The organism is Enterococcus sp. DIV1375a, from assembly GCF_051712205.1.
Lineage (GTDB): Bacteria > Bacillota > Bacilli > Lactobacillales > Enterococcaceae > Enterococcus > Enterococcus faecalis.
This window is the reverse complement of the sequence record NZ_JBIOOM010000001.1, coordinates 210001-440686: the sequence shown is the minus strand read 5'-3', so window position 1 is coordinate 440686 and position 230686 is coordinate 210001. Positions and strand designations below refer to the sequence as shown.

The window sequence follows — 230686 nt, the reverse complement described above, 5'->3', positions numbered from 1 at the left end:
TCGAATAATTTTTATCCATTTTGACACACCCTTTCAAAAGTTATTTTATATGAAAAAAACTGTAGATGAAAGACACCTTCCATCTACAGTTTTAGAAAACTCTATCGAATGAAGAGCTTATTAAAAATGTTTATTTTTCAACAGCTGTTTCAGTAATTGTTTCAACAGCACGTTTCATACGAATATCGTGTTCTAACATGTCGTTGTTTAATACTTTACGTACTTGCGCTTCAGGCATGTTGTATTGTTCTGCTAAATCTTTCACTTCAGCATCGATGTCTTCTTGTGTTACTTCGATGTTTTCAGCTTTGGCAACTGCTTCAATCACTAAGTTTGTTTTTGTGCGTGTTTCTGCTTCGCCTTCAAATTGTTTGTGTAAATCTTCTTCTGTAGAACCAGTTAATTGGTAGTACATTTCAGGAGAAATTCCTTGGCGTTGCATGTTGTTTAAGAATTCATCCATTGAACGGTGAACTTCGTCGTGAACCATTACGTGTGGTAATTCAACGATTTCAGCATTTTCAACAGCTAAACGAATTGCTTCTTCGTCTTTTGCTTCTTCAGCTGCTGCTTCTTTTGCTTCTGTCAATTCTTTACGGAATTTTTCTTTTAATTCGTCTAATGATTCTACTGAATCGTCAACGTCTTTTGCAAATTCATCATCCAATTCTGGTAATTCTTTTGCTTTTACTTCATGAACAGTTACTTTGAAGACTGCTTCTTTACCAGCTAAATCTTCTGCTTGATAATCTTCAGGGAAAGTAACATTTACTTCTACTTCTTCGCCAGCTTTTTTGCCAACTAATTGGTCTTCAAAGCCTGGAATAAATGAATTAGAACCTAATTCTAATGAGTAATTTTCGCCTTTGCCGCCTTCAAATGCTTCGTCGCCTAAGAAGCCTTCAAAGTCGATAACTACAGTGTCGCCATTTTCAGCAGCGGCATCTTCTTTGATTACTAATTCAGCTTGAGATTCTTGTTCGCGTTTCAAACGTGCTTCCACGTCTTCATCTGTTACTTCACGGTCTTGTTTAGACACTGTTAAGTTTTTGTATTCGCCTAATTTTACTTCAGGTTTTACAGTTACTTCAGCAGTGATAACCCAGTCTTCCCCTTTATTCATGCTTTCAACATCAATTTTTGGTTGTGCTACTGGTTCAATTCCTGCTTCTAATACAGCCGCTTCATATGCTTCTGGTAAAACAGCGTTTAACGCATCTTCGTATAACGCTTCTTCTCCATACATACGATTAAAAACAGTACGTGATACTTTTCCTTTACGAAAACCAGGTACGTTTAAGTTTTTTTTCACTTTATTGAACGCTTGCGTTAATCCTTTTTCGATTACTGCTTGTTCGATTGAAAAAGTTAATACACCATCATTAGTGCCTTTTTTTTCCCATTTCGCAGACATTTGTTTCCCTCCGAATAACATTTAATTTTATACATCAAACTTTATTTATGCATACCTTTAAATAGTACACTATCCCTAGGAAAATGTAAATATTTTAAGTGCTAAGAAGTGAAAGAAAGACTCGATTTTTAGCAAACTATCAGTTTTTTAATTTTTTCGGATTAAAAAAGCATAGAATTTCGAGAAATTTCCTTCTTAAAATCCTAAAAGATTGTGAACAAAATATCTTGTTCATCGTCGGATGTAATCGCTTTACTTTATGAATGGCCCATTATAGAATGTATGCACTCAATATTTACGCATTATATATTTTCGTCATTATACATATAATATCAAAAAAGGAGGGGATGGTTTTGAATAAGTTCGTCTGGGGAATCTTTTCTTGCATCATATCATGGCTTTTTTTATCGCTGACTCAACCTTTGATGGCTCATTCTGAAACACTGAACCCTACAACTCACGCCTCTACTTTTAGTGAAACATTTACCTCAGTTTCAACAGAACAACAAACAACTCAAGCAACCGATATCGTGGAACAAGAAACCGAGCAAACCCATGCTTCCTCTGAAAACGATGAACCTATGGCACCTATGCCAGCTAGTGTTTCTGTTGGTAATAGCACCTTGAAAAGTACCTTAAGTACGGGAACGTATAACCAAGATATTATCACACTTTCATATGAATACAGTGTGACACTTATCGGCTTAGCAATTAATGATCGGCCGATTATTGCTATTCAACTTCCTACAGAAATTTCAAGCCAGTTAGATAACGACACTCTAAAGCAACAAGATTTTCTGACTCTTTTAACAGGGACTGTTAGTTATCCAGGAACAGCCACTCAAGATATTCACAGTTCAACTAACGGCGTCAGCCTCTCTTATAGTAGCACTTATCATTCTGTTTATCTAACTTTTCCAAGTAGCACCTTGGTGTTACTTCCCGGAACCAAATGGTCTGCCGCCATTTCGTTTGATGTGGGCGCACTTTATAAACGAGGAATTTCAATCCCTCCTGCTCTTAACGGCAAAGACTATCCGATTCGAGGAACCTTTACAGATGTCGGCACTGGATTAGGTGCAATTAATATTATTATTGGAAACAATACAAAAACAGGCGTAATTAGCAAAGCTCAACTTAGTTTAGGGAATTACCCCGTTCCTCAAGTCACACCAGCCAAACTAACTCAACCAAATCATCTGGACACTACTGTAACAGGGACCATTCAACAAGTACAAGACCCAAACTATAACTACTCTGTTCAATTAACCTTGAACCGCCATGATGGCACCACTACCCCCATTGTGGTGAAAGGGATTTCTGTCGATGCAGCCGGAAATTTCTCGACATCTTTAGCTTCACCATTAGAATATGGCGACACGCTCTCTACAATTGTCTTTGCTCGTTCAAAAACGTCAACCGACTATATTCAAAGCAGCCCCTCAGCTGACCAAAGTGTCAATTGGTCAATCCAACCAGTCACAAACGTAGTCGCTAATGCCGGATCAACTCAACTTTCAGGTAAAGCTTCTCAAGCATCTAACGGAACCTATCAAGTTAAAGTACAAATAAATGGTGGTTCTATTTTCACAACGTCCTTAGATTCCAATGGCCATTTTCAATTTGCTAATTTACCCACTTTCCAAGGGGGAGAAACGGTCAGCTTGTGGGTCCAAGGTCTCAGCAATCGCACTGGCCTGCCTTTGCTAACCAGTTCTACTGTTTCTCAAACAGTTGCTTATCCTGTGCCTCAACTAACGGTCACGCAAACCATTGAGCGGAAAAATGCACAAGGGCTCTGGGAAGCTGCAAACTCTGTCGTAAGTGGTCAAATCATTCGTTTCACGTTAATCACACGTTTAACCAATCAACCAGCAACGTGGATGAATCAGCAATTACGAGCAACGGTGCCTAAAGGACTGGCTCAACTTTCAGCTGCTACATTAACAAAACAATCAGCAGCAGGTTTAAGTACGCCAATAGCTGGGCTTCAACTTTTAACTGATAGTTCCACTGGTTTGCCGTATTGGAGTTATCATAATTCGCTGCCAGCAGATAATTTTACGGAAGCCAATACACAATTCACCTTACAATATACAGCAACGGTTACAGAAGAATGGATAAACCAATTTCTTTTATTTTCTAGCACGGTTACTGGCAATGATGGTGGCGGAACGCCAATTACGCCAATTACTAAGGAACAGTCTTTACCTATCAAAAACGGTACACTCCGTTTTGTGCAGATGCCAACTACAGTTTCCTTTAAAAATTTACCTTTTCCCAGCAAACGAACCATATACTCACCATCGACCATCAGCGCTCCTTTCCTCATTGCCGATGGTCGTGTTGCAAAAACACCATGGCATTTGTTGGTAAGAGAGAGTCAGCCCATGCATTCAACTTCTACAAATAAAACGATCCAGCAAGCTTTCATTTATCGAAAAAATGGCAGTGATTTTCCTATCTCCTCTTTAGCAACCGAAGTTTATCAATACACCGCAACGGACGATAACAATGTAGAAATTCCTTGGAACCAACAAAATGGACTTTTTTTAAGCGTTGCTCCTGACCTTAATTTAACGGTCAAAGAATCTTACACTGCCGAATTACAATGGATTCTTTCTGATACACCCCTCTAATTAGGATTTAGCTTTTTTAAAAGTTAAAAATAAACAAGAAAGCCTAATGGTAATAAGTCAAGATATAAATTTTAGAATATGAGTTAGATTTTGAAAAATTAGACCGCACTGAACTAGACCCGACCAAAATCAAATTTTTTTCGGGGTGCTCACGAAGATTTTCGCAAATAACTTTACGTTATTTTTCTATCACCACCTTCGCTGGCTGATAGAATTGACCGTTGCGTAGTAGCGCATCGATCAAGCGTACAAATTTTCTTCCGGTTAAGACGAGCGCTCGTTTATGTTTGTGTTTAGGTACTTCATTTCTCTTTTTTTGGTAGTACTCTTTAAATTCTGGAAGTGTGCTTCTTACTCGATTGGTGGCTTCAATTAAGTAGTAACGAAAATAGCGATTTCCAGAACGATTTAGTGGCGTGTTTTCAGATTGAGAATTTCCCGACTGATTTTTAGTCCAAGTTAGACCGGCATACTTCGCTAACTTGGATTGATCATCAAATCGCTCGATTTGACCAATCTCAGCGATTAAGCCCGCAGTATAAACAGCTCCTAATCCTGGGACGCTTAATAAGCATTGGGCTTCTGGAATTGTTTCAAGTAAAGCAGTAATGGCTTTTTCAATTTCTTTAATCTGTTTTTTTAGAAATTTGATTTCATTGGCGATTATACCTAATACAAGGTCAATGGAATTCTTGGTTACTTTACCTAAACGATAAGAACTACGTACAGCTTTTTGAATACTTTTGACAAGTTGCTCTGGATTTTTGAATCGACCCTTTCCTAGCTTTTGAAGTAATTCAACGGCCGCTTCCAGAGACATTTCTGAAAATTCATCTAAGGTAATGCCTTCTGTAAGTAGATTCATAATCGAAGCTCCGAATATGGAAGTTTTATTATCTTCATTCGCAAGTTCTTTTGATAAAGTATTACATTTATACGTCAAATTTTCTAAAAAATGTTGTTTTGCTTCTACCATTTGTGTCACTAATTGATAACGAGATCTTGTTAGTCGTTGAAGACCAACATAAACTTCTTCTTTAATAGGAGACAATGTATGGAGATCTACTCGCAGATAATCAGCTATGATCTGTGCATCAATTTTGTCTGTTTTATCCTGATCGAACATTCTTGAATACTGTTTGATTCTATAAGGATTTTCTACAGTGACTTCGACAGGTAATAGCTTCAAATCTTCATCTAAGTAGAAAAACATTGCTGGGTGGAAACTATAAACAGAAGTTGATTCCATACCTATGACAATTTGGCAGAAACCAAAGGTTTCTTGGTAGTCGAGAATTCTTTGTTTGATTTCGCTAGCTCCGATTAAATCGTTGCTAAGTGAACCTTCAAACAAGATTTCTTTGGAGTCTGTTAAAAAACAAGTATCTAATTTTTGAGAACTAACGTCTAAACCAATAAATAATTTCATGGAAGGTCCTCCTTTCATAAATTTTTTGGAATACTTAGCTATTGAAGTTTATCCCTGAATCTTATTGAATAACCGCAGTCTCGCTTAATAGTACTCAATTGTTTTCCTCTTAAAAGCCACCCTATTTCCTACTAGAAATAGTTTAAGAAGTGAACGGTACAGCTAATGGGTTTGAGGCATGATAATTCAATAAGTCGGGATGCAGGCTTTCTGCTGTAGTCATAGCTACAAAGGAAATTAGCAGTGTTCCGATAGACCGTTTCCATAAGTCTATTATCCAGGAACAAAATTCAATAGCCAAGGTTTAAAAGTTATTTAATAAGGAATAGCCCTAAGGGGTGACTGAAACGATGGAAGTCGTTTCAAAATATATATTACGAGAAGGAATAAAAAATGAAAAAGATCGTGCGCATTTCAAGCATTTTGTTCGTTGCTACGCCTCTTATGCTTTTAAATAGTCCAAAAGTTGAAGCAGCTCAAGTCGCTTCTATTCAATCCAACGCTGATATTACGTTTACTCTTGATAATACTGTCACGCCACCTGTCAACCCGACGAACCCTTCTCAGCCTGTGACACCTAATCCTGCTGATCCTCATCAACCTGGTACAGCCGGACCCCTAAGTATTGACTATGTTTCAAATATCCATTTTGGATCAAAACAAATTCAAGCCGGAACAGCAATCTGTTCGGCACAACTGGACCAAGTACAAAATAGTACTGGCGATTTAATTAGCGTGCCAAACTATGTTCAAGTAACTGACAAACGTGGTCTAAATCTTGGCTGGAAATTATCAGTTAAACAGAGTGCGCAATTTGCTACAAGTGATTCAACACCCGCTGTTTTGGATAATGCATCCTTGACCTTTTTAGCAGCAACACCCAATTCAACACAGTTACTTTCTTTGGCGCCATTAACGGTCCCAGTAACCTTGGATCCAACTGGTGCCGCTACTTCTCCTGTGGCGACTGCCGCTCTTTCAACAGGAATGGGCACTTGGACATTAGCTTTTGGTAACGGAGCGACCGCTGCTCAAGGCATTCAATTAACTGTTCCTGCGACAACGAAAAAAGTTGCAGCTAAACAATATAAAACAACGCTTACTTGGATTTTGGATGATACACCACTTTAAAAGAAAACAAACAAGGTATTGCATGAAACAACTTCATGCAATACCTTCTTATAAAAAATTGTCAAAAAGGAGTGCACACTATGAATCAGCAGCTTTTTAAATGGCTCCATGCTATTAGCGTCATCATTTTTTTATTTTTTATTGGCTCTTATTCTGTAGAAGCAAGCGAAATGACTTTTTCTGTAAAAGCCATTTTACCCGACAATCAACGAACCAAAGAGACAAGTTATTTTGATCTACGTGTCGCTCCAAACCAAACACAAAAGCTACAAATCGAACTAACGAATCAAACAGCCAACGACATTACCGTGCTAGCTTCAGCCAATGCAGCGATTACTAATGATAATGGCTTGGCAGATTATTCTCATGCTGAAACAAAAAAAGATCCATCTGCACCTTTTACCTTTAATGAGATTGCGCAATTACCAAAAGAAATCTACCTACCTAAACACTCAACCAAAACTGTTGAATGTCAGCTTACTTTACCGGAAAAACCATTTAATGGGTATGTTTTAGGAGGACTCTACTTTGAACAAAAGTCAGATGAACAACCTGCTCACTCAGAAAACGGCGTGGCCATCAATAATCGTTTTTCTTATGTAGTCGGTGTCTTACTTAGTGAAACAGATGAACCTGTTCAGCCAAAATTATCTTTAAATGAAGTAAAAACCGATCAAGCTAACGGTCGTAACCGCGTATTAATGAATCTCCAAAACAAACAAGCGGCTATGATTAAAAAATTACAAGTCGATGCCTCTTTATATTATGAAAAAGAAGCTAAACCTCGCTACGAAAATCACCAAGAGTCGTTAACAATGGCCCCTAATACAAATTTTAATTATCGGATTGACTTAAAGGAACAACCTTTTGTTCCTGGAAATTATACTGTAAAAATCAAAGCAAACGATGGCTATCAAGACTATTCGTGGGAAAAACACTTAGTCATCCAAGAAAAAGAAGCTAAAAAATACAATGCTACCGCCGTCAACCTCCCACCTGAAAAACACACCAAGTTCCCTTGGAAACTGGTGAGTAGCATCACGCTAGTTTTTCTATTCATTTTGGGAAGCACGATTTATTATTTCAAGAAAAAAATACGTGAATCGCAACAGTAAAAAAGCACATCGACAATTGTCGATGTGCTTTCATAATCGCTTAATTATTTTGTATATTCTTCAACTAATGCAACGACTTCTTCCATCGTGTCGCATTCTTTTAATGCGCGGTCAGCAAGTTCAGCCATTTTAGTTGTGTCTAGACGTTTCATCAAGCTACGTGTTTTAAGGATAGATGTAGCACTCATTGAGAACTCATCTAAGCCCATACCCAATAGTAATGGAACAGCTGTTTGATCGCCCGCCATTTCACCACACATACCAGCCCATTTACCTTCAGCGTGTGCTGCATCAATTACATTTTTAATTAAACGTAAGATTGATGGGTTGTATGGTTGGTATAAGTAAGAAACGCGTTCGTTCATACGGTCTGCAGCCATCGTGTATTGGATTAAGTCGTTGGTTCCAACACTAAAGAAGTCTACTTCTTTGGCAAATTTATCAGCTAATACGGCAGCTGCTGGAATTTCAATCATAATACCTACTTGGATATCGTTTGAAACTTCAACACCTTCGTTGACTAATTTTTGTTTTTCGTCTTCAAAGATTGCTTTCGCTGCTCTAAATTCTTTCAAAGTAGCAACCATTGGGAACATGATACGTAAGTTACCATGAACAGACGCGCGTAATAATGCACGCATTTGTGTACGGAACATGCCGTCACCTAGTTCTGATAAGCTAATACGTAATGCACGGTAACCTAAGAATGGGTTCATTTCGTGTGGTAATGTTAGGTAAGGAAGCTCTTTGTCCCCACCAATATCCATTGTACGAACCACAACTGGTTTTCCTTCCATTCCTTCAAGAACTGCTTTATACGCTTGGTATTGGTCCTCTTCAGTTGGAAAGTCAGATGAATCCATGTATAAGAATTCTGTACGATATAAACCAACAGCTTCGCCGCCGTTTTTGTGTACGCCTGCTAAATCTTTTGGTGTACCAATGTTTGCAGCTAACTCAACATGTTTGCCGTCAGCTGTCACTGTTTCTGCATTTTTTAGTTTATCCCATTCTGCTTTTTGATCTGCATAAGCTTTTGCTTCTGCTTCAAATTCAGATTTTTCAGCATCTGTTGGGTCAATAATAACATCCCCAATGATTCCGTTCACTGCTAAAATATCGCCTGCTTTTACTTTGTCAGTAATTTCTTTTGTACCAACGATTGCAGGGATTTCTAACGAACGAGCCATGATTGCTGAGTGAGAAGTACGTCCGCCGATGTCTGTCACAAAGGCTTTAACATACGTACGGTCTAATTGTGCAGTATCACTAGGTGTTAAGTCATGGGCAACCACGATTACTTCTTCGTTAATCATTGAAGGATTTGGAAGAGTCACACCTAATAAATGTGCTAAGATACGTTTGGCAACGTCACGAATATCTGCTGCACGCTCTTGCATGTAAGCATTATCGTCCATTGCTTCAAACATACCAATATACATATCCGTAACTTCTTTCAAGGCAGCTTCTGCATTGACTTTGTTGTCTTGGATATTTTGTTTGATTTGACCAACCATTTCTGGGTCAGATAAAACCATTAAATGAGCATCGAAAACTTGCGCTTCTGCTTCACCAAGGCTTTGAGCTGCTTTGTCACGAATTGCTTGCAACTCTTCAGTAGATTTTGCTAAAGCATCGTCTAAGCGAGTTGCTTCTGCTTCAGTATCTTCTACGGAAGTTTTGTTGAAAGACAAGTCAGGTTGAACTAGCAGGTAAGCTTTAGCAACAGCAACGCCATCACTTGCGGCAATCCCTTTTAGCATCTCAGACATTATTCAGCCAATCCTTCTTTTTGTAATGTTTCAACGATTGCTGCCATTCCTTCAGCTTCGTCAGCACCATCAACAGTGATTGTTACGTCAGAACCTTGACCAACGCCTAAAGACATAACGCCCATGATTGATTTTAAGTTAACAGATTTACCTTTGTATTCTAAGTTAATATCTGAGTTAAATTTGCTTGCAGTTTGTACTAATAAAGTAGCTGGACGTGCGTGAATTCCTGTTTCTGCTACAATGTGAAATTCTTTCTTTTCCATATAAATCGGTCTCCTTCGTAAATAAAAAATTTTTATGTTAGGGTTTTCCTTTCTTGATACGCTAAAATCAAACGTCTACTCGAAAAAAGACCCTTTCAGTTTCTAAGATTACCATTTTTTTCTATCTTACACAACACTTTTTGCTTAAATTTCGTGATGTTTTGCACTGACTATTCTTCCTCTTTTTGGTAACGATAAATGATTCGTCCATTTAACCCCGCTTCTCCAACAATTTCCGCGCGGTCAGGCAAAGAAATCCAAGCATCACGAAATTGGAAAAATTCATTTTGCTCCACGATTAATTCAGAGATTTCTCCAGCTTTTAATGAAGCAATTTTTTCTACAAAAGGATTTTCAGCCATTGATTTCACCACTCTTTCTCTTAAATATCAACTCTTATAGTTTACTTGAAAATGGCGCAATTGTCTGTAAAAAAATCGAATCTTTGTCTTTTTTTAAACAAGGTCTTTTACTTGATTCTCTTACAAAAAATGCTATAATAACCTCAAAGGTCAAAAATGGTCAAGTGGTTTTATAGACAGAATTTATTCCTGCTATCTAGTACTTGGCTGGTTTGAAGAAAAATGGTCTGTTTACTAGAAATAATAGAACAAACAACTATTTTTCTGGCCTCAGTTATTTTGAAAGGATGTGTTTCATTCAATGATTTGTCAAAATTGTCAACAAAATGAAGCAACAATTCATTTATATGCAAATGTGAATGGTCAAAGAAAACAACTGGACTATTGCCAAAGCTGCTATCAAAAATTAAAAAATCAAGCAAATAATTCCCCTCAAAATATGGGACAAGACCCTTTTGGCTTTGGGAGTTTAGACGATTTATATCGCTCTCTTTCTCGCCAAATGCAACAAGGTAATCCTTATGAACAACAAACACCACCCACTCAATTTGGTGATGGTGGTAATGGCGGTCAACCCCCTCGCGGAGGCGCTGGCGCTGGTCAAGGTTTACTAGGCGAGTATGGGATTAACATCACCGAAGCGGCACGCCAAGGAGATATCGATCCTGTGGTAGGACGTGACCAAGAAATTAAGCGTGTCATTGAAATCTTAAATCGCCGTACAAAAAACAACCCCGTTTTAATCGGTGAACCAGGTGTTGGTAAAACAGCCGTTGTCGAAGGTTTAGCCCAAAAAATTGTCGATGGCGATGTGCCCCAAAAATTATTGGACAAAGAAGTCATTCGTTTAGATGTGGTTTCACTTGTTCAAGGAACTGGTATTCGCGGACAATTTGAAGAACGGATGCAAAAATTGATTGAAGAAATCACTGAAGCTGAAAATGTCATTTTATTTATTGATGAAGTCCATGAAATTGTGGGTGCCGGTGCTGCTGGTGATGGCAATATGGATGCTGGCAATATTTTAAAACCGGCCTTAGCACGTGGTGAATTACAATTAGTCGGTGCCACAACTTTAAATGAGTACCGTATTATTGAAAAAGACGCTGCCTTAGAACGTCGGATGCAACCAGTCCAAGTAGATGAGCCAACCGTTGCCGAAACCATAACGATTTTACATGGTCTGCAAAAACGTTATGAAGATTATCATCATGTCAAATATACAGATGAAGCGATTAACGCAGCAGCAAACTTATCCAACCGTTACATTCAAGATCGCTTTTTACCAGATAAAGCGATTGACTTGTTAGATGAATCTGGTTCAAAAATGAATCTAACTATTCAACTCGTCGATCCAAAAACAATTGATAAAAAATTAGCAGAAGCGGAACAACAAAAACAACAAGCTTCTGCAGAAGAAGATTTTGAAAAAGCGGCTTACTATCGTGATCAAATCAATAAATTACAAGCAATGAAAGAAAAACAAATCAGCGATGAAGAAACACCCGTCATCACTGAAAAAGATATTGAAGCCATTGTGGAACAAAAAACTGGCATTCCTGTCGGTGACTTAAAAGAAAAAGAACAAACCCAATTGAAAAATTTAGCTGTTGACTTAAAAGCTCATGTTGTCGGACAAGATGATGCCGTCGATAAAGTAGCTAAAGCGATTCGTCGCAATCGTGTAGGCCTAGGCAAACAAAACCGCCCAATTGGTTCCTTCTTATTTGTAGGGCCAACAGGCGTTGGTAAAACAGAATTAGCAAAACAATTAGCCTTTGAGCTATTCGGTTCAGAAGATTCGATGGTTCGTTTTGATATGAGTGAGTATATGGAAAAACACAGTGTTTCTAAACTGATAGGTTCTCCTCCAGGCTATGTTGGGTATGACGAAGCTGGACAACTCACAGAAAAAGTCCGTCGTAATCCTTATAGTTTAATTTTATTGGATGAAATTGAAAAAGCGCATCCTGATGTTTTACACATGTTTTTACAAATTCTCGACGATGGCCGTTTAACAGATGCACAAGGTCGTACAGTCAGCTTTAAAGACACCATCATTATCATGACAAGTAATGCTGGAACAGGAGCTGTGGAAGCCAACGTTGGCTTTGGCGCTGCCCGTGAAGGTGTGACTAAATCTGTTTTAGGTCAATTGAACAACTTCTTCACTCCCGAATTCCTTAACCGTTTCGATGGTATTATCGAATTCAAAGCATTAAGCAAAGAAAACCTGATGAACATTGTCAGCTTGATGTTAGAAGAAGTAAATGGCTTATTAGCTAAACAAAAATTACACATTGAGGTTCCAACAGAAGTCAAAGAGAAACTCGTTGATTTAGGTTATGATCCTGCAATGGGCGCTCGTCCTTTACGCCGAACGATTCAAGAACAAATTGAAGACGGCATTGCTGAATACTATCTAGATCATCCTGAAAATCATCAATTAGTCGCAACGTTAGATAACGAAGGTAAAATTATCGTAACTGGCGCACAAGAAGTGACTAAAACAGAAACTTCAACATCTGACCAAGCAGAATAATCAAAAATCCACACGCATTAATAACAATGCGTGCGGATTTTTTTATGCTTTTCACTTTTTATTTTCATCAAAAAAAACTATAATAGAAGAAAGATATTCGTATACTTGTTCCTCATAGAAAAAATTCAATCTGGAACTCCTGTACATAATTGGAAACGCTCTTTTGCAGCACACAACTATAATGAGGTGATAAAATGAAATTAGTGAATGTGACCAATAGCTACAAACAATTAGTAAATAAACAATTGGAAAACACGGATGCTTACTTTGTAAAAGTCTACTCAGCAGGAAACACGACCGCTGTCTATTCAGAAGCAGCTCACCATGTGGAAGTTCTGATTATGAATAAAAATCGTCGCATTCGTCCGACAGAAGTAAAAGAAATTTTAGCAAAACTGTTGAAACGATTACCTAAAGAGGCTTATGACCCAGATGAAATTTCTATCATTGAATTAAACCATGTGACCGAAGTGTCTGTTCCATTAAAAGTTTCCCTCATAGAAAACTAAACAAACTGCCGAAGTTTCCCCACTTCGGCAGTTTGTTTTATTTATTGTGACGTTATTTTTTTTACAAGACTTTGATAATTTTCCGACCAGGCTTCCTCATTTGTCGGACTGACTAATTTATTTTCCTCGATTGCTTTTTTTTCTTAAGTCATCCACTTCTTTTTTGAAATTTTCTCCCGATTTTTGAGCATAATCTTTAGAAAAATATTTTGATTGGCGAGAATAAGCCTTCAGTTTCGCATCTTTAATCTCTTCTTCTGTATCTGCAAAATATTCATCATAACGAAGATCGGTTATTTTCCCTGAATCTTTTAACGTAATAACAGTTAAACGTCCAGAAAGCCCCTCTCCAAAATCTTCTGTTAGACTTGTATAATGTTCTTTTGAGGGTTCTTTGATTTCCTTAGCTAAAGCCCTAGCAGCAGGAAGATAGCCATTATTAGCGCTATTGGATTGACCTTTGGCTGTCTGGAAGGCACCATCTAGACGATTTTCAGCAACCATTTGATTTTCTAAAAAAGTCATCGTATTAACAACGGTCACTAACGATTGATCGGTTCGGGCGTTGTTCGCTTGAAAATTTGCATAGCCGGATAAACGTTTTGTCACTCCTGCCCATTCTTCAGAATAATAGTTTTTAGGTCCACGTTCATCAAATTCCACTAACTGAATTTGTTGATCCTTAACAACGACATCAATTAAAGCCGTATAGCCGCCATCAAACACGACTTCATGATGATAATAATCCCCTTGAACTTCTCCGATTTCTGGACGACCTGACCAATACATCTTCTGGGCTTTTTCTTCTGGGCTAATTCCTGATTGTCCATTATTAGCTTCTACTGTAGCGCCAGAAACAGCATCAACTTCAAAGGTATGTCCATTACGCTCATAACTCACTTTGGCAACACTCTCTTTCGATTGATTATTCGTGTTTGCCTGCTCCTCCTGCTTTACAGAAGTGGCATTAGTGGCTTCCGAGGCACCACTCGTTACTTGGCCTGCTTCTGTTTCAGTACTTTCTTTCATTTTTTCAGTTCGTTGATCTGGTTGGCACTCCATTAAAACAATCATTGAACAAAATAACCCGACAACTATCTTTTTAGTTTTCATTTTTCCTCCTTTTAAAGCTCATTGAATTACCATTCAATTCTAATATAAGTAGGATAAAAAGTATAGCTAAGCAATCGTTTTTTCTTCATATGGCGATAAACTTAACTGCCCAGATAAATACTCACCTAGATAGATTTCCTGTAATCTTTGGAATCCTTGTTCTTGGATTTGCGTTAATAGCCAGTGCTCATCCTTTTTGATTAACTCTAGGACATCCATGTTGGCTTGACCGTCCACAATAATCGGGTAACGAATACTTTCATCGCCATATTCGACGATTGTTAATTGACCATTTTGTTCTAAAACCGCCCGTTTAACAAGCTGGACTTCATAAATACCATTTGCTCGTAATTTAAACATCAGATCATTTGCAGAAATACCATTTTTCAAACATTCCTTCACCACAACCTGTCCATCCTTGATTAAAGTAATGGGTTTACCATCCACAATTTGCTTCACATAGCGATTGTGTTCTTTTGCAAATTTTAAAATTAAGACTAATAATGTCCACAAAATTAACACTAATACAAATTGAAGCACCGTAATTGAATCATTATAAATAACACCACCAATAATGCCCCCCAATACATAGTTTTGCACTTGGTCCATGGCCGATGTGGGCGCCAAATTGCCTTTTCCCATCAAATTAATTTGGACAATTAAACAAATAATACCTAAAGCAAATTTAATAATAATTGGACTATAAAACTGCATTAATTTTCCCTCACTTTACTTTATTATTTCAATCGTTGGTGTTAATAAATACGTTTCTTGTAACGTATAAGACTGCTGATCCGTACTTAAACTCATTTTATAAAACACTTCGTCAATTTTAACTATGGTTCCGTCAGCCAATTGTGTACCATTGACATAAACTTTTTCTGGAGAAACCTTTTTTTCCTGTGCCACTTGTTCGACAAAATGTACCATTTGTGAAGATTGTGAATGCTGATTTTGGTTCAGTTGATAATTGGAATATTGAACCCCTAAAACAAATAATAATGATAAAAAAATAATAATACTTAATTCACGATATTTCGTTTGAATTTGATGTCGCACATAAAAACTAAACACAATGACTAGCCCGATTAACAAAGCAAAAATAAAAAAATACTTTAAGTAATCATTTAAATTAGATTGGCTTTTTAAATACTCGATGCCATAAAAGTTCATGTTCTTGTCCACTCCTTGATAGGTTAGTTATAATAAGTATTCTATCTCAAAAAAAATAATCACGCCTGCTTTAGTGCCTTATAAGAAGAAAAAGCTCAGCGCAATCATCTTGAGAATGATTGCGCCGAGCTTCAATCTTCTAAAGATTCAGCTACTGATTGATTACAAATTAATTTTACATCAAACTTTTCAGTTCAACATCTGGATATTTATCCGCAAACCAGCGTTCCGCAAATTGGTTTTCAAATAAGAACAATGGTTGGTCGAAGCGGTCCCGTGCCAAAATGTTTCGGCTAGAGCTCATGCGTTCATCTAAATCTTCTGGATTAATCCAGCGGGCAATTTTAGAACCCATTGGCGTCATTACTACTTCAGCATTGTATTCATTGGACATTCGGTATTGGAAAACTTCAAACTGCAATTGACCTACGGCGCCAATGATATATTCTTCCGTTAAATATGTTTTATATAATTGAATGGCTCCTTCTTGAACCAGTTGGTAAATTCCTTTATGGAAAGATTTTTGTTTCATCACGTTTTTGGCAGTTACTTTCATGAATAATTCAGGGGTAAATGACGGCAACTCTTCATATTGAACATTCATTTTCCCTTCATACAAAGTATCACCAATTTGGTAATTTCCTGTGTCATACACGCCGATAATATCGCCTGCAACAGCTTCTGTGACGTTTTCGCGGGCATCCGCCATAAATTGCGTCACGTTACTTAATTTGACTTTTTTGCCTGTTCTACCTAAAGTCACGTCCATGCCTCTCTCAAAAACACCTGAACAAATTCGAACAAAGGCAATTCGATCACGATGGGCTGGGTTCATATTCGCTTGAATTTTAAAGACAAAGCCTGAAAATTCTTTTTCGTAAGGACTTACTTCGCCACCCTCTTCTGTTTTATGCGCATGTGGCGCAGGCGCAAATTGTAAGAAGGTTTCTAAAAATGTTTGAATCCCAAAGTTTGTCAAAGCAGAACCGAAGAAGACTGGCGTTTGATCACCACGAGCGATTTTTTCCTCGCTAAATTCATCGCCTGCTTCTACCAATAACTCAACATCTTCCAACACTTGTTGATAAACGCTGTTATTGTGCAATGGTAAATCGCTTGGGATATCGCCATCTTTTAAAGGAATAAAACGCTCCCCGCCATTATTTTCTGGACGATATAATTCCACACGTTCATTATAAATATCGTATAGACCTTCTAGGCCTTTTCCCATACCAATTGGCCAGTTCATTGGATAAGATTCAATATCCAATAGTTCTTCCAATTCTTCTAAAAGTTCCAATGGTTCCCGTCCATCACGGTCCAATTTGTTAATAAAGGTAAAAATTGGAATACCACGTTTTTTAACAACTTGGAAAAGTTTTTTCGTTTGTGCTTCAATCCCTTTGGCACTGTCAATAACCATCACAGCACTATCCACGGCCATTAAGGTCCGATACGTATCCTCTGAGAAATCCTCATGCCCTGGGGTGTCCAAGATATTAATCCGTTTATCTTGATAGTCAAATTGCATCACAGAACTCGTTACCGAAATTCCCCGTTGTTTTTCAATTTCCATCCAGTCAGATTTGGCAAAGTTCCCTGTTTTTTTCCCTTTGACTGTTCCAGCTTGGCGGATGGCGCCCCCAAATAATAATAATTGTTCAGTAATCGTTGTTTTCCCAGCATCCGGATGGGAAATAATCGCAAACGTACGGCGACTATCGACTGCTTCTTTTTGATTGATCGTCATAAAAATCTCCTTATCACTTGTGATGTTTATTTATTTATTTTCTTCAGCATAATTTTTGATTAACCTTTGCTAGTATATCATGTCAAGCCTTGAGAATAAAGAGCTGCTGTTGGCTGTTTTTTAAAAGGAAAACCTGCGACATTAGTCAAAACGACTGATGTCACAGGTTATTTTTAACGTCTTGGTTCGTCATCTTCCATTTCTTTACGGAAAAAACGACGATTTTCTTCTGGTTCTTCATCGACAGTTTCTTCATCGTAGAAATGAACGCGTAAGACTAGCAAACGTGTGCCTTCCATTTCTTCAGCAGTTAACTTAATATTGCCCACTTCAAAAGAAGGTTTTTCCCCTTCATCAGGAATGGTTCCTAATGCTGTGATTAAGTAACCTGCCATTGTATCAACATCGCTCATGTGTAAATCTGTTTCAAATACTTCATTAAATTCGTCAATTAACATGCGCCCTTGAACCAAATATTCATTGTCGGCCACTTGTGTATATAAATTTTCTACTTCATCTGTTTCATCGTCAATTTCACCAACGATTTCTTCTAGTAAATCTTCCAGTGTTGCTAAACCGACAACACCGCCATATTCATCTAGTAAAATCGCCATTTGGTTTTGTGTTCGTTTTAACTCATAAAGTAAATCATCAATAAAAATGGTTTCTGGGACAAATAATGGTTCTTGGATGATTGCGCCTAATTCAATGTTTTCAAAGCCTAAATTACGTGCAGCTTTTAGTAACGTTTTGGTATGTAAAATACCAACAATTTTATCTTTGTCTTCACTATAAACAGGAATTCGAGAATAATTTTCTCCTAAAATTAAATTGATGTTTTCTTGGACATCATCTTGGATATCAACCATGAATGCGTCTGTCCGAGGAACCATTACTTCTCGTGCCACTTTTGTATCTAATGAAAAGACACCTTGTAACATTTCTAGTTCTTCGTTTTCCAAAACACCTTCTGTTTCAAGCATGTAGCGCATTTCATCTCGTGTCATCTTCGAATCGGCATCATCGAAAGTCATTGGTGTGATTTTGGATAATAAATCGGTCGAAGCCGATAGCAACCAAACGAAGGGACGCGCGATAACTCCTAAAAAGCGGACTGCACCAGAAGTCAATTGAGCGACTTCTTCTGATTTATTCATGGCAATTCGTTTAGGATATAATTCACCAAATACAATGGAAACGTACGTTAACAACGCTAAGATAATGATACTGGCAAGACTCTTAGCTGCGGCGCCGCCACCTAATACAGGGGCCAAACGACTAGATAAAGTCTCTGCTAATGAAGCACCAGATAGGATATTAACCAAAGTAATCCCTACTTGGATTGTGGATAAAAAGTTATTGGGGTCTTGCAATACCTTAAGCAATTTTTGAGCTTTTGCGTCGCCGTCTTCCGCTTTTTGTTCCACACGATTCTTGTTAACAGATACGACTGCAATTTCCGCCGCTGCCAAAAAGGCATTGATAAACGTCAACACGACTAATAATAGAAGTTGCGCAATTAGCGACTGACTCTCAGGGTCAGCATTATTCATAATGTTCTCTCTCTCCTTAATTGTTGATAATTCCGAGGCTGTACTTTCGTACTCTTTTAACGTTCTTCCTCTTTTTATGGTTAGGCTTAGAAACAGACACAATCAGTATTATGACAGGTTATTTTCTATCCTAATCCATAAAATCATAGCACGAAAGATTAGCGGATTCAATCATTAACCGTTATTTTCTTTCGTATTTGTTTCATTCCCTAAAAGAACGGCATTGGTAACTTTTTCACTACGACCCGCTTTGACCATATCAATAACATAGTAGATAATGGTCCGGCAGATTGCGTAAAATGGGACACCGAGGAAAATACCTAGCAAACCTGCTAAATTTCCTGCTACCAATAAAATTAAAATAATCGTTAACGGATGGATTTTTAGAGATTTTCCGATAACGTTTGGATAAATAATATTTCCGTCCAATTGTTGAACCACTAGCACCACTAAACAACATAAGGCTGCTTTGACGGGTTCATTAAAGATGGTCACTAAGACAGCGGGCGCTAATCCTAGATAAGGGCCTAGATAGGGAATCAAATTCGTAAAGCCGGCAATGACACCAAATAAAAAGGCATAACGAACGCCAAGCAATGAATACCCAATAATCGTAAATGTACCGACAAATAAACATTCAATCGCTTGTCCACTAATATAACTGGATAAGGTTTGGTTCAATTGTCCTAAAAGATCCACAATATCATCTTTTCTTTTCTCAGGTAAAAAGCGTTGGATCGCTGGTACTAGCTTATCTCCATCTTTTAACATATAAAATAAAATAAATGGCGCAGTGACCAAAACAATAGTGGTTGACGCCACCGTTGATACGATTGAACCTAAGCTACTTGATAAACTACTTAAAAATTGTTGGATAATATTTGCATAAGAAATATCCATTTTTTCAATATAGCTTGTTAAATCAATTTGTTTAAAAATAGGTAACTCCGCAATCTCATAAATCCAGGTCTCCACTTGTTTAAAGAAATCCGGCATACTTGATGCTAAACTAGCTAGCTGATCTGCCAACTTAGGGATAATTGTTAATAAAATCAGAACTAATGCGATGATTAGTAATAAAAATACCAGTAAGACGGCATAAATTCGTTTCATTTTCGTCTTCATTAGTAGATTGACCACAGGATTTAGTAAATAATACAAAAAGCCTGCTACTAAGACTGGGGCAAACAACGTTGAAAAGAATGTCCCAATCGGTGCAAATAAGAAATTAATTTTCGAAGCAATAAATAATAGCATGGCCACGACAAGTAATTCAACTGACCAGAAAAATAATTTCGATTCTTTAAATCGATTAATCACAGCGGCTCCTCCTTTATTTTTATTCAATTGTTGCTGTTTTATTTTATCACACCTTCCCCCCTCAGTCATTGAGAATGCTTCATTTCTAGAACTTTTTCGTGGTATAATAAAATAGAAACAGATTCTGAACTTGGGGGTTTTTCTATGCATGTAGCTCAAACAAAAGATACCATGAGTGATCTTTATTTAGATGCTGTCCGGCTTCGTCAACGCGTATTCGTAGCGGAACAAGGGGTACCAGAAGAGATGGAAATCGATGAATATGAAGCACGTTGTATTCACTTTGTTTTGTACACGGATCATGTAGCTGTCGCAACTTGTCGCTTGCTTCCACTAGAAAATGGCGTTATGAAATTACAACGAATGGCCGTTGAAAAAGCTTACCGTGGCGCCGACTATGGACGAGTGATTATGGAAGCGGCGGAAACTTTTGCCAAAGAACAAGGCTACCACAAGATTACTCTAGGAGCACAAGTCACCGCTGTAGGCTTCTATGAACGTTTAGGTTACCAAAAAACAGGAGCACCTTTTTTGGATGCTGGCATTGAACACTACGAAATGAATAAAGAACTATAACACCAATTAAATCGGAAAATTTAGAGCTTGGAGCATTAGCCATTTTGGCTAATGCTCCAAGCTCCTTTTGTGGGCTGTTTACATCGGCTATTTTTTTGATAGCTGTTGATAACGTTGATACCAGATATCTACATATTCGGGCGAGAAGGGGCCTTTTTCGTTATTAATCCAATCCACTAAAGTCTTGACATTTTCTTTTAAAATGAAGTCAATATCTTCTGGATAATCCATTAGTTTGCTATGAAATTCATATTCATCAACGTCTAGTAAACGTTTTTCACCATCTGGAAAAACCTTGATATCTAAATCATAATCAATATACTTCAATGCTTCGTCATCTAAAACATATGGCGAAGCCAGATTGCAGTAATACGAAACCCCCTTTTCTCTAATCATTGCTATTATATTGAACCAATATTTCTTGTGAAAATAAACAATGGCTGGTTCACGAGTCACCCACCGACGTCCGTCGGATTCCGTTACTAACGTGTGATCGTTCACACCAATTAAAGAATACTCGCTCGTTTTTAGTACCATCGTATCACGCCACGTTCGATGTAAATGTCCGTCATGTTTATAACTCTGAATGGTTACAAACTCGCCTTCTTTAGGAATTCCCATAATACCCCAACTTTCCCCAAATAAAGTAAAGCACTGTTACTTTTTGGGTGTTCATACATCGATATCAAAATAATTATATCATATCTTTTGAGTTTGCGTACATTGAGTTCACTTAAAGAAGACGATTTCTGAAAAAATTTAATTCAGATGACCAAATAGTTTAAATTCAGTAAATATTTTCAGCTTAATTACTGTATTTTTTCAAAGACTGATACTGCGCTCTCTCTTAAAACCTGATTCAATTCTTCAACATTTGTTTTACCAGTTGTTTCAAGCCACGCAACGGCTGCTTCAGAACCTTGTTGAACAAATGGAAGCACGCCGTCTGCCCAAGTTGCGCGACCACATAAGACTCCATTAAACGAGGAACCTGCTTTTTTTGCAAATTTCAATGTTTCCTGAAACATCGCAGCACTAACCCCTGCACTCAAGAAAATAAATGGAAGTTGTGTTGCTTCACTTTGCATGTTGAAAAAGGCCTGCGCTTCATCTTGGCTATAAAGACTTTCAGTGCCAAAACCTTCTACAAAATTCATATTCACAGGGACTTCTACTTTTAAAACATCAACATTATAGCGATCCTTTGAAAATTCTTTCATCGCTTCAATTACTTTGTGCGGTTTTACTTTAGCGTATTCTTTTGAATCACTATCCGAATTGTTTGCATCATAAGAGACAATTTCTAAAAAGAATGGAATTTCTTCGGCTAAACACTCTGAACCAATCCGTTCTATATAAGCTTTCTTTCGTTCATTGATTGCTTCACTTTCGTCAACATCGTAATAAAGTAAAAATTTACACGCGTCTGCGCCCGCTTCTTTTAAACGCTTAACCGACCAAACATCAAGACTATCGGGTAACCGTCCTGGTGTCGAAGCATCGTAGCCCGTTTTTTCATACGCAAGTAACAAACCTGAAGTTTGTGCTCGATTTTCAGCAGCAGCTAGGCCATATTCTGGATCCAACAAAATTGCTGAAGTCTCTGGTGTTAAGCAACGAGATACTAATACTTTAAAGTCACTGATTTCTTGCGCAGTCACCTCTTTGTATTTTCCCATCATGCGTTTTAAGGCCCCACGTTGATCAATGGCTAGTGCGCCAATAATCCCTTGATCATCTACCAGATTTTCTAAATGTTTACGTTTTTGTTCACTAATTTTTTTCATTCTGTTTCCTCTCCTAATTGATTATTTAGTAACGTAGCAATTTCAGCTGGCGAACTTGCTTGTTTCAGTCCAGAAGTAACTTCTTCTCTTAATAGGAGGCGCGCAACGGAAGAGAGTAATTTCAAATGTGTCGTGCCAGCTTCGGCATCTGGAATAAACAGCGCAATCACAAACTCCGTTAATTGGTTGTCAAGGCTCTGCCACTCAACACCTTGGTCCAAGGTAACGATGATAATGGCCGCTTGTTGAATCGTTGCTGCTTTTGCATGAGGTATCGCAAATCCATTCATCATCCCCGTTGTTCCTTCTTGTTCTCGCTCGTTCAGTTTATCGAAAACTTCCTGTGCGTCCTGAGCAACTTCCAATTCTGTTGATTTTTTTGCTAAAAAGTGAAAAACATCCTCTTGCGTTTGTAACTGTTGATTTAAAAAAATATGATTTTCTTTAATAAAAGCCATTCCATTCACTCCTAATTCCTGTTATTTCATTTTTTTGATAACGATTGCTCTTGTTTGGCGATTCTACTTTTTTGTACAAAACCTAGCAATAAACCGCCTACCAATGAACCAGCTAAAATTGCCAGAACCCATTGAACAGCGTGAGTAACAACTGGTAAAACAAGAAATCCTCCATGAGGTGCTGGCACTTGTACCCCAAACATATACGTTAGGACTGCCGCAATTGAAGATCCGAGCATCATAATTGGTAAAACCTTCAATGGGTCTTTTGCCGCAAATGGAATAGCGCCTTCTGTAATATGTGTGGAGCCTAAAATAAAGTTCACTAGCCCCGCATTGCGTTCATTTGTGTCAAAGTATTTTCCAAAGAATAATGTAGCAAAACCTGTAATTAAAGGTGGCGCTATGCAGGCAGCAGAAACTCCTGCCATAAAAGAAGTATTTCCTTGAGCTAAGAGTGCCGTTCCAGTAACATAGGCCGCTTTATTAACTGGACCTCCCATATCAAAGGCACACATACAACCCACAATTATTCCTAAAACCAACGGACTGGAGTTTTGGAAACTAGCTAAAAAGCTCATCATTCCTTCGTTAACAGCTTTCATCGGATCTGCTAGTAAAGACATAGTGATACCAATAACTGCAACGCCAATGACTGGATAAAGGAAAATTGCTTTTAAACCATCTAATGATTTAGGCAAACCTTTAAATACTCTTTGTAATAAAAGAATGAAATACCCAGCAAGGAAACCAGATAATATCCCTCCTAAAAAGCCAGTACCACCAGTGTTAGCAATCAAACCACCGACAAAGCCCACAACCAAACCAGGTCGTTTCGCAATCCCCTCTGCGATATACGCAGATAAGATTGGCACCATCATGCCCATTGAGGCATCACCAATACTTTTTAACATAGCAGCGGTAGCATTATACTGACTACTTTCTGGATCAAATGAATAAATACCCCAAATAGCAAAAGAAAGAGCAATTAAAACGCCGCCTGCTACTACAAACGGCAACATGTGAGAAACGCCATTCATTAAGTTTTTATAAATACTATGTCCAACATTTCCTGAAGAAATTTGTGTCTCCTGTTCAAGTTCGTCCACTGCTTGGTTTTCGGCCGCAATCGATCCTTTGCCTGCGAGTGCTTCTTCAATTAAGCGATCTGCTTCTTTAATCCCCACACTGACAGGGACATCAATAATTCGTTTCCCAGCAAAACGTTCTGCTTGAACGTCTTTGTCGGCGGCAATAATGACTGCCTCCGCTCCTTGGATTTCTGCAGGTGTTAACTCGTTTTCTATACCAATCTGACCATGTGTTTCAACCTTAATCGTAATACCTTTACGTTTCGCAGCTTGTTCCAATGCCTCCTGTGCCATATACGTGTGCGCTATTCCCGTCGGACAACCTGTAGCAGCTATTAATTGATACGTAGCCATCTGTTTATTCCTCCTCTTGAATCTTTATTTGTTGCTCTAACTCCTGAACATCTGAAAAATCTGTCAATCCTTTGCGAAATGCTGTTGAACTACCTGCTGCAATACTTCTTTTTAAATTTTTTTCCAATGAAAGTCCTTGATGCCAGCCAGCTAAAAAGGTACCTAACATTGCATCCCCTGAACAAGCTGTATTCACAACCATTCCAGTTGGTGAATTACCTGAAAGAACCTTTTCATTATTTATAAATAAAGCCCCTTCACTACCTAAAGAAAGTAAAATATTTTTGGCTCCCCGCTTCAGTAATTCTTGTCCATAAAAAATGTAATCGTCCTTAGTCTGCACTTCTGTATGAAACCACTCTTGAAGTTCTTCTTCATTTGGTTTCAATAAAAATGGTTGATAAGGCAAACAATCTAAAATTTCTTCATAACTACTGTCTAAAATTAAGAACACCTGCTTTTCAAAACAAATTCGGCTAATTTCAATCAAAATACTTGGCGAAACCCCTTGTGGTAAACTTCCTGATACGCACAAATAATCCCCTTTACGTAACTCTGAAATTTTTTTCAAAAAACGTTGTACATGTTCTTCAGATAATTTTGGTCCTTTATTGACTAATTTGTATTCCTTTTGATCTTGGGTAACTTTTGTAAACACATTGATTCTCGTTGTGCCAGTGACTTCGATAAAATCAGTGGTTATCTCTTTTTCTTTTAAATAATCTTCGACATAGTTCCCAGTGAAACCAGCTTTGACTCCCAAAGCGGTATTATCAATCCCTAACATCTTTAAAATTAGGGAAACATTGACTCCTTTCCCGTTTGCTTGAATATCATCTTCCTTCGTGCGATTCACGACAAAAGGAACTAGCTCTTCTGTTTCGATAAATAAATCAATGGCTAAATTTAATGTACATGTATAAATGGTCACTGTAGTTCCTCCTTTCTCCTCTTTATTATGTCTCAAAATACCATGTAAAGGTTTTCATTCTTTCGCAAAAATATAGAAAACATTTACAATTTCATAATTCCTCTAGCTTTTTTATTTTTTTTCATTAAAAATAGGCTTATAAATGTTTTTTTAGTGAAAGAAAGAAGGGCTGGCCATTATGGAACAAAAATTGAGTGAGTCAGAGCAATATCTCTGGCATTTTATCGAAACACATATTTTAGAAATCCCTGATTATTCCATTGTAAAATTAAGCGAACGAGCCAACGTATCAACTGCGACGATTGTAAGAACCATGAAAAAGAAAGGCTATGAAGGTTTCACATCCTTCAAGCATCACTTGAAAGATAAAGAAAACCAAAATATAAATTTTTCAGCATTAGAAAAAGTAGACCGAGGAATTCGGACAGCCATTTTAAAGAATGAAGAAGAAGTAACTCGTACGATTAACATGATTGAAATTGGTAATATCGAAGATGCGATCCAAAAAATCAAGGCTTCTCGACGGATTATTATCTTTGCTAGAGGTTTTTCAGAATTAATTGCTCAGGAAATGATGGTTAAGTTTCAATTGGCTGGCAAATACTGTGAGCTGCATACGGACCCAGAAATTATTAAAAATATTAGTAAAAAGTTATCAAAAAAAGATGTGGCTCTTTTTGTTTCTTTAAACGGAGAAACTCAAGAATTAGTTGTCGCTGGTAAAAACTGTTACGACTCAGAAATTGGGACTATCCTTTTAACTGCAAGCAAACACTCTAGTTTAATGAAATATATTGAAATTCCGTTCGTGGGTTTCAAATCAGAAGGCTCCTTTTTCCCCGATTATGAAGTGCGTTCACGATTACCACTATCCATTCTGGCAAGAATTTTATTGGATGCCTATGCTCTAAGAACGACAACTTAGGCTTTCTTAAATAATAAAAAGAGCGTGGGACAAAAATCACTTTGGATTTTTGCTCCACGCTCAAAAACTGATAAACGGCGGGAACAGAACCAACTCCTTCGGAAATAAGCCGAAATTCTCCAAAAATTAAAGAGCAATTTTTGGAAATTTCTTCTTATTTCTCGGAGCTAAACGGTTCTGTCCCGACCTCTTTTATTTTGCAACAAAACGTGCTTCTACTCGATAAATTCGTTGACCACGACTAGAAAATTTTTCTTCGTATTCTGTCATAATGTTGCCTTCAAACTCGCTATTATGCAAATCTAGCCATACACGTTCAATAATCATGCCATATTTAGAAAAGCTACTTAATGAGTATTCGAAGAGCCCTTGATTATCCGTTTTAAAATGAATTTCTCCATTTGGTTTTAAAATAATTTCATCTGTCGCTAAAAAGTTTTTATACGTTAAACGACGTTTTTCATGTTTTTTCTTTGGCCAAGGATCTGAAAAATTTAAATAGATTAAATCTACTTCATTTTCAGCAAAATATTCTGTTAATGCTTCGCCGTCTACTCGCAATAACTGTAGATTAGGTAACGGCTCGGCCACTAGCTTATCTAATGCAATCGATAAAATACTTAATTGCATATCGATACCAATATAATTAATTTCAGGATGTGCTTTAGCCATTTCATAAATAAAACGACCTTTACCTGAACCAATTTCAATGTGGATGGGATGATTATTGCCAAAACGTTCTTGCCATTTCCCTTGCCATTTTTCAGGACCTTCTACCACATATTGTGGATATTTTGCCATATATTCTGCTGCTCCGGGTCTATTTCTTACACGCATATTTAAAATTCCTTTCTTTTAAAAACAGACTGGTGAAATTCGCCAGCCTGTGTGGATGTTAAATGAATTAGTTTAACTACTAAACATTCGTTTTAATTGTAAAATTTCTGCAGTCATTGCTCTTCTTTCGCCCTCTTGGTGATGACGAACAATCTCTTGTAAAAAGCTAAATAAACCATACCAATAAATTCGTTGAACTGTACTTTCATTAGGAATTAAACCATAAGATAGTAACCATTGATTCCAACCGGAACGAGGCACATAATGACTCAAAATCATTCCTAAATCTACCGCTGGGTCCGCGACCATCACAGAATCCCAATCTACTAAATAGAGATAATTATTCGAGACTAACCAATTCCGATGATTCACATCGCCGTGGACAGCCACATAGCTAGTTTCTGGATATTCTGGTAAATGATTATATAAATAAGTGATTACTTCTTTTAAATAACTGTTTCGTTTTAATTCTTTAGGTAGTTGACGCTTATACTCTTTCAACATTGTTAGCGGGGTACAAACTTCGCCACCAATTTTTTTCAACATGTCTTTCAGCAAATTAGAATGATGCAATTGGTATAACACGTCAATCACGTCATTGCGTTTGCCAATTTCGTCCGCATGTAATAAACGTCCTTCCAGCCATTCTTGGGCTGTTAGTACGTCGCCATTCGCTGTCCGCTTTGTCCAAATCATCTTCGGGGCTAACCCTTCTTTAGACAATGCTGCAAGAAGTGGAGAAGTGTTTCGTTTAATGAACACTTTCTCTGTTTCTTTTATTCCCATGTATGTTTGACCAGTTGCGCCCTTTATCGGCTGCAGACGCCAGTCTTTATCCAACTGAAATTCCATGGAAATTATCTCCTATCTCAACACAATTTTATTGCAATTTTTACAGCAATTACCATTTTAGTCGCCAAACCTTGCTTCGTCAAGCTTCTATGTGGTTCTTTTGTAAATTTTGCTGGGTTTTCTCATCTTTATAACTTATTCAAGCGCATTGGAACATACATTTCAGTGAAAATCACAACTTCTACAATTAAGGCACCCAGAATGAGCAAGCTATTTTGCAAATTGCCTAAACGAAGGCAGACAATCCCACCAAAAATAATGGCCGCAACAGACAATGCGCCGCCAATTAACCGGCGAATTGCTGCTTGTTTTTTTTCTATTGAAATTGGATATAGCTGTGTCATCACCATATAATCAAATTGCGTGTACATGGGAATCAACTGGAACCCGATTAAATAGACAAACAATAAAGCAACTACCAACGCAATCCAGAATTCTTGTAAAAAGAAGAGTAGCACGCCACCAACCAAAATCAAGCGAAACAATAGGCCACTATATTCGCTACCTCGTAAAAAGCTCCGAATGAATAAGTAAGCATACGTGTTCTCAGATGTTTTTTTGACTACTCCGAGGAGAGGATCTAAGTATTTACGACGTTTTACTGTACTACTCACTTCAGGAATATCTGTAAACAACTGAATGAATTTATAAATTCTATGCATTCTGTTTTGTTCTTTTTGGATCATTTTTTCCCAATCCAAGAAACTCTGTTTCATCTTATTTTGCCAAATACTCGATAAACAAACGGCCAGAATGATGCTACCAATCACACCAACCCAAGGCGTCCAGTAAATGGCTCCCGTCATAATCAAGAGACTACTGATCAACCAAACGAACCACCAACTACGGTAAGTGGTTGACGAAAGATGATAGAGCCCGTAGCTTTGTAAACTAAGATGTGTATAAATCATACAAACTAGCATGACCAAAAATAAAAAGAAGGTTTGAAACGACCAACCCGTTGTGACTACAATCAACGGCATCAATAGGCCACTTCCTAGAAAGCTGACCACAATCGGTAAAATTAAAGAGTAGCGCAGCGCCCGTTTCAGATAAGCAGCGAATTGTTTTTCTTTTGGTAATAAAAACACCTTGTCGGGCTCTTCTGTCAAAGTAGCCAACTTACCAACTTGAATGAGTAGCAACCAGCTCAACAGAATTAACGGTCTGCCCCAAACAAAATCACGAGGTAATTCTTTTAACAACTGGGAATAGTACAGACCTAATCCGCCTAATAAAAACATACAGACTAAAACAAAATGATCATTTAAAATATAGCGCAAGTACTTGGACATTTTTTTGAAATGCCGTGACAAACGTTGACTAAAAAATTCGCCCATGTTACCCCACCTTTTCTTCCTTCGTCAAGGCAAGATAAATATCATCTAAAGAAGACTCTGGTAAATTAAATTCTGCACGTAATTCAGCCATTGTACCGTTTGCCCGTAATTTTCCTTCGTGTAGCACCACAAAGCGATCACAATATTTTTCAGCTGTTGCTAAAATATGCGTGGACATTAAAATCGCTGCCCCTTGCTTACGCATCGCATCCATTAATTCTAATAAAGCATGAATTGCTAAAGGATCTAAGCCTAGAAAAGGTTCATCAATAATATATAAACTCGGTTCAATTAAGAATGCACAAAGTACCATGACTTTTTGTTTCATGCCTTTTGAAAAATTAGCAGGAAACCATTCCAATTTATTGTCTAAACGGAACGTTTTTAGTAATGGTTCTGCTCGTTTGAACGCTTCTTCTAATGGAATATCATAAGCCAAGGCCGTTACTTCGATATGCTCTTTCAATGTTAATTCTTCATATAAAGAAGGTGTTTCCGGAATATACCCGATTTTTTTACGATATTCTTCAGGGGCTTGTTGCAATGTTTCCCCGTCAATCATAATTTTGCCTTTTTGCGGCGTAAGTAACCCAATAATATTTTTGATGGTGGTACTTTTCCCCGCACCATTCAAGCCGATTAAACCAACCATTTCACCAGACTTGACGTCAAAATTAATATCTTTTAAGACAGGAATATGGCCGTAACCTCCTGTTAAATGTTCAATTGTTAAGCTCATTTCTTTTGCCTCCAACCTTTTCTCTCTACCATTATTAAACCCTAAGCGAACCAAGAATTCAAAAATTACTCCCTTAATTAAATGGATTTTTTTCTTTCTCTTATTATACACGAAATGAAACGAACTTTTTAGCGAACTCACGTACTTTTTCATCCACAGAGAAATCAACTTGTGGTAAAGTAAAGGAAAGAACCTAGAGAAAAGAGGAATTTTTCATGAATGATTGTATTTTTTGTAAAATTATCAACGGCGAAATCCCAAGTTATAAAGTCTATGAAGACGAGAAAGTCTACGCGTTTTTAGACATTACACAAGTGACCAAAGGGCATACCTTAATGATTCCAAAACAACATGTTGCTGATATTTTTGAATATAATGACGTTTTAGCAAGCGACGTCTTTGCTCGTATTCCTAAAGTAGCACGAGCATTAGAAAAAGCTTTTCCAGAAATGGAAGGATTAAACATTTTAAATAACAATAAGGAAGTGGCTTATCAATCCGTTTTCCATTCCCACGTTCATTTGATTCCCCGTTATTCAAAAGAAGATGATTTCTCTATTCATTTTGGCAACCATCAAGAGGACTATTCCGCCGAAGCGATGCAAGAAATTGCTGAAACCATTGCAAAGCAGGTGAACTAAATGAAAAAATTTATTAAAGGTCTCTTTTTTGGCGCAGCTGCTGGTACCATTGGCGGATTGTTGGCTGCTCCAAGAAGCGGGAAAGAAACACGTCAACATTTAATCAATGAGCTAGAGGACTATCGTTCACTGAAAAATCAAGTCATGAATGACTGGGATCAGGTGCAACGAAATTTGGCAGTTGTCGAAGAAAACGTACCACTGGCAACTGAATTTTCAAAAGACCTGCAACAAGAAATCACTGATTTCAAATTCCAATCGGAACCTCGGATTGCTCAAATTAAAGAACAAATTGCCAAAATCACGGCTGAATTACCTGACACACAAACTAACAAGCAAAAGTAAAGTCTTTGATGTTAATTATTTCTTTTGTTATTAAAAAAATAAAAAGTGTGACGTAAATACGAATTTTGTTTGAAACTATGCCTGAGACTCTTTCTTTTTCAAAATGAGGTATGGTATAGTTATAACAGAAATAAAACTAAAAAAAACAGGAGTGCATAAGAGAATGAAGAAAAAACTAATCTTAGCTGCAGCGGGCGCAATGGCCGTTTTTAGTTTAGCAGCGTGTTCAAGCGGTTCAAAAGATATCGCAACAATGAAAGGTTCAACAATTACTGTTGATGATTTTTATAACCAAATTAAAGGGCAAAGTACTAGCCAACAAGCGTTTAGCCAAATGGTTATCTATAAAGTCTTTGAAGATAAATATGGTAATAAAGTCACTGATAAAGATGTTCAAAAGAAATTTGATGATGCTAAAGAACAAATGGAAGCACAAGGTGCAAAATTCACTGATGCTTTAAAACAATACGGCTTAACTGAAAAAGATTTCAAAAAACAATTAAAACAAACTGCTGCTTTCCAAGAAGGTATGAAAGCACATCTTAAAATTACAGATGAAGACTTAAAAACAGCTTGGGCAAGCTTCCATCCAGAAGTAGAAGCACAAATTATCCAAGTTGCTTCAGAAGATGATGCAAAAGCTGTCAAGAAAGAAATCACTGACGGCGGCGATTTCGCAAAAATTGCCAAAGACAAATCAACCGATGCTGCAACGAAAAAAGACGGCGGTAAAATTAAATTTGATTCACAATCAACAACTGTTCCTGCCGAAGTTAAAGAAGCAGCCTTCAAACTAAAAGATGGCGAAGTATCAGAACCAATTGCTGCAACAAACGCACAAACGTACCAAACAACTTACTATGTAGTGAAAATGACGAAAAACAAAGCAAAAGGCAATGACATGAAACCTTATGAAAAAGAGATCAAGAAAATTGCTGAAGAGACAAAATTAGCCGATCAAACATTCCAAGCAAAAGTTATTAGTGACGAATTAAAAGCGGCCAATGTGAAAATTAAAGATGATGCCTTCAAGAACGCTTTAGCAGACTACATGCAAACTGAATCTTCAAGCGCTTCTTCAGAGAAAAAAGAATCAAAATCAAGTGATTCTAAAACAAGTGATACCAAAACAAGCGACTCTGAAAAAGCAACAGATTCTTCAAGCAAAACAACAGAATCTTCTTCTAAATAAGTATAAAAAAGAGAGTGGTCGATTGACCACTCCCTTTTTTTATTTATCTTTTGGAACATAGAAACTGCGGTTATCTAAACCAAAGATTCGTTCCGTATACTCCCCAGGCTGTGTTTGACGAATGGCCCCTAGCATCATTTGAATGGACGCATCCATGGTATCAATTTGATGTAAGATTTCCGCTTCCATAATTCTTGGTCGCACAGGTGAGCCATATTCCAACAATCCATGGTGGGCTAAGACCATGTGCCGAAGAATGACAACGTCTTCTTCTCGATCATCAATTTTTAAAGCCAAACACGCCTTGGTAATTTCCTCATCCACCAAAACTAAATGACCAATTAAGTTCCCTGCCACCGTATATTCTGTCGTAATAGCGCCAGATAACTCTAAAACTTTTCCTAAGTCATGTAAAATAATCCCCGCGTATAATAGTGACGTGTTAATTTCAGGATATTCCTTAGCAATTGCTTTGCCTAGGCGCAACATTGAGACAGTGTGGTAAGCTAAGCCATTCGCAAAAGCATGATGGTTCCGTTTGGCTGCAGGAAATTCATAAAATTCTTGTTGGTATTTCGTCATGAGATAGCGCACAATACGATTCCAGTGAGCATTGGTAATCTCAAAAATTACTTGATTGATTTCCTCGACCATCTCTTCTTTTTTCAAAGGCGCTCGTTCCATATATAAACTTGGCTGGCTTGGTTCCTCTGCTGTCGCTAAACGCATGTGTAAAATTTTTACTTGGGGTTTGTTTTGATAAACTTCTCGTTTCCCATTCAGTAAAACAACGTTTCCCGCAGTAAATCGTGTAATTTCATCCTCAGAGGCGTCCCAATATTTTCCGTCAATCGTACCAGATGTGTCTTGAAAGGTAAAGGCAATAAACTTTTTCCCATTTTTAGCTACACGCACATCGGCATTTTTAATTAGAACAAATGATTCAAAAAGTTCTTCTACTGTTAATTCACGTAATTTTTTCACTTGACGCTTCCTCCTTCTAACGCAATTACTCTTTGTTGTAAGTCCTGATAATAGCTTACCATTTCTTGGTCAGAAGAAAAACAAATGACTTGCTGTTTTTGACCAAACTTAGTAAATAATTCAGCTAATTGGGCTTTTCTTTGATGATCATAGTGTAACCAGCCATCATCAATGATAATTGGACAAATCAGTTGCTCGCCTTGGACTGCTAAAAAAGCAAAACGAACAGCCATCATCAATTGATCTTTAGTGCCAGTTGATAATTCATGTAAATAAAACATTTCTTGCTCTTTCGTTACCGCAACTAGTTGACCTTCGGCTACTTGGATTGATTGATAACGCTGATTTGTTAAAAGTGCAAAGTAGCTTGATGCATACTGTAATAAGCTGGGCAATTGTTGTTCCGAAAGCTCTGTTAATAGGTCCATTAACAGTTGTCCCGCTAGTTGATACCCAGACCAACGTTGAGCTAGTTCTTTGATTTCCGCTTTTAAAATTGCTTGTCGTTGATACAACTCATCTAAGGTACCATCCGTCATTAATTGTTGTTTTTCATAAATCAACGCTTGATACTGTTCTTGTATTTTATTTAACTGACTTTCTTCCAGTGCTTGTTGCTGCGCCAGTTGTAAAGAACGGTCTTTTAACGTTGACTCTGTTACCGCTTCTGGAAACAGATTGCCTAATTGTGTCGCTAATTCTTGCCCACGACCAACTTGAGCTTGCTGAGTCGTCAGCTGTTGAATCCTCATTGGAACATCAGCGATTGATAGAATCCGATAACGAATTAGTAAAGGCTGAATTCGTGTTAACGCTTCTTGCTGTTTAGTTTTCAACTCTCGTAACTGCTGTTTGAGATAGCCATCTGCTTGATACTCCTGAGCAAAGCGAACTTTCTCCATTTCTTCAGCAAATCCTTCTAAAAAGTGTAACTTTTCGGAAAGGCTCTTTCCTTGTAAGGGTAACTGCGTCATCAATGGGAAGACTTGTTCTTCAAATACTTGGCGTTTTTGTTGATTTTCCTTCAATTGACTCATGAGTTCTTCATTTGTTTGAACAAGCAATAAATAGCGCGTAATCAATTCCCGCTGATTCATTAAAGTATCAATTTGTTGCATTTTTCCTAATTGATGGACTTGGGCTTGCTCCGCTACTGCTTGTTCAAGTTGTTCCACTTTCAGTTGTGCCTCACGTTCTTGATTCAGCGCTTGTTGGAACTGTTCATTTAAATAATCTAGTTGCGAAAGTTTCGTCTGCCATTCTTCTTTCACTTCATCTGAGGACGCTTCTTTTCTAGTGGCGTAGCCAATCCCTTCTTTTGCGATAAGACTAACTCCCACGAGAACTAGGCCCCATTTTAAAGGGCTCGGCAAAAAGAAACCCAGTAATGTAAGGAGACTTCCTGACAATAACCATAGTGGCTGACTTGTTTTCTGCGCTCTTTGAGCACGTGTCGCTTCACCAAAAAATGCAGCGTGCTCTTTTTCAAAGTCCGTTAACTGGTCTTCCAGATTTTCAATTTGAGAAGCCAAGAATGCTTTTTGTTCTTGGCCTTTTTGAAGAGCTTGCGTATACGCAACTTGTTGTTGGCGCCACTTTTGAACGGTTTCGTTGTCATAAAAAAGCTGTGGTGGTCGTTCAGGCGACCATGACCATTCGTTCTCTAAAAGGACCATTTCTTGACGATTTTGATCAAAGGTTTGGGTCATCCATTCCGATTCCGTCATCAATTGTTGCATATCATAGCGTTGATTCAACAATTGTTGAATTAATGCTTCTTGTTCTAGGTAAAAAGCATAGCCTTCTGGAACATCGAGCGCTTCTGACTGAAGAGATAACTCTTTGGTCAAACGTTGTCGTTCTTTGTCTAGGTACATATATTCTTGAAAGGTTTCTTCTAATTGCACTTGGTCTTCTTTTACTAAAACAACGTTCTCTGTTTCTTCAGGCAGCGACTGCCATTCTTCGTACAAGGGAAAGTGACGTTGCTGTTCCGCAACCTGTAACAAGCCCTGTTGCGTTTCTTTTAATTGCTGTTGCAGTGTCACTCGCTGTTGTTCTGTTTCGCGAATCGTTTCTTCTAATTGTTGAAAAGTTTGTTGCTGCGCTTCTTTCTCTTGAATTTGCTCTTTTAGTTCTTGATAAGCCGCCAACTTCTGATTGAGTAATGGCTGCTGTCCTTTACCTTTAAAGATTTTTTGTGCTTCTTTAAAGTACGCATTTCGGTAAATCAAAAGTTGTTGACTACCAGAAACACCAATGGCTAACAAGGATGTTTGCAGTTCCTCTTCTGTCAACTTGTCACTCGTAATTAATTGTTCTTGTTGGAAAGTAAAAACCTCTTGAAATAACTTTTTCGTTAGCGGATGTAACATTTGCTGTAAGGTTTTTTCATCCCCCATTTGTTGTTGATAATAAATGATTGCTTGCCCTTTATTTTTTTCTTTAAAACGCTCGACTTGAACTTCCCCAAACACAGGATGTTCCAACCACAAACGACCACCATACGAACCACCATTTTTAGGTGCGTAATCGCGTTTTCTTTTGCCCTTTGTGGGAAAACCAAACAGCATTGCTTGAATGAATTGATACAATGTGGACTTGCCAACTTCATTTGCGCCGTACAGCAATTGATTACCAGATTCAAATGTAATTTTCTGTTGTTGCCATTTTCCAAAGCCCACAATCTCTACTGCGAGTAATTTCATAGTGGGTCCTCCTGAATAGTAAAGTCTTCATTAATTTGCTCATGTGCTAGGCCCAAGCTCTCTAATCGCCACTGCTCATCCATTGAAAAAATTCCAGCAAATTCTGGATAACGTAACAATTCCTTGGTGGTATCTTCAAAAATAACTGGATCTAAGTATGTTTTTTCTAATGCCGTTAATAAGTTGGGACTAGCGGCTAAATAGATCGGTTCTTTCGTTGGTTCCTCTGCTTGCAATATTAGACGATAAACAAAAAAATCACCTTGCGTTTTTTGTAAAAGCTGCTGCTGTAAGTAGCTTAATAGTTCGCCGTTGACAATGGCTTGCACCACGGTCACATCCAAATGTTGCGTTTCTTTCAGTGTCAACGCCATCAATTGCTGTTGCTGATGCGCATGCCACTTCGTCAGCAAACTGGTTTCAAGATAAGACAAAACGCTTTGGGTGTCACGGCATTGCGCCAGAGATATTTCTTCATTCGTCCAATCTATTTCTGCGACTTTTTCAAATTGAACAGTCGCTTGATTTTGGGAAAGTGTGACCACTGCAACTCCTTGTAAAAACTGTTCTTTTTTCGTGTGCCCTTGAGGTGTTCCAGGATAAACAATTAGCGGTTGTTCACTAACAATTTGCGGTTGATGAATGTGTCCCAATGCCCAATAATTATAGCCAGTGGCTTTTAAATCCTTCCATGTAAACGGAGCATAATTTTGTTGCGCTTTCCGGCTGGTGTCTCCATGATAAATCCCAATATGAATGTCAGATTCTGCTTGTTTGATAGGAAATTCTAGTGCTTTATTTTCATCAATCCAGGGATGCTCATAACTAAACCCTGAAACAGCCACTTGTTCGCCCGCTTTCGTTTCAAAATACAGTGTCTCAACCATTTCTTTTTCAAATAAAAAGACATTGTCCGGAAAAGAAAACCAATAACGGTCTTTTTTATAGTAATCATGATTCCCAAATGTTAGAATCACAGGGATTTCTGCTTGTTTCAACTGTTCTAATGCGGCCATCAATTGGGCTTGCATTGAAATAGAGGTCTGACTTTGATGAAACGTATCTCCTGCAAAAATAACCAAGTCCACCGCTTCTCGAATGGCAACTGTTACGATGTTCATTAACAATTGTTGATTAGCTTCTCTTAAGCGCTTCGCTAAGGCTGTCGGGATCCCAGTTAACCCTTCAAAAGACCGATCCATGTGTAAATCAGCTGTATGCAATAGTTTCATCGTTTCCCCTCCTTTTCTCCTTCCTTTATCATATCATTTTCTGCCAGCTTGGTCAGTAAAAACATACGAAAATTTGTTCGTTTTTTTATTTTCAGTAAAAGAAAAACTCTGACAAATTGTCTTATAGACAACTTGTCAGAGTTCAATTACGTAAATTAATCGTTATACATATCACGCACAGGAGTCATGATAATTCGGTTTAAATCATTGACAACTAAGCTAAACGCTTGTTCTTTTTGCATTAATTCGTTGATAACTGCTGTTTCTTGCACTTTCGTTGCAATGCTTTGTGCTTTTTCAGCATCTTCATCCGTGAATTCTTCGCCGCGCATTTGTTTTTCTTGTAGTCCTTGTTGGAATCCTTGGAATTCTTTAAACAATGTGTAAGCTGCTTCGTCTGCTTTTACTTCTTCATACGCTGCTTGTAATGCTTTAAATTCGTCTAACTCACGTAGTTCACGTTCAATCTGATTGGCTGTATCATAAATGTTACTCAATGGAATCCCTCTTTTCTCAATAGTTTCATCTTTATTGTACCATTTCTCTTAGGTTTTCCCAACTAATTTCCTAATAAGCCTCCGAAAATTCCTTCAATCTTGTCTTTGACTTTTTTCGCGCCGTCTTTAATTTGTCCCCCAACTTCATTCAATGTATCTCCGAAATTGCTAGCGCCGTCTTGAACAGAATTTCCAAAGTCTTTCAAGTTATCCCGCCAATTAGAATTGGCACCACCAGTTAAACTATCGTTGCTATCAACAACTTTCCCACCTGTGGCATACGCATCCGCGACAGGAAATTGTGCTTGTTTGACTTGTGGCAAGATGCCACTGGCTTGACTGTTGAACACCTGTGAGGCATACGTAGCGCTACTGCCTTCCAAATAATGGGTTTTACTGGTTTCTTGGAAGCCTAACCAAGTAGCAATGACAACTTCTGGTGTATAACCAATCACCCACTGATCGTTCGTTTTACTACTATCGAAGTTGGTTTCTGTCGTACCTGTTTTACCAGCCATTACGTAGCCTGCTGGTTGTGCGTTGACCCCGCTCCCAGAACTAAAGACCCCTAGTAACATACTTGTAATCCCGTCTGCAACATCTTTGGTAATGACTTGTTCTTTCTTGACTTTAGTATTATCAACTACAATTGCGCCAGTTGAGTCGACGATTTTTGTAATTAAATGCGTTTCAGTTTTATAGCCTTCATTGGCAAAGGCACTATAAGCTCCCGCCATAGTTAATGGCGAAACACCCGTTTGTAATCCTCCAAGGGCTAAACCATAGTACCGATCTTTTTCTGATAACGGAATGCCAAATTTCTCTGTTTTTTCATAGCCTTTATCTAAACCAATTTGATGTAATAACCACACCGCTGGTAAATTTAAGCTTTCTCCTAAGGCTTGATACATAGGAACTTCTCCACTGTACGTGCGGCTATAGTTTTGCGCTGGATAATAATCTTGTGGTTTATCTTCTAAAACAGAGTCTGGTTTATAGCCAGCCTCTAAAGCTGGTGTATAGACAGAAATTGGTTTTAAGGACGAGCCTGGTGAACGTTTTGTTTGCGTTGCAAAGTTAAAGCCTCGATAAACGTGTTCCCCTCGACCGCCCACCAGTGCTTGCACGCCGCCGGTTTTCGGATCAATGGCTACAGAGCCACTTTGAACCATGGCACCGTCTTCTGCATTGGGTGGAAATAGTGCATCATTTTTATAAGTTGCATCCATCGCATCTTGATATTTTTGATTTAAAGAAGTGTAAATCTTGTAGCCTTTATTTAAAATATCTTCTTCTTTAAATTTATAACGATTGACCGCTTCATCAATTACCGCATCAAAATAATATGGATATTTGTAACTATTTTCGTCGCCAACATAGGTGTCATTTAATAGACTCGCTAAGTTAACACTCGCTTCTTGATTGGCTTCTTCTTGAGATAGTTTTTTATTGTCGACCATTAGTTGTAAAACGGTATTCCGTCGCGCTGTGGCATTGTCAATGTAATCAATTGGGTTATAAATTCCTGGCCCTTTTAACATGCCCGCTAGCGTTGCGGCTTCCCCCACTGTCACTTGGGACGCATCCACGCCAAAATATTTACGAGCTGCATCTTGCACGCCCCAGACACCATTACCAAAATAAGAATTATTTAAATACATTGCTAAGATATCTTTTTTCGAATATTTCTTTTCGATTTCAATCGCTAAGAATAATTCTCTGGCTTTCCTATCTAGCGTTTGCTCTTGCGTTAAGTAAGCATTTTTGGCTAATTGCTGCGTAATTGTACTTCCGCCACCACCGCCACCGATTTTCCCGAAGGTCAATTTTCCAACAACCGCACGGGCAATCCCTTTGATGGAATACCCTTTATGTTGATAAAACGCGCGATCTTCAGTTGAAATAACCGCATCTTGAATATAAGGAGAAATATTATCCAGTTCCATAAAAGTTCCTTTTTGCCCGAATAATTTTCCGACTTCCTCTCCTGATTCGTCATAAACGCGTGTTGATTCACTTAGCCCCGATTTTAGGGTCTCAACGTTTGCGGACTTGGCTAAGTAAAATAAATAAATACTGGCACCTAAAGCGACTACCAAACCAATTAACAAGAAAATTTTATTGATTTGATACTTTTTCCAAATCCGCTTTCTGGCTTGATGGAATTGTATTAAATAAGGCTTTATCCACGTCCAAAAATGACGTAATCCGACACCGACTTTACTAAAAAATTGTTTAAGATTGTCCATAGTACTCCCTCTGTTTACGTTTCTTGGCTAAGTCTACCATATTCTTGTGGGTACGACCTAGGTCTAAAGCATGAAAAATTCTTGAAAAACAATTTCAATGGTCTTTTCGCTGTAGCAAAGGAAATGTTGCCTTCGCTAGAGGTAAATAATTGCTTACGCTTAGAAACGAGTCTTTATTTAGCCTCTATTCTATCATGCTTTTCTTCGTTTTTTATGTAAATTTGTTTAAGAATCTCTCAAGGAACTGCCTTTCTAACAAATTTCAGCTTTTTTTCCGTTCTGACTTGACCTTTTGAGTAGCTTTGTTACACTAAATAGCGAATCAGTGAAAGGTGGGATTTGGTGGAATATTCAATGAGATTACCTGAAAATTTTTCAACAATGACTGTAAAAGAACTATTAGAAAATGAGTGGCTAGTCCCTCGAAAAGTGCGCCATTTTTTACGCACGCGAAAAAATGTCAAAATCAACGGAGAAACAACTGCTTTTCATTTTCCAGTCCAAGCTGGCGATTGTGTCACCTTAACGTTTGAAGAAACCGATTATGTGCGTCCCACTATTCATCTGGGGGAAGCAACGCGTGTGAAGGTTTTATATGAAGACGAACATTTAATGATTGTAAATAAACCTTATGGCATTAAAACCCATCCAAATCAGCCACAGGAAACAAACACCTTGTTAAATCATGTTGCTGCCTATTTAGCTGAGAAAAATCAGGTCCCTTATGTCGTTCATCGATTAGATAAAGAAACCAGCGGTGCGATTGTCTTTGCTAAAAATCCTTTTGTCTTACCTATTTTAGGGCGTTTATTAGAAACAAAACAAATTTACCGTCAATATCAAGCGATTGCGGCTGGTCACTTTAACCAAAAAGAACAGACAATCAATCAGCCGATTGGTCGTGATCGGCATGATCGCCGGAAACGACGGATTGATCCTCAAAAAGGGGATTCAGCGATTACACATGTCCAAGTGGTCAAAGCTCTTTCTAATAATCAAACCGCAGTTACCTGTGTTTTAGAAACAGGTCGGACGCACCAAATTCGGGTCCATTTAGCTAGCGAAGGGCATCCAATTATTGGTGATCCGTTATACAACCCAAAATCGCAGGCAGCTCGTTTAATGCTCCATGCTTCACAACTTCATTTACTCCATCCGTTTACAAAAAAACAAATCGTTGTGACTGCAGCGCCTGGCCTATGGTAAAAAAACAGAAGAAATCGGACGGTAACCGCCGATTTCTTCTGCTTTTTTATTTTACCGCACATTCACTGCTGAGAACGGCATATCTGCGTTTACTTAGTGTCTTGGTGTTAAACAGTTCCTGAGCTAACTCTCAGCCTTAATCATTTGTAGCCACTCTTTTTGTAAAATTCCGTAATTGTAGATATCTAGCCATTGGCCATCTTGAAATAACGCTTCTCTATCAATTCCTTCTTTTTTGAAGCCTACTTTTTCATAAACATGAATCGCTTTTTGATTGTTACTATTGACAGCTAATCTGATTTTGTGCAAACCCAATTCATAAAAAGCAAATTTACAAATTAAAGACACCGCCTCAAAGCCATATCCTTGACCTCGTTGCTCTTTTTGTAAAATAGCAATCCCTAAATTGGCCCCTCTATTTTTCAACTGTACATCAGACAACGAAACCCAACCAATAAATTCCTCTGTCGTATTTTCTAAAATAGCAAATAGAAATCGATCATCTTCTCCTTTATTAATTGTGAAATCTTTCCATTCTTCAAGCCCCCACGGATGTAAAGCATCCCAGCTCAAATGCTGAAGCAATTCATTATCCCATTGCTGTTTTGCAATATGTTCGATATATTCTTCTCTAAAATGAGAAAAGCCAACGTGTTTTCCTTTTAAAACATTTTCCATAAGAACACCTTTAATTCCCTAGATTATTTTCTATTTGCTGACTATCTATTTCCTCGTATTTTTGTAAAAAAGTGGCAATTTTTTCGATGACACACGCATTTTTATCGCTTTGGTCATTCTCTACCTGAAGAACAAGCAACGGTTCATGCAGACTTAAGCGTAGCAAAAACCAACCACTGCCATATTGACCAGACACGTTTCCCCGAACACCTTCTTGGTTTGCACGGTCCACAGCAAAGTCTGCTTGATTTTCTACAAACAATTCAAAGTCTCGCAAGACTTGTTGCCCATAACAAGTAACATCCTCCGCAGTAATTTTGAAGCGAAATTCGTTGGTTTCTGCCGGTTGCTTCAATGTAGCAATCAGATCTCCTAACGTTTGATTGTTTTGTTTCAATTCTGGTAACAACATTAAAATTTTCGCCACGACATATGCACCATCATCCAGATTGTAGTTTTCTTGAAACGCTGCATGACCACTGGTTTCAATGGCTAACGGTGTCTGAAAGCCCCCATGATTCAATTCAATCATTTTATTAATGACATTTCGGTAACCAGAAATATAACGAATCTGTTGGCCGCCTTTTTCTTCAATAAATGTTTTTAAATGACTTGAGGTTGGCGAATTTGTCACAATATAACTACCAGGCGCTTCTTTTAAAACAATTGCCGCTAAAACAGCAATTAAATTATTTCGGTTTAGTACCTCACCTGATTGGTCCACCACAGCCGAACGATCTACATCTGTATCAAAAATAATGCCCAAATCTGCTTGATTAGCTAAAACAGCCGTTTGAATACTTCTCATTGCTTCAGAATTATCTGGATTAGGTACATGATTAGGAAAATGCCCATCTGGTTCTAAAAACTGTGATCCCGTCGTATCAGCGCCCAAAACTTGAAGAACCTGCTCCGCAAAGAAGCCCCCAGCCCCATTACCCGCATCAACGATAATTCGAAAGCCCTGTAAAGGTTTCTCTTCGGGCGAATGAATTCCTTGGCGGATTTTTGCCACCAAATGCTCCGCATAAATTGGCAGTAACTCTTGCTTCATCAGTGTGCCATTTTCATTGGCTGTCAGCGGATCAGTATGAGATAAAATATACCGAATATCTTCTTTCTCTGCTCCACCTTCTGCTGTGAAGAACTTCAAGCCATTAAAATAGTAAGGCAAATGGCTAGCTGTAATCATAATCGCCGCATCACATTGAAGCGTTGGAAATTGAGTAGCCATAAACATAGCAGGCGTCGTAGCTAAACCAACGTCAATCACCTGAATACCTAATGAAAGAAACGTATCTACTAATGCTTGCTTAATCGGCTCCGCCGTTAGACGACTATCATGTCCGATTGCAATTGTCAGGCGCTGTTGTGCCTTTCGTGGCAGCTGTTTTTTGTCCTGTAACCAACGAACCACGCCCACCGCAATCTCGGCTACTGCTGTTACGGTTAATGTTGCAGTTTGTTCTTCCGTATCCAAAGCAATTCCCCGAATATCCGAACCATTTTGTAGCGCTTTCAATTCTACCAAGAAAAAAACTCCCTTCTATTGATGCTTTCAATTTTAAAAAATCATATTTTCGATGCGTTCGATAAAGTGTTCCGCATCCTCTTCTGAATGTGTAATCACAATAATCGTATCCGCACCAGCCACTGTACCCGCCACTTCCGGATAAGCTAATTCATCTAAAAAGTTACTCACCACATCGGCATTTCCCATCTCTGTATGCAAGATGACAATAAATTGTACTCGCTCCATTCGAACAACTGAATCTTTCACTGATTCTCGTAATTTCTCTTCACTGCTTGTGCCTTGTGCTTGAGAAAAAATTGCATATTTGACACGACCATCTGCACCATGTGTTTTAACAATACTCATTTCACGGATATCTCTTGAAACAGTCGCTTGAGTGGCTCGGACGCCAAGTTCTTCCAAACGAGTGATTAATTCATCTTGTGTTTCAATTTCTTGTTGCATAATTAATTGTTTAATCAAACGTTGACGTTCTGCTTTTTTCATATAGACCACTCCTCTCCATTCATTTCTTTTATTATATCCAAAAATGAGTAAAAATACAGGTACTTTTCACATTAAACTCTTTATTTATCTGAAAAAGACTGGATAAATGTTTATATACCAGTCTTTTTCAGTAAAAAATACTTATTTAAGAAGATTCTTTTCTTTTAAATAGTCTTTCGCCACTATGCTAGGATCTTGCCCTTCCACATTGACTTGATAATTCATTTCACTCATTTCTTCTTCGCTAATTTTTCCTGCCAATTTATTCAATATTTCTGCTAATTCTGGATATTTTTCCAACATTGCTGTTTTAATAAGTGGTGCTCCTTGATAAGGCGGAAATAGCGCTTGATCATCTTCTAACGTTACTAAATCGTATTGTCTCAATTCACTATCCGTTGAATAGGCATCAATCACATTTACCTCACCATTATTAATCGCTTGATAGCGTAGCGCCGGTTCCATCGATTGAACATTCAGATTTAAATGATATTTTTCTTGTAATCCCTTATAACCATCTTGCCGATCAATAAATTCTAACGTAAAACCTGCTCTCAACTGATTGCTAATTTTCTGTAAATCACTAATCGTTTTTAATTGATGCGCTTTTGCAAATGAGCGCTTAACTGCGACGGCATACGTATTTTCATAGCGCATCGGTTTCAGCAAAGTAAGGTTTTCTTGTTTTTTCAAGCCAGCGCGTGCCGCTTCATAGACTACTTGAGGTTGATTGTCTAGCTGAGGAGGATTTTTTAAAAAGGTCTCGATCACTGTTCCTGTAAATTCTGGATAAAGATCGATTTCATCTGATTTCAAGGCATTATATAAAAAAGTAGTCTTGCCAAAGTTTGGCTTTAACGTCACCTGAATGTCGCTATTTTCTTCAATTAAGGCTTTATACATATTAATAATAATATCTGGTTCCGCTCCTAATTTGCCAGCAATTGTCAGCTGTTTTTCCTTTGAAGAAGTTTGTTGATTCCAGAAAAATGAACCACCTAACAAAAGGCCTAAAATAGTACCGCCAATGATTAGTCGCCGCCCATTCGCTTTTTCCAACCAATGAATTCCATAATTAAATAAGACTGCTAGTGCAGCTGATGAAAGAGCTCCAATAAAAATCAACGATAAATTATTTCGATCAATTCCTAATAAAATGAAGGTCCCTAAACCACCTGCTCCAATTAACGCCGCCAACGTGGCCGTACCAATAATTAAAACGGTAGCCGTTCGAATCCCAGAAATAATAAATGGTAACGCCATTTGTAACTCAAACTTAAACAATTTTTCTTTTTTACTCATACCAAATGCTTCTGCGGCTTCTTCTAACGAAGGATCAATTTCCGTCAAACCAGTATAGGTGTTTTGTAAAATTGGGAATAAGGCATAAATCACTAGCGCAACAATTGCCGGTGGTCGACCAATACCAATTAACGGAATCAATAAGCCTAGCAAAGCTAAAGAAGGGATTGTTTGGAAAATCCCAGTCACTTGTAACAGACTTTCCGCTAACTTGCGATGACTCGTTAAATAAATGGCTAAAGGAATTGCAATCAACGCAGCGAATAATAACGAAATAAAGGACAATTGCATATGCTCGATTAACGCTTGCAGATATTCTTCTTTTCGAGCGAAAAAAGTTTCAATCAGTGCTTGCATCTACTGTTCCTCGCTTTCCAACAGCTGTTCCATAAAACGAGTAATCGTTTTTGAGGTGATACACCCTAAAACTTGTTGTTTTTCTACTAAATTTGCTTTCTCTTGCGCATTAATGAGTTGGACAATCTCTTTTAAATTGGTTTCCATGAAAACAGTCGGCACTGGCTCAATCGTCTCATCTGCGGCTTCTAAAAATGCAGTCAAGTCAGCGCCACAATAGTTCGCTAGTTCTGGCGAAGATTGTTTAAAAAATTGACCGACAAAATTATTTTTCGGATGTTTTTGAATGGCTTCTGGCGTATCAACTTGAATAATTTTACCAGCGTCCATAATACAGATGCGCTCTCCTAACAGTAAAGCTTCAGTCATATCATGGGTCACAAAAACAATGGTACTCGCTAATTCCTGATGAAGTTCTTTCACCAAACGTTGAAGATGATGTCTTGAAATCGGATCTAGCGCGCTAAAAGGTTCATCCATTAAAATCACTTCTGGTTCGGCTGCAATGGCGCGTAAAATCCCGATACGTTGTTGTTCGCCTCCTGAAAGCGCTGCTGGCTTACGATGCAGATATTCCTCAGGATCCAGCTGAACTTTTTTCAATAGTTCAATGGTTCGCTCTCTGCGTTGCTCTTTGGGCCATTTTTTCATTTCAGGAATCAACTCAATATTTTCCGCCACGGTTAAGTTAGGAAATAAGGCAATTTGCTGAAGAACATAGCCAATTTTTAGTCGTAATTCACGTAAAGGATAATGGGTTACCGCTTGTTCATTGAGAGCCACTTCACCTGTCGTTGGCTCAATGAGCCGATTAATCATTTTCAAAGTCGTCGTTTTTCCACTACCACTCGGCCCTACTAATACAAAAAATTCGCCTTGTTGGATTGTTAAATTCACATCAGACAAAACGGCATTTTCTTGATATACTTTTGAAACATTTTGAAATTTTATCATTTATTTTCACCGCATCTTTCACTTCTTAATAAACAAAATCTTTGGAGGATCGTCACTCTTTCAGTATAATTTAAGACTAACATCCTGCCTAATTTTTTGTTTTAAGCGCAAGTATGTGGGGCTCATTTAACGGCTGCCGGTTCGTATCTACAATTATCTACTCAATGAATGGAAAAATTGTCCTCTTCTGCCTTAAACAAAAGTGAACTGTTTTCTACTAAAAGGAGTGATCGTTATGGAAAACGACAAGCGAATTTATAAATGGGACAACGTGAAACTTTTTTTAATTTTCTTAGTGATTTTTGGGCATATTTTAGATCGTGAAGCTTCTCCTTCACGACTCATGGAAACGATCAACTTTTGGATCTATTCATTCCATATGCCAGCCTTTATTTTTGTCTCTGGACTCTTCAGTAAACATGCCATTAAACAACGAAAATATCTCCGTTTACTTTCCTTTGTTTGGCTTTATCTCTTAGCGAAGTTGTTGATTACGCTTGCTAATTTCGCCTTTGCAAATAAAATGAATTTTGATTTACTGAACGAAACGGGCGTTCCTTGGTACTTACTTTCCTTAGCAAGTTTCTACTTAATTACCATCTTTCTTCAGCGCGTTCAGCCGAAAATCATGTTGCCAATTATCGTTGTTATCGGCTGCGCCTCAGGCTATTTACCTGTGGAAGGTTTCTTGTCTTTAGGACGGACTCTGGGCTTCTTCCCTTTCTTCTATTGTGGCTACTTAATGGATATTCAAAAGCTGCAAATCTTTTTAGATCATCGCAAAGTCAAATGGGCAGCGATAGGTGTAATTTTAAGCTCCTTTTTATTTGTAAATAGTCAATGGTCATTGGCAACGAAATTTTGGGGCTTCTTAACTGGTTGGGCTTCCTACGCTGAAATTAGTCCGGCCTTTGAATACAGTAGTTTCATTCAGCTGTTCTTTTACGTTGCTGCAGCATTGGTGTCTCTTTCTTGGTTTGCATTATTGCCGAAACGAAAGTTACCTTTAAGCGCCCTCGGAAAAGATACCCTTTACCCTTATCTCTTGCATATGCCCTTAATTATTCTGTTGGAAAGTGGTTTACAATTAGACACACTCTTTAAAGAATGGTTTACTTTCCGAATCCTGGCACTTTTCTTCTTAGCCCTCTTCATTTTAGCTATTACGAATATGCCTGTGGTGAAACGGGGAGCGGATTATCTTTTTAATCCAATTGCATATGTGTTGCCAAAACAATGGTTAAAAGTTAAATAAAAAAAGAAGAGCGTGGGACAAAAATCACTTTGGATTTTTGCTCCACGCTCAAAAACTGTTAAACGGCGAGAGTTGCAATGTTTCACTGTGAAGCATGAACAGATGAAATCATCGTACCTACTTGGTTCTTGGAGCTAAACACTTTTGTCTCAGCCTCCACTTTTATCTCAGATTTTTTCCAACTATTGAAACAATCCTTTAATTTTATCAAACAAACCATCGGTCGTTGTATCAGCTAACATCGCTGTAATTTTATGATAGTGTTCGCCTAATTCATCTTTATGTTCTTCAATGAATTGTTGCGCATGTTCCACGTTGCCTTCTCCAATTAAATCTTTTGCTTTTTGAACTAATTCTTCTACGTTCATCTTCACACGTCCTTTGATTAAATAGTTAACAATAAGTGTTTCATTCATTGCGTTTTCTCCTATTTATCGTATCGTGGGATCCCTTGATTTGCAAGAAATTTTCAGTAAATTGACGGTTCTGATTTTGGGTTTTTAAAAGGCAAAAATTGCAAAAAAAGCTGTTTTCGATTTTCGAAAACAGCTTTTTTACTTTACTTCGCTAAACGATAAATCGCATCTGCATAAATAGCAGCTGCTCGGAATAAGTCATCTAATTCCATAAATTCGTTGGCTTGGTGCATTGTGTCTGTGTAGCCAGGGAACATTGCGCCATAGGCAACACCACGTTTTAATAAGCGGCCATAAGTACCGCCACCAATGATTTGTTCTTGGCCTTTTTCGCCTGTATGGTCTTCGTAAACTTGTAGTAACGTTGCCACCAATGGATCATCAACTGGTACATAATGCGGTTCTTGGTTGCGATCTCCTTGTGTTGCAGTGACCGTTTCACCGACTGTTGCTTGAACTTTTGCTTGTAATTCTTCTGCTGAAGTTCCTTTTGGATAGCGGAAGTTTAATGTTACTAAGCTATTTTCAGGATTTTCTGGATCAAAGTTAACAATCCCAGCGTTCATTGTCAATTTACCCATTTTTTCGTCTTCAAAAGCCACGCCTAATTTTTCACCATAAAAATCTTCATGGATAAATTCAGCAATGGTATTAATAAAGCTATATGCGCCTTCTGCAAAGCTGTAATCATTTAAGAAAGTTGCCAAGAAAGTCGCTGCGTTAATTCCAGATTGTGGGCTAGCACCGTGAGCACCTTTACCAACTACATGGAAAGTCACTGTTTTATCTGAAAGTTCTGCGTTACCTGAAATTTTTGCTTCTTGTTTGATGAATGTTTCAAAGCTAGCAGCTAGTGAAGCCGCTTCGTCTGCTGAAGCAGCCGTTACAACAGCATCTGCTGTTCCCGGAACCATGTTTTCACGTAAGCCAGATTTGAAGCTTTCTAATTTATAATCAGCGCCGTTACCGCCTCGGAAAGTTAAACGAATAGTCACATTTCCTTTTTCCCCATTAATAATTGGGAACTCAGCATCTGGTGAGAAACCAAAGTCTGGCGCTTCTTCATGTTGGAAATAGTAATCCATATCGCCCCAGCCGCTTTCTTCGTCACTTCCTACTACGAAACGGATTTTTTTAGACACGGGTAAGCCTAATTCTTTGATAATTTTCATTGCGTAATAAGCAGCCATACTTGGGCCTTTATCATCGCTTGCACCACGTGCATAAATTTTGCCATCTTTAATGACTGGTTCATAAGGATCTGTTTCCCAACCATCACCAGCAGGAACAACGTCCATATGACCAAAAATCCCTAACGTTTCGTCGCCTTCACCATATTCAATGTGTCCAGCGTAATTGTCGACATTTTTCACCGTAAAGCCATCACGTTCACCATACGCTAACATGTGTTTTAAGCCAGCAACTGGTCCAGGTCCAAAGGGCGCTTCAGGTGTTGCTTGCGCATCATCACGTTCACTGTTGATCCGTAATAAGTTTTGTAAATCTTCTAATAAGTCGCCTTTACGTGCTTCGACTTCTTTTGTCCAATCAATTGTCATTTGTTGTCACTCCTATCCATAAAGTTCTACATAGTCAATCATACCATTTTATGCAGAAAAAGAAAGAAACCCGACACTATTTTTCGAGAAATTTTTTATCTTTTCCGCAGAAAGGGCTGTGTTTTTGTTTATTTTAATTGAGGTATGATTGTTTAGGTTGTAGTTGTTGCAATTCGGCTTCTGTTAAGGGCCGATATTCCCCTAGTTCTAACGTTTCATCTAACCATAGTTCGCCCATTCGTAATCGTTTTAAATACGTCACAGGTTTGCCTACAGTGGCTAACATCCGTTTGACTTGATGAAATTTCCCCTCTTGAATCACTAAACGGACTACGGAAGTCCCTTCTTCCTCATTAATCGTCTCAATGACTAAACGACTTGGTTTAACCATTTCTCCATCTTTCAAGGCAAATCCTTGCGCAAACAGTTGACAATCTTCCGCTGTCACAAGTCCCTCAACTTCAGCTAAATATTCTTTATCCACATGCTTTTTGGGTGATAATATAATTGATGCGCTAACTGGCCATCATTTGTTAATAGAAGCAAGCCTTCAGTATCTTTATCCAAACGACCAACTGGGAACAAGTCGGCACGGTAATCCTGATCAGTTAACAAGTCAATTACCGTTTCATCTCGCTGATCTTCCGTCGCAGAAATGACACCTTGTGGTTTATGCAACATGTAATAAAAGAATTTCTGATACGTAAGAATTTCTCCCATCAAGGCAATTTGATCTGTTTCTTCGTTTACTTGTGTTTTGGCTTCTTTTACGACGTCACCATTCACCGTAACGACTTTTTTCTTTAACAATTGTTTGATTTCTTTACGACTACCGATACCAACATCGGCTAAAAATTTATCTAAACGCATCGTCATTCCTCTTTCCTTTAAAAAAATAGCTTGGGACATAAATCGAATCGATCGATGTCTCAAGCCTTGTCTCTTAAGAGAATCTGCTGAAAGGAGTTCAATCAGCTATTATTTAATATTGAATTTTGCACGTAATTTTGCGGCATTTTTCCCTAATAAACGATCAGCTAAGCGAATCTTCAAGACCGAATAGCCATAAAAAGCGCCTCCTGCAGCAGCCACAATTACAACGATAATGAAGGCTTGGAAACGTCTAGTTGGATCTAAAAATAGATACAAGAACTGACGGAAAATCAAAGCGATAATCATCATGATGACTGTAATACAGAACATTAATAATGTTCGCCGTAAGGTTAATTTGTAATTAAAACGTGTCACTTGACGAATTCTTCTTAGAATCAATACGCAAGAAACCGTAAAGCCTATCATCGTTGCTAATAACGGACCGTAAACTTCAAATAAACGGATTGCGGGGAATTGCACGATTAATTTCACTACTAAACCAATTCCTAAATAACGCATTGCGTCACGATTTTCATACATCCCCATCAACATATTTGACACTAACATATACAAGCCCAAGAATAAACTAGCGTAACAAGCTTGCACTAATAAAGAAGTGCCTAAAGCATCTGGCATGTAAAAAACAGTGTATAGTGGTTGCGCTAAAACAATCATACCGAACGTTGCTGGCAACATTACAAACACAAAAAGTTGTAAATTATTACTAATCAAACGCGCTAACTCACGGTGATTTTTTAAGGTGACCGCTTCTGTAATTAACGGTAATCCAGTAGCCGAAATCGAAGTCGCTAAAGCCACGACAATCATGGTTAATTTGTCCGGATTGGCATTAAAAATACCGAAAAGCTCTCGTAATTGGGTATCTGAATAATCCGTAAACAAACGCATAAAGTTTGAGAAAGTAAACTGATCGACAAGTTTAAAGACAGTTACCCCTGAGCCAACTACGATAAAAGGAATCGCCTCTTTAAAAGTTTCAATCAATAACTCTTTTGGGGCAATCTCATGTTCATTGGCGCTGTGTTCTTCTAAATAATCAAATAATGGTTTTTGTTTGTACATGTAATAACCTAAAACCGCAAAACTTGCGAGCATCCCAATAAATGCCGCAAAAGTGGCTTGAGTCACCGCTGTAACGTAATTACCTTCAAAGACTTTCATGATAATAAAAGCGGTTAATAACATGTAAAAAACTCGTGCTACTTGTTCAACAATTTGTGATAAAGCAAAGGGCATCATTTCTTGATTTCCTTGGAAATAACCGCGAATGACACTCATGCTTGGGAAAACTAAAACCGCTAAACTTAATGAACGCATTGTTGGAACTAATTCAGGACCTCCGCCAGACAAAGCTGCTAATGCCGGAGATGCCAAATACATCACAATAGCAAAAACCACACCTAAGCCACCCATTAGTTGTAAGGCACGATAAAAAAGCTGTCGACTAATTTTATATTCGTTCAATGAATTATAATGCGAGGTCTGCTTGGCAATCGCACCTGGAATTCCGGCGGTAGAGATCATTAGGAATAAGGCATAAATCGTATACCCCATTGAAAACAAACTGTTCGCTTCGTTTCCGTGCTCGCCCATCCAAGCGTACCAGGGGATGATGTAAATCGCCCCTAACATGCGGGAGATAATATTACTAGCTGTCATCCAAGCTGAGCCTTTGACCATTTTTTCTTGGTTCGTCAGGATTGGTTGATCAACTGAATTTGGTTGATTGATCATTTTGTCCTCCAATATTCTTTGAGTATGCTTTCTTTATTTTAATTGTTCATCTTGGGATATGCAACGACTTTCTCGAAGAATTATCCTATTTTAACATTTCTCATGGATTTTCTCACGCTAACGAGATGGTTTTTTTAAAAGAAAAATAATGCTATAATGACATCAGTTTTGAAATTTCGTTGAAACGTTTGGAGGCAAAAAAAGTGACGATTTCATTATTCGCAATTCGCGATTGCTTAGAAAAAGAAGATTTATTAAAAGAATTTATTTCACCAGAAGGCTGGCACTTGACCCTTTCCGACACGTTAGGTCAACGAGAAGTAACGGCTCTTTCTTACGATTCGAGAGACGTAACAGCAGAAACACTCTTTTTTTGTAAAGGATTAAACTTTAAAGAAATCTATTTAGAAAATGCTGTAAAAGACGGCCTAGAAATTTATGTTTCTGAGGTGCCTTATGAGGTTCCGGCGCAACTAGGAATTATCGTGACTGACATTAAAAAAGCAATGGCTGTGTTAAGCATGGCTTTTTATGATTATCCACAAAATAAATTAAAACTGATTGGCTTTACTGGAACCAAAGGTAAAACAACAGCGGCTTATTTCACCAAATATATTTTAGATGTTGCTACACAACAAAAAACAGCCTTGCTTTCTACCATGAATTCGACATTAGATGGCAAAACATTCTTTAAATCTGCATTGACTACACCCGAATCTTTGGACTTGTATCGAATGATGGCAACCGCTGTTGCTAACGGGATGACTCATTTTATTATGGAAGTTTCTTCCCAAGCCTACAAAACTAATCGTGTCTACAAGCTGTTTTTTGATGTCGGCATTTTTTTAAACATTACCCCCGACCATATCAGTCCAATTGAACATCCAACCTTTGACGATTACTTTTATTGCAAACGTCAATTGATTACACATTCTAAAGTCATTGTGTTGAATCACGAAGCTGATTATTTTCCATTACTTAAAGAAACTGCACAACAGCAAAAAGTCCCAGCCATTGTCTATGGCAGTCAGCCGGCTCCAGAAGTAGACTATTCATTCGCTGTTTCTTCAGAGGATTCCTTACGTTTTATCGTTGAAAGTCCTGCAGATGCGTTAGGATTGGCCGGCTCTTATCACCTTCGTTTAGGTGGTGATTTTAACAAAGGTAATGCGTTAAGTGCGGCGATTGCTAGTGTCCTTGTGGGAGCTTCAAAAGAAGAGTGTCAACAAGGAATCGCAGCAACCACCGTCCCTGGCCGGATGGAATCTTTAACGAATACCAACGGTGCAACCGTCTATGTTGATTACGCTCATAATTATGACAGTTTGAAGAATCTTTTAACCTTTGTCCGTGAAGAACATCCTGACGGCCGCTTAATTGTTCTTGTCGGTAGCACGGGAGACAAAGCGATTTCTCGCCGCAAAGACTTTGGTAGGGTTCTTTCTGAATTGGCTGATGTTGCAGTCCTAACAACCGATGACCCAGCCAGTGAAGATCCAGCAAAAATTTGCCAAGAAATTCAAGCCCATATTACCAAAGAAATGCCTGTTTACACCGTTTTAGATCGTGGCGAAGCAATTGCTCACGCATTATCTTTAAGCACAACGGCTGATGATGCGATTGTCTTAGCTGGTAAAGGTGCCGACCTTTATCAAAAAGTAAACGGCGTAGATGAACCTTACGCAGGAGACTTTGCCCTTGCGGAAGCTTTCATTAATAAAAAGAACTAAATCATTTAAACACACATGAAAAAAACAAGCTGCAACCACTTATCAACAGAGGTTGCAGCTTGTTTTTAAAGAACTTCTTTTATTTTCGTTACTTCTTCTTCCGATAAACCATGACCGCCATCCACTAGTAAAAAGTCGACTGGAAAATGTTTCTTTAATTGATTAGCTAAAGAAAGAACTTGTCCCGGAATACTCAACTCATCCTGAGCCCCTGTTGTGACAATCACTTTTGTCGCAAACTTACCAGATACATATTGATAGCCTAAATTGCTTGGATGCAGTAAAATAACAGTGTTAGCAATAGTCGGGTTCTTTTCTAACAGGCCTAAAATAAAATTGGCACCGTTAGAGTACCCTATAAAAATAACTTCATCGTATAACTTTTGCGGTTGCCAAACTTCTTCTAGAAACGCAGTCACTCGCTCATCAAAGTTAGCACGAGGTAAGGCTCCATTAACTAATGGCGCAAAAAAGCGTCGCTGTTCGCCTACACCTTCTGTCCCTAAGTAACTTAGAACACTCGCTTCTGGATAAAGGGTTGCGATGGTCGTTAATAATTGATATTCATTGCCACCAGTACCATGGAAAGCGACAACTAATTGATTAGGTTTCGACCCTTTTTGAAAAAATTGTTTCATTTAATAAACCTCCAAGAAAGGAATTTTACTATGTATGCACAAATTCATCACATCTCTATTTTAAATCGATTGATAAAGCCTACATTTGACTTCTATCATAATACACTGGGATTAAAATTACTAATGAAAACGATCAACCAAGATGACCACACCATGTATCACTTATTTTTCTCAGATAATGAGCAACGAACAGGTACCGAATTAACTTTTTTTGAATTGAATGATGGCCAAGATCAATCATTTGGGACAAATACAATTGAACGAACTATTTTAAAAGTACCAACGCGCGCCTCTTTGGATTTTTGGGCAGAACGTCTTGAGCAAGCGGGTATCTGCCACTATGGTGTGGAAACATTTAACCAACACCCAATTTTGCGTTTTGAAGCGCCCGATAATACACAAATGGCGCTTGTTCCGTTACGTGAATTTGAAAATGCGGAAGATTATTTTCCAGCTGAGCATGCTGAAATTCCAGTAGAACATGCAATTTTAGGCATTGATGCAATTCAATTACGCGTCCAATATGCCGCAGCTACCAAACAACCTTTAGTGGATTATTTACATTGGCATGAAAAAGAAACAGTACCTTTTTTTGAAACTGCACATGAAGTAACTGTTCTGGAAAATCATCATCCACAGTTTTATCAAGAGGTACACATCATTGATGACCGAACCAATCCGCTTGCCATTGAAGGAATTGGTGGCGTTCATCACGTCGCCTTTGGGGTGGAAGATACGCAAGAATTAACGCAAGTTGATAGCCTGTTGGATGAAAAGAATTTTACAAACTCAGGAATTAAAGACCGTGAATTTTTCAAATCATTGTATTTTAGAGAACCGAACCACTTATTATTTGAAGTAGCCACACAAAAAGGCCTGCTAGATGCCGAAGCCTATGAAAATCAAAGTTCAAACTTTGATGAAATCCCCCTTTATTTGCCTCACTTTTTGGCAGATCAAAGAGAACGAATCGAAGCGATTTTAGCACAACAACGCCATGAGTAAACAAAAATAGCGGTTAGAACCGCTATTTTTGTTTTTTAATATCCTATTATTGCCCTTTTTTGAAAAAAAGGAGTACACTAATAGTAGATGAACTGCGCAAGGAGGTGAGTACATGTTATCTAAGGAAGAAGTTCTACACTTATTGAACGAAGCAAAAAAAGAAGTCGATCGTTTAGAAACAAACCGCCAAGAAGATTTAGGTAATTCAATCAACTATATTGAAAATGAATTACAGCTCCAACGTGTCTTATCTCAAGTGGAAGCTTATGAAAAAGTGCTTGGTTAATTGATTACGCATTAGATGAGAGAGGAGCAACCAGATTCATTCACCGAATCTGGTTGCTCCTCTCTCATTTTTTACTAGACTAATTCGTAAGCAAGTTCTCGTGCAATAATTTTTGCGGTTGTTTCAGCGATTTCCCCAGTAAAGCCAATGCATTGTTCCATATGCTCAGGTGAACCCATCATCATTTTACTTGTCAAAATACTGCAGCAAACCACTCGATGCTTTTGTCGAAAACTTTGATGCAATTCGTTGGCTAAAGCCATCGTTTTATTTACTTGTTCTCCTTTGGCTTCTGTCCGACCAAAAAAGTAGCCCAGACACATAACCCCGCCTGAAAGAGCACCACAAATACACTTCGCTCCTCCAACACCTACAGGAAACCCAGAAGCCATGGCCACAGCTTCAATGGGAATCTCCGCATCGAAGTGTTGCCGAATGGTCGCCACAATCGCTTCCGAGCAATAAAAATCACCGTTACGATAATAGGCTTCCGCTTCTTCCCTGATTGCTTGTAAACAAATTCTCTTTTTCAAAATGCCCTCCATTCTGTATTCGCTTTCATTTTATGAATAAAAGGACGCCAAGCATCCCTTTATTTTATAGATTTTCTGCAGAGGTAAATACTTCTGACACATCATCATCGTCTTCTAACTTGTCAACCAAGCGCTCTAATTGCGCTTTTTGTTCATCGTTCAAGGTTAGTAAGGTTTGCGGAACCATTGTTAATTCAGCTTGTGCTAATGAATAACCTGCTTGTTCTAAAGCATCGCGAACCGCTGTAAAATCTTCTGGTGCTGTGTAAATTTCAAATACTTCTGGTGATGTTTCTAAATCCTCGCCGCCTGCTTCCAAAACGACTTCTAGCATGTCGTCTTCCTCAATTGCATGATCTTCTCGCTTAATGACAATATAGCCTTTACGATCAAACATATAATTAACCGAACCCGTTTCACCTAAAGAGCCACCATTTCGAGTAAACGCGACGCGAACATTGGTGGCCGTTCGGTTGCGGTTATCTGTTAGTGCATGAACTAAAACTGCCACGCCACCTGGCCCGTATCCTTCATAAGTTACCTCGTCATAATGTTCCCCTTCACCAGCACTACTGGCTTTTTTTATGGCGCGAGCAATATTATCATTGGGCATATTGGCTGACTTAGCTTTATCGACTGCTAAACGTAAAGCAGGATTCATTGCGGGGTCAGGGCCACCTGCTTTTGCCGCCATATAGATTTCCCTTGAAACTTTTTGGAAAATTTTCCCACGTTTGGCATCTTGCGCATTTTTACGCCCTTGAATGTTGCTCCATTTGCTGTGTCCTGACATCCTTGATTCCTCCTGACTTTTCGTTACTATTCTCCTTTATTCTACTCTTCTTTTCAGTTAGGAACAAGCGCTACAAAAAAAGACCCTCGCTTATCCACCTTTCTGACGAATAAACGAAGCTCTTCTAAATTAGCGTCTTCTTTTTTTATTTTTCTTCAAACCATGAACCACCAAACAAATAACGATGGCTGTCAAAGCACCCATGGCATCCAACATAACATCTTGAAAAAGAGGGGTCCTTCCGCCTGTGATCATTTGATGAAATTCATCTAAACCTGCATAGCCAGTAGCAGCTAGCCAGGAAACAACAGCTGTTAAAAACAGGCCTTTGATTCTTGGCACTAATCCAATGAACCAACTACCACCTAATAGAAAATACGTACCAAAATGGGCTCCCTTACGAATAAAAAATTCAACAAATTTACTATAACCACTAGCTTGAATGCTCACTTCACTGCCAGCATATTGAAAAGAAATATTTTTTAATTGTTCTTCAAAAGGATGACTGCTCAGAAGTTTATCTAAAAGACCAACTTGTGATTGCTGTTCATACGTCTGTGATGAACTGAAAAATAAAATGGCCATAATAACAAACGCAATGACTAAATATAAATTACTATCTTTCAAATAATTTTTCATATAATCCTCTTTTCTTGGTTTCAAGTTGCCCCGTGCCTGCCACGGAAAATTCTTTTTTATTATAGTCGGTTTCGAGGGAAAAAGAAACAACTTCTCTTAGGTCTTATGATATACTGAAAAGAAAAAAATGAAAGAAAGATTGGATATGACCTATTCTATTACATGGGATTTAGACAGTATTTTCCCCAATGGGAGCGAGTCCAAAGAACTTAGCCAACGAATGACTCAATTAACCGAACAAACAAAAGAGTATCATCAATTAATCACAGAATGGACACCAGAAAGTGCCCAAGGCAAAGAACAATTTGCTGAAATCTTAACGTTACAAGGGAAAATCTCAAATGGCTTTTCACAATGTAATAGTTTTTTAACTGCTTTAATATCTGCTAATACTAATGATACCAAGGCCAAAATTTTATCAGGCGATTTATACAATCTGTTGCCAGCGATTCAATTAGCTGAAACCATTTTTACTAAAAAAATCACCGAGATTTCAGCAGAACATTGGCAAGCCCTGTTAGCCGAAGAACCGTTTAAAACAATGGCTTTTCGCTTAAATGAATTACGCCGTGATGGAAAAAAACTGCTTTCCGAACAAGAAGAAAATATCATCAATACGCTTTCTCTAGATGGTTTAAATGCTTGGAGTACACATTACGATACGATTGTTGCTTCCATTGTGATTCCTTTTGAAGAAAAAGATGGCTCTGTGACAGAACTATCTGCAGGCCAAGCCTTTAACCGCATGATGGGAGATCCTGACAAAGAGGTTCGTCAACGTTTGTTTACAGCCTGGGAGAAAGCTTGGAGTAGCAAAGCTTCAATTTTAGCAGACACCCTAAATCACTTAGATGGGTTCCGTTTATCTGATTACAAATTGCATGGCACTACAGATTATTTAGAAAATCCCTTAAACTATAATCGAATGAGTCAAGAAACATTAACGGTTATGTGGGAAACCATCCAAAAAAATAAACAACCATTCGTCGACTTTCTAACGCGCAAAGCGCAATTATTCGGCAAAGAAAAAATGGATTGGCAAGACCAAGATGCACCAATTATTTTAGGTGATTTAGAAGAAAAAACGTATTCCTTTGATCAAGCCGCTGCCTTTATTTTAGAAAATTTCCGTAAATTCAGTCCGAAAATGGCTGATTTTGCCCAAATGGCTTTTGAAAAAAGTTGGATTGAAGCTGAAGATCGTCCAGGCAAACGTCCTGGGGGTTATTGTACAGAATTACCTGAAACACAAGAATCGCGGATTTTCATGACCTTTGGCAATTCAATCAACGAAGTAGCTACTTTAGCCCATGAATTAGGTCACGCTTTCCATAGTAGCGTGATGTGGGATTTACCTTCATTGAATCGAGAGTATGCCATGAACGTAGCAGAAACGGCTAGTACCTTTGCAGAATTGATTGTTGCTGACGCCACCTTAAAAGAGGCCAAATCAGACGTTAAAAAGATTAACCTTTTAGACACAAAAATGCAAAATGCCATTGCTATGTTTATGAACATTCATGCGCGTTTTATCTTTGAAAATAATTTTTATCAAGCGCGCAAAAAAGGTTTAGTAGCGGAAGAAGATATTACTGAATTAATGTTAGCGGCGCAAAAAGAAAGCTACAAAGATAGTCTTGGCAGTTATCATCCTCATTTCTGGGCGAGCAAATTGCACTTCTTTATTGATGATGTGCCTTTCTATAATTTCCCATATACTTTTGGCTATCTATTCAGCATGGGTATCTATGCGTATGCCAATCAACAAGGCAGCTCTTTTGAAGACCAATACATTGCGTTATTAAGAGACACTGCTTCGATGACAAGCGAAGAATTAGCGAAAAAACATTTAAATGTTGACTTAACAAAACCTGATTTCTGGCAAGCCGGCATTGATCAAGTCCTAAAAGATGTGGAACAATTCATGACTTTAACTGAAAACTATGTAAACTAAGCAAAAAAGAAGCAGTAACCAACATCAGGTTACTGCTTCTCTTTTTTTCAAATAGTTTCGATACGCAAGATAGCCCACAAGCATTAGTCCAAACGTAACAAATTCAACTACGGGCATGGCTAACCAAACACCGGTTAATCCTAGTAATTTCACCAAAATAAATAAAACTGGCACAATTAAAAAGAACCCACGCAAAGAGGAAATCATTAGCGCCATTTTCGGTTTACGAACTGCCGAAAAGTAATAAATCCCCATAAAATTCAATCCTGTAAACAAGAAGGAAATCGCATATAAGCGGATGGCTGTCCTAGCAATTTGCGCCAACTGGTCGTTCCCTTCGCTATTAAAGACCTCAATAATTTGTCCCGTAAACACTTGACTGATTAAAAAGAACAGGAAGCCGGCAACCAAATACGTAATAAAGCTAAGTTTAACAAATTTACGCAACACCTTCGTTTCCCCTAAACCATAGTATCGGCTGAGTAATGGTTACGCCCCTTGCCCAATCCCTGTAAAAATGGCAATCACAATAATATTGAGATTGGCAACAATCGCATAAGCTGAAATCGCCACATGACCAACTAAGTTTAACAAAACAATATTAAATAAAAACATGACAAAGGCCGAAGAAAATTCATTTAAAAAGGAAGAAAAACCAATCGACATAATTTCTCGAACATCCTGAAATTTCACTTTAAACTTTTCAAAACGTAAAACTCGTTGCGGCGACCACGTATGCAACGTAATCAGGATTAAGCTTGTTAAAGGTGACATCACCGTTGCAATGGCCGCACCTGCCATGCCCCACCCAAATTGATAAATAAAGACATAATCCAAAATAATATTGACAATTCCCCCACTGACAAAAGCAATCGTTGCCAAACGAGGATTATGGTCATTTCTTAAAAAAGTAATCAGGCAATTGTTTAAAATAAATAATAATGAACAGCTAAGGTAAATCATATAATATTCCTTTGCCAAACCAAACAAGACACCGGTCCCCTGAAGTCCCCGAATAATTTGATCGGAAAAAATCAAGCTCGCTAAAGTAAAGAGACTCCCTATAACGAAAACTAACCCAATCGTTAAACTAAAATACTGATTGGCTTTTTTGATTTCTTTTTGCGCAACCGTGGTCGAAAACAACGTAGCGCCGCCAACGCCAAACATCCAACCTAATCCATTAATAATATTAACGAGTGGCAAGACAATGTTAAGCCCCGCCAACGCCTCGGTGCCGATTCCATTTGCAATGAAAAATGTGTCCGCCAAAATAAAAATTGATTGCGCCACCATACTTAAAATTCCTAACAGAACATTTTTATAAAACAACGCAGTAAAATGGTTTTGCTGTGTTTGCTCCATACCCAAATCTCCTTCTAACAAAAAAAGGACTCATTCTTTTTGCTTCAAGGCTTACGCAAAAATCAGAATCCTTTAATTATTCAACCCAGCGATTAAATAATCTGTCTATTTATTGATACTTCTAGGGTAGCATTCTCTCTTCGAAAAGACAACCATCCTTTTATTTTTCTCATTTTAAACTTTCTTAAGCAGTTGCAGTTGTTTTTGAACCACTTGCCAATCTTCTTTCACGACTTCTTTTAAACGATAATTATAAAAGACAGCCGCTGGATGGAAGAGTGGAATGATTTGATAGGTTTTCTGCGTCCAATGATAGTTTTGTGATTGCTCATCAAATGTTTGAATGGGCGACTGAATGACCGTTCCGTGCACTGCAGTGATTGTTGGCTTTGGTCCTAAAAGTCGTTGCAACCCAATATTCCCCAGTGTCAAAATTAGTTCAGGTTGGCAAACAGCGATTTCCCAATCAAGCAAAGGCGCAAAAATTTTGATTTCTTCTTTGGTTGGCGTTCGATTAGGAAATTTGGTTACTCTTTCTCCCGTTTTTGCAATCTGCTTCGTTTTTACAGAAAAAGGTCGACTCCTAACCGCACTGGTGATATACACCGTTTCACGACTTAAGCCAACTTGTTGTAATTGTTCCATCAACAATTGACCTGAACGCCCTATAAATGGTACGTTTTCTTTAATTTCTTCTTTTCCAGGGGCTTCCCCAATCAGCATCACTTTTGGCTGTTGCGGGCCTTGGCCTTCCACAAACCCTTCTAATGGTAAGTCTTTCGCTTTAGCTAAAACTGCTTTTTTCAGATGTTCAGGATAGTGCATTTACCATCACGCCTCTCTTCTGGTGTTCTTCTTTCGCTATATTGATTATAAATAAGGCCCAAAAGAAACTCAAAAAAAGGAGCCTATTCATTTAAGCGCTGGTTTTTCTACACACAAAGCTTTGTCTTTAGCTAAATAAAAAGGCCGTAAGTAACCAACTAAATTAGACATTGGTAAAACCTCCGTTGGTAAGTCAATCTTCAATGTCTCCTTTAAATAGGCTTTGCGTGTCGTAATCCGTTGCCACATGTCTGGATAAGTTTGCTGAATCTCTTTTTGCAGTGTTTCATCAGCCAAAGCCACACATTCTTCTGCACTCACCCCTGTATAACCAGGTACAGAAGGAATAATATCCACTTGAAAGAGCATGCCACTTTCCAAGCGAATGGCTGAATCTGGATAAATAGGCGACGACATCCATTCATCATCCGAAACTAAATGCCCAGGATTCAAATGCCAGTGATAGATTTCTTTTGGTAACTGTTCTTCAATCGCTTGGTACATTTCTCGCCCTAACAGTCCGATTCGAATGGTTTCAAACCAGTGAACGACAGCTTGAAAATAGGGTTTTGCTACGCGTTCTAAATAATCACGTTGCGCTTCTGGCAATTGCTGCTCGTTTTCAATAACAAAACCTGTTCGGCTAGACAAGCCGCCTTTGTAACCTGTAGTTAATGATAAGGCATCACCTAACTGAATTTCTTTGGCAGTCGGATACATGTTTGCATATTCAAAACGTTGTCCAGTTGCCGCAATGGTTACTACCGTCGGCGTTTGACCTTCATCATTTAACAAAGCCCCAATGTCCGTTTCACGCTGTCCTACTTCAATTGCATTTAAGGCCTTTAACATACTGCGAGAAGCCAAATTCGCCCCATATTCATAGTGCGCCAATTCGTTGGCATTATTTGTTGTGCGGGCCCCCTTTGCTCCAATCAATAAGTGGGTCCCATTTAGTAAACGAGCTTCTTTCGGCAGAGCTTTTTTCAGTGCTTCGACAATAAAATGTGGCACATCAAACATAGTAGCAGGTTCTTGCTGTTGTGTCGTAAACATTTTCCACCCAACGATACCTATTTTTTGAGCAGTTTCATCGAGAAGCGTTTCAAAAATCTGCGACAACTTTTGTTCTCCAGCCATTGGTTGATTAGGTAGCGAAAAAGCTGGATAATGAATTAAATCGGCTGAGATGCGGGCATGTTGGCACAGTTTTAAATTTTCATTGCCTAAAATAAGTGTCGCCGCACCATCCTTATTTAACACAAGGAGTCCTTCTTCAAACCTCGGAATAAAGCCAGTTAAGTATTCAAAATTACTGCCATGCTCTTTGTCTGCATAGAAGACCAATTGATCGAATTTTTCTGTTTTCATTCGTTGTAATACTTTCTGCTTGTGCGCCATCATCGTTTCATTCGTCAAATACGTTGGAAAAACATTCTCAAAAACAGTAGGTTCAGCAATATGTGTATAATTAATTTTTCGCTTCATTATTATCCTCCATTATTCATCTGCGACAATCAACGTTACGCCTGCTTGCGCTAACTGCTCACAGAATTTTTCATCAGGTCGTGTATCTGTCACTAAACAATCAATTTCTGTTAATTCGCAAATTTTAAATAAACCCGTTTTGTTTAATTTCGTTTGGTCGGCTAAGGCAATGACTTGTTTGCCTTGTTGAATCATTCGCCGTTTGACTTGACCTTCTTCTTCTGTGTGAATAAATAATCCTTGTTCAGATAACGCAAACACACCTAATAATGTATAGTCGGGGGCAAATTCCCCAACCTTAGCGACTGTTTCTGCCCCAAACAAAAAAAGTTGTTGTTTATGCAGTTGCCCAGGTAGTACTGTAATTTTTGTCTGATCCATTTGCGCTAGAAGTAGCGCATGACTGAGAGAGTTCGTGATCGCGTGAATCGGACTATTTTCCATCGCTCGAATAGCTGCTTCCACCGTGGTTGATGAATCAAAAAAAATGGACGCTTGTTTGGGAATATTTGCCCAAACTTTTTGGGCAATCGCTTGTTTTTTCTCTGGATGCTTCATTATTCGTTGAGCATAATCATAAATAGTTGCTTCAGACTGCACTGAGATAGCGCCACCGTGCGTTCTCTTTAAATGTCCTTCCTTTTCTAAACGAATTAAATCTCGTCGAATAGTATCTTTTGAAACGGAGACTTGCTCCGCTAACGCTTCCATGGAAATACTTTTTTGTTCATTCACTATTTTTTGAATCTTGGCTAAACGTTCTTCAATCAACATGCTTCCTCACCTCTTCTAAGTAAAGATAGCATCTTTTGCATTATTTTGCAAACAAATGCAAAATAATGCAAACAAGACAAAAAAAACTAGTCCTTCATTTTCTAACGAAGGGCTAGTTTGAGAGTGGTTTTAATAGGTAAATTGAATAATCATGCCGCTAGGATCTTCTAACGCAAGTAAATGATCTTTGGCAATAAAATGTAACTTTGCTTCTTCCGCATTGGCTTGGACGATCTCTAAATCTGCCGCAGTTGGTAAACGGAAGGTGTAATTTTCTAAGCCAAATTGATTTTCTTGAATCGTTGGCAGCTGTTTGCCGCTCCATGTATTTGTCCCAATATGATGATGATACTGACCCGCTGCAAAAAACTTCGCTTGTTGACCAAAGTTAGACTTTAAGCCAAACCCTAAGTTTTTATAGAACGTTTCAGTGGTATCTAAATCGGCCACTTTCAAATGAATGTGCCCAATTTTAGAACCTTCGGAAATTCCTAGCCAGTGACCGTCAGCTTCTGCAGCTAAACTATCACCGTCTAATTCTTCTGTCACACCGATAATTTCACCATTTGGACGAATATCCCAGACTTCTTCTGGTTTATCCCAATAAATTTCGATGCCATTATTTTCTGGATCACTTAAGTAAAGGGCTTCACTATAGCCATGATCTGCTGCGCCAATTTGCACATTTTCCTGCAAAAGCCACAGCAACATATTGCCTAAATCTTTGCGGGTTGGTAGCAGGAAAGCAATATGGTACAAGCCAGTGGTACCCTGATTTTCTTCCCCAGCTGTTAGTTCTTTTAAGACAAGAATTGCATCGTTGGTGCCTTGTGGCGCTAGCCAAGCACGTCCCTCTCCTTGTTTTAAAAGTTTTAAGCCAATTGTTTTCGTATAAAAGTTTACCATTTTATCTAAATCAGCCACTTTCAAAGTGACTTGTTGAATCCCAATATTACTTGGTAATGCTTGAACCATTTGCTTTCACTCCTTTCCTCTTCGTTTTACTAAAGCAATGATTTAGTTGAATTCTTTAAAACGAGCACTATCTTCCATGTATTCTTTTTCGCCAGCTGGCGCTTCAATGGAACCAATGACCATTTGTGCACGCAAATTCCAGTTTGCAGGAATTGACCATTCTGCAGCAACCGCTTCGTCAATGACTGGGTTGTAGTGTTGTAAGTTTGCGCCGATATTTTCTTGCGCTAAGGCAGTCCAAACGTTTGCTTGTGTTAAACCAGTTGCTTGTTCAGACCAAACAGGGAAGTTATCCGCATATAATGGGAAGCTATCTTGTAAGTTTTTCACGATATCTGTATCTTCAAAGAATAAAATTGTACCCGCACCAGCTGCAAAACCTTGTAATTTAGCTTGTGTGTTTGGAAATGCTTCTGCTGGAGTTAATGGTTTTAAGGCATCTTCAGTCATTGCCCATAATTTTTTGTGAGCATCGCCGAATAAGAACACAACACGTTGTGTTTGAGAGTTAAAAGCTGTTGGACTTTCTCTAACAACTTCTTTTACTAAAGCAGTTACTTCTTCTTTTGAAATTGGTAAGTTTTCTCCTAAAGCATAGATTGAACGACGGTTTTTCATCATTTCAGTAAATTTTGACATAATATGTTCATCCTTTCGAATTTCCTCAGTAAATTCATTTAATTTTGTTTACATGCTTACTATACTACCTTACTAAAAGTAAGTAAAGCTTTTTGTCTTACTTTTTGTAAGTTTTTTTATTTTTTAGTGAACAACCTTATTCTACCAAAGAAAAAACAACCAGCTTTTTTCTAAGAAAAAGAAAAATCTGGTTGTCGATTAATAAATGTAGAAGTCAATTGAATCGTTTTCGGCCGTTTTTCTTGAAATAAGTGTGTGGCTTTTTCCCCTAACTCCATTAATGGATGACAGATTGTTGAAAAATTTAAAATTTCACTTAATAAAGTTTGTTCCTGTCCCACTAAAAAGAGTGGTCTTTCAATAACGGCTTGAATCCCTGCGGCAATTTCATCACCGTTGGTCACAACCGCTTGGAGCGTTGGATCTTGCCCACAGTGTCTTCCTACTTCACACCCATCTTCATAGGTTAAACAGTCCTTAAATAACCGATTTTCAGGAATCGCTCCATAAATTTCCTGATATGCGTCAACTAAATAGCGTGCGCTTATACTTTTTTCTGGTGCACGGTTAATCGTAATTGCCACTTCACTACATCCTTGTTGTTTCAACGCTTGGAAGACCCGCCGATAAACGGTTAAACGATCAATATAGATACTAGCATAACTAGGGTCTTCTATTTTTTCACAAAAAACAACTTGCTCTTTATACGGAGCAAACACACTTAAAGGATTTGCCTTTGATAAAACAATCATGCCATCAAACGCACCCGTGGCCATTTTTTCCAAGTAACTTTTTTCAACTTCTTTATCATAATCCGTTGGTAATAAACTGACCATCATCCCTTGTTGAAATGCTTGGTGGATAATCCCACTTAAAATAGCATCAAAATAAGGTTGATTCGTGTAAGGAACCATGACACCTAATGTATTACTTTTCCCAAAGCTAAGATTTCTCGCTAATATATTGGGCTTATAGCCCAACTCATCGATAATTGCTTGGATTTTCAGTCGTTTTTCTTCAGAAACATAAGGATGATGATTAATCACACGCGAAACAGTCGTAACTGAAGATCCTGAAAGGCGCGCAATTTCTCGAATTGTTGTCATACTTTCACCTCATTACTTTACAAAATTGAGTTAAATAAGGCACAATCCCTGTCCCGTAATCAACAAAACGATAAAAGGTCTCCTGCCAAGCAAAAGAAATTTCCTGAATATCCTCCTGCTGTGTCAAGTGCCACTCCGTTATCTGATGGTACGGAATTTCTTGATGCCAAATCTTATAGTATTTTTTGGGACTATCTAACTGCAGACTTTTGGCCGTCGTAGTCACCGAGACAAAATAGTAATCCATACCAAGTCTATCGCTTATCTCCACTATAACATTCATTTTCATGCCCTCCAATATTTTGATACACCTAGCTTACCTTATGAAACGCGTACCAGAGCAAGAGGAAAAATAAAAAAAAGTGAGACCATGTTATACTAGATGTATCATATAAAAGCAAAGGATGAGTGCAATGGAAACTGTTACAGTAGCAACAAAAAGCGACTTACTAACGAATTTGAACAAGCAAACAGATGAAATCATTATCTCGGGGGCACTTGCACAAGAAATTTACCACTTAAAAAAACAACAATTAACCGAAACGGAAGAAATTGGCTTTTTAGTGGGCAGCCAAGGTGCTGGCTCATTTTTAACCTATTTAATCGAGAAGTTATCCTATATAAATTCGGAGCTATCGCCAGAAGAACAAAAAATTGAACATGCGATTTTGCGTTTGTATGTTATTAAAAAATTAACTCCAGAAACTACTTTATTACGTCTAAAACAGTTAGATTATTAAAATTTTATTTAATCAAGATAGACCAATTCCTCGCGTACAACGAGTCCCTTTCATTAATCACTTGATATAATTACCTTTATTCAAGTTCCCACCTTTGTCATTATCGATTAACCAATGGTATATTAGAAGTAACAGATAAGTCATTTTATTTGAAAAAGTGTTTGGGAAATGTTTGGGGAGGAATGTTTATGTGTCAACCGCAGGAAAAAAAGAAAGAAATTTCCGTTGCTAAGTTACGTTATCGTTTTGAAGTACCAATGATTATCATTGGTTTTGTTTTATTGTTTTTCGCATTGGGGTTAGTTGCCTTATTAATATTGAGTGATTTGCCGATTCCTGACTGGTTATTAATTGTCTTAATTGCACCAATTGCGCCAGTCATTGCTTTTTTTACCATTCGTTATATGTACATGGACACTGCTTCTAACGGAGTGGAAATTACAGAAAATCAATTACCAGAAATTTATTCCTTGTATATTGATTTAGCAAAAGAAATGGGCTTTGGCACTAAAAAATTAAGGATGCCACGTCTTTATTTAATCAACGGGAATGGTGTCTTAAACGCTTTTGCGGCAAAATGCTCTTTACACAGACGCTATGTTGTCATTCACAGTGATTTGTTGGATATCGCGTACAATACAGGCGATTTTTCGCTGATTCGCTTTATTTTGGCACACGAGCTAGGACACCATAAATGTGGACACACTAATTTATGGCGGCTAATGTTATCCATTATTTTGAAACCAGTTGCGTTAGATAAAAGTTTTACAAGAACGCAAGAATATACCGCTGATCGCGCAGGTTTATACTACGCCGAAGAAGGTGCTTTAAGCATGATTTATTTATTTTCAGGAAAATACATGGGCAGTCGTGTGGATTTAGAAGAATACTTTCACAGTATTGATTTACATGATGATACCATCTGGCTTAAATTGAGTAACTTCTTATCCGATCATCCTGTTGGCTTTCGTCGAATGCAAACATTGAAAAAAGCCAAAGATACTGGCAATTGGGACGTTCATGGGAATTTTTTCTAGCAAGAGCCAACCATCATTAAATAAATGAACAAATTCTTCTTTGGTGATATTTACAAAGTAGTCTTCAAAGTTAAACGCTGCTAATGCTTGCCAAATTGATGAATACTGATAGTCCACACCTAATAAAGCTGCAACGATTTCCGCTGTTTCTTTTTTGGCAAAGTAATCACCATAAATCGTTAACTCAATTATTTTACCTTTTTCAACAGTCAAACGTGCATCCACGATGCCGCCTTTAAACTTTTCTTCTTTTTTGATCGTAAATTTAGGCGCTTCACCAAAAATCCAAGCTTCATTGCCATACACTTCAGCGACCAATTTCCTAATTTCCTGTTGATCTGCTTTGGTTAGGACATATTCTTTCTCCGCAATTTCAGTTAGAGATTCGACATCAAAGAGCTCCATCAGTAAACGATTGCGAAATTCCTCAATGGTTAATTGTTGATATTTTTCGTCTAAGTACGGCCGTAAATTGGTTACGCGTCCCCGAACAGATTTTGTCCCTTTTGATTCAATTTTTTCTTAGAAACAGTTAAGACACGTTGAACTTCTGCCAAATCAACATCATACATCAAGGTACCATGAGTATACATCTTCCCCTTTTTTGTATACATGGCATTGCCAGAAAATTTTTTCCCATCAATTAATAAATCATTGCGACCGCTAATCTCGGCCCCCGTTGCGCCCATTTTATGTAATGCTTCAATAATGGGTTTAGTGAACGCTTTAAAATCCCCAAAAGCTTGATGTCCTTCCTGAACAACAAAACTAAAGCTGACATTCCCGAGATCATCATAAACAGCACCACCGCCCGATAAACGGCGAGTAATAACGATTCCCTTCTCTCTAGCATAAGCTAAGTCAATTTCTTCATAAGCATTTTGATTTCGGCCTAAAATAACACAGGGTTCCTGAATATAGAACAACACTAAGGGCTCTTCAAAAGAGAGAGTGTTTAATAGATAATCTTCCGTTGCTAAATTTTCACGAATATCTCGTGACTGCATTATGACATAACGCATAAGGTCGCCCCACTTCTTTTTCTTCTAGTGTATCACTTTCTTTCAAAATTGGTTCACTAAACGTCTTCTCTGGCCATTCTCAAAAGCGGATGATTAACAAAAAAACGAACGTGGGACAACAATCACTTTGGATGTTTGTTCCACGCTCAAAATCTAATAAACAGCAATTACAGAACTGTTTAGCTTTTTAGTCTAACCAAGTTACTACTTCTGAAACATCTCGTCGGACTGTTTCAAAGCCGGGTGTTTGAGCTTTGCCAATCGGAATAATCAGTCCGTTCACTAAATGATCCTCAATATTAAATAACTTGCGAACCGCTTCTGTTTCAAAACCAGACATCGCCACAGTATCATAGCCTCGATCTTTTGCAGAAAGCATCAGCTGCATCGCAACTAAGCCTTGGTCTAACATTAGCCACTCTCTTTTTTGTTCTTCGCTAACATCATAGTACCAAGAAACATTTTCATTAATTCCTTGACGAATTTCTTCCGTCATCGTTCCTTGTGCGACAGCTTTAGCACTGATTTCATCTGCATTGGCCACTGTATAAGCAGTCAAATCACCTAATAAAATAATCACCGCCGCTGCCCCTTTAACTGCTGGTTGTTGCATCGAAACTTCGTAAAGGGCTTCTTTTTGTTCTTTTTCTGTGACAATTAAAAAACGCCATGAATTTAAATTGGTACTATTTGGCGCGAACATCGCTTCCTCAATTATGGCCATTAATTCCTCTTTAGGAATCTCAACATCTGGCATAAAATCCCGAACTGAGCGGCGGCTGCGAACAACATCTTGATACATCATATTTCTTCTTCCTTCCTCTTACCTTACTTGACATAGTTATTATTACTCACTATGATGGAGAAAAAAAGTACGCACTTTTTATTCACCTAGGAAGAAAAAAGTAACCATTACGTGTCACAAGGAGAAACTATGACAACTGATAAACAAACCAGTATCAACTTAGCCCTTTCCACCATTAACGGCAAATGGAAATTATCATTAATGGATGAATTATTCCAAGGAACCAAGCGCAACGGTGAATTGATGCGTGCGCTCGACGGAATCACTCAACGCGTCCTGACAGATCGCTTGAGAGAAATGGAAAAAGATGGCCTAGTCCATCGAGAATCCTTTAACGAACTGCCCCCGCGTGTGGAATATACGCTCACTTCGGAAGGATATGCTCTTTACGATGCCCTCTCTTCACTTTGCCATTGGGGCGAAACATTTGCACAAAAAAGAGGTCGGGACAGAAGTGTTTAACTCAGAGAAATAAGAAGGAATTTCCGAAAATTGTTCTATAATTTTTGGAGAATTTCGGCTTATTTCCGAAGGAGTTGCTTCTGTTCCCGCCGTTTATCAATTTTTAAGCCTGGGACAAAAATCCAAAGTGATTTTTGTCCCAGGCTCTTTTTTATCTATTTTGGGTATTATGGGTAAACTTAAGATATTTTTGAAGTCCTTCTCGAATTGAATAAACGGGCGAAAAACCTAAGCCTTTCAAAGCAGAACTATCTGAAAGAGAATATTTTATATCGCCATCTCGTTCCTTTTGATAAGAAACTGGCAAAGAAAGTCCCACTAATTGGTTCATTTCTTCAATTAATTGATTAAGTGAAATGGCAACTTCGGTACCCACATTATAAACGTGTCCCAACGCTTCATTTTTGGTTGCTACTAAATCTAATGCAGTTAGGACATCCTCAATGTAGATAAAGTCACGTGTTTGCTGACCATCTCCAAATATTTGAAATTGGCTCGCTTGCCCTTGCTCTAATTGGATATAACGATCCATCAAAATGGACAGGACACCAGAATAGGGTGAAGCAGGATTTTGATTGGGACCATAGACGTTAAAGAAGCGAACTGCACTCGTGGGTACCCCATGTAAATGGTATTCATTGAGAACATAACGTTCAGCAGCAAACTTATCAATAGCATAGGGACTCAAAGGGCAAATCATCGAAGTTTCTCTTTTAGGCAACGTTGGCTCTGCACCGTAAACGGCTGCCGACGAAGCAAAAACAAAACGTTTGAGCTCTTTTTGATATTTTTTTATTGATTCCAATATTTTCAATACACTTAAAAAATTGACCTCATGTGTCTCTAGAGGCTGTGCCACAGAACTTGCCACGCTTGCCACGGCCGCAAGATGAAAGATATACTCAAACGAATGCTTTGAAAGTACTTCGTCCAATAATTGCTGATCCGTCACACTTCCTTTAATAAAAACCAACTGCTCAGTTTGTTGCAAATTTGACACTCGCCCCATGGACAAATCATCAATCACAAAAACTTGATACTGTTGACTATAAAAATTAGCCAAATTAGAACCAATAAAGCCAGCTCCTCCAGTAATTAATAGTTTCTTCACCTCTTTGCTTCCTCTCTTTTTTTTAATTTAATTCCACTTTTTTCGTGTTATTTTCTCTTTGGAATAAAAAAATGCAATATCGAATGAACACATAACTTACAATAGCCACAGCTAATAACAGTTCAAAAGTAGACAAAATATTTAACAGACTCGTTAGGCCTACCTTTTCTGCAAATAAAGGTTTAACTTTGACTAATGCTGTCGCAGAAATCACTAATGGGAATGTAAAGGCAGCATAACTTGGATAGAATGTCACTTGCATAATTTTATATAGATTCACAACTACAATCCCATAAATACATTGAGACAAAATTAGCAAGAAAACAACTAATGGCATATACAAATGACCACCCATTGAAATATAGCCAGCTAAACATAACGAACCTGGCGCTGTCATAATCGTCAATAAAGGAATGGTCGATTCAGGCATTTCTTTCGACTTCGTAATTCTCTTGATTAAAATTGGTAACAAGAGTAAATAAAAGAACAACGCTACCCAAAAAACAATTTTTCCCAACTCATTGATAAACAATTGAGAAGTATTAGGAATAACGCCAATGCCGACAAACGTAATAAACCAGCTTGGATAAATATGTTCCAGTTCGATTTTTGTTGGAAAAATATGCACCGCTACAAAATAAATCATTAAAATAAAATGTAAAATCACTGCGCCAATCCACAACACGTTAATCCAAGCAGCATTGGTAAATATCCGATCTAAGAAAACACAGATAACCATTAAAGCCATTGTAAATGTTGGTGATACCGAAGCAATAATTGGATCATCTAAGGTGCTTAATGCATGTTTCATTGTAAAAATAATTTTTAAAATAACTAAAATCATTAAGAGACTGCCAAGTACACAATAAATGGTCCCAATTGTTGCATATCCCAAGGAATAAAGTAAATTCCCCAAAGAAACCATCCCTAAAATTAGTCCACAAATGGGAATCGGGACTTTCCGCAAGAATTTTTTCGCACTTTCTACCATTATGTAGTCACACTCCGTCTTTATTTATTATTATTGATATTAATCAAAAGTATGTTATTATACTAAATGAAATATTTATATTTGTAAAATAAATATTTGCAATACCAACTATTAAGATAGCAAATAGAAAGAGGCGATTTTATGTTCGAATGGATCAAAACATTTATTGCTGTGTATGAAACCAAAAATTTTAGTGCGGCGGCCAAACAATTGTATATTTCTCAGCCAACTGTTTCTTTGCAAATCAAGAAATTAGAGCAACACTTTTCGATCAAGCTGTTCTATCGTAATGGAAAACAATCGGTTATTCCTACCAAAGAAGCTGATTTTTTATATCCAAAAATGCTCTCGATTATTGAAAGCTTAACCACTTCTTTTGCGCAAGCTGCAGAAAAAGAGAACTTTAAAGAAGACTGCATTATAGCCTCTTCAAATACAGTTGCTATTTATTTACTGCCAGATATTATGGAGAGTTTGGTTACCGCTTTTCCACTCATCAACTTTTCAATTCAACTGATGAATTCAAACGAAGTCGTGGATATGGTTCAAAATAATCATGCCCACATTGGGCTAATTGAAAAACCCATTGAAACCAAAAATCTACACAAAGAAATTGTTTATGAAGACCAACTAGTTCTAGCAGGAGATGCCGCTTCAAAATTTTGGCTCTTAAGAGAAAAGAACTCTGGCTTACGTTTTTTCAATGAGCTTTATCTCAATGAACACAGCATCAACTTACCAATTATCGAATTAAACAACAACGAAGTCCTATTACAATTGCTAAAAAATAACATTGGGCAATCAATTGTTTCTCGATTATCTATTTCCGATGAGATCCCTTGGCAACCAATTGATCAGTCCTTTGCTTCTCGAAAAATTTTCATTGTCCAGACCGATCACCATGCCAATACTTCCTTCTCTGAAGTTTATAACCGAATCGTTGAAAAAATTCGTGAACGACAAGCCTAAAAAACAGGAGAACGACTTAGCTTTCGCTAAATCGTTTTCCTGTTTTTTATTTATCAGTTTCCTCTACCAATTCAAATTCAAAAGGTTCTAACTCAAATAGTTGGTGTAAAATTTGCTGGGTTTCTTGGAACACTTGTTGTGGCTCTTTACACAAAAGAGTGCTTTGAATGGTCTGTTTTTTTGATTGAAAAAGAATTCTCGTTTCCTCTTCCTTAAATACAACTTGATGAGTTTCCTTTTCAAACACCGTATATTCTTCGAACATTTCCATAACTAATTTTTGACGAAACCCTTCTTTGAGTGCTAATAAAGTTACTAAATCTGCAACGGTTAGTGTTTCTAACGCAATTGTTTCATCTTCTACATGAACAAGATAATTCGTACACTTCACATTCGGACAGGCATTGCAGCCGCCATTAATCAAATCTGAGGTAGTTGTTATTTTCACCTGTTTCATCTTAATCCTCTTCTTTCCTACTTTTCGAGAAAAACACAAGGGGTCTCCTCAAAAATATTCAATAAAATATGATTAACTTCTTGAAAGACTTCTTCGTGATTCCGGCATTGTTTTTCCATTACTAAACGCAGATCATTCACAACAAAAGTCAACGTCGTCGCTTGTTGGGAAACATGTATACAACGGTTGCCTTTAACAAAACATTCTGTTTGTTCTTCAATGAATGGTTCTTTTTGATAGCCATATGCTGAAGCGACACATTCCAGGATTTCGTAGATTTCTATTTTTGGAAGTTCATAGCTAAAGCTACCGATAACTAGTTGAAAACAGTTCGGCTGTTTTTCATTATTGCTTGCATAATACACTGTTGTCGTTGTCATTTTGCCTCCTTATCTTCTCTATTTTCCTACTCTTATCATAACAAAAAAAGCACGCTTCCCTTATTTAAATTGTTAATAAAGACTATTACAGATTGGTATAACCACACCCGAAAAGTTAGTGATATAATTCACTAAGAAAGAAATATTACAGAAAGAAGAGATGAACGATGAAAGTATTTAACAAAAAAGTCGCAATTATTGGTACTGGTTTTGTTGGCACAAGTATTGCCTATTCCATGATCAACCAAGGGATTGCGAATGAATTAATCTTAGTTGATATTGACAAAGCCAAATCTGAAGGCGAAGCAATTGACTTATTAGATGGTGTGTCTTGGGGTCAAGAAAATGTAAACGTCTGGTCTGGCGACTATCAAGACTGCCAAGATGCCGATATCGTCGTGATTACAGCTGGCGCTAATCAAAAACCTGGGCAAAGTCGTCTAGATTTGGTTTCAATCAATGCAGAAATTATGAAAACAATTGTTAACAATATCATGAAATCTGGTTTTGATGGAATTTTAGTGATTGCCTCAAATCCTGTCGATGTACTGACTTATGTGGCTTGGCAAGCTTCTGGTTTACCTGTTTCAAGAGTAATTGGAACTGGTACAACTTTGGACACAACTCGTTTCCGCAAAGAACTGTCTCAACGTTTAGCGATTGATCCACGCAATGTTCACGGCTATATTATTGGCGAACACGGGGATTCTGAAGTGGCTGTTTGGTCTCATACCATGATTGGTACCAAGCCTATTTTAGAAATTGTGGATACGACAGAGCGCTTAACTAGTGACGATTTACCAATCATTTCTGATAAAGTGAAAAATACAGCTTATGAAATTATCGATCGCAAACAAGCGACCTATTATGGGATTGGTATGAGTACTGCACGCATTGTTAAAGCCATTTTAAATAATGAACAAGCTATTTTACCTGTCTCAGCTTACTTAGATGGGCAATATGGGCAACAAGATGTATTTACAGGGATTCCTGCAGTCGTTGGCAATCAAGGTGTGACTGACATTATTGAATTGAATCTAAATGCTTCTGAAAAAGAACTCTTCCAAAAATCAGTGACACAATTAAAACAAGTGATGGCATCGTTACAACCGAACGCTTAGTAATTTTTAACTAAAAATAACACTTCAACTAAATTATTCTCTACCAAAATAGATTCTAATTCCCCTTTATCGTTCTTTTTGGTACCATGAAAGAAGAACTTCAACTAAAGCAGAAATTAGGAGGACAAAAAATGGTAATCCAAGGAGATACGTTAGAAAATAGCGCACGTCGTTTATTGCAAGAACGTGGCGTAACAATGAATGATTTAGCTGAACTTGTGTTATTTTTACAAAAAGATTATATTGATAATTTAACATTAGATACTTGTTTAGAAAGTATTGATGCAGTGTTAACAAAGCGTGAAGTACACAACGCGATTATTACAGGTGTCCAACTGGATATTCTGGCAGAAGAAAACAAGCTACTCTCACCGTTACAAGAAATTTTAACGGAAGATGAAGGGCTTTATGGCATTGATGAAATTATGGCGCTCTCCATTGTAAATGTTTATGGATCTATCGGTTTTACGAACTATGGGTATATCGACAAGGTAAAACCAGGCATTTTAAAAGAGTTAAATGCGCATGATGGCGAACATGTCCACACATTCTTGGATGATATCGTGGGCGCAATTGCGGCTGCGGCTGCCAGTCGGTTGGCTCACTCACAACCAGATTTAAGTGATATTACTAAATAAAAAAACTTGCCTCTTCTCATAAAAATGAAGAGGTAAGTTTTTTTATTTAGTTTTATTTGCTGGACTTCTCACAAGCTTTCTACTTAACAGTAATTATTTGCCGTGTTATGTTACAGTCAAGAATAAACAGCTAAAGGAGGTTATCTAGAAATGAAAAAGTTTTTACGTGTATTTTTAATTTTTATTGGAGTATTCTTTCTTGCAAGTTGCGGTTCAAAAATAGAGACAAATTGTAGGTTCGCCACAAGATGGGATTGATTCCACCTTAACCTATACGTACCAAGGAGATAAAGTCTTAACGCAAACGGCTAAAAACATTGTTTCTTATGACAAATTGGGGATTACAAAAGAAGAGGCAAAAACAGCGTTGGAACCCGTTTCTAAACAATATGAGGACATCAAAGGGCTTAATTACAAACTGACCTATGAGGACAAACAAGCCATCGAAAAATTGACGATTAATTATGAAAAACTTGATTATGATAAAGCCAAAAAAGTAGATGGTATCCAGATTGATGGAGATTCTTCTAAGGGAATTAGCATGAAGAAAAGCCAAGAATTGGTGGAGTCACAAGGTTATACAGAACAAAAATAATAAAAGAAAGCGTGCGACAATGGGCATTGTTGCACGCTTTCTTTTGATTATTTAAATCGATGTTGCCATCTTCACTGCTTGAATTGGGTCAAAATGATGGACAGAGTAAACGACTGTACCGGCTTGCCAAACTACTGAGTTTCGATTATAGTCAGTGGTTCCTGCCACGTTCAGTGTGATTTGACCAACGGTATTCGGTGCTGGTAATGTTTCTTGTTCCAAAATGTTGACAACATTTTTCGCTAAATCATCAGGCGATTCACCATTGATATTTGAGGCCCGTACGACTAAACTCCAATTGCCTTCTTGCCAAGATAAGTAACTAGAACCTGCCGCCCCTTGTTTATACCCAGTAATATTGTAACCTAAATCTACTGGTTGACCGCCATTGTCAATGATTTGGTTCACTGCATTTTTTGCTTCGGCATCAGAGCCATATGTTTTTTTCTCAAAAGAACTAATTGGCGTTAACTGATTGACACGTGCATCATTCACTGGAATCGCTTCTTTTTCTGCATAATATAAAACACGGAAATTGTTTTGATCCGCTTGTGAAGTTGTCGCTGCAGTTAAAAAGTTATTCGTTTGACTCGTTAAAATTGCCTGCGGTAAGCCTTGACCAGGAAACATGTTTGCTAGCTGGTTAAGCACTTGCTTGGCTTGGTCATCTGGATTCGCATTTTTCGCTGGTGATTGTTTTTCTGCTGAGCCATTATTTGCCGCTTCCTTCGTAGAAGAAGCTGTTGCTTTCGAATCAGCTGTCGTTGTTCCTGACGGTTTCGCATCACTAGATTTCGTTGCTGCTTTGCTACTTGATTCTTTTGTAGCAGATGCTTTTGTACTCTCGACTGTGGTACTTTCCGCAGCACTGGAACGACTATCCGTATTTTCTGTACTTTTTCCGCCGCCGCATGCTGCTAAAGCAAGGGTTAAAAGAAAAGCACTAGAAATAAGCCCTATCTTTTTCATAAGAATTCCTCCTTGTTTTCCCTACCCCTATTGTACCTTAATCATGTGTATCCGTCACTTGTTTGTGTTTCGTTCTAGTTGGTTTAAATAACAGAAAGTGGACGGTAGGATTCGAACCTACACCTCAACATTGAGCAAGAATAAACTACTGTTAGTCTCTATGAGTTTAACACCACGTTCATCCACCTATTTGATTGATCCTTTGTATCATAACTTAGAATAATTAAATTGCCTTTAAGGAGCTTCAAAGATTATATGAAGAATTGTAAAAAATCTGTGACGAAAAAACGATTGAACCAATCAGCAGAGACACTGAGGTTCAATCGTAACCAATTGTTTAATTATCTGAAAAAACTCACAATTCAACGTTAGTCCCTGGTGCTTTTTTGTTTTCCCCTTGTTGTTTTTTTAAGAATATCCCCAGAATGACGGTAATAATAGGGCAAAGCAATGGGAAAAAGGCATACGGTAAGTATTCTAGTGCACCAACTTTTAACGTTCCCATAATGAAGGTACCACTAACTCCCCAAGGAATTAACGAGTTGACTGCCGCCCCAGCATCTGCCAAAGTACGAGTTAAATATTTTTTATCAATACCTAAACGAGTAAATGAGGATTTAAATGTTTCCCCTGGTAAAATAATTGACAAATATTGTTCGCCAACTAGTAAGTTAATTCCCACAGAACTTAAGGCAGTTAAAGCGATTAATTTGGCTGGATTATTCACATAGCCTTTAATTTTATCAATTAAAGTAGCCACGATGTTAAACTTAATCAACAAGCCGCCCAAACCTAATGCCAAAATAATCAACGCAGCAGAACCTAACATGCTTTCAATCCCACCACGAGATAAAAGTGTATCAATACTTTGGTCCCCTGTATCTGCCACATAGCCACTCATTAAAACGGTAGAAACTTTCGCTAAACTTAGGTGATGATCATTTATAAAAGCTAAGATGACCGCCACTGTAGAGCCGACTAATAACGTTGGAATAGCCGGTACCTTTTTCCAAGCGAATAAGAATAAAACCGCTACTGGCAACAATGTAATCGGTGAAATCCAGAATCCTTGATGTAACGTTTGGACCATTGCATCAACCGATTGTAAATCCGCCGAGCCAGATTGATGCCCCAAGAAGATATAGCCGACAATCGAAATAATAAACGCCGGAATAACAGTGTACATCATGTTTAGTATATGTTCAAAAAGGTTCACGCCACCAATTCCAGCAGCTAAGTTTGTTGTATCAGATAACGGTGAAATGTTGTTCCCCAAAAAGGCACCTGAAACAACTGCACCAGCTGTCATCGCATTGTCGAATCCAAGAATATGTCCAATACCTAGAAAGGCAATCCCCATAGTTGAAACAGTCGTAAAGGAGCTCCCTACCGTCACACCAACTAGTGCACAGACCACAAAAACGGTTGGTAAGAAGAACTTCACTGAGATAATTTTAAAACCATAGACCATAATTGTTGGAATCGTCCCAGACAAGATCCAAGTAGCAACTAAGACACCTATCAGCAAGAAAATAATAATCGGAATGATTCCTGGTTTGATCCCTTCCACAATGCCCTCGTGGATCTCATCCCAAGAAAATCCTTTCCATTTGCCATAAAGCAACAACAACATGAATACAAAAAGAATCGGTATGTGAGGGGTTAATTTTTGACCAATAATTAAGTACCCGAGAATCGCTAACAAGGCAATCAAAATGCCTAAACTTTCAGCGAACGAAACAGTGGGTTTCGTTGATTTCATATGAAAACCTCCTTTTATGGAAAGCGAAAACTGAAGCAATAATCGAACTTGCTTCAGTTTCCAAACGACAATTTACTATAGTCATCAGATGAAGAGGCACTCAGCAAAATAATTGCTAGCCTTTTTATTCACCTAAATCTTCTTTTACTTCCGTTGCCCAACTTGCTTTTTTAAAGCGATTAATGATTAACGGAATCACAAACATGACAATAGTGATTAATGCAACTAAGACTGCATCAGTCACGGTTGTTGTACCTAATGTGGCGAAAATAACAATGATAACACTAAAAATTAACATTGCTGCCACTAAATAAGCTAAGCCATTACCTTTTTTACCAATTCGGTAAGGACGTAGTGTATCTGGTTGAGATTTACGTAATTTAATTAGGGAAATCGCAATCAATACATACACAATACTATAAATAATTGTTGTTGCATTTGTTAAAGTTAAGAATACAGCGTTGACATCATCCATTACCCCATAAAGTAAAGCGAATAATGAGATAACCACAGATTGTGTTAACACAACGTTACGAGAAACGCCATATTTATTTTCGCGATGGAAACCAAATTTTGGTGGCAATAAGCCATCACGAGCAACTTGAATAATTGTTTTTGATGGTCCAGTAACCCAAGCAGATAATTGTAATAACACACCTAAGAAGACCATGAAACTAAAGATATTACCAATAATTGTTGGTAAACCTAAAACGTCACAATAAAGCAAAATTGGTTGTGTAATGTTAGACAATTCCATTTTGCCATTTGGAACAATATTAGCAACAAACATTGCATTAATAACGTTTAATAAAACTAAACCAATTAATGAAATGAAAACGCCTTTTGTATAATTTTTTGTTGCATCTTTCAAACGAGGAATATAAACAGAAGACATTTCAATCCCAACAAAGATAAACGCAATCCCTGCTAGATATTTAAATGTGTCCATATTTTCTAAGTTTGGTAAAACTTTTGACCAAGAGAAGGCACCTAAATAGCCGCCAGGTGTTAAGCCTACTTTAATCATTGAAAGAAGACCTAAAACAAACATAACTAATACTGGGATGTAAACACCTAGCCAAACACCAATATTTCCGCCAACTTTCGCCATATCAAATTTCAAGTTCAAGATTGTAATAATCCAGTAAATCACTAAGATACAACCTAATACGAACCAATGATTTTCACCTAAATGAACATTACCAAATGTATTACCTAGCAAAGGGCCTAATGTAGAAGCAACCATTACCATTCCTGGGAACATTTGCACCCATAGTAACCAAGCGACAACAAAACCCCATTTGCTACCTAAGGCAGTTTTAACCCAAAGTTGAGGGCCACCTTCTTGAGGAAGCATCGTAGATAATTCACCAGATATCAATGCGATTGGACCAGCAAAGAATAAGACCGCGAAAATTGTGTAAGAAATTAATGTCCAACCAACAGCAGCAAGTGTTGGGATACTACGTACAGTTGCACACAATGCCATTGTTAAACCGATAAAAGTACCTAATTCAATTTTTTTAACTTGTTGTTTATCCAATTTTGTACACTCCTTATAAGATTTTGGATAAGGAGCATGAATGACTGTTATACGCTGAGTAAAACAGTCATTCGACTGCCTCTTACCCAGACAAAGAATTGGTTAAGAGGTTAGCCGTCTGGTTGATTTATCTCTTGAATAAATCAACCAGACCAACGTTCCCTCGTTCGGTTACCATTTCTTTTTTCCGTTTAAGATTCAATTATTTTACGTCGTAAATTTGTTCTAATTTTTCTTGTAAAGCAGCTTGAATCTTAGGAGCGTAAACATCAAATTCTTCTTTATCGTTCATGTATGGAGTCATTACAGCAGCACGTAACACAGTTACTTTACCTGCACGGTTCCATTCTTCGTCACTAAATCCTAAGCTGTTTACAAATTTTAATGGGCTGTTGCCATAATCTGGAATAGCAAAGTCAGTATGTGAAGTAATGAATTCGTTGTTGTAAATATTTCCTTTAACGTATGATGCATAGTCATATACATCATGGTTTAATTTGTTCATTGCTACTAAATCATCGTTGCCTTTTTCTTTAAACACATAGTCAACCATGTTGAAGTCTGGATGAGTCAATGTGTGGACTTCGATTTCTTTGTCGCCAACTTTGAATGTTAAATCATTCAAGAAGTTATAGAAGTGATGTGATCCTTCAATTGAAGCACCAATTAATTTACCATAACCTGCAACGTTTAAAGGTAAAACGTGATGTGCAGCCCATACAGAAGCAGCTGTTGCACCAGCTTTTGAACCTTCAAGGATATAAGCACCTAGTAACGCAGGAATATCGGCACCTTTTTCAAATACGTAAGTTGCGAAGTAAGAAATAACGTCGCGCATACGGATATCTTGGATAACGATACCACCAGCTGAATAAGGGATATAACCCATTTTATGAGGGTCAATTGTTACTGATTCTGCTAATTCGATTGCTTTATATGCATCGTACACTTCTCTTGAAATGTGTTCTTTTTTCTCTTTGAAGACACCGTATTCTTCGTGAACATCTTGTAAATCTTCGTAAGGGATGAAGTTGTTGTCTTCGTCTAAGAAGATGGCACGTCCATAACCACCATAAGCAGCATCAACGTGTACATAATAGTAAATACCGTCTTTCATTAATTCATCGCGTAAAGCAATAATTTTATCGATTGAGTCAACGGCACCTTCTTCAGTAGAACCAACTACACCGACAACACCTAGCACTGGAATTTGTTCTTCTGCTAAGCCACGAACGATTTTTTCTAATTCGTTGATATCCATACGGTAGTTATGGTCAACTGGTACTGGGATAACTTGATCTAAACCGATACCGATAATATCAGCAGCTTTTAACCAAGAATAGTGTTTAGTTTGTGGAACTAACCATTTACCGATTGCTTGTAAATGTTTACCTGAACGAGCTGAATGAGCTTTGATTTCATCAATTTCATCTTCAGCTGATTCTAATAAGTCCATAATTTCTTTTGTTGGCATGTTCAATAGTTCCCAATCTGATTTGCCAGCAACTAATTCTGGTTTTACTTCTTTCATAGCAAATGGTAATGATTTAATGTTACGGGCATACCATAAGCCTTCTAAGTTAGCTAAAGAACCATCAGCAACGATGTGTCCCCAACCATTTTTGTAGCTCATTAAGTGAGCAAATTCATGTCCTACTTCTTCTTCCATTTGAGAAGTTGCTGGAGAAGATTCATAGGCAACGTTGTTCCCGTTCCATAGCATTGCAAAGTTGTAAGCTAATAGAGAAGGCATTAATGTTTCTGAGTTCATATGTCCCCAATATCTACCTGCTGTATGCCATGGAACTGAATGTGTACGCATGCGAGAAGAGATTTCATTCAATACATCTTTCATATGGTTGACAGTTTTTTCGTAGCTTTCAGATGTGCGTTCTTGAGAAGAGATAACTGGCATGTCTTGTGGCATGTAGTTTTGACGCCATCCTAAATGTTCATCTACTAAGTCGATCAACAAGTCTTTATATAATTGTCCGTTTTCGGCTTTGTCCCCAATGAATAGTGCATTAAGGTTCATTTCGCCTTTTGCTAATTTTTCGTTTTTCATACGAAAATTCCTCCTTACAAATTTTAATGAATTAGATTTTGCATTCACAACTTACACCCAAACGGCTAAAGTGTAAAGAAGAAAAATAACAATGGTTATCATAGCTCTTTAATTTTATAATTTTTTCACAAGGTGTCTTGTCAGAACCATTATATAAAAAAATAAGAGTGGGATTGTGTGTACAATCCCACTCTTATTAGGTGTATTAACGGTTTCACCACTACCTGTAAGGAGAAATAGAATTTTAACTTTGATCAAATAATCACACGTCTTCTCTTCGTGAAATTATTATCAATTTCTAATCCATTACTTTTGCTAAAAAGTAATTTTTCTTCCCTTTCCGTACAACAACGAATTTTCCATCGAAATGTTGTGTTGGATCGACTGCAAAATCTAAATCGGTAACTCGGTCACCGTTAATACTTATAGCTCCTCCGCTCACATCTTCGCGAGCTTGACGTTTTGATGGTTCGATTTCTGTGTCAACTAACCAATCTACGATGTTTTTAGCATCTTTGGTAATTTCAACAGTTGGCACATGTTCTAACCCTTGCTCGATTTCCTCAATCGTTAAGTCTTTAATATTGCCTGAGAAAAGAGCTTCTGAAATTTTTTGCGCTTCTTCTAATGCTGCATCATCGTGAACAAATCGTGTCACTTCTTCAGCTAAGCGTCTTTGTGCTTCACGTTTACCTGGTTCTTTTTCAACTTTTTCAGCTAACGCATCGATTTCTTCTTTATCTAAGAAAGTAAAGAATTTCAAGTATTTGATGACATCACGATCATCTTGGTTTAACCAGAATTGGTAGAATTCAAATGGTGAGGTTTTCTTAGGATCTAACCAGATAGCGCCACCCGCTGTTTTCCCAAATTTTGTACCATCTGCTTTTAGCATTAAAGGAATGGTTAACCCGAATACTTTGGCTTCTGGTCCTTCTTTTTTACGAATCAAATCTAATCCTGCAGTGATATTGCCCCATTGATCAGCGCCACCAATTTGCAATTGAATATTATGTTTTTTATGCAATGTGTAAAAGTCAATTGATTGAAGAATTTGGTATGTGAATTCTGTAAAGGAAATGCCACTTTCTAAACGACTAGCGACAATGTCTTTTGCCAACATCGTGTTGACATTAAAGTTTTTCCCGTAATCTCTTAAAAAATCTAATAAAGATAGTTCTGATAACCAATCGTAGTTGTTCACCATTGTTACCTCAGCATCTTTACCAAATAATTTTTTCATTTGATTTGAAAGACTGTCCACATTATGTTGCACAGCTTCCATCGTTTGTAAGACACGTTCGGTTGTTCGTCCACTTGGATCACCAATTGTTCCAGTTCCGCCACCAATTAAAATGTATGGGTGATGACCTGCTAATTGGAATCGTTTCATCATCATAAAAGGAATTAAATGTCCAATATGCATGCTATCTCCAGTTGGATCGACACCGCAATATAGCGAAATGCTCGTATTTTCTGTAAGTTCTCTTAATCCTTCTTCGTTTGTTTGTTGATTGATTGCATCACGCCATGCTAGCTCGTCAATGATATTCATGTTATCACCCTCCATATTTATAATTATCTCTTTATAGGAAATCGTTCATTTAAAGAAATAAACGATTAACACACTTGTTTTTACACGATATTCCGTGTTTATTTCTATGTATACACGGGTTCACGAAATTTTCTTTGATTTGCCACGTATTCAAAAAAAGAATACAAAAAATCCCTAAGCCGTCGAAACGACTTAGGGACGAATTTCTCGTGGTACCACCCAAATTTATACATAGTTTAGTTTATTTAAAATACTATATACCTCTTAACAAATAACGCTGTTACCCGTGCCCTGTAGGCAGAAGCTCAAGAATGTAATTCGATAAATAACGTGTACTAGTTTCCAGCGCCACTAGCTTTCTGTAACAGTGGTTATTTCTCTACTGCTTTTCTGTCATTGCTTTGTATTTAACTTGTACATGTAGCATATTCCTTTTCGTTTTTTTTGTCAACACTCTTTGCTTAATTTTTTTTACTTTTATAAAAGATGTCCCTTTTTCGCAAAAATAAAATAACAAATTCACAATAATATTTATTTGTTTTAACAGCAACTAAAGATAAAAAAATAACGAATAAAATTAAAAAATATTCTTTAAAATTTTTTTGACTTTTTTTGTGATTTTCTATACTTTTATAAAATTCCCGAAGAAAAATGACGAACTTCGGATCAGAAGTTCGTCATTTTGTGAAAAACAGTTTTAAAGAATTGGTGAGAATAATCGTGAAATTTGTTGTTTAAAAATCAACCATTTTGACATGTCGCGAACAACTTCTGGAGTCATTGTTGTACATTTTTTTCGATCTTCTAAGAAAATTGCTTCTAATTGATCAATGATTTTTTTATCATATAACACAGCATTTGCTTCAAAGTTTAATTTGTAACTTCGGATATCTTGATTGGCTGAACCTACTGTGCAGACTTCATCATCCATAATCATTGTTTTCGCATGTAAGAAACCACCGTTATAAATTAAAATTTCAATATTTTCTTTCATCAACAAGCGCCCGTAATACTGTGTTGCTCGATAAATAAACGGATGGTCGGGCTTATCTGGAATCATAATTTTAACATCTACTCCTGAAGCCGCAGCAACCTTTAAAGCCGCCAAGACACTATCATCAGGAACTAAATACGGCGTTTGAATCCAGACTCTTTTCTTGGCAGAAGTAATCAATTTAATAAAGGCCAATTTAATTTGTTCACGGTCACTATTAGGACCACTGGCAATCATCTGAATGGATGTATTTGCCTCTGGCACCAACGCTTCAAGTTTAAAGAAATAATCCAATTGATACGCCACACGATTTTTCTCGGGGGAAGAGACGTTCCAATCCATTAAAAAACGCATTTGCAGTAATGAGGCTGCTGGCCCTTGAATCCGTAAATGTGTATCCCGCCAATAGCCAAACTTTTTAGTCGTTCCAGCATATTGATCGGCAACATTAAAGCCGCCAATGTAGCCTACTTTCCCATCAATAACAACAATTTTCCGGTGATCATGATAATTCAAACGAAACTTCAAGAGTGCTTTTTGAGAAGTAATAAACGTTTGGACAAAACCGCCGTTTTTTTTCAATTCATTCAAATGATGAACCTTGGTGCCCTTTGAGCCAAAGGCATCGTAAAGCAACCGCACTTCAACCCCTTCAGCCGCCTTTTCTTCTAATAAGTTCAAAATTTTGGTACCGATATGATCCGTTACAAAGGCATAATATTCAATATGAATGGAGTGCTGAGCTTTTTTTATGTCCGCCATCAACGCATTGAATTTTTCCGTACCATCCGTAAAAATTTCAACATCATTTTTCTTAGTCAGAGGCATCCTATTTAACGAGGAAAAAAAGTCTGTAAACTGTTGTTGCTCCTCCGTCGGCATCTTTTGACTATAAAGTTCAAAACTTTCTTCTTGGAAATTCTGGAAATTCTCTAATTCCCGTAAATCACTTTGTTGCAAATAAAATTTCTTTTTGTCGGTTAAACCTCGACCAAAGAATAAATATAAGAAAAAACCAAAAACGGGTAGAGCAATCAGTACGAGTAGCCATGCCCAAATTGCTGCTACATCTCGAGATTTTAACAAAATGGTAATTCCCGCAATAATTGCATTAATAAAATAAATAACTGTTAAGACGCTAAGAATCAATTGTCTTCCTCCTTTATTTGTTACGTTTTAGTATACCATCAATTACGGATTTGGAATATCTTTTCTTTAGCTGCTTCTGTCTAAAAAAATAAAAAGAACCCCTCATTCTAGTACCAGTAACTAGAATGAGGGGTTCTTTTTGATGTTTGTTCGAAAGTCTTTTAACTTAATTTCGTGTAAATGGACCTTTAGGAGCAATCAATTCTAAATTTGTACCATCTGGATCGGTAAAGTAAGCGACACCTGTACCAAAACCGCTCTTCAAGCCATCTTCTTCTTGAAATGTAATCGGCTCTCCATCAGGTTCTACGCCAATCGCTCTTAAACGTGCAACAGCTGCATCAATATCTTCCACTTCGAAACACATATGCATTGCACTAATTTGTTCGTTGGAATAAGAAGCTTTTTCTGATTTTGGTTTAACATATTCTAATAAATCAATATTGATGTTTTCTAGATGCACATTGGCATACTTGATTAATGTATCATCTAACCCTTGTGTTTGGGCCATTCGTTTTCCACCAATTTCATCACGATTTGCGATTTTTGTTCCTGTTAATGCTTCATAAAACTTTACTGATTCATCCAAATTACTGACTGTAATCCCCACGTGGTTGACTACTGAAAAACCTTTAACTGCTTCACTCATTGTATCCCTCCTAGTTAATTTTTAGAAATCAAACGTGTCTGGATCTGGTCCCACACGTAACGATTCATTCAATTGGTTAATTTGCGCCATTTCTTCTGCACTTAGTTCAAAATCAAAGACCGCTGCATTGCTAATCATCCGTTCTTTGTGGACAGATTTCACGGCTAATAAGATATCTTGTTGAATATCCCAACGTAAAATCACTTGCGCTGCTGATTTATTATGGTTCTCAGCAATCGCCAAAATGGTTTCATTCGATAATAATTGACCTTGCATCAATGGTGACCAAGCTTGGATTTTGATATCATGTTTTTCACAGAAATCACGCACTTCTTTTTGATCCAATTTTGGATGTAGTTCCACTTGGTTAATTACCGGAACAACTTTTGCATAAGAAAGTAAATCTTCTAAATAATGAACTTGGAAGTTGCTGACACCAATTGCTTTCACTTTTCCTTCGGCGTATAAAGTTTCTAAAGCTTGCCATGATTCTTTGTAAGAATTATTTCCTGGCCAATGAATTAAATACAAATCTAAATAATCTAAACCTAAACGTTCCAAACTATCATTGAAAGCTTGAATTGTTTCATCATAGGAAATATGCGCGTTCCAAACTTTCGAGGTAACAAATAAGTCCTCACGGTTCAAACCAGTTGCCGCTAAGCCTGCTTTAATTCCCGCTCCTGTGCCAGATTCATTGCCATAGATTTGCGCTGTATCGATTAAACGATAACCATTGATAATCCCTTCTTCGACCACTTTTGCTGTCTCTTCATCTGGTATTTGGAATACCCCGAGACCCATTCCTGGAATTTTAGTGCCGTTGTTTAATGTTACTGTATCTGCTAGTGATGTAATCATTTGATTCGCTCCTTTAACGTTTTCTGATATCATCATATACCGTGCCGTACATGCTGCATAGTACGTACTTTTTCGTTTCATAGGAACCAAAAAGTGCGCTTTTTGTTAAATTCGCTTTTTTAGCCTGAAAAAATTTTAACTTTTTTTATATAACGCACTTTTTCTATCTTCTAAGCGTAGCATTCTTTAAACGATTTAATGAATATATCTCTCACGACACTCAACATTTTAGATAAAAAAAGAGAACGCGTACTCCGTCTTCGAAACGTCCTAAGACGCCGACAGAATACCGTTCTCGTGGGTTTGGCACCCAATGGGGGCATAGGGATTCGAACCCTAGACCCTCTGATTAAGAGTCAGATGCTCTAACCAACTGAGCTATGCCCCCGTTGTATAAAATGGCTTTTCAGCTACCTCAATATTGTAGCACTCCGCTATTATTTATACAAGAGGGAATTTTTTTCAGTTGTTATTCTTGTGAAGATTGTTCTTTTTTTACAGGACAAGCTGTTTGACAATCTTCACAACTTCGCCCTTTTTTGATTCGTCGATAGGTGATGATTCCTGCTGTTCCAAAAATTAAAATGGATAAAATAATTGTTGCCATCCGTTATTACCCTCTTTCTAAAGAAGTGATTGCTTGGACACTTTCTTTGCCTGGCTTTGGTTTTCTTATAAGGAAGTAAAATCCAGCTAAAACAACGCCCATCGCTAAAAAAGTCCCCAGAGTTAGTGTACCTTTTTCGACTAACACATGGCCCAATTGATAAATCACAAAACTAACCATATAAGCCAAACCGCATTGATAACCAATGGCTCCTAATGTCCATTTAAGGTCTCCCATTTCACGACGAATTGCGCCAATTGCAGCAAAACAAGGTGCACATAATAAGTTAAAAGTTAAGAACGAATAGGCCGCGACTGGCGTAAAGGTGTGTTGCAGTGCGCCCCAGACTTCTACCCCGTTTTCAGAAACATCTTTCACATTGCCAAATAAAATGCCTAAGGTACCAATAATATTTTCTTTCGCTATCAATCCTGTAATTGTGGCAACTGCCCCTTGCCAATTCCCCCAGCCTAATGGGATAAATAGCACCGCCAACCCTTTACCTAGAAATGCTAGAATACTTTGACTTTCTGGAACGGGTTGAAACGTCACAGAATAATGTGACATGAACCAAATGAGAATACTGGAAACAAAAATAATCGTTCCTGCTTTTTTTACAAATGAGCGACATCGTTCATAGGCATGTCGAACCACACTTCTAAGCTGTGGCAAATGATAGGCGGGAAGTTCCATAATAAATGGTGCTGGATCTCCCGAAAAATGCTTGGTCTTTTTTAAAGCAATCCCTGATAACACAATGGAAGCAACCCCTAAGAAATAAGCAGAGGGCGAAACCCAACTTTGGTTAGGAAAAAATGCACCTGCAATCAGAGCGATAATTGGCAACTTCGCCGAACACGGCATAAAAGTCGTGACCATAATAGTCATTCGCCGATCGCGTTCGTTTTCAATCGTTCGACTAGCCATCACGCCTGGGACCCCACAACCTGTCGCAATTAACATCGGAATAAATGACTTACCAGATAGGCCGAATTTCCGAAACAAGCGATCCATGACAAAGGCAATCCGTGCCATATAGCCACAATCTTCTAAAAAACCTAAACATAAAAACAGGACGGCCAGTTGTGGTAAAAAGCCTAACACAGCCCCAACACCTGCAATGATCCCATCTAAAATTAAACTTTGCATCCATGGCGCTACTTGCCATTGCGCCAACCAATTTCCTACAAATTGAGGAACCCATTCCCCAAAAAAGACATCATTTAACCAGTCTGTCCCCATTGTACCAACCGTTTGAATAGACAAGTAATAGACCAACCACATCACAAACGCAAAGATTGGCAACGCCAACCACCGATTGGTTACCACTCGGTCAATCTTATCACTGTGAGTAAATGTCATTTCTGTTTTTTTCGTCGCACACAAAGCAATTAATCGAGCAATAAAGGCATAGCGTTCATTGATGATAATCGCTTCACTTTCATCTTGAAAGATTTTTTCAGTAATTTGAATGACTTCTTCAATTTCTTTTTCTTGAAAAGAACTCAATAATAATTGCTCTTTGGTTCGAACATCTCGTTCAAAAAGTTTTAAACTATACCAACGCTGTTGCGTTTCAGGAACAGTATTCCCTAAAATATCAACAATTTCAGCAAGTGCTGCTTCTAAGCGATTATCATAAGAAGGATAAATAACCTCTGTCTCTATGGCATTCGCTCGCTGCTTACTTTGTTTTAAAGCATGATCCAACCCACGATTCTTCAAAGCACTAATCTCAACGACAGGCACGCCTAAGCCATAACTTAACTTTTCACTATTCAATGTTTGGCCGTTTTTTTCCAACAAATCCATCATGTTTAACGCACAAACAACCGGTAATCCGGTTTCAATTAATTGTGTTGTTAAATAAAGATTCCGTTCCAAATTGGTCACATCGAGAATATTCAAAATCACTGAAGGTTGGTCCTCCAAAAGATAATCTCGTGCCACAATTTCTTCAGGCGTATAAGGAGAAAGAGAGTAAATCCCTGGCAAATCTTGAATAATGAGTGTCTTATCTTTCTTTGCCACCCCCTCTTTGCGTTCCACAGTCACCCCTGGCCAGTTTCCAACATATTGGTTGGCTCCTGTTAACATATTGAACGTTGTCGTTTTACCGCTATTAGGGTTACCAGCTAGTGCAATTTGCTGAGTCATTCGCTTTCCTCCTTCTCAACCAAGATTAGTTCCGCTTCACTTTTTCGTAACGTTAGTTCGTAGCCACGTACATTGATTTCAATTGGATCGGCTAAAGGAGCTACTTTACGAATAAAAATTACTGTTCCTTTTGTTAAGCCCATGTCCATCAACCGACGTTTCACCGCTCCTTGTCCGTGGATCCCTACTATTGTAGCGCGTTCTCCAACTTTCAAGGTATCTAAGGAGACCCAAACTTTCTCATTCGCCGAGCGCTCCTCCACATGAATCGCTTGTAAAATCGTATCTGTCAGCGCAATTCGACTATTATGTAATAAAACAATACCATTTTGATTCTGATAATTGACAAGGACAACTGCTTGGCCTGCAACGACACCTAAATTGTTCAGATGTTTCTTTGTCTGAACATCTGCTTGGACGCTTTCGACTGTATAGACTTTCCCAACTTCTGCCTGCGCTAACGTAATCATTTACTTTCCTCCATGTGAAAAAGTTTCAAACGAAAATGAGAATCGTTCTCAATTAAAAGAATACGCTTGCTTACACGGAAAGTCAATAAATTTCTGGATGTATCTCCTGTTTTCTTCTATTTTCCTTCTATATAGAGACACTTTTTTCAGGTTACCATTTTTGAAAAAAGTCAGCACTTGTTTTTTATGTTACTAGCTACTGTAAAATTCCACTCATTCAATAACAAATCCGCTTATTTTTTCTTCTTGTGCCTAACTCAAATGTCAACACAATATTTAGTGTTTTTTCACTAAATGTTCTCTTTCAAAATTTCAATTTTTTTGTTTGTCAAACACTGACCAATGTGTTTTTTCTCCCAAAAACGAGGATTCACGTGTTTTCATTTTTCTTTCAAAAACACAAAAACTAGTATTATGAGAAAAACGCACCACAATATATAGTGTTAAAGTGTTGACTTTTTTCTACATAGATTTATACTAGTCTATGTAGAAAAAAAGAGGAGGAACTTTCAATGAACGTAAAAATCTTTTCAAAAAATAACTGTATCCAATGTAAAATGGCGAAACGTTTCCTAAGTGAAAATAACATCGCTTTTGAAGAAATCAATATCGACGCACAACCAGATGCTATCGACTGGTTAAAAGAACAAGGGTTCCAAAGCGTACCGGTAATCACATCTGAAGCAACAACCGTTGTTGGCTTCCGTCCAGACCAATTAAAACAATTGGCTAGCTAAGATGAAACTTGTTTATTTTTCAGTCACCGGTCAAACAAGGCGCTTTATTAAAAAATTGGATTTGCCTGCTTATGAACTTGAGCCAGCGAATCCTTTTTTTGAAATAAATGAGCCTTTTATTCTTGTCATTCCTACCTATGATGCAGAAATTACAGAGGTAGTGAATGACTTTCTTGATTATAAAAGTAATCAAGAACTGTTAGTTGGTGTAGCTGGTGGGGGCAACCGTAATTTTGCTGAATTATTTGTCTATACCGCTAAAGATATTGCCCGCGATTATCACGTTCCGCTTCTATACTCCTTTGAGTTTAGCGGAACAGACGAAGACGTGGAGACCTTTAAGAAAGTAGTGGAAGAAATTGAGTCTAAAAGAAATTAAAGATGTCAGCTATTTCAAACTGAATAACGAGATTAACCGTCCTGTTGATGGTCAAATCCCTTTAAATAAAGATAAAGAAGCACTCGCAGCCTTCTTTAAAGAAAATGTAGAACCGAATACACGTAAATTCAGCTCTGCTGAAGAAAAAATCAACTTTTTAATGAAAGAAGATTTTATTGAAACTGAATTCATCGAAAAATATTCAATGGACTTTATTGAAAAATTATACGCTTTCTTAGATGAACAACATTTCCAATTCAAGTCTTTCATGGCGGCTTATAAATTTTATTCTCAATACGCTTTAAAGAACAACGCCGGAACAGAGTATTTAGAAACATATGAAGATCGGGTTGCCTTTAATGCCTTGTATTTTGCGGATGGCGATGAAGAGTTGGCTTTAACATTGGCGGATGAAATGATCCATCAACGGTATCAACCAGCCACACCTTCTTTCTTAAACGCTGGGCGTAAACGTCGAGGTGAATTGGTTTCTTGTTTCTTAGTTCAAGTAACAGATGATATGAACAGCATTGGGCGTTCAATTAATTCTGCCCTTCAATTATCACGAATCGGCGGCGGCGTAGGGATTACTCTTTCAAACTTACGTGAAGCGGGCGCACCAATCAAAGGTTATGATGGCGCAGCAAGTGGTGTTGTCCCTGTTATGAAATTATTTGAAGATAGCTTTAGCTACTCTAACCAACTAGGTCAACGTCAAGGTGCTGGTGTGGTTTATCTAAACGTCTTCCATCCAGATATTGAAATGTTCTTATCTGCTAAAAAAGAAAACGCTGATGAAAAAATCCGTGTAAAAACGTTGTCTCTTGGTGTTATTGTTCCAGATAAATTTTACGAATTAACACGTAACAACGAAGATATGTATTTATTTAGTCCTTATAGTGTGGAACGTGAATATGGTGTGCCTTATTCCTATGTAGATATCACCAAAGAATATGATAACCTAGTGGCCAATCCAAACATACGTAAACGTAAAATTAAAGCCCGTGACTTAGAAAATGAAATTTCTAAATTACAACAAGAATCTGGCTATCCTTATATCATCAATATTGATACAGCTAACAAAAACAATCCGATTGATGGCAAGATTATCATGAGTAACTTATGTTCTGAAATTCTTCAAGTTCAAACGCCTTCTGTTATTAATGGGAAACAAGAATATGAAGTTTTAGGAACAGATATTAGTTGTAACTTAGGTTCAACTAACATTGTTAATTTAATGGAAAGTCCTGACTTTGGAAAATCTGTCCGCGCTATGACGCGTGCGTTAACTTTTGTAACAGATGCTTCTGAAATTGATGTCGTGCCAACTATCCAAAATGGAAATCGTTTAAGCCATACAATCGGACTAGGCGCAATGGGCTTACACACCTTCTTCGCTAAAAATCATATGGAATACGGCTCTGAAGAATCATTAGACTTTACAGACATTTATTTCATGTTATTAAATTACTGGACTTTAATGGAAAGTAACCAAATTGCGAAAGAACGTAACCAAGTCTTCCACAATTTTGAAAAATCAGATTATGCTTCTGGTGCTTACTTCGATAAATATATTGAAGGCAACTTTACACCAAAATTTGATAAAGTGAAAGAAATCTTCAAAGACATTCAGATTCCAACGGCTGAAGATTGGGCTGCGTTACGCGATGCTGTGAAAAAAGATGGTCTTTATCATCAAAATCGTTTAGCCGTAGCGCCAAATGGTTCAATTTCATATATTAATGATACTAGTGCCAGCATTCATCCAATTACTCGCATGATTGAAGAACGTCAAGAGAAGAAAATTGGTAAGATTTACTATCCAGCGCCTTATTTAGCTAACGATACAATCCCTTACTATACTTCTGCTTACGACATGGATATGCGTAAAGTGATTGATGTCTACGCAACAGCGCAACAACACGTTGATCAAGGAATGAGTTTAACCTTGTTTATGCGTTCAGAAATTCCTGAAGGCTTGTATGAATGGAAAGAAACACCAAAACAAACAACCCGTGACTTGAACATTTTACGTCATTATGCGTTCAACAAAGGGATTAAATCAATTTACTATATTCGTACATTTACAGATGATGCTGAAGAAATTGGCAGCAATCAATGTGAGTCTTGCGTGATTTAATGAAAAGCACTTAAATAAGGCGTTCTGCTTGAGCGTCTTATTTTTTAGGAATGTTCTCTTTTTAAACAGGACATTTTCAGATATACTGGACAAAGAAGAACGGCTGCACGCTCCTATTTGGACTCTGTAGAACGTTTTAAGCGAAGAAACGAGACAACTAGTCAAACAGACTGCTGTCCCAGCATACAGGAGGAATAACCATGGCAACGTATTATGAAGCAATTAACTGGAACGCCATTGAAGACGTCATTGATAAATCCACTTGGGAAAAATTAACCGAACAATTTTGGTTAGATACACGGATTCCGTTATCCAATGACTTAGATGATTGGCGGACTCTTTCCGATTTAGAAAAAACTACTGTCGGCTACGTTTTTGGCGGTTTAACTTTATTAGATACCGTTCAATCAGAAAGCGGCATGGATCAACTGAGAAATGATGTGCGGACGCCCCATGAAGAAGCCGTCTTAAATAACATCCAATTCATGGAATCTGTCCATGCCAAAAGTTATTCTTCTATCTTCAGTACATTAAATACAAAAAAAGAGATTGATGATATTTTTGAGTGGACAAATACCAACAAACATCTGCAATATAAAGCAGAACGGATTAACGAAATTTATAAAAACGGCACTCCGTTAGAGAAAAAAATTGCTAGTGTATTTTTAGAAACGTTTTTATTCTATTCTGGGTTCTACACTCCCCTTTACTATTTAGGAAACAATAAACTAGCGAACGTCGCTGAAATTATTAAATTGATTATCCGTGATGAATCAGTGCACGGCACGTATATTGGCTATAAATTCCAATTAGGATTTAATGAATTACCAGAAGATGAGCAAGATAAACTAAAAGACTGGATGTATAATTTACTTTACGAATTGTACGAAAACGAAGAACGTTATACAGAAGAATTATATGATGACTTAGGTTGGACCGAAGAAGTAAAAACCTTTTTACGCTACAACGCCAACAAAGCTTTAATGAACTTAGGTATGGATCCCTTATTTGCGGATACAGCCAATGATGTGAACCCGATTGTAATGAATGGTATTTCGACAGGAACTAGCAACCATGACTTCTTCTCTCAAGTAGGAAATGGCTATTTACTAGGAACAGTTGAAGCCATGAAAGATGATGACTATCTTTACGGTTTAGATAAATAGCAAAAAGCTAGAAACGATTAACGTTTCTAGCTTTTTATTTTACCAACTTCCTGAGGCACCGCCACCGCCGAATGAGCCGCCACCGAATGAACCACCACTGCTGCTACCAGAACTACTATGATTAGACGGATTGTATTGTGAGTTTAAATAAGCATACGTCAAAACACTACCATCATAACTATATAAAGTATCTCCTACTAATAAACGCCCAAAAGATTGTTTTTTTGCATTTGGATATATACTTAGTAAAGAACCACGCTTAGTGGCACGTCTTATTTTCCCTTTTGTGGCAAATAACGTTGCTCCATTAAGATATAAACAATAAAAAGAAGTCTTTTTCATCTTATTTAATACTTTCTTTGTCTGTTCTGAGTTATTTAGGACAGCCTTTGTTGGTAAACAATTCAAATAATCTTGATACATTTTTTTAACAAGTTTTCTTGTTCTTAAAATTTGTAAAGTATAAACAGCACAAATGAGCATCCCAGCAATACTTGCCATTAAAAGAACATTTCTTTTCGTTGTGTTAGTGTTTAACTCTGTTTGTATATTTGTTAATTCATTATCCACTTGTGCAGTTTTTGAATTGATTGCAGCCGATACTTGATCAATAATTTTATTGAGACCTGTATTATAATCCTCGTCTCTAAAAGCCTCTTTTACTTCTTCATTATTAATAATATCATCCGCATAGCTATCCGTTAAAATACTCTCTAAGCCATATCCAACTTCCAAGCGAGACTCGCGATCCTCAATTGCCATTAGAAAAACCACACCATTATTTTTTTCACGATCCCCTACACCTAATTGATTAGCAATCTTATTGCTGTAAGATTCAACAGATTCCCCACTAGGTAACGCAGGAACGGTAATAAGCATAAATTGTGCGCCATTCGCATTTTCCAACAATTGTTGATTCAATTGAAACATTTTCTGTTTAAGTTGATTTGAGACAATACCTGCATTATCTGAAACATAGATATTAGCATCATTAATGTTCAACTGCCCATTCGTTCCAGTAATTGTCACTAATTCATTTTCACCAGTTATTTCTTGTTTAGAAAAGTTATTTATTGTTGTCTGGGTTGACGCTTCAGTCATTTTCCCTGCTAAGATTGTAAATGGCCAAGTTAAAATGTAGAAAAATGGCCAAATAAAAATGTAGGTTTATGCGTCATTTGGTACGCTTTCCTTGTGTTATTTTATTCAAGGAGGAAAGTGTATTGAGAAAAGATATTTATGAAGGAGTGTTACCTTTCATTATGACTCATACAAAACCTAATTATGCTGCTTTAGCTAACGATTACCGTACGGTAAAACGTTATTATGAAGCTGGGATAAGCAATAAATTACCTTTGCTTGCTCAAAAAAATAAAAATAAAAAAACTTTAGTTAGTGACTTTGAAGATATTATCGCTGACAAATTAGCTTTAGGCTGTTCTTCTTCTGCTATTTATCATTTTATTTCTAAACGTGGTTATCGTGGAAGTGCACGGACTCTAAGAAGATATTGTCGAAATGTTAAAGCAGATAAAATACAAAAAGCAACGATTCGTGTTGAAACAACTCCTGGTTTATCTGCCCAAGTTGATTGGAAAGAAGACCTCAAATTAGTTAATAAATTTGGTGAAGTTATTTCTTGTAATATCTTCCTTTACGTTTTAGGTTATTCAAGAATTAAATATTTAGAACTGACTTTCGATCGTTCTCAAACTACTTTATTTCGTTGCTTAACTAATGCGTTTCAATACACCGGTGGTGTTCCTGCAGAAATATGGTTCGATAATATGAAAACTGTTGTTGACCGTAGTCGTAGTCAATTTTCTAAAGTTGTTTTTAATGAGCGGTTTCGACAATATGCGAAAGAAGCGGGATTTCTTCCAATTGCTTGTCGTGCGTTTCGACCTCAAACAAAAGGAAAGGTTGAAGCTCTTGCGCGCACAATCGAACGAATTCGTGTATTTAATTATGAATTTGAAACAACTCAAGAATTAGTTGAAATTGTTCAAACAATCATGGATTCATTAAATACAGAAGAAATTTCTCAAGCTATTCATGAATGTCCTAATGACCGTTGGTCATACGAGAAAGAACAATTATCTTCTTTTGATGCGAATCAACTTAAAATCTATTCTTCTGTTGAAAAACAAATCAAACGAAAAGTATCTAACGAAGCGATGGTTCAATGGAATCAAAACAAATATTCTGTACCCATCAATTACATTGGGAAAATTCTTACACTATGTGTAAAAGAAGATAAACTTTATATTTACGATGATTCTACTCTTGTTCGTACACATACAATTACTCATCAATTATTTAATTATCATCGAAATGACTATATAGAGATTCTACGTTCTGACGTTTTTAAACACTTAGAAGACGAAGAATTAGAGCGCTTTGTTGATGAAAATTTACAAGCATATGACGAATTATAGAGGTGAATCATTATGTCTAATTACTATCATTTACTAAACAAATTAGAAGATTTGAATTTAAAACATACGAGAGAAATTTTACCAGAATATCTCGATACAATTGTTCAAGAAAACCTTAGTTTTGTAGAAGCTTTAAATCATTTAATGACAGAAGAGATAAACTCACGAAATGAAAGACAAAAAGAAAATCGCTTAAGAAAGGCAAATTTACCGTTTAAGAAAACAATCAATGACTTTGATTTCGGCTTCCAACCCAAAATTAATCGAACAGAGATTTTAGATTTGTGTACCTTACGCTTTATGGATACAAACAATAATATATTGTTTATTGGAAATAGCGGAGTGGGGAAAACTCACTTAGCTATTGCCATTACACTAGAAGCCATAACCAAAGGTTATTCTTGCCATTTTGTTTTAAGCAATGAATTAGTTAATCGACTAAATCGTGCAAATCAACGTGGAAATTTAGACCGTTTGTTAAAAAAGTATGCTTCTTACGATTTATTAATTATTGATGAAATTGGTTATTTACCTTTTACCCCTGATGGGGCAAAGTTGTTCTTTCAATTAATTAATCTTCGTTATGAAAAAAAATCGACCATTATTACAACGAATATTCCTTTGTCTCAATGGGCTGAAACTTTTCAAGATAAAAAATTAACAAATGCACTAATTGATCGATTAGTGCACCACGCTAAGATTATTCAAATTACTGGAAAGTCTTATCGGATTAAAGATTATAAAGAAAAAAAGTTGTCGTATAAGTAACCTTGTTATTTATGGGCCAAAAACCTACATTTTCGGTGGCCAAAAAACGACATTTCTAAATGGCCAAAAACCTACATTTTTGAATGGCCATTGACACTAAGATATCGTCTCTCTTTTTTTGTAAGGCATGTTGCTTCTCTCTCAGTGCAGTTTGTTTTGCTTCATAAGAGATTCCCTTTCCTTCATACCAAGCAGCCATTCCTAATATTAAAATCATACTTAAACTAATTACCACAACAATCGTTGTATTCCGCTGATGCTTTTTATAAAACAAACGAACTTTTTCTTGAATTTTTTCGACTTTTTTATCCAACCTTCCTCACTTCTTTCTTTTTAACCCAAATTTTCTATAAATTTTTATTTAAATTTTACTTGTGGCACTTCTTTTCCCTGCTCTGTCGCAACATAGTTAGTTTTCTTCTCAAATCCTAAAAGTTTTGCAATTATTTTATCAGGGAATTTTGAAATCTGTTGGTTATATGTTTCAACAGCTTGTATATAGTTACGGCGTTCAACAGAAATTCGATTTTCAGATCCTTCTAATTGAGTCATTAAGGTTTTGACATTTTCAGAAGAAGCTAACTTTGGGTAATTTTCATTCAATACTGTAACAAAATTACCTAATCCTTTTTCAATTTGCTCATTTGCTTGCCCTTTTTCAGAAGAAGATTTTGCTCCTGCGTATGCTTTACGTGCTTCCGTTATTTCTTTTAAAACTTCTTTTTCTTGAGTCATACTGCCTTGAACACTACTGACAAGATTCGGAATTAAATCAGCACGTCTTTGCATTACATTCTCTACTTGTGACCATTCTGCTTCGACTCTATTATCTAAAGTAATCAATTGATTATAAGCTTTCATCACAAATGCACCAATAATCACAACGACAACAACAATAATACTAAGAAATTTATTTTTTTATTCATCTTACTTATCACCTTTCTAACTCGTAATACAATCATAACTCTTTTGTAATCTTTTTGAAATATTAAACTTAAAAAATCAGTCCTAGGTCCTAGAAGAAAAGAGCGTGGGACAAAAATCACTTTGGATTTTTGTTCCACGCTCAAAACTGATAAACGGTGGGAACAGAACCAACTCCTTCGGAAATAAGCCGAAATTCTCCAAAAATTAAAGAGCAATTTTCGGAAATTCCTTCTTATTTCTCGGAGCTAAACGGTTCTGTCCCGACCTCTTGTCATTAATTATAAATAGATGTTTCTACACATTAATCAATCGTAATTTTGTTACATTATTTGAAACAGATAGATCTTCGATAACATCGGCATACGTTAGGCCTTTAGGCAAATCAATAGTATAGATATTCGTATAGATTTTTGTATCATCCACCCAAGAAACATTGAAGTTCACATCATAAATTTCAATATGTTTTTCTTCAAAATACTGATTAATAAATTCTTTGGTTTCTTGTTTATGTTGATAGCGAATTTCTAATTTTTTGATTGTTGGTACGTGAATAATTCGTTTGACAATGGTTAAGGCAAATAATACACCGATAAAACTTGTTAAGGCAATCGTATAGTAGCCCATGCCCACCGCAATCCCTAAACCAGCAACGGTCCATAGTGACGCGGCTGTCGTCAATCCTGTGACACTTTGTTTCGTTACAATGATGGTTCCAGCACCTAAAAAGCCGATTCCACTTACAACTTGTGCGATCAATCTTGCTTGATCTGAACGAATGACCCCCGTCAAAGCCGGATTAGCTAACGCATCTTTCAATGCATTGATTGCAATTTGCGACTGAATTAACGCAATAATAGCCGCGCCCATACAAACTAAAATGTGAGTGCGCATCCCTGCTGGGCGATTCTTATATTGTCTTTCAAAACCAATTGCGCCACCCATCACCATCGCTAGGACTAACCGTAAAATAATTTCTGGAATTGTTAGCTGTAACATCCTTTTCACCTCTTCTTCTATTACTTCCAGTATAACAAAAAAAGGACTTGAAACATAAGAAAATCCTTATGTTTCAAGTCCTTTTTCATCAACGATTATAATTTACTTGCAGCTGCATCATCAATGATTACAACAACATCTTGATGGTTTTGTAATGCACTTGCTGGCATGTCTGTTGTTACTGGTCCGTCAATCATTCCTTTAATGGCCTCTGCTTTTGCTTCGCCATAAGCCATTAAAATCATTTTTTTACCTTTCATGATTGAGCCAATCCCCATAGAAACAGCACGTGTTGGGACATCTTCTACTTTGTCAAAATAACGTTTATTTGCGTTGATTGTTGATTCAGTCAACTCAACGACATGTGTTAAGCTATCTAGAGGTGTGCCTGGTTCGTTGAAACCAATGTGTCCATTTTGACCAATACCTAAGATTTGGATATCTACTGGATGTGCATCGATAATTTTTTCATATTCTGCGGAAGCAGCATCTAAATCTTCTGCTTTACCATTTGGTACAAATGTTTCTTTAAATGGTTTTTTGTCAAATAAGTGTTTGTTCATGAAATAACGGTAACTTTGCTCATCTTCGCCACCTAAACCAACATATTCATCTAAGTTTACAGAAGTCATTTCTGTAAAGTCGACATCACTTGCTGTCATTTCTTTATATAATGTTTCTGGTGTACTACCTGTTGCTAAGCCTAAAACTTTCGCACCATTGTTCATACCTTCTTTAATTAATTCAAACGCTTTTTTGCCGCCTTCTTCTGCATTTGCTACACGGATAATTTGCATTTTGACACGCTCCTTACGGTTTATTTTGGTATAGTCCAATTATAACATCTTCTGAAAAAAATTTCTAGAATAAAAGAAAAAAACTTCTATTTCCATCAGAAATAGAAGTTTTCGAGCTTGTTTAACAGATTAATATTGTGGTGCGTTGGGATCCACATACGTATTTGGATCAGCATAAGCGTTTGGATCTGTGTACGTATTTGGGTCAACGTACGTATTCGGATCATAGGCTCCTTCTGCTGCTTGTTGCGTATTGCCGTTGTATTCTGTTTGACCGGCTGTGGTGTCCGCTGTGCTACTCGAACTAGTAGAGCTATTGGCACTTGAATCACCAGATTCACCAATCAGTGCAGTATCTGTAACAGCATAGCTAAACTGATTATAAAAGGCTAAATCTTTTTCACGTTCAGAAGCATGTTCTTTTAAACCAAGTTGTTTTCTAAGTGTTGTTTGTGTTTTGTATAAACTATTTGGATCTAGGACTTGATAATAAATATCATCAATAGTTGCACTGTATCCTTGTAATTGTTCAGAGTCAATTGTTTTAAAGGCAGACAAATATTTTGATTGGATGTCCATCATATCATCCCAAGTTAAGTCTGTTTTTACGTTGGCTTCAACAGCATCAAGAATTTTTCGATATTTTGAAACACCATCAAAACTCATGACTTTGCGCACTATTTTCTCAACAACTTCTCGTTGGCGGCGTTGACGACCCACATCTCCTTCAGGATCTTCGTGACGCATCCGCGCATAAGCCAAACCTGTCGTGCCATCTAACTTGATTTTACCTGCTGGAACAGTAATACCGTCCAACGTAAATTCACCAATCGTATTATCTACTTCAATACCGCCTACCGCATCAATCAGGTCTTTTAACCCTTTCATATTGATGGATACATAGTGATGGATGGGAATATCCAGTAATTCTTGGACTGTATTAATCGCCATTTCGGCGCCACCAAATGCATAGGCATGGTTCAATTTGTCTTGTGTGTCATTTCCAACAATATCTGTTAGAATATCTCTATCCAAACTGATCATTGTGGACTTGTTTTCTTTCGGGTTGATGGTTACAACCATTGTAGTATCTGAACGACCTTGTTCTGTTCGGCCTAAATCGCCTGTGTCAATCCCCATTAAAAGAACAGAGAATGGTTCTTGCGCATCAATATTGGCCGTGGCTCCTTTATTGGACTTACGGTTAACTGATTGATAGATCCCATTAATTGTTGAATTGGCATCTGAATACATCTTAATCCCGTAAGCACATACCCCAGCTACTACCACTAGCAAGACGCTCAAGAAGCCCAGTACTACTTTTTTCCATAGTTTCATAAGACACTTCCTCGTTTATCTAAGAATAATTCTTAATTCATGCCCTTTATTTTCTCATAGTTTGCTTATTCAAGCAATATTTTTTATTTTTTGGAACAAGAACTTAACACAATTGTAAAATAAAAGAGCGCTTTATCAAGGAACAATTGTTATTTTTGAGAAAGTGTTTGCAGAAATTCTTGATAATGTTTCTGTTCATTCGTTTCAGTGATAGTTATTTTCTCAAATGCACCATTTAGTAAATCAGTCAGTGATCCTTCAATCAAATGCGTAATCGTAGCATTCCCAATTAATTCCATCCAATAACTGCCATCAGACGTTTCGTGGACGACTGTTTTCACCATACCTCCAGCATTTTTGACGGTTATTTCTTCATAAAAAACACCATCTTTCAATAACGTATAAAGTAAACTACTTGCGCACATAGCTGTCCCACAAGCACTTGTAAAACCTACACCACGTTCATACGTTCGAACAAATAGTTGATTTTTGCCAAGAATTTCAACAAAACTCACATTTATCCCTTCTGGAAAATATGGATTTTCATTATTTACATAGGTAGCGATTCGTTCAAATTCTGGCCCATTTAAGGTTTCATGATCCACAAATGCTACAAGGTGCGGATTAGGCACTGCTACCGCTGTAAAGCGAATGGTGTTAGATAAGGCTGGTACGATTTCATCAATTAATGTTTGGACCCCTAAATGCATTGGGATAGTGACTGCTTCAAAACTTACTGGCGAAATTTCCACTTGGTAAGTCGCTACTTCTTCAGCTAAATTGGGGGCTTGACGTACTTTCAAATCTGCAAACATTGTTTCAACTGTAAATGATTTTTCTTGGTTTTTTTCAGCTAAATAACGGGCAACCGTACGCAAGCCGTTCCCGCACATGCTTGCTTCACTACCATCGCTGTTAATCACTCGCATTCTAGCATTGGACGTGCCGTGAGTCCCTTCTCCTACCAAAAGTAACCCATCTGCTCCCGCCAATAATCCTGTTTCCCGCGAACATAACTGGATGCGCAATTGCTCAATTTCCTCAGCGGTTAAAGAACGCTCAAACTGTGTCTCATCCAATAAAAAGAAATCATTTTCTGACCCGTGTACTTTTTGCATCATAACATTCATTTTTTTAGCTCCTTCTTTATGTATCCGTTATCTTTCCCTACTTACTTTAGTATGCCATAAACGAACAACTATTTCGACCCTGGATTTGTAAAAGGAAAGAGTCAAATGACAGCCGTCATTTGACTCTTTCCTTCACAATTGGCAAACTTATTTTGCTGCTGCAAAAAGTTCGTTTACTTTATCCCAGTTAACAACGTTCCAGAATGCTTCAATGTAATCTGGACGAACGTTTTTATATTTTAAGTAATACGCATGTTCCCAAACGTCAAGACCTAAAACAGGTGTTTGACCATCCATTAATGGTGAATCTTGGTTTGGTGTTGAAGTGATTTCTAATTTACCGTTATTCACAACTAACCAAGCCCAACCTGAACCAAAGCGGCCAGTTGCAGCTGTTTTGAAAGCAGCTTTCATTTCATCAAAGCTACCAAATGTTTCATCGATTGCTTCTTTAATAGCGCCAGTTGGTTGACCACCAGCATTTGGTGCCATAATTTCCCAGAAGAATGTATGGTTTGCGTGGCCGCCACCATTGTTACGAACAGCTGTGCGGATATCTTCAGGAATAGCATTCATATCTGAAATTAGGTCTTCTACAGATTTTTCGCCTAATTCTGGATGTTTTTCAATCGCTGCGTTTAAGTTAGTCACATAAGTGTTGTGGTGTTTATCATGGTGTAAGTGCATTGTTTCCACGTCAATGTAAGGTTCTAATGCATCATAAGCATATGGTAATTCTGGTAATGTGTAAGTCATTTTTTAAATCCCCCTATTTTTTAGTATGTAACATACGTCTTTCATACAACTATTATGATAACAGAGTGAACCGCTTTCTACAAAATAGTTTGCTTGCCAAAAGAAAAGTTTTACAAAAGAGGGAGATTACCTTGTGTTTCCCTCATAAATTCGCTAGAATGACCTGTAGAAGAACGATGTGAGGAGTAAATAAATGAATACATTGCAATTATTTAAGCAGGCCTTTTTTTCAGTTTCAGAATTACGGCATGCGAAAAAAATGGCGTTTTGGAAAGTAATTCTCTATGCTGTTTTTTTAAGTGCTATTTTAGCACTACCTATTACCAAACAAGTCTTTTCTGTGCTACAAGAGGTGCAACAAGATGGCCAAAAAATTGCAGAAAAGTTGCCTGACTTTTCTATTGAAAATGGCACGTTGCAAACAAAGGCCAAAGAATCTGGCTTTATTTATCAAACCGACTCGATTATTTTTACGTTTGATCCAGATGGAAAGCGTACAGCCGCTGATGTCCAAAAAGATTTAATTGGTAATGCGTTTGGTTTGGCTTTTTTACAAGATGAATTTGTAGTCGCCTTACCAAATTCAGGCGCAACTGAATCAATTCTAGGCACCGACCAATTTATCTTCCCCTATAGTAAAGGAACCTTAGATGGCGTTAACGCTCAGAGTATCAAGACTGCGCTAAGTGAAGCAGCGATCCCCTGGTGGACAAAACTCATTGTCTTTTTAGTGGCTATCTACCCTGTTCTAATCGGTTTAGTTTTAGACTTACTGATTGCCGCTATCGGTGCATCTCTCTATTCAAAATTACGTTTTTATTCTTTACGTTTGATTGATTGTTTAAAAATTATTACGTATTGTGCTACCGTGCCAGTTATCTTAAGTGCTATTTTAAACTTCGTAAATCCGATGTTTAACGATGGCATCCTAGTTATTTTACTGAGTCTATTCTTTTTCTTTGTCACAACCAAAAACGAACCACGGAATATCCCTGGTTCTTAAAAAAGGTGTTGTCTTTGAGACAACACCTTTTTGCTATTCTTCAAATTCTTCTTCATCTGTTAATTCAGGTAAGTCAATCGTGGTCACCGCAGATTGGCCAATTTGCGTTAAATATACAGCTAATTCATCCACATTTTCCACAGGTGACACGGCTGCTTCAATTGCCATTGCTAAATTAAGTCCGGCGACTACTCGTAATTGCGGATAAGTGCCCATGGCCATCATAGCCACATTACAAGGTGTTCCTCCTTTTAAATCAGCTAATACAAGCGTCGGGACATTGCCAGCTTCTTTTAAGATTGCTGCCAGTTTTGCTTGCGTGCCGCTCAAGCCATCTTCTGCGGTCATTGACACAATCGCAGCATCTGCTAATTCCCCGACAATCATTTGAGTAGAAGCTAAGGTTTCTTCTGCCATCCGTCCATGGCTCATTAAAATTAATTTTGGTTTCATCATTTCCTCCTAAAAATACTGCTGATAAATTTTTGTTCGTGCTTTTAAAAAGCCACGTTCTTCACGAGTGGGATGAACCCGATTCGTTAACAAAATTAGGGCTTCTTTGGTTTCTTTTTTCATACCAATCGCCGTTCCAGTAAAGCCAGTATGATACAAATAGTCTGCCCCAGCTTGCGTCTTTTTCACTTCCCAACCAAATGTACGTCCCCCTTGGTTCATAGACCAGAGAGCATCGAACATTTTTTCAGAAAATAATGGTTTGCCAGACGGGTAGCGATTGTTCATAAAACACTGAACAAAAGTGAGTAAATCTGGTAAAGTTGCAAATAAACCTGCACTGCCGATTGGCGCTTTCAGTTGATAGGCTTTCGAATCGTGGACCACTCCCTGAATAACGCCGCGTTGTTTTGTAATCTCTGTGGGCACTGCCTGGGCAAAATCGCTGACCGTAAAACTTGTATGCTATAGGTTCATTGGTTGAAATACGTATGTTTGAAAGCTCTCTTCTAATGAGCAGCGATCCAATACTTGAATAATTTCTCCCAATAAGTAATACCCTAAATCAGAATAAGTGGTTTTCCCTCGTTCAGATAACGAATGCGTTAAAATGATTTCTTGCAAGCTTTTTTTTGTGACATTTTTCTTATCGACAACATCAGCTGGCAGTCCGCTCTGATGCAGTAGAAGCTCCCCAATCGAACAAGATAGTCCTTGATAATCAGGTAGGATTTCCCCCACAGTGGTTGAAAAAGTAAGCTGATTTGTATCGATTAATTGTAACATTCGATTTGTTGTCCCAATAACTTTCGTTAAGGACGCTAAATCATACAGGCTAGCTGATGAAACCTTTTGTCTTGCAAATGGACCAGTATTACCTAAAAAGCCCGTATACTGTTCTGATAAGCTATCTTCTGTGATCGTCCCCCAAGCGACACCCGGAACGACTTGCTGATTAATCAGTCTCTGAATTGTTTCTTGAATTGCGATTTGATTCATTGTTCACCACTTCTATGCTAAAACTTCTGAAATCCGTCCGTCATGTTCTGCTAATAGTTGTTTGGCTTTTTGAAAATCAACGTGGGCTTTTGCCATTACAATGGCTGGTGCCACTTCTAGCTGTGCTGCCTCCAAGTATTCTTTGGCTTGCGATTCCTCGATTTCTGCTGCTTCTTTAATGATATTCGTGGCACGTTGCATTAATTTTTCGTTCGTTGGTTGTACGTTGACCATCAAATTTTGATAGATATTCCCTACTTTAACCATAATCCCTGTTGAAAACATATTTAACACCATTTTCTGTGCTGAACCCGCTTTCATTCTAGTTGACCCTGTAATGACTTCCGGTCCGACAATTGGCGCAATCCCAATTTCCGCCAATTGATTCATCGGACTTTGATTATTACAGGTCACGGAGATGGTTAGAGCGCCCACTTTTTTTCCGTATTCAATTGCGGAAACAGCATATGGTGTCCGACCACTAGCAGCAATCGCAATTACGACATCTCGGGCGGTCAATTGATGTTGCGTTAAATCTTCGATAGCTAATTCTTTCGAGTCTTCAGCGCCTTCAATTGCTTGATACATTGCTTTTTCACCACCAGCTAAAATACCAAATGCGCGTTCTGGCGACACACTATATGTGGGCGTTAATTCAATCGCATCCAAAGCACCTAAACGTCCAGACGTTCCTGCACCACAATAGATTAAACGGCCCCCTTTTTTAAATCGTTCTGCCGCTGCATCAATTGCTGCAGCAATCTGCGGAAGCACCTTTTCAATTGCTTGTGCTACCTTTTGGTCTTCTTGATTTATTAAAGTCACCATCTCTAATGTTGACACTTGGTCAATCTTTTTAGTCGCTTCATTTCTGGCTTCTGTCGTTAATCCTTCTAAGTTCATTTGCTTGCACACCCCTACTTCTCTTTTAGACGGCTGACAAGTTGACTCGTTTCAATCATATTACGTTCAATTTCTGTGTCTAAATCATCTTGAATTGAACCTAAATACAGAACATCGCCAATTGCCATTGACGAAGCAATCGATGAAATAGCCCCAACTCGAATGAGGTGCTCATTATTGGGGACTAAAAGAACTTCATCGCTCAATGATCGCACGTTTTCTCCATCGTTACTGGTAATAAAAATAACCGTTGCGCCTCTATTTTTGGCAATTTCACAGGCGATTAAGGCTTCTTTTGTCAAACCACTATAGGAGACCGTGATCAAAATGTCTTGTGCCGTTGCATAATTTAAAAACTCCAACATCATGTGACTATCATAATTAAAAATTGCTTGGCGACCAGCGCGGTTAAACTTGTGATAAAGATTATAAGTCGTTAAAGAAGAGGCACCAATTCCAACCAAATGAATTTTTTCCGCTTTTTTAACATGCGCGATTGCTCGTTCCAAGGCTTGTTTATCCACTGTATAAAATAAATCCTCAATCGTAGCATTTAATAAAGATTCCACTTTCATACAAATAGTATCCACCGAATCATCTGCCGCTACAATTGGATCAATATCTTTTTTACCGTTACTGGCAGCTTGTACCGCTGCAATGGATAGTTTTAACTCTTCCCAGCTGTCAAATCCTAATTGTTTAGAAAAACGGGTAACTGACGCTGGAGAAGTTTCGCTATTGCTAGCAATTTCGTTTGCTGTTAATGAGAGAAGACGGGTCGGATCCTTCAGTATATAGTCTGCGATTCTCTTATTTACTTTGGAAAAGTCCTTATATTTTTGTCTGATTGAACGGATTGGCTCCATCTTCTCATCTCCATTTCTATTTTATGAAAGTTAAAATTGCTTCGTTTGGTTCAGAAGGGATCATCTGTGCGGTAATAGTCACCCCATTATCTGTTAAACGACGAACGGTTTGAATATCTTCATCGGTTAATGCAACAGATTTTTTAATTGCTCGACTGCCTTCTTTTTGAGAAATATTGCCGACATTGAAGCTCTGTAACGGAACACCGCCATCAATTAAAGCCGCCATGTCTGCAATGTCTTTCGTAATTAAAAAGACTTTTTCTTCATCATAATTGCCTGCTAAAATTTTTTCAATCGCTTTACGTTTTGATAAAATGGATAATTTAACTCCTGCAGGCTTAGCCATTTTTAAGGCACCAATTTGTAATTGATCTTTGACCGCGGCATCATTTACTACCATGATTCTTTGTGCTCCAACCGTATTCGTCCAAACAGTTGCAACTTGTCCGTGAATTAAACGCTCATCTACTCTTGCATGTACAATTGTCATAATAAATCTCTCCTATTATATACTATTTTTTTAAAATAAACCGCCAACCCAAGCCAACATTGGTTGTAAATTGCCTAAAACCATGCCAATTAAAATTAAAACAAAGATTAGCCGTGTTGAATTCATTTTCTTTTTCCCTAGTAACCAATAGGATAAAAGAACAATCCCTAAAGGAATTAATGCGGGTAAAATTTTATCCAACATTTCTTGAACAGATAATGTTACATCTCCCATTTTATAAGTTAAATCTAATTTGTAAGTAATTACCGAAGGAATCAAACCGCCGACCACCGTTAACCCTAAAATAGCTGCACCTTGCGTAAACAATTTCATTTTATCCGCAAATTCTGTCGCAATTTTTTTCCCTTGATGGTAACCAATCCAAGTGAATTTATAGCGAACCCATAAGACCACTGCTCCGGCAATTAACGGGATCAGTAACCCAACAACCTGGCCCCCTTGCGCCATGTAAGCTGCAATCGAAAAAACAATCGCACGATAAATCGCGATAAAAATGGTATCACCAACACCAGCAAACGGACCCATTAGACCTGTTTTCAAACCAGTAATGGCCGTTTCATCTTCAATGCCAACTTCTTCTTCCAAAGCCATATCAGCTCCGACAATTAAATGTGACATGGCTGGCGTCGTATTCATAAAGCCAAGATGTGTCTTCAAGGCTTTCTTCATAGCTACTGGATCTTCACTGTATAGTCGCTTTAATGCAGGCATCATCACCCAAGCGTAACCAAGTCCTTGCATTTTTTCATAGTTCCAGCCCCACTGATAGCCAAAAAGATTACGGACGTAAACTTTATTAATATCCTTTTTTGTTAATTTGTTAGTCATCAATCTCAACCTCCTCATCATCTTCGTAAATAACCGTGCCACTTGTTGTAGCTGCGCCGCCTTTGTTATGATTCATCACATAAATCGCTGCTAAAGCCAAGCCAACCAGTGCGACACCTAAAACTGAGAAGAATTGGGCCCCATAAGCAAGTAACACGAACCCAATAATAAAATAAGGCCAGTATGTTTTAATTGGCAAGTAACGCATTAAAATAGCAATCCCCATCGCTGGTAAAATAGCACCTGCTGCTTTTAACCCATTCATCACCCAAATAGGAATCCAATTATTGATAGCGTTTACAACTTGTTCACCAAAAGCTAGGCCAATAAAAACTGGGATGACACGAGAAATCGTCCAAGGAACAATTCCTAAAACATTGCAGCGCTCGACCCCTTTATAATTGCCTTCTTCCGCATAGCGATCTGCTTTGTGTTGGAAAAACGTATTAGCCATTCTGCCTAAAATATCTAGTTGTGTTAATAATAACCCAATTGGAACCGCAACTCCGATACCATACTCTGCCCCTTTCCCTGAAATGATTGCATAAGCCGTTCCCATAATGGCCTCTGAAAGAAAGTCTGGGACTGTTGCTCCTCCATAAGTCGCTACACCTAATGTCATCAATTGAAGCGTTGCCCCAATCATCAAACCTGTTTGAACATCCCCTAAGACTAGGCCAGTAAACGTTGCAGCAAACAATGGTGTATATGGACCAATCTGAATAGAAATTTGGTCAAGTACACCAACAACTGTGTAAAGACATAAAATCAAAATAATACCAATCGATACTGTCATGCTTTCTCATCCTCCTTGAATGCGTTTTCTTTTTTGTGTTTGTAGAATACCATTAAAGAAATATCATTTCAAGTTCTTTTTAAAAATATTTTTAAATGAAATTGCATTTCTTATATAATTTTTGTGCTATACTAAAAGAAAACGTTTTAGGAGTGATTATGTGCGGGTTTTGCTGATTTATTTCATAACTATTTTTCTATCCAATACAGTTGGGGCGCTCTCCGGTATGGGTGGAGGCGTCATTATTAAGCCTGTTTTGGATTTTCTTGGGTTCCATTCGTTAAATAGTATTGCGTTCTATTCAAGTGTCGCTGTTTTTGTCATGTCCATTTCTTCGACTTATAAACAGTATCAAAATGGTGTCCAAATTGAATGGAAAAAAGCCGCGAGTATTTCGTTTGGTTCCTTAGTCGGCGGTATGTTGGGTGATTTACTTCTTAATCAGGCGATTGCACTAGCGCCAAATGAAGAAAAAGTACAACTAATCCAATATATCATCATGTTGCTGACCTTGGTTTTGGTTCTTCTCTACAATCAATTTTCCAACTGGCACTTACACCTCAACGGATTGAGCATTTTTCTGATTGTCGGATTAGGCTTAGGGATTCTATCAACCTTTTTAGGCATCGGTGGCGGTCCCATTAATGTAGCTTGCCTTATTCTCTTTTTTGGAATGGATATCAAATCAGCAACTGTTTATTCCATCATTACTATTTTTTTCTCCCAACTCGCCAAACTTGGCAATATCGGCTTGACCACAGGGTTTGCGGTTTTTGATTTGACAATGCTTTGGGCTATTATTCCTGCCGCTTTATTCGGTGGTTATGTCGGCGGTCTTTTCAGTAAAAAATTATCTCAACAACGGGTCGCCCCAATTTATAGTTTAGTTGTTTTTTTAGTTATTTTGTTAAATATGTATAATTTGTGGACTGTTATCTAAAAAAGAAGCGCTTTGTCGTATAGACAAAGCGCTTCTTTTTTAATTAAATCACTGTTAATTTAACATCTATATTATTTCTTGTTGCTTTAGAATATGGGCAAATTTCGTGGGCTTTTTTAACAAGTTCTTCTGCTTTAGCTTGATCTACCCCATCAATATGAACTTCTAATTCAGCACCAACGCTAAAGCCATCTTCTCCTTGGAATAAGGAAACACGTGCGGTTACTGTACTTTTACCTTCGACTTTTTCTTGATCCATCACTAATTCTAATGCACCGTTAAAGCAAGCACTGTAAGCCGCTGCGAATAATTGTTCTGGATTTGTTGTATTTTCTTTCTTGACACCTGGCGAAGCAACCGCATAAGAAAATGATTTATCCGGTGAGTGAACTTCTCCTGCACGTCCACCCGTATTAATGATAGTTGTTTCATAGATTTTTTTCATGTAAATTCCTCTCCTTTGTAAAGTTTTACACTTCTGAGAACTTGTTACTTACATAATTATTGTAGGAAACTTTGCCAGATACAGCAAACGTTGTGCTTGTGAATAATAAAAAATAACATTTAACGTTGTATTTTTGACGTAGAAAAAGAACCCATTCTATGATAGGATAAAGTGAACTTGTACATTTGTACACAAACTATTTTACAAAGGAGACTTTCCCTTGACACACTTACTTGATTATCAACCATTAAACCTCTACACAAACTATCAAGAAGCCGCAGAAAAAACACCAACTGTTCCAATTATTTTTGATGAATCTTTGCCTGCTTTTCCTGCTCTTGGCTTAGAAACAACTTATGGTGAAAGCCATCAAGAAATTTTGAAACGGGCATATCAATTAGCCGCTTTAGGTGTAAAAAAAGGCGACAAAATTATTATTTATAAAAGTCCTAAATTCGACACGTATTTACTAGCTGTTGCAGCCTCATATCTAGCAGCCGTTCCTGTAATGGTTTCATACCATTTACCTTTTGAAACAATTGAAGTATTCGTTGATCGTTTAGAAGATCCTTATATTTTATTTGATGATGTGACTGCTGAAAAAGTTCAAGCTGTTCGTAACAGCTCTGCCAATAAAAAACTTTCGGTTGCTTCTCTTTTAGAAGCTGATGCCACGGAAGTTCCTCAAGACGAACTGACTAAAGACGAAATTGCCTACATGACCCACACCTCTGGAACAACAGGTATTCCTAAACTTATCTGTCATTCCAATCACTCTATGGGTTGGCGTACAAAATGGCAAAAAACCATTTTTACAAAAATTGCTGAAAAGAAATTAGTTGGCTTTCATATTTCGCCAGTTCATTCTCGTTTTAACATTGGTGTGTCTTCTTTAATGGCCATGGGCTTCCCTATGATGCCTTTAGCAAATGCTTCGAGCGAAAAAGTCGCTGAAATGTTCAGCACCTATCAACCAATCGCTGTAGAAACACACCCCAATAACTTCGTTCAATGGGTTCGTTTGGCCAAAGAAAAACCTGAAGCTTTCGCTAGTGTCCATTATTATCATTCTACTTTTGATGCAATTAACAACGCTACAATGGTGGCTTTCTTAAAAGCATCTGCTGCCAATGAACCAATTTTCCTACAAGTTTATGGACAAAGCGAATGCGGGCCAATGATCTTACGAGCGCATACTTTAGACTCCTTAAAAGATTCAGATGCTCGTGACATGGGTGTTGGTTTAGAGGATTTAACACAAGCTCGAATTACCGATGAAAAAGGACAAGTTTTACCTGCGATGACGGATGGCCATATCCAATTCTTATCAAAAGGACGGGCCTTAACGTATTACAAAGAAGATGCCCGCTTTGCAGAAAATGTCTACGGCGAATGGTGGGACAGCGGCGATTACGGAATGTTAGATGAACGCGGCCACTTATTCTTGAAAGATCGCCAAGTAGATCTAATTGAAAACATCGACAGTAATTTAGCTATTGAAGATCATTTATTGGATGCATTAGATTTCTTAGAAGAAGTGATTATTGTCCGTGGCAAAGAAAATGAACCTCAGCCAATTTTAGCGGTTGTTCCTGGGGAAGAAATGGATTGGGACGCTTGGTGGACACAAGTAGCCGATTTACCACATTTAAACGAACCTATCATTATGGCTTTTGATGAAATCCCTCACACAGCTACTATGAAAGTGCAACGTTTACAACTAGAAAAATGGTTAAAAGAACAATAAAATAAAATTCTTTGTTAAACAGTGTTGGTCAAAAGAACGTTTAGACCAGCGTTGGAGCAAGTGGAGCAGAAAGCTAAAAAGTTAACTCGTTGTAGGTTATCTTAAGCTTTAAAAAGAGGGGCAGTCGTCGTTTTGACGGCTGCCCCTCTTTCTTTTGTCTACCGTTAATTAAATCCTTTTTGTGAAGAACTTGACATGGGATGGTTCCCACAAATTATACTTAGCTTATTCAAAGAATGGAGTGTGCAAGTATGAAAATTTTAATTAAACAAGATTTCGACACGATGAGTGAATGGGCAAAAATGTTACTTCTAAGCACGATGAGCCAAGATAAACGAGTGAATTTATCAATTACCGCTGGCAAAACGCCAACACTTGTTTACCAAAAATTAGCCTCGATTGTGAAAAATTCATCTGACTTTGATAATGTTCATTATTATAACTTTGATGAAATCCCAGTTCCTCATCAAAAGGAAGGCATTACCCTGACAGATTTGCGGACGCTGTATTTGACACCTGCAGAAATATCCGAGCAAAACATCCATCCATTAACTGTTGAAAACTTTCAACAACAAGAACAACGGATTGCTGACGCAGGCGGCTTAGATTTGATGTTAATTGGCTTAGGAGCAGATGGTCATTTTTGTGGGAACATGCCCACTACCACTCATTTTAAAAATGAAACCTATCAAGTGACCGTCACTGGTTCAGAGCCTTGGTTTGTTCCTGAAATGATTCAGCCAGGCATGACCTTTGTTACGATGGGGCCAGCCAGCATCATGAAAGTTAAGCATCTTGTCCTAATTGTAAATGGTGAACAAAAAGCTCAGATGGTCAAACAAGTGCTCCAAGGACCTGTCACAGAAACGTATCCTGCCTCTATTCTTCAACTCCATCCAAATTTAACGGTTCTCTTGGATGAAGCCGCAGCGAGTCAATTAGAAAAATAAAAAATTGCGCCTAGATTATGCTTCTCTGCATAGTCATAGGCGCAATTTTGTTATCATTACATGATTTTTTGATACTGACTGTATTTTAGCAAATTCGTCTGGGAAAGTGTAACACCAATACCAAGTCCCTGAGGCACGGTCATTGTCCCTTGCTCTAAAATAAAAGGTTCCGTGATGATATCTTCATAAAAATAGCGTTCCGTTGCTGAAATATCACCTGGAAAGGAAAAGGTAGGCTGTGACGCAAATTGCAAATTCAATGCGCGACCAACACCAGACTCAAACATACCACCTAACCAAACCAATAAATCATTTTCTTGGCAAAATGTGGCAATCTTCAACGCCTCGTGAATCCCACCTACACGAGGAATCTTCAAATTGATACTACGGCAACTGCCTAACGCTAAAGCCACTTGGCAGTCTTTGAGGCTGCGAATATTTTCATCCAAACAAATTCTTGTCTTCAGTTCTCTTTGTAATTGTGCGTGATCTAAAAAATCATCTGCAGCAAAAGGCTGTTCAATCATCGCTAATTGATAGTGATCTAAACGTTGCAATTGAGGCAAATCTGCCAATGTATACGCTGAATTGGCATCGACCATTAAAGGCAAGTTAGGAAAATGCTGACGAATCAAAGCAACGGGTTCCACATCATAACCGGGACGAATTTTCAGCTTCACTCGTTGATACCCTTTTTCTACAGCTAACTGAACTTGTTTAAGCAATTGAGGTAACTCTTCTTGAATCCCTAAACTAATCCCTACAGGAATTTTCCTCCGCGTTGGTCCAAAAAATTCAGTTAAACTCTTCTGTTGCCGTTTGGCATATAAATCCCAGATGGCAGTTTCTAACGCAGCTTTTCCCATCCAATGCCCTTTAACTTCTTCAAAAATTGTTGAAACCTCTTGCGGCTGTTCAATCGCTTCTGTTAAAAGTAACGGAATTAAATGCTGTTGGATGATGAATCGTTCAGTTATCAACGTTTCTTGCACATAATCAGGTTGCTCAAAAGCCACTAATTCGCCAAACCCTTGATTTCCTTGCTCATCCGTTATTACAAATAAATCAAACGCTTTTTCTTCCAGGCGACCATAGCTCGTGACAAACGGTGTTTTTAAAGGCAAACGAACCTGATAGGTTTCAATTGATTGAATGTTCATTCAGATGGCTCCTTCCAATAACGCTGTCACCTTTTCATAGAAAATCGTTGGTTGTTCCAAATGGATACAATGTCCTGCTTCAGGAAAAATTGTCAGCCTCAACAACGGTTGACGTGCCTGCATTTTTTTCGCAATTCCAATAAATTTTTGATCTTCGCCGCCTACCAATAAATCGGTAGGAATCGGCTGCAATTCTGCTAGACGTTCCCAGTAACTCTCTTGCGCTCCTGTACCCATATACCACAAACTACTAGCCAATCCAAATGCCGATTGGCTCAAACGTTCCTGACGAATGGCCATTTGCTGTGCCACAGACAAGGCTTTTTGCGTTTGAAATAACGGTAATTCTTGCCAGAAATCAATAAAATCCACAAGCGGTTCCTCTAAGAGACGTTCCGCCAAACGATGATCTTGACCGATACGAGCCTGACGTTCTGCGGCGGTGGTCAAACCTGGCGATCCACTTTCCAATAAAAGATGCTGTACCTTTTGTGGATAATGTAATGCAAAACCTAAAGCTGTTCGTGCGCCCATTGAATAGCCTAATAAACAAAAGCAAGGCAAATTTAGCGATTCGGTTAGTTCAGCAAGATCATGACAAACCTGTTTCATGGTATAACGCTCTGGTGCTACCAAACTAGCAGTCGCGCCATGCCCAGGTAAATCAATGCCTAAAACGTTATAAGGTGTTTGACTGGGAAAAACGGCTGCAAACGTGGCTAACGTTCCTGTGAAACCGTGTAAACAGACTACTGTCGTTCGCTTTGCATCAAAAGGTGTTAACCATTGATAATGGTACTGCATCCCCCGAATTAACCGTTCCATGAAATCCCCTGTCTTTCTACTCGTCTACCAATTTCAGCTAAAATTGATTCGTACAAATGAACATTCTCTTGGCGATTTCCTTTGACTTCTATCACTTGAAATTGTGGTTCTTCAGCCGCTGTTTGTAAAATTTGCTTGAGCTCCGCGATTGTTTTGACTTCTTGATACGAAGCACCGTAAAGTTCAGCAACTAACGAGAAATCTAAATCAAGCGGTGTTCCAAATAAAGGCTCGAAATCGTCCTCACGTAAAGTTCGTTGAGATAGAAAAGAGAAAATCCCGCCACCATTGTTATTTAATAAAACAATTGTTAACGGCAACTGATAACGTTTAGCCAAAAATAAACCATTCATATCATGATATAGCGCTAAATCACCAATCAGTAAAACGTTTTGCTGTGTCGGTGCTACGGCACTCATCCCTAAAGCAGTTGAAACAATCCCATCAATCCCGTTGATGCCGCGATTTCCAAACATCCGATAAGGGCGATTATCCATAAATCGATCTAAGTAGCGGATAGCCATACTATTAGATACAAATAACTGACCGTTCTCTTTCATCGTTTGGTGAACAGCTAAGCTGGCTGTTGTTTCATTTAATTCTGTCGCGTTCAGCGTTTCTAGAAGAACTTCAGAGACCGTTTTTTCCAGCAGGAGCCATTGTGCTAACCAAGTCGCTTCTGTTGGTTTGACAACCGTTAGTAGTTGTTCTACAAACGTGGTTTCCTTTGCCTGAATAACGGTTTGTGATTTTTTCAATTGCTCTTGCCATTGCCCATTTTCGTCCACAAAATAAAAAGCAGTCTCTGTCGTTGCTAAGCGTTTCAACCATAACATGATGTTTTTAGAAATTGGCAGCGAACCAAAACGCACTACCACTTCTGGTTCTTGTGGCAAGGTAGCCACATTTAGAAACAGATCACTGTGTGCAATAACAACTTCACTATTTTGCCCATGTGTCACAATGTTTGCTAAAGGATCCGCTAGTAACGGCCATTGCAAAGCTTCGGCTAATTGAATAAATAACGTCGCTTCTTCCTCTGTATGACTGCCACCGACAACCAAGACGCCGTTTTTCTGGTACCATTGATCCGCTAACTGTTGCACTTGTTCTGTAGAAAGGATTGATTGACCAGCGAATAAAGCCGTTTGTTGAGAACTCTTTGTTTTTCTCTCTAAGTCAGGTAATAATGGTTCCCGCAAAGGAAAATTCAAATGAACAGGTGCTGCAGGCGTTTGTTGCGCGAATGCTGCTCCTTTAGCGCCTTGCCAATAGGCGTAATTCAACATCTCTTCTGTTGCTTCTGGCAAAGCCATTTCAACAAATAATTTCACATGATTTTGATACATTTGTAATTGGTCCATGGCTTGAGGAGCACCAACTTGACGTAACTCATGCGGCCGATCCGTTGTTAAAACGACTAAAGGCACATGGCTAATATTGGCTTCGCAAATTGCTGGATAATAGTTTGCAGCTGCTGTTCCAGAGGTACAAAGTAAGACCACTGGTTTTTGGCTCGCTTTACTTAATCCTAAAGCAAAAAAAGCAGCGGAACGTTCATCGACATCGACAAATGTTTGGATTGCGGTTTCCCGATGAAGTAATAAAGCCAGTGGTGTGGAACGGGACCCTGGACTAATGACTGCTTGTTCAACCCCGCTATTTTTTAAGCCTTCAATAAAGGCCATTAAATAATCGGTCATTGTTTCTTGATGATTCATTAAACCTGCCCTCCAATTCCTCGTAACATCGGTTGAAATTTTATTTTCGTTTCTTCTCTTTCTAGCTCTGCTTGGGAATCCGCAACAATACCACAACCTGCATAAAGAACGCCTTGCTGACCAGCAAAGACACCTGAACGCAAGGCCACAGCGAACTCGCCACTATCATCATTCCCTGAAATCCAACCGATTGGCGCACCATATAACCCACGACTCCCTGGCTCATATTGTCGAATCCATTCGACTGCCAACTCTTTGGGCTCACCGCCTAAAGCTGGCGTTGGGTGTAGCTGCATCACACTTTCCAAAAACGAAATTCCCGGTTTACGTTGACCCGAGATTGGCACATAAAGATGTTGTACATCTCGATTTTCCAAAATAATGGGTGCTTGAATACTGTTTTCAGAAGTCGTCATCTTCGCCAACTCTTTCGCTAAACGTTCCACCACAATTTGGTGTTCTCCGGTATTTTTGCGGTCTTGCAAAAGTTGTGCTCCTAAAGCTTTCGTTTCTTCTGGTGTTTGACCCGTTTTAATGGTTCCTGCAATACAAGCGGTCGCAAACGCTTCTTTAGTACCCAACAGAAGTCGTTCTGGTGTTGCACCAATGAAACTTGTGTCGTTGGCTTCCAAAGCAAACAAATACGTATTTTGTTGTTGTGCCATTAAATTAACGAGCACTTGGTTACTTCGAATTTTTTCAGGACTGCTCACAGCAAGTTGTCGAGCCAAAACCACTTTTTTTAAAGGGCCATCTTCTCTTAAGACTGCTACGGTTTCGTTGACAGCTTGTAGCCATTCAGTCACGGCAACTTCTTCCTTGTCAATCTTTGTTTCCGCTACAGCTGGCAACTCCTCACAGGTAGCTAACAAGCGATCAAACTGAGCCACCAAAGTCGACCAACGTTCCTCGACTTCTTGTTCACTAGAACCTGAAAAGTTCAGCGTTCCATAAATACGTGAACCTGAAAAAGTAAATAGAATACTTGGTAGATAAAACCAACCTTCCCCTAACTCTCCCCAGGCCTCAGTAGGCGTTTGTTCTGTATCAAAAGGCAAACCGCCAAACAGAAGAGCCCCCGTACCAGAAATAGACATATTTTGAAAACGAGTTGCCGCCTCTTTTTTTAAAAAGTTGTTCAATTGATGCGTTTCTGTTTCTGCGCCTTTTAAGATAGTTTCATATCCGAAGCCAACCAAAGCAAAATCTTTTTTCGGCGTTTGCCAAAAAAAACGTTCTCCTTGGTATGCCTTTTCACCAGCGGCAAAAATTGCCAAGGCTGTTTGTTCTGTTTCTAATGGAAAAACCCAACTGAACTGACGGGCATTCTTCTGATAGGCTTGTCGTAATTCATCAGGCAATTTCATCTGATTAAAAACGCCTCTCTTTCTTCTGTCATGAAACGATGTTTGGCAATCTTTCCACTCGCTGTTTGCGGGAAAGAATGACAAAAATAAATGCGTTTCGGTCGTTTATATTTTGCCAGTTTTCGTGAACACTGGTCTTGAATTTGCGCTAAGGTGAGTTCTTGGTCACTAATCACATAAGCAACTGGGACGGCTCCCCATTGCACATCTGGTTCTCCTACAACTGCCGCTGCTTTAATTCCTGTTATCGCCTGTAACACCTGTTCAACCTCAGTAGGGTAAATATTTTCACCACCAGAGATAATGAGTTCACTTAAACGACTAACCAAATACAGGTAACCTTGTGCATCTAAATAGCCCATGTCGCCTGTTTTAAACCAACCATCCGCTGTCCATTTTTCAGGTTGACGATGGTTAAGGTAACCTGAAACAACGTTTGGTCCCTTAAGTAAAATTTCTCCGACTTGCTTTTCTGGCTGTTCTTGTCCTAGTTCATCAACAATTTTGATCTGCATATCTTTTAACGGTTGCCCAGCAGAGCCGATTTTCAGTGCCGCATCTTCAAATTTCAAGGCAACAACTTGCGAACACGTTTCCGTCATCCCATAAGATTGAATGACTGGAATCCCTTTTTCCTCACACTGCGCTAATTTATCCGGTGCAATCGGTCCGCCACCCAATAGCATTCCTTTAAAGCTGGCGCTGTAGCCAGCCTCAGGATAGACAGACAATAATTGTTGTAACATTGTCGCAACCACTGAAATGACGGTTCCACGGCCTTCTTGTAAATCTTGTGTCACTTGCTGTTCATCAAATTTATCGTAAAGGCGAATACTACAACCTAAGACGAGTTGTCGAACAACAATCGACAATCCGCTAATATGAAATAATGGGACTGCACACAACCAACAATCTTCAGCAGTAATCCCCATATTTTCTTGAGTGCCTCTAGCACTGGCCAGATGATTTTTAAACCGTTGCAAGACCCCTTTAGGCTGTCCTGTAGTTCCCGATGTATACATAATAGAAGCCACCGACTCTAAGTCACTTGGCTGTTGAAACTCCTGATGTGAAAGACTATGCTGTTTTTTAATCATTGGCTGAACGTCGACAAAAGAAATTTCTTCTAACAAAGCCTGCGTTTCAGGCGCACCAATAATCGTTTTAACTTGCGCATCTTTTAACTGAAAAGTCAGTTCAGCAAGTGTCAAATGCGTATTTAAAAATAATAACTCTTTCCCCAATTCCCATAAGGCTAGAATTGAAAAATACAACTCTTTGCTGTTCTTACTGAATAAAGCCACACGTTTTTCTTCTGGTGCAAGCACCTGTTGATATGTGGCTACCCAATGGCTGACTTCTTGTTGCACTTCTAAAAACGTCCAAGATTCATCCTGAAAATAAAAAGCAGGATGATCGGGACGTTTTTGTACTTGTTTATTTAACCAAGTCATTGGTTTATGGGAATTTAGGGAATTGATCGAAATCTGGTGTCCGTTTTTCTTTAAATGCATCTCGGCCTTCTTGTGCTTCAGCCATTGTATAGTAAAGAAGTGTCGCATCACCAGCTAATTGTTGCACACCAGCCAAGCCATCTGTATCGGCATTTAAAGAGGCTTTAATCATCCGTAAAGCAATCGGGCTTTTGGTTAACATTTCTTCTGCCCACTCCATTGTCACATCTTCTACTTGATCCAATGGAACAACGGTATTAATCCAGCCCATATCTAAAGCTTCTTGGGCAGAATATTGTTTACACATAAACCAAACTTCTTTCGCTTTTTTATGGCCGATAACGCGCGCCAAGTAACCTGAGCCGTATCCACCATCAAAGCTACCGACATTTGGTCCTGTTTGCCCAAACTTAGCATTTTCCGCCGCAATTGTTAAATCACAGACTAATTGTAAAACATTGCCGCCACCAATGGACCAGCCTTTCACCATTGCGATGACTGGTTTGGGAATGACACGGATTAACCGTTGTAAATCTAATACATTTAAACGTGGAATATTGTCTTCGCCAACGTAACCACCATTACCTCGAACTTTTTGATCGCCACCAGAACAGAATGCTTGGTCACCTGCGCCTGTTAAAATAATAACCCCGACATCTTCTTTATCACGACTAATGTTGAATGCATCAATCATTTCCATGACTGTTTTTGGTGTGAATGCGTTGTGAACATGCGGGCGGTTGATAGTAATTTTTGCTACTTTGCCTTCTTGCTCAAATAAAATTTCATCATATTCTTTAATTGTTGTCCAGTTTCTCATTAGGAAACCTCCTTCATTAATCTCATCTTTTCTATTATACACAAGAATCGGCACTTTAGAGAAAAAGTCGCTTGAATTTTAAGAAAAAACATGGCTATTTCAAATTTTCTTCATTCCTGTATAATAAATAAAAAACCTTTTATTCTCTCTTTTATTAGAAAGGACTGATTACTATTCATCTTTTAGAGTATTTAGGCATCACGATTCAACAGGTTTCTGCTGAGAAATGTCAGCTTACTTTAGCGGTAAAAGACGTGCATAAACAACCCTATGGCCTTGTCCACGGGGGCTTAAACGGCGTCTTAATTGAAACTGCCTGTAGTTTAGGTGCGAACGAAAACGTTCCTGAAAACACTTTTGCTGTCGGCATAGACTTACAAGTAAATCATCTTCGTAGTGTCCATGATGGTAGCCTTACCGTGATTGCGACACCCGATCACTCAGGAAAGACCCTTCAAGTTTGGGAAGCAAAAATTTATAACGCAGACCACCAATTGACGAGCGTGGGGCGTTGTACCTTAACAAATCGACAAAAAAAACAGTAATCTTTACAGGTTACTGTTTTTTTGTTTATGGTTTTTAATAAGTAATTAGATTACTTCGTTTATTTAATTTTAGTACCAACCATTTGCTAACCAGAATGATTTAGCTGCATCCCATGAACCATAGCGACCTGCTACGTACTGATCTGCCACGCGTTCTTGGTTGGCAGGTGAATAGTCACCATTTAAATAAGAGGCAGATAATTGGTAACGACCGATATACTGACCGTTTGTTGCATCGTAAGAACCACTAGATTCACGTTGTGCGATCCACTCTTTTGCATCACTGCTTGCGGCAGGTGCTGCTGGTTGCGCTACTTCTTGAGCAACAGGTTGTTGTACTTCTTGTTGTACTGGTTGTGCAACAGGTTGTTCAACTACTTGTTGAACTGGTGCAACTTCTACAGCTGGTGCTGGAGTATTAGCAACTTCTTTTTCTGAACGAATAACTAATTGTTCTCCTTCAAAAATTAAATCAAGGTTTGGCAATTTGTTATCAGAAGCAATTTTTTGAATTAAGCTATTGTCTCCTGCAAATTGATGAGAAATTGTTGATAAAGTATCTCCTGCTTTAACTGTATATAAGCTTTCTGCGTTTGCGTCTGTTCCTAAGAATAATCCTAAACCTGCGGCCAAAGTTGTTCCAAGTAAAATCGTTTTGATTGATTTCATGTATGTTTCTCCTTTGTAATTAAAAATATTTGATTGTTGCTCTTAGCTCTCGGCAACAACCACGTCTGCTTCGCTTTATCGAAACGACTTCACATACTTTATCATCGAATGGCCGGCCGTAGGTGAATATCTCGTGACAATTTATTACTAGAATGTCGGTTTTTTTACATTTTGTAATAAAAAGCTACTGGAAGCTTGATATTACCCTGTTTATATTTTGCGAAAAAAAGTTAAAAAAACAGGATTTTATTTTTGGGAAACCGTTTTCTAACCCTTGATTAGCCATTAAATGTCGGTTTTTTTACATTCGTTTCAGTCAAAAAGCAACAAAATGTTAAAGATACTAGACATGAGAATGTTTTTTTTAAAACTCACGCCTAAAAAGAACAGGTGTTTTCTTTGAATTTTTTTATCATTCACTATTTTTATTTTTCCTTCTATTATATAGATAAGATAAATTTTTTGTCGTATTCGCTTTTTCGATTCTGAAAAAACACTAAGCACTTCCTATTGAAAAAAAAGAGTTAAACAAAAAAATCTTATATTTTGCTTGTTATTTATTCATTTTAATCTTATTCAAAAAAGGAACAGCTAAAGCAACTACGAAAACAAAGTATTGAAAATAAAGCAGAATAAATATTCATTTTTATTGTAATTCACGAATAAAAAACAAATAATCACTCGAACGCTTGTTATTTAAAAACGTAATCAGTTTTTTCTCTTTCTATTTTCCAATCTATGAGTAATAAAATATATGAATCTACATTTAAGTCATTTTATTATCAAATATTCTGAATATTATAAGAATTGGAGTTTTATCTATGAGTGACAAAGAACAACTTGAGAAATTAGACAAATCCTTTCTGGGACAACCGAAAGGACTAGCAACACTGTTCTTCACAGAAATGTGGGAACGTTTCAGTTACTACGGCATGCGTGCTATTCTAATGTATTACATTTACGATACCGTAGCCAATGGCGGTTTAGGTCTCCCCAAAGCAACTGCCTTAGCCATCATGTCCATTTATGGATCAATGGTTTTCATGTCCAGTATCATTGGCGGTTGGGTCTCTGACCGTGTCTTAGGTTCAAGGAAAACTGTTTTTATTGGTGGTTTGTTAATCATTGCTGGACATATTGTTCTCGCTACCCCATTTGGTGTCCCCGCCTTATTCGTTTCTATTATGTTAATTGTATTTGGGACTGGGATGTTAAAACCAAACGTTTCAGGGATGGTTGGCCATCTTTATTCAAAAACTGACTTACGTAGAGATGCAGGCTTCTCCATTTTTTACATGGGGATTAATATCGGAGCCTTAATCGCTCCCCTTGTTGTCGGAACTTTAGGACAAGAATATAATTATCATTTAGGCTTTTCCGTTGCTGCAGTAGGGATGTTCTTCGGGCTACTACAATATTATTTCCAAGGACGTAAATCTCTGGCTGGAATTGGTCAGGCCCCAACTAATCCAATGTCTAAAGAAGAGCAAAAGAAATTTGCTAAAGCATTTATGCTGGCAATTATCGTTGCTTTACTTATTTTTGGTGGCGCCTATGTCACAGGACATTTAACAATTGATTTCTTTATTAATACCATCAGCGTGTTAGGAATCCTGTTACCTGTTTATTATTTCAGCAAAATGTTAACGTCTAAAGATGTCACTGCTGAAGAAAAACCAAAAGTTCTGGCTTACTTGCCATTATTCTTAGCAGCAATTGTTTTCTGGTCATTGGAAGAACAAGGTTCGTCTATTCTTGCTCTATTTGCAAATGAACGGACGCAAACGAGTTTGTTTGGCTTCCCGATTGCCGCTAGCTGGTTCCAATCATTAAATCCTGTATTCGTAGTTATTTTGACCCCTATTTTTGTTACATTATGGACAAAACTAGGTAAACGTCAACCATCAACAGTTGTGAAGTTTTCACTAGGGCTAGTCTTTGCTGGTCTTTCCTTCGTCTTATTAATGTTGCCAGGTATACTTTATGGTACCGAAGGACGGGTGAGTCCACTTTGGTTATTCTTTAGTTTCTTCATTATGATTGTCGGAGAAATGTGTTTATCTCCCGTTGGCTTATCGATTACTACAAAATTAGCACCGAAAGCTTTCGAAGCTCAAACCGTTGCTATTTGGTTATTAGCAGATGCCGCTTCACAAGCCATTAACGCTCAAATTGCTCGTTTCTATACACCCGGAACAGAGTCAGCATATTTTGGGATTGTCGGACTTGTAGCTGTCGTTGCTGGGATTCTCTTATTCATTGTGAAAAAACCAATCCAAAACTTAATGGGTGACGTCCGTTAAACCGTCAAAAAGTTGCCTTTCTCTTTTTTGAAAGGCAACTTTTTTATACAGCGTTTTAATAACGTTTTCATCAAGTGGTATACTAAATAGAAGGAGGACGAGGACATGCGTTACTTAATTGGCGGTATTTTTTTTTGATTAGTATCTGGCAATTCATTGTTACTGGACGGACATTTTCCTACTTAAAGAAAGAGAGCGGCAAAAGAACCTCACCATTTATTCTGTTAGGACTATGGAGTAGTTTAGTGTTTGCTATTATTTCATTTGCTGTGGCGATTGCTTCTTTCTTTTATGTGAGTTTTTAGTAGAAGGCTAGCCATAAGTAAAGGAGCGAGATTGCTAATCTCGCTCCTTTACTTATTTATTATGGTTGTTTTCCAATATAAGCTAAAATCCCACCATCAACATATAAGATATGTCCGTTAACAAAGTCAGAAGCGTTAGATGCTAAGAAAACTGCTGGGCCAGCTAAGTCTGCTGGTGTGCCCCAACGATTAGCAGGTGTTCGTCCCAAGATGAATTCGTTAAATGGATGCCCTGGTTCTCTTAATGGCGCCGTCTGTGGCGTTTCAATGTAGCCAGGTCCAATCCCATTACATTGAATATTATATTGTCCATATTCAGAAGCAATATTTTTCGTTAACATTTTTAGTCCGCCTTTTGCTGCCGCGTACGCACTAACTGTTTCACGACCTAGTTCACTCATCATTGAACAGATATTGATAATTTTGCCATGACCCTTTTCAATCATATCTGGAATAACCGCTTTTGCCATAATAAATGGCGCATTCAAGTCAACATCAATCACTTGACGGAACTCTTCTGCTGACATCTCCACCATTGGAATTCGTTTAATAATTCCCGCATTATTGACTAAAATATCAATAGAGCCGACTTCTTCTTTAATCTGAGCAACCATCGCTTGAACTTGCTCTTCATCAGTGACATCACACACATAACCACGTGCTTCAATCCCTGCAGCCCGATAATTTTCCAAGCCTTGTTCAACTGATTCAGGAGATAAGTTATTAAAAACAATTGTTGCTCCTGCTTCAGCTAGGGATTTCGCAATCTCAAAGCCAATCCCATAAACAGCACCTGTAATTAACGCTACTTTTCCATCTAATTGAAAATCATTCATTTTAAATTCCATGTTTTCTCCTCTTTCTTTGGTTTATTTTAATTGATCCATTGCAACCATATCCATGTCTGTGTACGTAATATTTTCTCCGCACATGGCCCAAATAAAGGAATAATTACTTGTACCAACCCCAGAATGAATTGACCAGCTTGGTGAAATGGCTGCTTGTTCATTACTCATTACTAAATGTTTCGTTTCGTCTGGTTTACCCATCATGTGGAAAATCCGCGTATCTTCTTCCATATCAAAATAAACATACGCTTCCATACGACGTTCATGTGTATGACAAGGCATTGTATTCCAAGCGCTACCTGGTTCTAAAATGGTGTAGCCCATTTGTAACTGGCAACTTTCACAAACGTTCGGATGAATGTATTGGTAAATTTTACGTTGGTTCAATGTTAATGGATCACCCGTTTCCATTGGGGTAATTTCATCAATACTAATTTTTACGTTGGGATATTTATGATGTGCTGGCACACAACTAATGTAAAATTTCGCTGGATTATCAGGGTTTTCTGAAGAAAAACGAACATGTTTTGTTTCTTTCCCAATATAATAGCCATCTTGTTTTTTCATTGTTTCTTTGGCGCCATCAATTTCAATAAAGCCTGGTCCCCCAATATTAATAACCCCTAGTTCACGGCGTTCTAAGAAATAGTCAACCCCTAATTCTTTGTCCAAAATAATTTCTAATTCTTCTGTGGTCGGTGTCACACCACCAAAAATCATCCGATCATTATGTGTGTAGGTTAAGCTGATTGCACCTGGAATAAAAACTTTCTCTACTAAAAATTCATCTCTCAATTGTTCTGTTGAATAGTGACGGATATCCGCCGGACTATGTGTATAACGTGTTTCCATATTTTGCATAACTAAAATCTCCTATCTATTTATTTTTCCTGAGCCCGTTGCCAAAAAAGCAAGGACTTCTTTTTGACTAAATTGATTACAATCACCATGGACAGTATGTTTTAACGCACTAGCCGCTGTCGCAAAATCAATGCAGGTTTGTGGATCATAGGCAGCTAATATGCCATGTAAAACCCCACCAGCAAACGCATCACCGGCACCGACACGGTCAACAATCGGTTGTAATCGATGACATTTGGACGTATAATACGCACCTTTGTACCATAGCGTTCCGATTAATTCATTATCTGTCGCTGAATGAACTTGACGTTTGGTTGAATAAAATACTTGAATGTTGGGATAACGTTCTTGCATTTTTCGGTAGTACCACGTTAATGCATCTTCAAGTTCTTCCTCTGGTTCTGGAATCTCCAGTAAATAACGAGCATCTAATACCCCAGCTGAACAAATATCAACAAATGGAAGAATGGCCTTCAATGCCACGCTCGCTTCTTTCTGGGACCAAAGTTTCCCTCGATAATTAATGTCAAAACTTACTTGGCACCCTGCTTGCTTCGCTGCTTTAACTAGCGCAACCGTCATACTTTGCCAATTTTTTGATAACGCCGCTGTAATTCCTGAAATATGAAAGAGCTCTACTCCTGAAAACAGCTCATGTAAGTCCCATTCCATTTCTTCGATTTGAGCAAAGCTTGAATAGGCGCGATCATAGACAACACTGGCTGCTCGTTCTCCTGTACCAGTTTCCAAGTAATATGTTCCTAGGCGTGTTCCGCCAGTTCGTACAAATTCCGTTGAAACCCCATAACGACTCAAATGCTTTTTGGCGGCTTCTCCTAATGAATTATCGGGTACTTTACTAGCAAAAGTCACTTGGTGGCCATAGTTCGCTAACGAAATCGCTACATTCGCTTCACCACCGCCGTAATGTACAGCGAAATTTTCTGTTTGTGCTACGCGTATTCCGACAGGCGTGGACAAACGCAACATGATTTCTCCCAATGTTACGACTTTCCCCATGTGCCTACACCCCTTTGATTGCTTGGAATTTTTCCATATAGGCTTGGGCAACCTCACGAACTTTTTCAAAATCCCCAGTTGCTGCTGGCGCTAACAGATTGCCACCAACACCGACGGCCGTCACACCTGCAGCAAACCACTCGGCCATATTTTCCAAACTGACACCACCCGTTGGCATAATATTTAACTGAGGCAATGGCGCTTTAAATGCCGAAATAACACTCGGTCCATAAACACTTCCCGGAAATAGTTTAATAATATCTGCTCCGCTTTTCAGTGCTTCTTTCATTTCTGTGATGGTCATACAGCCTGGCAAGTAGGGAACTTGATATAAATTGCAAATTTTAGCGGTTTCTTCATCGAAGCTTGGACTCACAATATATTCAGCCCCTGCTACAATAGCTAAACGAGCAGTCGTAGCATCCAAAACTGTCCCCGCACCAATGACTACGTCAGGATTTTCTTTGTATAACGCAACTAATTCCTGAATCACTTCTGTTGCTTGAGGAACAGTAAAGGTTAACTCAATCCCCCGCATACCGCCTGCTACAATAGCTTGACTAGCTTTTAGCGCTTCCTCTTTTGTCTTTCCGCGAACCACAGCAATCACGCCAGCATTTTCTAATTTTTGTAAAATTGATACTCGCTTCAACAGACTCCCTCATTTCTTATTTAGAAATATATATTTATTATAAAGAAATTCACAACTTCATTATACAGATAAAAAAAGAAAATGCAAACGTTTTTATAAAAATAAAAAAAGAAAGCCAAACAAAAATCTCAATCGACTTTTGTTTGTCTTTCTTTTTCTACTATAATTTCGCTTCAATCGCTGCTTTTGTTGCTAAAAGGGCTTGATTAATCGTCGTTTTATTTTCCTCTGTCAAACGATATTTCGGCATGCTTACACTAAAAGCACCCGCAATTTCGCCATCTTTCATTAAAGATACTCCGCTACAGAAAATATCTTGTTCAATTTCTTCATCATCGTAAGCAACCCCCGTTTGTTGCACTTGTTTTAATTCTTTTTTCAAACGCAAGGGATTGGTAATCGTATTTTCGGTATAGGGAATTAATGTCTGCGTATCTAAATATTGTTGCACTTGTTCTTCCGAAAATTCTGCTAAAACGGCTTTACCCATGGCCGAATTATACAAAGGTCGAGTAATTCCCACTTTCGAGGACATGCGAATCGTTTGATTTTTCGGTTCTAATTTATTGATATACAGAATTTCATTATTATTTAAAATCCCTAAATGAATGGTTTCATCGACCGTATTTTGAAGGTTTTCTAAATAAGGTACCGCAATTTCAGCTAAATCGATTTGCTCCACACTTTGATTCGCATAGCGAATCAATTTTGTTCCTAAGCGGTACGTCTTGTTCGTGTCTTTTTGAACATAGCCAATTAATGTTAAGGTTTCTAAAATTTTGATTGCCGTTGATGCCGTCATTTCGGTATTCTTTGCAATTTCCTGTAAGGTTTGATCGGGTTGTAAACTTAGACAGTCCATGATTTTAGCCGCTTTTAACAAGACTGTTCCGTAAGGTTTTGTTTCTTTCATCGAAACCCTCCTTTTCCATATAAGAAATTATATAGAAAAATAAAGAAATTGCAAGAAAAAAAGAACTCGAAGATTCATTCAGTAACGTTTTACTTTCACTTCAGGTCTTTCTCCCAGTCCTATTTCATTCTTATTTTCTTTTCTTTAACTCATCAGAAACATCTGCATCCTTAGGAATTAAAAGATACTCACTGACTTCTGTGGTTTCATTAAATACGACATATAATTTTTGTTCTTCATCGAAATCGCCTAAATCAATCGCTACGTAATTAGGACAAACTTCTGAGATACCATGAAACATTTGACTAAAGATTTTTTTCGTCATCCCCACATTACGATGCTGCTCTTCTGCTTTTTCCACCGCACTTTGTAACGTATATCCTTCATCTAAAAAACGCTTGATCCAATGCACTTTGACGACTGTATGTAACCGATATTTCCGTGGACCGTTTGCGTCTTTCGCAATGGAAGAAATATACCCTTTTTCTTCCCAATAACGAAGTTGACGTGGCGAAACTTCAGCAATTTCACTTAGTTCACTAATTCCTATCAACAAATTTTCTTCATTTAATAAACGCTGAATCATTTTTGACCACATTAGTTTAACTTCCTTTCCCTTATCCTTTCCTTAATTGTAGTTTTTTTTACACCTTTGTCAAGTAAGTTGACAAAGATTCTAATTAGTTGTAAAGTAGTTAATGCAATTTAATTTGAAACTTACAGAAAAAGGAGCGATATATGTGACTTCACAACAACCTGTGGATATTCACGGAAAACCTTATAACCGGTCGTTACTAGTCGGCGTTTTACTAATCGGAACATTTTGTACGATTTTAAACCAAACACTTTTAACGACGGCCTTACCTACATTAATGAAAGAATTTGATATCTCAGCTTCAAGTGTACAGTGGCTAACCACTGGATTCCTACTTGTGAACGGCATTATGATTCCCATCAGTGCTTGGTTGATTAACAAATTTAGTTCAAAAAAATTATACATAACAGCGATGTCAACGTTCTTAATCGGAACCATCATCTGTTTTGTAGCGCAAGACTTCGGCATGTTATTGACTGGACGTCTTGTTCAAGCCGCAGGGGTCGGCGTATCTATGCCTCTTTTACAAACAATTATGCTTTCAATTTTCCCGCCTGAAAAACGTGGCGCTGCCATGGGCACAACGGGAATTGTTATCGGATTAGCACCCGCTTTAGGTCCAACATTATCTGGTTGGATTATTGATTCTTATACATGGCGTGACCTTTTTGGGATGGTCATTCCAATTGTCGTTTTAGTCCTAATTTTGGCTTCATTCTTAATGAAAAATGTCATCCAATTATCTAATCCAAGTATCGATGTCTTATCGGTCATTCTTTCTACTCTCGGCTTTGGTAGCTTACTTTACGGCTTCTCAAGCGTTGGTGATAAAGGTTGGGGTAGCCCGCAAGTCTATGGATTCTTAATTGTTGGTGCGATTGTTTTATGTCTTTTTACATATCGACAATTGCATTTAGAACAACCTTTCTTAGAACTACGCGTTTTTAAATCAAAAGTCTTTACTGTTGCGGCCATTTTATCTGGCGTAACCAACATGGCAATGATTGGTGCCGAAATGGTTTTACCTTTGTATATCCAAAATATTCGTGGCGAATCTGCCTTCCATTCAGGGTTAATGCTTTTACCAGGAGCGTTAGTCATGGGACTTATGATGCCAGTAACTGGTCGCATTTTTGATAAAATTGGTGCCCGTCGTCTTGCGATTACCGGGATGTTTATTTTAACAGCTGCAACGTTACCGTTTGCTTTCTTAACAAAAGCAACACCTATTATTTATATCATTGTCCTATATGCGATTCGGATGTTTGGTATTTCGATGGTCATGATGCCTGTGACAACTTCTGGCATGAATGCTTTACCAATGAATTTATTAAGTCACGGAACTGCTGTAAACAACACCTTCCGACAAGTAGCCAGCTCAATTGGAACAGCTGTTTTGATTAGTGTTTTAACAAATGTTACCAAAGGCGGCTTACCTGCATCAGACTTATTAAAAACAGCCCCACTCGCTTATCGCGATCAAGCAACAAACGCAACATTAAACGGCTATCACGCAGCCTTCTTCGTGGCAACAATCTTTGGCGTTCTCGGCTTGGCGATTACTTTCTTCTTAAATAAAAAAGAAGCGATGCCGGTTAAGGAAGTAGGTGCAATGAAATAATGATTATTTTTCTTTTAATCCTTTGCGTGTTAGGCTTTGCCTACACAAATGTATTTGGCCGAAAAGTCTGGCATAAATTCTGTATGGTTATTTTTGGTTTAGGCTTCTTAGCTTCGTTAAGTCTTATCGTTTTAAACGATAAAGATCATTTTGGTATGACCGAAGTTACTCAGGACAAAACGTTTGAACTAAAAAGCAGTAGCGCAAGCAAAGATGGCCCCAACATGTTATTGTACCAGCCGTTGGGCGATGGTTCCGAAAAAGTTTATTTATATAACACACCAGATAAAAAGAAACTACAAAAAACAGGAACGGAAAACGTCACAAACACAGTTCAAAAAGATGCTCAAAAAGCCACATTAGTCCAAAAAACGACGAAATGGTCCTATCAAGAGTCTTGGGCCAAAACACTATTTGGCCTTGCTGACAACGATAACCAATTTGCAAAACAAGAAAACACCTTCAATGTTGCTAGTGACTGGCTAGTTTTAAGTGCTGATCAAGCCAAAAAATTAGGCGAATATATGGAACAACATGCCGCTGATATCAAAAAAGAAGGGACTGAAACAGTTGGCAAAAAAATGATGGCCGCTATGATGGCGAATCCATCAATGTCCCAAGAAGAACAAGCGAAACTCACCGAACAATATACCAAAGAGTTTCAACAAGAATTGATTCAGAAAATTCTTAGTGACATGAAATAAAAAAGCGAGCTTGATAGGATCATCAAACAAGATGTGACTACCAAGCTCTTCTTTTTAATTATAAATCGCTTTAATCGGATCCATCCTCGAGGCACCAATTGCTGGAATAATCCCGAAAAAGATACCTGTGAAGACAGAAACCAATGTTGAAATGGCAAAGATGGACGGCGTAATAATTGGCGTAATCGAAATATACCCACCGACCACAGTTGCCAATAAGTAGCCGCAGCCGACACCAATCAAACCACCAATCAATGTGATAAACGCTGCTTCCATTAAAAATTGGAATAAAATGACTCGTGGTTTAGCACCAATGGCCCGACGAATCCCGATTTCTCGTTTCCGTTCCGTGACGGACACATACATGATGTTCATGACGCCAATTCCCCCGACTAATAGGGAGATTGCAGTAATTGCCATCAGAAACATTGTCATACCCGTGACCATTTCTTCCATTTGTTGTTGGAGTTGTTGGTCTTGGTCGTTTTCTTTAAACGTTCCTTTCACTTCAGGATGATTTTCACTTAAAATGGTGATTGCCTGTCCTAAAATTGCTTCACGGTCCGCTCCCTCACGAACCTTAATATTGATGCCACTAATTGCTTTTGTTTTCGCTAATTTATTATATGATTCTCGAGAAACAAAACTGCTCATAGCAGTTGCCCAATCATCGTTCATGCCCAAACTATCTAAATCTTTTGGTGCTAAAATACCAATCACCTTGTACATATAACCACCAATTGAAACAGCTTTTCCAATGAGTTGGCTAGGATCATCAAGCCGAATTTGCGCTTCAAAGATATCATGATTTAAGACAATCGCATCTGTATTTGCATCGCTCGGTTGAAAATCACGACCATATAAAATATCATTCTGCCCTTTAGTCGACGTAATGGATAAATTCGCTTGCGCCCCAAAATAATCCATTGGTACAAACAAATTGTCTCCGCCCCCCATCATTGATTCACCATATTGAGGATAAATACTTTCAATTCCTTGAATGTCTTGTAATTTTTTCAAGTCCACTCGGCTAAACGTATAATCTGGCTCTTCGTAGGACATAAAATTGTCACTGCTACCATCCGACATTGTATAATGAATCTTCAAAACATCCGCGTTCACTGCACTGGATGCCTTCACAACTTGACGCTTCATCCCTTCACCTAGCGCAGAAATCGTTACGACTGATGTAATCCCAATAATAATCCCGACCATCGTTAAAAATACCCGCAACTTATGCGCCTTTAAGCTTAAAAAAGTACTAACAAATAAATTAGCAATCATCTAATCACCTCTTCTTCCAAAAAGCGACCATCTTTCATATGAATCACTCGTGAGGCATATTTTTTCATATCTTCATCATGTGTCACCATGACGATTGTTTTGCCCTGTTCATTCAATTCTTTCAATAATTCCATAATTTCTGTACCCGTTTCACTATCCAATGCCCCAGTCGGTTCATCAGCCATAATCAATAATGGATCATTCACCAAGGAACGAGCAATGGCTACTCTTTGTTGCTGTCCTCCAGAAAGTTCAGTAACTTTTGATTTGGCTTTTGTTTCCAAACCGACAATTTTTAGGTATTTTTCAGCAATCGCTTTTTTCTCAGCGCGGCTTTTTTTCCCTTCATAAACACAGGGCAATTGAACATTTTGACTAACATTTAAAGAATTAATCAAGAAAAATTGTTGAAAAATAAATCCTAGATATTCATTGCGAAAGGCTGATTTTTTATTTTCAGACAATTTTGAAACATCTGTTCCTGAGAAATGATAACTTCCGTCTGTTAAGCGATCCAAGAAACCAATAATGTTCATCAGCGTTGTCTTACCGCTACCGGACTTCCCCATGATTAAAATGAACTCTCCTTGATGGATGGTCAAGTTCAATTCTTTTAAAACATGTAGTTTTTCCTTACCTACTGGATAGAACTTGTTAATGTCCCGCAATTCAATGAGGGGTTGATTTGTATTGTTTGCTTCCACCATCAAGCCCTCCTATTTCGACGCATCTGTCATTGATTCGTTGGTTGCTGATTCATCAGAAGCAATCGCTGCATCTGATTCCACAATATCACCGACTTTTACTGGTTTTTTTGAAGAAATAACCACTCGGTCGGCTGATTCTAAGCCAGATTCAATCGCCATTTTGTCTCCATTTTCTTGCCCGACTTGGACATCACGACGAATGATGGTTCCAAAATCATTCACTAAAACGTAGGCCTGTTCACCCTCTTTTTGAATTGCTTTTTTCGGTAACTCAATCGCCCCTAAATCGCCTAAATCAATGGTTGCTTGCATATGATAGCCATTTTTGACTTTGTCTAAATTGGCCAACGCAATTTTGACGCTATAACTAGACATCGTCGTGCCGCCCTCTGGATTGCCACTCGCGGCATCGCTGTTGCCTTCAGGAGGATTATCATCGATGTAAGAAATTGAGCCATCCACAACCACATTATTGGAAACAGAAGTTAGTTTAGCTTTTTGCCCAACACTAATTTTAGTCAAGTCCTTTTCATTCACTTTCCCAGCTAAATAAAGATCTTCTGAAGTTAACCGTAAAATCGGTGAGTTGGCATCTTTTACTTCTGGAATTGATACGCGACCTTTGAAATTAGCCTTTGTGGAAATATATTGCTTCGCTCCTAAATCCGCTAAGGTTTCATTGGTGAAGGTAATCTCTTCATCTACTGCATCAACTTCTGTTTGATATTGTTCATTTAAATCATCCCCAGACATCGTGCGGTCTTCTTCTTTAGTTTTATTAAATTTATCAATGGCCCGATTCCACTTATTATAGATATTCGCCCGCTTCGTTTCTAATTTGGCTAAGCTATTTTGTTGTGCCTCAATTTCTTTTGTGACCGCCTCATCTTCATAAGTAAATAATTCTGTGCCTGCATCTACGACATCGCCGTTTTTCACCTTAATCTCTGGATCCTTTGTTATTTTTTGATCGCGCGCAAAGGCTTCCATTTGTTCCGGTTGGATGACACCATTAATATAAATTTGCTGCAAGTCAGGAACGTCAAAATAGTCAATTCCCCAGTCATCTTTAGGCGCTTGCTTGACAGCTACTTGTTGTGCATTTTTATTTAACGCATTCACAGTTACGATGCCCCCAACCGCAATTACCGCAACTGCCCCCAATATAATTATCGTTTTCTTCTTCATTTTCTTCGTTTCATCTCCTCATTCTGTCTATTTTCCCCAACAAACTAAATTGCTCGGTCGTTCACTTATACCTATTTAACCATGCTTGAATTCAAGAAACAAGGGCCTTTCTCTAGGCCTTTAGTCTGATTTATTTCATTTTTGTTCATTTTTTTATTTATTTCACGACAATAAACAACCATTGTTGGGTCTTTGTGTTTCAACAATCAAAAAAGGTTATTTTTATGTTATTTATAACTAAACTATGCGCAATCGAGATTTTTTGCTTCTTTTTTTATTTAAGGTACACTAGAAGAAACAATTGAAAGTGAGGGCTTGCCATGAAAGTCATTATTTTTGGCGGTAGCGGTTTTTTAGGTCAACAAATCGCGAAAATTTTAGTTCAACGCCAACATCAAGTCATCAGTGTTTCACGTCATGGAAAGCCTACCACGCTCTCCGCATCTTGGAGCCACCAAGTGCAGTGGGTATGCTCCGATGTTACTCGTGACACGAATTGGCAAGAACAAGTCCAGCGTGCTGACTGGGTCATTGATACAGTAGGTATTTTATTTGAAAATCCACGAAAAAAGAAAACCTATCAACGGCTAATTCTGACGCCCGTGAAAAAAATCAGCTCTTTTTTAGCACAACAAAAAAAGCCAGCTAAGTTTTTATTTATTTCAGCCAATACTGTTCCTTTCCCTTTGAGAAAATATATGGATGCCAAATTGGCAGCGGAGGAACTAATCCACCAAGAAGTCGCCGAAGCGGTGATTTTTTATCCTAGTTTACTTGTAGGTCAAGAACGTACCGGCACCATACTTTTTAGTAAATGTATTTATTTTTTTAAGAAAATCCCCTTTTTAAAGAACTTATTTATTGGCTATGATCCCGTGCCTGTGGCAGAAATGGCACAAGAAATTGTTCACGTTTTAGAAGGCGGCAATTCTATTTATACACACAGAAGGACCCGCTAACAATTTATCTCTCAATCGTCTCTGTCTAGAGGCGGTTTTTTTGTGTTACAATACAACTGTTCGAAGGAGAGAAGAAGCATGAAAAAAATTGCCATTATTGGCGGCGGCATTATCGGAATGACGTTAGCTAATTATTTAGATCCACAAAAATTTGACATTACCGTTTATGATGAAGGGCTCGGCCAAGCGACTAAAGCGAGCGCCGGGATTATTTCCCCTTGGCTATCCAAACGTCGGAATAAGAAATGGTACCAATTAGCGCGAGAGGGCGCTGCCCTATTTCCAAAGCTAGTCAAAGATTTTCAGCTGACGGAGGATATTTATCGTCAATCAGGGACTGTCATTTTGCGCCCGGCAGCCGCTTTGGCAGACTTAGCCCATTTGGCAGAAGAGCGTAAGCAAACTGCACCTGAAATTGGAGAAATCACGATGTTGTCAGCAGTTCAAACAGCGAAGTTCTTACCGCTACTTAAGGAAACTCCCTCACTTTTTATTTCTGGCGGCGGTCGCCTAGATGGACCAGCTTATCTAAACCATCTTCAGAAACGCGCCGAAGCCAACGGGGTCACTTTTTGCTCACAACGGGCGCACTTTCGACAACTGAATCAAGGGTGGGAAATTGTCACAAATTCAGAAAAAAAGAGCGTTGATTTTCTCGCTTTAACACCTGGTCCTCATTTAAAGGAATTACTCGCTACTTTAAATTTATCTGTGGACATTCGTCCCCAAAAAGGACAATTATTAGTTTTCGAGACCCCTTTTACAAACAGTCAGCAATGGCCTGTTGCTATGTTAGATGGCGAAGCCGATTTAATTCCTTTTAATCAAGGAAAAATTTTATTAGGTGCCACCCACGAAAATGATCAAGCCTGGGATTTAGAAGAGACTGTTAGCGCTTTTCAACAACTAACTTCTGGGACTGCGCCATTTCTAAAAGAAGCAGAGCAGCTTTTTAAGCAACCTATGCATTACCGCGTCGGTACACGTGCTTATACATCCGATTTCGCTCCGTTTTTTGGCCCTTTGCCAGAAATGCCCCACCTTGTGGTTGCTAGCGGACTTGGTTCATCAGGACTCACTACTGGCCCATTCATTGGTTACCAATTAGCTGAATACTTCAATACAGGTGCCTTCAAAGGAGAGCTTTATCAAAAACCACTTAGTCAATATGTAAAAAACAACCCCTCACTTTAATCAGTGAGCGGTTGTTTTTTTCCCTTTAATTAAGAAATGTGAAGTATCTTGGTAGAAGGATTTTGTTATTATGCTACTTGTGGTCGCGCATAGCGTTCTACGTTTTGTTTAATATTTTTAACCGTTTCTGGATCTTCAATGCCCGTTACTTCAGCGATCACTGTATCAACACTTTCTTGGTCAAGCATTTCCTGTAATTGACGGCTTTGTTCATCTTCTGGATCATGATAATTAAAGACAATACCAATCATTGCTAATAAATGCGGCGACACTAGATTGCGTTCCTGTAATTCACGGATTGGTCGAATAAACCGTTCTTGCGCACCTAATTTTCTGATTGGTGTCCGTGCTACACGTGTAATAGCATCTGAAATATATTTATTTTGGAAACGTTGAATAATTTTTTCAATATAGGCTGCATGTTCTTGTTCATCAAAATTCCATTTGGCCACTAAAAGTTTACCGGTTTCCTGCAAAACTGATTTGAGTTGTGCTACCACTAAGGCGTCCTGCATCGCTTCGTCAATGGTTTGATAGCCTAACAACGCCCCTGTATAGGCAACTGTAGCATGGCCAGTGTTTACACTAAATAATTTTCGTTCAATATACGGCTCTAAATCAGCAACGTAATGAACGCCTTCTAACTGAATCTCTTTGGCTTTTCGGTTGGTATCATCAATGACCCATTCACAAAAAGGCTCAACTTGAACAAAAAGTGGGTCTTCATGTTTTTGTAATGGAACAATCCGATCAACCGCCGCATCAGGAAAACCAATCCATTGTTCAGCATAAGCTGGATTTTTCAAATATTTGGCCACTTCTTCTGCTAAAAAGGTTGAACCACCAATCATATTTTCACAAGCGATAATATCCAGCGGCTTTTGGCAATTTGCTTCGGCACGTGCATCAATTCCTTGGGCAATTAATTCAGCAATTCTTGGTAAAATATTAGGACCAATCGCCGTCGTGACTAAATCGGCTTCCGCAATTGCTTCTACTACTTTTTCTGGTTCTGTCATGTTATTTAACCCAGTCACATTTTCAACGTTAATTTGTTGATGTGAGGCATCAGCCAATTCAATTGTATAACTTTTACGTTCTTTTAACGCTTGAATGATGGTTTCATTAACATCCACAAACGTAATATGAAACCCGTTTTTAGCTAAAATTTCGCCGATAAAGCCGCGTCCAATATTTCCTGCTCCAAAATGTACTGCATTCATTCTTATTCTCTCCTTTAAGCAATGGCTAAATTTTCTGTTATTTCTTCTTTACTTAATGCATCGGCAAGTTGCACCACGTTATCCATATCACTACAATAAAGTGCAATTTGTTGGACTAATTGCAAATGTTCTTCACCGACTCCGGCAATCCCAAATAATACGGTAGCAATTTTTTCATCTTCTTCGGTGCCAAAATTAACGCCCTCTGGGACTTGCACTACACAGATTCCTGATTTTTTCACTAATTTTTTGGCTTCTTCTGTTCCATGAGGAATGGCAATAAAATTCCCCATATAAACAGATAGCAATTGGTCTCTTTCAATCATTGCTTCGATATAAGCGGGCTCAACACAGCCTGCCTCGACTAGTTTTTCGCCGCAAAAGCGAATAGCTTCTTCTTTTGTATTAAACTGTTGATTTAATTCAATTGAAATATTCGTAAGATTTTCCATTGTTTTCTTCCTCTCTAGGCACTTTCTTTTAAGAGCGAAACCACTGTTTCATATTTTTGGGGATTAACCATACTTTTTACTGATAAGTGTGTCGCTTTCGGTGCTTTTTTACGGGCTTGTTCCGTTAGTTCAGCTTTTGTGACAATTAAAGCCTGTGTTTGTTGAGTTAATTCATTAATATTAATTTTTCGAATCGGCATTGAAATTTTCTCTTTATCTAAAATTTCTTCTAAGACTTTCATTCCCATCGTTGCTGACCCGACACGGTCATCGTGAACCAAAAGAATCTCATTGACATTTGCTAAATCTCCCTCAATTTCAGAAGCAGGTGTTGCTTTGAAGGCTGTTGGTTGTGCGTCGTTTTTTTCTTCGGTACCTGATAGTTCAGCCACAATTTCATCATAACGTGGTGAGTTCAAGAAATTTTCAACTGCTACAAAGGTTGCATTAGGTGCTTTCTGTTTAGCCCGTTCTTGCAATTCCGCTTGTGTGACAATCAATGTATTTCCCTCATCGGTCAAATTATTAATAGCCCGATTCGTCACAGTTTGTACTAAACCAGCCTCTTGGACCTTTTTCCGTAAGATAGACGCCCCCATTGCACTAGAGCCCATCCCAGCATCACAAGCAAAAATAATTTGTTGAATTCCTGACAATGAAGCACTACCATTTGCGACAGTTAATCCTTTTGATGCTGCTTTAGCCGCTTGGGTTTCTTTCACTTTTTGGGCAAATTCATCACTTTCTTCTTTCGCATCTGCTTTTAAAATGACTGCGGATACTGCAAAGGAAACAGCAGTTGCTGCCAAAACACCTAAAATAACTGGTAAGTAAGAACCCATTGGTGTCATCGCTAAAATAGCTATAATGGAGCCTGGTGAAGCGGGCGCACGTAAACCAGCATCTAACGTTTGGAAAACCAAACTACCTGTCGCACCACCTGCAATAACCGATAAGAATAATAACGGTTTCATCATTACATATGGGAAGTAAATTTCGTGGATACCACCAAGGAAATGAATAATTATTGCTCCCGGCGCAGAAGATTTTGCCGCACCTTTTCCAAAAAACATAAATGCTAATAAGACACCTAACCCAGGACCAGGGTTTGCTTCTAATAGGAAAAGAATTGATTTACCAGCCGATAAGACTTGTTCTGTCCCTAAGGGTGTTAAAATGCCATGATTAATCGCATTGTTTAAAAAGAGCACTTTTGCCGGTTCAATAAAAATACTCGTTAATGGAATCAAATGAGCATTTAAAATGATTTCCACACCACGTGCCATTGCAGCAGTCAGCGCATCGACAATTGGGCCAATCGCTGAAAAACCAAGTAAAGCTAACGCAAAACCAATTAATCCAGCTGAAAAATTGTTTACTAACATTTCAAAACCAGCTTTAATCCGATGTTGGAAATACTGATCAAATTTCTTAATTGTAAAGCCACCAAGTGGACCCATAATCATGGCACCTAGCATCATCGGAATATCGGTTCCCACAATCACACCCATTGTCGCAATTGCTCCAACTACGGCACCGCGATCACCTGCAATTACTTTCCCACCAGTGTAGCCAATTAATAATGGAATTAAATAGGTCAACATTGGACCAACCATCGTGGCAAAGGCTTTATTTGGCAGATATCCATCTGGGATAAATAGCGCTGTCAAAACGCCCCACGCAATCAACGCCCCGATATTGGGCATCACCATGCTAGATAAGGTACTGCCAAGTCTTTGGACTTTTGCTTTAATTGATACTTTATTTTTTTCTGGTACTTGTTCCATTTTTATTCCCCTTCTCTCAAGTAACTTTTCTTGTTGACTAAATTGTATCCGCTTTCCGAATCTGGAAAAAGTCGTACTTTGGCACAAACCATTGTGCCAAAAGTTGAAAGAAAAAAGCACGTGTTCTCTAGTTACGAAAACCAGAAAACACGTGCTTATTTCATTTATAATAATTTAAATAATAAATGAACAACTTTTTATGCTATACTCAAATTGGCGACTTGCCTCGAAAGGAGGTGCATCACATGTACGAGATTGTCACAAAAATTCTTGTGCCGATTTTTGTCGGGATTGTCCTGAAACTTGTAACCATTTGGTTGGAAAAACAGAACGAGGAATAAACAAGTTACTTTAAATTTATCATAGGGCCTATTTTTTGTCAAGGAATCTTCTTATCCTTTTTGTTTAATCTCTTAAATAAAAATATTTTAATTTTTATTATAAAATTATTTCAATAATTATTGAGCATTTCAGAATGAATTGATTTTTTACTACCAATTTTTTCCAGATGTAACTTTAGGCTTGAGCCAGAATTTTTTGCGCTTCATCGATTGTTTGACAATCACTGAGCCGCTGAATGTTTTCGAGATCTGAACAGAAAAAAGCTAATTCTTGAAGCATGCTTAGTTGCTGTTGACTTTTTATAGCAACGACAAATAACAAAGTAGCTATTTTTCGATCTGCTTCCGTACCAAAGTTGACCCCATCAGGCACTTGAATAAAGCAAATCCCTTCTTTTAAAACTTGTTCATCTTGTCCTTCCGCATGAGGCAATGCCACGAAGTTACCGATATACACACTGACTTTTTGTTGACGTTGATACATTGCTTTGACATAGTCAGGCGTGACCAACTGATTTTTTAGCAGTAATTCACCAGAAGCTGCAAGTGCTTCCTCCCAACTAGCATACGATTGATTCAACATTATTTGCTCCGCTGTAATTTCAAACATCTCTCAACACCTAGCCTTTCATTTCTTCAATTAATAATGACGAAAGCAACTGATAAACAATGGCTTCATTTCCTGAATGAAAAATTTCTGTATTTAAATCATTCATAATAATCGCACCACTGATTTTTCCTAAAATTTTCCCGATTGTTTCATCAACCGGCATCGGCGCTAGCATGAGTAACATACGTTGTAACTGCATCGGCTTTTTATCCATACCTTCAATCATAAGTGGCTGGGCCAAATTAAAAATACAAAAAACAGGCTGTGTCACTGCTGTACTTGAGGTATGGAATAAGGCCATTTCCGTCTGAGGAATCCCAATAGGCGCTTGCTCGTAACGTTTCATCAATTGCTGACAAACGATTGCACTATCGGTGATTAAATCTGCGGAAAGTTGCGCGAGGGCTTGTTGAACGGTTTCTGCCAAATCCGCTTGATTATTTAAATCTGCTATGAAAAATGTTTCTAATAGTTTACTAATTTCTTCCATGAAAGCGACCACTGTTTCGTAGCTTTCTTCGCCACCTGTTTTTTTCACAGGTGCTTTCCTAAGCGAGCGTTTTTCGTGACTAATCCGCTTAAACTCTTCTTTCAATTGGCGGATTTCATCGTCTAAAAGTAACGGTGAGATCAATTTATATTTGCCATTGTATCCTGGTAATAACGAAGTGGAAATCACTAAGTCATAGTTTTCCTCAACATTCACCTTACCTAAATCCGCAATCCGAAAAAAATGAATCTGGTTGATAAAAGGAAAGTAGCGCCGTAATCGCATTTCCAACATACTTGTCGAAGCCAAACCGCTAGGAGAAAAACCAGCAATATCAACTTCCATAATTTTGGGACTCCGTTCTAAAGAATTAGCAAAATGAAGTACCATGTAGGCAATTTCCTCTTCCGATAGATTCTTTTGCGGAAAAATTTGCGGCAACGCTTGGCGTAAAGCCGCAGCTATTTCTTGATATTGATTCATGATCCGTTCTAAAATGGGATTCGTTAAATCTTCTTCTTGTAAAACCGCCCGAGAAAAAACACCTGATAAATGCGTCAACAACATTTTATACAAATTGGTATCTTCGAAAAAATTAACTTCCGTTTCTTGACTTACTGCTTCAATCAGTTGTTTCACTGCATAAGCCAGCTGAGTGTCAAAATGTTCATCAAAAAAATCTTCATCAAAAGAATTAGAAAAATCACTTAATAAGCTAGCAAAAAAAACAATCTCACTGACAGCGTATAGTTGTTTCGTTTCAGCAGCGACTTTTGAAAAAAGTCGTTTAGAACAATTTAGAAAAGCCTTATTCATCTGCCCAGTATAGGTCTCATCAGCTAAATAAAAACCTGCAGTGACTCGATCCATCGCAATTGTTAACATTAAAATCAAATGTTGTAATTTGCGATCACTTAATGCTGGAAATAAAGTTTCTACTTCTGGCTGAACAATTTTTTGTGCAAATGCTAAATGTTCTGCATGAATAAACTGAAAGAAAAAATGGTCGCTTGTTGTTAATTCGGTAAAATGAAAAAATTGGTACTCATTAATTTCCATACTTAGAATATTCGCCATTAGAAGACGGCGATATTTTTCAGAACCAGTCACTTCATAGCCTTGATTCCGAGAAATCGTCAACGGAATCCGAGCAATCCGTATTTCTAATTGTTTAATATCGGCATAAAAAGTCGTATTACTAATACAATACGTTTCCAGAAAATAATGCATAGAGACTGGCTCTTTTGTTTGAAGTAATGTCAATAAAATCGCATGTTGCCGCGCCAAAGTAGAAAGTTCCTGTGTCTCTTCTCCTAAAATAGCAGCCTGAATTTCCGTCATCGCTGCTTCATCTGCTTGAATCGAAAAGCGCCCACGAGCTACTTTTTCCAACGTCGCGCCCATCGATGCTAGCGAGGTTTCTAAATTTTCTAATTCACGATATACCGTCCGGCGGCTAACCTTTAACAAATTCATCATGCGGTTTACTGAAACGGGGGTAGGACTATTCACTAATTCCGTTAATAGAACAGTTTCTCTTGTCGTTAAAAACATCTATCAGCTCCTCCTTCCAGCCATTCTTGATACTCTTTCTTATTCAAAAAACTAGTAACTACGTATAAATTTTGTTGCGTTAGATCTAAATGATAGGCTTGCGCCAGTTCACGAGTCACTACGTAGGTTGTCTCCTTGGTAAAAAAGACTGTTTCCAGTGGCTCTTTAGATACTTCAATCGCGACTCCTTGTTTCGCCGCTTGTTGCCGCAATAATTCCATTCCCATTGTTTGCGATCCTCGAACATTCTCGGCATATAAAAAAACAAGCTTCTGTATTTGTTTTGTCGGGTTCGTTTCAGTAGACTCTGAACCAAGTGAAGATTGCTCTTGAGAAGAAGCAGTCAGTTTGGCTAAAACTTGCGGGTAATAGGATTTAATTTCTAAAAAATTTTGAACACTCACCATATCCTTTTCTGGGACGTACTTTTGTGCTAACTGTTTCAATTCTGCTTGAATGACCACTAATGTCTTAGGCTGCCACTTCATCTGATGAACGGACCGGTAAGTCACAGGTATCTCCAAGTTCACCGCTTTTAATTGTCGGGTTAGCAAACTAGCCCCCATGGCACTTGATCCCATTCCTGCATCACAAACAAATAAAATTTGCTGATAGTTAGGTGTGACTGTTTCCACTTGGTCTTCCTCCTTCTCCTTCATCTTTATCATTGAAACTGGTTCAGTTCCTCGTTGACGTTTTAATAACAAGCTTGCTATTGCAAAAGAGCACAGAAAGCTAACAAAAATTCCACTAAAAACCGCCAGCCTTGCCTCAGTCGGGGCATTGGCTAAAATCGCAACCAATGAACCTGGCGAAGCAGGAGCGCTTAACCCCACATTAAATATTTGAAAAACAAGCGTACCACTCATTCCTCCAGCAATTACTGCTAAAAATAAGCGCGGATCCATCAAAACAAACGGAAAATAAATTTCATGAATACCCCCAATCAATTGAATCATGGTGGCGCCTCCTGCTGTTTTTCGTTGTCCTACAGGACCAAACAGCAGAAAAGCAACCAAAACGCCCACGCCTGGTCCAGGGTTTGTTTCCAATAAAAATAAAATGGACTGACCTGTTTGACTAGCACCTTCTAAACCTAGAGGCGTTAATAAGCCATGATTAATCGCATTATTAAAAAATAACACTTTTAAGGGTTCTAAGAAAACGTGAACCAATGGTAAAAGATTGGCTTCAATTAACCAAGAAGAAAATTGATACAGCCAAAAACTAGCGCTTTCAACAGTAGGAGCTACAACCAGAATACCAAAACAGCAAAGCAGTCCTCCCACAATTCCTGCTAAAAAGTTTTTAGTCAGCATCTCATAGCCTTCTTTAACTTTCGGTAAGAGAATTTGTTCAATTTTGGCGAAAGTATATCCTGCTAAAGGGCCAATAAACATAGCACCAAACAACTGTGGAACATCTGTGGAAACAATCACGCCCACTGTCGCAATAGCAGCAACGACGCCGCCACGTTGTTCCTCGAACATTTTTCCGCCTGTAAAACCAATTAAAATCGGTAAAACAACTCGAATCATTATCGTTTCGACTTCAGAAAGAGCTAGCCGTAGATTCCCGGTCGTATAGCCAGCCACCAAAGACAATAAGCTCCACGCAATAAAAATACTCAAATTTGGCATAATCATCCCACTCAAACGATGACCAAAACGACGTAAATAGGGAGTTACTTTCACAAACTTATGTTTAAAAAAGAGCGAATGCATTTCTTTTTCCTTCATATTCCTTGTCCCTCGCTCTCTATGTAGATAATTAGAATACTTCTATTATATGAAATTTCACAAAAAAATAGTATAGATTTTTGTAAAATAATTCTTTTATGCACCTCACAAGAGAATCCGTTTACATTAATAGAAAAAACTTTTATACTAAAAGAAAGAAACTCTTCGGATTGGAGGCCAATTATGGCAATCAAAGCAATTGTAATGGATATTGATGGCACCTTGTTAACTTCAGAAAAAAAGATTTCACCAAAAACGCGACAAGCACTAGTAGCTGCACAAAAACAAGGCCTCTCACTGATTTTGGCTTCTGGCCGCCCGACTAACGGTATGCGGCCCTTAGCAGATGAATTGGAGATGGCTCATTATAATGGACACTTACTTTCCTATAACGGCGCTTGTGTCACCCATCATGGCAGTCAGCAACAACTATTTAATCAGACAATTTCAAAGTCATTGAGTCAACAAATTTTAGAGCATTTGAAACAATTTGACGTAATTCCAATGATTAATGATGAAACATTTATGTATGTCAATGATGTTTTTCATAACACCTTACATTTAGAGACTGGTGATTTTAATATTATTGAATATGAATCACGGGGCGGCAACTTTCAATTATGTGAGTGGCATGATTTAGCCGCCAGACTAAACTTTCCCTTGAACAAAATTTTAATTGCTGGTGAACCCACCTATTTACAAAAATATCATGAGGCCATCTACGCGCCTTTCAAAGAAACCGTCACCGCTGCTTTTTCCGCTCCTTTCTATTTTGAATTTACCGCTAAAAATATTGATAAAGCGCGTTCTTTAGAAAAACTAACCCTACAGTTAGGCATAACTGCTGAAGAAGTAATTGCTTTTGGTGATGGTCTCAACGATTATACAATGTTGGAATGGGCCGGCACGGGGATTGCTATGGAAAACGCCGTTGACGAGCTTAAAAGCATCGCAACGGAAGTCACTTTATCCAACGACAATGACGGCATCGCTGTTGCATTAGCCAACTTTCTTTAAGATCGTTGGTTGATGCAAGCGTACGCCGTCATTTTTTATTGCCTATTCAAATGTCGTGATTTTTTCTGGTGCTAAACGAACAGATTCATAGCCAGTTTCCATCCCCTTACCCACAGATAAAATCATTACTGGGACATAGCGCTCTTGATCTAAACCAAATGTTTCGGCTAATTTTTCCGCTTCAAAACCACCGATTGGATTTGTTTCATATCCGTGAGCTCGTGCCACTAACATAAATTGCATAGCTGCTAAACTCGCATCAATTTTTACGATGTCATTCATTTGTTCTCTGCTTAAACTTTCATAATGGGGAATAATTGCTGCTAATTGTTGGTCCCGCACTTCCTTAGGCATTTTACCACTAGCATAAGCTTGATTGTAAATTTCCTCTCCTCGCTCATGGCAGTTTAGATCACCAAAAATTAAGAGCATTGCAGAAGATGTTTCATTTTGACGCGTATTAAAACGAATTAAGGGTTTTAATTTTTCTTTGCCTGCTTCACTTTCCACTACGACAAAACGCCATGGCTGCATGTTAACAGAAGAAGGGGCAGTGGTCGCTTCTTGAATCATTGTTAACATTTCTTCATGAGAAATTTTATGGGTTTCATCGTACACCCGAACCGATTTGCGGCCAAAAACAATCTCTGAAAAATCATTCGTTGTATATGTTGTCATTCTATCATACCTCTTTCGTTGTAATGCTTTGATCTAGTTTTGTCAAAAGTTCTTTTAATTGGCGACAGTCGTCCTTTGTAAATGTACTGGGAATAATTTCTGTTACCGTTTGTTGCTTGGCTGTACATTGCTGCAGTTCTTGTTGTGCTTTTTCTGTTAAATGCACTAGCACTTCCCGATTATTTTCTGGATTTCGCTGTCGTGTCACATACTGTTTCTCTTCTAAAATTTTCAAATGGCGAGTGACCGCACCACTATCGATTTTTAAGTGTTCTTGAATCTCTGTTTGAAGACACGGCTGACGTTCTTTTAAAATCATCAGCAACTCATAACGAGTCAAACTCAAGCCAACTTGCTCTTCAAAAACTTTGGTAATTTTTTGATCTAATACCTTTAACTGACATAATAATTGGCTGACTTCCCGTAATGATAACGACATAGTTTCCTCCTTAAAAAGATGACTCGTCAACAATTGACTAGTCAACTATAACTGTTTCTTTCTAAAAATGCAACCTTTTTTACAAGAAAAATAGAACAATTGACAGAGAGAAACTACAGTATTCCCCATCAACTGTTCTATTTTAATCAATCTATTTTTCGGTAACAGGTTCTGCTGATAACCGCTTAATCCCTAAACCAGTAAATGCACTGACCATTGAGAAGACAGGCGATAATAAGCTAAAGAAAACAAATGGTAAGTAAGTCAACGTTGGTACGCCAAAGGTCCCCGCTACGAAGCTACCTGCAATCCCCCAAGGAATGAGGTAGTTAATAACCGTCCCACCATCCTCCAAGGTTCTGCCTAAAACAGTCGGATCCAAGCCTTCTTTTTTGTAAACTTCTTTAAAGGCATTTCCTGGTAAAATAACCGATAGGAATTGTTCACCAATAAAAATATTTACGCCAATTCCTGTTAATAACGTTGATAAAATCAATTTCGGTGTACTGCTCATTTTCTGCGAAACAACTTCCATGACCGCAGAAATCAATCCTAATTCCATTAATAAGCCACCTAGAGACAACGTTAGAATAATAAGTGCCACAGTCGGCATCATACTCATAATTCCGCCACGACTTAGTAATTGATCAATTTGTGCGTTCCCCGTTTGAGAAACAAACCCATTTTCCAACGTGTTTCCTAATGCCTGCAACGATACTTTCGGATTTTGAATAATAATCATAATTACTGCCACAATAATGTTTAACAAAATCGTGATAATCGCTGGAATTTTGCGCCAGGCACAGATTAACATTAAGGCTAATGGTAACAATGACCAAATGGAAATGGTAAAGTGGTCTTCCAATACTTGAATAACTTGAACTACTTCTGTCAGACTTGTATTCGCGTACGTTTGCCCTAAAATCATAAACAAGATTAAAGAGACGATAAATGCTGGTACAGTCGACCACATCAAGTTTTTTATATGTTTAAACAAATCCGCTTCAACAATCGCTGCGGCTAAGTTTGTTGATTCTGATAAAGGCGACATTTTATCACCAAAGACTGAGCCAGAAACAATCGCACCCACAACTAAAGCAGGGTTTAATCCTAAGGTACTGCCAATACCGAAAAAGGCAATTCCAATTGTTGACATCACTGTAAAAGCACTACCTACTGCACTGCCGACAATCGCACAGACAATAAAAACTGACGGCACAAACCATTTAACACTAATCATTTTAAAACCAAAAACCATAATCGTTGGAATAATTCCTGCTTGAATCCAAACGGCAATCAATGCACCCACTAAAATAAAAATAAAAATTGGAATAATTCCTGGCTTCAAGCCATCAACAATCCCTTTATGCATTTGATCAAATGGTACTTTACGAAACATTGCGTAGCCTAAAATCAATGCAATCACAAACAAAATAGTAATATTTGGCGATATCTTTAAGCCAATTACTCCTGTCGCAATAGCTGCCACAATAATTAATAACACGATACTTGCTTCTCGAACACTCACGGTCTTCTTTTTCTGTTTTTCTTTCATTTCGTTACTCTCCTCTAATCTTTTTTCTGAATACTCTGACATTAAAGGATCTTATGATAACGAATAACCCCTCCACAACTCATTGAAAACGCCTCCTAAAGCTACATAAAAAGAGAGATTCATCCTTAAAGAATAAGGACGAATCTCTCCGCGGTACCACCTTAATTAGAAGCTTACTTGCTTCTCGCTTATATATTATGTAATTGTTACTACTTATTAGTGTAATTCACAAATAGACTTGATCGATTCGCAGCAACCATCGACTTTCTGAACAAAACATCTATTTCCTACTGGGCTAATAATTTATGAATCTCAATATACCAAGAAGAAACCGACTTGTCAACGAAAATAGTATAAAAAATTTTTTCACACGCCAACAAAAATTACTTTTTCTTTTTGTAAAAATAGAAAAGCGCCTCCGTTCTCACGAAAGCGCCTGTTAATTAGTGGGTTGTGCCACCTTGTAGTTGAATATCTTCTTGCGTTTTTACCGCTGCTTCAATCATATAGAACAAAGAATCTGTGATTGCTTCTAATGACATAGAAGCAAACGTTGGTTTATCAATTGTTTGTTCTGGTAGGAACGGAACATGAATAAATCCGCCACGAATAGTTGGATATTTAGTGTTAATTAAGTGTAGTAAGTGATACATAATATCATTACATACAAAGGTTCCTGCTGTATAAGAAATCGCTGCAGGTAATTGATGGTCATGACAATTTTTTACCATCGCTTTAATCGGTAAATTTGTAAAATAGGCTGTTGCTCCATCTTCAACCAACGGCACATCGCTTGGTTGTTGACCTGCATTATCCGGGATACGCGCTTCCGCTAAATTAATCGCTACTTTTTCAACAGTGACTGTTTGACGGCCGCCTGCTTGTCCAACACAAATCACCATATCTGGTTGATGGGTTTCAATTGCTTCAGCCACTTTTTCACCACTAGTGCCAAAAACAGTTGGCACCTCCACTTTAATAATTTCAGCTCCTGCAATTTCAGCAGGTAATTTTTTGACTGCTTCAAAGGCAGGATTGATTGCTTCTCCTCCAAATGGATCAAAGCCAGTAACGACAACTTTCATTTCGATCATCCTTTCTTATTTGAATAGAATCATATAAACAATTTGGAAAATTAACATGAAAAGTGCAATCGGCAATTGATTTTTAATGACGCCGTACTTATCTTTCATTTCCAACATGGCTACAGGTACGATATTAAAGTTCGCAGCCATCGGTGTTAACAGTGTACCACAAAAACCACATGTTAAGGCAACCATCCCAACTAATGCGGGATCTGCACCTAAAGAAAAGACAAACGGCACACCAATTCCGACTGTCATCACGGTTATTGCTGCAAAGGCATTGCCCATGATAGCCGTAAAAATAACCATTCCCACAGCATAAATAATAATCCCTACATTGACATTTCCTGCTGGTACTACGGCACTAACTCCTTTTGAAATAATCTCACCAACACCAGCGCTAGTAAAAACAGCACCTAAACAAGCTAATAGCATTGGCAACGTACTAAGCGGACCGACTGTCTCTAACATTTCCGCCGCATCATCAAAAAATACTTTCAGCGTATTATTTTTAGAAAAGAACATCATGATGAAAATCGCTACAAAGACACCAACACCGACACCGACTAAAGCCCCTAAAGTAGTCAATGTGGCAAAAAGAATTGCAAAAACCCCGATACTTAGTGCGGGAATAAAAATCTTCATTCCTAATTTTTGAGACATTTTTTCCATGTATTCTTTCGAAGGTAAGCGACTTTCTCCTTTTGTCACTTTTTGAAGAATTGCCGGAATTGTCATCACAAAAATAAGTACGCCACAGGCAACTGGTGGAATAAACCGACCAAAACCGATTAAGATCCCTAAAATCCCCCAGAATAAACTAGTCCCATACGCATGTTGATTGGTTTTATCACGAAAACTACGAAAACTTGTATATAACAAGATAATACCCATAAAAATATAAAGGACTTCCAATAACTTTGCACTCAAATCAATACTTGGATCTGTGAAAAAACTCATTTCAGTCCCTCCTGTCCATAATATTTTTTACGTAATCTTTTTTCTTTTAAAGTAAAGTAAATACTTGCCGAAATTAAGGCAACTAAGGCGACTGGTACTTCCACTAAAGCCAATTTACCTAATGTCACTTCATAGCCTAAATCTTTCAATGTTGATTGAACAAGCAATGCCCCAGCCCCACCAACAAACAGAACTTGACCAAAGAACCAACAGATATTTTCCATGGCTGAAGCCATCCCTTTTAGTTCTTCTTCATACTCTGGCACCATTGGTAAATTTTTTGATTCAATTGTTCCTAACGCCATTGGCAAAATAATCGGACGCACAAAACCTGCTACCCCACCGAAACTTACGTTAAAAGCGGCGAAGATAATCCGAAAGACACCATAAATGTCAATAATCACACCAGCAGATACCTTTTTGAATCGTTTAATCAACGTAGCCGCTGACTCTTTCAAGCCATTTCTCTCTAACGTTCCTGTTGCTAACATAATAATAATAAAGATAGCCATGCCTCGATTATTCACAAAGGTTGTTCCTAGTGTTTCTAGCATTGATGTCAAACCAAGCCCGCCAGTAAAAGCCGTCACTATTAAAGCAACCATCACAATCAAGATAGCATCAAATTTCAATGCGAAGCCGACAATGACGATCAATACGCCTAATAAAGGTAATAAATCCATCAAATCTCTCCTTCTTAAAATAAAATTTCACTTTCCATTATATGCCAATTTTCGCTCATTTGTAAGACTTTTTTAATTTTTAATGTTATTTTTTCTAAAGACACAGTTTCCAACACTTTTTAGAGCTACCACTCGCACTTTTTTCTTTTTTCCGCTAGAATAAAAGAAACAATAACATTGAGGAGGATTTTTATGTTCCAAACTTTTAGAGAAAATTTTCGGCGCCATACCCTATTGCGCGACGCCGTCTTTATCGTTATCGGAAGTGCCATTGTCTTTAATCCCGGTGCTTTCTTCCAGTTCGTCGGTTATTTAATTGCTGGTTATTTGATGCTTTTAGGGTTAATTAATATTTATGATGACTACAAAATAAAAAAACAAACGGGTAGCTGGGGACTTGGTTTCGTAACAGGTTTAATCTTTGTCGTCTTAGCAGTAGCCTTTTTATTTTTTGCACCAGTGATCGTTTCGATTCTGCCGTTTTTATTAGGGATTAGCATTGTTATAAACGGCCTCGTTCAATTGACTTTTGCTTTAAATACTCGTCAAACAGGCGCGCTTATCTACAGTATTCTGGTTTTAATCGCTGGAGCTGTTTTAGTTTTCAACCCCTTCAAAAGTCTCTTAGTTTTGATGCAAGTCTTTGGATTTATCCTGATTTTCATGGGTGTCATTGAAATTATTGGTCATTTTAGAAATAAAGCTTAACGAAAGGAGCAACTTATGGATAAAGAAAGTACCAAGTGGATCCGCTTTTTAGGTGGGAAAAATTTACTTTACACATTAACTATCCTTTGTCTAATTGCTGTAACTATCTTTTTATTCAACACTGTTTCATTTATCTTTAAACCAATTTTTGTTATTTTTAGTGCCGTCTTAGGCCCGGTACTTTTTGGTATTATTCTATTTTATTTGCTTAATCCAATGGTGAAACGCCTTGAGAAAAAAATTCCCCGTGTTTGGGCGATTGCGATTCTCTATGTCTTAATTATTGCATTACTAGTGTTAGCTGGACTGCAACTTTTCCCAATTATCCAAGACCAAACGGAAGAATTAATCAAACAATTCCCAAGTTTTTGGAAAAGCACGCTCCAAACAGTACAAGAATTTATGGCTAAAACACCTTTTGCAAAAGATTTAGAATCCGCTAATGAGTCGATTAATCAGCTCTGGGGCAAACTTGCAAACTCCTTTAAAGACTTTGCAGGGGGTTACCTACAAACAGGCGCACAAGGTCTGGGAAGCGTCTTTTCTGCAGTCTCTTCTACTTTCCTAACCTTGTTTACAGGACCTATCATCGCCTTTTTCCTTTTAAAAGACAAAGAAAAGTTTTATCGCTTTGTAAAAGGCATCATTCCCCCAGCTTTTCGTCCTGATTTTGATGAATATAGCCAAATTGCCAACATTCAAATTGGCGATTATCTAAAAGGTCAAGTCATTGCTTCCTTGGTTTTAGGGATTATGTATTGGCCAGCTTTTCTATTAATTGGTTTACAATTTGGTAGCATTTTAGCTTTAGCTGCGGGTATTTTATGTATTATTCCTTATATCGGGCCATTTATTGCCTTTATTCCTGGATTGATTATTGCCTTTCAGGATTCCACATTTATGGTAGTAAAATTCGTTATCGTCTGGTTTGCCATCCAATTGATTCATGGAGATTTTGTTATTCCTCGTGTGATGGGCGATAAATTAAAAGTCCATCCGATTACTATTTTACTTGTCTTGTTAGTTATGGGTGAACTGTTTGGTTTAATGGGCGTTATTTTTGGGATTCCAATGTATTGCCTAGTTAAAGTGACAGTCATTTATTTATTCCGAAAATTCAAACAACGCTATAACCGCTTTTATGGTGACAACGGCGAGTATGAACACACGAATTTTACTAAAGATCAATATTTAAAATAATACAATGAAAAAACTGGGACATAAGCCGTTTAGACTTATGTCCCAGTTTTTTACCATACTTCTCTAGCAATTTCTTGAAGTAATTGAACTTTGCGCCATTGTTCTTCCTCCGTCAAACGATTTCCTTCTTCCGTCGAAGCAAAACCACATTGCGGACTAATACTTAAGTTTTCTAAAGGAACAAACTGTTGGGCTTCTTGAATTCGCGCTTTCACTTGTTCAGTGTCCTCTAATTCAGGAAACTTAGAAGTAACTAAACCTAAAACGACTTTGCTGCCATTATTTTGCCAATGTCTTAATGGTGAAAAGTCCCCTGCACGATCTGAGTCATATTCCAAGAAGAAACCATCATAATTCGTAGCAAATAATTCTTTTGCTATCGGTTCATAACCACCTGAAAATAACCAAGACGAAGCATGGTTCCCACGGCAAATGTGTGTGGTTACAGTTAAATCTTCTGGCTTGCCAGCTAAGGCTTCATTAATAATCGTGGTACACACTTGTGCAATTTCTTCTGGCTGTATTCCTTTCGCTCGTAATTCTTCTTGTTTTGTCTGATCCGCTAGAAACGCCCAATTTGTATCATCAAATTGCAAATAGCGGCAACCTTTCTCGTAAAAGGCCGCAATTGCATCTTTATATGTTTGTGCTAAATCCTTATAAAAAGCACCAATCTCTGGATAAATTGTTTGAATGCGCGAGGTGCCGTCGTTGGATAAAATTTCTTGACGTAAAATCATGGTTGGACTAGGGATCGTTGCTTTGGCTACCGTGCCATCACCAACTTCCACCACCTCTTTTAAAAATGAAAAGTCCTCTAAAAATGGATGTTGCGCAGGAAAAGATATTTGATCCACTACGCGGATATTATAGGCCGGAGCTACTTTTCCATGAAAGGTTTGGTTATACCCCGTTTCTGGAATATAGCCTGTCACGCCATTTAATCCTTTTAAGAAATCAATATGCCAAAAACCGCGACGAAATTCACCATCTGTGATTCCCCGTAAGCCGCCAGCTTTTTGTTTTGCTACTAATGCTTTGATTTCTTCATCTTCAATAAGACGTAGCTCTGCTTGAGATAAAGCACCTGCTTGGACCTTTTTCCGTGCTTTCTTAATTGTTTCTGGACGTAAAAAACTTCCCACATGATCAACTGTAAAAGGAATCTGACTACTCATTTGCCTCACTCTTTCCTATTTTTATTTATAAAAAAACGCCCTTTTACTAGCCGTAACTAGTAAAAGGGCGATTATTATCGCGGTACCACCTTTTTTCGGAAAGATGACTCTTTCCCTTCAACTGACAATCATAATCAGCGGTCTTGTTAACGAAAGACATTACGTTTTTGCCTACGTTTCGACAAAAATTCCTCCTAGGCCATTTTTCGATACAGACATCTAACTTTTTTCACCAACCAAAGTCTCTCTACCAGCTGTCTTGCATTTACTTTCCTATTCAACGGAAATTATTAGATTATAATTAGAATACCACGTTTAGCAAATTTGTCAACGGAGATGGATGAAATAGTAACGAAAAAAGCAGCTTCTTTCCAGAAGCTGCTTACGTCTATTTTTATCATTGCTGATTAGGCAGAGTGTCCTACAATTGTGCTACCTGAGTAACCAAAACCGACACGTGTAATACCTGGGTTAATTTCCCAATCACGGTGACCGCTACCTGAAGCTGTTACCATGTTTGTTTCATTGTACCACGCCATGATTACTGAGTTACCTGGAGCCCACATAATTGCGATAACTTCATCTCCGCGAGACCAGTGATCATTTGGGATACCACCTGCTTCAACTTGTGCTGCACGAGCAGTTGCAGAAGCTGCTAAACCTGCATCCCATACTACTGGACGTAAACCTAATGATTGACGTAGAACGTTCAATGCATTGATTGTTGGATCAGCAGAAGGTGTTGGTGGTGTTGGTTTCTCTGGTTCTGGTGTAGGTTCTGGTGTAACTGTTCCACCACCAGTTTGGCCACCATTATTTCCATTATCACTTGGTGTTGTAGGTTGTACTGGTTGTTCTGATGAAGAAGAGCCAGTATTTTCTGTTGCACTATTATCTGTACTTGGTGTAGTTGTTTCAGTTGTTTGTTGCGTGCTTGATTCAGTTGCTGAGCTTGAGCTTGCTGGTGCTTGTGCTTCTGTTGTTGATGAAGAGGCAACTGGTGCTTCTGCTTTCACTTCAGCTTTAGCTGGTTTTGCAGCAGCTTGTTTGGCTTTTTCAGCTGCAGCTTTTTGTTCAGCAGCTAAACGTGCTTGCTCTGCTTCAGCAGCTGCTTTTTGTTTTTCTAAGCCAGCTTTAGAACTTTCAGCAGATGATTGTTCTAATGCTAATGAAGCTTTCATTACGTTTAATTCAGATTGTTTAGAAAGTAAATCTTGACGTTTTGTTTCTAATTCAGCTTCTGTTGCTTCAAGTTGTTTCACTTTTTTCTCGTTTTCAGCTTTTTTATCAACAACAGCTTGTTTGTCTTCTTTTTGTTGTTGCATTAAGTCGTTGTTGGCATTTACGATTGTTGAAACAGCTTGAACACGGCTGATTGCGTCTGCAACTGAGTCCGCATCTAAAACTGCATCTAGCATTGTTGTGCTTTGTCCATTAACTTGAACATCGCGTGCTTGATTTTTGATTGCTTCGTTACGTTTTTCAATACGTTGATTCAAGTTTGTAATTTCTTGTTGTAATTGTTCTGATTTTGCTTTTAGTGTTTGCTTTTGTTCACGTAAAGCCATGCTTTCATCAAATACTGAAGATACTTCTGCTTCTAAAGAAGATACTTGTGAAGCTAAATCCCCTTGTTTTGCTTTTAATGATGAAATTTCTTGATTTTTTTCTTCAATTTTTTTATCAACATTGTCCGCCAAAGCGATGCTTGGGGTAGCAATTGCTGATAGCGTTAATGAACATAGTAATACTGATGCAAATAGACGTTTCTTCACTTGTCATTCCTCCGAATTAATTTCTAAAGTTTATTTAAAATATCTTAATCTTTTCTTACGACAAAAACATTCTACCACACCCATATTTCAATTAAGCAATAGAAATGTTACAAAAACATTTCAGATCATTCCTTCTTTCTTCATAATAGGTAAACTTACCTTTTGTAAGGTTTTTACACCTTGTCATGACTGGTTTTCACGTGTTTTCAATTGTTAAACAATTCTTCGATTTTTTTTCATATTTTTTCTTTTTTTATTCAAATTTTGCTTCTTTTTTGTCGATATATGCTTTTTTTCGTAAAATTAATCATTTTTCCTTCTTTTTATCAAACGTTTTTGTTACAAAATTCGTTATATTTTGGTAATGAATCAAGAAAAAGGCCGCTTCGTTGAGCCGCCTTTTATTGCTTTATTTAAAGAATTATTTTAGTTTCTCTGCTTAAGTAAATAGAATCCAGATAAACCTACCAATAAACCACCTAATAGTAAGAATACTCTTTGAAATTTCTGGGTTTCGTTTGTTTTTGGTAAATGTGTGTCATTGGGTGTAGCCTTCGTTATTTTTTTTGCTGTTGTGTTCGTCTCTGCTAAGAAATTATTATCCTTGAGTTCTGAAGTTGCTTTGGTAGTTTCTACAACAATTGGTTTTTCAGCACTCGAATTTGTCGTAGCAGTCTCAGAACTTAAAGACTCATTCGTACTTGTATCTGTTGTGCTGGAAACAACTTCTTTACGACGATTGGTAAGGATAAATTCATCCTTTGTCTTTGTCATTATACTGTCAAATTCAGATGGCACGTTCACTTCTTCTATCTGATATATAAAGTCTTCACCCCTGTTATTAAACTTTGGTAATACTACTTCTGCGCCATTAACCGTTACTTGATTAATCAGCTTTTGATAGCCTTCTTTTTTGGTTAGTTGCATGACTTCTGAAGTAGACCAAGCAGCTTCTTCTGTTGTCGCTTTTCGAGTTACTTGATATTGAATTGCTTCTGGAATTTCTTTTTCTGCAATATTTTCCCAGTTCTTAATCAATTTTAATTGTACAGTAGGTGCTTTAATTGCTGGAATCGGAAAATCAACTGCTTCTTCTTCTGGAGTTGGCTGTAACGTAGTACGATCATTACATAAAAACCATGTATCTCCTTTAAAATCATTTGTTTCTGTGTTCAATCTAATCTGATAAGTTAATGTTAAACGTTCGTTCTTTCCTAATGAAATAGTAGAAATATGGAGCACTTGATTTTCTTCTGTAACTACGACATCAGTCAATAAGTCACTAGCCTCTAACCATTCACCCGTTGGTATTTTTCGCCAACCTTTTAGTTGGTAGTTATCTTCTGTGAAATTCCCAGCACCTTGTAAAAGAATATTTTCTCCCATCGGATCGATAATGAGCCCCTCATGGATAGTATTATTGATACTCCCAGCTAATTCTTTCAGCGCAGTGCCCAAGCCAGATAAATTTTCATCAATAATCAAATAATTTTTAGGATCAGAAGCTATATTCCTACTAATATACTCTCCTCTTAACGAAGGATTAGCTGCAATTGAATAATAAGTATCTCCTGATTTTTTTAGAGAAACAATGGTTCCTAACGTATTATCTGTCACTGTTGTACTGTTTGTTTGGATAGCGTTAGCATCAGTAGAAGCACTGTTACTTGTATAGTACTGATTGGATTCTGTTTGAAACTCTTCCATGTAGGACGATGTATGGTAACCGTTGTAATCGATAATTTCACCATTATTGGGATAGATTTGAGCATTTTCTCTAGGTAAAAAACTAGCATTTGCACTCCCATCACCAATATGAACCAACATCTTTTTTGCATTTGGACGACTTTTTTCAGCCAATAAACGTTGCCCTTCTAGCAAGCCTTTTTGCATAAATGTACCTGAATGTGGTTCGGCTGTATTTCTTAAAAAGTCTTCTAAGTCATTCATGTCTGTAGAAAAATCCGCGGTGGAGTAAGTTAGTCGATTATAGGCAACAATACCAATTCGAACATGACCATCTGTTAATGAATCTGAAAGTTCTTCGCCGAATTGTTGCAAGCCTTTCAAAGCGTTGTTTAATTTTTCACCTTTCATTGATGAAGAATAGTCAATCACTAACACTAGATCAATGGGGCTTTCTGTTTGATTTCCTTTTACATCTAAAGTCACATTAAAAAGCCCTTGCTGGCCTGTTACAGCCGCCACGCTTTTCTTCAAATAAGCTTCATCTCCATAATTCACATATTTTTCTTCGTCAAATGTCGCTTCAGGGGCATGACCATAATCATAATTGTATGTATTTCCCTCACTAATTCCGTTCGTTAAATAATGACCTTGTTCGTCATTTTTATAGTTAAAATTGTATGTTTCTGCGGAAACGTCTATACTAAAAATAATCATTAAGAAAAAGAACATAAATAAAAATAAGGTTGTTTTTTTCAATTTTTTTAACTCCTTTGTGGTAAGTAATTTCTCATTCAAATGAAATTTGAGCGATATATGTAACTTACTACAGAAATAACTTTTAAGGAGACAAAAAAATGTACTTGCTAAGTACATTTTTTTAAACAATCGAATAAAAAACAAGTTATACTTATTTTAACAAAAAGAATCGAACCAATTGGAGAAGAATAATGGAAATATTAGACACTTTTTTCGGCTCAGAAGTTAAAAAGGAATTGGATTTACTGCGTTTGTTGTACCATAAAAAAAACTTTATTCGTATTGAAACACTTAGTCAATTGTTACAAATGGATCGACGTTCAATTAATAAATACTACGAATCCTTAATTAGTAAACCTTATGTATTGGCTAATAATTGTTCACATATTTTCTCTGCCGAGCGAGGTAAAGGCTATTGTTTCATGGGATCAAAAAAAGAATATAAAATTTTGACGAAGCAAATTTTGCAAAGTAGTCCGTATTTTACATTGCTCGAAAAACTATTCTTTGAAAGCAATGTTCATTTAACAAAATTTAGTATGGACCAATTCTTATCCGAATCAACTGTTCGGCATAAGGTTGCTGAGTTAGATACCATTTTAAAAACCTTTGATTTTTCGATCCAGAGAACCAAAGGCGAGATTCGTTTAGTTGGTGCTGAACCACGCATTCGTTTTTTCATGATTGCTTTCTATTGGCGCGTTTTTTCTGGTCTCGATTGGCCATTTGCTGACGTCTCGCAAACAAAATGTGAAACCCTTGCGAAAGAGCTGATTGCTTTAGGCTATTTCCCAGCCAATCAATTGAATATGAAACTTATTTGTTATATTTTAGCGGTAAATATTATTCGTTATCGAAAGGGATTCCAGATAAATTTCCTGCTTTCTGAATCTATTTCTTCTTTATCTGATGAAGATCAAGAAGTACTGCTTCAATTTGTTGATACTCATCATCTACTAAAAGAACATTTAGAAAATCAATTAACGAACGCCTTTCTGTTACCCAAGAGTGAAAGCCAGCTGATTTTTTTATTTCTATTAACAAATACAACAGTACAACTCTCGAACAAACATTTTATAGATTTAATCGAACCTAACCAACCATTTTCAGAGACGAATTCTTTTATTAAAAAGATTCTTCACTCCCTTGAAACAGAAAACCCTCATGCCTTTGAAACGACAAAAAACAGGGGCTTATTCACAAAACAATTAGTGGCTGGTCTTCTTTTCGTAGAGTTATTTGAACAAATGGATTTTACACTTACTGGCTACAATATTAAGAAGTATTTATTACAAAATTTTGCTCATTTATTTGAGCATGCACAAAAGATAGTCGCCGAGCAAGACATCTATGTTTCGAACCCAGCTAAACAAACTGGCTTAGGCCTTCAATTATCGATGGCCTACACGTTAATTACTGCTCCAACAGCTTTCAATCAAACAATTCACATAAAAATAGAAACAGACTTACCTACACCGATTGAAGCGATTATCATTCAACGAATTCGTGAAACGTTTGCAAGTTTCTATCACCTTGCAATTAATCAATTGTCTGAAGAAGATAGGTACGACCTTTATTTAAGCACTACGCCTTTGCTGCAAGTAAAACAAGCTGCACCATTTTTATTAATTAATGCGCAAGTTTCTTTACCTGACTTACTAGCGATTCAAGAACAATTAGATCGGTTGGTAGCAAAGAAATGATTTAATTCTGTTATAAATAGAACTCGAGGAACAAAAAAATAACTAAAACAGGATCAATCAAACACATCTTCACCTTTATCAAAAAAAGCTCAAAAAGTTAGTTGCGCAAACTAACCTTTTGAGCTTTTTGATTTTTTTCTTAACGAATGATTTCGACTTTTTTGTCTGTCTTGACTGTAACACGGCCGTTTTTAATAACATATAACCGTTCTGGAATATCAATAATCGCATGTTCAACCACTTTTGTGTCTAATAAGACTAAATCTGCTTTATTCCCAACTGCGACACCGTATCCTTCTAGTCCCATCGCACGAGCAGGACTTGTTGTTACCATTGGTAGCACTGTTTTTAAGTCATCCGCTCCACCTAGGTGCCCAACAGGAATGGCTAGCATCGCTGTTTGAACAATATCCCCTGTGCCATATGGTGTAAAAGCATTGCGAATATTATTTGTAGCAATACAGATATTCACGCCACCATCGCGTAATTTACGGATTGGCGTAACCGCACGTCGAACATTGTACTGATCACCGCGAGCTCCTAAATGTAAATCCGTTGCTGGTAACGCCATCACGCTAATATTTGCTTCCGCCATTTTTGCAATAATAGGCGCCAATTCTGCTTCAGGTAAGGCATGCAATGCCGTTAAGTGGCCCACTGAAACACGGCCTTGGTAGCCTTCAGCGATGGTTTTTTCACATAAATATTCAATACTCATATCATCAGCTTCATCGGCAAAATCTTGGTGTAAATCTACATCTTTATCATATTTTTTAGCAATTTCAAACACTAAATCAATATGTTCTTTCGCTGGTGCATCATTATAAGGAATACCGCCGACAACGTCTGCGCCCATATCCATTGCTTCATACATCATTTGTTCTGTTCCAGGGGCTTTAAAAATTCCTTCTTGCGGAAACGCAACTACTTGCATGTCAATTAACTCTTTGTATTCTTCTTTCAAACGCATAATTGTTTTGAAGCCAGTAAAACCTTGCGCTGGGTCAAATTCTGCATGCGTTCTTAACGCCGTGGTTCCATGAACGATTAACATTTCTAAGGCACGCTTAGCACGGTCATAAATGTCTTCTTCGGTAAATGTTGGTTTTAATTCTGCGGTTACTTCAATTGCTTCTTTCAACGTACCTGATTTATTTGGTTTACGATCAGCGATTAATGCCTTGTCCAAATGTAAATGGCTTTCTACAAAACCTGGGATTAAAACACGACCATCTGCTTCGATGACTTCTTTGGCATCGCCAGTAATAACTGGGGCGATTTCAATGATTTTTCCTTCTTTAATAGCTACATCTTGTAATGCTTCACCGTCTTGAAGACGAACTTGTTTAATTAATAAATCCATGTTTTCCACTCCCTAAATTGTTTTTTATCCAAAGATTAAACCGATAACTAATAATAGTACAGAGGCAATACTTAACCATTTCACGTTTCCTTTAACTACATCCAAAATTGGAATTTGGAAGCCTGAAGATAAAGCTTGCATAGTAATATTAACGAAACTCATTTGACTACCTAAACCAACACCCATTGCTACAAAACCTAATGCTAACGGCGGGAAGTTCAACGATACAGCAACTGGTAGCACTAAAGTTAAAACAGAACCTACGTAGGCCCCAGCTGGAATCCCAATTAAAATCCCTGTTAAAATGGCAACTGGCACGACAATAAAGGCTGGTGCATTTTCAGCAACACCTGCGATGACAGCAAACGTTCCTGTTTGTGCAATAACATTAATAAAGGCTAAGAAAATCCCTACTTGGAATAAACGAGTCAAAATATATGTAGACCCATCTACCATCGCTTCGACAGATTTGTTCATTGAGAAATCTGTACATAAGAAAATTAAAACTAATGTTAAAATCATGTATACAAGTGGCGTAAAGAAGGCAAAACCAATTAAATCATTCACAATTGGTCCAAAAATTACAGCAAACAATAAGAAAATGGCTGGCAAGGTAATTTTAAATAATTCACCATTGCTCTTTTTATCAAATTCATCATCTGCCGACTCTTTAAAGCCAACATTTCTATGTTTCGTGCCCCAAAAGGCTAAAACAATCGCTAATGCTACGAAGAATAACCAGTAAGGTCGCATGGTTGAAACATATGAACCGACACTGATATCACCTAATTTTGAAACAATACTTGATTCTAATGAAGCGGGTGATGTTGTAAATGATACCGCAGCAGCTAAAGACATTGCTGCAATTAATTCAGGAACAACGCCAACTGCAGCAAAGGCCAATGGCGCAATAACCATCGCACTTCCGCCACCAATTCCTGACATATATGTGGCTGCGGCTAATAAGATAACAATAAAAGCTGAAACATACTCGACTTTTCCTTTTGTGCCTCGTTTGGCTAAAGTTAATGCAGCTGAATAACTACCTGCTTTAAAGACCGCCATCGCAACAGCTGAATTAATGATGGGAACGGTAATTCCTAACATCATCGGGATAGCTTCCAACATCTGTTTATTCGCTTCTTCTAGTCCAATGCCACCAATCAGCATCGCTAAGACGCCACCAATTAAACCAGCAATAATCATATCGACTTTCATAAACAATAGAACCAAAACAACAATCAACGGAATAATCACAACTAATGCCATGATTCCTGTCGGGGCAACTACATCCCCAATCTCATCAGCAAAGGCCGCAACTGGCACAAAAATACTAACTAAAAATGCAAAAATAAGTGCTACTTTTGACGATTTTTTCATTTTACTTTCCTCCAATAGAAAGAAGGCGAGAGCAACGCAGCAGCGAATACTCTCTGCGCTCCTCATTATTTGGCAAAGGCACCTTGCCCGCCATATTTATCGTAATGTACAATCTCACTAACTAAATAATCATAAATACTTTGTGGAATTTCAATGCCTTCTGACATGGCTTTTTGATAGTTTAGCTGACCAATTTCTCCTGGATAGTAAACTTGTTGAAACCCTTCTGCTGTAGGCACACTATGAAGTTCTTCCACCATTTGATTAATATTTTCTTTAAATCGTTCAGAATCTGTAAAGCGGCTTGGATCAATGACTAAAAACATCTGACCCAGATTCCGTTTCTCCGTTAAATCCGCATACATGGAACTGACATGTTTACCAAAAGGTAAGCCTAACAACGAACCAGCTAAGACATCGACCATCATCATTAGTCCATATCCTTTTGGTCCTGAAATCGGCAATAAACCTCGTACTTCATAAGGATCAGTCGTTGGCTGGCCTTTTTCGTCTACTGCCCACGTGTCGGGAATTTCAACATCTCTTGAACGTGCATCTAAAATTTTCCCCCACGCCTGTACTGTCGTAGCCATATCAAACACGACTGGTTCATGACCTGCTCTAGGTGCTGCAAAAGCGATTGGATTTGTCCCAAAATAATTGCTTGTACCACCAAACGGTACCACCATTGGATCAGATTGACACATCGAAAGAGCAACCATGCCTTGTTCCGCTGCTTTTTTAACATAATACGATAACGTCCCACTATGACTCGTTTGAGAAACGCCAACATATGCTAACCCTGATTCTTTGGCTAGGTCAACTGCAGCAGCTAATGCTTCGTTACAAACAAATTGACCCACGCCATTATCGCCATGAAAAATGGCAGTGGACGGTCCAGTTTTTTCAAATGATAATTCGGGGTCAATCGTGATCCCGCCTTTTGCAATCCGTTCCGCATAATAATCCATACGAACCGCCCCGTGTGAATGAATACCGCTAGCATCTGCAAAAGTTAAATGTCGAGCAACTTCTTCGGCATGTTCAGAATGTAAACCAGCAGCTTCTAATTTTTGCTTCATCAGCTTTTCTAATTTTTCCGGTGTAACGACAACCATTTCTTCCATTGCGCTTGCTCCTTTATCATTAATCTTAAAAAAGGGAAAGAAAACAAGTGATTTTCTTCTTCGTCCTTGCATTTCCTCCCCTTTTTTCACTACTTATTGCTACTGTTAAAGACAGTATAGTCAATTTCATCCACTGATTTTGCAACTAGAATAGCAGAGTAAACATCTGAATTGACATTTAAAATTGTTCGTAACATGCCAACAAACCATTCGACGCCTGCAAAAATTGCAATACTCTCAATGGGTAAACCCATTTGCGGAACAATCACTGCCAGTGAGACTAAGCCCGCACCGGGAACAACTGCGTTTGCTAGTGAGACAAACGTTGCTGTAATTGCTAAGTAAATCATTTTCGTAATATCAAACTCTAGCTGATACATCTGAGCGATAGTCATTACAGTAAAAGCCATATGCATCGCTGAACCGTTACTGTTTAACGACATACCTAACGGCAACACTAAGTTAGTAATTCGCTTACTTAAACCTAATTTTGTTTCTGTTTCTTCCAAAGCTACTGGTAAAGTAATTGCTGAAGAAGTTGTCGCCAAGGCCATCACAGACATATTTTTCATGTTTGTAATTAAACGTAGTGGACTTACTTTACAGTACAATGTGATAACCAAAATCCAGATGCCCAAAAATAAAATAGTTCCTAATCCATAGACCAATAGATACTTCACTAACGGTAAAATAATTTGAAGGCCTAAGTGACTAATTGTTGAAGCAATTAAAGCAAAAATCCCCAGAGGTGCTAGATACATGACGTATCGAATGACTGTAATGATAACTTCATTAAAGTCCACAATTATTTGGAAGAGTTGTGTCTCTGGATGGCTTTGTAAGTATTTATTCAGTGCTAAACCAAAAAATAATGCAAAGACAATAATTTGAATAATCGATCCTTGAGTCAGTGAATCAAAAATATTTTTCGGAACGAAATTTAAAATCGTATCAGTGATTGAGATTTCTTGCGCTTTAATAGAAGCATCTTGGAAGCCAGTCATTTTAACACCGTATCCTGGATTAAAAATGACTGCCATTAGTACGCCCCATAAAGCGGCAGCTAAGGAGGAAATCCCGAAAACAGCGATTGTTCTACCCCCAAGGCTCGTTAATTCTTTTGGATTAATACTGCCAACTGCTTGGACAATTTGCCCTAAGATCAAGATAGGAATAGCCATTTGCATCAGTCGCAAAAAGACATCTCCAACTATTTTCAAGTAATTGCCGCTAGCAGGAATCAAGAGTCCTACGAGGATTCCTACGACAACAGCAATTGCAATTTGGGTGATCATGGACGGTTTTTTCATGGTAAACTACCCCTTTTGACTGATCACAGTTCCTGCTTCTTTATCGATGTTTTCTAAGTTTTCGATAGAAGTAATGATTGCTTTCCGTTTGTCATCACCTTTTACGAAGTCTAAGGCAGCTTCGATTTTTGGTAGCATACTACCAGCAGCAAAGTGACCTTCTTTAATGTATTCTTCTGCTTCGGCTACACTGATTTGTTCTAATGCTTTTTGATCTGGTTGATTGTAATTAATGTAGATGTTATCAACGCCTGTCAAAATAATCAAACGGTCTGCATCAACGTTTTCAGCTAAAACACGTGCAGAGAAATCTTTGTCGTTAACCGCTTCCACACCTACGTATTGTCCGTCTTCTGCTACGACAGGAATGCCCCCGCCACCAGAACAGATAGTTAAAACGTCCGCCTCTACTAAAGCACGAACCGCCTCTTTTTCAACAATTTCTTTAGGCATTGGTGATGGAACAACTTTTCGATAGCCACGGCCAGCATCTTCCACATACGTAGAGCCATCTTTGGCTGCTTCCGCGTCAGCTTCTTCTTTTGTATAGAATGGACCAATTGGTTTTGATGGTTTTTTAAACGAAGGATCTTCTTTGTCCACACGCACTTGCGTAACTACAGAGATAACTGGTTTAGCAATGTTACGTTTTTCAAACTCATTAGTTAAAGCATTTTGTAACCAGTAACCGATGCTTCCTTGTGTCATCGCAACACAAGTATCCAATTTCAACGCTGGATTTTTTTCACTTTCGCCTGCTTTTTGTTGTAAAAGCAAATTCCCTACTTGTGGTCCGTTTCCGTGACAGACAATGACTTGTTCCCCTTTGGCAACAAATTCTGCAATATATTTGGCCGCGTGATTAACGACGGCTTTTTGGCCTTCATCTGTTGGATCCGTATCTAAAATAGCATTCCCACCTAGGGCAATTACGTTTAAACTCATTGATTGATTCGCTCCTTTTTAGTAAAGCAAAGACAAAATCTTTTCAGTATCGACGGATAAGAAATAATTTGTTTACGAAATGAAAGATTTTGTCTTGCTCATTTTGATTGTTTCAGTCATTATCGAAGGGATAATTAACCTAATTTCGGTTTACTTTCATCTTTAGCTAAGAAAGCAAAAGCTAGTAAACCAATAACTAATAGTACACAAGAAAGATAGAAGCCAACTTGCATTGAGCCTGCTGTATCTGCTAAATATCCTGTGACATACGGTGCTAGGATTGACCCTGACATCCCGATAAAATTATAGGCACTTAACGTTGTTCCTAAGGCCGCTTTTGGTGCATGTTTGGTAACAAAAGTCACCATAATTGGATCTAACGCTAATTTCCCTGTTAACCCATAAAGAATTAAAACAGAAATTAACAATGTCCGATTTGTTACAAAAGCAATCGCAAAGACAGATAGGATTGCTAAAGGTACTAATGTAAAGACTAATTTTTTCGTCGCACCTGTTTTATCATTCAAACGAGCGAAGATTAAGGCGCCTGGAATAGAGGCCCATGGTACAAGTGATGAAATAAAACCAACGCTCGCTCCTGTAAAGCCACGTTCAGCAATTAAAAATTGTGGCAACCAAGTAATAATAACAAAGTTTGCATAAATACTTGTGAAACATAAAATAAATGCGGCTAATAAATTACGATTTGAGAAAATTTCTTTTAATGAGATCTTTTCTTGCGGTCCTTCTTCAGCAGCTGCTCGTGCGGCTTCTTCGCCAGGACGAATCACTTTTTCTTTCAAAATTGTATAGAAAAGAATTCCTACGATAAACGTTGGAATCGCCATGATAAAGAATGGTTTGCTCCAATGTTCACCATTTTCTAAAACCAACTTACTTGAAAGTAAGTACCCACCTGATGTACCGAAGGCCATCCCACTATTGATGATGGCATTACCGATGGTCCGTTTACTTGCTGGAATCGCTTCTGTCGATAACGCATATTGCGGGCCATAGTAAGCTCCTTGACCAATACCAGCAATTGCACGAATGACTAAAAACATAACAAAGGTTGTCGCTAATCCACTAAAATAAGTAGAAATAGCAAGAACGATAAACCCAACAGCAATGACTAATTTCCGCCCAATTTTATCGCCAATCATCCCAAAAGGAATCTGTGCAACAGCATAGGTTAGAAAGAAGATACTATTGGCTAAACCAAGTTGTGTGTTACTTAGACCAAATTGTTCTCCAATGACCCCCATCACTGGATTAAAAATAGTTCGTGTTGCGTACATTAAAATCCAGCCTACGAAGAAAATGGCTACGACTTTAATCCAGTAACTATTGCTCACTTGCACTGCTTGATTTTTTTTACTATTCTCCATGTCTTCTCCTCACTTCTCATCTAACTCTACAGATTGTAAAGCTAGTAACATTCCAAATGACATATCTTTACCAGAGGAATGTCCGATTTGTATAATTCTGTCAATATTTTCGTCAACTCTATTATCCCGATGGTTCTCCAAATCCAAGAGTAACTGATACAACAATGAATTTACATATCCTTTAGCCGAGCTTGCAATATAGCCTTTACTAACATCTGTTGTGGATAAATTTGCTGCCGAAAGAGTAGCGGCTAACGCCGCAGCTCTTTCATCAGCAAGTATGAACAGAATTGTTTGATACGCTACTAAAATGTCATCACCACTCGGGGTTAACCCTTTGCCCCGACCAATCAGATAATTCGTTACTTCTTGCCATTCCGATAGTGTCCAAACTTTTTGTTTTTGGCTCATTTTTTTGAAAATATGCTTTGCTCGTTCGTCTAAAGGCAGGCCAATTCTACGTTCTAAGTTTCTCGCTAATAAGCGGTCTTGCAACAAGCGTAATTGGTCTTTTTCTAACTTGAAATGAGTAATGTTTAAAGAAACGACCTCAGCAGGTGTGAGTTGGATCGTTTTCACGCCGACTGTACTGTAAAAGGTCAACTGATTTTCTGTGATTTTGACTTTATTACCTTGTTGTACATACGGAAAGATTTCTTGAAACAATTGATCTGGCAAAAACATACCAAAGCTTGATAAATAATTATGGAAGTTCGCAACATTGATTAATTGATCCTGGACTTTCAGATTAAATGAACGTTCAAAAACACTGTGAATGGTTCCCATCTTGCCATATTGGTGGATAGGAAAAATGTAGTCACTAATGACTAGTTGGTTATTCAACCGTAATGCCTAGTTTCTCAGCATACGCTTCTAGGGCTTTTTCAAAACAGCCTAGAGGTGCTCTAACTGTCCCTGCACCAATTTGACCAACACCGGCATTTTTATGTGCAATCCCTGTATTGATGATTGGTGTAATTCCTAATTCCACCACTTTACGGATATCAATTCCTAAACAAGTTCCTTGGAAATCCCAAGTTGGAATTGAAAATGTTGGGTTGTGTCCTTCACAGATTTTTGCCATTTCATTTGAGGTTGCTAACGCATCTTCAAAGCCACCTGCACCAACAAACCGTGTTACGCCAGGTGCAGCTACCATAGCCATTGCTCCAACGCCTACTGTTTCAGTAATTGCACTATCCCCGACATCAGGATTTCCGTCTTCTTCGCTGAAACCAGTGAAGTAAAGACCTTTTGGTGTATTTACTGGTGCGGTATGCCATTGATCGCCTGTTTCTGCAATCCGGACCCCAAAGTTCACGCCGTTACGAGTCATCGTTGTGACAATCGTTCCGTTGGTATCTTTACGGGCACCATCAACAATTGCTTTTCCAGTTGCCATCATGACATTTAAGAAGAATTGATCTGTGTCAGCTAAGAATTTGATTACTTCGTATTTTTGATCTTCTGGAATATCTGTTTTGATAATTAATGGAGACAATTCTTTTAAGAAGTTCAAAGATGCGGCAATATTTCTTTGGTGGAACTCGTCACCCATTGTAATAGAGCGCGCAATCAATACGTTTAAGTTCAAGCCTTCTTCAGAAAGTTTCAAAGCTTTCGCAATAGTTGGTCCTAAAACATCTTTAATCCAATCTAAACGATCAACCACTTCTTGTGAATAAGCACCAAAACGCAATACTTTACCGATACCTTCATTCAAGATACAGTATGCTTCGTTACCTTCTAAGCGATTTTCTACAACAAAGACTGGCATATTACCAGAAGTAATACCGCCCATTGGTCCAACTGCTTTTACATGGTGACAAGGAATGAAACGTACTTCGCCAGCTTCAAAAATCTTCAAAGCATCTTCTTCGTTGTCTGCCCAACGTTCGAATAATGCTGCACCGATACAAGCACCTTTCATTGGTCCAGTCATTTCAGACCATTGGATTGGTGGTCCAGCATGAAGTAATGTTTTTTGTGCGTCATCATTTAATTCTGGAATCACTGATTTTGCAGGTACCACATCTACTAAGAATGGTTGTGCATTTTTAATTTTGTCTGTTACTTTGTGATTTTCAGCTTCGATTTGTTCACTGTAATCTTCCAAAGCATCCAAAATTTTAATCATTTTTTTATTGCCGTTGGCACGCGGACGCCAGTTAAATTGAACAGTTTCGCCACCGTAATCAACGATTGATTCTGTAAAGCTTTGTAACCCAACGTTAATGATTCTTGGTTTGGTTGTTAATAGTTCCATTACTTTTTCGCCTGGTTTTGGTACATCGACAGTTGGTCCGTTGTAAGCAACCACTTCTTTATCGTCTTCTGAAATTTCGATTCCTTTTAACAATAAAGCTAATTGAACAGCTTTAGCATTGCTTTCTGCAACTAAAACGCCGCCTTCTTTCAAACGATCAACCGACGATTGGTAATTTTGCGGATCTTTCGTCGTCCCACAAACAGTTGCAACAAAGTAAAGATCACGTCCGGCTTCTTTGGCTGTGGCACGCGCTTCTTCAATTGCTGGTAACAATGCACCAACCATGTCTTCATGAGCACCGTAGCCTAACACCACATCGAATAAGATAATCCCAGTTTTTTCATCTTGTGCGTATTCACGAATTTTTTCGATACGAACATCTGGGTCAATCATTGGGTGGGGACGACCTTGTGTATACATATCATCGCCTAAGTCAATGACTTCATAACCGTGAGATTTCAAGACATAACCTTCTGCTTTCACTAAACCGCCAAGGTCTAAAGCTTCAGAAATTAACATACCTGCTTCAGAAGCTAATGTACCACCTGAATATAAGCCTTTTACAACTTTATCTTCTGGTAATGTTGGTACAGCTGGTTTTGCTAATGCTTCAAAGTAATTTTTCTTCACGGCCACATCATTTGCTAAATCAACAGCAATTTTAGCTGTTTCTTCTAATGTATGAGCTAGATAAACTTTGCCTTCGTGACTTGTTGGTTTTTCTCCTAAGAAAATCGCAACGACTGGTTTTGAAATACTTTGTAATAATTCAACCACTTCATCACGAACTTCTTTTGCAGGTGGTTTAGAGATGACTGTAATCACATCGGTTGGTTCGTGATTTTCTAAGGCCACAATAGCATCTTTCACAGTGATAGCGCCTACTTTGTCGCTTAAGTCACGACCACCAGTACCAATGGCGTGAACAACTCCGCCACCTAAGCGGTCAATAATCGTTGTAACTTCTTGAATCCCTGTTCCTGAAGCACCAACAACGCCAATGTTTCCTGGAGAAACAACATTTGTAAAGGCGATTGGAATACTTGAGATAATACCAGTTCCACAGTCAGGGCCCATCATTAGTAAGCCTTTTTCATGCGCTAATTTTTTCAAACGTACTTCATCTTCAATTGACACGTTATCCGTGAAAGAGAACACGTGTAAATCATTTTTTAAGGCACGTTCCATTTCTGGCGCACCATATTCACCAGGAATACTGAATAGCGCTACATTCGCCTCTGGTAAAAGATCAAACGCTTCTGACCAAGAAGTTGCTGCTTGTGCTTCTTCACTAGTTCCCTTTGCTGATAAATCATCTAAGAATTCATCAATCGCTGGCATAACTTCTTCCATGATGTTTTCTTTTTCACTGTCAACCACAATCATCATGTCGTTTGCAGATGCACTATTGGCCTCATCCGTTAACAAGTTCGTGTTGTTAAGGATGTCTTTGTTGGCATCTGTTCCCATCATGATTTGACTCATGGTTACACCATCTAATGCATTGATTTTATTGGTCAATAACATTAAGTTGATGGAGTCTTGGTAATTGTTTTTCAAAATTACTGTGTGTAACATTGTTCATCCTCCTATCTATTCCTTACAATGCTATTGTATCGAAACGAGAAAGTGTTTTCATCGGACATAATTCTAAAAAAATGGTATAATTTTTATCCATAAGAGGAAAAAAGGAGAAAACGATGAAATTAAGAGAGTTATTATCGATAGGTGACTTAAAAAAAGGTAAAATTTTGACGAAAGAGATTGGTTTAGACAATGAAGTTGATTCGGCAATGGTCTTAGAAGCGATTGATATCGAGAACTGGAGTAGAAAGAATCAGTTAATTTTGACTTCTTTCTACGCATTGCATGATCTACCCGAAAAAGAGTTGGAAAATTTTTTCGTAAAGATGCGCCGAATTGGCATCAGCGGCTTAATTTTGAAAACAGATCGATTCATTAAAATGATTCCAGAGTGGTTTATCGAATTATGTTTCAATTATGAAATTCCTTTAATTAAAATCACACAAGACATTAGCTATGAAAAAATTCTATTTACGATTTACGAGCCTTTGTTGAATTATCAGTCGCATGTCTTACGTACGTATTACGATGTGCGCCAACGTTTCACCAAATTAGAGCGCCAATACCCAACGGTTGAGACGATTACGCAAGAATTTTATGACATCATTAAATTACCCTTCGCTTTAAAAATGTTGGATAAACATCTGGAAATTAGCGATGGTGACTTACCCCATGATGCGATTGTGCTCTCAAGAGAAAAACTAAAAAACAGTGAATTCACTAAAAATGATTACTCTCTTTTAACACTTTATTCTCATGCCAACCCCAAAAAACAGTTGGCACTAGAAGTTTCTATTTTCAATAGTTATTCCACTAATTGTTTACTTCTGGTTTATTTACAAGATGAAAAGGTTAAAGAAACGGATTTAGTGATTATCGAAAATGCGATTGATGTCTTACAAGAAAAATTCAATACCGAAAATTTGTTAAAAAAAGAACGGTATACTCGTTTGAACAACTTAGCGGATGCTATTTTACAAAATACACCGCAAAATCCTGACGAGCTAAACAGTTTGCTTCGTGAAGTGCAAATGCAAGAGCTAGATTCTTACCAAGCGATTGCTTTTTCTACCAAAGACACCAATACACAACTCATGAAAGAGCGAATTATTGCCTTACTTCGTACCCTGCGTGTGAAATCCATCTTCTTCGATCAGCTAAATTATTCGGCGGTCCTTTTTAACTTCAATGAAAGTGATGGAAAAATTACAAAGCTGCAATTAAGTCGTTTATTAGCTGAACTTTTAGAAGAAAACGACACGCTTACCGTTGCCGTCAGCAGTTTAAAATCACGAGAAGGGATTAAAGAGCTACTGATTGAATGTCTGGACATTCTGCGCTTTAATGAAACTTTTTATAACGGACCAATTGTCACCTTAGCCGATATCGGGGTATTTAAAAATTTTATCCGCGAAGACCAATTGGAAAATTTAGACGAATTAATTCCTCGCGCACTTTATCAATTAGCCGAAAATAACTACGATTTGTTTGAAACCTTGTACAGTTTTTTCCAAAATAATCGCAACTATAAACAGACCTCTGAAGCGATGTTCCTTCATTCAAAAACGATTCGTTATCGTTTAAACAAAGTGGAACAACTTCTTGATATTGACTTAGCCAATCCCTTGCAATTGTTAAATTATGAAATTGCCACATACATTATAAAGATGAGGAGACGTGCACTTGAAAAACAATCAAACACTCGCTAATGGCGCAACAGTTACTATCTACCCCACTACGACTGAATCAACGAACTATGTCGTCTATTTACATGGTGGCGGGATGATTTATGGAACCAAAAGTGATTTACCAGAAGAACTGAAGGAGCTGTTTACAAGCAATGGCTATACCGTTTTAGCGCTGGACTATTTGTTGGCTCCAAATACAAAAATCGATCACATCTTAGGGACGCTAACAGAAACCTTCCAATTGCTAAACGAAGAGATTATTCAAAATCAGCCATTTGGTTTGTGCGGACGTTCCGCTGGCGGTTATTTAATGTTACAGTTAACCAAACAATTACAAACACTAAATTTGACGCCACAATTTTTACGGCTATACAGATTTAGAATTTATTAAAGAGCCACGAAAATTATTAAAGCAAGCCATTTCCGCTAAAGAAATAGCTACCATTGACCAAACAAAGCCTGTTTGGGATGATCCTTTTCTTTCTCGCTATCTGCTGTATCATTACAGTATTCAGCAAGGGCTATTGCCGCACTTTTACGGATTACCAGAAAATGAGGACTGGTCTGCTTACGCACTGTCAGACGAAACATTAAAAACGTTTCCACCTTGTTTCAGTACAGCTAGTAGCTCAGACGAAGAAGTGCCGTTCCGCTATAGCAAAAAAATCGGACGGACCATTCCTGAGAGTACCTTTAAAGCGGTTTACTATTTAGAACATGATTTTTTAAAACAAACCAAAGATCCTTCGGTCATCGCTTTGTTTGAGCAATTGGATAGCTGGTTGAAGGAACGATAAGCATAACAAAAAAAGAAGCGAGAAATCTCGCTTCTTTTTGTTATTTTTGATAAAGTGTGGTTCCTTTTACCACACTGATTTCCACTGGTGTCTGACGAGCGACAAAAGCCGCCGCACATTCTGCTTCAGTGAGTAAGTAAGTTGCTTCAGCACCAACTTGCGGCCAATTTGCTTGCCCTTGTTCATCTAAAGTCGTGATACCATCTGTCACTAAGCCTAATAATTGTGTTAAAGCATCTTGATCTTTCACATTAAAAAGTTCACCTAAACGAGCCAATTTTTCTTGTAATGAGCCATCACCATAAGGAGACCAGCAATCGTAGATATTGTCACAACCAAGATGGACATTGACTCCATGACGTAACAATTCCATAATTGGCGGAATCGTGTTAGGTGTGATTGGTACGCTGGAATTAATATGAATTTTTTCTGCTGCTAAAGCATCATAAACTTCGTCACGTTCTTCACCAATGAAATCATTTAACCCGAAGGCATGGCTGATAAATACTTTGTCTTGTAGGCCATATTCTTTCGTTAAACGGATAATTTCTTTAATCGTTGTTGTCCCAGCTTCGTGACGGTCATGTAAATGAATATCCACACCGACACCATGTTTATCTGCTAAGCGGAATGTTTCAGCCAATGATTTTTTGTAATCACCATCTAGTGAATAAGGATCCACGCCACCAATAAAATCGGCACCTTTTGCCAATGCTTGATCAACTAATTCAACGGAATCTGAACGCAGTAAGCCGTGCTGTGGAAAGACGACAATTTCTACCGCAAATGGTTTCGTTTGGGCCAACGCTTGGACTTCATCAAAATAACGTAAGTCTGTCATCGGTTCCACGTCGACATGTGTTCTGAAAGCTGTCGCGCCATGTGGTAATTCTAAGTCAATTAAATGGTTGGCGCGTTCTGTTAAAGAAAGTTCTAAACTATCTAAATAAGGGATTTCTGTTTCGACACGTTCCACAATTGACTTCGCTGGCGTCACCGGATACCACGGAACACCTAGTTTACTTTTATCAAAGTGACAATGTTTTTCAATCAAACCTGGTAAAATCAATTGATGGTGACCATCAATAATTGTCAACCCAGGTTCTTCTACCAATTCTTCATTGGGGATGATTTTTGTAAATACTCCATCTGTTACTTCAATTGCCACTTCTTTGGTTACTGTCCCAGATAACCAGTCACCTTCTTTTTGATACCCTGTTTCAATTCGAACATTTTTTAACCAATAATTCATACTTTCCTTCACTCCTACCTGTATTTATTCCTTCCCGAAAGGACACAATACTTAGTTGTACTGTGCTAAAATTTTACTAATTTCCGTATAACCTTTTTGATTGGCATAGTCCATTGCTGTTCGACCAGAATTGTCTTTAATGGATTGATCCGCACCATTTTCCATTAACAATTTTACAATATCTTGGTAAAGTTGGTTCCCTTCACGTAACCCCACTGCCTCAATCAATGCTGTATAGCCAAAGTCATTTTGGAAATCTATGTCTTCTCGTCCATCTTCTAACAAGAGCTTCACATTGTCAATATGTCCTTTTTCAGCTGCTGGAATTAACGCATTGCCACCGTAACGGTTATGCTTAGTTAAATCTGGTGTCGCATTTTTTAACATATACGCTAAAATCTCCGTACGTCCTTGCGCTCCCGCATAAAGATAGGGACTATCACTAATGCTATTTTGCAGATTAATATCGGCATCCCGATCAATCAACGCTTTTGCAATCTCAATGTCATTATTGTGCACAGCAATATTGAGCGGTGTATTGCCTTCTGTGTCGACTTCATCCACTTGATAAGTAGTATCTTGTAAAATTTCCTTGACCTTCTTCGTATCTCGTTGATTGGCTGCTTCTAAAAGCGCACCCACTTCATAGGTCTTCATCGGTTCTTTCACTTCCTCTTTTGATGTTGTTTGAGCCACCGAACGGGTTGTACTGGTGCTTTCAGTTTTTGCACTACTTTGAGTAGTCACCGTTTGACTATTTTTTGACGCTGCGGAAGGTGTTTCTCCTCCTTGACACGCAGCAAGTAATGGAATGGTCACGACACTTAATAGCCCCATTAAAATTTTTTTGTTCATTGTGCTCAACTTCCTTTCCTCGAGAGAAATATGAGATTTTTCTCCAGTGGTTCTAATCTAACGAATCTTTTTTTATTTGTCGATTAAAACGCTTTCTCTGTTTTTCTATTTTAAAAAGAGAGAAACCAAAAGCAGGAAGTCCTGCTTTTGGTTCCTATTCTCATGTCTAGTTTTTAAAAGGTAAATGTTGGATTAAAAGTTCCTTGGTAAGGTTCATGTTCCACGAACACTTGAATATCATTACCAGCGTTATCTTTACCCATTCGAGTATACGTAAATCGATCATTGTTTAGTTCCGTTAATTCTAGCGCCGCACCGTAACGATTCGTACCAATAGATACATGGGCCCGAATCTTGTTATTGTCCACCACTTGGAAATACCCAAAGTCGCCGCGGGTTTCACCCGTTTGTAAATTGAAAAATTCATATTTACTTGTGTTTGGATCAAATTTCGCTAAACTAATGAAATTTTGATTGGCCGCTGTCACATCATTCCCATTTTTATCTACGACTTTTGTGCCATTCCACAAGGTTGTTCCTAAAATTTTATCCCCTGATTTATTTGTCACAATTTTGCCAGTTTGATTGGTTAATGCTTCACGTCCATTTGTAAAAGCTAATTTTTTCCCATGATAAGGGATATGTTCCACGTAAACTTCGACATCATTCCCCAGTTTATCTTTTCCTAAACGTTTGTAAGTAAATTTATCTTTACTTACTTCAGTTAAATCCACTATGGCTTGATAATTTTGTGTCCGCGAAATTAAAATTCGTTTTGTACCATCACCTGTCACAAAAAATGTTCCTTCGTCACCACGGGTTTCCCCAGTATTTTTGTCGAAAAACTCGTAAAAACCGGTTTCACCATCATATTTTGCTAACCCAATAAAATTAGCATTTTCTGCCGTTAAATCATTACCTGCAGCATCATAAACTCGGGTTCCTTGCCAGTCCGTATCAGATAAAATCTTAGTCGCCTTGTCGCCTTTTGTTTGGCCATTGTTTTGATGTTTACCTAAATTTGCTGTAGCACTGTTTGGATTGGCTGCATGATCTGCAAATGCTGGACTTGCATAACCTGCTATCAGTAACGTACTTAATGTTACTAAAGTAATCGAACTTAATACTTTCTTTTTCATAAAGCATCGCTCCTTTTCTTTGATAAACCTATCTTAACAAACGATTCTAAACTACCACTGTCAGAAAAATGAACAATTTATAAACGATTAAAAACAACTATAAACTATTTTTTTGTTAAAAATAAAGTGGTCAAAAGAATCCTTTACTTTCTTTTGGCCACTTCATCTACTCGTAATTGACTAATTAGAACGTGAAGTCTGGCGTAAAGTCGCCTTCATACGGTTCATGTTCCACAAAAACTTTAATTTCTTTGCCGTTATTGTCTTTACCCATTCGTGTATACGTAAAACGTTTATCATTTAATTCTGTTAATTCTAATGCAGCTCCATATTTATTGTCACCAATTGAAACATGGGCACGGATTTTGTTATTATCAATTACTTGGAAGTAACCAAAATCTCCACGGGTTTTACCCGTTTCTAAATCAAAGAATTCATATTTACTTGTTTTATTATCAAATTTTGCTAAACTAATAAACATTTTATTTGCTTCAGTAACATCATTACCGTCTTCATCTAAAACTTTCGTGCCATTCCATAATGTGGCCCCTAAAATGTCATCGCCAGGTTCATTGGTAACAATCTTGCCAGTTTCTGTTTCTAAATCTTTACGACCGTTCGTAAAAGTTAACTTTTTGTCAGAATAAGGGACATTTTCTACAAAGACTTCTACATCTTTACCATCTTTATCTTTCCCCATTCGCTTATAGGTAAATTTATCTTTCGTCACTTCCGTTAAATCAACCACTGCTTGATAGTTTTGTGTATCCGAAATTAAGATACGCTTTTCGCCATCGTCTGTCACGAAGAATGTGCCTTCATCGCCACGGGTTTCACCTGTTTCTTTGTCGAAAAATTCATAAAAACCTGTTTCACCATCATATTTTGCTAAACCAATAAAATTAGCATTTTCTGCTGTTAAATCATTATTGTTTTTGTCGTAAACTTTTGTGCCTTGCCAATCAGTACTGGATAAAATTTCTGTTAATTCTTGTCCTTTTGATTGCTCTTTAGCTGCTTCTGCTGAACTAGAGACTGCAGTGCTTGAGCTAGCTGCACTTGATTTATCTGTTGCAGAGTTGGCTCTGCCAGCACAGCCTGCAATCAACAACGTACTAAAGGTTAATAAGGTAAGCGCACTAAAAACTTTTTTCTTTTTCATGGTTGGTAATCCCCTTTTTCTTTTTGATATATCTAGAATAGCAAAGCCTTATAAACTCCTACTTGCCGAAAAATGAACAAATTATAAACAAATGAAAAAAAGTTAATAACAATACTAGCTTTTTTTTGTTCACTTGTAATACACTATAAGTAAGAAATAGATTAAAACCACTAGGAGGGACGCTTTTGACCATTAAACGCCGCTTTTTTATTTCTTATATTAGTGCCATCATTATTACTTTAGCCTCTGTTTTAGCTGTTTTATCCTTAGCTTCTTACATCACATTAGGAACTGTCCCCAGTTTGCCCCAAGCTTACCGAATGATGAATAAGCAACGACCATTGACCGCTAACGAAGAAGAAAGTTATTTGGCCTTAGATCAACTGCTAAAAAAATCACCGAAATTACTAGATACGCCTTTGAGTAAAGAATTAAAGGAAACGATTCAAACAATTGAAGCAAAAGGATTAAGTGTGATTATTCGAAAGAATGCACGGTTTCCTTATTATTCGGATAATTTAGTAGAAAAATCTTTGTCTGTACATATTCCAAACTACGAAATGAATAATATTACGCCAACTGGCACACTGGATAACGCAGGGCGTCTGTATCATTATGTCAAATCCGATTTTCATTATTTAGATGGTTCTAACGGGAGCTTTATTGTCTTGAAACGCGAAAGCAGCCTTTTTGAATTCTTCACACGCTGGATTATCTGGATGATTTTGTTAATTATCCTTGTAGCAATTACGGCAGCTTGGCTCATTAATAAGCGCTTAACCAAAACCACTATCGAGCCATTAGAAGCATTAGAAAAAGCGACTAAAACATTGGGTAAGGATGCCCAAAAAGAAAATCCATTTACACCAACTAGCCACCAAACCGTCTCAACAGAAGTCAAACAGCTCCAACTTAGTTTTGAACAAATGTGGCAAGATTTAGAAGAAGCCAATGCGGAACGCGAAAAATATGAAGCTAATCGGAAAGAATTAATTGCCAATATTTCTCATGACTTAAAAACACCAATTACTTCTATCATTGGTTACGTTGAAGGCTTGATGGATGGTGTTGCCAATACCGAAGAAAAAAAACAGCGCTATTTAACGGTCATTCATGAAAAAAGTTTAGGCCTCAATGATTTAATTGAAGAATTATTTTTGTATTCTAAATTAGACCTAGACCGTGCTGTCTTTACAATGGAAAAGACCAATTTCACTCGTTTTATTGCACATATTCTTGAAGAATACCGTTTGGAACAAGAACTCGTGATCACTTCTGTCCTTCCCACCGAAGCTTTATATGTTCAAATGGATCCAACGCAGATGAATCGCGTAATTACCAATCTAATTCAAAATAGTATTAAATTTGCGGATCCCACTAAAGAACAACTAGCCTTTACGATTTCTTTAACGCATAATCAAACAGACTTAATTTTAACCATTACAGATAATGGTATTGGTATCGATGAAAAAGAATTACCTTATTTATTCGAACGCTTCTATCGTGTGGACAAATCTCGAACCCCAACGGTCAAAGGAAGCGGCTTGGGGTTAAGTATTGTCAAACAAATTATTGACTATCATCAGGGAACAATCACTGTCACAAGTAAAAAAGGAGACGGCACCAACGTGATAATTACGCTGCCGTTGTTGGAGGATGAAAAATGAAACCACATGTATTAATTATTGAAGATGATCCAAGTATTGCTGATTTGCAAAAAGATTATTTAGAAATTAACGATATGACTGTCACAATCGAACATGATGGAAAAAAAGGATTGGAAGCAGCTTTAAATGAGCCCTTTGATTTAATTATTTTAGATGTGATGCTGCCAACTATGGATGGTTTTGAAATCTGTCGTGCAATTCGGAAAAAAAAGCAAACGCCGATCATGATTGTTTCGGCTAAAAAAGAAGATATTGATAAAATTCGTGGTCTTGGCTTAGGTGCGGATGATTATATAATTAAACCGTTTAGTCCCAATGAATTGGTCGCTCGAGCAAAAGCCCATATGAACCGCTATCAATTGTTAAGCAAGGCAGAGCAACCGCCACAATTACTAAAAATCAATGAAATCGCTGTCGACACTGCCGCCCACAAAGTGTTTGTTTTAGAAAATGAAGTTATTTTTACAAGCAAAGAATACAAATTGTTGGTTTTCTTGATGGAACATCCTAACCGTGTGTGGAATAAAGAAGAACTTTTTGAAAGTGTCTGGGGGTTTGATGCCTTAGATACTGAGGTTTCGACTGTCGTTGTTCACATTAAACGGATTCGGGAAAAATTAAAAAAAGCCAATCTTTCTGACTCTCCAATTGAAACACTCTGGGGAAGTGGCTACCGCTTCAATCGATAAAGAGAACAAAAAATAAGTCGGAACCTATTTCTAGGCTCCGACTTATTTTTTTATTAATTTACACGAGAAAATTTTTGATAAAGTTGGTTGAAAACAATCATAAATTGTTCAATTTCTGCCATTGTATTGCTTTCATCTAAACTAATGCGCACAGCGGAAGTCGCTAATTCCCCTGGCACATGCATGGCATACAAGGTGCTGCTAGCCATTTTTTTCCGGCTAGAACAAGCACTCGTAGTCGAAATATAAATCTGTTTTTCTTCCAATGCATGGACCAGCACTTCGCCACGAATCCCTTTCAAAGCAAAACATAAAATGTGTGGCGCAAAATGTTCATTATCTTGTGAAAAAACAGTTACATTTTGAAATTCTTCTAGCGCCTTTAATAAATAACTCCGTAATGTCGCCACATGTTGCGGCCGTTGTTGTTCGTTCTCTAAATGCAAACGTAACGCTTTGGCCATTGCCACAATTGCTGGTACGTTTTCTGTCCCACTGCGTTGGTTGTTTTCTTGCCCGCCTCCTGTTAAAAGCGGCGCTAAACGTTTTCCTTGTTTCCAATACATAAAACCAATGCCTCGTGGTCCATGAAATTTATGTGCAGAAAACGTTGCAAAATCCACCCGATCCGTTAACCACTCTGAGTAATTAACTTTCCCAATTGCTTGAACCGCGTCTACATGAAAATGAATTTTAGGAAACTCCACTAAAACCTCGCTAATTTCTTTAATTGGTTGAATCGTTCCCACTTCATTGTTGACTGCCATAACAGAAACCAAAATCGTTTCTTTTCTAATTAATTTCTGTAGTTCCTCGACTTTTACACGACCTTCTTTATCCACTGGCGCATAAGAAAGTTCAAAACCTAGTTCGACTAATTGTTCCGCTGTTTCTGTAACTGCTGGATGTTCCACTGCAGAAATAATAATATGATTACCAAATTCTCGTTTTTCGATTGCCGTTCCTTTTAAAACCCAATTATCTCCTTCAGTTCCGCCACTTGTAAAATAGATTTCATTTGCTGAAACATTGATTAGCTCCGCAATCTGCTTCCGTGCTTGTTGTAAGAGCCGATTCGCTTGGTTGCCTAAGTCATGCAGACTAGACGGATTGCCAATAATCCGCTGACTGGTTTTTACATATGTATCTAAAGCCTGGGGGTAAATCGGTGTAGTTGCACTATTATCAAAATAAATCATTTGTCACCCTTCTTTTTTAAAATTCTTTCCCATTATATACTTTCTAAAGTATCACTTCAAGTCACCCCCACGCCATAAAAACAGAGGCTTGTCTGTCGACAAACCTCTGTTTAGTGATTGTTTAATTAAATTGCTGTTAGATTAGGGTTATTGATATTTTTAAAATAAAAATCTTCGATTCGTTTGAACGCCCCTGGCTCAACAGCTTCCAATGCTGTTCCAATTTCATCTAATGCATCTTGATAACGGAATTCTGTCGAGAATAAATACATGCTTTTATCTAAAGCCGTTCGGATGTTCTCGTGAGTATGACGATAGCGGTTTGCATATTGCATCATTTGTTCTGTCAGAGCTGCTGCATTGACTAAATCTTTTGTTTTCTTATCTAATAACTCTAAATCATCTTCGCATAAGTCACACAAACGATTGATTTCATCCATGTTAATGCGCATTTTATTTAAGGCTCGGCTTAAATCTTCAATTCGATCCGTTGCCACATAGAAAAATTCTAAGTAATCAGCAGACAAACCTGGTAATCGTTGCTTTTCAACATACCGTTTGATACTCCGTAAACGGAATTCGTATTCGTCGACTTTTTCTTGGGCGACTTTTTCGCCTTTTCTTAGTTCTTTCAATGAAGCATCAATTTCTAATTGTTGATTTTCAATATCATCTAAAATCTTATAGCATTCTTTATAGAACGCTTGAATTTCAGAGTAAGGAACGGTATGTTCTTTCATTCGAGGTTCCAAGTCTTTTTGACGGCGAATAATTTCTTCAATTTCCGTTTGGAAACCACGACTACGTCCTAGCTCGTTGTTATTTAAGGTGTAGCTTTGTGATACATGGTCCAATTCAATCATTAATTGACGGTTATTTTTTAAGGAATGAGAAATATAATCGTCAATAATTTTTTGATTGGTCACGACATATTTCTTCGCTTCAATCTCACGTTCCATCACTTCATATAATGCATCAATCGCCGTTGCTGTGTCGCGATTTGCGACCTCTACTGCGGCAATCTCTGTTTTCTCTAAATCAGCCATTGAATTCTCGACACGTTTTTTCGCATGTTGAATTTCTTCAGCAAAGTTTTGTTCAGGGAACACGTAATCGTCAGCTAATAATTGGTTGTAGCCTTCTTCGATTTCTTTTAATTGATCTGGGAAAGTTTCATTTAATTCTTCATACATTGGTGGAATCCGTTTCATTAAGTCTTCCAATTCATACGTATGACGTTCCGCATCTTCTAGGACTTCTCGAGCCTCGATTGGGTCCCCCGATGTATTTAGTGTGACAAATTGTGTGAATTCAATTTCGACGTTTCTTAATTGTTTTTGGATTTCGGAGTATGCTGGACCAAAGCTAGCTTTATCATCTTTTAGTGATTTACTTAATTCTTCATAGACATCCAAAGCTTTTTGAACTTCTAATGAATTGCGCTCTTCACTTTCACGTAATTCTTTCAAGCCATTACGAATGACTTCCACTTCGGCTTCCATTTCGGTCATCGTTTCATTCGCTTCCACGACTGCTTTCTTCGCTTTCATGAAACGGAAAATTTCATTTTGATTTTCGACTTCATAAATTTGACTCTCTAGTTCGGCGAAAGAACGCGTTGATAGTTCTACCCAACGTTGATTCCATTCACGGAAACTATTTTGACTCTGTCCAACTAGATGCATTTTTTTAATGTCATCGATTTCTTCAAAGACTGGCAAGTCAAACAGGGCTTCTTTACGAACTTCTAATTCATCTAATTGTTCTTGATTTTTTTTGCGCATAAAATAACCAATTAAGTATAGCACCGCAGCAATAATAACGATTACTAGTACTAAAATGATAATCCAATTATTCTTCATTTTGGCTCCTCCGATAATTTTTCTATAATAAAAGAAAGGTTGTTTGTTCTCTTCACACGGTTATCTATTGTTCCTGACCCTTGAAAAAGGGCATTCTTGCAGAAATACCTATAGAAAATTATAGCACAAACTGTATATTCATTCACTAGTTATAACAAATTTTTTTAAGAAAACCCGCGATCTTCTTACGAAGGGGTTGATTCACTGCTTTCATCGATCCGATTTTCACTAATTTTTTTACAAATATCACTTAGTTGTGTTAAGAAGGCATCCGCTTGACTTTGATCCATCCCAAAGTGTTCATCACGCATAGCCCAAACTTCTAGCCCAGCTTCTTTGGCAGAAGCAATGCCTTTTTCTGAATCTTCAATGGCTATACATTCCTGTGGCGCAACAGCTAATTCTTGTAACGTGTGCAGATAAATATCCGGCGCCGGTTTACTTTCTTCGAAATCTTCCCCACTCACGACCGCATCAAAATAACTACTTAATTGCCCCACTGTCAAAACCTCTTCAATTGCGTCTTTTGTGGAAGAAGAAGCTAATCCGATTTTATAGCCTTGTCTTTTTAAAAATTGTAAAACACGTTTCGCATTTTCATCAAGCACAGCTAAATAATCTATCGGATGCGCTTTTTTATAGGCTATGTATTGTTCATTTAAAAAAGCAATATCTAGCTCTCTTTTGTTGACTTGTTCAATCTTTTGCCATAATGAACGCATATCCGCACCGACTAATTCCGGCAAGGTTAGGCCCTCAATGGTCAAATCAAATTCCGCTAAAAATGCTTTACGTCGCTCATAATAATAAGCTTCGCTATCTACTAGGACACCGTCCATATCAAAAATAATGGCAGTTTTGGATTCTGTCATACTATTTAACTCCTTCGTTACGACTCATATCTTTACAGTTTAACAAAATTTTAAGAAAAAATGAAGAACAAATATTTTCATGATTTCCTAACTTTCTGAAAATAAGTGGTTGCTTTTCTAAATGTTTTTCGGTATCCTTTTACTAATCTACAAATGAGAAAATAATTAAAAACAGGAGTGATAAACGTGAACGTAGTTAAATTCGGCGGTAGCTCGCTAGCATCAGCACCACAGTTACAGAAAGTCTTACAAATCGTCAAGGAAGAGCCGCGCCGAACGTTTGTCGTTGTATCCGCTCCTGGAAAGCGAACCCCGCAAGATATTAAAGTGACTGATTTATTGATTCAATACTATCAGCGCTACTTAAATAATGAGGAAATTGAATCGACAATCTCTGCCATCATTCGTCGTTATGAAGATCTTTTTGATGAATTACACTTGGATAAAGCAGTTTTAGCTGATATTGCTATTTCGATTCGCCAATTAGCCACTTTACCAAAAGAAAACAATGCTTTTTTATTTGACTATTTTTTAGCTAGCGGCGAGGACAATAATGCAAAAGTTGTTGCCAGTTTTTTCAATCAGAATGGCTTAGATGCTCGCTACATTAGTCCAAAAGAATTAGGTCTCCTAGTGACACCTGAGCCAGGCAATGCCCGCATTTTACCAAAAGCTTTAGAGAAAATTAGTGCCTATCGTGAGACTCAACAAATCTTGGTTATTCCAGGTTTCTTTGGTTATACAGAAGCCGGCGAAATTTGTACTTTTTCTCGTGGCGGTTCCGATATCACAGGGTCCATTGTTGCCGCAGGTGTTCAAGCAGATTTGTATGAAAACTTTACCGATGTGGACGGAATTTATGTCGCCCATCCTGGAATTATTGAACAGCCTCAAACGATTCAAGAATTGACCTACAGAGAAATGCGGGAGTTAGCTTATGCAGGATTTGCCGTCCTCCACGACGAAGCTTTAATGCCTGCCTATCGCGCAAATATTCCAGTCGTTATCAAAAATACTAACAACCCACATCATCCTGGCACCCTAATTACCACTTCTCGCAAAGTGAAGCATGCCCCTGTTGTAGGAATTGCTAGTGATCAAGGGTTCGCAAGTATTTACATTAGTAAGTATTTAATGAATAGAGAGTTAGGTTTTGGGCGACGGCTTTTAGAAGTACTAGAAAAATTAGCCTTAAGCTATGAGCATATGCCCTCAGGAATTGATGACATCACAATTGTTTTAAGAGAAGACCAGTTAACAACTGAAATTGAAAATAGACTGATGGCCCAACTCCAAGAAGTTTTAGCGCCTGATGAGTTACGCATCACGCATCACCTTTCCATGATTATGATTGTCGGGGAAGGCATGCGCCAACGAATTGGGGTTACTGCTGAAAGTACAATGGCGTTAGCCAAAGAAAAAATCAACTTAGAAATGATTAACCAAGGATCTTCGGAAGTAAGTATTATGTTTGGTATCAAAAAAGAACAAGAAGAAAAAGCCATCAAAGCCTTATATCGGACGTTCTTCCATGATTAATGAAAAAGACGAATGAGTTTTCTCATTCGTCTTTTTCATTGGTCTCAGTAATTTTCAATTGGCGTTGAATTTCCGCTTTAATTTTAGCTTCTGGCGCAAAATCTTGTTCCCAATTTTCAGGTTTTAATACTTTATTTGTTTCCGGATCATAATGTGGCTGTCCATCTGGAAATAATTTTCCCATATTGGCTTGATGAACGATTTCAATAATTTTTGTTGGATTGACGCCCATTAAGCAAAACGAACCATAAGTAAAATACAATAAATCGACTAGTGCATCCACTTCCTCCACTAAAGGATCAGATACTGGTTTGCCTTTCGCCAAGACTTTCTGCTCTGCTTTATCGACAGATTTTTTTAATCCGTTGACCAATTGTTGAAAAAGCACCTGGTCATTATTAGCAGCACTATATAAAAATTCTACAAGTTCTTCAACTTTAAACTCTGCTCGTCGACTGGCTAGCTCTGGCGAAAAAGCAGTTGGTTGCTCTGGTTGTTGTGGATTAAAAACCTCGTGGAATGCACAAGCCATTTCATAAGGGGATTGCTTTTCAGACATTCAGCTACCTTCTTTCTCAAAATAAATCTAATTGTTTTGGATTCAAATCATCGTAACTCAAATTCAAGACTTTTTGCATCTGTAGGGCGTTTTCTGCGGCATCGCCGCCAGAATTATTATTAAAAATTACGCCCACTTCTTTAGCTTCTTGCGACATTTTTAAAACAGCTTCGCTTAAATCAGCGATTTCCTGCGTATTATAATGATAGAGGGTTCTTTTTTTACGCCACTCTGCATCATTGGCTAACCAGCCAGCCGCATTACGTCCGTGAAACCGGAAGAGCACGAGATTAGGATTCGTTACATACGGATAAAAGGGCACTGGATTTGTAGGAATCTGCGGTTCATCTACAATCACAAGTGAAAATTGATTTTCTTTCATAAATTGCAACATTTGTTTTACAAAGTTTGGTTGATACCATGAATTATTTCGTAATTCAATGGCGATGGGTAGGTCTTTAAACCAGTGACGAATTTTTTGCAAGTAAGCGACATTTTCTTTCGTACAACCAAATGTTCCTGAAAATTGTACCAGAAAGGCAAATAATTTTTTACTTTCAATTAATGGGGCCATACTTTCTAAAAAGGCGGTGATCATTTCTTCTTCACTTGCATAATAGGTCTGCCACTCACCTTGACAACTGATTCCACTATAAACTTTCATGACAAAGCGAAAGTTTTCGGGAACTGCTTTGACCCATTCAGCTACTCGTTCTTTGGGAGGAATCCCGTAATACGCCGTGTCCATTTCAACTAGCGGTAAATGACTGGCATATTCATAAAGCGTGGCCCGTTTTTTTCCAGTTAAATAGTCGTGTTCACTAAAAGATGTTAATCCTAAGCGAATCATGTCCTTCCTCCTCTGCGTAACTTTTTATTTTTCTAAACCGTCATCTCAACTTAGTTGGTCCAATCGATATTCGCTTCACAATAGGTTTGACCATCAATCCGAATCTCATGGCGTGTTTTCAAGTGATTTTCTTGTTCGACAATTTCGTAATGACTTTCGACTTCTTGCCCATATTCTACTTCTTTGTCAAATTTCACAAGAATTTTTTTCGGTTGATGCGTTGTTAAAAAGTCATACCCTAACACATCCAATAACCAATTAAAATAAATCGCATTATTAACATGTTGATTGCCATCAATATCAAAAAAACGCACACGATAAGGTAAAAAGTTCCCCTCTGTGACCTTTTCAATTTTTTCATGGCGATAAATTTTAGTGATTTTTTCAGAATCAAAAGGTGCAATAATTTCTGGTAGCACACTACTGATTTTCCGATTTTTTTGATCCATTAAGACAAAGGTTGATTTCACAAAGACACATTCATTGCCTTCTTCATCATGAACCCAAAAGTTACGATAACAAAAATATTTGTTATAACTCATAGCTTGCGTTGTAATTGCTACTTTTTCACCAACTTTTGGTAAGCGGTGAATCTCTATTTCATAGTTGGTGATGACCCATCCTAGGCCAAATTGGGCGACATAAGCTGCATTTCTTCCTAGTAATTCTGTTTGTTCTTCTGATACTTTAATGACAACCGCTAACAAAGCCGGTATTTTCATTGCACCAGTAAAATCGCCGTCATAGTAGGCAACTTCATAAGAGGATGTATGTTTTTTTCCCACGAAATAATCTCCTTTTTCCAATGGCTACTTTCGTGTCATTGTTTCTTCTTAAAAGTATACCACGTGATTTCTTCAATTGCGATTCCGAATGAAAAATTAACAAAACTTTGAAAAACACTATTATTTAAAAACATTCTTAATATTACTTAAAAAATATTGTTTTATTTTTAAAAATAACATTTCTTATTATTTGTATCCGAAAGATTATTATGTTATATTCCTATCTGTAAGCGCATACAAAATAATTTTTTAGGAGGTTTTTTTCGTGAAAAAGAGTTTATTAACAATCGTCCTGGCTTTTAGTTTTGTTTTAGGTGGCGCTGCATTGGCCCCTACTGTTTCGGAGGCTCATGGTTACGTAGCAAGTCCTGGAAGTCGTGCTTTCTTTGGTAGTTCTGCTGGTGGTAACTTAAATACAAATGTTGGTCGTGCACAATGGGAACCTCAAAGTATCGAAGCGCCCAAAAATACGTTTATTACTGGTAAATTAGCCAGTGCAGGTGTCTCAGGTTTTGAACCTTTGGATGAACAAACAGCTACTCGTTGGCACAAAACAAACATTACCACAGGTCCCCTTGACATCACTTGGAACTTAACTGCCCAACATAGAACTGCTTCTTGGGATTACTATATTACTAAAAATGGCTGGAATCCCAATCAACCATTAGACATTAAAAACTTCGACAAAATTGCTTCAATCGACGGCAAACAAGAAGTTCCTAATAAAGTTGTTAAACAAACAATTAATATTCCGACAGACCGCAAAGGTTATCATGTCATTTACGCTGTTTGGGGCATTGGTGATACGGTGAACGCCTTTTACCAAGCGATTGATGTGAACATTCAGTAAAAACACTCACATCTTAAACTAAATTAAAGGAGTTCTCAAAAAATGAAGTTAAAAAAAATAATTCCTGCTTTTCTCCTTCTTTCAACCGTAGCAGTTGGCTTGTGGTTAACGCCTACTCAAGCTTCTGCAGATGCTGCGGATACGATGGTAGATATCTCTGGCAAAAAAGTGTTGGTTGGATATTGGCATAACTGGGCCTCAAAAGGACGCGATGGTTACAAACAAGGAACATCAGCATCACTGAACCTTTCAGAAGTAAATCAAGCCTACAATGTCGTACCGGTTTCCTTCATGAAAAGCGATGGTCTGACACGGATTCCTACGTTCAAGCCTTATAACCAAACGGACACTGCCTTCCGACAAGAAGTCGCACAATTAAATAGTCAAGGTCGCGCAGTTTTATTGGCACTTGGTGGAGCAGATGCACATATTCAATTAGTCAAAGGCGATGAACAAGCCTTTGCGAATGAAATCATTCGTCAAGTGGAAACATACGGCTTTGATGGTTTAGACATCGATTTAGAGCAATTGGCGATTACTGCTGGCGACAACCAAACCGTTATCCCTGCTGCGTTGAAAATAGTCAAAGACCATTATCGAGCACAAGGAAAAAATTTCATCATTACGATGGCGCCAGAATTCCCTTATTTAAAACCTGGTGCCGCTTATGAAACATACATTACTTCCCTAAATGGTTATTATGATTACATTGCCCCACAATTATATAACCAAGGCGGCGACGGTGTCTGGGTTGATGAAATTATGACTTGGGTTGCTCAAAGCAACGATGCTCTAAAATACGAGTTCCTCTATTATATGTCTGATTCATTAATCCATGGCACACGCGGCTATCTACAGATACCAAACGATAAATTAGTCCTTGGTTTACCAGCAAATCGGGATGCTGCTGGTAGTGGCTATGTTGTTGAGGCTACCCCTGTAGCCAAAACTTTTGATCAGTTAGCAAAAGACGGTAATCCTATCCGTGGCTTAATGACTTGGTCTTCAAATTGGGACGTTGGTCAAGATGTCAACGGCAAGTCCTACAACAATGAATTTGCGACACGTTATAGTAACCTCGTAAAATAAAAGCTATTTTGAGACAGAACACCGCATTTGGTTCTGTCTCTTTTTAAATTTTACTCACCTGTCTTTCAATAATCCAAACAATGTTCTCTCGCTTTCTAACCAATTAATTTTAAACCAATCACAGAAACAATGATTAAAAAAATAAAAAATATCCGGCGTGGATCTTTTGATTCACCTAAGAGCATTCCTAAAATAGCGCCTCCTGCTGTACCAATTCCTGTCCAAACCGCATAAGAAACGCCCATCGGTAATTGTCTCATCCCTAAATATAAGAATAAGAAACTACCACTAAACGCTAGAATTAAAATTAACAATGAACGTAAGTCTTTTTTTGTTGTAAATAGTTTAATTGAACCTACGCCAAAAATTTCAAAACAGCCTGCAATAACTAAGTATAACCAACTCATCTTGTTTCCTCCTCTTTATTTCCAGTTACCATTTTTAAGCCAATTACACCTATTAATAACAGCAACAGAAAAAGAACTTTTCCTATGCCCAATGGTGTGTGGAATAAAAAATGATCTGTCACAATAGTTCCAGCACTACCTAAGCCAACAAATACAGCATAGGCTGTACCGACTGGCAATTCCTCTCCTGCTTTAATCAGCGCATAGAAACTGATAAAGATTGCGATTACTGTCCCTAAAATCTCCCACCATGTTGTGCTATGCTTCATGCCAATGACCCAAATCACTTCACAAAAAGCGCCAAAAATAACTTTTAACCAAGCTTTACTCATCTTGTTTTCCTTCCCTTCCAAACAAAAAAAGTGCCAACAAACAGTTCAGCTATGGCCTAAGAACTGTTCATTAACACTTTAGTCGCAAGCATCCGGCGATGTTTACGAAAGTTTATGTATTAAAATATCTCAGGCTATTATATTCTTATTTTTAAAAAAAATCAACTAAAAAATAATAGTTCGAATTCGAGACATTTCTTTTGCATTTTTAGGACTAATCATTTAAACTTACTTTTAGTAAGTTATTTAATTAAAAAATTATTTTTCTTTTAGGAGGATTTTTATTATGAATACACAAATTTTAGGTTTACACCACGTCACTGCCATGACTTCAAGTGCTGAAAAAATTTATCACTTTTTCACCGATATTTTAGGTCTACGTTTAATTAAGAAGACTGTTAACCAAGACGATATTGAAACATATCATTTATTTTTTGCTGATGATGCCGGCTCTCCCGGAACAGACATGACTTTCTTTGACTTCCCAGGCTTACCTAAAGGAACCAAAGGAACGAATACAATTTCTCGTACTTCCTTCCGTGTAAAAGATGATGCTGCTTTGGATTACTGGGTATCACGCTTTAATGAATATGCAATTGATCATGGAGAAATTCAAGAACGTTTTGGTAAAAAGTATTTAGAATTTGAAGATTTTGACAATCAACGTTACCAACTTATTTCTGATGAAAAGAACCAAGGTGTTGCAGCCGGCACGCCTTGGAAAAAATCTAACGTCCCTAGTGAACATGCTTTAATCGGCTTAGGTCCAGCCTTTGTAACTGTCGAAAATTACGAACATCTGCAACTAGTTTTAACTGAAGTTTTAGGATTCAAATTGATTGATGCTGAAGGTAGTTTCCATTTATTTGAAGTTGGCGAAGGTGGGAATGGTGCCAGCATTATCGTAGAGCATCGAGAAGATTTGCCAGCGGCCCAAGAAGGCTACGGCAATGTCCATCACTTAGCCTTGCGCGTTGCCGATGAGGAAGCACTACGTTTCTGGATTGAAAAAATTAATCGTTTGGAATTTCCTAATTCTGGCTTTGTGGAACGTTTTTACTTTAAATCTGAATATTTCTTGGCAGCAACACATGTTTTATTTGAACTGGCAACCGATGGTCCTGGTTTTTTAGAGGATGAAACCTATGAACACGCTGGTGAAAAATTATCATTACCGCCATTTTTAGAACCAAAACGGGCAGGGATTGAAGAATTTGTGCGTCCTTTCGATACTTCAGATGCGAATGTTCAAAGAAATTAGTATTTTTTCTAGGAGGTTCCTATGATTCATTACAATAGTAACGAGTTATCTGCAAAAACAGCGTATAAATTTTTATCAGGAAGTATTATTCCTCGGCCAATCGCTTGGGTTACAACACAAGATACAGCTACAGGTGTCGTCAACGCTGCTCCCTTTAGTTTCTTTAATGCGGCGGCAGCTGAAATTCCTTTAGCAACGTTGTCCATTTTACGACCAGACAAAGAGCCTAAAGATACGGCACGAAACATCTTGGCTACTAAAGAACTTGTCATCCATTTCGTTAACGAAGACGTTCTTACTCAAATGAATCAGACTTCGGCGTCTTTAGCAGCAGAGATCAGTGAAATTGACACATTCGGTATTGAAACCATTGCCAGCCAGACTGTTACTGTTCCAGCAATCAAAGTCGCGCCGATTCGGATGGAAGCTCGCTTACATCAATATGTACCTATTGCTAACCATGAAGGTCAAATTATTACGGATTTATTCATTGTAGAAATTACCGATTTCTATTTTGATTCAGCCGTTTTCGATGAAGAACATCAGTACATTTTACCTGAAAAACTCCAACCGATTGCTCGTTTAGCAGGCAATGATTATACAACATTGGGCGAAATCCGTGAAGTTCGCCGCCCAACGTAAAAAGAAGGCCCCCGCCATGACGGCGGGGGCCTTCTTTTTCTGTTTTATGCTAATGCTCCCATTGGATCCCAAGGTGCCAAAACAGTTGGCGCTTGTTCCCAAGCTTTTTTCTGTTCGTCAGTTAATAAATCTTTGTGCACAACGATTTGATAAGTGTATTCGTCCATCCACGCATCGCTCATGACGAAGAAGCCATTTTCACCGACTTTTTCGCCCCAGCTATTTTCCACTTTCCATTTTGTTGTTTGACCATCAACGATATCAACACCTGTTAAAACCATGGCGTGTGTCATTAAGCTTTCACCAAAGTCTAAACGTTCTGCTTTAGTCATCGTAAAATCAATATCAAAAAGATCGTTCATATCGTAAACATCTAATGCCATAATTCCTGTGTCACGTGTTGAAGATTGTCCGACATCACAACCAAACCAAACAGATTCGCCTTGTTCCAATTGTGCAGCAGCTAATTTTTTGAAAGCAGCCATTTCTACATTTAAATATTTAACTTCTTTGCCGCCGACAACATTCCCTAACATTTCAACAGTGTATGTTTTGTTGAAGGGTTTATCTTCTGTAGGAGCATTAATAATACTTACATAATCATGTAAATTAACGCCAACGTATTTTTCAAAGAATGTTTGCGGTGTTAGATTTTGATCCAAATGATAATTTTTTTCTTCGTCACGGTATTCAAAATCAAAGGTTTCTGGCGGCGTTCCTAAAGAGATTGCTAAGAAATTATAAATTTCTTGTAACATTGCTTCTTTGTTTTTTTGGACTTCTTCAGCAGAAGCGCCTTTTTCAATTAAACTACGTAAAATTGTTGCATCTTTGCGTAATTTTTTATTTAAATAGTTGTTTAAATCACGTGAATTGGAACTGTTGCTGCTTTCAGGCATTGCCGTTTTAGGCACTACGCCATATTTATCAAAAATTGAAACGATCATATCCCATTGCCCACCATCTTGTTGTGGTGTAGCTAATAAAAAGGCCACTTTACGACTAGTCAACGGTTGATCGGCTGTTGCAATAATATTTTCATAGAAATAATTTGATTTTTCATATTTATCCCAGAAAAATGTATAGTTTTGTGATAATTCAAAATCTTTTAATTGAAACGCATTTAACATTCTATGTCTAAATGTATTTAATGCCGCAAACATCCAGCAGCGACCGCTTTGTTTTTGATTGGCCACTTTTCCAGTAGCTAAGTCGACTGAAAAGACGGGTACGTTATTCACGGCTCCTTGTACAGATTCACCTGAAGCGCTGATACCATTTTTTACTACACTACGTTGTAAGGCATTTTGTTTATTATTGTTCAAGAAATCTTGATGGAATTTCTCTGTTAATTTTGGTTCAATTGCTGTCATATTTTCATCGTCCTTTCATTTTACGTTCTTCTTCATTATATGCTTCTCTTTAAGTAGAAACAACCATTTACTCTAAATTCCTTGCTTTCCAACTCTTTTTGTATTAGTGTATATAATACAGATAGCACAAATAAGACAGGAGTGATTCGATGCTTTTAGAAATAGATGAACAAAGCGAACAGCCCATCTATCAGCAACTCATTGATCAAATCATTGTAGGCATTGCCAAAGGTGAACTGGTTCCCAATGAAAGTTTGCCTTCTATCCGACAATTGGCGGACGAAATCGGGGTCAATATGATGACTGTTTCAAAAGCTTATAATAAGTTAAAGCAATCAGGTTATATTGTGACTGACCGTCGTAACGGCACCAAAATTGCCGCAAAGTTACCTGCTACCGCTGTTTGGCAACAGCAATTGCATGAGCGTTTAGAACTTCTGTTGGCTGAAAGTTTTTTACATCAGCAATCCGAAGCAGAAATCCAAGCACTTATTCAGAAAATTTATCAAAATTTTGATTCGAAAGGGCGTGCATTATAATGGCGGTATTCTTTTATTTCATCCTAGTTTCTGTCGCTTTTTTTATGGCATTTACTATGGGGATTTATGCAAATCCTCACAAAAATATTATTTTGGAAAATACTTTACCAGAAGATAAACTACAAGATCCCAGCGTTCAAGCAATCCGAAAACGTTATAAAAAACGCTTGGTTCAACTAGCAGCTGTTTTTAGTGTTCTTAGTTTACCTTTGTTATTTATTCCTTATGATTCGATTTTATTGTTCCTTTTTCTGTTACTTTTATTTAGTTTTATTGGCAGTGGCTACTATCTGCAAATTGTTTATATTCGCAAAATGGCCGCTTTAAAAATGCAAAGCGGCTGGTTGTTGCCTAAACGTCCTCTCTTAATCGATACGCAATTAGTTTTAAATAAAAACCAGAAACTTATTTCATTTTGGTGGTTTTTACCTGCGATTATTCTTACTTTTGCTGGGGGCTTTTATTCCTTGCAAACGGCGATTGGTTCCTGGATTCTTTTCTTAATTACTGTTTTGATGTTAAGTTTGTTCATTGGCGGCTATTATTTTATTGCGCGCTTACCTGTCAAACCGCTAACTAGCGACTCAAAAATTAATCAGCAAATCAATGACTTATTTCGGCATCATTGGTCTGTTTTAATGGTTTTATCCGCCTTAGTTTTTGCACCGCTAACCATTTTACCAACTTTCACAATTGTAATTGATTATACGGTTGCGATGGCCCTTACTTTTTGTTATTTTATTCTTTTGTTTGTTTATGTAGGCTTTCTCTTCTACTACCTATTTTCAATGCGCAAAAAACAAGATCAATTCGTTTTACAGGCTGGCGATTATCGCTATGGGGATGATGATCAATATTGGCGGTATGGGATTTATATCAATCCAAAGGACCCCAAAATCATGGTTCCTGATCGCATTGGTATGAATTTATCTATTAACCTAGGACGGCCTGCTGGGAAAATTATTCTAGCCGCTACTGGTATTTTAACGATTGCAGTGCTGTTCTTTGCCACAGTACCAATGTTTATAAATGATTTTTCTAGTCATGCCTTTCAAGCAACTATTGAAAAGAAACAAATTGAGTTATCTGCCCCATTAGCAAAAACAAGGTCAATTCCTTTTAACCAAATCACTGCTGTTTCTTTGATTGATGACTTACCTCAAGAACGCATCCGCACAATGGGTGCTGCGACAGATAGTTACTTAACAGGAGAATTCAAAGTCGCTGGAAAACCTGCTTATTTACTAATTTATACAAAAAGTCATCCGATTCTGAAAATAGAAACGCGGGAGAAAGTTTATTATTATACTGCGCGTGATGGTCAAGAAACGACTAAGATTTATCAGGAAATCAAAGCAAAACTTCCATAACAAAAAAACAGGGCCTACTCATGATGGTAGGCCCTGTTTTTTGTTATTCGCTGACAACCTTGAATTTTGTATCTGCCAACGTGGTATTCAGTTCATCCTGGCTTACTTCACGATCTGCTGTCACAACGGCTGTTTGATCTGCCAAGTGAACCGCAACATTCGTTACGCCGTCAATTCCACTAAATTTTTCAGTGACCGCTTGAACACAGCCATCACATTTCATCCCATCAATTTTTACTGTTTTTTCCATTTCACTTCATCCTTTTCAATTTTATTTTTGACTTCCACTAGTTCTTTTCACCGTCGAAGGTTTAAATCCTTTTAAGCGTAAAGCGTTTAGTAAGACAGAGACTGAACTAAAACTCATAGCTGCTGCTGCAATCATCGGACTTAACAAAGGTCCACCAAATAAGTGTAACACACCCATAGCCACTGGAATACCTAATGTATTATAGGCAAATGCCCAGAAAAGATTTTCTTTGATGTTTTTGATGGTCGCTTTACTTAATTCAACTGCTGTAGGCACATCCATTAAATCACTACGCATTAGCACAATATCGGCCGATTCCATTGCAACATCTGTGCCTGAACCAATAGCAATCCCCACATCTGCTTGGGCAAGTGCTGGTGCATCATTAATCCCGTCACCCACCATCGCAACTTTTTTGCCTTCTGCTTGTAGTTTTTTCACTTCTAACGCTTTATCTTCTGGTAAAACTTCACTTAAGACACGATCGATACCTACTTGTTTCGCAATCGCCTCTGCAGTACGCTTGTTGTCTCCCGTAATCATCACGGCTTCGATCCCCATTTTATGCAAACGTGCAATGGCTGTTTGACTGCTATCCTTCACAGTATCTGCTACCGCAATGATACCCGCAAACGAACCATCTTTTGCCACAAACATTGGGGTTTTCCCTTCTTCTGCCAAACGATCCGCTTGTTGAACAAACGTTGATAGCTCAATGCCTTCTTCTTTCATTAATTTTATATTGCCCAAAAGTAGGACTCGTTCGTTGATTGTCACACGGATGCCATGACCTGGAATCGCTGAAAAATCGCTTCCTTCTGCTAATGGCAATTGACGTTCTTTAGCCGCTCCCACAATTGCTTCACCTAGAGGATGTTCTGATCCTTGTTCTGCAGAAGCTGCTAATGTTAGTAACTCAGCTTCTGAAAGTGCTGAATCAGCAACTAAAATATCCGTAACCACCGGTTTGCCTTCTGTAATAGTTCCTGTTTTATCAAACACGATTGTTTGAATTTTGTGAGTGGTTTCTAAAGCATCCCCACTTTTAATTAAAACGCCATTTTCAGCGCCCTTACCTGTCCCCACCATAATCGCAGTCGGCGTTGCCAAGCCGAGCGCACAAGGACAAGCAATCACTAACACAGAAATGGTAATTGTCAAAGCGAAAATCCATGACTCTTGTCCTAAAAAGAACCAAGCCAAGCCAGAAAGAACAGCCAAACCAATAACGATTGGGACAAAAACACCCGAAATTTTATCAGCTAATTGTGCAATCGGTGCTTTTGAGCCTTGCGCATCTTCCACTAATTGAATGATTTGGGCAAGGGCCGTCTCTTTTCCCACTTTTGTTGCCTTGAATTGAAAGCTGCCATTTTTATTGATGCTAGCACCAATTACTGCATCACCGACTTTCTTTTCAACAGGCAAACTTTCGCCCGTTAACATGGCTTCATCCACAGAACTACTGCCTGAAACAATCACTCCATCAACAGGGATTTTATCTCCTGGGCGAACAATCACAATGTCATCCAACTGAACAGCATCAACTGGCACTTCAATTTCTGCGCCATCACGTAAAATATGGGCAGTTTTCGGTGCTAAACCCATTAATTTTTTTATCGCATCTGAGGTTTTCCCTTTTGAAACAGCTTCGAAATATTTTCCTAATGTAATTAAAGTTAAAATAACACCCGCTGATTCATAATAAAGAGCCATTGTAAAACTTGTGTCTCCTAAGAATATCATGACTGTGCCATATAAACTATACACAAAAGCAGCACTGGTTCCTAAAGCTACCAAAGAAAACATATTTGGATGCCCTTTAAATAACGCTTTAAAACCAACTGTGAAAAATTCTCTGCCGACATATAGGACGGGTAACGTCAAAATCAATTGAACCATTGCAAAGGTCGTCGCATGTGTCATTGGATTCAACAAATCCGGCAATGGTAAGCCTACCATGTGTCCCATCGCAATATAAAGAAGTGGCACTGTAAACACCGCTGAGATCCAAAAACGTTGCCACATCTCAGCAATATGTTTTTGTTTCTTTTCACGATCTTGGTCCGCTGTTGCACCTGCAGCGACTTCTTCTGTCGCCTGATAACCTGCATCCGTAACTGCTTTGATAATTTCAGCACTCGTTACTTGATGGTCGTCATAACTAACCACCAGTTTTTCCGTGGCTAAATTAACAATCGCTTGTTGAACACCAGATAATTGGTTCACAGCTTTTTCAATCGTTTGGGCACAGGAAGCACAACTCATTCCTTCAATCGCAAACGTTCGTTGCTGGGCTGGGCTAATCGCCTTGTAGCCAGCATCTGACACAGCTTCCTTAATTTCTTCTTCTGTGACTTCCGTCTGATCATACGTGACACTTAATTTTTCCGTAGCTAAATTGACACTTGCCTTTGCCATCCCAGGTAACTTCGCCGTAGCCTTTTCAATCGTTTGGGCACAGGAAGCACAGCTCATCCCTTCAATATCAAACGTTTTACTTTCCATTTTTTTCACTCCTTTTTAAATTAAATGACATTGGCATTGACCAGGAATACAGTTGCAAGGGACGGATTCAACCGCCGTCTTGCGCTTCTCTTTCAAGAGTTCCTCTAATCGATCCAAATCGTCATAACTCAACTGACTCTCTGTTAAAATTGTTTCTACCACGGAACCAACTTTACGGCTGCACACCTTGGCCAAAAGTTCATCTGCCACCGTTTCAACGCTCTGACGTTCTTCTACTAGCGGATAATAAATATATTTATTGCCTGCTTTCTCCGTCCCAACTAACCCTTTATCTGTTAAACGACTTAGTAACGTCTTGACGGTCGTTGATTTCCATTCTTTCTTCTCATTTAAAAGTGTATGCACTTCACGACTCGTGGTCTTGCCTTGGGTCCAAATAACCCGCATGACTTCCCACTCTGCATCTGTAATTGTCGCTAATTTATCTTTTGCCATACTCGTTAAATTCCTCCTTCATCAATAAAAAAAGAGTTCAAGGTTATTGACTACAAACGTAGTCGTTTATCTTGAACTCATCATATAGCTATTTTATTTTTTTGTCAACAACTTCTGCTCATCTTTTTTTATTGCAACGCAGATTCTTGTTTTTTAACAAAGTATTTCAACAAGAACGGTGCAACTAAGGTCGTTAAGATAATTACCACAATCATGCTCGTATAATACGCTTCTGAAAGTAATTTAGATTGGTAGCCAATTTGCGCAATGATTAATGCCATTTCCCCACGCGAAACCATCCCAGCACCGACCATTAAAGAACTTGTATTGGAGAAACCAACCATTTTCGCTCCCCAGGCGCCGCCCAGTAATTTCGTTAAAATCGCCATAATCGTCATTACCAAAATAAAAGGTAAATCCTTTCCTAACGTGTTAAATGTCACTGATAAGCCAATGCTGGCAAAGAAGACGGGAATAAACACGGCATAGCCAATAGCTTCAATATTGAAATCAATTTCTGTTTTTGCATCCGTTTGTCCCACAGCAATCCCTGCAAAAAAGGCACCTACGACAGAACTTAAACCAACTAAATCAGCCAAATAAGCCATGCCCAAACAGATAATCAATGACATGATAATAACAGACGACCCAATGTTCATTTTTTGACTTAAACGTAGTAAATAGGGAGCGATAAAGCGGACCAAAAAGAAAATCCCAATAAAGAATAAGCCTTGTTCAATTAACTTAACAATAAAGCTGACTTCTGTATTGCCGCCTGTACTTGCACCAATCATGCCGACAGCGACGCTTAAAATAATCACGACCACGATATCGTCAACGACAGAAGCTCCAAGAATCGTTGCACCTTCTTTACTACTTAAAACATTCAACTCTCTTAATACTTCTACTGAAATGCTGACCGACGTTGCTGCTAAAACTAACCCAAGGAAAAAAGCTTCTTTCCAAGAAAAAGCAAACAGCTGACCAATCAACATAGTAAAACCAACCGGTAAAACGATGCCCAAAATAGCAACCATGACACTAGGTTTCGCATATTTTTTCAATAATTCCAATTCACATTCCATTCCAGCAATAAACATCAACATAATGACACCAATTTCTGAAAAGTCATGCACAAACACATCTTGATGCACAATATTTAACATCGCTGGACCTAACACAATCCCTACTAGCAATTGCCCAATTACCGCAGGAATTCCTACTCTTTTACAAGCAACACCTGCTAAAGTCGTTGTAATTAAAATCAAACATAAAATACCTAAAAATTCCATTCTATTTCCCTCTTTCTCTATTAACCAATCATCACTGATTCTTTTGGATATTGAACTTTCGACTGACTTTCCAAGCCTTTCTTAATTAATGACAATAACACCGTGTACACACCCACACGACCGACGAACATTAGAAAAATAATCACCAGTTTACCAAAAACAGTTAAATCTGGTGTTAACCCCATTGTTAAACCAACCGTTCCAAATGCAGAAACCACTTCAAAAACGATATACTCAATCCCGTTTTTTAAAGGTAATGTTTCTGTAAACGAGAGAATAACCGAAGCAGTTACACATAAAAAAGTTGCCAAGAAGAACAAAGTAAACGCTTGGAGCACTACTCGCTCAGGAATTGTGCGTTCATGGAATTCCACTCGCTGTTTCCCTTTAAAAATCGCACGAAATTGTAAAAATAACACACCAAACGTAGTGGTTTTCAAGCCGCCAGCGGTTGATCCTGAAGTGCCACCAATAAACATCCACAAAATCGTGACAATCAGGCCTGGATTACTCATTTTCAAATAATCAACTGAATAAAAGCCAGCCGTTCTTGGTGTAACCGACAAGAACCAACTGTTGACAAGACGCTGCCAAAAAGACATGTCAGCTGGAAAATGGCGATATTCCGAAATGTAAAAAATAACGGTCCCTAAGACTAAAAAGGTGGCGGTCACCGTTAAAGCAAGACGTGTATGAATACTAACACGGTGCTTAATTCTATTTTTATAACCTTTAATCATTGCAAAAATATCGCGCCACACAATAAATCCTAAACCACCAGCTATAATTAAAAAGCTAATGACTAGTAAAAGATAAGGCGAATTTTGATAAGGAACCATACTATCCCCTAGCAAATCAAAGCCAGCATTACAAAATGCCGAAACGGCATGGAAGAGACTAAAAAACATCCCTTTTTTCCACCCAAATGTTGGCACAAATTGAAAGGACAACAAGAAGGCTCCAAGTAATTGAATAATGGCCGCAAACTTCATAATATATTTCATTAAACGAAAAACTCCGGAAACTTCACTAACATTTAAAGCTTCTTGATACAACATCCGTACACTTAGTGACGCTTTTTTCCGTAGCAAACTAAAGAAAATCGTGGCAACGGTTAAAAAGCCTAAGCCGCCTAATTCAATCAAAATCATAATAATAACTTGCCCGATAGGACTCCAATGTTCCGCCGTATTCAAAGGCGAAAGCCCTGTAACACAGACGGCGGAAGTTGCCACGAAAAAAGCATCAATCCATTGCGTTTTTTGTCCAGCTTGTGCAGAAAAAGGCATCATTAATAAGATTGTGCCTACAACAATTAATAGAAAAAAGCCTAAGACAATTGTTTGAACAGGTGAAATATACAACCTTCTTTTGATCTGATGTTTCATTTTTTTCTCCTCTACCATTTCTTTGTCAATCAAAAACAACACAAACGGCTAGACAACTGTTGCTTTGTTCCTCTCGCCCTATGAGAAACTCAAAACCTTGAAAGCAACTTGCCCAACCGAATAATTATTTTTTAATTTTTGTTTTCACGTTGATAAATCGAATAAACCAACTCATTTTTTTGATAAACCTGTTTTAAACGAACTGGGATTGATTGATCCATTGTCTCGTATAGAGCAATGCCCTCACCCAGAAACAGTGGTATTGTCGTCAAAATGAAGGTATCAATTAAATCAGCTGCCAAAAGCGGTTGAACCACTTTCGGGCCTCCAACAATCCAAATTCCCGCGCCGTCTTCTTCTTTGATACGACGAATTAATGTGACGGGATCTTCCTTTGTAAAAGTTCTTGAAGCAGTTGATGGTTCTGGATGAGAGGTAATGATATAAGAATGCTTGTCTTCATAAAAATACACATCTGGGGACAATTCTTGTGTCACTTGATCATAAGTAGTCCGCCCCATTACCACAGTGTCTATTTTTTCATACATTTCATCGTAACTACGATCTTCTTCATCGCCACGAATATTCTCTTCTAACCAAGCAACACCGCCCGCTTTGTCCGCAATGAAACCATCAATACTCGCTGCAATAAATAAAATTACTTCCCGTGCCACATCAACGCCTCCTTTTCTCTTCTTATCTATTTTAGCTTGTTTTCACAAAAAACTCTAGGGGTGCGCATTGTTATTTTTAAAAGAAAAAAGAGAAAAACTAGGATAATTGGGCTACTTTTTGTAAAATAGGAAATAAGAAACTTTTTATTGAGTTATTTTACATTTTTTTCAAGAAAAATAAGAATTGGTGTATTTGATTTACACAAAAAAATAACATATTCAGTTTTTATATAAAGGAGGATTACTTTGTTTGACTTAGAGAAGGTTCAGACCTTGAATGAATTAGAAATGCTCGTTTACCATTATGTATTGGAACACCTGCACCAAATCCCTCAACAGACCATTCGCCAACTGGCTACTTCCTGTCATGTCTCCACCTCAACGATTCTACGATTTTGTAACAAAATGGGCTATGCTGGTTTTTCCGAATTAAAATATGCAGTGAAAGAAGAAGCCAAACAAACACAAACGTTTGAAAATTTTTATGATGCCACAGTTCACGTCGATGCTTTTTTGAAAAAATTAAACCAAGAAACCTATTACGAAATGCTTCGTCCAGCAATTCAAATGATTGTTCAAGCACGTCACGTTGCCTTTACTGGCATTGGTACTAGCGGAATTTTAGGTAGTTATGGCAGTCGTTATTTTGCCAACTTAAATATCAATTCTTACAGTATTGCTGACCCCTTTACGCCTATCCCCAAGCGCGGATTTGAAAATACATTAGCCTTGATTCTGTCTGTATCTGGGGAAACCAATGAAATGATTAAACAAATGACCGACTTTAAAACAGCTGGCGCCAAAGTGCTAAGCATTACCAACAATCAACATTCAACTATTGCCCGCTTGGCTGACTACAACATCTCCTATTATATGCCCGACGAACGTTCTCCATTTGCAGATAAATCAGTCAATACAACCACTCAAATCCCTGTCATTGCTTTAATTGAACTCCTAGCTCATCAAGCAAGTCAACTTTTAAAGGAACTAGATGAAACACCTTCCTAGTTGTTTTTCACAAAAGCTCATGCTGTCTAAAACAGCATGAGCTTTTGTGTTTTTTTTCTTGGTACATGTTTCTCATTCAAGCAAAAGTCTATTTTTTCTTCAAATAAGCTTATATAGTAAATATGTAAACGGATACATTTGCATTTATATTATTCTTCAAAGGAGAGATTTTTATGAACGAATGGATTAACGAGAAATTATTACCTCCAGTACTAAAATTCGTCAATACCAAAGCAATTACTGCCTTACGGAACGGGATGCTTTACACGATGCTTTTTACCATTGTTGGTTCCGTATTTCTTCTATTAGCGAATTTCCCAGTTACAGCTATTTCTGAATGGGTTAACGCAAGTGGCCTGGCCGTTTATTTCAATCAAGCATATGGTGCATCTTTTGCGATTATGTCGTTATTTGCGGTCATCGGTATTGCCTACTCGTATGTAAAAAGCGAGGGATTTGAAGGCCTCCCAGCGGGTATGATTGCCATGGTGGTTTTCATTTTGTTTATGTCATCTGAAGTCAAAGATGCGGTTTCTGGCGCAGTAGTTGGCAATGTCATCAACAAAGATTGGACAGCTGGCAAAGGGATGATTACAGCTATTATTGTTGGTTTGTTAGTCGGCGTTGTATATAGTTGGTTTTTACGTCATGATATTCGTATCAAATTACCAGAAGCTGTACCAGAAAATGTGGCCAATTCCTTTACTGCGTTAATTCCTGCCAGCGTCATTGTAACTGGTGCAATGCTAATTTTCATTCTTCTAGATAAAGTCTTCAATACGACATTCTTTGACTTTATTTACGAAGTGCTACAATCACCACTTCAAGGAGTCACAGATTCACTAGGTGGCGCATTACTATTAGGTTTTGTCATTCCGCTCTTTTGGTTTTTTGGTGTTCACGGGTCAACAATCGTTGGCGGTATCATGGGCCCTATTTTACAAGCAAACTCTTTAGAAAACACCGAAATTTTGAAATCAGGAAAAGACTTAACACTGGCTAATGGCGGCCATATTGTTACACAACAATTTTTAGATCAATTTTTAACGGTCACTGGTGCGGGCATGACAATCGGGTTAGTCGTGTTCATGGTTTTCTTTGCCAAATCAGCTCAGTTCAAGCAATTAGGTCGGCTTTCAATTGGGCCAGCTGTTTTCAATATTAACGAGCCAATTGTCTTTGCTACACCTATCGTGATGAACCCAATCATGGCTGTGCCATTCATTATCACACCGATTGTTTCTTCTGTTGTGACATATTTTGCCTTGTACACAGGACTGGTTCCTCTCTTTACTGCGGTACAAGTTCCCTGGACTACTCCTCCAATCATTTCTGGACTTTTAGTTGGTGGTTGGCAAGCAGCGTTGCTTCAAGTAGTGGTACTAACGATGAGTTTCTTTATCTATTTACCGTTTGCTAAAAAAATGGATGCACTTAATTACGCAGAAGAAACCAATCAACCAATTACTGAAGAAACCCTTGAAAAAGTCGAAGCACAAAACGTATAAAAATTTGAACAAAGGACTGAAACGATATGTCAATTTTGAAAAATGATTTTCTTTGGGGCGGCGCTGTCGCTGCTCATCAATTAGAAGGAGGCTGGGACCAAGGCGGTAAAGGGGTGAGCGTGGCGGATGTAATGACTGCCGGTGCACATGGCGTCCCTCGTAAAATTACCGCAGGCGTTTTACCGGATGAACACTATCCTAACCATGAAGCGATTGATTTTTACCATCGCTATCAAGAAGATATTCAACTATTCAAAGAACTTGGTTTAAATTGTTTCCGAACCTCTATTGCTTGGACACGAATTTTTCCTAACGGAGATGAAGAAACGCCCAATGAAGAAGGCCTTCGTTTTTATGATGCACTTTTTGACGAGTGTTTGAAAAATGGCATTGAGCCAGTCGTGACACTGTCTCACTTTGAAATGCCTTATCATTTAGTCACAAAATATGGCGGCTTTCGCAATCGCCAGGTCATTGATTTTTTTGTCAAATTTGCTGAAGTCTGTTTCACTCGTTACCAGAAAAAAGTCAAATATTGGATGACCTTTAACGAAATTAACAACCAAGCCAATTATGAAGAAGATTTTGCACCTTTTACTAACTCTGGTATTACTTACCAGGAAGGAGAAGACCGCGAAGCAATTATGTATCAGGCTGCTCATTATGAACTAGTCGCTAGCGCACGTGCAGTGAAAATTGGCCACGCTATCAATCCCGACTTCCAAATTGGCTGTATGATTGCGATGGTGCCTATTTATCCTTATTCTTGTAATCCTGAGGATATGATGATGAGTGTTAGCGCAATGCAAAAACGTTATTGGTTTACCGATGTTCATGTCCGCGGTCATTATCCAAGTGCAATTCAATGCTATTTGAAACGAAAAAACATTTCATTAGATGTCACAGAAGAAGATTTAACTGATTTGGCTAATGGCTGTGTTGATTATATTGGCTTTAGCTATTACATGTCGTTTGCTGTGAAAGGTGCAGAAAAGGCCCCTACTTTTGACTACAATGAAGCAAAAGATTTGGTGCGAAATCCTTATGTAGCAACATCTGATTGGGGTTGGCAAATCGATCCTATGGGCTTACGCTATGCAATGAATTGGTTCAATGATCGGTATGAATTACCACTCTTTATTGTTGAAAATGGCTTTGGTGCTATTGATGAGCTAGAACCAGACGGAACGATTAACGACACTTACCGAATCGCTTATTTACGTGAACATATCGAGATGATGAAAGAAGCCGTTGCGTATGACGGCATTGATTTGATGGGCTATACACCTTGGGGATTCATCGATTTAGTGAGCGCTAGTACAGGCGAAATGAAGAAACGGTATGGCTTCATTTATGTAGATAAGGACAACGATGGTCACGGAACGTTGGAACGGCGAAAGAAAAAATCGTTTGCTTGGTATCAACAAGTGATTGCTACGAATGGAGAAGAATTATAAACAAAAGGCCTTCGTCTAAAGACGAGGGCCTTTTGTTTATGCTTGTAATCCCTTTTCTAAATCAGCCAACAAATCTTCGACTGCTTCAATTCCTACAGATAAACGAATGAGTCCATCTTTAATTCCCACGGCTTCACGATTTTCCTTGGGAATAGATGCGTGAGTCATAATGGCAGGTACTTCAATTAAACTTTCTACGCCACCTAAACTTTCCGCTAAAGTAAAAATTTCCAACGCTTCTACGAAAGGAACGACTTGCTCATCCTTGGCTAATTCAAAAGAAATCATGCCACTAAATCCCGACATCTGTTTTTGCGCAATTTCGTGACCAGGATGACTCGCTAGTCCTGGATAATACACCGTTGCTACAGCTGGATGCGCTTCTAAAAATTCTGCGATTTTTTGAGCATTTTGGGCATGCGCTGCCATCCGGACGCCTAATGTTTTTATACTACGTTGGACCAACCAACTATCATGTGGTCCTAAAACAGCGCCAATCGCATTTTGTAAAAAGGCAATCTTTTCTGCGCTTTCTGGATGATTCGTTACGACTAAACCAGAAACTACATCACTATGGCCCCCTAAATATTTTGTCCCGCTGTGAACCACAATATCAGCACCTAACGCTAACGGCCGTTGAAAATAAGGCGTTGCAAACGTATTATCGACAATGGTTAACAACTGATGTTTTTTAGCAAGCTTAGCCGCCGCTTCAATATCTGTAATTTTTAACAGTGGATTACTTGGTGTTTCCAAAAACAAGGCTTTTGTATTTGGCTGAATTGCGGCTTCAATTGTTGATAAGTCACTGGCGTTTACAATCGTGTAGCTTAACCCATTTGCTACAAATACTTTGTCCAATAAACGGAAACTGCCCCCGTAGACATCGTCACCTAATAAAATATGATCTTCGGGTCCAAACATAGAAATGATTGCATGGATACCAGCTAAGCCTGAGCTAAACGCAAAGCCATGGCTCCCACCTTCTAACTCAGCAATTAAGGTTTCTAACGCGTGACGTGTGGGATTACCTGAACGAGAATATTCATATTCTTTGGGCTGGCCCACGCCGTTTTGTTCAAAGGTTGACGTTTGATAAATAGGAAAACTCACTGCACCTGTTGTTGTATCTTTACTAATGCCGCCATGAATTAATTTGGTATTGAATTTCATAAAAGTTTTCCTCCTAAGAATAAATATTTTTTGATAAATAACGGTCACTACCGTCAGGAAAAATAGTTACAATTGTGCTACCTGCTGGTAAGCGGCGCGCCTCTCTTAATGCCGCCGCAAACGCTGCGCCGCTGGAGCTTCCCACCAGCAAAGCGCTTTTCTTGGCTAATTGTTTGACCCAGAAAAAACCATCCTCGTCTGAAATGGTATAAAAGCCGTCCACAGGAATCTGTTTAAGAAAAGGCGGCACGAACTCCACGCCAATACCTTCGATTTCATGTCCGTGTGCAGGTCCGCCATTTAAAATTGAACCTTCTGGCTCCACACCCCATAATTGCGTCTTACTATTTTGTTCTTTGAGATATCTGCCAACACCTGCAAACGTTCCACCACTGCCTAAACCTGCGACAAAGCTAGTAATCTTCCCGCCTAGGTCTTGAACAATTTCAGGTCCTAATCCTTCGTAGTAAGCAGCAGGATTATCCGGATTTTCAAATTGTAACGGCACGTAACTATTAGGAATTTCCTTGGCTAAGTCTTTGGCACTAGTTATCACTCCGACAATCCCTGTATTCCCCGCTGTCGGTTCAATAATTGTTGTGGCTTGATTTATCTTTCCCGTTTTCATTGCTTCTTTGAGAAGATGCACACCAAGCCGATCTTTGACACTGCCACCTGGATTCAAATATTCTAGTTTCGCATAAATTTTAGTGCCTTCTGGCATAGGATATTGTTCACTTGTAAATTCAAATAATGGTGTTGCTCCGATTGTGTCTAAAATTGACTGAACAATCATAGTGAATTCCTCCTTCTAATACATGTACATAAAACAAAAAGGTGCTGATCGCATCAGCACCTTTTTTGTTTATTTCTGGTTGTCTAGATTCAGAGAGGAATCGTGTTAGGCAATTTTTCAGAAATAACGGAGGTTTTCCCCATCACAAAAGAGTATGCTGCACTATTTTGCACCATACAACAACAGCTTTCCGTTTCTAAAAAAAGGCTAGCTTGTTTTTTCGTCATGGTTGATTTCCTCCTTCGTCATGTGTTGACCAAACTATACCATTTCCCATTTTCTAGTGTCAACGATTCTAACGATTGCTATTTCCTATCACACCAATGGTTTTCTTATAGGTAAAAGAATTAATAGACCAAAAAAAAACAGAAGGCTAGCCTTCTGTTTTTCTGCTACTTATTTAGCACGTTTTAAATACGTACCTTCCGCAGTATTGATTTCTAATAATTCGTCTGCTTCAACAAAATCTGGAACGTTAACAACTAATCCTGTTTCCATTGTAGCAGGTTTACCAGAACCAGTTACTGTTGCGCCTTTGATTGAAGGTTGCGTTTCAGCAACACGTAAGATTACCGTTGTTGGTAAAGTTAAACCAATGACTTCTTCACCATAAAATTGAATTTTTACTTCCATATTTTCTAATAAATATTTTAGTTCTTCTTCAATTAAAGCAGTTGGTACTTCATATTGTTCATATGTTTCTAAATCCATGAAAATAGCCATATCATCTTGACTGTATAAATATTGAACTGGTTTTGTATCGATGTGCGCTTTTTTCACTTTTTCATCTGGGCGCATTGTTGTATCTGTTGTTGAACCCGTACGAACATCTTTTAATTTCATACGCATAACCGTGTTACCTTTACCTGGTTTGTGGTGGCTAGCTTCCATTACTTTAATTAATTTGCCGTCTTGCTCAAAAGTCATACCGGCTTTTAAATCGCTTGCTGCAATCATTGTAATTTCTCCTTTTCTCTGGTTAATTCTTCATTATTGTAGCAAATAACCTAGGATTAATCTAGGAAATCACGTATCTTTTTTAGAAGTTTATCACTCCCCAGACATTGAATTGGGAAATAAAACGAGTTTAACTTGCCTTTTTTCTTGAATTGCGTTAGAATTACCAAGCTTTCATCAATTATTTTCACTTTTTACATAGAAAAAATCAATCATTAAAGGGGGTGATGATATGATACGTCAAACGCTATCTTTATCAAAAACACATGAGGTTGTCTGTCACTAAACATACGTTGGTGAGACAAATTGCCTTTCAGCGTATGTATTCGGTCTATTTGAAAGGAATTTAAAATCATGAACCCAACTATTCAACCTTACCAATTTAACATAATTAAAGAACAAGTCGCTGTGTTACTAAACACCTATACGTCTGTCAACGATGCTACCACTGTCAAAACTGTCCAGGCCCTATGTGCCGAAAAAATCAATGGGTTATTTCCAGAAGAACACCCTGCTGTTACGATTTTGTTGGACAAAGTGATGGATCGTCGTTTAACACGCGCACGTGCTGAAAAATATTTAGATGAATTAAAAGAAACCGTGCTGCCCTTTAAAGAACCTTCAACACCACAAGTCACGAAAGTCTTTCGCAAAGTGAAAAAGTTAAAGATTCCTGAGTGGGAAAACATGGATTTACGGAACAATACCTATGTCGGTTGGAACGACGCTGGGACTCAGAAAAAATTTATCTTAGCTTATCGAGAAAATAAATTAATCGGCGTCCACGGCACCCTTTCACCCACCATTGTTAAAGGTGTTTGCTCCATCTGTCAAACAATCACGAATGTGTCTATGTTCCTAGCTACCACCAAATCAGGCGGTGACGGAACCTACACGAAAAAAGGCAATTACATTTGCCATGATAGCGACACCTGTAACCAACAATTAACACAACCTGAATATTTGGAAGCCTTTATGGAAAATGTTAAGGCTGTGAAATAACAAAAAAACCGTCAAGAAATTTTCTTGACGTTTTTTTGTTACATCTCTTTCAATTTCCCACGAAATTCTTCAATACTTTCATAACCTTTTGCTGCCATGATTTCTTGTAATTCTTTGGCTAGACGCTCAAAAACTTGTGGACCTTCTTGATGCAATTGTGTGCCAACTTGTACTAATGTCGCACCACATAAAAGATGCTCAAAAACATCCTTTCCGCATGTAATACCGCCCGTTCCAATAATTTTGATTTCTGGTTTCAAACGTTGCGCAAACGTACGAACATTGGCTAACGCTGTTGGTTTGACATATTCGCCGCCCAGTCCACCGAAGCCTCCTTTTGGTTTAATGACCACTTCTTCCTTGTCACTGTCAATATATAAACCATTACCGATGCTATTAATACTATTCACGTATACTAAAGGGAATTTATTTAAAATTTCAGCCATTGCGTCAAAATGTGCAATATCAAAAAATGGGGGTAATTTTACACCTAATGGTTTAGTAAAAAATTGAAAAACTTCTGTTAAAAGCTTTTCTGTTAATTCAAAATCATAAGCAATTTGCGGTTTACCAGGTAAATTGGGACAAGACAAATTAAATTCTGTCACTCCTGTGTATTCACTTTCTTGCACTTTTTTTAAAATAGCGATATTTTCCTCATAATTCATACCAGATACAGATAAAAAGCGTAACTCCTCAGGAAATTCCTTTTGACGTGCAATCTGATAATCTAAATAATAATCAATCCCTAAATTAGGCAAGCCCATTGAGTTAATACTTCCTAATGGTGTATCAAAATACCGAGGCTCCTCATTGCCCTGACGAGGATTAGGTGTTGCCGTCTTAGCGACAAAAGCACCTGCTTGAGAAGCCGCTAACTCATCCATTTCCTTAATTGTCATACAATGAATGCCTGATGCGTTCATTAACACATTCGCCAATTTATGTCCCGAAAACTCTACTGAAATATCCAAAAGAAAAACCCTCCTGTAAATTGTTTTACTCATAAGCTTACCACCTTCACATAAGCTTTTTATGATTATAGCATGTTTTTTTGCGTTAGTGTTATTTATATAAATTTAAAAAGGAATAAGCCAATATGACTTATTCCTTTTCTTAGGGAAACTAACATATCCAAAATTGATTGATTCTTATCGTCCCACAATAAACGTCAATTCACATTCGCAGACCTTTTTATCTTCCACGTAAGCAGTCGCTTTGCCGATGCCGACAAAGTCACGTAATTTGACGATTTCAAAATGTAATTTCAAGACATCACCAGGGACCACTTTTTGACGGAATTTGGCCTTGTTGATACCGCCAATATAGGCCGTTTCACCTTCAAATTGATCCATTTTTAAGATTAAAATCGAACCTACTTGTGCCAATGCTTCAATAATCAAAACGCCTGGCATTGTTGGATTTCCAGGGAAATGTCCTTGGAAAAATTCTTCGTTAATTGTCACATTTTTTGTTGCAATAATCTTTTCATTTGGAATAATTTCATCCACATAATCAATATAACAAATCGGATAGCGATTAGGAATCATTTCCATAATTTCTGTTGCAGTCATTACTTTTTTCATACTAGTTTTCCTCCCATTTCTTCAAGCAAATTACACCATTATGGCCACCAAAGCCAAACGAATTACTAATTGTATAGTCCGCTGTAATGTCACGTGCACCTTCTGTGACATAATCTAAATCACAATCTGGATCAGCTACTTGGTAGCCTACTGTCGGATGAGCTTTTCCTTCTTGCAATGTTTGCACACAAGCGATCGCTTCGATACCGCCAGCCGCGCCCAATAAATGTCCAGTCATACTCTTTGTACTTGAAATTGGAATTTGCGATGCTCGCTCACCAAAGACACGTTTGATGGCCGTTGTTTCCGCAGCGTCATTCGCTGGGGTTGACGTACCATGAGCATTGATATACCCAATTTGTTCCGGCGTAATCCCTGCTTCCGCAATCGCCATTTCCATCGCAGCCGCCGCGCCACTACCGTCTTTTAAAGGAGCGGTCATGTGGCTAGCATCACAGTTGCTGCCATATCCAACAATTTCGCCGTAGATAGTTGCGCCACGTTTCTGTGCATGCTCGAGTTCTTCTAAAACCAGCATTCCTGCGCCTTCACCCATCACAAAACCTTTTCGTTCTTTATCAAAAGGAATCGAAGCCCGAGTCGCATCTTCTGTTGTATTTAAAGCATTCAATGCCGCAAAACCGGCAATCCCAATTTCACATACTGTGGCTTCTGTGCCACCAGTTACCATCATGTCCGCTAAACCATATTTAATCGTGCGAAAAGCTTCACCAATCGCATTCGTCGCAGAAGCACAAGCAGTCACGATAGTTTGAGAAGGTCCTTTTGCACCTAGACGAATCGAAATATTTCCCGCTGCCATATTAGCAATTACCATAGGCACGAAAAATGGTGTTACGCGTTTTGCGCCTTTTTTATCCATTACCCGTACTTGGTCTTGTAAGGTAGTCATCCCGCCGATCCCACTACCGACAATCACACCTAAACGAGTCGGGTCAATCGTTGCTTCTGTTAAACCACTCATTTCCCACGCTTCTAAAGCAGCCACCAAGCCATATTGAGAAAATAAGTCCATTCTTTTTTGCTCTTTGCGTTCTAAAACAGCACTTGGGTCAAACTCTTTCACTTCGCCAGCCAAAGCCACCCCAGTATCTTCAGAATCAAATTTAGTGATTTTGCCAATTCCTAGCTTGCCATCCACTAGATTATGCCAAAATTCTTTTACGGTATTGCCTAATGGTGTTACGGCTCCCATACCGGTTATGACCACTCTTTTCATACTGTACCTCCGAGTTTATTTTGATTATCAAACTATTATTTCATGCGGTTTCCAGCACTTTTTCTTAAAAAATAAGAAAAATAGTTTGACTTTCAAAGTATTTTGGTTAATAATTCAGACATCAGGAAAAATGTCTGTTTTTTTCAAGATTAGAAAATTGAGAAGATTTTGTTATCATTCTCACACAGATAATACCAGTTGAAATTTTATTCGTCAACTCAATAAATGTAACTTTTACATTTTGATGAAGAAAAGCCTATTCTATCAACAAAAATTTTTTATTAAAGGAGATTTTATATGTTTTTACAAAATAAGAATGTCGTCGTAATGGGTGTTGCCAACAAAAAAAGTATTGCTTGGGGCTGTGCAAAAGCATTAAAAGATCAAGGGGCCAATGTTATTTATACGTATCAAAACGAACGCATGAAAAAGCAAGTGGTTAAATTAGCAGATGAAAATGATTTGTTGGTGGAGTGCGATGTTGCTTCTGATGCGTCCATTCAAGCAGCCTTTGAAACAATCAAAAACGAAGTGGGCACAATCGATGGACTAGTCCATGCGATTGCTTTTGCCAAAAAAGAAGAATTGTCTGGAAACGTTAGTGACATCACTCGTGATGGTTTCCTATTAGCACAAGATATTAGTAGCTACTCTCTTTTAGCAGTCACTCATTATGCGAAACCTTTGTTAAATCCTGGTTCAGGAATTGTCACATTGACGTATTTAGGTTCCGAACGTGCGATTCCTAACTACAATATGATGGGGATTGCTAAAGCTTCTTTAGAAACTGCCGTGAAATATTTAGCTTTTGAATTAGCTGCAGATAAAATTCGTGTCAATGGAATCTCCGCAGGAGCGATTAAAACATTGGCTGTGACTGGTGTAAAAGACTACGATCAATTGATTAGTATTTCTAATGAGCGGACACCAGATAAAACAGGTGTAACCATTGAAGAAGTCGGAAACACTTGTGCCTTTTTAGTCAGTGAACTAGCTAGTGGTGTGGTCGGTGACATCATTTATGTCGATAAAGGCGTTCACTTAACTTAATCATTTTTTGTCTTTATTTTCTATTTATACATTAAAAAACAGAGATTGGACAATCTCTTTCACTCATTGATTGTCCAATTTCTGTTCTATTTTGTACTTTATTCTATAATAAAATTGACAGTTTCAATTCCAAAAACAGTTGTTAGGATTTGATTGACTTGTTCAAAAAGTTTTGGTAAATCTTCCAGTTTATTTTTAGATTGGATTTTTTCAGAACCGTTATCGTAGCTTAAATGATTGTACGTTTCTTTAAAGGTTACTGCTGTGTCTTCTTTTCGATAAAGGATATATTCGTCATCTAGCATATCCATTTGCAGCTCCTGTTTAAATCCATTTCTGGCAACAACAGCAGAAACTAGATGAGCAACTGTCAAGCCATCTAACGGAATGTCCACTCCATTCATTGCTAATGTGTAGACGGTATCTTCCACTAAACCACAGGCGTTGCAACCACCACTGGTTAAATCTACTGTACTTGTTATAATTGCCTCTTGCATCGTTTCTTCCCCCATATTGTTTTTTAAAGTTATTCTTTCATTTGTTATTTACGAACGTAATTCACATCATAATCGTCAACTTCAATATAGATATAGATTTTTTTATCAGGCATTTTACTGCGAATGTCTCGTTCAATCGCATTCACAACATCAGGTGCATCTTCTTCCATTGGTTCTACCACATCAATTTTTGCCGCTACTAAAATTTCAGTTGGGCCTAAATGAACGGTCTTTACATCAATTAGTTTTTCAACATCCGCCCGATCAAATGCGGTTTTAATTTTTGCTAAATCTGTAGCGGTCACACTTTCGCCTATAATCAAACTATAAAATTCTTTCGCTAAGAAAATGGCTGCACACATTAATAGTAAACCAATCAGTAAACCACTGATAGCATCAAATGCAGCAATCCCAGTTACCATCGTTAAAAGGGTCCCCACCAAAGCTAAACACAAACCAATAACCGCACAAAAGTCTTCCGTAAAAATAATTAAAATTTCACTGTGACGACTTTCTCGCAAAAATTTTAAGAGCGATAACTTCTCTGTATTCAATTCTTTGATTTCTTTCATCGCTACACGCAACGAGCTACCTTCCACAAGCAAACCAAAAATTAAAATACCAATGACAATAGCCACATTTTCTACTTCGTGAGAGGGATGCAGTAACTTCTGAATAGCCTCCATTACGCCTAACGCACCCCCACCAAAAAAGAGCATCGTTGCAACAATTGTACTAAAAAAGTATTTTGCACGGCCTTCTCCAAATTGATGTAATGCACTTTGTCCACGAGAAGCGCGCTTATTCCCAAAAAGTAATAACACCTGGTTACTACAATCTACGACACTGTGGATACTTTCATTCATCATAGCGGTACTACCACTTAAAGCAAAACCAACAAATTTACTAATCGCTACTAAAATATTCGCAATCAGTGCGGCAATAACTGCAAACATGCCACTCGATTTTTTTGTCTCCATAATTACCTCCTATATGTAACGTAAAACTAAGATAAACCACCCGTTTATTCATCCATCATTTTACCACTTCTGAGGTATTTGTAAAAAAGAGTTCTCTTAAAATTCAAAAAGAAATGTACTGACTGTTTTAGTTGGCCCTCATTTATCGGTGTCCGTCCCACTCTTGATAAAATTCCTCCAGATAAAGTTCCATAAATTGATGACGCTTTTCCGCCAATAAGCGACCATAATTTGTATTCATTTGTTCCTTTAACTTTAAAAGTTTCTCATAAAAATGCATAATGGCAGTATCTTCCCCATTCCGGTATTCTTCTTGGGTTAACTGTTCACGAGGTTGTTTGTGAGGATCGTGAATTAAACGGCCTTTATTTCCCGAATAAGCCATCACCCGTGCAATTCCAATCGCGCCGATGGCATCTAATCGATCCGCATCCTGGACCACTTTTCCTTCTAATGTAGTGACTGTTTTCCCAGTATTTCCTCCTTTAAAGGACATATTAGCAATAATAGAAAGGATGTGATTCGTTTGCTCTGTTGATACGTCATTCGCTTCCAACCATTGTTGCACCTTTAGCAAGCCAGCCTCTTCACTTTCGTTAAATTTTTCATCGCCAATATCATGTAACAATGCTGTTAATATACATAAAAATAAATTTGCTTGTTCTTTCTCTGCAATTGTTTTTGCTAATTGTGTCACCCGATAAATATGCCACCAGTCATGGCCACTTGCTTCGTTGGCTAATTCTTGTTGAACATAACGCGCGGCTGATTGAATAATTGTTTGTTCTTCAAAACTAAGAGATTCATTTTCAAACATCCTAACACTCCTTTATTCTGGATTTAAAATTTCCACCTGGATAATCCCGCTAGCTTTCAGAAACATATTGGTGACAATCGGACCTACAAAAGAAAATCCTCTTTTTTTTAAGTCTTTTGCTACGTTATCTGACAAAAGCTGTGTGCGTGGGACTTGGTATGCTTCTTCATAAATAGATAAAACGGGGACGTTTTTTACAAATTGCCATAGATAATTGGCAAAACTGCCAAATTCTTCTTGTACTTTTAAAATTGCTTGCGCATTTTTAATGGTTGCTTCAATTTTGCGCCGATTGCGAATCATATCTGGATCAGCTACTATTCGATCGACTTCGTCAGGCAACAGCGCGGCAACTTTTTCCGGCTTCATTTGGCAAAAATTTTTCATGAATGCTACTTTTTTCCCTGCTGCTGCTTTCCAACTTAAACCAACTTGAAAAACACCCACCGTCAACAATAAAAATAGCAAATCATCCTCTCTCGTAGGTTTTCCCCATTGTTCTGTATACCATTGATAGTTGTTCATCGCCGCCTCCTTTTAAGACTGTTCAAATGTTAATAATGCTTGTTTCATTGCTAAACCACCACGGTAACCGGTTAATTGTCCCTTGCTGCCGATGACTCGATGGCAAGGAATGACCATTAATAAAGGATTTTTCCCAATCGCTGTGCCAACTGCTCGAACCGCACGTGGACGCCCAATTTTTTCTGAAATTTCTTGATATGTCATTGTCTCACCATAAGGTATTTCTTGCAACGCCTGCCAAACTTCTCTTTGAAATGGTGTTCCTTCGATGTCTATGGGACAAGCAAACGTTGTCGAATGTTGGTTAAAATAACTTATTAATGCTTCTTTATAAGGCGCAGTTTTCTTTTCAGAAGCTTCTAATTGTGCTTGAGGGTACCAGTTTTTCAGCTCTTCTATCGATTGATTGGCTGAACCTACAAAAGCTAGTCCAGCGTCTGTCACACCAAGATAATAGTGATCTTTCTGCCATTCTTGTTGCGCATAATAAATCTTTTTTACCATATGTCTACACTTCTTTCTCGTGTTTTCTTATCTTCATTATAATTCTTTTGGCTTTCAAAATCTTGCGCTCCTATCACTTTTTACTTGTTTTTATTAGGGATTCTTTTACAATGAAGAAAACGGGAGGTGTGCTTACAATGAAAACAACGTATCGACTTACTCAGAAACGTTGGGAAGCCATTCAAAATAATAATACGCAATTTGATGGTGATTTTTTTTATGGTGTGACCACAACTAAAATTTTTTGTCGTCCTTCGTGCCCTTCCCGTGTGCCCAACAAGAACCACGTTCTGATTTTCAAAACGGCTCAGGAAGCTTTAACACTTGGTTTTCGTCCATGTAAAAGATGTCAATCAACCGGGCAAGTCGTTCCTAACGAGGAATGGGTTGCTCAAATTAAGCAATTTATTGATCGGCATTCAGCGGAACCTTTAAGTTTAGACTATTTAGCGCAAGCCTGCCACGGTAGTCCCTTTCATTTGCAGCGAACCTTTAAGGAACAGAGGAAACAAACCCCATTAGCTTATTTAACAAGTGTCCGAATTAGGCAAGCCCAAGAATTGCTTCTCCATTCACCCCTTACGATTCAACAAATCGCGAAAAAAGTTGGCTTCCAAACCGCAGCATATTTTGCCACCACTTTTAAAAAAGAAACAGGCGTAACCCCCTCTGTTTATCGCAGTAAAAATGAGCCGAAAAAATAACATTTCGGCTCATCGGATTATTTATTGGGGCGTGATTGTAGCCACGCTACAATCAATTGACTGATTTCTGTTTGCTGTTGCTCGTTAGAAATTGTCGCTTTGTTGTCTCCTTTTTGGACACCGTAATTACCAAACCCTGCATGGTTACCACCTTTGATAGATACATACTGCGTATCTTTTGGCAAAAACTGTTTGGCTTTTTGGTAGCTAGTCCAATTTAAAACACCATCGTTTGTGGCTGTTATTGACAGAACCGGCAGTTTTTGCTTGTTTAGTGCACCTTTTTCGTCAGGATAGCTGGCTAAATAAATCATGCCTTTGATTCGTTGCTCATTTTCCGCTACAAAACGACTAGCCATCACACCACCCAGGGAATGCCCAGCCAAAACGAAGTTTTGTTGTGGATGATCCTTTATAATTTGTTCTGCAGCATTTGGTGCAAGAACCGCTAAATTCAAAGGAAAATGAACAACATAGACATCATAACCTTTCGTAGCAACTTCTTGCGCCCATTCACTATAACTAGCTGGCACAACCAATGCACCTGGATAAAAAATCAGTGCTGTATCATTTTTTTGCCCGTTTGTGTAATAATCATAGTTTTTTTCTTGCGTGGCACTTTGACTTATTTTTAAGGCCGAATCGGTCGCTTGATACGTACTATTTTTAATAAAAATAGTCAGGCCGATGACTAAGATTACTAAAAAAAGCCCAAGTCCTAGGACAATTTTTTTCCAGCGTGATTTTGTTCTATTTTTCATCTCATTTCCTCCCAATGAAAAAATTCTTCTTTCTGATTCTACCTTTAATAAAAAAAGAACACAACAATAGGAGTTGGTGGAGCAACCCTTTTCTTGCTCCACCAACTCCTAAATAAACTGTTTCTCGACGCCTTAGATTATTTTGATTCTTTTTTGCCTGCTTCTAAGTAGCTGACATCATTGACTTTATCCAAAGTATACTCGCCATTTTTGTAATGAATCGTTGTAACACTAGCATTCTTCAAACCGCCTTCTGGGACTTTAAAATCATCAAATAAAGTTGCTAACAACGCTGAAATACTCAAGCCATGAGAGACCACTAAAACATTGCCATTTCCGGGATTGGCTGATTCTGTGGCAACAATTTTATCTAAGCCTTTTTTCAAACGTTTGGTAATTGTAGCATAGTCTTCTGCAGGCCAGTTATTCTTGCTTTCCTCGCGCTGTTGATCCAGTTTAGCTACACTGTTGGCAAAAGATTCAGGGGTCATGTTTTTCATAAATTCTTCTAAGGAAACACCTTGATCATCAGCAATATCCTGCCACATTGTCTTGTTTAAATCCCCTTCATAGCTACCAAAATTAAATTCACGTAAATCTGGGTCACGCACGACTTCAAGGTCTTTGCCTGCTTTATTTTGATCTAAAATAAGTTGAGCAGTTTGCAAGGCGCGGCCACTATCACTACTATATGCATTTTGAAAGGCAACATCTTTCAAACCAATCCCAGTTGCGGTCACAACTTTTTCACCTTCTGGTGTTAAGACCGCATCTGACCATCCTTGTACGCGGTCCGTCGTATTTAACATGGTTTTTCCATGGCGCACAATGTAAAGAGTTAGTTCTTCAGGTTTTGTCTCTTTTTCTTTTGTCGTTGCTTGCTGATTTTTACCACAACCAACCATTACTAAAATGGCCAGAAAAAGCATCCCCACAATCGTCAATCGTTTTTTCATTTTTTATTTCCCCTCATTTTCTACTCAGTTGTTAAGTTTTCACCATTACTAGCGATAACTTGTTTGTACCAATTAAATGATTTTTTCTTAGTTCGTTTCAAGGTTCCCTGACCTTCGTCATCCATGTCTACATAGATAAATCCGTAACGTTTTTTCATTTCGCCAGTCCCTGCTGAAACTAAGTCAATACAACCCCATGGCGTATAACCAATTAAGTTAACCCCGTCTTCTTCTACTGCGGTTCTCATGGCTTCAATATGTTGTTTAAAATAATCAATGCGGTAATCGTCGACAATCGAGCCATCCTCTTGCAATGTGTCCACCGCGCCAAACCCGTTTTCAACCACAAACAATGGCATATTGTAACGATCTGACAACTGACACAATGAAATTCTTAACCCTAAAGGATCGACAGCCCAGCCCCATTCAGATTCTTGCAAATAAGGATTTTTAACCGCAGGCATTTGGTTGCCTCCGACATATTTTACTTCTTCGGGATAAGCAGTCGAAACGGTCGACATATAATAACTAAACCCGATATAATCAACTGTTCCTTTTTGAATAATCGCTAAATCCTCTGACTCCATTTGAATTGTCATTCCTTCACGCTCAAATTCTTTGAGCTTATGCGCTGGATAATAGCCCTTAGCCTGGACATCCATATAAAATTCTTGCTCTCGGTTAAATTGAACAGCTGCCATCACGTCCTCAGGTTTGCAGGACAAAGGATAACTCGGGATATAAGCCACCATCATACCAATCTGGAAATCTGGATTGATGGAATGTCCCAATTCAACTGCTTTCGCACTTGCTAAAAATAGATGATGCGCTGCTTGATATTTACTTTGTTTATCATTATTGTGAATCCCAATTTGCGTCCAACTTCTTAAAAAATTAATTTCATTAAAAGTCATCCAATACTTCACTTTATCCTGGTAACGTGTAAAAATGGTTTCGCAAAAGAAAACAAAGAAATCAATCACTTCACGATTTTTCCAACCATCATATTCATCGGCCAAATACATCGGAATATCAAAATGGTTAATCGTCACAACGGGCTCAATTCCATGGCGCAGCAAAGTATCAAAAACTTTATCATAAAAGGCTAAGCCTTCTTCATTAATCTCTTTTGTTCCATTTGGGCAAATCCGGCTCCAGGCGATAGACAGCCGAAAACATTTGAAACCCATTTCTGCAAATAAGGCGATATCTTCTTCGTAATGATGGTAAAAGTCCGTCGCTACATGGCTAGGATAGTATAACTCTTCATCGATATAGCCAATCGCTCCTTCGGGCAATGCTTGATCGCGCGTACACGAAGCTTTTTGGCCCTCTTTAGTTAAATACGTAATCCGTCGCGGTTCTGTTTGACTACCACCAGTAATTGCATCTAATGTACTCAGACCTTTGCCTCCTGAAAGATAGCCACCTTCATATTGGTTAGCAGCTGTTGCGCCGCCCCATAAAAAATTTTCTGGAAATCCCATAAAATCCCTCTTTCCCTCTGTTTTTAGGCATAACAAAGAAACCATCAAGGGAATTGAGGCTGGCAGAAGAGTCCTTGTTTTTTCTGCCAACGTCAAACGCCCTTTAATAGTTGCTAATTTTATTAATTACTTAAATCTTCACCATTTGTTGCGATTACTTTTTTGTACCAATCAAACGATTTTTTCTTGCTTCGTTTTAACGTACCATTTCCTTCGTTATCGCGATCCACATAGATAAAGCCATAGCGTTTTTTCATTTCACCAGTTCCAGCTGATACTAAATCAATACAGCCCCAAGTCGTATAGCCTAACAAGTCGACACCATCTTGTTCAACGGCATCTTTCATCGCTTGAATATGCGCCGCCAAATAATCGATACGATAATCATCGACTACATAACCATTTTCGTCTGGTGTGTCTACCGCTCCTAAGCCATTTTCAACAATGAATAGTGGTTTTTGATAACGATCATATAAGTCATTCATCGTAATTCTCAAACCAAGTGGATCAATTTGCCAACCCCATTCACTGGCTTTTAAATAAGGATTTTTCACAGAGGCAAAGATGTTACCAGCTGTTTGCTCATTAATTTCTGGATCTGTTGATGTGACACGAGAAGAATAATAAGAGAACGAAATGAAGTCCACCGTATGTTCTTTTAAAAGTTCTTCGTCGCCTTCTTCCATTTCAATTTGAATACCTTTACGTGCCATTTCTTTTAAAGCATACGCAGGGTATTCCCCGCGTGATTGGACATCAATAAAGAAATAATTTTCACGATCTGCTTGTCGAGCAGCGAAAACATCTTCTGGTTTGCAAGTATAAGCGTAGTTGGAACCAGCCGCTAACATACAACCTACTTGGTTTTCAGGATCTACCTCATGAGCAATTTTTGTCGCAATTGCACTTGCTAGTAGTTCATGATGGGCCGCTTGGTATTTCACTTGTTCTTTGTTTTCGCCTTCTTCAAAGTATAGACCTGCTCCCATAAATGGTGCATGTAAAATCATATTAATTTCGTTAAATGTTAACCAATACTTGACTAATCCTTTATATCGGTTGAAAATTACACGGCAAAGATTTTCATAGAAACCTACTAACTTACGACTACGCCAAGCGCCATATTCTTCCACTAAGTGCATTGGGCAGTCAAAGTGTGTAATCGTTACTAGTGGCTCAATCCCATATTTATGACATTCTTTGAATAAGTCTTCATAGAACTTCAAGCCTTCCTCATTCGGCTCTGTTTCATCTCCCATTGGAAAAATTCGACTCCAAGCAATGGATAAACGGTATGTTTTAAAACCCATTTCACCAAACAAGGCGATATCTTCTTTATAGCGATGATACATATCAATCGCCTCTTGTGCAGGATAGAAATGTTCCTCATCAAAGTTAAACATTTTCTTTTCACCAGTGATTACTGGAAAACGATTTGGACCAGTTGGTGCTAAATCGACGTTTGCCAAACCGCGTCCGCCTTCGTTATAGCCACCTTCACATTGATTGGCTGCTGTTGCGCCACCCCATAAAAAGTCTTTTCTAAATGCCATAAATTCTCTTCCTCCACATCTTTTTATATTAAAGCGGTCAGCAAATCATCACTTGTTGAAACTTCATTACTGCCGACTTCCAAAATATCTAAATAATCCGCTGTATTCGTCACAACGATTGGAATTTGTGTACTAAACCCAGCTTTTTTAATTCCTTCTAAATCAAAGGTTACTAATGTTTGACCTTTTTTCACGCGGTCACCTTGTTTTACAAAAGCTTCAAAGCCTTCACCTTCTAATTGAACTGTATCAATCCCAATATGAATCAATAATTCTGTGCCATTATCTGAAATCAAACCTAATGCATGTTTTGTTGGGAATAGTGTGACAATCGTTCCATCAAAGGGTGCAACCACTTTGCCTTCCGTTGGTTCAATCACGACCCCATTTCCTAAAGCTCCATTTGCAAAAGCAGGATCCTCTGCATTTTTTAAAGATAACACTCGTCCTTTGACTGGACTTGTAATATTTTCTTTTTTAATCGTTGTTTTATCAATAATCACTTCTTCTTCCTCAACTGTATTGTCTTTCCAGAAGAAGAATGTTAGACCAAAACCAACGACCGCTGCAATGGCAATTGCAATAAAGGACTGAATCATCCCACTTGCATCATCACCATTGATAAAGTTTAGCACACCGAAAATTCCTAAACCACCCATTGTATATGCTGTCACATTATTGATCATCAAATATAAACCACCGACAGCGCCACCAATCATTGAATAAATAAATGGCCATTTTTTCGGTAAAGTGATTCCATAAATTGCTGGCTCTGTTACACCAAAAATACCAGAGATAATTGCTGGCGGACACAAAGCTTTTAACTTTTTATCTTTCAATTTGAAGAACATCGCTAAAACAACCGCTGTTTGCGCAAAACTAGCTGCAAATGATCCCGTTAATACTTGGCTTGAACCTTCTTGTGTCACTTGCATAATAGCTAATGGCACAACACTCCAATGTAAACCAAAAATAACTAAGACTTGCCAGAAGAAACCAAGAATCAAACCATACAAAGCTGGTGAGAAACTCATTAATGCTGTAAAGCCAGCGCTTAATAAATCTGTTAGCATGCTAACGATTGGCCCAATTACTAAGAAACCAATTGGTAAGGCAATCAACAAGACGAAAAACGGTACTAAGAACGTTTGAACAACTTCTGGAATAATCCGTTTAAACACTTTTTGAACTTGTGCCGCAAAAGCAATAATGAAGATGATTGGTACGACACTACTTGTATAGTTCGCACCGACCCAAGGGATCCCCATAAAGGTATTATAGGCAGGTAAACCGAATAAATTATACGGTGCTGCGGCTCCCGCACCCGCTGTTGTTTCAAAGGCCGTTTGTAATGCACTTCCTTGAATCGTTGGGTAACATAAAGCTGCGCCAATCACGATCCCTACCATTGGATGCAACCGGAATTTTTTAGCTGCTGTATAACCTAAAATAACTGGCATAAAGTAGAAAATTGCATCGCCAATCCCATTTAACATGGTATAAGTCCCTGACGTAGCCGTATAGAGCTTTAAGAAAACCAATAAGGCATTTAACCCTTTGACCATCCCAGCCGCTGCTAACGCCCCTAAAAAGGGTTGGAAACAACCACTTAAAATATCTATTAAGCGATCAAATAAATTCCCACTAGAAGCTTCTTCTTCACGTTCTCCTGACAAGCCTGCAATACTAACTACTTCTTCATAAACGGCTGGGACATGATTTCCAATAACGACTTGGTATTGTCCACCGCTTTTCATAACAGTTACCACACCGTCCATATTTTTTAAGACATCATCATTCGCTTGACTCTCATCTTTTAATTTGAAGCGAAGACGTGTGATACAATGTGTCAAACTATTAATATTCTCTTGCCCACCGACATTTTTTACAATTTTTTCTGCTAGTTCATGATATTTTCCCATCTTTTTTTCCTCCAAAAATTTATTTTCATTTGAAGGTTTAGCCAACTGAATGTCACTATCCAAAGTGGTGCGTTTAATGTTCCGTTGTTTGTACAATTCGTGCAATGTGAATCGTTAGGTACAAGCGTTCTTCATTTGAAACTTGATAGTCATAGTTCTCATTTAAATACAAGCTGATCTTTTCCACGCAACGATAGGCGTTGAGATATTTCTTTTTAATTACCGCATACAGTTCTTCATCATCATTTTCGACAACTTCACGTTGGTGTAATAAGCGATAACAGAAAAATTTTAAATGTGTGCTAAATCGATAAAAGTAAACAGAGTCTTCATCAAAACTTACCTTAAAATAGTATTTGACGATATTTGTAATCTCTTGCATCAACTTTGTCAATTCGTAAATATTACCGACTTCTTCCTCCATCTCCGCATTCACCAAGTGCAATGCGATAAAACCTGCCTCATCCGTTGACAATTCCATTCCTACGCGCTTTTGTACCATTTTTAAAGCATTTACTCCTACTTCGTACTCTTCAGGAAAAAAACGTTTAATATCCCATAATAATAAATTCTTAATTGCAATTCCTTGTTTTTTTCTTTCTAAAGCTGTGTACAAATGATCCGTCAGAGAAATATAAATGGTATCATTCAAACTCTTTTTCAACGTTGATTTTGCATAAACAATAATGTCATCCGAGAGTTTCATCATCTCTAAAGGAATATTTCCTAACAATTCTTGAAACTTAAGTGATGTTTCTTGATTGGCTAAATAAAAAACTTGATCGATACTTTCATCAGGAACCCAATCCCCAATGCGTTTCTTAAAAGCAATTCCTTTGCCCATAACAATTTGCTCTCGTTTATCATCATCTAATGTAATAACCACATTATTGTTTAAAATTTTGTGAATAATCAATGCCCCACCTCCTTTGTGTTTCGTTGAAAAAAGAAAAACCCAATTTCTTCAAAAAGAACGACACATCTGTCGCTTCATGAAAAAATTAGGTTTAGCTTGTCTTTAAACAATCACTATCCATCTATTTACTTATCCCTACATCCAAAGAATAACATATTTACAACAAATGTCAACGCTTTCAACGACATTTTTTTGTAATAAAAATAAAAAAAGCATACAAACATTGTTTGTATGCTTCACTATGACCCGTACGGGACTCGAACCCGTGTTACCGCCGTGAAAGGGCGGTGTCTTAACCGCTTGACCAACGGGCCATTAAAAAGAAAAAACGGAGAAGGAGGGATTTGAACCCTCGCGCCGGTTTCCCGACCTACACCCTTAGCAGGGGCGCCTCTTCAGCCACTTGAGTACTTCCCCAAGAAATAAATGGGCCTAAATGGACTCGAACCATCGACCTCACGCTTATCAGGCGTGCGCTCTAACCAGCTGAGCTATAGGCCCCAAATAAGAAAAAAGCGGGTGACGAGAATCGAACTCGCGACAACAGCTTGGAAGGCTGTGGTTTTACCACTAAACTACACCCGCAAATTTTTCTTGGATGGCGCGGGACAGAATCGAACTGCCGACACATGGAGCTTCAATCCATTGCTCTACCAACTGAGCTACCGAGCCAAAAACGGTCTGGACGGGACTCGAACCCGCGACCTCCTGCGTGACAGGCAGGCATTCTAACCAGCTGAACTACCAAACCAATTCGTTTTTGCTTTATGCAAATGTATGCTTTAAAAAATAAAAGCAATTGCGGGGGCAGGATTTGAACCTACGACCTTCGGGTTATGAGCCCGACGAGCTACCTGACTGCTCCACCCCGCGATAATTAGACCAAGGAAAATTGATTCCTAAGAAAGGAGGATAAGGGATTCGAACCCTTGCACGGTTTTACCCGCCTGACGGTTTTCAAGACCGTTCCCTTCAGCCGGACTTGGGTAATCCTCCGTAACAAAACTATGACCCGTACGGGACTCGAACCCGTGTTACCGCCGTGAAAGGGCGGTGTCTTAACCGCTTGACCAACGGGCCATTTTATAAAATTATGGGCCTAAATGGACTCGAACCATCGACCTCACGCTTATCAGGCGTGCGCTCTAACCAGCTGAGCTAT

Annotated in this window: 209 protein-coding genes, 11 tRNA genes, 10 pseudogenes and 3 other annotated features (2 of these 233 running past the window's edge); of the genes and pseudogenes, 63 read left to right on the top strand and 167 right to left on the bottom strand. The window is 38.1% G+C overall.

Annotated features, from left to right (window positions below; all coding sequences use genetic code 11):
* Both IGJ63_RS02215 and tig read right to left on the bottom strand, forming a co-directional pair.
* A protein-coding gene (locus IGJ63_RS02215; protein WP_002366175.1) for a hypothetical protein crosses the window boundary here: on the bottom strand, positions 1-19 show its 5' end (the start). It extends 644 nt beyond the left edge of the window; the window shows 19 of its 663 coding nt (coding positions 1-19); the start codon lies at positions 17-19; the stop codon falls past the left edge of the window.
* Positions 20-130: 111 nt separating this feature from the next.
* On the bottom strand, positions 131-1414 hold the full coding sequence (gene tig / locus IGJ63_RS02210) for a trigger factor (protein ID WP_002355556.1): 1284 nt from the start codon (positions 1412-1414) through the stop codon (positions 131-133).
* Positions 1415-1677: 263 nt separating this feature from the next.
* On the opposite strand from tig, the gene IGJ63_RS02205 reads away from it, so the two are divergent.
* On the top strand, positions 1678-4053 hold the full coding sequence (locus IGJ63_RS02205) for a hypothetical protein (RefSeq protein ID WP_180758875.1): 2376 nt from the start codon (positions 1678-1680) through the stop codon (positions 4051-4053).
* Positions 4054-4231: 178 nt separating this feature from the next.
* Here IGJ63_RS02205 and IGJ63_RS02200 read toward each other — a convergent pair whose 3' ends face one another.
* Positions 4232-5482, bottom strand: a complete 1251-nt coding sequence (locus IGJ63_RS02200) for an IS110 family transposase (RefSeq protein ID WP_226062448.1) — start codon at positions 5480-5482, stop codon at positions 4232-4234.
* A 393-nt stretch (positions 5483-5875) separates the two neighbouring features.
* Between IGJ63_RS02200 and IGJ63_RS02195 the strand changes: the two genes are divergently transcribed.
* Positions 5876-6613 carry a WxL domain-containing protein gene (locus IGJ63_RS02195; RefSeq protein WP_101731838.1) on the top strand — a complete coding sequence of 246 codons (738 nt, stop codon included), beginning with the start codon at positions 5876-5878 and terminating at the stop codon, positions 6611-6613.
* 35 nt (positions 6614-6648) lie between these two features.
* Positions 6649-7728, top strand: a complete 1080-nt coding sequence (locus IGJ63_RS02190; RefSeq protein ID WP_002382989.1) for a DUF916 and DUF3324 domain-containing protein — start codon at positions 6649-6651, stop codon at positions 7726-7728.
* A 44-nt stretch (positions 7729-7772) separates the two neighbouring features.
* On the opposite strand, the gene ptsP is transcribed toward IGJ63_RS02190, so the two are convergent.
* From ptsP to IGJ63_RS02175, 3 genes are all read right to left on the bottom strand, one after another.
* Positions 7773-9500 (bottom strand): phosphoenolpyruvate--protein phosphotransferase, encoded by a 1728-nt coding sequence (gene ptsP / locus IGJ63_RS02185; RefSeq protein ID WP_002382988.1) that lies wholly within the window; start codon positions 9498-9500, stop codon positions 7773-7775.
* Complete coding sequence (locus IGJ63_RS02180) at positions 9500-9766, bottom strand: phosphocarrier protein HPr (protein WP_002355551.1); 267 nt, start codon at positions 9764-9766, stop codon at positions 9500-9502. The genes ptsP and IGJ63_RS02180 overlap by 1 nt, the downstream gene beginning before the upstream one ends.
* 170 nt (positions 9767-9936) lie before the next feature.
* Positions 9937-10128 (bottom strand): hypothetical protein, encoded by a 192-nt coding sequence (locus IGJ63_RS02175; protein WP_002366170.1) that lies wholly within the window; start codon positions 10126-10128, stop codon positions 9937-9939.
* 301 nt (positions 10129-10429) lie between these two features.
* Between IGJ63_RS02175 and IGJ63_RS02170 the strand changes: the two genes are divergently transcribed.
* Positions 10430-12670 (top strand): ATP-dependent Clp protease ATP-binding subunit, encoded by a 2241-nt coding sequence (locus IGJ63_RS02170; protein ID WP_010816332.1) that lies wholly within the window; start codon positions 10430-10432, stop codon positions 12668-12670.
* Between the two features lie 194 nt (positions 12671-12864).
* Complete coding sequence (locus IGJ63_RS02165) at positions 12865-13179, top strand: DUF1827 family protein (protein ID WP_438745871.1); 315 nt, start codon at positions 12865-12867, stop codon at positions 13177-13179.
* A gap of 41 nt (positions 13180-13220) precedes the next feature.
* On the opposite strand, the pseudogene IGJ63_RS02160 reads toward IGJ63_RS02165, so the two are convergent.
* The 6 genes and pseudogenes from IGJ63_RS02160 to IGJ63_RS02135 form a co-directional block, all read right to left on the bottom strand.
* Positions 13221-14292 (bottom strand): annotated as a pseudogene (locus IGJ63_RS02160) (hypothetical protein).
* 66 nt (positions 14293-14358) lie between these two features.
* Positions 14359-15006, bottom strand: a complete 648-nt coding sequence (locus tag IGJ63_RS02155) for a DUF421 domain-containing protein (protein WP_002368017.1) — start codon at positions 15004-15006, stop codon at positions 14359-14361.
* Between the two features lie 15 nt (positions 15007-15021).
* Complete coding sequence (locus IGJ63_RS02150) at positions 15022-15465, bottom strand: DUF3290 domain-containing protein (RefSeq protein ID WP_002355544.1); 444 nt, start codon at positions 15463-15465, stop codon at positions 15022-15024.
* A 175-nt stretch (positions 15466-15640) separates the two neighbouring features.
* The gene (locus IGJ63_RS02145; RefSeq protein WP_101731837.1) at positions 15641-17215 is read right to left on the bottom strand and encodes a peptide chain release factor 3; all 1575 of its coding nucleotides are present in this window, start codon (positions 17213-17215) and stop codon (positions 15641-15643) included.
* A 173-nt stretch (positions 17216-17388) separates the two neighbouring features.
* Positions 17389-18768 (bottom strand): hemolysin family protein, encoded by a 1380-nt coding sequence (locus tag IGJ63_RS02140; protein ID WP_002363168.1) that lies wholly within the window; start codon positions 18766-18768, stop codon positions 17389-17391.
* Positions 18769-18942: 174 nt separating this feature from the next.
* A complete protein-coding gene (locus tag IGJ63_RS02135; protein ID WP_002384914.1) occupies positions 18943-20157 on the bottom strand; it encodes an AI-2E family transporter in 1215 nt (404 codons plus the stop codon).
* Between the two features lie 75 nt (positions 20158-20232).
* Between IGJ63_RS02135 and IGJ63_RS02130 the strand changes: the two genes are divergently transcribed.
* Positions 20233-20664 (top strand): GNAT family N-acetyltransferase, encoded by a 432-nt coding sequence (locus IGJ63_RS02130; RefSeq protein WP_438745869.1) that lies wholly within the window; start codon positions 20233-20235, stop codon positions 20662-20664.
* A gap of 87 nt (positions 20665-20751) precedes the next feature.
* On the opposite strand, the gene bph is transcribed toward IGJ63_RS02130, so the two are convergent.
* From bph to pfkB, 5 genes are all read right to left on the bottom strand, one after another.
* Positions 20752-21285: a biofilm phosphatase Bph gene (gene bph, locus IGJ63_RS02125; RefSeq protein WP_002355538.1), complete on the bottom strand. Its 534-nt coding sequence runs from the start codon at positions 21283-21285 to the stop codon at positions 20752-20754.
* Positions 21286-21473: 188 nt separating this feature from the next.
* Complete coding sequence (gene lacD, locus IGJ63_RS02120) at positions 21474-22451, bottom strand: tagatose-bisphosphate aldolase (RefSeq protein WP_002419981.1); 978 nt, start codon at positions 22449-22451, stop codon at positions 21474-21476.
* A complete protein-coding gene (locus tag IGJ63_RS02115; RefSeq protein WP_002382981.1) occupies positions 22448-22909 on the bottom strand; it encodes a fructose PTS transporter subunit IIA in 462 nt (153 codons plus the stop codon). The genes lacD and IGJ63_RS02115 overlap by 4 nt, the downstream gene beginning before the upstream one ends.
* Positions 22910-22935: 26 nt before the next feature.
* Positions 22936-24354, bottom strand: coding sequence for a PTS fructose transporter subunit IIC (locus IGJ63_RS02110; RefSeq protein WP_002355535.1), 1419 nt, complete (start codon positions 24352-24354; stop codon positions 22936-22938).
* 4 nt (positions 24355-24358) lie between these two features.
* Entirely contained in the window at positions 24359-25285 is a 927-nt protein-coding gene (gene pfkB, locus IGJ63_RS02105; protein ID WP_025194201.1) for a 1-phosphofructokinase, read from the bottom strand.
* A gap of 178 nt (positions 25286-25463) precedes the next feature.
* On the opposite strand from pfkB, the gene IGJ63_RS02100 reads away from it, so the two are divergent.
* Positions 25464-26210 (top strand): MurR/RpiR family transcriptional regulator, encoded by a 747-nt coding sequence (locus IGJ63_RS02100; RefSeq protein WP_002363162.1) that lies wholly within the window; start codon positions 25464-25466, stop codon positions 26208-26210.
* A gap of 192 nt (positions 26211-26402) precedes the next feature.
* On the opposite strand, the gene trmB is transcribed toward IGJ63_RS02100, so the two are convergent.
* The 4 genes from trmB to IGJ63_RS02080 form a co-directional block, all read right to left on the bottom strand.
* Positions 26403-27047, bottom strand: coding sequence for a tRNA (guanosine(46)-N7)-methyltransferase TrmB (trmB, locus tag IGJ63_RS02095; RefSeq protein ID WP_002355532.1), 645 nt, complete (start codon positions 27045-27047; stop codon positions 26403-26405).
* Between the two features lie 72 nt (positions 27048-27119).
* Positions 27120-27899: a phosphotransferase family protein gene (locus tag IGJ63_RS02090; protein WP_002355531.1), complete on the bottom strand. Its 780-nt coding sequence runs from the start codon at positions 27897-27899 to the stop codon at positions 27120-27122.
* Between the two features lie 128 nt (positions 27900-28027).
* Positions 28028-29239 carry an ABC transporter permease gene (locus IGJ63_RS02085; RefSeq protein WP_101732162.1) on the bottom strand — a complete coding sequence of 404 codons (1212 nt, stop codon included), beginning with the start codon at positions 29237-29239 and terminating at the stop codon, positions 28028-28030.
* A gap of 1 nt (position 29240) precedes the next feature.
* On the bottom strand, positions 29241-29978 hold the full coding sequence (locus IGJ63_RS02080; protein ID WP_101732163.1) for an ABC transporter ATP-binding protein: 738 nt from the start codon (positions 29976-29978) through the stop codon (positions 29241-29243).
* A 215-nt stretch (positions 29979-30193) separates the two neighbouring features.
* Here IGJ63_RS02080 and IGJ63_RS02075 point away from each other — a divergent pair, with 215 nt between their 5' ends.
* From IGJ63_RS02075 to IGJ63_RS02065, 3 genes are all read left to right on the top strand, one after another.
* Entirely contained in the window at positions 30194-30619 is a 426-nt protein-coding gene (locus tag IGJ63_RS02075) for an HIT family protein (RefSeq protein ID WP_002355527.1), read from the top strand.
* Positions 30620-30964, top strand: a complete 345-nt coding sequence (locus tag IGJ63_RS02070; protein ID WP_002419979.1) for a YtxH domain-containing protein — start codon at positions 30620-30622, stop codon at positions 30962-30964. It abuts the gene before it with no gap.
* Between the two features lie 163 nt (positions 30965-31127).
* Positions 31128-32156, top strand: coding sequence for a peptidylprolyl isomerase (locus IGJ63_RS02065; protein ID WP_101732164.1), 1029 nt, complete (start codon positions 31128-31130; stop codon positions 32154-32156).
* Between the two features lie 39 nt (positions 32157-32195).
* Here the strand turns inward: IGJ63_RS02065 and IGJ63_RS02060 are convergent, their stop codons facing one another.
* From IGJ63_RS02060 to IGJ63_RS02040, 5 genes are all read right to left on the bottom strand, one after another.
* Entirely contained in the window at positions 32196-33140 is a 945-nt protein-coding gene (locus IGJ63_RS02060) for a 3'-5' exoribonuclease YhaM family protein (RefSeq protein ID WP_002379105.1), read from the bottom strand.
* Entirely contained in the window at positions 33137-35848 is a 2712-nt protein-coding gene (locus tag IGJ63_RS02055; protein ID WP_438745864.1) for an ATP-binding protein, read from the bottom strand. Before IGJ63_RS02055 ends, IGJ63_RS02060 begins: the two co-directional genes overlap by 4 nt.
* Positions 35845-37080, bottom strand: a complete 1236-nt coding sequence (locus IGJ63_RS02050) for a metallophosphoesterase family protein (protein WP_438745862.1) — start codon at positions 37078-37080, stop codon at positions 35845-35847. Before IGJ63_RS02050 ends, IGJ63_RS02055 begins: the two co-directional genes overlap by 4 nt.
* A gap of 155 nt (positions 37081-37235) precedes the next feature.
* A complete protein-coding gene (locus IGJ63_RS02045; RefSeq protein ID WP_002355518.1) occupies positions 37236-37577 on the bottom strand; it encodes a YlbF family regulator in 342 nt (113 codons plus the stop codon).
* Positions 37578-37639: 62 nt separating this feature from the next.
* The gene (locus IGJ63_RS02040) at positions 37640-39826 is read right to left on the bottom strand and encodes a PBP1A family penicillin-binding protein (RefSeq protein ID WP_101732167.1); all 2187 of its coding nucleotides are present in this window, start codon (positions 39824-39826) and stop codon (positions 37640-37642) included.
* A gap of 342 nt (positions 39827-40168) precedes the next feature.
* Between IGJ63_RS02040 and IGJ63_RS02035 the strand changes: the two genes are divergently transcribed.
* Complete coding sequence (locus IGJ63_RS02035) at positions 40169-41032, top strand: RluA family pseudouridine synthase (protein WP_033624159.1); 864 nt, start codon at positions 40169-40171, stop codon at positions 41030-41032.
* A gap of 123 nt (positions 41033-41155) precedes the next feature.
* Here IGJ63_RS02035 and IGJ63_RS02030 read toward each other — a convergent pair whose 3' ends face one another.
* From IGJ63_RS02030 to IGJ63_RS02010, 5 genes are all read right to left on the bottom strand, one after another.
* The gene (locus IGJ63_RS02030; RefSeq protein WP_010827152.1) at positions 41156-41710 is read right to left on the bottom strand and encodes a GNAT family N-acetyltransferase; all 555 of its coding nucleotides are present in this window, start codon (positions 41708-41710) and stop codon (positions 41156-41158) included.
* A 10-nt stretch (positions 41711-41720) separates the two neighbouring features.
* The gene (locus IGJ63_RS02025; protein WP_101732168.1) at positions 41721-43241 is read right to left on the bottom strand and encodes a phosphomannomutase/phosphoglucomutase; all 1521 of its coding nucleotides are present in this window, start codon (positions 43239-43241) and stop codon (positions 41721-41723) included.
* Between the two features lie 33 nt (positions 43242-43274).
* On the bottom strand, positions 43275-43730 hold the full coding sequence (argR, locus tag IGJ63_RS02020; protein ID WP_101732169.1) for an arginine repressor: 456 nt from the start codon (positions 43728-43730) through the stop codon (positions 43275-43277).
* A 141-nt stretch (positions 43731-43871) separates the two neighbouring features.
* Entirely contained in the window at positions 43872-45389 is a 1518-nt protein-coding gene (locus IGJ63_RS02015) for an ABC transporter permease/substrate-binding protein (RefSeq protein WP_438745859.1), read from the bottom strand.
* Complete coding sequence (locus IGJ63_RS02010; protein ID WP_438745857.1) at positions 45390-46343, bottom strand: ABC transporter ATP-binding protein; 954 nt, start codon at positions 46341-46343, stop codon at positions 45390-45392.
* A gap of 235 nt (positions 46344-46578) precedes the next feature.
* Here IGJ63_RS02010 and IGJ63_RS02005 point away from each other — a divergent pair, with 235 nt between their 5' ends.
* Complete coding sequence (locus IGJ63_RS02005; RefSeq protein ID WP_002382964.1) at positions 46579-47598, top strand: acyltransferase family protein; 1020 nt, start codon at positions 46579-46581, stop codon at positions 47596-47598.
* Positions 47599-47780: 182 nt separating this feature from the next.
* Here IGJ63_RS02005 and IGJ63_RS02000 read toward each other — a convergent pair whose 3' ends face one another.
* From IGJ63_RS02000 to IGJ63_RS01985, 4 genes and pseudogenes are all read right to left on the bottom strand, one after another.
* Entirely contained in the window at positions 47781-48014 is a 234-nt protein-coding gene (locus IGJ63_RS02000; RefSeq protein WP_101732170.1) for a hypothetical protein, read from the bottom strand.
* A 143-nt stretch (positions 48015-48157) separates the two neighbouring features.
* Entirely contained in the window at positions 48158-49573 is a 1416-nt protein-coding gene (pepV, locus tag IGJ63_RS01995) for a dipeptidase PepV (RefSeq protein ID WP_061100656.1), read from the bottom strand.
* A 133-nt stretch (positions 49574-49706) separates the two neighbouring features.
* Positions 49707-50443 (bottom strand): annotated as a pseudogene (locus IGJ63_RS01990) (pseudouridine synthase).
* A gap of 108 nt (positions 50444-50551) precedes the next feature.
* On the bottom strand, positions 50552-52201 hold the full coding sequence (locus IGJ63_RS01985; protein ID WP_101732171.1) for a putative polysaccharide biosynthesis protein: 1650 nt from the start codon (positions 52199-52201) through the stop codon (positions 50552-50554).
* Between the two features lie 203 nt (positions 52202-52404).
* Between IGJ63_RS01985 and IGJ63_RS01980 the strand changes: the two genes are divergently transcribed.
* Complete coding sequence (locus tag IGJ63_RS01980; RefSeq protein ID WP_002371461.1) at positions 52405-53931, top strand: UDP-N-acetylmuramoyl-L-alanyl-D-glutamate--L-lysine ligase; 1527 nt, start codon at positions 52405-52407, stop codon at positions 53929-53931.
* Positions 53932-53996: 65 nt separating this feature from the next.
* Here IGJ63_RS01980 and IGJ63_RS01975 read toward each other — a convergent pair whose 3' ends face one another.
* Positions 53997-54569, bottom strand: a complete 573-nt coding sequence (locus IGJ63_RS01975; protein WP_438745853.1) for an alpha/beta hydrolase — start codon at positions 54567-54569, stop codon at positions 53997-53999.
* A 30-nt stretch (positions 54570-54599) separates the two neighbouring features.
* On the opposite strand from IGJ63_RS01975, the gene IGJ63_RS01970 reads away from it, so the two are divergent.
* Positions 54600-55574: a ring-cleaving dioxygenase gene (locus IGJ63_RS01970; protein WP_002382960.1), complete on the top strand. Its 975-nt coding sequence runs from the start codon at positions 54600-54602 to the stop codon at positions 55572-55574.
* Between the two features lie 112 nt (positions 55575-55686).
* Positions 55687-55860, top strand: a complete 174-nt coding sequence (locus tag IGJ63_RS01965) for a hypothetical protein (protein ID WP_002355495.1) — start codon at positions 55687-55689, stop codon at positions 55858-55860.
* A gap of 74 nt (positions 55861-55934) precedes the next feature.
* Here the strand turns inward: IGJ63_RS01965 and IGJ63_RS01960 are convergent, their stop codons facing one another.
* From IGJ63_RS01960 to IGJ63_RS01950, 3 genes are all read right to left on the bottom strand, one after another.
* Positions 55935-56405, bottom strand: a complete 471-nt coding sequence (locus IGJ63_RS01960; RefSeq protein ID WP_002382959.1) for a C-GCAxxG-C-C family protein — start codon at positions 56403-56405, stop codon at positions 55935-55937.
* A gap of 52 nt (positions 56406-56457) precedes the next feature.
* Positions 56458-57186 (bottom strand): YebC/PmpR family DNA-binding transcriptional regulator, encoded by a 729-nt coding sequence (locus tag IGJ63_RS01955; protein ID WP_002361233.1) that lies wholly within the window; start codon positions 57184-57186, stop codon positions 56458-56460.
* A gap of 129 nt (positions 57187-57315) precedes the next feature.
* On the bottom strand, positions 57316-57825 hold the full coding sequence (locus tag IGJ63_RS01950; protein ID WP_002366143.1) for a VanZ family protein: 510 nt from the start codon (positions 57823-57825) through the stop codon (positions 57316-57318).
* A 127-nt stretch (positions 57826-57952) separates the two neighbouring features.
* Here IGJ63_RS01950 and IGJ63_RS01945 point away from each other — a divergent pair, with 127 nt between their 5' ends.
* Complete coding sequence (locus tag IGJ63_RS01945) at positions 57953-59779, top strand: M3 family oligoendopeptidase (RefSeq protein ID WP_438745851.1); 1827 nt, start codon at positions 57953-57955, stop codon at positions 59777-59779.
* A gap of 24 nt (positions 59780-59803) precedes the next feature.
* On the opposite strand, the pseudogene IGJ63_RS01940 reads toward IGJ63_RS01945, so the two are convergent.
* The 8 genes and pseudogenes from IGJ63_RS01940 to IGJ63_RS01905 all read right to left on the bottom strand — a co-directional run bounded on the left by IGJ63_RS01940 (position 59804) and on the right by IGJ63_RS01905 (position 67240).
* Positions 59804-61144, bottom strand: a pseudogene (locus IGJ63_RS01940) (MATE family efflux transporter).
* Between the two features lie 174 nt (positions 61145-61318).
* On the bottom strand, positions 61319-61969 hold the full coding sequence (locus IGJ63_RS01935) for a uracil-DNA glycosylase (RefSeq protein WP_002355481.1): 651 nt from the start codon (positions 61967-61969) through the stop codon (positions 61319-61321).
* Between the two features lie 87 nt (positions 61970-62056).
* Positions 62057-63457 carry a M24 family metallopeptidase gene (locus IGJ63_RS01930; protein ID WP_438745849.1) on the bottom strand — a complete coding sequence of 467 codons (1401 nt, stop codon included), beginning with the start codon at positions 63455-63457 and terminating at the stop codon, positions 62057-62059.
* A gap of 12 nt (positions 63458-63469) precedes the next feature.
* Complete coding sequence (locus tag IGJ63_RS01925; protein ID WP_002375902.1) at positions 63470-64231, bottom strand: DeoR/GlpR family DNA-binding transcription regulator; 762 nt, start codon at positions 64229-64231, stop codon at positions 63470-63472.
* 129 nt (positions 64232-64360) lie between these two features.
* Entirely contained in the window at positions 64361-65206 is an 846-nt protein-coding gene (locus IGJ63_RS01920; protein ID WP_002355476.1) for a VOC family protein, read from the bottom strand.
* 42 nt (positions 65207-65248) lie between these two features.
* Entirely contained in the window at positions 65249-65845 is a 597-nt protein-coding gene (locus IGJ63_RS01915) for a nitroreductase family protein (protein ID WP_002355475.1), read from the bottom strand.
* A gap of 170 nt (positions 65846-66015) precedes the next feature.
* On the bottom strand, positions 66016-66951 hold the full coding sequence (locus IGJ63_RS01910; protein WP_101732024.1) for a LacI family DNA-binding transcriptional regulator: 936 nt from the start codon (positions 66949-66951) through the stop codon (positions 66016-66018).
* 4 nt (positions 66952-66955) lie between these two features.
* Complete coding sequence (locus tag IGJ63_RS01905) at positions 66956-67240, bottom strand: hypothetical protein (RefSeq protein ID WP_002382953.1); 285 nt, start codon at positions 67238-67240, stop codon at positions 66956-66958.
* A gap of 115 nt (positions 67241-67355) precedes the next feature.
* Here IGJ63_RS01905 and IGJ63_RS01900 point away from each other — a divergent pair, with 115 nt between their 5' ends.
* Both IGJ63_RS01900 and IGJ63_RS01895 read left to right on the top strand, forming a co-directional pair.
* Positions 67356-67691 carry a hypothetical protein gene (locus IGJ63_RS01900; protein WP_002382952.1) on the top strand — a complete coding sequence of 112 codons (336 nt, stop codon included), beginning with the start codon at positions 67356-67358 and terminating at the stop codon, positions 67689-67691.
* A 182-nt stretch (positions 67692-67873) separates the two neighbouring features.
* Positions 67874-68728, top strand: a complete 855-nt coding sequence (locus tag IGJ63_RS01895) for a M48 family metallopeptidase (RefSeq protein WP_101732025.1) — start codon at positions 67874-67876, stop codon at positions 68726-68728.
* Here the strand turns inward: IGJ63_RS01895 and IGJ63_RS01890 are convergent.
* Both IGJ63_RS01890 and IGJ63_RS01885 read right to left on the bottom strand, forming a co-directional pair.
* Positions 68636-69750, bottom strand: a pseudogene (locus tag IGJ63_RS01890) (lipoate--protein ligase). The gene IGJ63_RS01895 and the pseudogene IGJ63_RS01890 overlap by 93 nt on opposite strands.
* A 187-nt stretch (positions 69751-69937) precedes the next feature.
* Positions 69938-70555, bottom strand: coding sequence for a nitroreductase family protein (locus tag IGJ63_RS01885; protein WP_002355466.1), 618 nt, complete (start codon positions 70553-70555; stop codon positions 69938-69940).
* 111 nt (positions 70556-70666) lie between these two features.
* Here IGJ63_RS01885 and IGJ63_RS01880 point away from each other — a divergent pair, with 111 nt between their 5' ends.
* Complete coding sequence (locus IGJ63_RS01880; protein WP_002415976.1) at positions 70667-71017, top strand: winged helix-turn-helix transcriptional regulator; 351 nt, start codon at positions 70667-70669, stop codon at positions 71015-71017.
* 151 nt (positions 71018-71168) lie between these two features.
* Here IGJ63_RS01880 and IGJ63_RS01875 read toward each other — a convergent pair whose 3' ends face one another.
* Entirely contained in the window at positions 71169-72128 is a 960-nt protein-coding gene (locus IGJ63_RS01875; protein ID WP_101732026.1) for a GDP-mannose 4,6-dehydratase, read from the bottom strand.
* A 22-nt stretch (positions 72129-72150) separates the two neighbouring features.
* On the bottom strand, positions 72151-73119 hold the full coding sequence (locus IGJ63_RS01870; protein ID WP_002355462.1) for a TDT family transporter: 969 nt from the start codon (positions 73117-73119) through the stop codon (positions 72151-72153).
* 141 nt (positions 73120-73260) lie between these two features.
* Here IGJ63_RS01870 and IGJ63_RS01865 point away from each other — a divergent pair, with 141 nt between their 5' ends.
* Positions 73261-74088: a LysR family transcriptional regulator gene (locus tag IGJ63_RS01865; RefSeq protein WP_002355461.1), complete on the top strand. Its 828-nt coding sequence runs from the start codon at positions 73261-73263 to the stop codon at positions 74086-74088.
* 46 nt (positions 74089-74134) lie between these two features.
* Here the strand turns inward: IGJ63_RS01865 and IGJ63_RS01860 are convergent, their stop codons facing one another.
* Together IGJ63_RS01860 and IGJ63_RS01855 are read right to left on the bottom strand one after the other, a co-directional pair.
* Positions 74135-74545 (bottom strand): DUF4809 family protein, encoded by a 411-nt coding sequence (locus IGJ63_RS01860; protein WP_101732027.1) that lies wholly within the window; start codon positions 74543-74545, stop codon positions 74135-74137.
* 17 nt (positions 74546-74562) lie between these two features.
* Positions 74563-74925: a DUF4809 family protein gene (locus IGJ63_RS01855; RefSeq protein WP_002382941.1), complete on the bottom strand. Its 363-nt coding sequence runs from the start codon at positions 74923-74925 to the stop codon at positions 74563-74565.
* Positions 74926-75092: 167 nt separating this feature from the next.
* On the opposite strand from IGJ63_RS01855, the gene IGJ63_RS01850 reads away from it, so the two are divergent.
* From IGJ63_RS01850 to IGJ63_RS01840, 3 genes and pseudogenes are all read left to right on the top strand, one after another.
* Positions 75093-76046: an L-lactate dehydrogenase gene (locus tag IGJ63_RS01850; RefSeq protein ID WP_101732028.1), complete on the top strand. Its 954-nt coding sequence runs from the start codon at positions 75093-75095 to the stop codon at positions 76044-76046.
* Positions 76047-76177: 131 nt separating this feature from the next.
* Positions 76178-76684: a phosphatidylglycerophosphatase A family protein gene (locus IGJ63_RS01845; RefSeq protein WP_010710809.1), complete on the top strand. Its 507-nt coding sequence runs from the start codon at positions 76178-76180 to the stop codon at positions 76682-76684.
* A gap of 150 nt (positions 76685-76834) precedes the next feature.
* Positions 76835-77279: pseudogene (locus tag IGJ63_RS01840) on the top strand (YehR family lipoprotein).
* 51 nt (positions 77280-77330) lie between these two features.
* On the opposite strand, the gene IGJ63_RS01835 reads toward IGJ63_RS01840, so the two are convergent.
* The 12 genes from IGJ63_RS01835 to IGJ63_RS01780 all read right to left on the bottom strand — a co-directional run bounded on the left by IGJ63_RS01835 (position 77331) and on the right by IGJ63_RS01780 (position 92060).
* Complete coding sequence (locus IGJ63_RS01835) at positions 77331-78248, bottom strand: hypothetical protein (protein ID WP_101732029.1); 918 nt, start codon at positions 78246-78248, stop codon at positions 77331-77333.
* A gap of 355 nt (positions 78249-78603) precedes the next feature.
* Positions 78604-80010 carry a Na+/H+ antiporter NhaC gene (gene nhaC, locus IGJ63_RS01830; RefSeq protein WP_002419959.1) on the bottom strand — a complete coding sequence of 469 codons (1407 nt, stop codon included), beginning with the start codon at positions 80008-80010 and terminating at the stop codon, positions 78604-78606.
* A gap of 124 nt (positions 80011-80134) precedes the next feature.
* Positions 80135-81553 carry a tyrosine-tyramine antiporter gene (gene tyrP / locus IGJ63_RS01825; RefSeq protein ID WP_002355453.1) on the bottom strand — a complete coding sequence of 473 codons (1419 nt, stop codon included), beginning with the start codon at positions 81551-81553 and terminating at the stop codon, positions 80135-80137.
* 202 nt (positions 81554-81755) lie between these two features.
* Complete coding sequence (gene tdc, locus IGJ63_RS01820) at positions 81756-83618, bottom strand: tyrosine decarboxylase (protein ID WP_002355450.1); 1863 nt, start codon at positions 83616-83618, stop codon at positions 81756-81758.
* A 298-nt stretch (positions 83619-83916) separates the two neighbouring features.
* On the bottom strand, positions 83917-85173 hold the full coding sequence (tyrS, locus tag IGJ63_RS01815) for a tyrosine--tRNA ligase (RefSeq protein WP_002355444.1): 1257 nt from the start codon (positions 85171-85173) through the stop codon (positions 83917-83919).
* A 191-nt stretch (positions 85174-85364) separates the two neighbouring features.
* Positions 85365-85579: a binding site (T-box leader), on the bottom strand.
* 291 nt (positions 85580-85870) lie between these two features.
* The gene (cls, locus tag IGJ63_RS01810; RefSeq protein ID WP_101732030.1) at positions 85871-87316 is read right to left on the bottom strand and encodes a cardiolipin synthase; all 1446 of its coding nucleotides are present in this window, start codon (positions 87314-87316) and stop codon (positions 85871-85873) included.
* A 166-nt stretch (positions 87317-87482) separates the two neighbouring features.
* Positions 87483-87965 carry a VOC family protein gene (locus IGJ63_RS01805; RefSeq protein WP_002355441.1) on the bottom strand — a complete coding sequence of 161 codons (483 nt, stop codon included), beginning with the start codon at positions 87963-87965 and terminating at the stop codon, positions 87483-87485.
* A gap of 21 nt (positions 87966-87986) precedes the next feature.
* Positions 87987-88862, bottom strand: coding sequence for an aldo/keto reductase (locus tag IGJ63_RS01800; protein WP_308216971.1), 876 nt, complete (start codon positions 88860-88862; stop codon positions 87987-87989).
* A gap of 278 nt (positions 88863-89140) precedes the next feature.
* Positions 89141-89214, bottom strand: a tRNA-Lys gene (locus tag IGJ63_RS01795).
* A gap of 81 nt (positions 89215-89295) precedes the next feature.
* Positions 89296-89433 (bottom strand): hypothetical protein, encoded by a 138-nt coding sequence (locus tag IGJ63_RS01790; protein ID WP_002383714.1) that lies wholly within the window; start codon positions 89431-89433, stop codon positions 89296-89298.
* Positions 89434-89439: 6 nt separating this feature from the next.
* Positions 89440-91590, bottom strand: a complete 2151-nt coding sequence (gene feoB / locus IGJ63_RS01785; protein WP_002355363.1) for a ferrous iron transport protein B — start codon at positions 91588-91590, stop codon at positions 89440-89442.
* On the bottom strand, positions 91587-92060 hold the full coding sequence (locus tag IGJ63_RS01780; RefSeq protein WP_002355361.1) for a ferrous iron transport protein A: 474 nt from the start codon (positions 92058-92060) through the stop codon (positions 91587-91589). Before IGJ63_RS01780 ends, feoB begins: the two co-directional genes overlap by 4 nt.
* 512 nt (positions 92061-92572) lie before the next feature.
* On the opposite strand from IGJ63_RS01780, the gene IGJ63_RS01775 reads away from it, so the two are divergent.
* The 4 genes from IGJ63_RS01775 to nrdF all read left to right on the top strand — a co-directional run bounded on the left by IGJ63_RS01775 (position 92573) and on the right by nrdF (position 96482).
* Complete coding sequence (locus IGJ63_RS01775; RefSeq protein WP_002355360.1) at positions 92573-92797, top strand: redoxin NrdH; 225 nt, start codon at positions 92573-92575, stop codon at positions 92795-92797.
* A gap of 1 nt (position 92798) precedes the next feature.
* On the top strand, positions 92799-93176 hold the full coding sequence (nrdI, locus tag IGJ63_RS01770; RefSeq protein ID WP_002355359.1) for a class Ib ribonucleoside-diphosphate reductase assembly flavoprotein NrdI: 378 nt from the start codon (positions 92799-92801) through the stop codon (positions 93174-93176).
* Positions 93157-95316: a class 1b ribonucleoside-diphosphate reductase subunit alpha gene (nrdE, locus tag IGJ63_RS01765; protein WP_002355358.1), complete on the top strand. Its 2160-nt coding sequence runs from the start codon at positions 93157-93159 to the stop codon at positions 95314-95316. Before nrdI ends, nrdE begins: the two co-directional genes overlap by 20 nt.
* A 200-nt stretch (positions 95317-95516) precedes the next feature.
* A complete protein-coding gene (gene nrdF / locus IGJ63_RS01760; protein WP_002355357.1) occupies positions 95517-96482 on the top strand; it encodes a class 1b ribonucleoside-diphosphate reductase subunit beta in 966 nt (321 codons plus the stop codon).
* A gap of 39 nt (positions 96483-96521) precedes the next feature.
* Here the strand turns inward: nrdF and IGJ63_RS01755 are convergent.
* A pseudogene (locus IGJ63_RS01755) lies at positions 96522-97598 on the bottom strand (TPM domain-containing protein); the annotation flags it as partial.
* A 107-nt stretch (positions 97599-97705) separates the two neighbouring features.
* Here IGJ63_RS01755 and istA point away from each other — a divergent pair.
* Complete coding sequence (istA, locus tag IGJ63_RS01750) at positions 97706-98920, top strand: IS21 family transposase (protein ID WP_438745843.1); 1215 nt, start codon at positions 97706-97708, stop codon at positions 98918-98920.
* Positions 98921-98932: 12 nt separating this feature from the next.
* Positions 98933-99688, top strand: a complete 756-nt coding sequence (gene istB / locus IGJ63_RS01745) for an IS21-like element helper ATPase IstB (RefSeq protein ID WP_002351240.1) — start codon at positions 98933-98935, stop codon at positions 99686-99688.
* 97 nt (positions 99689-99785) lie between these two features.
* Here istB and IGJ63_RS01740 read toward each other — a convergent pair.
* The 7 genes and pseudogenes from IGJ63_RS01740 to IGJ63_RS01710 all read right to left on the bottom strand — a co-directional run.
* A pseudogene (locus IGJ63_RS01740) lies at positions 99786-100001 on the bottom strand (TPM domain-containing protein); the annotation flags it as partial.
* A gap of 44 nt (positions 100002-100045) precedes the next feature.
* Complete coding sequence (locus tag IGJ63_RS01735) at positions 100046-100549, bottom strand: LemA family protein (protein ID WP_257877982.1); 504 nt, start codon at positions 100547-100549, stop codon at positions 100046-100048.
* 360 nt (positions 100550-100909) lie between these two features.
* Positions 100910-101611: an MgtC/SapB family protein gene (locus IGJ63_RS01730; protein ID WP_002355354.1), complete on the bottom strand. Its 702-nt coding sequence runs from the start codon at positions 101609-101611 to the stop codon at positions 100910-100912.
* Positions 101612-101706: 95 nt separating this feature from the next.
* Complete coding sequence (nagB, locus tag IGJ63_RS01725; protein ID WP_002355352.1) at positions 101707-102408, bottom strand: glucosamine-6-phosphate deaminase; 702 nt, start codon at positions 102406-102408, stop codon at positions 101707-101709.
* 129 nt (positions 102409-102537) lie between these two features.
* A complete protein-coding gene (locus IGJ63_RS01720) occupies positions 102538-103746 on the bottom strand; it encodes an LCP family glycopolymer transferase (protein WP_002383706.1) in 1209 nt (402 codons plus the stop codon).
* 149 nt (positions 103747-103895) lie between these two features.
* Positions 103896-104876 (bottom strand): diaminopimelate epimerase, encoded by a 981-nt coding sequence (gene dapF, locus IGJ63_RS01715; protein ID WP_002361202.1) that lies wholly within the window; start codon positions 104874-104876, stop codon positions 103896-103898.
* 147 nt (positions 104877-105023) lie between these two features.
* On the bottom strand, positions 105024-105632 hold the full coding sequence (locus IGJ63_RS01710) for a superoxide dismutase (protein ID WP_002361201.1): 609 nt from the start codon (positions 105630-105632) through the stop codon (positions 105024-105026).
* Positions 105633-105825: 193 nt separating this feature from the next.
* Here IGJ63_RS01710 and IGJ63_RS01705 point away from each other — a divergent pair, with 193 nt between their 5' ends.
* Positions 105826-106635 carry a DUF1189 domain-containing protein gene (locus tag IGJ63_RS01705; RefSeq protein ID WP_002355344.1) on the top strand — a complete coding sequence of 270 codons (810 nt, stop codon included), beginning with the start codon at positions 105826-105828 and terminating at the stop codon, positions 106633-106635.
* Positions 106636-106668: 33 nt separating this feature from the next.
* Here the strand turns inward: IGJ63_RS01705 and IGJ63_RS01700 are convergent, their stop codons facing one another.
* The 7 genes and pseudogenes from IGJ63_RS01700 to IGJ63_RS01670 form a co-directional block, all read right to left on the bottom strand.
* Positions 106669-107088, bottom strand: a complete 420-nt coding sequence (locus tag IGJ63_RS01700) for a PTS sugar transporter subunit IIA (RefSeq protein WP_002387905.1) — start codon at positions 107086-107088, stop codon at positions 106669-106671.
* A 9-nt stretch (positions 107089-107097) separates the two neighbouring features.
* Positions 107098-108087 (bottom strand): annotated as a pseudogene (locus IGJ63_RS01695) (serine hydrolase domain-containing protein).
* Positions 108088-108099: 12 nt separating this feature from the next.
* Positions 108100-108990, bottom strand: a complete 891-nt coding sequence (gene murQ, locus IGJ63_RS01690) for an N-acetylmuramic acid 6-phosphate etherase (RefSeq protein WP_002361198.1) — start codon at positions 108988-108990, stop codon at positions 108100-108102.
* A 14-nt stretch (positions 108991-109004) separates the two neighbouring features.
* On the bottom strand, positions 109005-109856 hold the full coding sequence (locus IGJ63_RS01685) for a MurR/RpiR family transcriptional regulator (RefSeq protein ID WP_002355339.1): 852 nt from the start codon (positions 109854-109856) through the stop codon (positions 109005-109007).
* Positions 109857-109872: 16 nt separating this feature from the next.
* The gene (locus tag IGJ63_RS01680; RefSeq protein WP_002355337.1) at positions 109873-110349 is read right to left on the bottom strand and encodes a PTS system mannose/fructose/N-acetylgalactosamine-transporter subunit IIB; all 477 of its coding nucleotides are present in this window, start codon (positions 110347-110349) and stop codon (positions 109873-109875) included.
* A gap of 30 nt (positions 110350-110379) precedes the next feature.
* Positions 110380-111198, bottom strand: coding sequence for a PTS system mannose/fructose/sorbose family transporter subunit IID (locus tag IGJ63_RS01675; RefSeq protein ID WP_002355336.1), 819 nt, complete (start codon positions 111196-111198; stop codon positions 110380-110382).
* Entirely contained in the window at positions 111191-111994 is an 804-nt protein-coding gene (locus IGJ63_RS01670) for a PTS mannose/fructose/sorbose/N-acetylgalactosamine transporter subunit IIC (protein WP_438745840.1), read from the bottom strand. Before IGJ63_RS01670 ends, IGJ63_RS01675 begins: the two co-directional genes overlap by 8 nt.
* A gap of 169 nt (positions 111995-112163) precedes the next feature.
* On the opposite strand from IGJ63_RS01670, the gene IGJ63_RS01665 reads away from it, so the two are divergent.
* A complete protein-coding gene (locus tag IGJ63_RS01665) occupies positions 112164-112934 on the top strand; it encodes a sulfite exporter TauE/SafE family protein (RefSeq protein ID WP_257877983.1) in 771 nt (256 codons plus the stop codon).
* A 43-nt stretch (positions 112935-112977) separates the two neighbouring features.
* Here the strand turns inward: IGJ63_RS01665 and IGJ63_RS01660 are convergent, their stop codons facing one another.
* Positions 112978-113379, bottom strand: coding sequence for an organic hydroperoxide resistance protein (locus IGJ63_RS01660; RefSeq protein WP_002355332.1), 402 nt, complete (start codon positions 113377-113379; stop codon positions 112978-112980).
* A 220-nt stretch (positions 113380-113599) separates the two neighbouring features.
* On the opposite strand from IGJ63_RS01660, the gene IGJ63_RS01655 reads away from it, so the two are divergent.
* Positions 113600-115126: an AMP-binding protein gene (locus IGJ63_RS01655; protein WP_002366111.1), complete on the top strand. Its 1527-nt coding sequence runs from the start codon at positions 113600-113602 to the stop codon at positions 115124-115126.
* Between the two features lie 251 nt (positions 115127-115377).
* On the top strand, positions 115378-116076 hold the full coding sequence (locus IGJ63_RS01650) for a glucosamine-6-phosphate deaminase (protein WP_438745838.1): 699 nt from the start codon (positions 115378-115380) through the stop codon (positions 116074-116076).
* Between the two features lie 56 nt (positions 116077-116132).
* Here IGJ63_RS01650 and menC read toward each other — a convergent pair whose 3' ends face one another.
* The 6 genes from menC to menB are packed head-to-tail and all read right to left on the bottom strand — an operon-like array spanning position 116133 to position 123477.
* The gene (gene menC, locus IGJ63_RS01645; RefSeq protein WP_101731673.1) at positions 116133-117236 is read right to left on the bottom strand and encodes an o-succinylbenzoate synthase; all 1104 of its coding nucleotides are present in this window, start codon (positions 117234-117236) and stop codon (positions 116133-116135) included.
* Positions 117237-118061, bottom strand: coding sequence for a 2-succinyl-6-hydroxy-2,4-cyclohexadiene-1-carboxylate synthase (gene menH, locus IGJ63_RS01640; protein ID WP_180758860.1), 825 nt, complete (start codon positions 118059-118061; stop codon positions 117237-117239).
* On the bottom strand, positions 118049-119782 hold the full coding sequence (gene menD, locus IGJ63_RS01635; protein WP_101731672.1) for a 2-succinyl-5-enolpyruvyl-6-hydroxy-3-cyclohexene-1-carboxylic-acid synthase: 1734 nt from the start codon (positions 119780-119782) through the stop codon (positions 118049-118051). Before menD ends, menH begins: the two co-directional genes overlap by 13 nt.
* Positions 119782-121149, bottom strand: coding sequence for an isochorismate synthase (locus IGJ63_RS01630; RefSeq protein WP_002383697.1), 1368 nt, complete (start codon positions 121147-121149; stop codon positions 119782-119784). Before IGJ63_RS01630 ends, menD begins: the two co-directional genes overlap by 1 nt.
* On the bottom strand, positions 121146-122603 hold the full coding sequence (locus tag IGJ63_RS01625) for an o-succinylbenzoate--CoA ligase (protein ID WP_002383696.1): 1458 nt from the start codon (positions 122601-122603) through the stop codon (positions 121146-121148). The genes IGJ63_RS01630 and IGJ63_RS01625 overlap by 4 nt, the downstream gene beginning before the upstream one ends.
* A 4-nt stretch (positions 122604-122607) precedes the next feature.
* Positions 122608-123477 (bottom strand): 1,4-dihydroxy-2-naphthoyl-CoA synthase, encoded by an 870-nt coding sequence (menB, locus tag IGJ63_RS01620; RefSeq protein ID WP_002383695.1) that lies wholly within the window; start codon positions 123475-123477, stop codon positions 122608-122610.
* 110 nt (positions 123478-123587) lie between these two features.
* Between menB and IGJ63_RS01615 the strand changes: the two genes are divergently transcribed.
* Entirely contained in the window at positions 123588-123968 is a 381-nt protein-coding gene (locus IGJ63_RS01615) for a PaaI family thioesterase (protein WP_156190052.1), read from the top strand.
* Positions 123969-124037: 69 nt separating this feature from the next.
* Here the strand turns inward: IGJ63_RS01615 and IGJ63_RS01610 are convergent, their stop codons facing one another.
* Complete coding sequence (locus IGJ63_RS01610) at positions 124038-124637, bottom strand: LysM peptidoglycan-binding domain-containing protein (protein ID WP_002355317.1); 600 nt, start codon at positions 124635-124637, stop codon at positions 124038-124040.
* Between the two features lie 821 nt (positions 124638-125458).
* Here IGJ63_RS01610 and IGJ63_RS01605 point away from each other — a divergent pair.
* Together IGJ63_RS01605 and IGJ63_RS01600 are read left to right on the top strand one after the other, a co-directional pair.
* The gene (locus tag IGJ63_RS01605; RefSeq protein ID WP_010816291.1) at positions 125459-126940 is read left to right on the top strand and encodes a peptide MFS transporter; all 1482 of its coding nucleotides are present in this window, start codon (positions 125459-125461) and stop codon (positions 126938-126940) included.
* A 105-nt stretch (positions 126941-127045) separates the two neighbouring features.
* Positions 127046-127245: pseudogene (locus tag IGJ63_RS01600) on the top strand (hypothetical protein).
* A gap of 59 nt (positions 127246-127304) precedes the next feature.
* On the opposite strand, the gene IGJ63_RS01595 reads toward IGJ63_RS01600, so the two are convergent.
* The 6 genes from IGJ63_RS01595 to IGJ63_RS01570 form a co-directional block, all read right to left on the bottom strand.
* On the bottom strand, positions 127305-128093 hold the full coding sequence (locus IGJ63_RS01595) for a gluconate 5-dehydrogenase (protein ID WP_002355302.1): 789 nt from the start codon (positions 128091-128093) through the stop codon (positions 127305-127307).
* A 21-nt stretch (positions 128094-128114) separates the two neighbouring features.
* The gene (kduI, locus tag IGJ63_RS01590; protein WP_002355301.1) at positions 128115-128954 is read right to left on the bottom strand and encodes a 5-dehydro-4-deoxy-D-glucuronate isomerase; all 840 of its coding nucleotides are present in this window, start codon (positions 128952-128954) and stop codon (positions 128115-128117) included.
* Between the two features lie 12 nt (positions 128955-128966).
* Positions 128967-129974 carry a sugar kinase gene (locus IGJ63_RS01585; protein ID WP_101731667.1) on the bottom strand — a complete coding sequence of 336 codons (1008 nt, stop codon included), beginning with the start codon at positions 129972-129974 and terminating at the stop codon, positions 128967-128969.
* A gap of 4 nt (positions 129975-129978) precedes the next feature.
* Positions 129979-130626 (bottom strand): bifunctional 4-hydroxy-2-oxoglutarate aldolase/2-dehydro-3-deoxy-phosphogluconate aldolase, encoded by a 648-nt coding sequence (locus IGJ63_RS01580; protein ID WP_002397542.1) that lies wholly within the window; start codon positions 130624-130626, stop codon positions 129979-129981.
* A 160-nt stretch (positions 130627-130786) separates the two neighbouring features.
* Complete coding sequence (locus IGJ63_RS01575) at positions 130787-131539, bottom strand: IclR family transcriptional regulator (RefSeq protein WP_002355294.1); 753 nt, start codon at positions 131537-131539, stop codon at positions 130787-130789.
* A 130-nt stretch (positions 131540-131669) separates the two neighbouring features.
* On the bottom strand, positions 131670-132137 hold the full coding sequence (locus IGJ63_RS01570) for a MerR family transcriptional regulator (protein ID WP_002383688.1): 468 nt from the start codon (positions 132135-132137) through the stop codon (positions 131670-131672).
* 100 nt (positions 132138-132237) lie between these two features.
* Here IGJ63_RS01570 and IGJ63_RS01565 point away from each other — a divergent pair, with 100 nt between their 5' ends.
* Both IGJ63_RS01565 and IGJ63_RS01560 read left to right on the top strand, forming a co-directional pair.
* A complete protein-coding gene (locus IGJ63_RS01565; protein ID WP_002419220.1) occupies positions 132238-133755 on the top strand; it encodes an MDR family MFS transporter in 1518 nt (505 codons plus the stop codon).
* Positions 133755-134459, top strand: a complete 705-nt coding sequence (locus IGJ63_RS01560) for a DUF4811 domain-containing protein (protein WP_033601160.1) — start codon at positions 133755-133757, stop codon at positions 134457-134459. Before IGJ63_RS01565 ends, IGJ63_RS01560 begins: the two co-directional genes overlap by 1 nt.
* Positions 134460-134513: 54 nt before the next feature.
* Here IGJ63_RS01560 and IGJ63_RS01555 read toward each other — a convergent pair whose 3' ends face one another.
* The 3 genes from IGJ63_RS01555 to IGJ63_RS01545 are packed head-to-tail and all read right to left on the bottom strand — an operon-like array spanning position 134514 to position 137638.
* Positions 134514-135743, bottom strand: coding sequence for an ABC transporter permease (locus IGJ63_RS01555; protein ID WP_002355288.1), 1230 nt, complete (start codon positions 135741-135743; stop codon positions 134514-134516).
* Complete coding sequence (locus tag IGJ63_RS01550) at positions 135740-136450, bottom strand: ABC transporter ATP-binding protein (protein WP_002383683.1); 711 nt, start codon at positions 136448-136450, stop codon at positions 135740-135742. Before IGJ63_RS01550 ends, IGJ63_RS01555 begins: the two co-directional genes overlap by 4 nt.
* A gap of 9 nt (positions 136451-136459) precedes the next feature.
* Positions 136460-137638 (bottom strand): efflux RND transporter periplasmic adaptor subunit, encoded by a 1179-nt coding sequence (locus tag IGJ63_RS01545; RefSeq protein WP_002355284.1) that lies wholly within the window; start codon positions 137636-137638, stop codon positions 136460-136462.
* Positions 137639-137958: 320 nt separating this feature from the next.
* On the opposite strand from IGJ63_RS01545, the gene IGJ63_RS01540 reads away from it, so the two are divergent.
* Together IGJ63_RS01540 and IGJ63_RS01535 are read left to right on the top strand one after the other, a co-directional pair.
* Entirely contained in the window at positions 137959-138597 is a 639-nt protein-coding gene (locus tag IGJ63_RS01540) for an NAD(P)H-binding protein (protein ID WP_002383681.1), read from the top strand.
* Positions 138598-138675: 78 nt separating this feature from the next.
* Positions 138676-139791, top strand: a complete 1116-nt coding sequence (locus IGJ63_RS01535) for an NAD(P)/FAD-dependent oxidoreductase (RefSeq protein WP_002383680.1) — start codon at positions 138676-138678, stop codon at positions 139789-139791.
* A 68-nt stretch (positions 139792-139859) separates the two neighbouring features.
* Here the strand turns inward: IGJ63_RS01535 and IGJ63_RS01530 are convergent, their stop codons facing one another.
* The 3 genes from IGJ63_RS01530 to IGJ63_RS01520 are packed head-to-tail and all read right to left on the bottom strand — an operon-like array spanning position 139860 to position 143253.
* Positions 139860-141014, bottom strand: coding sequence for a mannitol-1-phosphate 5-dehydrogenase (locus IGJ63_RS01530; RefSeq protein WP_002355280.1), 1155 nt, complete (start codon positions 141012-141014; stop codon positions 139860-139862).
* Positions 141015-141028: 14 nt separating this feature from the next.
* Positions 141029-141466 (bottom strand): PTS sugar transporter subunit IIA, encoded by a 438-nt coding sequence (locus tag IGJ63_RS01525; RefSeq protein WP_002355279.1) that lies wholly within the window; start codon positions 141464-141466, stop codon positions 141029-141031.
* A gap of 14 nt (positions 141467-141480) precedes the next feature.
* Positions 141481-143253 carry a PTS mannitol-specific transporter subunit IIBC gene (locus tag IGJ63_RS01520; RefSeq protein ID WP_101731665.1) on the bottom strand — a complete coding sequence of 591 codons (1773 nt, stop codon included), beginning with the start codon at positions 143251-143253 and terminating at the stop codon, positions 141481-141483.
* A 245-nt stretch (positions 143254-143498) separates the two neighbouring features.
* Here IGJ63_RS01520 and IGJ63_RS01515 point away from each other — a divergent pair, with 245 nt between their 5' ends.
* Positions 143499-143594: a type I toxin-antitoxin system Fst family toxin gene (locus IGJ63_RS01515; RefSeq protein ID WP_015543884.1), complete on the top strand. Its 96-nt coding sequence runs from the start codon at positions 143499-143501 to the stop codon at positions 143592-143594.
* 175 nt (positions 143595-143769) lie between these two features.
* Here the strand turns inward: IGJ63_RS01515 and IGJ63_RS01510 are convergent, their stop codons facing one another.
* From IGJ63_RS01510 to IGJ63_RS01500, 3 genes are read right to left on the bottom strand one after another with little or no spacing between them, the layout of a single operon-like run.
* Positions 143770-144204: a PTS sugar transporter subunit IIA gene (locus IGJ63_RS01510; protein WP_101731664.1), complete on the bottom strand. Its 435-nt coding sequence runs from the start codon at positions 144202-144204 to the stop codon at positions 143770-143772.
* 10 nt (positions 144205-144214) lie between these two features.
* Entirely contained in the window at positions 144215-146248 is a 2034-nt protein-coding gene (locus IGJ63_RS01505; RefSeq protein WP_438745832.1) for a BglG family transcription antiterminator, read from the bottom strand.
* Entirely contained in the window at positions 146239-147987 is a 1749-nt protein-coding gene (locus tag IGJ63_RS01500; RefSeq protein WP_180758859.1) for a PTS transporter subunit EIIC, read from the bottom strand. The genes IGJ63_RS01505 and IGJ63_RS01500 overlap by 10 nt, the downstream gene beginning before the upstream one ends.
* 183 nt (positions 147988-148170) lie before the next feature.
* Between IGJ63_RS01500 and IGJ63_RS01495 the strand changes: the two genes are divergently transcribed.
* Positions 148171-149004 (top strand): Cof-type HAD-IIB family hydrolase, encoded by an 834-nt coding sequence (locus tag IGJ63_RS01495; protein WP_101731663.1) that lies wholly within the window; start codon positions 148171-148173, stop codon positions 149002-149004.
* Positions 149005-149046: 42 nt separating this feature from the next.
* Here the strand turns inward: IGJ63_RS01495 and IGJ63_RS01490 are convergent, their stop codons facing one another.
* The 6 genes from IGJ63_RS01490 to IGJ63_RS01465 form a co-directional block, all read right to left on the bottom strand.
* On the bottom strand, positions 149047-149682 hold the full coding sequence (locus IGJ63_RS01490) for a nitroreductase family protein (protein WP_002358386.1): 636 nt from the start codon (positions 149680-149682) through the stop codon (positions 149047-149049).
* Positions 149683-149686: 4 nt separating this feature from the next.
* On the bottom strand, positions 149687-150121 hold the full coding sequence (locus IGJ63_RS01485; protein WP_002362972.1) for a MarR family winged helix-turn-helix transcriptional regulator: 435 nt from the start codon (positions 150119-150121) through the stop codon (positions 149687-149689).
* Between the two features lie 151 nt (positions 150122-150272).
* Positions 150273-151718, bottom strand: a complete 1446-nt coding sequence (nhaC, locus tag IGJ63_RS01480) for a Na+/H+ antiporter NhaC (RefSeq protein WP_002383673.1) — start codon at positions 151716-151718, stop codon at positions 150273-150275.
* Between the two features lie 89 nt (positions 151719-151807).
* Positions 151808-151983 (bottom strand) — a binding site (T-box leader).
* 136 nt (positions 151984-152119) lie between these two features.
* On the bottom strand, positions 152120-152761 hold the full coding sequence (gene pcp, locus IGJ63_RS01475) for a pyroglutamyl-peptidase I (RefSeq protein ID WP_002355269.1): 642 nt from the start codon (positions 152759-152761) through the stop codon (positions 152120-152122).
* Positions 152762-152776: 15 nt separating this feature from the next.
* Positions 152777-153721 (bottom strand): DUF979 domain-containing protein, encoded by a 945-nt coding sequence (locus IGJ63_RS01470; RefSeq protein ID WP_438745831.1) that lies wholly within the window; start codon positions 153719-153721, stop codon positions 152777-152779.
* On the bottom strand, positions 153718-154404 hold the full coding sequence (locus tag IGJ63_RS01465) for a DUF969 domain-containing protein (RefSeq protein WP_002355265.1): 687 nt from the start codon (positions 154402-154404) through the stop codon (positions 153718-153720). Before IGJ63_RS01465 ends, IGJ63_RS01470 begins: the two co-directional genes overlap by 4 nt.
* Positions 154405-154596: 192 nt before the next feature.
* On the opposite strand from IGJ63_RS01465, the gene IGJ63_RS01460 reads away from it, so the two are divergent.
* On the top strand, positions 154597-155112 hold the full coding sequence (locus tag IGJ63_RS01460; protein ID WP_002381189.1) for an HdeD family acid-resistance protein: 516 nt from the start codon (positions 154597-154599) through the stop codon (positions 155110-155112).
* Positions 155113-155127: 15 nt separating this feature from the next.
* Positions 155128-156312: an AI-2E family transporter gene (locus tag IGJ63_RS01455; protein ID WP_438745829.1), complete on the top strand. Its 1185-nt coding sequence runs from the start codon at positions 155128-155130 to the stop codon at positions 156310-156312.
* 50 nt (positions 156313-156362) lie between these two features.
* Here IGJ63_RS01455 and IGJ63_RS01450 read toward each other — a convergent pair whose 3' ends face one another.
* Positions 156363-157490 (bottom strand): 5-methyltetrahydropteroyltriglutamate--homocysteine S-methyltransferase, encoded by a 1128-nt coding sequence (locus IGJ63_RS01450; protein ID WP_438745827.1) that lies wholly within the window; start codon positions 157488-157490, stop codon positions 156363-156365.
* Between the two features lie 60 nt (positions 157491-157550).
* Positions 157551-157780, bottom strand: a binding site (T-box leader).
* Positions 157781-157897: 117 nt separating this feature from the next.
* Positions 157898-159265 carry a PcsB-like coiled-coil domain-containing protein gene (locus IGJ63_RS01445; RefSeq protein WP_438745825.1) on the bottom strand — a complete coding sequence of 456 codons (1368 nt, stop codon included), beginning with the start codon at positions 159263-159265 and terminating at the stop codon, positions 157898-157900.
* A 185-nt stretch (positions 159266-159450) separates the two neighbouring features.
* Here IGJ63_RS01445 and IGJ63_RS01440 point away from each other — a divergent pair, with 185 nt between their 5' ends.
* Entirely contained in the window at positions 159451-159630 is a 180-nt protein-coding gene (locus tag IGJ63_RS01440) for a hypothetical protein (RefSeq protein ID WP_033591568.1), read from the top strand.
* A gap of 61 nt (positions 159631-159691) precedes the next feature.
* Here the strand turns inward: IGJ63_RS01440 and IGJ63_RS01435 are convergent, their stop codons facing one another.
* The gene (locus IGJ63_RS01435; protein ID WP_438745823.1) at positions 159692-161827 is read right to left on the bottom strand and encodes a vWA domain-containing protein; all 2136 of its coding nucleotides are present in this window, start codon (positions 161825-161827) and stop codon (positions 159692-159694) included.
* A gap of 74 nt (positions 161828-161901) precedes the next feature.
* On the opposite strand from IGJ63_RS01435, the gene IGJ63_RS01430 reads away from it, so the two are divergent.
* Positions 161902-163413 carry a helix-turn-helix domain-containing protein gene (locus IGJ63_RS01430; RefSeq protein ID WP_202254167.1) on the top strand — a complete coding sequence of 504 codons (1512 nt, stop codon included), beginning with the start codon at positions 161902-161904 and terminating at the stop codon, positions 163411-163413.
* Between the two features lie 139 nt (positions 163414-163552).
* Here IGJ63_RS01430 and IGJ63_RS01425 read toward each other — a convergent pair whose 3' ends face one another.
* From IGJ63_RS01425 to fdrA, 8 genes are all read right to left on the bottom strand, one after another.
* Positions 163553-164776, bottom strand: a complete 1224-nt coding sequence (locus tag IGJ63_RS01425) for an amidohydrolase family protein (RefSeq protein ID WP_002383666.1) — start codon at positions 164774-164776, stop codon at positions 163553-163555.
* A gap of 24 nt (positions 164777-164800) precedes the next feature.
* Positions 164801-166222 (bottom strand): hypothetical protein, encoded by a 1422-nt coding sequence (locus tag IGJ63_RS01420; RefSeq protein WP_002383665.1) that lies wholly within the window; start codon positions 166220-166222, stop codon positions 164801-164803.
* Positions 166222-167283, bottom strand: coding sequence for an ureidoglycolate dehydrogenase (allD, locus tag IGJ63_RS01415; RefSeq protein ID WP_002413499.1), 1062 nt, complete (start codon positions 167281-167283; stop codon positions 166222-166224). Before allD ends, IGJ63_RS01420 begins: the two co-directional genes overlap by 1 nt.
* An 89-nt stretch (positions 167284-167372) precedes the next feature.
* The gene (locus IGJ63_RS01410) at positions 167373-168593 is read right to left on the bottom strand and encodes a dicarboxylate/amino acid:cation symporter (RefSeq protein WP_002361159.1); all 1221 of its coding nucleotides are present in this window, start codon (positions 168591-168593) and stop codon (positions 167373-167375) included.
* 6 nt (positions 168594-168599) lie between these two features.
* Entirely contained in the window at positions 168600-169538 is a 939-nt protein-coding gene (gene arcC, locus IGJ63_RS01405) for a carbamate kinase (protein ID WP_002355252.1), read from the bottom strand.
* A gap of 134 nt (positions 169539-169672) precedes the next feature.
* On the bottom strand, positions 169673-170926 hold the full coding sequence (locus tag IGJ63_RS01400) for an MFS transporter (RefSeq protein ID WP_002355251.1): 1254 nt from the start codon (positions 170924-170926) through the stop codon (positions 169673-169675).
* 9 nt (positions 170927-170935) lie between these two features.
* Positions 170936-171769 carry a DUF2877 domain-containing protein gene (locus tag IGJ63_RS01395; RefSeq protein ID WP_002415952.1) on the bottom strand — a complete coding sequence of 278 codons (834 nt, stop codon included), beginning with the start codon at positions 171767-171769 and terminating at the stop codon, positions 170936-170938.
* Positions 171762-174773, bottom strand: a complete 3012-nt coding sequence (gene fdrA, locus IGJ63_RS01390) for a DUF1116 domain-containing protein (RefSeq protein ID WP_002355249.1) — start codon at positions 174771-174773, stop codon at positions 171762-171764. Before fdrA ends, IGJ63_RS01395 begins: the two co-directional genes overlap by 8 nt.
* A gap of 122 nt (positions 174774-174895) precedes the next feature.
* Here fdrA and IGJ63_RS01385 point away from each other — a divergent pair, with 122 nt between their 5' ends.
* Together IGJ63_RS01385 and IGJ63_RS01380 are read left to right on the top strand one after the other, a co-directional pair.
* The gene (locus IGJ63_RS01385) at positions 174896-176488 is read left to right on the top strand and encodes a PucR family transcriptional regulator (protein ID WP_101731658.1); all 1593 of its coding nucleotides are present in this window, start codon (positions 174896-174898) and stop codon (positions 176486-176488) included.
* Positions 176463-177264 (top strand): annotated as a pseudogene (locus tag IGJ63_RS01380) (alpha/beta hydrolase). The gene IGJ63_RS01385 and the pseudogene IGJ63_RS01380 overlap by 26 nt, the downstream one beginning before the upstream one ends.
* Before the next feature lie 40 nt (positions 177265-177304).
* Here IGJ63_RS01380 and IGJ63_RS01375 read toward each other — a convergent pair.
* From IGJ63_RS01375 to IGJ63_RS01360, 4 genes are all read right to left on the bottom strand, one after another.
* Complete coding sequence (locus IGJ63_RS01375) at positions 177305-178516, bottom strand: amidohydrolase family protein (RefSeq protein WP_010816281.1); 1212 nt, start codon at positions 178514-178516, stop codon at positions 177305-177307.
* A gap of 51 nt (positions 178517-178567) precedes the next feature.
* Positions 178568-179371, bottom strand: coding sequence for an ankyrin repeat domain-containing protein (locus IGJ63_RS01370; protein WP_002364973.1), 804 nt, complete (start codon positions 179369-179371; stop codon positions 178568-178570).
* Positions 179372-179544: 173 nt separating this feature from the next.
* On the bottom strand, positions 179545-180510 hold the full coding sequence (locus IGJ63_RS01365) for a DUF4822 domain-containing protein (RefSeq protein WP_101731657.1): 966 nt from the start codon (positions 180508-180510) through the stop codon (positions 179545-179547).
* 184 nt (positions 180511-180694) lie between these two features.
* Positions 180695-181672 carry a DUF4822 domain-containing protein gene (locus IGJ63_RS01360; protein WP_438745819.1) on the bottom strand — a complete coding sequence of 326 codons (978 nt, stop codon included), beginning with the start codon at positions 181670-181672 and terminating at the stop codon, positions 180695-180697.
* 323 nt (positions 181673-181995) lie between these two features.
* Here IGJ63_RS01360 and IGJ63_RS01355 point away from each other — a divergent pair, with 323 nt between their 5' ends.
* Both IGJ63_RS01355 and IGJ63_RS01350 read left to right on the top strand, forming a co-directional pair.
* Positions 181996-183339 (top strand): sensor histidine kinase, encoded by a 1344-nt coding sequence (locus tag IGJ63_RS01355; RefSeq protein ID WP_180758861.1) that lies wholly within the window; start codon positions 181996-181998, stop codon positions 183337-183339.
* A complete protein-coding gene (locus IGJ63_RS01350; protein ID WP_002355236.1) occupies positions 183336-184028 on the top strand; it encodes a response regulator transcription factor in 693 nt (230 codons plus the stop codon). The genes IGJ63_RS01355 and IGJ63_RS01350 overlap by 4 nt, the downstream gene beginning before the upstream one ends.
* Positions 184029-184081: 53 nt before the next feature.
* Here IGJ63_RS01350 and IGJ63_RS01345 read toward each other — a convergent pair whose 3' ends face one another.
* From IGJ63_RS01345 to IGJ63_RS01335, 3 genes are all read right to left on the bottom strand, one after another.
* A complete protein-coding gene (locus IGJ63_RS01345) occupies positions 184082-185227 on the bottom strand; it encodes a cysteine desulfurase family protein (protein WP_002383651.1) in 1146 nt (381 codons plus the stop codon).
* Between the two features lie 125 nt (positions 185228-185352).
* Complete coding sequence (gene ezrA / locus IGJ63_RS01340; RefSeq protein WP_002375789.1) at positions 185353-187089, bottom strand: septation ring formation regulator EzrA; 1737 nt, start codon at positions 187087-187089, stop codon at positions 185353-185355.
* 185 nt (positions 187090-187274) lie between these two features.
* Positions 187275-187961 (bottom strand): HAD family hydrolase, encoded by a 687-nt coding sequence (locus tag IGJ63_RS01335; RefSeq protein WP_010816277.1) that lies wholly within the window; start codon positions 187959-187961, stop codon positions 187275-187277.
* A gap of 186 nt (positions 187962-188147) precedes the next feature.
* Between IGJ63_RS01335 and IGJ63_RS01330 the strand changes: the two genes are divergently transcribed.
* Positions 188148-189500: an aspartate kinase gene (locus IGJ63_RS01330; protein ID WP_002385384.1), complete on the top strand. Its 1353-nt coding sequence runs from the start codon at positions 188148-188150 to the stop codon at positions 189498-189500.
* A gap of 22 nt (positions 189501-189522) precedes the next feature.
* Here the strand turns inward: IGJ63_RS01330 and IGJ63_RS01325 are convergent, their stop codons facing one another.
* From IGJ63_RS01325 to IGJ63_RS01315, 3 genes are read right to left on the bottom strand one after another with little or no spacing between them, the layout of a single operon-like run.
* On the bottom strand, positions 189523-190059 hold the full coding sequence (locus IGJ63_RS01325) for a haloacid dehalogenase (protein WP_002383648.1): 537 nt from the start codon (positions 190057-190059) through the stop codon (positions 189523-189525).
* A gap of 16 nt (positions 190060-190075) precedes the next feature.
* Positions 190076-190909, bottom strand: coding sequence for a DUF72 domain-containing protein (locus IGJ63_RS01320; RefSeq protein WP_002358361.1), 834 nt, complete (start codon positions 190907-190909; stop codon positions 190076-190078).
* Positions 190910-190959: 50 nt separating this feature from the next.
* A complete protein-coding gene (locus tag IGJ63_RS01315) occupies positions 190960-191694 on the bottom strand; it encodes an acyl-ACP thioesterase domain-containing protein (protein ID WP_010715004.1) in 735 nt (244 codons plus the stop codon).
* Positions 191695-191959: 265 nt separating this feature from the next.
* Here IGJ63_RS01315 and IGJ63_RS01310 point away from each other — a divergent pair, with 265 nt between their 5' ends.
* Together IGJ63_RS01310 and IGJ63_RS01305 are read left to right on the top strand one after the other, a co-directional pair.
* Positions 191960-192544 carry a lytic polysaccharide monooxygenase gene (locus IGJ63_RS01310; protein WP_002355225.1) on the top strand — a complete coding sequence of 195 codons (585 nt, stop codon included), beginning with the start codon at positions 191960-191962 and terminating at the stop codon, positions 192542-192544.
* Between the two features lie 42 nt (positions 192545-192586).
* Positions 192587-193633, top strand: a complete 1047-nt coding sequence (locus IGJ63_RS01305; protein WP_033601260.1) for a chitinase — start codon at positions 192587-192589, stop codon at positions 193631-193633.
* Positions 193634-193728: 95 nt separating this feature from the next.
* Here the strand turns inward: IGJ63_RS01305 and IGJ63_RS01300 are convergent, their stop codons facing one another.
* Both IGJ63_RS01300 and IGJ63_RS01295 read right to left on the bottom strand, forming a co-directional pair.
* Complete coding sequence (locus IGJ63_RS01300; RefSeq protein ID WP_002361148.1) at positions 193729-194040, bottom strand: DMT family transporter; 312 nt, start codon at positions 194038-194040, stop codon at positions 193729-193731.
* Entirely contained in the window at positions 194037-194393 is a 357-nt protein-coding gene (locus IGJ63_RS01295; RefSeq protein ID WP_002386054.1) for a DMT family transporter, read from the bottom strand. Before IGJ63_RS01295 ends, IGJ63_RS01300 begins: the two co-directional genes overlap by 4 nt.
* 265 nt (positions 194394-194658) lie before the next feature.
* On the opposite strand from IGJ63_RS01295, the gene IGJ63_RS01290 reads away from it, so the two are divergent.
* Together IGJ63_RS01290 and IGJ63_RS01285 are read left to right on the top strand one after the other, a co-directional pair.
* The gene (locus IGJ63_RS01290) at positions 194659-195633 is read left to right on the top strand and encodes a ring-cleaving dioxygenase (protein ID WP_002355221.1); all 975 of its coding nucleotides are present in this window, start codon (positions 194659-194661) and stop codon (positions 195631-195633) included.
* 21 nt (positions 195634-195654) lie between these two features.
* Positions 195655-196275, top strand: coding sequence for a flavin reductase family protein (locus IGJ63_RS01285; protein WP_101731654.1), 621 nt, complete (start codon positions 195655-195657; stop codon positions 196273-196275).
* Positions 196276-196319: 44 nt separating this feature from the next.
* Here the strand turns inward: IGJ63_RS01285 and IGJ63_RS01280 are convergent, their stop codons facing one another.
* Positions 196320-197648 (bottom strand): aminopeptidase C, encoded by a 1329-nt coding sequence (locus IGJ63_RS01280; RefSeq protein ID WP_002358357.1) that lies wholly within the window; start codon positions 197646-197648, stop codon positions 196320-196322.
* 149 nt (positions 197649-197797) lie between these two features.
* Here IGJ63_RS01280 and IGJ63_RS01275 point away from each other — a divergent pair, with 149 nt between their 5' ends.
* Positions 197798-198187, top strand: coding sequence for a GntR family transcriptional regulator (locus IGJ63_RS01275; protein ID WP_002358356.1), 390 nt, complete (start codon positions 197798-197800; stop codon positions 198185-198187).
* Complete coding sequence (locus IGJ63_RS01270) at positions 198187-199557, top strand: PH domain-containing protein (RefSeq protein ID WP_438745815.1); 1371 nt, start codon at positions 198187-198189, stop codon at positions 199555-199557. Before IGJ63_RS01275 ends, IGJ63_RS01270 begins: the two co-directional genes overlap by 1 nt.
* A 43-nt stretch (positions 199558-199600) precedes the next feature.
* On the opposite strand, the gene IGJ63_RS01265 is transcribed toward IGJ63_RS01270, so the two are convergent.
* The 6 genes from IGJ63_RS01265 to IGJ63_RS01240 form a co-directional block, all read right to left on the bottom strand.
* The gene (locus IGJ63_RS01265) at positions 199601-199807 is read right to left on the bottom strand and encodes a heavy-metal-associated domain-containing protein (protein WP_002355215.1); all 207 of its coding nucleotides are present in this window, start codon (positions 199805-199807) and stop codon (positions 199601-199603) included.
* A 21-nt stretch (positions 199808-199828) separates the two neighbouring features.
* Positions 199829-202315, bottom strand: a complete 2487-nt coding sequence (locus IGJ63_RS01260) for a heavy metal translocating P-type ATPase (RefSeq protein WP_002419239.1) — start codon at positions 202313-202315, stop codon at positions 199829-199831.
* Positions 202316-202330: 15 nt separating this feature from the next.
* Entirely contained in the window at positions 202331-202771 is a 441-nt protein-coding gene (locus tag IGJ63_RS01255) for a CopY/TcrY family copper transport repressor (protein ID WP_002379040.1), read from the bottom strand.
* 128 nt (positions 202772-202899) lie between these two features.
* Positions 202900-204063 (bottom strand): cation:proton antiporter, encoded by a 1164-nt coding sequence (locus tag IGJ63_RS01250; RefSeq protein ID WP_002355211.1) that lies wholly within the window; start codon positions 204061-204063, stop codon positions 202900-202902.
* Positions 204064-204083: 20 nt separating this feature from the next.
* Positions 204084-205451 (bottom strand): TrkH family potassium uptake protein, encoded by a 1368-nt coding sequence (locus tag IGJ63_RS01245; protein WP_010816275.1) that lies wholly within the window; start codon positions 205449-205451, stop codon positions 204084-204086.
* A 131-nt stretch (positions 205452-205582) separates the two neighbouring features.
* Positions 205583-206125 (bottom strand): dihydrofolate reductase family protein, encoded by a 543-nt coding sequence (locus tag IGJ63_RS01240; RefSeq protein WP_002419241.1) that lies wholly within the window; start codon positions 206123-206125, stop codon positions 205583-205585.
* Between the two features lie 246 nt (positions 206126-206371).
* On the opposite strand from IGJ63_RS01240, the gene genR reads away from it, so the two are divergent.
* The 3 genes from genR to genA all read left to right on the top strand — a co-directional run bounded on the left by genR (position 206372) and on the right by genA (position 210098).
* The gene (gene genR, locus IGJ63_RS01235) at positions 206372-207133 is read left to right on the top strand and encodes a transcriptional regulator GenR (protein WP_002362941.1); all 762 of its coding nucleotides are present in this window, start codon (positions 206372-206374) and stop codon (positions 207131-207133) included.
* Between the two features lie 173 nt (positions 207134-207306).
* A complete protein-coding gene (genB, locus tag IGJ63_RS01230; protein ID WP_438745812.1) occupies positions 207307-208641 on the top strand; it encodes a PTS sugar transporter subunit IIC in 1335 nt (444 codons plus the stop codon).
* 26 nt (positions 208642-208667) lie between these two features.
* A complete protein-coding gene (gene genA / locus IGJ63_RS01225) occupies positions 208668-210098 on the top strand; it encodes a 6-phospho-beta-glucosidase GenA (protein WP_104806385.1) in 1431 nt (476 codons plus the stop codon).
* Between the two features lie 36 nt (positions 210099-210134).
* Here the strand turns inward: genA and IGJ63_RS01220 are convergent, their stop codons facing one another.
* The 4 genes from IGJ63_RS01220 to efp all read right to left on the bottom strand — a co-directional run bounded on the left by IGJ63_RS01220 (position 210135) and on the right by efp (position 213024).
* On the bottom strand, positions 210135-211271 hold the full coding sequence (locus tag IGJ63_RS01220) for a cystathionine gamma-synthase (protein ID WP_101731651.1): 1137 nt from the start codon (positions 211269-211271) through the stop codon (positions 210135-210137).
* Positions 211272-211284: 13 nt separating this feature from the next.
* Positions 211285-212067 (bottom strand): PLP-dependent cysteine synthase family protein, encoded by a 783-nt coding sequence (locus tag IGJ63_RS01215; protein ID WP_101731650.1) that lies wholly within the window; start codon positions 212065-212067, stop codon positions 211285-211287.
* A gap of 89 nt (positions 212068-212156) precedes the next feature.
* Positions 212157-212294 carry a hypothetical protein gene (locus tag IGJ63_RS01210; protein ID WP_002366057.1) on the bottom strand — a complete coding sequence of 46 codons (138 nt, stop codon included), beginning with the start codon at positions 212292-212294 and terminating at the stop codon, positions 212157-212159.
* 169 nt (positions 212295-212463) lie between these two features.
* Positions 212464-213024, bottom strand: coding sequence for an elongation factor P (gene efp, locus IGJ63_RS01205; RefSeq protein WP_002355202.1), 561 nt, complete (start codon positions 213022-213024; stop codon positions 212464-212466).
* A 354-nt stretch (positions 213025-213378) separates the two neighbouring features.
* Here efp and IGJ63_RS01200 point away from each other — a divergent pair, with 354 nt between their 5' ends.
* Positions 213379-214026 (top strand): FusB/FusC family EF-G-binding protein, encoded by a 648-nt coding sequence (locus IGJ63_RS01200; RefSeq protein ID WP_002355200.1) that lies wholly within the window; start codon positions 213379-213381, stop codon positions 214024-214026.
* 38 nt (positions 214027-214064) lie between these two features.
* On the opposite strand, the gene IGJ63_RS01195 is transcribed toward IGJ63_RS01200, so the two are convergent.
* The 3 genes from IGJ63_RS01195 to fabF all read right to left on the bottom strand — a co-directional run bounded on the left by IGJ63_RS01195 (position 214065) and on the right by fabF (position 216852).
* Positions 214065-215033, bottom strand: a complete 969-nt coding sequence (locus tag IGJ63_RS01195) for a dihydroorotate oxidase (RefSeq protein WP_180758858.1) — start codon at positions 215031-215033, stop codon at positions 214065-214067.
* A 144-nt stretch (positions 215034-215177) separates the two neighbouring features.
* Entirely contained in the window at positions 215178-215612 is a 435-nt protein-coding gene (fabZ, locus tag IGJ63_RS01190; RefSeq protein ID WP_002355197.1) for a 3-hydroxyacyl-ACP dehydratase FabZ, read from the bottom strand.
* 1 nt (position 215613) lies between these two features.
* Positions 215614-216852, bottom strand: a complete 1239-nt coding sequence (gene fabF / locus IGJ63_RS01185) for a beta-ketoacyl-ACP synthase II (protein WP_002358339.1) — start codon at positions 216850-216852, stop codon at positions 215614-215616.
* 297 nt (positions 216853-217149) lie between these two features.
* Between fabF and fabI the strand changes: the two genes are divergently transcribed.
* Complete coding sequence (gene fabI / locus IGJ63_RS01180; protein ID WP_002358338.1) at positions 217150-217902, top strand: enoyl-ACP reductase FabI; 753 nt, start codon at positions 217150-217152, stop codon at positions 217900-217902.
* 98 nt (positions 217903-218000) lie between these two features.
* Here the strand turns inward: fabI and IGJ63_RS01175 are convergent, their stop codons facing one another.
* From IGJ63_RS01175 to IGJ63_RS01155, 5 genes are all read right to left on the bottom strand, one after another.
* Entirely contained in the window at positions 218001-218414 is a 414-nt protein-coding gene (locus IGJ63_RS01175; protein ID WP_002389555.1) for a DUF4809 family protein, read from the bottom strand.
* 29 nt (positions 218415-218443) lie between these two features.
* Positions 218444-219379, bottom strand: coding sequence for a cation diffusion facilitator family transporter (locus IGJ63_RS01170; RefSeq protein WP_002355191.1), 936 nt, complete (start codon positions 219377-219379; stop codon positions 218444-218446).
* Between the two features lie 142 nt (positions 219380-219521).
* On the bottom strand, positions 219522-220196 hold the full coding sequence (locus tag IGJ63_RS01165; protein ID WP_101731648.1) for an HD domain-containing protein: 675 nt from the start codon (positions 220194-220196) through the stop codon (positions 219522-219524).
* A 12-nt stretch (positions 220197-220208) separates the two neighbouring features.
* Positions 220209-220721: a DNA-3-methyladenine glycosylase I gene (locus tag IGJ63_RS01160; RefSeq protein WP_002355189.1), complete on the bottom strand. Its 513-nt coding sequence runs from the start codon at positions 220719-220721 to the stop codon at positions 220209-220211.
* A 12-nt stretch (positions 220722-220733) separates the two neighbouring features.
* Positions 220734-221225: a methylated-DNA--[protein]-cysteine S-methyltransferase gene (locus IGJ63_RS01155; protein ID WP_180758857.1), complete on the bottom strand. Its 492-nt coding sequence runs from the start codon at positions 221223-221225 to the stop codon at positions 220734-220736.
* A gap of 110 nt (positions 221226-221335) precedes the next feature.
* Between IGJ63_RS01155 and IGJ63_RS01150 the strand changes: the two genes are divergently transcribed.
* On the top strand, positions 221336-221929 hold the full coding sequence (locus tag IGJ63_RS01150; RefSeq protein ID WP_438745808.1) for a bifunctional transcriptional activator/DNA repair enzyme AdaA: 594 nt from the start codon (positions 221336-221338) through the stop codon (positions 221927-221929).
* A gap of 17 nt (positions 221930-221946) precedes the next feature.
* Here IGJ63_RS01150 and IGJ63_RS01145 read toward each other — a convergent pair whose 3' ends face one another.
* The 16 genes from IGJ63_RS01145 to IGJ63_RS01070 all read right to left on the bottom strand — a co-directional run.
* Positions 221947-222690, bottom strand: coding sequence for an alpha/beta hydrolase (locus IGJ63_RS01145; protein WP_010816270.1), 744 nt, complete (start codon positions 222688-222690; stop codon positions 221947-221949).
* A 137-nt stretch (positions 222691-222827) separates the two neighbouring features.
* Positions 222828-223646 (bottom strand): histidine phosphatase family protein, encoded by an 819-nt coding sequence (locus tag IGJ63_RS01140; RefSeq protein ID WP_002419252.1) that lies wholly within the window; start codon positions 223644-223646, stop codon positions 222828-222830.
* 20 nt (positions 223647-223666) lie between these two features.
* Positions 223667-225133 (bottom strand): glycoside hydrolase family 1 protein, encoded by a 1467-nt coding sequence (locus tag IGJ63_RS01135; RefSeq protein WP_101731645.1) that lies wholly within the window; start codon positions 225131-225133, stop codon positions 223667-223669.
* Positions 225134-225255: 122 nt separating this feature from the next.
* On the bottom strand, positions 225256-226686 hold the full coding sequence (locus tag IGJ63_RS01130; RefSeq protein ID WP_438745805.1) for a 6-phospho-beta-glucosidase: 1431 nt from the start codon (positions 226684-226686) through the stop codon (positions 225256-225258).
* Between the two features lie 23 nt (positions 226687-226709).
* Positions 226710-228608 carry a beta-glucoside-specific PTS transporter subunit IIABC gene (locus IGJ63_RS01125; RefSeq protein ID WP_002358327.1) on the bottom strand — a complete coding sequence of 633 codons (1899 nt, stop codon included), beginning with the start codon at positions 228606-228608 and terminating at the stop codon, positions 226710-226712.
* 73 nt (positions 228609-228681) lie between these two features.
* Positions 228682-229524 (bottom strand): BglG family transcription antiterminator LicT, encoded by an 843-nt coding sequence (gene licT / locus IGJ63_RS01120; protein ID WP_010816267.1) that lies wholly within the window; start codon positions 229522-229524, stop codon positions 228682-228684.
* Positions 229525-229766: 242 nt separating this feature from the next.
* Positions 229767-229838: transfer RNA gene (locus tag IGJ63_RS01115), tRNA-Glu, on the bottom strand.
* Positions 229839-229853: 15 nt separating this feature from the next.
* Positions 229854-229941: transfer RNA gene (locus IGJ63_RS01110), tRNA-Ser, on the bottom strand.
* Between the two features lie 10 nt (positions 229942-229951).
* Positions 229952-230025, bottom strand: a tRNA-Ile gene (locus IGJ63_RS01105).
* A 13-nt stretch (positions 230026-230038) separates the two neighbouring features.
* Positions 230039-230109 (bottom strand) — tRNA-Gly (locus tag IGJ63_RS01100).
* A 14-nt stretch (positions 230110-230123) separates the two neighbouring features.
* Positions 230124-230196, bottom strand: a tRNA-Phe gene (locus IGJ63_RS01095).
* A gap of 5 nt (positions 230197-230201) precedes the next feature.
* Positions 230202-230275, bottom strand: a tRNA-Asp gene (locus IGJ63_RS01090).
* Between the two features lie 48 nt (positions 230276-230323).
* Positions 230324-230397, bottom strand: a tRNA-Met gene (locus IGJ63_RS01085).
* A gap of 33 nt (positions 230398-230430) precedes the next feature.
* Positions 230431-230520: transfer RNA gene (locus tag IGJ63_RS01080), tRNA-Ser, on the bottom strand.
* 12 nt (positions 230521-230532) lie between these two features.
* Positions 230533-230604: transfer RNA gene (locus IGJ63_RS01075), tRNA-Glu, on the bottom strand.
* A 14-nt stretch (positions 230605-230618) separates the two neighbouring features.
* A tRNA-Ile gene (locus tag IGJ63_RS01070) sits at positions 230619-230686 on the bottom strand (it continues 6 nt past the right edge of the window).

Excerpts from the sequence above, each read along its gene's own strand:
- tig (WP_002355556.1), bottom strand. The coding sequence starts at position 1,414 with ATGTCTGCGAAATGGGAAAAAAAAGGCACTAATGATGGTGTATTAACT.
- IGJ63_RS02205 (WP_180758875.1), top strand. The coding sequence starts at position 1,678 with ATGGCCCATTATAGAATGTATGCACTCAATATTTACGCATTATATATT.
- IGJ63_RS02200 (WP_226062448.1), bottom strand. The coding sequence starts at position 5,482 with ATGAAATTATTTATTGGTTTAGACGTTAGTTCTCAAAAATTAGATACT.
- IGJ63_RS02195 (WP_101731838.1), top strand. The coding sequence starts at position 5,876 with ATGAAAAAGATCGTGCGCATTTCAAGCATTTTGTTCGTTGCTACGCCT.
- IGJ63_RS02190 (WP_002382989.1), top strand. The coding sequence starts at position 6,649 with ATGCAATACCTTCTTATAAAAAATTGTCAAAAAGGAGTGCACACTATG.
- ptsP (WP_002382988.1), bottom strand. The coding sequence starts at position 9,500 with ATGTCTGAGATGCTAAAAGGGATTGCCGCAAGTGATGGCGTTGCTGTT.
- IGJ63_RS02180 (WP_002355551.1), bottom strand. The coding sequence starts at position 9,766 with ATGGAAAAGAAAGAATTTCACATTGTAGCAGAAACAGGAATTCACGCA.
- IGJ63_RS02175 (WP_002366170.1), bottom strand. The coding sequence starts at position 10,128 with ATGGCTGAAAATCCTTTTGTAGAAAAAATTGCTTCATTAAAAGCTGGA.
- IGJ63_RS02170 (WP_010816332.1), top strand. The coding sequence starts at position 10,430 with ATGATTTGTCAAAATTGTCAACAAAATGAAGCAACAATTCATTTATAT.
- IGJ63_RS02165 (WP_438745871.1), top strand. The coding sequence starts at position 12,865 with ATGAAATTAGTGAATGTGACCAATAGCTACAAACAATTAGTAAATAAA.
- IGJ63_RS02155 (WP_002368017.1), bottom strand. The coding sequence starts at position 15,006 with ATGCAGTTTTATAGTCCAATTATTATTAAATTTGCTTTAGGTATTATT.
- IGJ63_RS02150 (WP_002355544.1), bottom strand. The coding sequence starts at position 15,465 with ATGAACTTTTATGGCATCGAGTATTTAAAAAGCCAATCTAATTTAAAT.
- IGJ63_RS02145 (WP_101731837.1), bottom strand. The coding sequence starts at position 17,215 with ATGACGATCAATCAAAAAGAAGCAGTCGATAGTCGCCGTACGTTTGCG.
- IGJ63_RS02140 (WP_002363168.1), bottom strand. The coding sequence starts at position 18,768 with ATGAATAATGCTGACCCTGAGAGTCAGTCGCTAATTGCGCAACTTCTA.
- IGJ63_RS02135 (WP_002384914.1), bottom strand. The coding sequence starts at position 20,157 with ATGACTGAGGGGGGAAGGTGTGATAAAATAAAACAGCAACAATTGAAT.
- IGJ63_RS02130 (WP_438745869.1), top strand. The coding sequence starts at position 20,233 with ATGCATGTAGCTCAAACAAAAGATACCATGAGTGATCTTTATTTAGAT.
- bph (WP_002355538.1), bottom strand. The coding sequence starts at position 21,285 with ATGGGAATTCCTAAAGAAGGCGAGTTTGTAACCATTCAGAGTTATAAA.
- lacD (WP_002419981.1), bottom strand. The coding sequence starts at position 22,451 with ATGAAAAAAATTAGTGAACAAAAACGTAAACATTTAGAAAATCTGGTA.
- IGJ63_RS02115 (WP_002382981.1), bottom strand. The coding sequence starts at position 22,909 with ATGGCTTTTATTAAAGAAAATCATATTTTTTTAAATCAACAGTTACAA.
- IGJ63_RS02110 (WP_002355535.1), bottom strand. The coding sequence starts at position 24,354 with ATGGCTACGTATCAATTAATAGCTGCTACAGGTTGTCCGACGGGAATA.
- IGJ63_RS02100 (WP_002363162.1), top strand. The coding sequence starts at position 25,464 with ATGGAACAAAAATTGAGTGAGTCAGAGCAATATCTCTGGCATTTTATC.
- trmB (WP_002355532.1), bottom strand. The coding sequence starts at position 27,047 with ATGCGTGTAAGAAATAGACCCGGAGCAGCAGAATATATGGCAAAATAT.
- IGJ63_RS02090 (WP_002355531.1), bottom strand. The coding sequence starts at position 27,899 with ATGGAATTTCAGTTGGATAAAGACTGGCGTCTGCAGCCGATAAAGGGC.
- IGJ63_RS02085 (WP_101732162.1), bottom strand. The coding sequence starts at position 29,239 with ATGGGCGAATTTTTTAGTCAACGTTTGTCACGGCATTTCAAAAAAATG.
- IGJ63_RS02080 (WP_101732163.1), bottom strand. The coding sequence starts at position 29,978 with ATGAGCTTAACAATTGAACATTTAACAGGAGGTTACGGCCATATTCCT.
- IGJ63_RS02075 (WP_002355527.1), top strand. The coding sequence starts at position 30,194 with ATGAATGATTGTATTTTTTGTAAAATTATCAACGGCGAAATCCCAAGT.
- IGJ63_RS02070 (WP_002419979.1), top strand. The coding sequence starts at position 30,620 with ATGAAAAAATTTATTAAAGGTCTCTTTTTTGGCGCAGCTGCTGGTACC.
- IGJ63_RS02065 (WP_101732164.1), top strand. The coding sequence starts at position 31,128 with ATGAAGAAAAAACTAATCTTAGCTGCAGCGGGCGCAATGGCCGTTTTT.
- IGJ63_RS02055 (WP_438745864.1), bottom strand. The coding sequence starts at position 35,848 with ATGAAATTACTCGCAGTAGAGATTGTGGGCTTTGGAAAATGGCAACAA.
- IGJ63_RS02050 (WP_438745862.1), bottom strand. The coding sequence starts at position 37,080 with ATGAAACTATTGCATACAGCTGATTTACACATGGATCGGTCTTTTGAA.
- IGJ63_RS02040 (WP_101732167.1), bottom strand. The coding sequence starts at position 39,826 with ATGGACAATCTTAAACAATTTTTTAGTAAAGTCGGTGTCGGATTACGT.
- IGJ63_RS02030 (WP_010827152.1), bottom strand. The coding sequence starts at position 41,710 with ATGGAAAATGTTTTAAAAGGAAAACACGTTGGCTTTTCTCATTTTAGA.
- argR (WP_101732169.1), bottom strand. The coding sequence starts at position 43,730 with ATGAAAAAAGCAGAACGTCAACGTTTGATTAAACAATTAATTATGCAA.
- IGJ63_RS02015 (WP_438745859.1), bottom strand. The coding sequence starts at position 45,389 with ATGCAAGCACTGATTGAAACTTTTTTCGCTCGAAAAGAAGAATATCTG.
- IGJ63_RS02010 (WP_438745857.1), bottom strand. The coding sequence starts at position 46,343 with ATGATAAAATTTCAAAATGTTTCAAAAGTATATCAAGAAAATGCCGTT.
- IGJ63_RS02005 (WP_002382964.1), top strand. The coding sequence starts at position 46,579 with ATGGAAAACGACAAGCGAATTTATAAATGGGACAACGTGAAACTTTTT.
- IGJ63_RS02000 (WP_101732170.1), bottom strand. The coding sequence starts at position 48,014 with ATGAATGAAACACTTATTGTTAACTATTTAATCAAAGGACGTGTGAAG.
- pepV (WP_061100656.1), bottom strand. The coding sequence starts at position 49,573 with ATGACAATTGATTGGACAAAAGAAGTCGAAGCACGTAAAGGCGACTTA.
- IGJ63_RS01985 (WP_101732171.1), bottom strand. The coding sequence starts at position 52,201 with ATGATCAATCAACCAAATTCAGTTGATCAACCAATCCTGACGAACCAA.
- IGJ63_RS01975 (WP_438745853.1), bottom strand. The coding sequence starts at position 54,569 with ATGAAACAATTTTTTCAAAAAGGGTCGAAACCTAATCAATTAGTTGTC.
- IGJ63_RS01970 (WP_002382960.1), top strand. The coding sequence starts at position 54,600 with ATGTATGCACAAATTCATCACATCTCTATTTTAAATCGATTGATAAAG.
- IGJ63_RS01965 (WP_002355495.1), top strand. The coding sequence starts at position 55,687 with ATGTTATCTAAGGAAGAAGTTCTACACTTATTGAACGAAGCAAAAAAA.
- IGJ63_RS01960 (WP_002382959.1), bottom strand. The coding sequence starts at position 56,405 with ATGGAGGGCATTTTGAAAAAGAGAATTTGTTTACAAGCAATCAGGGAA.
- IGJ63_RS01955 (WP_002361233.1), bottom strand. The coding sequence starts at position 57,186 with ATGTCAGGACACAGCAAATGGAGCAACATTCAAGGGCGTAAAAATGCG.
- IGJ63_RS01950 (WP_002366143.1), bottom strand. The coding sequence starts at position 57,825 with ATGAAAAATTATTTGAAAGATAGTAATTTATATTTAGTCATTGCGTTT.
- IGJ63_RS01945 (WP_438745851.1), top strand. The coding sequence starts at position 57,953 with ATGAAAGAAAGATTGGATATGACCTATTCTATTACATGGGATTTAGAC.
- IGJ63_RS01935 (WP_002355481.1), bottom strand. The coding sequence starts at position 61,969 with ATGCACTATCCTGAACATCTGAAAAAAGCAGTTTTAGCTAAAGCGAAA.
- IGJ63_RS01930 (WP_438745849.1), bottom strand. The coding sequence starts at position 63,457 with ATGAAGCGAAAAATTAATTATACACATATTGCTGAACCTACTGTTTTT.
- IGJ63_RS01925 (WP_002375902.1), bottom strand. The coding sequence starts at position 64,231 with ATGTTGATTGAAGAACGTTTAGCCAAGATTCAAAAAATAGTGAATGAA.
- IGJ63_RS01920 (WP_002355476.1), bottom strand. The coding sequence starts at position 65,206 with ATGGTTCAAGCATTACCAAGTAATATTGGGATTCAACAAGTCACTTTG.
- IGJ63_RS01915 (WP_002355475.1), bottom strand. The coding sequence starts at position 65,845 with ATGTCAAAATTTACTGAAATGATGAAAAACCGTCGTTCAATCTATGCT.
- IGJ63_RS01910 (WP_101732024.1), bottom strand. The coding sequence starts at position 66,951 with ATGACAACAATTCGAGAAATTGCGCGCCTTTCAGGATCTTCAGTTACG.
- IGJ63_RS01905 (WP_002382953.1), bottom strand. The coding sequence starts at position 67,240 with ATGAAAATGAATGTTATAGTGGAGATAAGCGATAGACTTGGTATGGAT.
- IGJ63_RS01900 (WP_002382952.1), top strand. The coding sequence starts at position 67,356 with ATGAGTGCAATGGAAACTGTTACAGTAGCAACAAAAAGCGACTTACTA.
- IGJ63_RS01895 (WP_101732025.1), top strand. The coding sequence starts at position 67,874 with ATGTTTATGTGTCAACCGCAGGAAAAAAAGAAAGAAATTTCCGTTGCT.
- IGJ63_RS01885 (WP_002355466.1), bottom strand. The coding sequence starts at position 70,555 with ATGATGTATCAAGATGTTGTTCGCAGCCGCCGCTCAGTTCGGGATTTT.
- IGJ63_RS01870 (WP_002355462.1), bottom strand. The coding sequence starts at position 73,119 with ATGGTAGAAAGTGCGAAAAAATTCTTGCGGAAAGTCCCGATTCCCATT.
- IGJ63_RS01865 (WP_002355461.1), top strand. The coding sequence starts at position 73,261 with ATGTTCGAATGGATCAAAACATTTATTGCTGTGTATGAAACCAAAAAT.
- IGJ63_RS01860 (WP_101732027.1), bottom strand. The coding sequence starts at position 74,545 with ATGAAACAGGTGAAAATAACAACTACCTCAGATTTGATTAATGGCGGC.
- IGJ63_RS01855 (WP_002382941.1), bottom strand. The coding sequence starts at position 74,925 with ATGACAACGACAACAGTGTATTATGCAAGCAATAATGAAAAACAGCCG.
- IGJ63_RS01850 (WP_101732028.1), top strand. The coding sequence starts at position 75,093 with ATGAAAGTATTTAACAAAAAAGTCGCAATTATTGGTACTGGTTTTGTT.
- IGJ63_RS01845 (WP_010710809.1), top strand. The coding sequence starts at position 76,178 with ATGGTAATCCAAGGAGATACGTTAGAAAATAGCGCACGTCGTTTATTG.
- IGJ63_RS01835 (WP_101732029.1), bottom strand. The coding sequence starts at position 78,248 with ATGAAAAAGATAGGGCTTATTTCTAGTGCTTTTCTTTTAACCCTTGCT.
- nhaC (WP_002419959.1), bottom strand. The coding sequence starts at position 80,010 with ATGAAATCAACGAAACCCACTGTTTCGTTCGCTGAAAGTTTAGGCATT.
- tdc (WP_002355450.1), bottom strand. The coding sequence starts at position 83,618 with ATGAAAAACGAAAAATTAGCAAAAGGCGAAATGAACCTTAATGCACTA.
- tyrS (WP_002355444.1), bottom strand. The coding sequence starts at position 85,173 with ATGAATATCATTGACGAGCTAGCATGGCGTGATGCAATCAATCAACAA.
- IGJ63_RS01805 (WP_002355441.1), bottom strand. The coding sequence starts at position 87,965 with ATGAGTGAAGCAGTTAAAGGTTTTTCAGTAGTCAACCACGTGGGGATT.
- IGJ63_RS01800 (WP_308216971.1), bottom strand. The coding sequence starts at position 88,862 with ATGATGATATCAGAAAACGTTAAAGGAGCGAATCAAATGATTACATCA.
- IGJ63_RS01790 (WP_002383714.1), bottom strand. The coding sequence starts at position 89,433 with ATGGCAACAATTATTTTATCCATTTTAATTTTTGGAACAGCAGGAATC.
- feoB (WP_002355363.1), bottom strand. The coding sequence starts at position 91,590 with ATGACTCAGCAAATTGCACTAGCTGGTAACCCTAATAGCGGTAAAACG.
- IGJ63_RS01780 (WP_002355361.1), bottom strand. The coding sequence starts at position 92,060 with ATGATTACGTTAGCGCAGGCAGAAGTTGGGAAAGTCTATACAGTCGAA.
- IGJ63_RS01775 (WP_002355360.1), top strand. The coding sequence starts at position 92,573 with ATGAACGTAAAAATCTTTTCAAAAAATAACTGTATCCAATGTAAAATG.
- nrdI (WP_002355359.1), top strand. The coding sequence starts at position 92,799 with ATGAAACTTGTTTATTTTTCAGTCACCGGTCAAACAAGGCGCTTTATT.
- nrdF (WP_002355357.1), top strand. The coding sequence starts at position 95,517 with ATGGCAACGTATTATGAAGCAATTAACTGGAACGCCATTGAAGACGTC.
- istB (WP_002351240.1), top strand. The coding sequence starts at position 98,933 with ATGTCTAATTACTATCATTTACTAAACAAATTAGAAGATTTGAATTTA.
- IGJ63_RS01735 (WP_257877982.1), bottom strand. The coding sequence starts at position 100,549 with ATGAAAGCTTATAATCAATTGATTACTTTAGATAATAGAGTCGAAGCA.
- IGJ63_RS01730 (WP_002355354.1), bottom strand. The coding sequence starts at position 101,611 with ATGTTACAGCTAACAATTCCAGAAATTATTTTACGGTTAGTCCTAGCG.
- nagB (WP_002355352.1), bottom strand. The coding sequence starts at position 102,408 with ATGCAAATTATCCGTGTAGCAAATGCAGAAGAAGGCGGCAAAAAAGCG.
- IGJ63_RS01720 (WP_002383706.1), bottom strand. The coding sequence starts at position 103,746 with ATGAAACTATGGAAAAAAGTAGTACTGGGCTTCTTGAGCGTCTTGCTA.
- dapF (WP_002361202.1), bottom strand. The coding sequence starts at position 104,876 with ATGAATGTTATGATGCAAAAAGTACACGGGTCAGAAAATGATTTCTTT.
- IGJ63_RS01710 (WP_002361201.1), bottom strand. The coding sequence starts at position 105,632 with ATGACTTACACATTACCAGAATTACCATATGCTTATGATGCATTAGAA.
- IGJ63_RS01705 (WP_002355344.1), top strand. The coding sequence starts at position 105,826 with ATGAATACATTGCAATTATTTAAGCAGGCCTTTTTTTCAGTTTCAGAA.
- IGJ63_RS01700 (WP_002387905.1), bottom strand. The coding sequence starts at position 107,088 with ATGAAACCAAAATTAATTTTAATGAGCCATGGACGGATGGCAGAAGAA.
- murQ (WP_002361198.1), bottom strand. The coding sequence starts at position 108,990 with ATGAACTTAGAAGGATTAACGACAGAAGCCAGAAATGAAGCGACTAAA.
- IGJ63_RS01685 (WP_002355339.1), bottom strand. The coding sequence starts at position 109,856 with ATGGAGCCAATCCGTTCAATCAGACAAAAATATAAGGACTTTTCCAAA.
- IGJ63_RS01680 (WP_002355337.1), bottom strand. The coding sequence starts at position 110,349 with ATGACAATTGTACATGCAAGAGTAGATGAGCGTTTAATTCACGGACAA.
- IGJ63_RS01675 (WP_002355336.1), bottom strand. The coding sequence starts at position 111,198 with ATGACTAACAAATTAACAAAAAAGGATATTAATAAAGTTTACGTCCGT.
- IGJ63_RS01670 (WP_438745840.1), bottom strand. The coding sequence starts at position 111,994 with ATGACAGTATCGATTGGTATTATTTTGATTTTATGTCTTTACACAGTT.
- IGJ63_RS01660 (WP_002355332.1), bottom strand. The coding sequence starts at position 113,379 with ATGAAAAAAATCTATGAAACAACTATCATTAATACGGGTGGACGTGCA.
- IGJ63_RS01650 (WP_438745838.1), top strand. The coding sequence starts at position 115,378 with ATGAAAATTTTAATTAAACAAGATTTCGACACGATGAGTGAATGGGCA.
- menC (WP_101731673.1), bottom strand. The coding sequence starts at position 117,236 with ATGAACATTCAATCAATTGAAACCTATCAGGTTCGTTTGCCTTTAAAA.
- menH (WP_180758860.1), bottom strand. The coding sequence starts at position 118,061 with ATGGAACGGTTAATTCGGGGGATGCAGTACCATTATCAATGGTTAACA.
- menD (WP_101731672.1), bottom strand. The coding sequence starts at position 119,782 with ATGAATCATCAAGAAACAATGACCGATTATTTAATGGCCTTTATTGAA.
- IGJ63_RS01630 (WP_002383697.1), bottom strand. The coding sequence starts at position 121,149 with ATGAAATTGCCTGATGAATTACGACAAGCCTATCAGAAGAATGCCCGT.
- IGJ63_RS01625 (WP_002383696.1), bottom strand. The coding sequence starts at position 122,603 with ATGACTTGGTTAAATAAACAAGTACAAAAACGTCCCGATCATCCTGCT.
- IGJ63_RS01610 (WP_002355317.1), bottom strand. The coding sequence starts at position 124,637 with ATGAAATCAATCAAAACGATTTTACTTGGAACAACTTTGGCCGCAGGT.
- IGJ63_RS01605 (WP_010816291.1), top strand. The coding sequence starts at position 125,459 with ATGAGTGACAAAGAACAACTTGAGAAATTAGACAAATCCTTTCTGGGA.
- IGJ63_RS01595 (WP_002355302.1), bottom strand. The coding sequence starts at position 128,093 with ATGGAATTTAAAATGAATGATTTTCAATTAGATGGAAAAGTAGCGTTA.
- kduI (WP_002355301.1), bottom strand. The coding sequence starts at position 128,954 with ATGCAAAATATGGAAACACGTTATACACATAGTCCGGCGGATATCCGT.
- IGJ63_RS01585 (WP_101731667.1), bottom strand. The coding sequence starts at position 129,974 with ATGGGGAAAGTCGTAACATTGGGAGAAATCATGTTGCGTTTGTCCACG.
- IGJ63_RS01575 (WP_002355294.1), bottom strand. The coding sequence starts at position 131,539 with ATGAAAGAAACAAAACCTTACGGAACAGTCTTGTTAAAAGCGGCTAAA.
- IGJ63_RS01570 (WP_002383688.1), bottom strand. The coding sequence starts at position 132,137 with ATGTGGTCAAAAATGATTCAGCGTTTATTAAATGAAGAAAATTTGTTG.
- IGJ63_RS01565 (WP_002419220.1), top strand. The coding sequence starts at position 132,238 with ATGCAATTTAATTTGAAACTTACAGAAAAAGGAGCGATATATGTGACT.
- IGJ63_RS01560 (WP_033601160.1), top strand. The coding sequence starts at position 133,755 with ATGATTATTTTTCTTTTAATCCTTTGCGTGTTAGGCTTTGCCTACACA.
- IGJ63_RS01555 (WP_002355288.1), bottom strand. The coding sequence starts at position 135,743 with ATGATTGCTAATTTATTTGTTAGTACTTTTTTAAGCTTAAAGGCGCAT.
- IGJ63_RS01550 (WP_002383683.1), bottom strand. The coding sequence starts at position 136,450 with ATGGTGGAAGCAAACAATACAAATCAACCCCTCATTGAATTGCGGGAC.
- IGJ63_RS01545 (WP_002355284.1), bottom strand. The coding sequence starts at position 137,638 with ATGAAGAAGAAAACGATAATTATATTGGGGGCAGTTGCGGTAATTGCG.
- IGJ63_RS01540 (WP_002383681.1), top strand. The coding sequence starts at position 137,959 with ATGAAAGTCATTATTTTTGGCGGTAGCGGTTTTTTAGGTCAACAAATC.
- IGJ63_RS01535 (WP_002383680.1), top strand. The coding sequence starts at position 138,676 with ATGAAAAAAATTGCCATTATTGGCGGCGGCATTATCGGAATGACGTTA.
- IGJ63_RS01530 (WP_002355280.1), bottom strand. The coding sequence starts at position 141,014 with ATGAATGCAGTACATTTTGGAGCAGGAAATATTGGACGCGGCTTTATC.
- IGJ63_RS01525 (WP_002355279.1), bottom strand. The coding sequence starts at position 141,466 with ATGGAAAATCTTACGAATATTTCAATTGAATTAAATCAACAGTTTAAT.
- IGJ63_RS01520 (WP_101731665.1), bottom strand. The coding sequence starts at position 143,253 with ATGGAACAAGTACCAGAAAAAAATAAAGTATCAATTAAAGCAAAAGTC.
- IGJ63_RS01515 (WP_015543884.1), top strand. The coding sequence starts at position 143,499 with ATGTACGAGATTGTCACAAAAATTCTTGTGCCGATTTTTGTCGGGATT.
- IGJ63_RS01510 (WP_101731664.1), bottom strand. The coding sequence starts at position 144,204 with ATGTTTGAAATTACAGCGGAGCAAATAATGTTGAATCAATCGTATGCT.
- IGJ63_RS01505 (WP_438745832.1), bottom strand. The coding sequence starts at position 146,248 with ATGTTTTTAACGACAAGAGAAACTGTTCTATTAACGGAATTAGTGAAT.
- IGJ63_RS01500 (WP_180758859.1), bottom strand. The coding sequence starts at position 147,987 with ATGAAGGAAAAAGAAATGCATTCGCTCTTTTTTAAACATAAGTTTGTG.
- IGJ63_RS01495 (WP_101731663.1), top strand. The coding sequence starts at position 148,171 with ATGGCAATCAAAGCAATTGTAATGGATATTGATGGCACCTTGTTAACT.
- IGJ63_RS01490 (WP_002358386.1), bottom strand. The coding sequence starts at position 149,682 with ATGACAACATATACAACGAATGATTTTTCAGAGATTGTTTTTGGCCGC.
- IGJ63_RS01485 (WP_002362972.1), bottom strand. The coding sequence starts at position 150,121 with ATGTCGTTATCATTACGGGAAGTCAGCCAATTATTATGTCAGTTAAAG.
- nhaC (WP_002383673.1), bottom strand. The coding sequence starts at position 151,718 with ATGTCAGAGTATTCAGAAAAAAGATTAGAGGAGAGTAACGAAATGAAA.
- pcp (WP_002355269.1), bottom strand. The coding sequence starts at position 152,761 with ATGAAAGTTGTCGTTACTGGCTTTGATCCATTTGGAGGAGAAGCAATC.
- IGJ63_RS01470 (WP_438745831.1), bottom strand. The coding sequence starts at position 153,721 with ATGAGTTTTTTCACAGATCCAAGTATTGATTTGAGTGCAAAGTTATTG.
- IGJ63_RS01465 (WP_002355265.1), bottom strand. The coding sequence starts at position 154,404 with ATGGATTTATTACCTTTATTAGGCGTATTGATCGTCATTGTCGGCTTC.
- IGJ63_RS01460 (WP_002381189.1), top strand. The coding sequence starts at position 154,597 with ATGTTCCAAACTTTTAGAGAAAATTTTCGGCGCCATACCCTATTGCGC.
- IGJ63_RS01455 (WP_438745829.1), top strand. The coding sequence starts at position 155,128 with ATGGATAAAGAAAGTACCAAGTGGATCCGCTTTTTAGGTGGGAAAAAT.
- IGJ63_RS01450 (WP_438745827.1), bottom strand. The coding sequence starts at position 157,490 with ATGAGTAGTCAGATTCCTTTTACAGTTGATCATGTGGGAAGTTTTTTA.
- IGJ63_RS01440 (WP_033591568.1), top strand. The coding sequence starts at position 159,451 with ATGACTGGTTTTCACGTGTTTTCAATTGTTAAACAATTCTTCGATTTT.
- IGJ63_RS01435 (WP_438745823.1), bottom strand. The coding sequence starts at position 161,827 with ATGTACTTAGCAAGTACATTTTTTTGTCTCCTTAAAAGTTATTTCTGT.
- IGJ63_RS01430 (WP_202254167.1), top strand. The coding sequence starts at position 161,902 with ATGGAAATATTAGACACTTTTTTCGGCTCAGAAGTTAAAAAGGAATTG.
- IGJ63_RS01425 (WP_002383666.1), bottom strand. The coding sequence starts at position 164,776 with ATGGATTTATTAATTAAACAAGTTCGTCTTCAAGACGGTGAAGCATTA.
- IGJ63_RS01420 (WP_002383665.1), bottom strand. The coding sequence starts at position 166,222 with ATGAGGAGCGCAGAGAGTATTCGCTGCTGCGTTGCTCTCGCCTTCTTT.
- allD (WP_002413499.1), bottom strand. The coding sequence starts at position 167,283 with ATGGAAGAAATGGTTGTCGTTACACCGGAAAAATTAGAAAAGCTGATG.
- IGJ63_RS01410 (WP_002361159.1), bottom strand. The coding sequence starts at position 168,593 with ATGAAAAAACCGTCCATGATCACCCAAATTGCAATTGCTGTTGTCGTA.
- arcC (WP_002355252.1), bottom strand. The coding sequence starts at position 169,538 with ATGAGTTTAAACGTAATTGCCCTAGGTGGGAATGCTATTTTAGATACG.
- IGJ63_RS01400 (WP_002355251.1), bottom strand. The coding sequence starts at position 170,926 with ATGGAGAATAGTAAAAAAAATCAAGCAGTGCAAGTGAGCAATAGTTAC.
- fdrA (WP_002355249.1), bottom strand. The coding sequence starts at position 174,773 with ATGTTACACACAGTAATTTTGAAAAACAATTACCAAGACTCCATCAAC.
- IGJ63_RS01385 (WP_101731658.1), top strand. The coding sequence starts at position 174,896 with ATGAAATTAAGAGAGTTATTATCGATAGGTGACTTAAAAAAAGGTAAA.
- IGJ63_RS01375 (WP_010816281.1), bottom strand. The coding sequence starts at position 178,516 with ATGAATTATTGGTTAAAAAATGTTCGAATTGAAACAGGGTATCAAAAA.
- IGJ63_RS01370 (WP_002364973.1), bottom strand. The coding sequence starts at position 179,371 with ATGAACAAAAAAATTTTAATGGGGCTATTAAGTGTCGTGACCATTCCA.
- IGJ63_RS01365 (WP_101731657.1), bottom strand. The coding sequence starts at position 180,510 with ATGAAAAAGAAAGTATTAAGTTCGATTACTTTAGTAACATTAAGTACG.
- IGJ63_RS01360 (WP_438745819.1), bottom strand. The coding sequence starts at position 181,672 with ATGAAAAAGAAAAAAGTTTTTAGTGCGCTTACCTTATTAACCTTTAGT.
- IGJ63_RS01355 (WP_180758861.1), top strand. The coding sequence starts at position 181,996 with ATGAATAAGCAACGACCATTGACCGCTAACGAAGAAGAAAGTTATTTG.
- IGJ63_RS01350 (WP_002355236.1), top strand. The coding sequence starts at position 183,336 with ATGAAACCACATGTATTAATTATTGAAGATGATCCAAGTATTGCTGAT.
- IGJ63_RS01345 (WP_002383651.1), bottom strand. The coding sequence starts at position 185,227 with ATGATTTATTTTGATAATAGTGCAACTACACCGATTTACCCCCAGGCT.
- ezrA (WP_002375789.1), bottom strand. The coding sequence starts at position 187,089 with ATGAAGAATAATTGGATTATCATTTTAGTACTAGTAATCGTTATTATT.
- IGJ63_RS01335 (WP_010816277.1), bottom strand. The coding sequence starts at position 187,961 with ATGACAGAATCCAAAACTGCCATTATTTTTGATATGGACGGTGTCCTA.
- IGJ63_RS01325 (WP_002383648.1), bottom strand. The coding sequence starts at position 190,059 with ATGTCTGAAAAGCAATCCCCTTATGAAATGGCTTGTGCATTCCACGAG.
- IGJ63_RS01320 (WP_002358361.1), bottom strand. The coding sequence starts at position 190,909 with ATGATTCGCTTAGGATTAACATCTTTTAGTGAACACGACTATTTAACT.
- IGJ63_RS01305 (WP_033601260.1), top strand. The coding sequence starts at position 192,587 with ATGAAGTTAAAAAAAATAATTCCTGCTTTTCTCCTTCTTTCAACCGTA.
- IGJ63_RS01300 (WP_002361148.1), bottom strand. The coding sequence starts at position 194,040 with ATGAGTTGGTTATACTTAGTTATTGCAGGCTGTTTTGAAATTTTTGGC.
- IGJ63_RS01290 (WP_002355221.1), top strand. The coding sequence starts at position 194,659 with ATGAATACACAAATTTTAGGTTTACACCACGTCACTGCCATGACTTCA.
- IGJ63_RS01285 (WP_101731654.1), top strand. The coding sequence starts at position 195,655 with ATGATTCATTACAATAGTAACGAGTTATCTGCAAAAACAGCGTATAAA.
- IGJ63_RS01280 (WP_002358357.1), bottom strand. The coding sequence starts at position 197,648 with ATGACAGCAATTGAACCAAAATTAACAGAGAAATTCCATCAAGATTTC.
- IGJ63_RS01275 (WP_002358356.1), top strand. The coding sequence starts at position 197,798 with ATGCTTTTAGAAATAGATGAACAAAGCGAACAGCCCATCTATCAGCAA.
- IGJ63_RS01270 (WP_438745815.1), top strand. The coding sequence starts at position 198,187 with ATGGCGGTATTCTTTTATTTCATCCTAGTTTCTGTCGCTTTTTTTATG.
- IGJ63_RS01265 (WP_002355215.1), bottom strand. The coding sequence starts at position 199,807 with ATGGAAAAAACAGTAAAAATTGATGGGATGAAATGTGATGGCTGTGTT.
- IGJ63_RS01260 (WP_002419239.1), bottom strand. The coding sequence starts at position 202,315 with ATGGAAAGTAAAACGTTTGATATTGAAGGGATGAGCTGTGCTTCCTGT.
- IGJ63_RS01255 (WP_002379040.1), bottom strand. The coding sequence starts at position 202,771 with ATGGCAAAAGATAAATTAGCGACAATTACAGATGCAGAGTGGGAAGTC.
- IGJ63_RS01250 (WP_002355211.1), bottom strand. The coding sequence starts at position 204,063 with ATGGAATTTTTAGGTATTTTATGTTTGATTTTAATTACAACGACTTTA.
- IGJ63_RS01245 (WP_010816275.1), bottom strand. The coding sequence starts at position 205,451 with ATGAAACATCAGATCAAAAGAAGGTTGTATATTTCACCTGTTCAAACA.
- genB (WP_438745812.1), top strand. The coding sequence starts at position 207,307 with ATGAACGAATGGATTAACGAGAAATTATTACCTCCAGTACTAAAATTC.
- genA (WP_104806385.1), top strand. The coding sequence starts at position 208,668 with ATGTCAATTTTGAAAAATGATTTTCTTTGGGGCGGCGCTGTCGCTGCT.
- IGJ63_RS01220 (WP_101731651.1), bottom strand. The coding sequence starts at position 211,271 with ATGAAATTCAATACCAAATTAATTCATGGCGGCATTAGTAAAGATACA.
- IGJ63_RS01215 (WP_101731650.1), bottom strand. The coding sequence starts at position 212,067 with ATGATTGTTCAGTCAATTTTAGACACAATCGGAGCAACACCATTATTT.
- IGJ63_RS01210 (WP_002366057.1), bottom strand. The coding sequence starts at position 212,294 with ATGACGAAAAAACAAGCTAGCCTTTTTTTAGAAACGGAAAGCTGTTGT.
- efp (WP_002355202.1), bottom strand. The coding sequence starts at position 213,024 with ATGATTGCAGCAAGCGATTTAAAAGCCGGTATGACTTTTGAGCAAGAC.
- IGJ63_RS01200 (WP_002355200.1), top strand. The coding sequence starts at position 213,379 with ATGAACCCAACTATTCAACCTTACCAATTTAACATAATTAAAGAACAA.
- IGJ63_RS01195 (WP_180758858.1), bottom strand. The coding sequence starts at position 215,033 with ATGAGTAAAACAATTTACAGGAGGGTTTTTCTTTTGGATATTTCAGTA.
- fabZ (WP_002355197.1), bottom strand. The coding sequence starts at position 215,612 with ATGAAAAAAGTAATGACTGCAACAGAAATTATGGAAATGATTCCTAAT.
- fabF (WP_002358339.1), bottom strand. The coding sequence starts at position 216,852 with ATGAAAAGAGTGGTCATAACCGGTATGGGAGCCGTAACACCATTAGGC.
- fabI (WP_002358338.1), top strand. The coding sequence starts at position 217,150 with ATGTTTTTACAAAATAAGAATGTCGTCGTAATGGGTGTTGCCAACAAA.
- IGJ63_RS01175 (WP_002389555.1), bottom strand. The coding sequence starts at position 218,414 with ATGGGGGAAGAAACGATGCAAGAGGCAATTATAACAAGTACAGTAGAT.
- IGJ63_RS01170 (WP_002355191.1), bottom strand. The coding sequence starts at position 219,379 with ATGGAGACAAAAAAATCGAGTGGCATGTTTGCAGTTATTGCCGCACTG.
- IGJ63_RS01165 (WP_101731648.1), bottom strand. The coding sequence starts at position 220,196 with ATGTTTGAAAATGAATCTCTTAGTTTTGAAGAACAAACAATTATTCAA.
- IGJ63_RS01160 (WP_002355189.1), bottom strand. The coding sequence starts at position 220,721 with ATGAACAACTATCAATGGTATACAGAACAATGGGGAAAACCTACGAGA.
- IGJ63_RS01155 (WP_180758857.1), bottom strand. The coding sequence starts at position 221,225 with ATGGTAAAAAAGATTTATTATGCGCAACAAGAATGGCAGAAAGATCAC.
- IGJ63_RS01150 (WP_438745808.1), top strand. The coding sequence starts at position 221,336 with ATGAAGAAAACGGGAGGTGTGCTTACAATGAAAACAACGTATCGACTT.
- IGJ63_RS01145 (WP_010816270.1), bottom strand. The coding sequence starts at position 222,690 with ATGAAAAATAGAACAAAATCACGCTGGAAAAAAATTGTCCTAGGACTT.
- IGJ63_RS01140 (WP_002419252.1), bottom strand. The coding sequence starts at position 223,646 with ATGAAAAAACGATTGACGATTGTGGGGATGCTTTTTCTGGCCATTTTA.
- IGJ63_RS01135 (WP_101731645.1), bottom strand. The coding sequence starts at position 225,133 with ATGGGATTTCCAGAAAATTTTTTATGGGGCGGCGCAACAGCTGCTAAC.
- IGJ63_RS01130 (WP_438745805.1), bottom strand. The coding sequence starts at position 226,686 with ATGGCATTTAGAAAAGACTTTTTATGGGGTGGCGCAACAGCAGCCAAT.
- IGJ63_RS01125 (WP_002358327.1), bottom strand. The coding sequence starts at position 228,608 with ATGGGAAAATATCATGAACTAGCAGAAAAAATTGTAAAAAATGTCGGT.